Raw genomic sequence first — 230,686 nt, forward strand, 5'->3', positions numbered from 1 at the left:
TTGCCTTCAGCAAGGTCTTCAATATTTTTCGTATGGGTTTTATTTGAACCAAAGCGTGATAATACTTCAATACGAACAGGCCAATCGGCAAAACGGTCTTTAAAAGATTCATAATGCTGTTGAGCAAGTAATGTCGTCGGTACTAATACAGCGACCTGTTTGCCATTTTGCACCGCAACAAATGCCGCACGCATCGCAACTTCTGTTTTACCAAAACCAACGTCCCCACAAACAAGTCGATCCATCGGTTTAGCTTGTTGCATATCATAAAGCGTCGCTTCAATAGCATTGGCTTGATCAATTGTTTCTTCGTACGCAAATCCGCTTGCAAATTGCATATAAAGTGACTGATCGACTTCAAAACCAAAGCCAGGTTTTGACTGACGACGTGCTTGTATATGTAGCAACTCTGCTGCAACATCATGAATTTGTTCTAAAGCTTTACGTTTAGCCTTACTCCACGCGTCAGTTCCAATTTTATGTAATGGTGCTAAGTCCGGATCTCCACCACTGTAACGACTAATAAGATGCAAGTTAGTCACAGGCACATAAACTTTTGCCTCTTCAGCATAGTCTAGTTGCAAGAATTCATAATCTTGCCCTTCAATTGCCAAAGTAATTAATCCAGCGTAACGCCCGACACCATGATCGATATGAACAACAGGAGCACCTATGCTTAATTCGGTCAAACTACGAATTAGAAACTCTTCTGAAACTTCTTGTTGACGTTTACGACGACGTTGGACTACCCGATGCTCATATAACTGATTTTCTGAAATAACAGACAATTGATCGGTTAAAAGCAACCCACGGTCTAATGGCGCATTCGTAATCGCAATCGCAAACTGACTTTTCTGGAATTGCTCAAAACTATCTACACTAGGAATATCTCCCAGACTGGCACGCAAACCGTCTCTTAAACTTTCACGTCGACCAGCACTTTCTGCAACCAATAAAACAGGATGGTTTGCTTCATCAATATATTTTTTAACTACGGCAAATGGTTTGTCTTTTTTCGGATCAACTGGCAACTTAGGTGGTTGCTCAACCTTAAGATTTAGAGCCCCAGCTTTTTCTTCAACTGTTTCAGCGCTCACAAGCATACGTGGGAACTGATTTAAGGCACTTAGTAAGTTATTTGGTGCAATAAATAACTCATCAGGTGGGAGAATTGGCTGGTCTGCGTTATGACGTCTATCTTCATAGCGACGGAAAACTTCTTTCCAAAAACTGGTTAAATCAGCATCCACATCATCATTTGTAATTACAATGCAATTCTTTGGAAAGTACGTTGTAAGTGTACTTTGGGATTGCATTTGAGTTTTATCAAAAAATAACGGTAAATAGAACTCGATTCCCGGAGATGCGATACCATCAAGAACGTCTTGGTAAATTGGGTTTTTCTTAGGATTTGCAGTCGGAAAAAGTTCAGAATAACGGTCTCTAAAAATTGAACGAGCTTCTTTTAATGGAAACTCTTTTGCTGGTAAGACGGTAAAACTTTTTAAAGTAGTTGTTGTTCTTTGTGTTTCTGGATCAAAGAATTTTAAAGTATCAATTTCATCATCAAATAGGTCAATACGGATAGGTGCTTCCTGTCCTGATGCAAAAATATCCATGATGCTACCACGTACAGCAAACTCACCATGGTCGTAAACTGTATCTACTAAATGATACCCAGCTTGTACTAAACGCAGCTTCTGCTGTTCTAAATCAAATTTTTGCCCCACACGAATATCAAAATGCTCACCTAAAACCCAAGAATAGGGTGCAACTCTTTGAGCTAAAGTGCTTGCTGAAACGAGCAATACACCTTTTTGCGGCATATTGGATAAAATCGCGAGACGTTCTGAAACAATATCTTGATGAGGTGACAAGCGATCATAAGGCAGAATCTCCCAATCAGGGAAAATTGTCGGCTTTATGCCATAAAATTCAAGTTCACTTTCTAACTGAGCAACATGTTGGTTATTTCGAGCCACTATAACGAGCAAAGATGAATGCTGAACGGCAATTTCTTTGAATAATAATGCAGCAGATGAACCTAATAACGACCCTACCCAACGCTTTTCACCGGCTTTGAGCTGTTGTAAATTCAATTGAGAGATTTCTTGTTGAAACATGTATATGGCTTTTATCAGCTAAGAAGATATGAGCTCAATAGTAGCATGATGTTTTTAGTGAAATGAGTTATTTTTTTGAAAATCAAACTACTAGTTGGCCCTACTTTTTATATTTTTTAATCAATCAACTATGATTATTTATCACGCAAAAACAAAACGTAATATTGATTCAATATTTGTATAATCGCTTTGAGTTGAAGTAGTTTTTCTTGAGTATTTTCTAATCTTGCAACATAACGCTGTGTTGCAATTTCTAGATCAATCTTTTCATTAATTTGTGGCGTAATTTGAAATAACTTTTGAAGATTATCAAAATTCTGTAATTTACGGTTTGAGAAATATTCCAGATGCTCTGACCATTTCTGATTAATCAATACATCATTAATAATAGGCCCACGTTCAGAATCAAATTTTAATTGGTTCTCTTGCAAGTAAATTTGTTCAGGTGTCTCTTTCGAGCCTTGAAAAAGCTGCGTTATCTTTTTAAACATTTCATCACATCATATTTATTTCAATTTAAATGATAAAAGTAACCTAGTCACTTCCATCATTTAAGTCTTCTAAATTAACGACTATTCATCGCCTAAATCATCAAGAAAATCTACAGTCGGTACAAAGAATAAAGTACCTGTTTGAGCAGTACTAAAGTCAAGTAACCGGTCTAGGTTACCATGCTCGTTGCCTAAAAACATGTTCTCAAGCATTTGTCGGGTTGTACTAAATTTACGCGAGTAGCCAATAAAGAATGTGCCATATTCATTTCTAGAAGGATTTGAAAAAGGCATATTAGCTCGCATAATTTTAAGTTCATTACCTTCCGCATCATGAGCTTTACTAACCACATTATGAGCAGTTAAAGGTTTTTCATCATCGCCGAGCTCAACATCATTGAACTTTTTACGACCAATCACTTTTTCTTGCTCTTCGTCAGTTAATGAACGCCATTTGTCCATATCGTGTGTATATTTCTGGATAAAAGCATAACTTCCCCCGATAAAATCAGGGTCTTCATCGCCTACCAATGCCCACTGCGCTGCAATAACTGGTTCAGGATTCTCCGTTCCATCTACAAAGCCAATAATTGCTCGTCCGTCAAAATAACGAAAACCATGAACTTCATCAATTGGATAAGTTACCTTACCAAGCTGTTGATTAATTATATTGCCCAACTCGTAACATAAGGCCTGACGATCAGCACGAATATGAAAAAATAAATCACCTGGAGTTGAGACAGCCGTGTATTTCGGACCTCTAATTTCTTGAAATGGTTGTAACTCTTGAGGCTTGGATTGCTCTGGAAACAATATATCCCATGCATTGGAGCTAAAACCTAAAGTAGCATTAAATTTACTATCTGGATAACGGTTAGTTAGACTTCTGGTTAGTGCTGAAAAATTAGCAGCAAAATCTTTTACTTTTTCTATTACAGAATCACCTTGAGCTAGTCCCAATACAATAAATAATGCATTTTCACCAGGAGCACTCGTTACAGGTTGAATTCTCATACATTCCATAAAATATGCCTTTTTAGGTATTTAAGTTTATTAATTTAGCATACTCATATTTTTTTCATACAACCTGTTAAGAAATCTGATGTTAATAAGAGTTTAATTAAAACGCCTTAAACTCTTACTCAAATTAACCTCAATCAACGTCCATATTGCTTTTTCAAATACTTTACGATTTGAGCAGACTCAAACATCTTCACTCCCGTATTTGGATCTACCAAATACGGCACCTGCATTTTATCCTGCATAATCGGTAATAGCTTTTCCCTTTTTCCACCTTCTAAAGGTATATATTTACCCGGTTTTAAGCGAAGAATAGCAGGTCCCATATCTTGCCATCTCTCTTTTGCCACATTATGCAAAATATATGGTAGCTCAAGTTCAGAGAGTAGACTTCTTACAATTCGTGAATACGGACTTGCTTCAAAACTCCATAACTCAAGTTTTTGTTCAGGTGAAGCTCTATTAACAATTTTTTTATTTATCCATATTCCACGAGCTCCATTTAATATAGTTCCTGCAACTGCAACATAAGGCATGTTTGGGTAACTCGAAAATTTCTGCGGTGTTTTCCCGGTCTTACCATAATGTTTAAATAAATGATGAATAATATCCTGTGATTCATATAGCTGATCGCCAGTATTTTCATCAATTAAAAATGGAAACTGTAATTTACCGCCTTTTTCTTTTACAACTGAACGATACTTTGTTCCACCTTTAGGACATGGATAAATTTCAACGTCCAGATTCAAAAGTGTAATCACTTCACGAACGCGACGACAAAATGGTGAACCTTCAAATTCATATAATTTCAAAGCCTTTACAGGTTGTTGTGGAAATGCTGTTCCTGAAACACCTCTCCCACCTTCAGCAATTGCAGATATAACTGCTTGAAGTACCTTAATTTGATGAATCACCATCATGCCTTCCTTTATATTAGAGAATTAAACTAATTTTTCTTTTGCTATCACAATCCCATTATTATCAGCATAGATAAAATCACCAGATTGAATTGTGACTCCACCAAAATACAAATTAATATCTACCTCACCAATGCCCTTACGATTACTTTTTTGCGGAATTGCAGCCAATGCATGTACTCCCAAATCTAAGGTCGCAATTGCATCAACATCTCGTACACAACCGTAAATCACTACACCATTCCAGTTGTTTTTAACTGCTGACTCAGCAATCAAATCACCCATAAGTGCACAGCGCATAGATGCACCACCATCAACAACTAATACTTTACCTGTACCATCTGTTGCCAATAACTCTTTTACACGTGAGTTATCTTCAAAGCACTTTACTGTTACAACCTGCCCCCCAAAAGTTTTACGTGCTCCATAACTTTGAAAGAACTTGCCATCCATTGATGGGATTACAACCTGTAAGTCTTTTTCAGGGTTATCATCTAATAAATCACATGTTACAAATGGTACTGTTGACACTTTAATACTCCCTTATCGAGTTTGTTGTATGCTCAGATTATCATATCGTTTAAAGGCTTCAATTTGCGTTAGCGCCGCTACGACCATCGTATGAGCCAATTGCTCCGCAGTTACTGGCTTATATTTGAATGGCTTTTGAAATTTATTCTCGATAAGTTTAAATAGACTTTGTCCTAAGTCTTCAATAAACCGTACATCGCTGCGTTTACCAATCAGTAAAGACGGTCTAAAAATTGATAGTTTTTCGAGTTCTAGACTCTCAATATAATCTTCTAATTGTCCTTTCACTTTATTATAGAAAATTGGAGAGTTTGCATTTGCTCCAAGGGCACTCACTAGCAATAGATGAATATGTTTATCTTGTATTAAATCTGCTAAATGAGCATTGATTTCATAATCCACAGCGTAAAAAGCCTGTTTTGAGCCTGCCAATTTTAATGTTGTTCCAAGACAGCTAAATGCATGGGTATGGCCACTCACATCTTCATCATTGAGTAATAAAAAATCCTCTATAATGAGTTGAGTAACTTTTTTATATGTATTAAGTAGTTGTGATTCTTTTCTTACCACAACAGTAATCGCTTCAAATTCTGTTGTTTGCTCAAGCTGTTCGACAAGCGCTAAACCCACAAGTCCCGTAGCACCTATCACAATTGCTTTTTTAGTACTTATAGTCATTTTTTATCCAACCCTCTTTAAGTTTGTATCAAATTTAACCTTTTCTTACCGTTTTAGCAGCCCCTAAAACCGCTTAAAATGCTCGCAAGGCTTGACTTCACGGTGTTGATTCATCACAATATGGCACTTGTTTACGGGCTGGTGATGGTTACACCAGTTTACTGAATTGACCACAGCCCGCCCAGACCAACTTATTTTCAAGGAGTGCAAGAGTGGCAAACTCTGCTCAAGCTAAAAAACGTGCGCGTCAAAACGTTACAGCGCGTAAACACAACGCAAGCTTGCGTTCTATGGTTCGTACCTACATCAAACGTACTTTAAGTGCAATCGCTGGTGGTGATTATGCTGTTGCTACAGAAGCTTACAAAAAAGCTGTTCCTGTAATCGACCGCATGGCTGATAAAGGCATCATCCACAAAAATAAAGCTGCTCGTCATAAGAGCCGTTTAAATGCTCAAGTTAAAGCGTTAGCTAACTAATTTGAACATGTAAAAAAAGCCCAATAGGGCTTTTTTTATTATCTATTGTTTTGAGCTTATAGCACTTTATGAAATTTAGCTACATTCAGCTCATAGGCATTTCCTCTCCAAATCCACTTTAATTTACAATTTGGAAACTCTTCACCTTCAAACCAGACAAATAATCCTTCCATCATTTCCGGCCAGTCTTCTTTCTTAATTTTATTCTCGCCAGAAATTACAGCAACAATTGCTGCAATAATCGTGTCATGACTCACGGCTAAACTAAGACCGCCTTTAGTTTTTGGATGAGTCCGGTAAATAAGCTCTAGTACATCTAAAACACCCGTAATGGGATGTTTCATACCAGGTAATGCATTATTTACAAAACTATTAATAAAACCTAAAGCACCCTGCTTTTTAAAATAAGGAGCAGCTTGTTGTATATCCAACACAAAGCTACCCGGTTCAACAAGTAGCCCTTGCTCAATAATTTCAATCGTATGAGTATTTGATTGAGGACTTACATCGTCAGCCCCTTCAATCATGAGTGCCGCCGTATCGACACAGCGTTGTATTGGACTTGAAATACAATGCTGAATAACACGATCTGTATTTTTGATTAAGTAATTACCCCATGCCTGCGCAAGCTCACGTCCTTGAGGAGTAAGTTGGAGATCATAACCAGCCAAGCCCTGCCCATCTACAAGTTCTCTTAAAGAATGGCGCGTAAATAAGGTTACAGGAGTTGAAGCATCGGGCAATAAATCAATTGCTTCAAACATACTTTTAGGCAATAAATCGAGTGCCATCTTTATCTTGTCATCTTTTTTCAATACTTTGCCACTATAACATGTCTGGCATAACTCTCAATCGATAACACCTGATTGGGCTAATGCTTCAAATGCTATTTTTTTGCTTTCCTGATCACGAAAAGCGATAAAGCCCTTATTTAAAACCGTGCTTCTTTGGTTATATTCAAAAGGTTTTCCATCAAGAGTAAGTAAACCACCGCCTATACTTTCTAACAGACCTTGACCAGAACTGGTATCCCATTCAGAAGTAGGATGAAAGCGTGGGTAAATATCAATTTCACCTTCTAACATCATACAAAACTTATAGGCACTCCCAGCTTCTCGTCGAATAATACGATGTTCTTTTTCAATAGGTTGAATAAATTTTTGGTATTTTGGATTTTTACTACCGTGACTAAGTCCTATTTGTATAGGTGCATCTAGCGAAGTTGAACTAACCTGATATTGATACCATTGTTGTTGGCTAAAGCTATATTTAAAAGGTAAATCTTGCAGATATCCTAAGTACACAACTTGTTCACATGGCACGGCAATAACGGAGAAAACTGTTTCTTTGCCGTTGATCAAGCTTAGATTGATCGTAAATTCATCACGTTCATGTATAAACTCTTTCGTACCATCAAGCGGATCTAACATCCAACAAGTAGACCAGTCATGACGGGCACTATAATCACTTTCTTCAGACAATACAGGCAACTCTGGAGTAATCTCTGCAAGATGCTTTAATAAAAATCTATTTACCTTTAGATCTGCTTGGGTTACAGGTGAATCATCTTGCTTTTCATGAATAGTAAACTCATAACCCGCTGAATAGTTTTGATATTCTTCTAGTAAAATCTGACTCGCCTGTTCCAAAATCGGCAGAAGTTGATTAATTAAATTATCTTGTGGGCGCGTAGTTGTTATAAACATAAATATGCTCTACATAGTTTCATTTCTATTATAGGTGAATTATGAACAATTCTATATTCGCCAACAGTTTGATTTACTAAAATAGTCATTTATCTTAATCATTAGGCCGTTGCTTTCAGCCTATACTATTTAGGTAATATGAATAATTTTAATATTTATAAAAGTCTTTATTCCGTACAAAAAACAATCTATAAGTTATGAAAAATAAACAACTTAAATCAAATTTATCCATTTCCTTTTCATATATTTCTTGGTATGTTCAAGGACACAATAACAAGATGGAAGAAAGTGCACATGATGCTATATGGATATCATTTCTCGACAATAGAACATAACTGGGAAGACCTTAAGCCCTTAAATGAGTTTCTACAAACATTTGCAGATGATGATGGTGATGTTTCAACACGAGATAAAGAATCTCTCAAAGAAATCATAGCGAAATCTGATACAGCTTTAGCTCTCGCTAGAGAAATGGGTTGGGATGGTAGTTATACAGGCTGTCCTTATCTATTCTGGTTACCAAACAAAAGTAGCCAGTCTTTTGAATATGGTTTTGTATTTAAACAGACCTCAGATAATACAACTTTTGTGATTTCACCCATTGAATTAAGTTATCTAGCTCAGGATTCTGAAGTACAAACATTAAGTAAGAATATTGAATAAACAGTATAGGTTGTTGATTCAGAGTTGATATCAATAACCTGAACTTATTTTAGATAGATTAGTCAAACATGTTTAACTGTGGTGTCGGTTTTATAACTTTTTCTTTTGGCACATGAGAACATTCAAATTCTTCAACCGGAAAGCCTTCTATAAAGCTGGAAATATCAGGTGATTCTAAACTTAACCACTCTTCTAGTCGATCATGTGGAATCACAATAACTGATCGTTTAACATCGCCTGGTTCGTGAAAGTCTTTCATCATGGGATGGTCTATGGCGTCCATAGTTAACATGCTTGCAGAACGTATAACCGTCTCATTAATTTTGCAAATTTCATAGATTGCTGCGATGAAAAAAGCCTGCCCATCTTTACGGCGAACACCCCATCGCTCAGGTTTATCATTTATATACTTACTTTCATAAAATTCGTTCACTGGAATCACACCGAATTTACATTTAAGTGCGGCTTCTTGAAAGCTAGGTTTTTGAAAAATAGTCTCATGACGGGCATTGTAGGTATGTTTTGCTATGTTTGTATCTTCAGCCCATTTAGGAACCAATCCAAATATCACTTCACGCCATTCAAACCCTTGTGATGATTTGAATAATAGTGGCATTGTTCCTGCAGGATAAACCTCTTCGGCATAGCTAAAGCCGACCACAGGCAACTGAAGTTGCTGTAATTGGGCAAGCGTTAAAGGTTTAAAATTAGCGCACATAACAAGAATAAAATACTCTACATTTACTTCTTTTATTTTATAAGCATTTACCACATAAACCAAATAAAAAGGCACTCGAAAGTGCCCTTAACGACATAACTTTACGCTTATGAAACGTGTTGAATCCCTTGAGGAATCGCCTGTAATAGTCGTTTAGTATAATCATGTTGAGGATGTGCATAGAGTTCATCTGAATTAGCTATTTCAACGACCTCGCCATGATTCATGACCATGACCTGATCAGAGATATATTTCACGACCGATAAATCATGTGAAATAAAGATATAACTAAGTCCAAACTCATCTTGTAAGTCTTGCAATAAATTAAGTACTTGTGCCTGAACTGAAACATCGAGCGCAGAAACAGATTCATCACAAATTAAAATTTCAGGCTTTAGCGTTAAACAGCGTGCAATGGCAATACGTTGACGTTGTCCACCTGAAAACTCATGTGGATATCGGTAGTAAGCTTGTTCAGGCAGATTGACTCGCTCAAGCAAACTAAGCGCAATTTGTTTGCGCTCAGTATCATCTTTACCAATCCCATGAATTTGCATAGGCTCTAATAAAATCTGCCCAATGGTAAAGCGTGGATTAAGAGACGCATAAGGATTTTGAAAGATGATCTGGATTTTCCGTTGATATTTAGCAAACTCTTTTTCAGTTAATGAAAGAATATCTTTACCTTCGATAAAAGCCTGCCCACCAGATGCCTGATGTAAGCGCATGAGTAATAGTCCAACAGTCGTTTTACCTGAACCTGACTCACCGACTAAACCCAAGGTTTTTCCTTTAGCAAGTTTAAAAGAAACTCCTTTAACGGCCTGAAACTCTTCTTTGCCAAATAGGCCTTTACGGCTATAAAAACTTTTTTTCAGATCTTTTACTTCTAAGATGATTTGCTCATCACCATTTAAACCACGTTTGCGCTCGGGAATTTCTGAAACGTCAAAACTTTGTTCGACCAATACATTATCTTCTTGACGCATAAAATCGCTCGTCACGGGCAATCGATAAGGTCGTTGTGACATTTGCGGGCGGCAATATAACAAAGCTCTCGTATATACATCTTTAGGCTGTTCAAGGACCTGATCAGCAGCACCTTGCTCTCTAATCTCGCCATGACGCATTACAATGACTTTATCTGCAATTTCACCAACCAATGCTAAATCGTGGGTAATAAAAAGCATCGACATTTGACGGCGCTTACGCAATGACTCGAGCAAATCAATAATTTGCTTTTGAATTGTGACATCAAGTGCAGTGGTAGGCTCATCAGCAATCAGCAGTTTAGGTTCACAAGCAATCGCCATAGCAATCATGACACGTTGCTGTTGACCACCCGAAAGTTGATTTGGATAAGCATCAATTTTAGTTTCAGGTGAAGGAATACCTACTTCTTTAAGCAACTCTAAAACACGTTGTCGAGCCTGTTTACGGCTCAACCCCATGTGTAAACACAAAACTTCTGCAATTTGATTGCCAACCGTAAAAACAGGATTTAATGATGACATCGGCTCCTGAAAAATCATGGCTATGTCTTTACCACAGATTTGTCGCATCTCTTTACGGGATAAGCTCAGTAAATCTTTTCCTTCAAATATAATTTTACTTTGCTCATCAATTTTGCTCTGACCGACAGGAAGTAATCCCATAGTTGCCAAAGAAGTAACCGATTTGCCGCTACCCGACTCGCCAACTAAAGCAACTGTGGTATTTGCTGGAATATCAAAGGAGATTCCTTTTACAGTTTCGATATACTTTTTGTCTTCACCTTTAAAGCTTACACGTAAATTTTCAATGTGAAGTAATGGCACATTCTTATTTTCTTGTTCTAACATTTGACCTTCCTCTTATTTTAGTTTTGGATCTAATGCATCACGAAGAGCATCAGTAAACATTGAGAATGCAGTAACTAAAACAGCCATTGCGACAGAGGCTGCTACAAGCTGCCACCATTTGCCTAAAAGAAGTTCACTTTGTGCCTCATTTAGCATGCTCCCCCAAGACACTACGCCTACTGGTACACCGAAGCCTAAGAAACTCAAAATGACTTCAGATTTAATAAAAGACACCACCAAAATTGACATCTGAACCAAAGCAATATGGCTTACATTCGGAAAAATATGAATGAACATACGACGGAAATGTCCAACACCAATTGCTTTAGCAGCCAGAACGTACTCACGTGCAGTGTGTTTCATATATTCGGCACGAATTAAACGATAAACACCCGTCCAGCCCGTTAAACCTAAAATCAGAACAATGGATAAAATGCCTTTTTGTTGAAGTACGGCAGCAATAGCGAGAACTAATAATAAATATGGAATTGAGGTAAAAATGTTATAAAACCAGTTGAGAATATCATCCACCCAACCACCGAAATATCCAGAAATTGCGCCTAAAAGTGTACCAATCCCTACTGCAAGTAAAGCCGATATCACCCCAACAATAATTGAAGTTTCAGCACCTTTAATAGTTTTCTTTAAAACGTCCTGTCCCCATTTATCAGCTCCAAAGACAAGGGTACTTTTAAGCTCTGCTTGCTGATCAAGTAAATGTCCGCCCAGTTGCTGATCGATAGCTTTCATATCATCGGCTAATGGGTCAACTACACCATAATAATCAATTGCACTTCCAGCACTCTTTTCTTGTTTAATTTCAGCCTTAAGCTTGTTAATTACATCTTTTAAAGGATCAACTGGGTTTTCTAGTAATTCCTCCTCAATTGCTGCTGAATTTTGTCCAGCTTCTGTTGTCTTATCAGCTCCTATAAATGTCGGTGGTGCATAACTGACTGCAACCTCTTTATTCCAGTCAGATGCAATCACACCAGTCATTGATAGAAGCAAGATAATAAAATAAAGCAATACAATCACTAGTGATGACATCGCGATCTTGTCTGCCCGAAGACGTCGCATGGCAAGTTTCCACAAACCAGATGAATGAGCTTCAGCTTTTGTTTGTTGTTTTCTTTTTGATAAAACGCTCAGCATAGCCCACCTACTTCAACTGTACACGTGGATCAACCACTTTGTAGACCAAATCGGCAATCAGGTTAAAAATCATAGTTGCAGCGGCGATGTAAACTGTAATTGCCTTAATAACAGGGAAATCACTGCGCTCAACTGCAATAATCACCTCTCGACCAATCCCGGGAATACCAAAAAAACGTTCAATTAAAAATGCGCCTATGAGCAATGCAGGTAAAGTTGACATCACGTCGGTAATAATGGGAATTGAAGCATTACGTAGTACATGTACACCTAAGATTCGGCTTTCACCCACACCTTTAGCACGTGCTGTTCGAACATAGTCCTGATTAATTTCATCAAGCACGAAACTACGATATAAACGTAAAGTCGGGGCAATACTCACCACCAGCATGATTAGAATTGGCAGTAAGGCAAACTTAAATAGATTATCAGTAAAGGTGTCGCTCCAGCCTTGTACAGGGAACCAACTTAGCTGATACGCAAGAACATATTGAAAAACGATAATGTAAACTAAGATGCTGATCGACATGCCGATAGTGCATAGCATCATGACCATGCGGTCAGTTAGAGATCCACGTACCGCAGCAACAGCCAATGCCAAAATAATTGAAATAACAGTCTGTAAAATAGTCAGTGGAATTAGAAGCGTGAGTGAGGGTCCTAATCGGGTTAAAATAATTTGAGAAACAGGTTCGCCAGTACTCCAACTTGCACCATAATCAAAAGTCAGTATTTGTTTAATGAAAATCCAGAGCTGAACGTAATAAGGTTGATCGACACCTAACTGCTTACGAATGTTTTCGATCTGCTCAGGATTAGACATCTTGCCCGCTAAAATATAGGCAGGATCTCCACCTACCCAGTTAAAAAGAATAAAAATAAGTAAGACTACCCCCAACATGGTTGGAATCATCTGCCATAAACGCCGAATAACATATGCCAGCATAGTGATAATTCCTTATTTAACCCGTTGTCCGGTAATTTCGTTAAAGAATGCTTTATTGTCAGGATCACGACCGAGGAAATCTTTAACTAATTCAGCCGCTGGTTTTTGGCTACCTTGTGACAAAATGGTTTGACGGTAACGCTGTCCAACTTGCGGATTATTAAGATTGTCCCCATAAGCAGAAAGCATGTCTAAAGCTAAAACCTCAGACCACATATAGCCGTAATAACCGGCTTGATATCCTCCCATCAAATGCCCAAACTGCCCCGGAAATTCGGTTGTTGGTACATAACCTAAAGCTGTAGCAGCTTCCATTTTTTGCCAATTTTCTAAAGGTTTTACTTTTAATGCATCAGCAGTATGCAATGACATATCGTACTGTGCATAAAGAGTTTGACGCGCATAACGCAAGCCACGACCATAGTTATGTACAGCTTTTAAACGGGCAATTAACTCATCGTTAACACGTGGGCAGGCTGGATCGCAATAATCGGCCACTTTAGATAAGGTTTCTTTACGGCGTGCCCACTCCTCATACATTTGAGATGGTGCCTCTACGAAATCACGTTCTACGGATGTTCCAGACTGACTCGCATAACGTGTATTTGACAAAATACCGTGTAGAGCATGACCAAACTCATGAACAAAAGTTTCAAGCTCATCGCTATTTAGCCCTTTACGATTAAAGTTCGTGACTAGTGCTGAAACTGGTAAGCGGTTGGTTAATGTACTACCACCATATACTCCCCAAACGGCAGCATGGCCATACTTCCCTTCACGAGGGAATTTATCCATATATAAGCCACCAAGAAGCTTTCCTGTTTTTTTGTCAACTACATCGTAATATTCAACTTCAACCTGCCATGCTTTAACTTTGGCAGGTTTAAAATCAATACCATAAAGGTCAGATGAAATGGCAAACAACCATTTTTGAGCAGCTAAAGTTGGAAAATAATCACGAAGTTTTTCCTGATCAATCTGATATTTGCTCTTACGAAGTTTTTCACTCCAATAAGCTTCACTCCAACGTGTTATCTCGGTTTTTTCTAATGGCGTTTTTAAAGTTTCTGCTTTAAATGCTCGGAGTTCTTCTACTTCTTTACGCTCTAGTGGTGCTACTGTTTTTTGTACTTCTGCCAAAAACTGATTTACAGCTTCGGGCGTTTTTGCCATGCGGTCTTTTAAAACCCAATCTGCATAACTTGCTTTTCCAAATAACTCTGCAAGCTCATAGCGCAAATCAATTGCCTGTTTAAGTAGTTTTAAATTTTGTTCAGTACCCCGTCGAGTAAAGGCAATTTGATATCTTTTTCGAGCATCATCATTATCTGCTAACTCCATAAAAGGACGATACTCTGGATACTCAAAACCTAATAAATAATTGCCTTTAGCATTTTTCTTTAATGCTGAAATATAACTTTGAGGTAAGCCTTTCATCTCTTCAGGAGTAAACTCAAGTTTCTCCGGATTATCACGGACGTTACGGGCATATTCTTGTTCGAGTTTAGTCAGCTCATCCAGAATAGCCTTCATTCTTGCACGCTTTACTGGCTCAAGTTGAACCCCTGTGTCTTCAAACTGATCTAAGATATCTTGACGGTATTTTTGGTCAATTGGGTCTGTTGCTTGTGTATTTTTAATTAAATTATATAGCTTCGGGTTCTGAAATATATCAGTGTGAAACTGATTAATTTTGATTTCACAGTCTTCTGCTGCTTTACGTAACTTTGCATCTGGGTCTACGTTACTATATAGACTTATAGGACCTGAGAAATCTTCAAAATGCGCAAAAATTTTATCCCACTTTGCCAATATAGGCGCCGCTGCTGCATTATCTTTAACAGGCGTTTTTTCAAAATTTGAAATCTCTTTCTGAATCTTTTTTAAATTCGCATCACACCATGCTGGAAGTTGTTGTGCTTTAAGTAATGGCAAAGTAGGACGTGTTGTCTCTGCCGTTGCAAATTGACTTATACCCATGGTCAACACACATAAGGTTGTCATTTTCAGTGCGTTATTTTTCATCGTATCTCCAATTTTTTTCATTTAATGATTAGATTTAGTATTTGTATCAATATCGAAATACATCCACTCTGCATGTAAAATTGGATGCTTCTTATATCCAATGATTTTTGGTTGAGCCAGCATATTCCGGTAGCGTGCATAAGAGATTTGGACAGGCATATACACTTCTAATAACCGTGTCATTTTTCGATAAAGTGCATCTCTCTCAGGACCTGCTTGCATTTGTTGCGTTTGGCGATACAACTGATCAAACTCTGGAATAGAACCACAAGACCAGTTCGTCATATGTGTATTAGGTCCATAAAAATTCTGCATAAAATTATCCCCATCTGGATAATCTGCTATCCATGCAGAAGACCCGAACATACCGTCGCATTGTTTTTGCGCACGAATTAGATCTGCAAAGAGCATGGGTTTAAAGACCATACGGATATTCAAGCTATCAAAATTTTTCTTCCAGAGCTCAGCGCTTTGCTGCCCAATACTGTCACTACGCGCCATATATTCAATGACCAGAGGTTTTCCGTCTGGTTGCGTACGCCAACCTGAGGCATCTTTTTTATAGTGATATCTATCTAATAGTAAATTTGCTGCTTTCACCGAATATGGAGTACTGGTTCTGTATTGAGGGTCATTACCCACTACACCTGGTGGAATTGGAAAATGTAGACGCTGTGCATCATCATTTCTTACTAGTTTAATTTCTTGATCTATCGAACGAGACATCGCAATCGCACGGCGTAAAGCAATTTTTTCTTTACTCATTCCGCCAACAACTGGATTTTTAAGATTCCAATAAATATAGCTAATTTCGGGGTCAACAATGCGAGATAACTGCACACCATCTTTAGCAAGTTCAGGTCTTAGTTTGCCGCCTTTAATCGCTTTTGCGACCAATTGACCTTCAAGCTGAAATATATCAACCTCACCACGCTGAAATGCTAGCCACCGCGATTGGTTTTCTTCCATTACCTGAATATCAATTGTGCCGATTTGAGGCATTTTTTTACCTTTAAGGCGTTTTACTATTGCCTGATCTTCAGGGCTGCTGGCAGTAAAGTTCCAAGTAAAGCCCCGATAATCAGGATTCGCTTTTAAAACAATACGCGATGCTGGTACCCACTTGCTCAGCACATAAGGACCTGTACCTACAGGATGGCCCATTACATAACCAGCTTTGTCTTTATACTTTTCGATGACTTCACGTGCCACCGCACCTGTCGGGTCATGGGCCAGTAATAAAGGAAAGTTATAGTCTGGTTTAACTAAACGAATCACCAAAGTGTATTTATCAGGTGTTTGTAAACCACTTACCTTTTGGTCATAGTTAAATTTTCCGGACTTATTGGCTGCTTTCACTAAAGCATCCATACCTTCAATTTTGTTTTCTAATAACCAGCTATTTGGAGAGCGCAGATTCGGGTCCAATAAACGCTTAAAAGAGTACGCATAATCATTGGCTGTTAATTCTCTAGGTTTGCCTTTAAAAACAGGGTCTGGTGTAAAATAAATTCCCTTCTTAATACGAATGGTATAGGTCAAACCATCGGCACTGACTTCTGGCATAGCGGTTGCTATTTGCGGAATAAGTTTTGCCGGCCTTGCTAAATAATCATAGGTATATAGAGTTTCAAATATCGATGTGGTTACATGCGCAGAATATAAATCATGGATATAAGCCGGGTCGAAACCTGTCTCAGCTGTTGGAAATACATAACGTAAAACTTTATTCGGATCGGCTGGGCTTTTCGCAAAAATACTTGTAGATCCCGTTAAGGCCATACTAGCGAATAGCAAGCCGATACTACAGTGCTTGAACTTTTGTATTAAATTTTCAGTCATCATGATCTTTATCTAAAATTATTTTTTAGTAGGAGTAATATCAAGATATTGCCAGTTTGTATTCATCATAGGATGGGGTTTAAAACCCTGAACTTGTGGTCGTACTAACCAGTTACGAATACGGGTTAGATGAACGATCCATGGATTATCAGCTTCAATCTGGCGATTAAGTTTTTCATAATATGGCAGGCGTTGTTGCGGTGGTAAATGAATGGCCTGAGTATAAAGGGCATCATACGTTTTGGACTGATAACAAGCATGGTTCCCCTGCCCAGCATTTGGTCCATAAAGCAACTGTGCAAAATTATCTCCTTCAGGATAGTCAGCAATCCATGCCCCACTCCAAATCATATATTTACATTGAGTTACGGCTTTTAAGTTATCTGCAAAATTACTTACCTTAAAGTCAGCTCGAATGCCAATCGCATCCAGATTCTTTTTCCAGAGTTCGGAGTGAATAACTGAAGCCGAGCTATTTTCTGTATTGATTTTTAAAATCAAAGGTTTCCCGTTTGGCTGGGTTCTATAACCATCAGCACCTTTTTTATAACCATAATAATCAAGTAATTTATTTGCTAGCAGCGGGTTATATCCTACGCTACTTTTATATTTCGGATTATAGCCATTCACACCTTCAGGTATAAACATTTCAGCCCGAACAGCTTGCCCTTTATAAGCCTGTTTTATACTTTCTTTTTGATTATACGACAAAGTAATTGCTCTACGAAGAGCGATCTTTTCTGGGCTAAAACCACCAATTACCGGATCACGCATGTTCATCATCGTATAGGTAATTTCAGGTTCCTTATATGGGAAGTGTTTAATTCCTCTCTTCTTAAAAGAAGCTTTAAGCTGATTTCCATCTAAAGCTTGAGGAACAGCATCTGCGGTAAGTTTGTCAAAGTCTAGTTGACCCGACTGAAAAGCTAACCATCTTGACTGTTGTTCTTCAATAATACTGACCACCACCTTTCCAATTTGTGGCATTTTCTTTCCAGACATTTCCTTAACAAGCTGGTTATCCCAAGGTGTTCCTGTCGACTTAAAGTTCCAGACGAAACCACGATAATCAGGATTAGCAACCAACTCGACCTTACTTCTTGGTACATACTTACTTAACATATAAGGGCCAGTACCTACAGGATGCATACCAATACGGTCACCGTAATAATCGACAACCTCTTTAGCAACTCCGCCAAAAGTAATATAGGCAAGAATGTAAGGAAAATTATAGTCTTGGCGAGTTAAAGTAAATTGTAGCGTATATCGATCAAGCGCTTTAATTCCTGCGATTGGAGCAGCATAATCAAATTTTCCAGTTTTCTTTGCTTGGGCTACAACCGCATCAGCACCTAGTAACTTACCATCAATAAATGAAACAGACGGTGCTCTATTTTTAGGATCTAGAATACGTTTAATTGTATAAACATAGTCTTCAGCCACTAACTCACGGCGTTTACCTTTAAAAGCGGGATCATTGGTAAAATAGATACCTGACTTAATTCTAAAAGTATAAACTTTACCGTCTTGTTCCACTTTAGGCAGGCTCTCTACTGTATAGGGAGCTAACTGTAATGGACGTGCCAGATAGTCATATTTGAGTAAAGGCTCAAAAATTGCTTCAGCAATATTAGCACTATAGAAATTGGTGGTTTTAACCATATCAAAGCCATCATCTGGGGCTTCATAGGCAACATGCAAAATTTTGTTTGGTTGCGCTGGCGTAATTGCGTAAGCACAAGGAACTGATGTAATAGCCAGACTTAAAATGGCGAGCTTAAAAAATTTTAATTTCAAGTTCATACCCACGTAATTAGTTTTTTAAAAGATATTATCCTTTTGAGTAACATCTAAATCTGCATAAGAAAAGTTCTTTTTCAACAGATAGGCCTATTTAGGATTTAAAATTCACTTTCCTTTATCATCTTTTTATTTGATCAAATGGAAAAAATAAACTTAAACACCTAGTGTTTTGTAACTATTGAATATAAAGCGAATTTCATGCCACTTATTAATATCCATATTAAAATATTTAAAAATATTAAAAATTCATATTTTTATTAGATACTTAAAAACGGTTGAACTATATAAATAAAAGTAACTTTTTGCCAAATATTATATTTGCATATGTTAATCATCTAATACCTTAAATGCACAAATAAAATACATTAAAAATTAATTATGTTCCACATTAGATCAAGCTCCCCCCACACATAACCAACATTCAATATATTGATTTATAATAAAAAAATAACTCAAAGACATAGAAATAAATATTATAACATTACATATAAAAAGGTTCTAAAACGATACATTTTTATTTATTAAGCATGTGAAGAGTCCAGCAATGTGTATTTTTTATACAAAAAAATTTGAAACTTTTGGCCATCGATCAAAAATTTTCCAAACGGAAAATTTATTTTTGTTTAATAAAAGATGAACATTCGTGCTGAATCATAATAAAATCAATATATATCAATATTTTGCATAAACTAAAAAAAGAAAAATATATAGTTGGCACTTGCTTTGCTTAAAAACTTTCCAGCAATATCGCTAACGACAACAAAAAGGGATCAAATCCACGATGAAAAAAAAATACAATGTTCGATCTCAGGCAACCCCCAAGATCAGCAAAACAATTCTTAAATTAAGCACCCTTAGTTTAAGTATGATGTGTCTTACCCTGGCACAGGCAGCAGAAACTGAACAATCAAGTACTGATGAAAAACCAACAAAAGTCATAAAAGTTGCCGTTACAGGTTCTTCAATCAAAGGAGTTGCGGCACAAAGTGCTTCGCCAATCACCGTGGTGAAAGTTGATGAAATCTTAAAACAAGGGGTAACAACAACTGAAGAGGCTTTGGCAAAGATCAGCGCAAACCAGTCAAATTTTGTGACTGCAAGTAACGTAGGCGCAAGTAGGACTGTGGGTTCAGCAGCGAACCTTAGAGCTTTAGGGGCAAATAAAACACTTGTTTTACTTAATGGTCGTCGATTAGCTGCAAATGCTTATGATAGCGGTGTCACAAACTTAAATATTATTCCACTCGCAATGTTAGACCGTATTGAGGTTTTACGAGATGGTGCTTCTTCCATTTATGGAACTGATGCAATTGGTGGGGTAATTAACTTCATTACTAAAAAACAATTCACTGGTTTAAACATCAGTGGTGGTTTGACCCAACCAGAGCAAAATGGAGGTGAGACACAAGATCTAAGCGTATTTGGTGGTTACGGTGATCTTGATGAAAATGGATTTAATATTTTTGGTGTCATCGATTACCGACATGGTAACGACGTTATGGCCAAAGATCGTAAAGTTAGTCGACGTGGAGGGATATTACCTGAATTAGGTATAGATAAAACCAGTAGTGGTTCATTCCCAGCCAATGTTCCAGGCTTGAGTAACCCATATGCATCTACAGGTTGCGGTGACAATCCACTTGTTAAGCCGAGTAAAGAGGGAACAACTTGTCTATATAACAGCCAAGCTGTGATTGGAATTGTTCCAAAGACAGAAGACATCTCAGCTATGGGCCGAGCTACGTTTAAACTGAACGATAACTTTAATGCGATTGCAGAATACTTATATGCAAGAAATGAGGTTACAACTTCAGTTGCACCAGATGTATTTTTTGATCTGACGCTTGATCCTAGTAGTAAATATTATCCAGGAAATGGCATAACTCCTGCTCTAGCTGGTGCTACGGGGCCTATCCCATTATATCTACGTTCACAATCAGGTAATCGTGTAAGTAATAGTATTAACCAATCACATAGAATATTTGCCGGTATTGAGGGTGAAACTCATGGTTGGGACATTAACTCCGGCGTTACTTATGCGCATAGTAGTGCATCAGATGCTGTCCTAAGCGGATATTTAAATTTTGATAAAACACAAGAAGCTTTAAACAATGGTATTTTAAATCCATTCGGACCGCAAAACCCTGAAGATGCGAATGTATGGAATGAGTTAGGAGTTGAAGGTAAATACTTAAAAGCTAACCTAGATACAACTACTGTCGATTTCACTGCAAGTAGACCTATATTTAAATTACCAGCAGGAGAAGTGGCTTTTGCAGTTGGAGCAAGCTATCGTTATGAAGATTGGACCTCAAAAGTCGTTACCGATGTTGCCCGAGTTGCACCTAGTACAGGCGTAGATCCTGATGAACCAGTAAATACTGGCGATCGTAATATTAAATCGGTATTTACCGAATTTCATATCCCCCTTCATAAAACTTTAGAAGCTCAAATCGCTGCTCGTTATGATGACTACAACGATTTTGGCGATACGTTTAATCCAAAATTTGCACTTCGTTGGGAACCTATTAAACAGTTAATGTTCCGTACGACTTATAGTACGGGCTTCAGAGCTCCAACACTTTGGGAAGTGAATGGACCAAACTCAGTAACCAATACAGGTGGATACTATTATGATCCCGTACTGTGCCCAGGGAATGTCTTAAAACCAGGTGGTGTAAGAGAACGTGATTGTAATATGCAATTTGATAGACAAAATGGGGGAAATAAAAGTCTTGATCCGGAAGAGTCAAAGTCTTTTACTGCTGGCTTAGTATTTGAACCAATTAAAAATTAGACAAGCAAATTGCTACGCTTTCAGAAACTGCTATTTTTGATGACCCTGTGAAATATGCAGACAAATTTGTACGTAATCCAGATGGCTCATTAGATTATATTATTACAACACAACAAAATTTAGGTGGAATTAAAACATCTGGTTTCGATGTGGGCTTAAATTGGGTTTCTCCAATGACTGCTACAGGTCGTTTTGGTTTCAATATCGATGGAACATATATTACGGATTACAAATATCAAGCCGAGCAAAATGGTGAATGGAAAAGTGTTGCAGGCACTTATAGCGGTCTAGACTACCAAGCTATTATTCTTCGCTGGAAACATACTGCAAACCTAAATTGGAATTATGAGAATTGGGCTTTAAACCTACAACAAAATTTTTCACGCGGTTATGAGGATCAAAATTCAAGTTCTTCAGTTAAGGCAGGCTATCGAAATCACAAAGTGAGCGACTATACAACCTATAATATTTCAGGCACCTACAAAGGCTTTAAAAATCTAGAAGTTACAGCGGGCATTAAGAATATCTTTGATGAAGACCCTCCTGCGTCAAATGTTGGTGACAACTTCCAAATGGGATATGACCCACGTTATGCCGATCCTTTAGGACGTACTTACTTTGTACGAGGTACATATAAGTTCTAAATGGTTGTTCTGCAAATATAACTCTCACCGGTTAGTTTGCAGAACAAATACTCACTCTTAGCCAAACAGTCATTTTAAAAATTGTTTGTCTACAGTTTCAGGAGTAACTATGGGCATGACTTTTACAGACATAGAAAATAAATCTGCCAAACGCTTAATTGGTATTGCTGCAGTCATTTTTCTGCATCTTCTTGTTGCCTATATTCTGATGTCAGGTTTAGCAAACAATATTCAAAAACCAGCAGAAAAACCTGTGGAATTACAAATTATTCAGGATATTAGGCCACCTCCTCCACCAAAGCCGGAGGAGCCAAAACCTAAGGAAAAACCACCTGAGCCACCAAAAATGGTAGAAAAAGTTGCCAAGGTTCCTGAGCCAGTGAAACAGGTCGAAAAAGTGATACCTGTACAAAAAACAACTCCGGTAACTCAACCAACTAAAGTGGCTACCCCAGCTCCTGCGGCACCTAGTACCCCATCTCCAAGCCCTGTTGCAGCACCTGCTCCAGTAGTTGCTGCACCGGCACCAAAACCAGCTGGTGTGAGTCGTGGTGTTTCAGAGGGTTCAGCTGGCTGTGAAAAACCAGAATATCCACGCGAAGCACTTATGAATGAAGAACAAGGGACAGTGCGAATACGTGTTCTGGTTGATACATCCGGCAAAGTTATTGATGCCAAAGTAAAAAAATCGAGTGGTAGCAAAATTTTAGATAAAGCGGCCACTAAAGCTTACAGCTTATGTACGTTTAAACCAGCAATGAAAGATGGCGTACCTCAGCAAGACTGGTATGAAATTGAATATCCATTTGTAATTGAATAAACAATTGAATTAGCAAGAAATTAAAAAATATTGGAGATATATGATGAAAAAATCAACTCAACCCTTAGTTCGTTTCGCTTCTGCAAGTTTAATCGCAGCATGCTCGTTACTTCCATTAAGCTCGGTTTTTGCAGAAGAAACTAATACTCCAGTTGCAACAGCAACCGCTGAGACAACTTCAAATGCTGCAACTCCTACTCCACCACCAAAGCCAGCAACGAGTGAAACTGTTAAAAACCCATATGGCCTAGAAGCCCTTTGGCGTGAAGGTGATTTAGTTGCTAAGTCTACCTTATTTATATTAGTACTCATGTCGATTGGAACTTGGTACATCATCATCTCTAAACTATTGCAGCAAGGTAAAGTTAAACGCCAAGGCAAAGAAGCTGAAAAACATTTCTGGGAAGCGACTTCCCTTGATAATGCTGCAGAAGGTTTAGAACAAAGTAGCGCTTATCGCTTTATTGCAGAAAAAGGCATTAATTCAACTAAATCACATGGCGGTTCTTTACTTGAACGAATCGATTTTAATACATGGGTGAGCATTTCAATTCAACGCGCAATTGAGAAAATACAAAATCATTTAGGTGGTGGTTTAGCCTTTTTAGCAACAGTAGGTTCTACCGCACCATTTGTTGGTCTTTTTGGTACCGTCTGGGGAATTTATCATGCATTAACAGCCATCGGTATCTCAGGTCAAGCATCTATCGATAAAGTTGCAGGGCCCGTTGGTGAAGCTCTCATTATGACAGCGATTGGTCTTGCAGTCGCAGTACCTGCTGTACTTGGTTACAACTGGCTTACTCGCCGAAATAAAGCAGTTATGGAAAATGTCCGTTCATTTGGTTCAGATTTACATGCGGTTTTATTAAGTGGAGAAATTAATACCAATAATTCAGTTAATCGCAGTATTAAATAATCAGGAGCAAACATTATGGGTATGAGTGTTGGTTCTGAAGATGATGACGAAATGATTGGCACAATTAACACGACACCTCTGGTTGATGTCATGTTGGTTTTACTTATTATTTTTCTTATTACTATTCCGGTAGTCACACATACGGTTCCAGTGAAACTACCAGAAGAAAAAAATACTCCATATGCAACCACGCCTGAAAATATTCAACTGTCAGTAAATAAGAAAGGCGATATTTTCTGGAACGAAAGTTATGTGCCTAGTAAAGAAATATTGCTGGCAAAACTTCAAGCAGTTGCACAAAAACGACCTCAGCCAGAAGTTCATATCCGGGGTGATCAGCTTACCCATTTTGAAGCGATAGATCAGGTCATTAGTACGACCAAAGAAGCTGGTATTGGCAAAATTGCTTTTGTTACTACCCCTCCAGCCTCCCCGTAATTAACTTAAGGAGAATTTTATGGGTATGAATGTTGGTTCAAATAATGATGATGATGTGATGTTAGAAGTCAACATGACACCGCTTATTGATGTCATGTTGGTACTCATTATTATGTTTATTATTACCATACCTGCACCAAACAACGCGATTAATATTAATTTGCCAAATGGCACACCGCCACCAACAAATGAAAAACCACCTGAAGTGATTGATGTAAGAATTGATGCAGTAGGCAAAGTATTTTGGAATAACCAAGAGGTTTCTGACCGAAAGGCACTAGAGACTTTATTTCAAGATGTTGTTGCTAAGAAAGATCAAGACCAAATCAAACTCAAACCAGACCAGATGGCTGAATATAAGAATGTAGCGATGGTCATGGCTACAGCACAACGTTTAGGTGTCACTAAAATTGGAATTGTGAGCAGTAACTAATATTGCTTTTCAATATATTTAATTCTATTAACTCCTGCGCTAACATGAATCTTCAGTTAGCGTTTTTTTAATTAGAAATATTCAACTCTAGAATAATATCTCCACATTCATCATATTCTCCAGTTTCTTCAAAACCCTTTCTTTTATAAAGTTTTCCAGCCACATAGTTGGATGATTTATACATTGTTCGAATACGCTTAGCTCCTTTTGCAGCCATTTCATCAATCGCTATTTGCAATGCCGTGGTACCACAACCTTTAGCCTGATTATTTGCATCAATCATAAAACGAAACAACCAAAATAATGTCTCATCAGGTGGATCAACTTCGATACAATACATTAAGAATCCAATGACTTTATCATCCGAAAAAATCACTCTTGGACAGTAATGTTCCTCGACTTTAGACTCAGCAATAGAATATACATTTGGTGCAACATAATCTTTTTGAGATTCATCTAATGATAATCTTGCACATCGAATCCAATTCTCACGATCGAGATCTTTTAGACTAATCAAATTCAAAACCTTTTAGCTATATATTCCCTTTCTATAAGCACAAAATATACCGAAAATAAAAAAGCCTCCGAAGAGGCTTTTTCAAAACAGGATGAAATTAATCACCTGTATAACCTTTTAACTTCAAACGAGCAGCATGAAGTAACGGCTCAGTGTAACCAGAAGGCTGTTCACAACCTTTGAAGATAAGATCAGAAGCTGCTTGGAAAGCAATATTTGTTTCAAAGTTAGCTGCCATTGGTTTATACAATGGGTCATTCGCGTTTTGCTCATCAACAATTTTTGCCATGCGTTTAAGCACTTCTTCAACTTGTTCACGAGTCACAATACCGTGACGTAACCAGTTAGCAACGTGTTGAGAAGAAATACGTAATGTTGCACGGTCTTCCATTAAGCCCACGTTGTTAATATCAGGAACTTTCGAACAACCCACACCTAAGTCAACCCAACGAACAACATAACCTAAAATACCTTGGCAGTTATTTTCAAGTTCATTGTTGATCTCTTCTGCTGACCAGTTTGTTTCTGGTGCAAACGGCGGGGTTAACAAGTCATCTAATGACAACATTTCTTCAGCTTTTAACTGATCTTGACGTGCTTTTACATTCACTTGATGGTAATGCATGGCGTGAAGTACCGCACCAGTTGGAGATGGAACCCAAGCACATGAAGCACCAGCATTTGGATGAGCAGCTTTAGTTGCTAACATATCTTTCATGCTATCTGGTTTTGGCCACATACCTTTACCAATCTGTGCTTTACCTTGTAAACCACATTTCAAACCAATTGCAACGTTACGGTTTTCGTAAGCAGCAATCCATTTTTGTGTTTTAACCGCTTCTTTACGAACAACTGGTGCAGCTTCCATAGAAGTATGGATTTCGTCACCCGTACGGTCCATAAAGCCAGTATTAATAAAGATCGTACGGTCTTTTGCAGCAGCAATACAGTTCTTCAAGTTTACAGACGTACGGCGCTCTTCATCCATAATACCGATTTTTAACGATTTAGGAGGTAATCCAATCGCCTGTTCAGCACGCTCAAATAACTCTACAGCAAATGCAACTTCTTCAGGACCATGCATTTTTGGCTTAACAATATACATAGAACCTTTACGAGAGTTTTTATTTTCGTTTGTACTACGAATATCAGCAATTGATAACAATGGAGTTACCAATGCATCCATAATACCTTCAAAAATTTCTTCGCCGTCTACCAAAATAGCTGGATTCGTCATTAAGTGACCTACGTTACGAAGTAACATAAGTGAACGACCATGAAGTTTTGTTGTACCACCAATTAAGTTTTTAATTTCGCGATCTTTATTTAGATCTCGAACAATCGTTTTACCGTTCTTTTCAATAGATTCTTGAAGTGTACCCTTCATTAAACCCAACCAGTTACGGTAACCTTCAACTTTTTCTTCTGCATCGACAGCCGCAACAGAGTCTTCCAAATCTTGAATTGTGGTTACTGCCGCTTCAAATGTTAAATCTTTAACACCCGCTGAATCAGTTTGTCCAATTGGGCTATTTGGATCAATTTCGATAATGACATGAAGACCATTACTTAAAAGTACAACTTCTGAAGGATTTGCTTCTTCACCATTGAAACCAACAAACTGAGCTTCATGAGCTAAACCTGTTTTTGAACCATCTTTCAAAGTTACAACGAGTTTATTTTGCTCAATTGCATATTTTGTTACATCTGCATGTGAACCTTGAGCAAGCGGGAAAACTTCATTTAAGAAATTCTTAGCGAACTCAATAACTTTTGCACCACGAACAGGATTATATCCTTTACCCTTTTCAGCTCCACCTTCTTCAGAAATTACATCGAAGCCGTAAAGTGCATCATATAAAGAACCCCAACGGGCATTTGCTGCATTTAAGCAATAACGTGCATTACGTACAGGTACAACTAACTGTGGTCCTGCCAACAAAGCAATTTCTTCGTCTACGTTTTCAGTAGTAATTTGAAAATCTTCAACTTCTGGCAATAAATAACCAATTTCAGTTAAGAACGCTTTATAAGCACCTAATTCAAATTTGTTGTTACGGTGCCATTCATCAATTTTTGCTTGTAATTCATCACGCTTAGCCAATAATGCTTTATTTTTTGGGCTAAGATCGACAACAACTTGCTCAAAGTTCTTCCAGTAAGTTTCACTATCTAAACCAGAACCTGGTAAAGCTTCATTTTCGATAAAATCGTAAAGTTCTTTAGCAATCGCTAACTTGCCTTTTTGAATACGTGCAGTCATTGTCTTTCCTGAAGTTGCTACTTTTTATACCAAGAGAATCCTAGTATACCGATTTAAATTAAGCTGGATACTAATATCACATTCCTAAATAGTAAGCATTTTCCCTTGCAAAACTATTGACAAAGATAAAGTTTTCTATATAGGAAATATTAAAATTCTAACTAGGATTCCCAACAATTTATTCAATATTTAAAGATACCGAAACTAGACTTTTTGTTAACAGACAAAAAATTTCACTATCTTGTTTTTCTAAAGCGTATTTAGTTATATCAAACTTTACAGCGTGAAAAAGCACTATTTAACTAAATTTATCAATTTTTGTTGTAAAAAAAGCGCCCAATTTAGAGCGCTTTTCATATCTACTTTCTTAAGAAGTTTTAGTAGCATCAATATGACGATGTTCAGAATGTAAATATTCATCAGATTGCATTTCTAGCAAACGTGAGCGCGTACGTTCAATTTCAAATGCTAATTTTTCACCTTGATAGATATCAATAATACTATCTTGGGACGTTAAAAGTAATTTCACTCCACGATCATAGAATTCATCGACTAGATAAATAAAGCGACGAGTGCCTTCTGACAAGAAATCTGTCAAATGAGGAACATTACTGACTAGAACCGTATTATAAATATTTGCAATTTCAATGAAATCTGCTGGGCTACGTGGTTTAAAGCAGAGTTCAGAAAACTCACACCACAACACATCTTCTGTATGCCCCAGAGTCTCGACAACACGATTATTAATCACAATCGGCTCTTGAGAATGAGCTTGTGTATGAGTTAATGCACTAAAACGTTCAGCCATCCAGCTTTGTGCTTCATTCGTTAATGGCGATTTGAATAATTGAGCTTGTTTTAGTACGCGTAAACGATAGTCCACACCTGCATCTACGTTTAAAACAGCACAGTTCTTTTTAACCATTTCGATGGTTGGCAAGAAACGATCACGGTGAATACCGTTTTTATATAAGCCATCTGGTGCAATGTTTGATGTTGCAATTAATGTTACACCACGTACAAACAATTTTTGGAATAAATCGCTCAAAATCATTGCATCTGTTACGTTTGATACAAAGAACTCATCGAAACAGATAACGACAGCATCTTTATAGATTTGGTCAGCTACGATTTCAAGTGGATTACGCTGGCCTGAAAGCTTATTTAGTTCTTTATGAACATGTTGCATGAAATGATGAAAATGCATACGCGTTTTACGACGAAATGGCACAGACTCGTAAAATTGATCCATAAGCCAAGTTTTACCACGGCCTACTCCGCCCCACATATATACACCTTTAGGTGAAGTTTGGCGACGAAAACGACGGAAAGCTTTTTTTGAGGCTTTATAACGGTTTAAAAGTTCTTTCCATACGCGATCTAATTCTTGCACTGCCTGTGCTTGCGCTTCATCTGCCATAAATTGACCTGAAGCTAAAGCCTCAGCATAGCGTTCTGCTGGGGAAGAAGGTGTGAATGCAGTACTATGAGAAGATTTTAAATTTAACATATCGTTTTATTTCAATTTTAACTGATGAGAGTATAGCGAACATTTTGTTCAACCACATTAGCTTTTAGCATCAAGAGTTACGACGATGACTCTTTTGCATATTGTCGAGGACTCTGTCCAAACCATCGTTTAAATGCATGATTAAATGCCGCTGGTTCAGAATAGCCGAGTAATTCGGCAACAACTTCTATTGAGTATTCCCTATATTCCATAAGCTTCAATGCCTTATTCTTGATAATTTGTTCACGAATTTGCTTATAACTCGTATTTAGCTGTTGCAGTTGATGCCTTAATGTCCTTTCAGGCATTTTCAATGCAAAAGCCGTTTCCGCCATGCTCGGGATAATTCCTTGTTGCAGTTCAAGATAATCTTGCACACATTGTATGATATGTGGAGTTTGATGATCTTGTTGATTTAATCTTGTTATTTCTGCAATACATTTTGATTCATAAATACGATGTGTAATGATATCTGCAGAAGGAATCTTGATTTCAAGTACATCCTTACTTAGGCTAAATGCCGCATATTTACCATTAAAATGCACATCTTCGCCATAATATGCAAAATAGCATGACAAAGTATCTATATCATTAGGCTTTTCAAATGGAAGTTCTATACGCATCGCAGGCATTTGCAATCCCATCATCGTATAAATATCTTGAATAAACTTATAAGTTCCTGAGACTTCACATTGTGCCCGTAACTGCCCAATTTCCGTTTTTAAATCAACAGGCAAATAATTTAAAATGGTCCGCTCATCAGTTTCGTATAAAGCTAAACTACCAAATAAATGCGTAAGCTTTTGATATTTTATACCCTTATTTAAAGCAGTTTGAATATCATTACTTGTGACAAGTAGCATAAGCAATGGGCCGTAACCGGCTAAAGCATAATGCTGTCCAATAAATAAACCCTTTTCAGGCTCTACATTTTTACTAATTATTTGTTGAATGTCCCATTCAAGGCGATCATGAATTGTAGAACTCGGGTCTAAAGCATCAACTTTAATACCTATATCAGCCAAACGTGAGTCGACATCAATGCCAGCATTGCGCATTCCTTGAATTAAATAGATTAAACCAAGTATCGACCGTTTCATTCTTCTATCAATTTCCCTAGACTGAAATGTTTTACTATAAAGAAGCAAGAAAATTAATTGCCGAATCTATCAATTTTCACGTCGTTACAATCATGTTTAAACTGATTAAAAAACGCTAGTCTTGCGAGCAATCCTCTTTTCAGCTTATGCAGGGTTTCCAATGCTAAACACAAAGCAAGATGCTATTCAAAAAACTAAAATCGCTATTATTGGTGCTGGCTTTGGTGGCCTAGCAATGGCAATCCGTTTACTACAAAATCAACAGCAAGATTTTGTTATTTTAGAAAAATCAAACGATGTCGGCGGAACTTGGCGAGAAAATCGTTATCCAGGTGCAGCATGTGATGTTCAATCTCATATGTATTCATTATCTTTTGCACCAAAAACAGATTGGACAAAACGCTATGCTGAGGGGCCAGAGATCTTTAATTATATTCAAGACATTACACAGAAATATAAAATTAAAGATTACTGCAAGTTTAACCATGACGTAACTCATGTCGAATATGATGAAACACGTCATGTGTGGATTCTAGATTTTAAGAACCAACCTACTATAGAAGCGCAATTTGTAGTTTTTGCATCTGGCCCCCTACACATCCCACAAATTCCTCCTATCAAGGGGATAGAGAAATTCAAAGGAAAAGTATTTCATTCCTCAAAATGGGAACATGACTATGACTTAAACGGAAAGTCAGTTGCATCTATTGGTACAGGTGGTAGCGCAATTCAATATATTCCTGAAATAGCCAAAGATGTTAAACAGCTCTATGTATTTCAAAGAACAGCTGCATGGGTAATACCACGAGATGAGCGTAAATATTCAAGCTTAAGTAAAGCATTATTCAAATCTTCTAATATTTATCGCCAGCTTCATCGTAGTCGACTTTACTGGAGTAATGAATCTCGCGTTGTACCCATTGTTCAACCTCAAATCATGAAGTATGGCCAAAAATTGGCAGAAGCATTCATACGTTTTCAAGTTAAAGATAAAGAGTTAGCAAAAAAACTTACACCTGATTTCGTTATGGGATGTAAACGTATTCTTATCTCAAATAAATACTTTCCTACTTTTAACCGAAAAAATGTTGAGCTAGTAACTGATAGTATTCAAGAGATTAAAGAAAACAGTATTGTTACCAAAGATGGACAAGAACGACCTATTGATTGTTTAATTTACGGTACAGGTTTTATTACTGACCCACGTATTTATTTAAAACATTTCACATGTATCGGACGTAATCAAATCGAGTTAAAACAAGCATGGAAAGATGGTGCTGAAAGCTATTACGGAATTATGACCAAAAATTTTCCTAACCTATTTCAATTGGTAGGTCCTAATACAGTTCTAGGTCATAATTCGATTATTTTTATGATTGAATCTCAAGTAAATTACATTTTACAGCTTATTCAGTTAGTAGAAGAGTCTGGTCAAAAAGCAATTGAGATCAAACCAGATGCTCAAGATGCTTTTAACGAACGTGTTCAAAAGCAGCTTCAAGGAACTGTATGGCAAGCTGGTGGGTGTAGTAGCTGGTATCAATCTGCCGATGGTAGAAACTTTTCACTATGGCCAACTTACACATGGAAGTATTGGTTAGAAACTCGTAAAGTTAAGCCCAATGACTACTTACTTTTAAATAAAAGCTCACAGGGCTATGCAGCTTAAAATGTTCAAGACATAATAGGTAGGTTAATAACAATCTACCTATTATATGCAATCTTTTTATCTCATTATTCAAATCTTTTTAGCACTTGCTTCCGGTTATTTCTTAGCACCCAAACTATCTCTAAATATCCGACACTTTATATTTAAAATACTGCCCTATTTTTCTTATATTCTCTTAGCGAGTGTCGCTTTGGAATTAACCTTGGCACTTGATCAAATCGAGAATCCTTCTGCCATACTTCCACCCGCTATTCTCATTGCTCTTACAACATCTTTTGGTTCGTTCTTTACGTGTTTATTGGCTTATACAATTTTTGATAAACAAAGCGTCAAAGGAAAAATCTCCCTACAACTTTTTGTAAATGCTTTAAAGAATATTGCGAAGGCTTTTTTTGCATTAGGTATCGGTGTTTTATTCGGCGCTATCATTACTCAATTCACCTCACATATCGCATTTAATAGCTGGTATTTATTATTACTTTTTATTTTCTTAATTGGTATTGAACTTGCCTTTACCCACTTTAACCGCACTTGGTTAAGCTGGAAGATTTTAATTGTACCGTTAGCTGCTTTTATAGGGTCATGTATAGCGGGCTTTTTGAATTACTATTTACTTCACAAACATTTTACACTTAATGAAACTTTAGCTTTAGCACAAGGTTATGGCTGGTATTCAATGTCAGGGATTTTATTTACACAATTACACTCGGCAGAACTAGGTGGAATTGCCTTATTAACTGACTTATTTAGGGAAATCGTTGCTATTTTTCTAATGTATACGATGGGATGGCGTTTTCCACGCCCTGCTATCTCAAGCGCTGGAGCAACCTCAATGGACGTTACCTTAGCCATGGTAAAACAGTCATGCGGTACACATTATGTACCACATGCCATGATGAGTGGCTTATTATTAAGCCTACTCGCGCCGTTATTAATTAGCTTATTTCTAAATTTTTAGGCAATTGAAGCCAGAATAGATTTCAACATTTCTGTTGGGTTTTCTGCTTTAGTAATCGGTCGACCAATAACCAGATGTGTGGAACCATCAAGCATAGCTTGCTTCGGAGTTACAATACGTTTTTGGTCGTCTGCATTAGAACCCTCTGGACGAATACCAGGTGTTACTAAAGAGAAGTCTTGCCCAATTAATTCACGAAGAATCTTAGCTTCCTGAGCTGAACAAACTACACCATCCAAGCCACTTTCCTGAGTTAATTTAGCTAAGCGCTTTACATGTTCAACAGGTTCAACATCTAGACCAATATCTCTTAGATCTTCACGGCCCATTGATGTGAGTACTGTCACAGCAATAAGTTGGGTTTGATAGTTACCTACTTTTAAACGCTCCACACAGGTTTCCATCATTTTACGTCCACCTGAAGCATGAACATTTACCATCCATACTCCTAAATCAGCTGCTGCACATACTGCTTGGGCTGTAGTATTAGGAATATCATGAAATTTAAGATCAAGAAAAACTTCAAAATTTTGTTCTTGCAGTTTTTTTACAACAGATGGGCCTTCATGAGTAAAAAGCTCTTTACCCACTTTTACACGACATAAAGCAGGATCAAGCTGTTCAACAATTTTTAAAGCGTCATATTGGCTTTTTGCATCTAACGCAACAATGATACTCAAGAGACTTTCTTCCATCATATAAAATCAGCATTATTATAATAGACAACTCATGAAGGAATAAAGGAATGTAGAGAACTGCTTTCTAAAATTAAAGCGATAAGAACAAAAGCGTTTATGTTTAGAAGAATAAAAGAAGAGATAAAACTAGAGAGATACTACTCTTTACTCATTAATAAAGAGTAGTATGGGGATTATAGCGGAGTAGAGTTTTTATCTTGCGGATAAATATCTACAACGGTTTTTTCATGTCTTACATTCGCAGCTGCTTCAGCTGCCGCTAATTGAGCACTTTGGATTTGTTCTTTTCTCAAATGGTCAATATCTTTACGCAGGCGTTTAATTTCCCAACTTTTTTGGAATACTCTGAAAACTTGCACACCTAATAAAAGACCAACCACAGTTCCTAGTACTAATGTGAGTAGCAATAATAAGCCTAAACGCATAGCTGGAACTTGGGTAAATAACAAATCAACAGAAAGTTCTGTTGGATTCTGCAAAACAAGTGCTAAAGAATAGCCAAATACAACAATAAGCAATGCAATTAAAATATAACGCATACGCACCCCGACTTATAAATTTTATTTATTTCCCAGATTCGTTTACTGCATCACGAAGGGCTTTTCCGGGTTTAAAATGTGGAACAGCTTTAGCTGCAACTTCAACTGATTTTCCTGTTTTAGGATTACGACCAACTCTTGGATCACGGTGGTGTAAAGCAAAGCTACCAAAACCACGGATTTCAATTCGATTATCAGTTGATAGTGCTTCTATCATCTGATCAATCATAATTTTAACCGCCTCTTCCACCAAGGGTTCAGCTAAGTGTGGGTTTTTTAGCGCAATGCGTTCAATCAAATCAGACTTATTAAGAGCTTCAGTAGTCATCTACGACCTCGTTATTTATTGCTACTCTATGTCGTTCGATAATAACCTGTTTAAATACAAAACGGTAGCGCAGTATGTTGAATACTAGGCTACCGTTTACAGTAATTTGTATAAAAAGTACAATTCCGTTACATGAAACTGTACTTTGTTAACTTATTACTTCATTTGTGCTTTGATCAAGTCACCAATAGTCTTAGGACCATTGTCTTGACTTGTAGTTGCTGTACGCAAGCTAGCAACTGCTTCTTTCTCTTCAGCTTCATCTTTCGCTTTGATAGACAAGTTGATAGAGCGAGATTTACGATCAACGTTGATGATCTTCGCTTCAACTTCTTGACCAACTTCTAAGAATTTAGTCGCATCTTCTACGCGGTCACGGTTGATTTCAGAAGCTTTAAGAGTTGCTTCAACTTCGTCAGCTAACTTAACAGTTGCGCCACGAGCATCAACCGCAGTTACAGTACCTTTAACTAAAGCACCACGTTCGTTAGCAGCTAAGAAGTCATTGAACGGATCGCTGTTCAATTGCTTGATACCAAGGCTGATACGGTTACCTTCAGCGTCTACAGACAAGATAACAGCTTCAACAGTGTCACCTTTCTTGTAACGACGAATAGCTTCTTCACCTTGCTCGTTCCAAGAAATATCAGACAAGTGTACTAAACCGTCGATACCACCGTTCAAGCCAATGAAGATACCAAAGTCAGTGATAGACTTGATAGTACCAGATACTTTTTCACCTTTCTCATGAGCTTTAGCAAACTCTTCCCATGGGTTAGCACGAGTTTGTTTGATACCAAGGCTAATACGACGACGTTCTTCATCAACTTCAAGAACCATAACATCAACTTCATCACCAATCTGAACAACTTTAGATGGGTGGATGTTTTTGTTAGTGTGGTCCATTTCAGAAACGTGAACTAAACCTTCAACGCCTTCAGCGATTTCAGCGAAACAACCGTAGTCAGTTAAGTTAGTTACGCGAGCTTTAACGATAGAACCTTTAGGGTAACGGCTCATGATCGCTAACCATGGATCTTCGCCTAATTGTTTAAGGCCTAAAGATACGCGGTTACGTTCACGGTCAAATTTAAGTACTTTAACAGTAACTTCTTGACCAACTTCAACAACTTCTGAAGGGTGCTTGATACGCTTCCAAGCCATATCTGTGATATGTAGAAGACCATCAATACCGCCAAGATCAACGAATGCACCGTAATCAGTAAGGTTTTTGATTGTACCTGTAACTGTTTGACCTTCTTCAAGTTGAGCAAGTAATGCTTCACGGTCAGCAGAAGATTCAGCTTCCATAACAGCACGACGAGATACAACAACGTTATTACGTTTAGCATCAAGTTTGATTACTTTGAACTCTAACTCTTTACCTTCAAGGTGAGTAGTGTCACGGATAGGACGAGTGTCAACTAATGAACCTGGCAAGAATGCACGAACAGGACCGATGTCAACAGTGAAACCGCCTTTAACTTTACCAGAGATAACACCAGTAACGATTTCGCCATCTTCAAAGATTTTTTCAAGTTTAGTCCAAGTTTCAGCACGCTTAGCTTTTTCACGTGATAAAACTGTTTGACCCATACCGTTGTCAAGAGCTTCAACAACTACGTCAACAGTATCACCAACCTGAACTTCAAGTTCACGTTGTTCATTTAAAAATTCAGCACGATCAACAATGCCTTCAGACTTTAGGCCAGTGTCAACAGTTACCCAGTCGCTATCGATGTTTACAACAACACCTTGGATGACTGCACCCTTTTCAACGTTGAGGTTTAATTCACTTTCTTCAAAGAGGGCTGCAAAAGATTCGGTCATGATATACCTGATAAATTCAGCGGTCTTGGATCAGACAAGGCCGGTTTAGTTAAGTATCAACATAGTCTTTATAGACTGATCAAGCTATGCGTCAACTGATAATTCTATTTACTAAATAGTACGGCTATCGACATAATCAACCATTAACTTAAATACCTGATCGATCGTTAATTCCGAACTATCAATGATATAAGCATCTTTGGCTGGCTTGAGTGGAGCAACTTCTCGCTCCATATCTCTTTTGTCTCGTGCCTGTATATTAGCTAAAATGTCGTTTATTTTAGCATCTAGCCCCATACCCTGCAACTGTTTTACTCTTCGCTCAGCGCGTGACTCAGCTGAAGCTGTCAGATAAATTTTGGCATTAGCTTCCGGAAAAATAGATGTTGCCATATCACGGCCATCTGCAACTAAACCAGGACTTTGCGCAAAAGCTCTTTGTCTTTCAAATAGTGCCTGTCTAAGCTCTGGAACCACTGCAACTTTTGATGCGTACTCACCAACTCGTTCTGTACGGATTGTTTGAGATACATCTTCGCCATCCAAGAAGACCAAAATCCCTGAGGTAGACGTTTCGAATTTAATGTCCAGTTGACGTGCATATTGGATGCATTCATCAAGCTGACTGTCTAATTTCTCTAATAAATCGTGTTTATGTAATGACAACCCTAATAACCGATATAAGGCACCCGAATCGAGTAAATGATATTGATAATGTGCTGCAAGTTTTGCAGCCAATGTTCCTTTACCCGAACCACTCGGACCATCAATAGTAATAATTTGAACTGTCATTGAACTCTCACTAAGAAGCAAATGCTTTAGCTAATCTCGAAAAGCCTAGTGTAATGGCTAGTTTTAGCTGTGCAAGGATTAATTTACTGACCACTGGCGCTTTTGCCGTTAACTCAATGCGGTATGTAACTAATGTAATGTATGGGGTAATCTCAGAAAACTCGATTCTGCCTAAATGGTGTTTAATCAAAGGATTGTCTATTAATTTATACTCAATACTTTTATTTTCTTCCAACAATGTAATTTCTTCTTTAAGCGGCTTAATTGGACCAAATCCCATACGTCGAATTGAGCCTAAACCATCAGGTCTTTTAGAATCTGCGGAGTCTTTAACACGTACAACTTGTAAAGGGGCAAAAGCAGTATTGTAAGTTGAATGCTTAGAGAGCAAGTTAAATACATCAGTAAGAGGAGCATTAAATTCTTTTTTTACGGTAATTACATTACGCATTGGATCGTCCTTATTACATGGAATCATGGTATTAAAACCGCGTTAGTTTGCCATAAGAGTAAGTTGATTTTTAATCATTTAAGGACGTTTTTTGTTGTTTCTCTTGTTTCTTCTGCTCACGTCTTTGTTTAAAAAAATGGCTAAGTTGTTGAGCACATTTTTCTTGTAGACAGCCATTCTGAAATGTAAACCTATGATTATAATAGCCTTGCTGTAATAACTGACGTGCACTCACCAAAGAACCTGCTTTAGGTTCTGGTGTACCAAAAACCACATGTTTAATTCTTGCATGTACGAGTGCACCTACACACATAGTACATGGCTCAAGAGTGACATATAAAGTCGTGTCTTCAGGTAATCGATAGTTTTCTAGAGAGGAACTCGCTGCACGGATAGCTTGAATTTCTGCATGTGCAGTTGGATCTAATAAAGTAATTGGAGCATTATAACCAGATCCAATTACTCGATTTTGGCTCACCAGAACCGCTCCAACAGGTATCTCACCCTGCTGAGCAGCTAATTCAGCTTGCTCGTAAGCAAGCTGCATCCAGTATTCATCACTATATTCAGTCATTTATTTTAGGTGATCACACCGTGTTGTCTAAGTAAGGCATTCCAGCTATCAATTGAGGTTACTGGTGGACAATCAGCCAATATACCTCTCAAGCTTAGATCGTCACATTGTTTCCATTCAGGTGATAAATCCTTATCAACCAAGCGTGCGCGAACACCTTCCACAAAGTCAGGATGACGTATTTTCCACTCAGAAATCTGAGCCTCTAGATCAAAGACTTCATCCCATGAGTGGATTTGTTTACCCCATTGCCACAGTAACCAAGTAATTGCCGCGGTACTAGGAGATCCTTTTTGCAAGTTTTCACTCGCTTGGCGTAACCAATCACTGCTCGCATCACGTAAACTAACAATAGCTTGATAGTCTTGCTCAAAATTAAAACCACGGCAAACACTATGAATTACATCAAGTGAGTTCTGCAATGGGCCTGCCGCAACAGGACGGTGCAAGCTATTTAAAGTATCATCAATTGCTCGGAAATCCCCTGCAGGATAATGAGCCCAATTAATATTTAAGACTTTTTGCAGAACATTATCACGCTGTGCTTCACAAATATGTGTTGCCCAACCGATGCTATATGCTCCAGCAGCAGTCATGATTGAACCAGTTAAACCCGTAAACAAACCAATTGGACCACGATCTGCCAAGAAACGGCTCGCACCAACGTCAGGATATAAACCAATATTAATTTCAGGCATTGCTAAACGTGAATACGGCGTCACTAGACGGAATGGCGCAGCCATAAACAAGCCTAAACCACCGCCCATCACATAACCTTCTCCCCAAACCACAACCGGTTTAGCATAGTTATGTAAAAGTAGATCTAAAGCATATTCCTGCTGAAAGAACTTATTTGCAGAATCTACTTCTTGATTTATAACAAGTTGGCGTAATTTTCTAACATCACCACCTGCACAAAAAGCTTTTGGTGTAGTTGAGTCTAACCAAATTGCTTTAACCTGTTCATCGTCACGGAAATCTTCAAATACACGCAATAATGCCGTTACGATTGATTCGTCTAAAGCATGTAACGATTTAGGACGATTCAAACGTACTATACGCCAGCCGTTTTTTGCTTCTTCAACCACCAAGTCCGGGTGATAGTTATTTACATTGGGAGAGTTCATCATGCGTCCAATTGCCAGTCTATGGGCTCAATGCCATGTTGTTTCAAATATTGATTTGTTTTTGAAAACACTTTGCATCCAAAAAAACCCCCTCTATTTGCAGCAAGAGGTGATGGATGTGCGGCTGTTAAAACCAAGTGTTTATCTCTATTTATACGTTGTCCTTTGCGCTGTGCATAAGCACCCCACAAAATAAATACTATATGTTGTCTCTGTTCATTTAGAACATCAATAACTTCATCAGTAAAGGCTTCCCAACCCTGCTTTTGATGTGAAGTCGGCTGTCCAGCCTCAACCGTAAGCACACTATTGAGTAAAAGCACGCCTTGTTTAGCCCATTTTGTTAAGTCACCATGGCGAGGAGCCGGAATACCCAAATCTGTATGTAATTCATGAAAAATATTGCGCAAAGATGGTGGTAATGCAATACCTTTTTGAACAGAGAAACTTAATCCATTCGCTTGGTTTGGCCCGTGATATGGATCTTGCCCTAAAATCACAACTTTCACATCAGCCAATGGTGTGGTATTTAAAGCATTAAAGATCTGTTTACTAGGCGGATATATTATTTTCTGAGCTTGTTTCTGTTGAAATAAGAAATCGCGCAAACTATCCATCTGAGGACTTAATAGAAAAGGTGCTAAAGATCTTTTCCAACTTTCTTCTAATTGAACTTTACTGAGTTTATCTTGCTGTTGCTCAGTTAATTGCATTAATGTCATCCTAGATCAATTTTCAATTCTACAAATAAAATAAGTAATTCGATTTATACTTCGACTTGCAAATCAACTTGAGGATTATTAAATTTAACCCCTTTTTTCAAGTCTTCATACATTTGCGGATTTGCCCACTCTATCTGAATTTGTTCTGAAAAAACAATTCCATCAAGACTTAAAATACCCATTTGTTCGTTTTGAATATCTTCAATAAAGCTCTGAGCATATCCAGTATCAGTCTCATGAACAATAACAGAATATACTTCAACATCACCTTCCCCATTTTGAGTGACTGTTGATTGTAAAACTTGCTGAGCTAGATAAAAGAAAATACGTGAAAACTGTTCGGCCGACGGTGAAACAGGTAAAGAAATCCAACGAGCACTAAAAGTCTGACATGCATCAATATATTGAGAATCATCTTTTTCCCAAAAACAGATTGCGTGATCAAAGCTGTCGAACAGGTCTTTTATTACTCCCTTTAGGAGTCCAAAATCATAAACCATTTGCCCATGATCTAATTTCGAAGCTTTAAGCAATAACTCAACTTTATAGCTATGTCCATGAATTGATCGCTTACAACGATCCGATGTACAGTTACGTACAACATGTGCATTTTCAAACTTAAATAACTTACGAATTAACATGTGCCAAATCGATCATTCCTTCTAAGAACATTATTATAAAGCAAAAGACGAAAATTTCGCACCACTTTTCAATTAGAAACAATTAGCAAAAAGTATGATAAGACTTATGAAGAAACATTGGAGATACACATATAGAAAGTTTATATTTACTTTAACGCTTAACCTGAGAAAAATTTATAATTACAAACTTCAAAAAACATCCAAAGCAAATAAATCATAAATTTTCAATTAGTTAAATGGTGCCATATTTCTAGAATATACATAAACCTGCTTATCACTCCGCATCAAGGCACTTGTAAACTGTCTTTTTCTATTATTCAACACGACCTCAATTTGTGCTTGAAAAAAGTTCGACTTCACATCTAAAAGGCTACTAACTTCAGTTTTCTTTTGTGGATCAACTGTTGAAAAAGCATTCAATTGCCATAATTCATCAATATTTTGAAAGAACTTTAAATTCTGTTGGCGTAATTGAAGTTCTTTTTCTATAGTCCCTAAATCTAATTTTTGATCAATACTCGCTAATACTAATGGTGCTGCGGTATTAATATTCACTTTTGTATTTTCAGGTAATGCAGAAATGTATGGTGCAATTAAATCATATTTCTTACCTTCAAAACCTCTTACCAATTTCAACTCTTCTATACGATGAAATTTAGCATTTGAAACTAAATAACCAGGATCAAGACCTTCATAATAATTACTTTCTGCCCCCATAGGTCCAGATGGTTCATCATCTGGGTCTTGCCAATCAATAACTGCTTGACTTAACTCTGCTGGCAATCCTACACGCACAAGCAATCGCTCAAACCAATTTTTAGCAGCTTCGTTTACCTTGCCTTCATTGGTCGTTAAATTGTTTAGATTAAATTTTCCTGACTCATCTAGTAAACGCCCCGATACAGCTCCATCTTCTATTGGAAAAGGTGGCATTGGCTGCGCCCAGCTTTCCTTTAAATGATCGATACCACCAGCATTATTTGCATCTTGAATTAATAATTCAGAAAAAAAAGCTTCTGCACTTTTTGCATAAAGTAATGACTGATTTTGACGCATCAAATAACCCGTATTTTCCATTGTACTAGTTTGATGCTTTGCAATTGAGGCAGCTAAAATTGTAGCCAAAGCAACCATTATCAAAATTGTGAGTAACGCTACACCTTGCTGATTTTTTTTATAGAGTAACATTTATTGACCTCCCTGTTTGGAGAGCGATAAGTCACCTTGGTTTAAGCTATAAATCCACTCATAACTTACACCTGCAACCGTGAGTTGCATTTTTATTCCTTTTGGCAACTTCCTAAACTCATCAGGTTTTGTGGGATCAATATTAACTTCTGGCCACTTTGTCACTTCTTGAGGTGCCAACACCATAATTTGAAATTGTTCAACTTGGCTCAACAGCGTACTGGATAAAGGTTGCTCTCTATTTGAAGTATTTAAGTTACTATATTTAAGACGATAAAGCTTTTTTTGATCAGGATCATATCGATATTCGATACGCTCAAAAGGTGATAATCCTTGCTTTAATGGATCAGTAACACCCGCCTTACTAAAGCGAAGAACTTGATTATCAACTTCTAAAGCTGGACGTAATTGCCCGCCTTGATTGGCTGATAAAGGTATAATTTGCAATGTATCACGCAAAACTTGTTGATAAGCATCTTGCAATTCAAATAACTGCACTTCATGTTGAGTATTACGATCACGAACTTTTAATAAATAGTCAAAAACCTTCCACCCCAACAAAGATAAAATAGCAAAAATTGCAATTGAAACTAAAAGCTCAACTAAAGTAAACCCTGAGGCACGAGTTAATCGAGCACTGCTCGATCGTACCGTAAGATGAGAAACTGTGTTTCGAGTGTGAGAGTCTTTAAAGCGACGCTTTGTCTGAGCGCAAGACGAAGAGCTTTGCTCGGAGTAACCCCTCATCATCTGCTCCGATCGTACCGCAAGACGTGAAGCTGAGCCTGGAGAGCGAAAACTTTTATTCTTTATCATTATTTTGCTTTCATTGGATAATTAAAAAATACCAAGTGAGTAATACCATTTTGAACTTTGCCCTTATCAGAATCATATAAGCTAATTTGTAAATCTACTTTCTGAACATTCGGGCTAATTGTAGATTGTGCAGATTTGTCAATCTGCCAAGTTTCGCCTTGAGAAGTAATTTGCTTACTTTGAGTACCTTCAAGCCATTCCTGATTTATCTCCATTAAAGCAACTTCATTCATTGCCACAAACTGCGCTTTTGTTCTAAGAATTGCATTTGAGGTAGATTGAGTATATTGCATGGCTACTTTAGTTAACGCGACAGCCGCCACTGCAAAAATTGCTAAAGCAACCATTACTTCTAATAGAGTAAAGCCTTTAGATTTCATTTATTTTACCCAAATGATCAATTTGTATTTCTGAACCAATTGGCTTTTGTTCAAAGTAAAACTGTATTTTCACAGTTTTAGCTTCACCGTTACCGAACCAGATTAACTGTGGAGCCTGCCCTCCAATTAAATCGGTATTCGTAGCTTTTGAATAGTTTTGCTCATCTAAAGGTTGTATTGTAAACGATACATGTTTAGGCAACTGGCGTGTATTAAACTCAGAATATTTCTGCCAGCGATTTTTTAAATCTTGGACCTGTAATTTACTCTGGTCATGATACTCATACAATTCATAAGAAAATGGTGAAACATCTGTTTCACTCAGAGTAGATAAAGCTAAAACACGAGACTGATCAAGCGACTCTTTACCAATTTTATGAATATCAAGCAAAAATAACTCTCTTGCTTGCATCGCTTTCTTTTGGTCAACCCCACCTATGTTGAGTACAACTAGAGAGGTCATAATCGTCATAATAACAATCACCACCATCACTTCTATGAGAGTAAAACCTTTTTGGAATACAAGTGGTGATTGAGATTTCATATCGACCTAAGCATACTGCTCAACGGCTTGTTTAGGTAGGGCCAAAGCCTGATCAATATAAGCCACCCTTAAAGTGTCTCTTGAACCTAAATATCGTTGATAAAAACTTGAGTTGAGAATAGCAGCCGCGCCATGAGTTAATGACCAAATAGAAGCAAGATAATCTCGCGTAGGCATATTGCTTTGAATAGATTCCAAATAATGGTCTGTCATGCGAATGATAATTCGCAATCTCTGTTTACGTACCTGATAAAGTTCGTGAAAAAGATGATGTACGCCTTGAGCAGTGATTGAGAGTTTTTCCTCGATTTGATGGAATAAAACTGTTCGCTCAGGATGATGTAAATGATGCAACATGAAAAAGGCTAAATGTTCCGGAAAGGCCTTTTCAGTATCTTGAACCATTTCAAGTAACATACGCTCATTACGAATGATCAACAGCATGTACAACTCATCTTTACTTTGAAAGTGTTTGTACAAAGTTCCTTTTGCTAGATCAAGCTCAGCAGCCAAGACATCAAGTGTCATTCCGGCTTCGCCATTTTCTAGCAATAATTGTTCCGCAACCTGAAATATTAATACTTCTCTTGCTCGGAACTGAGCCTGACGATCCATCTTCACGCAATTACTCTCTTATATAGTTTCTATGACCTAAATCGCTTTTAGCAAGTTCTCAAAATTTTGTGAGGTGATCATTGCAATTTCCTCAACCGATTTATCATATACATCACTGAGCGCTTTGGCTACATAAGGCACATATTTTGGTTCATTTGTTTTACCACGATATGGAACGGGTGCTAAATACGGGCTATCTGTTTCAATTAAAAGGCGATCTAGTGGGACCTGTTTAGCTACATCCCTTAAATCTTGCGCATTTTTAAATGACACAATACCGGAAAAAGAAATGTAATAACCACAATCAAGCACAGCTTTAGCAGTTTCCCAATCTTCAGTAAAACAATGCAGAATTCCATGTGTTGAGTGTTCAGCACGGATAATATCTACCGTATCATGCTTTGCTGATCGTGTATGAACGACAACTGGTTTTTTTACAATTTTTGAAGCTTGGATATGTCTTGCAAAACATGCCTTTTGCTCCTCAATAAAATCTGTACTGTGATAATAATCTAGTCCAGTTTCACCTAAAGCCCATACTTTTTTTGATTGAGCCAATTCAATCAAATGTTCTGTTGTTGCACGTGCCATTGTGTCTACATCCTCACAAGGATGTACACCTACCGTATAACCGACATCTTCATGTCTTTTTGCAATTTCTGCTAGTGCAATATGATCATCAAGATCAACGGAAATTGCCATAAATTTGGACACCCCTTCGGCTCGCGCCGCTGCAAGCGCAAGGTCCAGATCACCGTTATAAGGTGTCAAATCTAACATCGTTAAATGGCAATGCGTATCAACAAACACTTTTATTTCCTATCTAATTACATGGTATAACTTGGACGATCTAGAGACATACTACCAGCCAAAACTCGTTCTGCCTCAGTTTTATAGTAAATTCCCTTATCTCCGCTTAATTGAATAGCAAAACCCTGAGGTTTAAATCCACTTTGCTTATGTGATATCCAAATCACTTTACCAGTTAAAGGAATTTTCTGAGACTGCTCAGGTAAAGTAGCCAAAATGAAAATTTCTTGTCCCATTTTCACCTTTTGTTTTGACGGCACAAAAAGGCCTCCACCTTGCACATATCCCATATAACTTGCTTGCAAAGTAGCTCTATCAGGAATATTTACCTGAATAATTCCCCCCATTTGCGTTTGCATAATTTTCCCCTTAAATATTCATTAATGTTACAAATAATTGATCTATAATAAGTTGAGTTTGAACATTTTGTTCAACAAGTTTTTTTGCCTGTTGCAATTCATTATAAATATTAAATAAGCTTTCTAAATCATAATATGGACTTAACTGCTCAAAATCTATATCAGTATTTTTTTGTGGTTGATTAAGCTTGATACAAATTAAATCACCCAACAAGTATTCAAAAAGTACGATAAAATCATTAAAACTTAACTCTTTTTGCCACTTTCCCGAGAAAAATAGAGGCATATTTTTTTGAGCAACAATTTTAAGCCAATCATTTAAGAAAATCTGTCGTTTAGCAAACCAATCACTTTTAGCAATTTCCATTGCTTGTAAAGGCATATCATTAGATAAGGCAAGCAATAAATCAGGCTGTACTTCGGCGAGTTCAGATAAATGCTCATTCAAGTATGATGTAGCTTGCTCATATGAGATACGATCTAAAGCAAAATGTTGCAATCGGCTACGAATAGTAGCTGGTAATTTAAGATAGTGATCTGCCAATAAAATTAAAACAACACGTTCACCTGGTTCTTCTAATGTCTTTAGCAAAGCATTTGATGACGCCAAGTTAAGCGCTTCAGCAGGCTCAATCAAAATAACGCGCCAACCTTCTCCAGTTTGTTGCACAAAAGGCAGTAGGTCACGAATCTTTTCAATTTTGATTTTTGCATTCTGCTTTTTATTTTCTTCATCCGTTGTGATATGGACATAATTGGGATGAGTATCTGATTTTAACCATTGGCAACTGCTGCACTCACCACAAGGGCCCTGCGGCTGCTTATTTAAACAAAGGACCCAAGCAAAAAAATGTTTTGCGAAAGCATGCTTTCCACACCCTTGCTTGCCGTAAAATAGTAAGCCGTGTCCAATATTGGGAAACCTTGTTGTTAAAGTCTCCCATGTTGTTTGCTGCCAAGGATAAACCTTTGAAGTTACATTCGGATTCATTAAAAATTAACGCTTATTCAAAAGATTCAACAGGCATATTATTTAAGCGATCAAGATCAGTTTGAGTATCCACACCTGGTGGCAAATTGGCTTCGGCTACAGCAATTGCAATTCGATGACCATTTTCCAAAACACGCAATTGTTCAAGGCTCTCTAGCTTTTCAAGCTTCCCCATATCCCATGTTACATATTCTTGTAATAAGTTCACTCGATAAGCATATAAACCTAAATGGCGAAATGCTTGTGAATGTAAAGTCTGTTCATCATGCTTAGCCCCATCTCGATCATAAGGAATGGTAGCCCGACTAAAATATAAAGCTTCATTTTGTTTAGACATGACTACTTTTACAATACTGTCACGCTGAAACTCATCTAAGGTATAAATCGGCTCACACAATGTAGACATTGAACAATTCGGTTTATCAACCAAAAGTTTTGCAACTTGCTGAACAAGTTGAGCTGGTAATAAAGGCTCATCACCTTGAACATTTACAATAATATCATCTGCATCCCAGCCCTTAATGCGAGCCACCTCACTTAAACGGTCTGTACCTGAAGGATGATCAACGCTAGTAAGAACTACATCAATTCCATCTGCGCGGCAGATCTCAGCAATACGTTCATCATCTGTTGCCACGCACAAATCATCAAAACCTTCGACTTTTTTTGCCTGATCTACTACACGTAAAATCATAGGGCGATTATGAATAAGCAACAATGGTTTACCTGGCAAACGCGAACTTGAGAAGCGTGCTGGAATGACGATGTGTTTCATATTTTCTTCCTAAGATAATTGAATATCAAGTTCTTGCAATTGCTGTTTTAAAACCTGATAACACTGTACAGACAGGACAGCTTTAACTGGAACTACCCAAATAGGTTGTTTAAATTCTGGATGTTTTTCAAGTAATGATAATAATTTAACCGCATCTTTTTCAGTTGTAATAAGTGGCAGTTCATCATCAAAAATTAAATCATCAATTGTGTAATCATGATGATCGCGAAATGCATGCTCATGAAATTGCTTCAACCCTAGATCTTTAAGTGTTTGATAAAACCGTTGAGGAAAACCAATACCAACTACAGCATGATAATTATTCTCAAGATTAAAGCTTGGTTTAGAATTAGATAAAGAGTTAAGTAAATATGGCTGTCCTGTCTCGAGATGCATGTTTAATTCTGTAGCAGGTTTATGAGTATGCTCAATCACTGTTCCAGTTTCTAAACGCGCAACAGGTTCCCGCAGATAGCCTTCAGGTAATAGTTTTTTATTTCCTAAACCACGATTTTGATCCAGTACAATCCATTCGATCTGTCGATCTAATGCCCAATGCTGCAACCCATCATCACTAATAATCAAATCTATTTCTGATGACTCAAGCAATAACTCTATTGCAGCCTGTCTATTAGGACCTACCGCCATTGGTACACTTGTAGCCTGAACAATTAATGCTGGCTCATCCCCAGCCTGAGCCACTTGGGCACCCGCGGTAACCAGCATTGGAAAAGGACCACTACCGCCATACCCCCGACTAATTACACCTACTTTTACATTATGCTGACGTAGATAATTCACCAATTGTATTAGCAATGGCGTTTTTCCACTTCCACCTACCGTGATATTACCTATAACCATCACAGGCACGGGTGCTTTATAAACTTGCTTAAAACCTGAATTATAAAGATTACGATTTAGTAAAAACCCAGCCCGATATAAACAAGACAATGGACGTAAAGCAATCAACCAACTCGACTGCTTACTCCATGCATTTTGGATCAGCTGGGCTAATGACATGCTTAGTTATCCTCGAAATTACGCTGATGTAATTGATAATAAGCACCATGTTTTGCGAGGAGTTCTTGATGAGTCCCCTGTTCAACAATTTGTCCTTGATCCATCACTACAATACGGTCAGCATTCTCAATTGTTGATAAACGGTGAGCAATGACAATGGTAGTGCGGTCTTGCATCGCTTCATCAAATGCTTGCTGAATAAAATGTTCAGATTCATTATCAAGAGCACTTGTAGCTTCATCTAAAATTAAAATTGGAGCATTTTTTAAAATTGCTCGAGCAATAGCAATTCGCTGACGCTGACCACCGGATAAGTTTAGGCCCTGTGCCCCTAAAACAGTATCATAACCATTTGGTAAGTTCATAATGAAGTCATGGGCATACGCAGCTTTTGCAGCAGCATGAATTTCCTCATCTGAGGCATCTTGCAACTGACCATACGCAATGTTTTCACGAACAGTACGGTTAAATAATACAACTTGCTGATTTACCATTGCGATTTGTGTACGCAGACAAGAAAGATCAATGTCATTAATTGGCAAGCCATCTAAATAAATTTGCCCACTTGATACTTCTTGGAAACGTACCAACATATTAACTAATGAGCTTTTACCAGCGCCTGAACGCCCAACTAATGCTACAGTTTGACCAGGAAGAATATCTAAAGAGAAATCTTTAATAGCCTGTACGCCATCAGCATAATTTAATGCCACATGATCAAAACGAATCGCACCATGTAGTTTAGGTTTCAACTGACCGTTATTTTGCTCTTCAGGCAAATCTAATAGTTCAAAAACAGAATGAGCTGCCGCTAAACCACGTTGTAACTTTTCATTAACATCAGTCAAGTTTTTTACCGGTTTTGCTAATAAACCAGCAGCTGTAATGTAAGCCACAAACTCACCAGCACTTGTATTACCTAAAATCTGTGGTCGCAGAGCTAACCATACAATAAGGGCCATTGCACAAGCCATCACCACCTGAACCACAGGGCTATTCAGGTTTTGTACAATCACCATTTTTAAACCACGTTTTAAGTTTTCTTCCGATGACTTATAGAATCGTTCTTGTTCAGACTCTTCGCCAGCAAAAGTTTTTACTACAGCATTACCATTGATACTCTCTTGGACAACGTGGTTTACATCACCCATCGTGTCTTGAACCTGCAACGAGAGTTTTCGCATACGTTTTGAAGCTTTACGTACCAATACACCAATTACAGGTAAAAATACAAAAATACATAGAGTAAGACGCCAATTGGTATAAAACAAATAACCTAATAATCCCAGAGTAATCATCCCATCTCTAACGATGGTTCTTAATGACTCAGAAGAAGCTGCAGTTAACTGCTCAACGTTATACATAATTTTAGCAGTAATATGGCCAGATGAATTATCTAGGTAATATTGTGCCGGTAGTCTTAAAAGTTTGGCATAAACTTCTTGGCGAATACTAAAAACCAAACTACGTGAAATCACCGCAGTATAGTAACCGCCCATAAAAAGGCCTAAACCACGGAAAAAAACCAATAAAATGATTAATAATGGGAACCAATCCAAATCAGCTCTACTGCTATTTTGGATTGCATCAATAATAAATTTAATCAATTTAGCAACGGAGACTTCTGTTGCTGAGTTAATACCGAACCCGATAAGAACTAATAAGGCCACGCCCCAATAAGGTTTTAAATAGGCTATGAGACGCAAATAAACCTTAAAATCTTGATTCACTCAGAAAAACCTCTAGAAGGAACTTTGGTACTAATATTGATGTTAACAAAACCGAGTTGTCCTGCTACATCCATAACGCGAATTACATCCTGATGAGATGCTTTGGCATCCGCAGCAATGATGAACATAAAATCACGGCGCTCTTGAGCAACTTGCTTAATCGCAGTACTCAGATCAGCAACCTCTTTAGACGAAAGTGCCTGACCATTTACAGCATAATGACCACTAGAGTCTACCACGACTTCAATTTTATGATCGTACTGTTTTGGTGGAACACCTTGTGCATCTGGTAATGTTAAATTGATGCGACTTGGCTGATTAAAAGTGGTCGATAGTAATAAAAAAACCAAAATGAACAACAAACAGTCGATCATCGGCGTTAAATTGATATGAATATCTTCAACCTGAGAACGTTTAAATTTCATCTGGCTATTCACCCATTATCCAACACGACGACGCTCTGCTATAGACGAGGAATGTTTATAGAACAATGAGGCATGAAATAAAGTCGATTGCTGCTCTAGTTCAGCAATATAATCTTGTACTAATCTTTGGAAATAGCGATAAGCAATTAAGGCTGGAATAGCAATTAGCATTCCCACAGCTGTAGTAATAAGCGCTTTAGAAATACCGGGAATCATTAAACTAGGACTGCCAGCCGATCCAAAATCAATTACAAGGAATGATTCAATAATCCCAACTACTGTACCAAGCAATCCTAATAAAGGCGCTACAGCACTCAAAGTCCCCAAGAAATTAATATTTTTCTCTAAATAAGAAATTTCTTGAGAAGCTGCCACTTCCATTTGCGCACGTGCAAATTGCTCACCATGCTCACGATGATCGAAACCTGCTTTTAAAATATGAGCCAATGCGCTGTTTTGCACTTCTACATTTTGTTCCAAATTTTCCACAATATCTTCAGTTCTTAAGGAACTATTATCAATTAATGCTTTGGGTAGAACTTGTGAACGTCTTAACCGAACAAAACGCTCAATACTGATCGCAACAGTTAAAATTGAGCATAGAATTAAAGGCAGCATCAACCAGCCACCCGCTCTCACAAGTTCCCACATATCTTCTTCCCCAAGAATATAAAATTAGAAATATATGACCCAAATACAAATTAATCAGGTAAACAAATATTTAAGATACCATCTAACTCATCTAAGGTATGGTAATGAATAACAAGCTTACCCTTACCTTTTTGATTATGATCAATTTTCACATTAGCGCCAAAACGCTCTGATAGTTTTTGCGTCAATTGCTCAATATCTGGTGCTACAGGTGTTTTTTCCTTCTCCTGTTTAGGCTCACTTCTATCACGCACCAATTGCTCTGTTTGACGAACAGACAGTCCTTTTTCAATTACGATTTTAGCAACGTCTAATTGATCTTTACCCTTTAATGTCAAGATAGCTCGAGCATGCCCCATATCAAGCTGGCCTTGCTGCATGAAATCTTTAATTTCATCCGCCAAACTCAACAAACGAAGTAAATTACTTACTGTTGTACGTGCTTTCCCTACTGTGTCAGCAATTTCTTGATGGCTCAAACCGAATTCATCATGAAAACGCTGCAAGGCTATAGCCTGATCAATCGGATTTAAATCTTGACGCTGAATATTCTCAATAAGCGCCAGTGCAATAGCAACCTGATCATTTAAATCACGAACAATTGCAGGAATTTCAGTTAAACCCGCAAGTTGTGCTGCACGCCAGCGTCGTTCACCAGCAATGATTTCGTATGGATGTGCGTCATCATCAACTGGACGAATTACAATAGGTTGCATCACTCCATGTTTTTCAATAGAAGATGCTAACTCTTGCAAATCATGCTCATGAATAAAGCGACGTGGTTGATATTCACCACGTTTCAATAAATTTACATCAATTTGCTTCAACTGACCGTGGTCAAGTGCCTGTGCTTCCAGTTGTAATTTTTCTTTTTGAATTGAACCAAGTAATGCATCCAAACCACGTCCTTTAGCCAATCCGCGTTTTTTGATGCTCATACTTTACTTCCTTTCTTCACTTTACTTTTCTTCAACATCTCAGCTGCAAGATTTAAATATGCAACTGCACCTTTGGAACTTTTCTCAAAATAAATAACAGGCAAACCATGTGCTGGAGCTTCAGCCAAACGAACATTACGTGGAACGACAGTATCATAAAGCTTTTTACCGAAATACTGTTCTAACTCAGCAGATACATCACGTGTTAAAGCATTTCGTGCATCGTACATTGTACGCAATACACCAATGATTTCTAAATCAGGATTTAATGCTTTTTGAATACGATCAATGGTCTGGGTTAAATCAGCCAAACCTTCTAATGCATAATATTCACACTGCATGGGAATAATTACGCTATCCACTGCTGCTAAAGCATTTACAGTAATCAAACTTAAGCTTGGAGCACAATCCACAATGATATAGTCAAATGAGTTTCTAATTTCATTTAAAGCATTCTTTAAAATGAATTCACGACCCTCTTGCTCTGCAATAGCAAGCTCAACGCCTGAAAGTTCACGATTAGAACCTAAAACCTTATATCCAACTTCTGCTTTTTGAATTGCCGTTTCAATTGGTACTTCGCCAAGTAGAACATCTGTAATTGAATACAAAAGATCATTCTTTTGAATACCAGACCCCATCGTAGCATTACCCTGTGAATCCATATCTACAAGTAATACACGTTTCTTTAATACAGCTAGAGACGCTGCAAGATTTACTGCAGTCGTTGTTTTACCAACACCACCCTTTTGGTTTGCAATCGCAATAATTTGAGCCATGGTAACCCTAATACTTTTTATTTAAATACGTTGAAGTAAAAGTAAATGACGTTGTTCATCAAGTCTTGGTACATGCAGTTCAATCACTTTACATGAAAATTCCTGCTTAAGCTCTTCCATTTCTTCAACTGGAATCAGTCCTTTCATTGCAGCAATTATACTCTGCTCATGCAAATATGGACGCGCAGCATCAACAAAATCAGTTAATGATGCGAATGCACGGCTTGTAATCACATCAAATTGACCAAGCTCATCAATTGTATCTTGATTTTCAACGCGTGTTTGCACAGCTACTATGTTTTTAAGCTTAAGGTCAGCAATAAACTGTTTCAAAAAACGAATTTTCTTACCGTTTGAATCAAGCAATACACAAGAGCGTTCAGGCTGACATAAAGCAATGATCATGCCCGGCATACCACCACCTGTACCTACATCGAGCAAACGGCCTGCTGGCAAATCTTTCAAAATACTTAGGCTATCTAACAAATGCTTCACTAACATTTCTTTCGGATCACGAATTGCTGTTAGATTATAAGCTTTGTTCCAAAGTACCAAAGCATCTTGATACTTCAACAACAATGTCAAAGCTTCATCGCTAAGCGATAAGCCTAATTTTTGACTACCCTGTTGTAACTCTTGAAAAAATGGATGCATAAACAGATAACATCTAGGTAAAATTTAAAACAAAGTATACCCATTTATGCATCGTGGAACACTAGTTAACGATTAGGGATTACACACTTAATCGTAGAAGCCCTCACGAATTTGCAAATCTAGCTCCATTAAACGCTCTGGCGTCCCCACATCTACCCATGCACCTTTAAGTTTTTCACCGGATATTTTTTGATTGCCCATCGCTTGCTTTAACAGTGGGGCTAAAGGACGTTTACCAGCTTCCAATCCATCAAAAAGCTTAGGATGAATAACAGATACACCACTAAAAGTAAGATTCTCACCCTTCACGTCTTGATCGAATGCAAAAGCGCGTCCATCCAATAATGTAAAGTCGCCTTCAGGATGTTGTTTCGGATTATCAACTAACACAAGATGTGCCAAATCATCATTTAGCTTAATATGGCGTAGAGATTCAAAATCCATTGTGGTCCATACATCTCCGTTCACCAGAATAAACGGATCTGTTCCAAGCAGTGGTAAAGCATTAATAATTCCACCAGCTGTTTCCAGACCTTCTTCCTCTCGTGTCCAACGGATATCCACACCAAATTGAGAGCCATCGCCCAAACTACTGATGAGTTTATCGGCCAACCATGCAGAATTGATGACTATTTCAGTCACACCAATTTTCTTAAGTTTTTCAATATGCCACACAATAAGCGGTTTACCACCCACCTCAAGCAGAGGCTTTGGTGTATATAGCGTAAGTGGACGCATACGATTGCCCAAGCCAGCAGCAAGAATCATTGCTTTCATTATGCTGCCACCTCATAGCTACCATATTTCTCGATAAATTTAGGCATCACGATGTTATTCATAAATACCATAAACTCTTCAAGCTCAGCGTAACCACGGCTTTCTTCAAGTAAATACCACATGACACGTGGTAAATCCTTCAAATAACCCGACTTCCCATCACGTTCAAACAAGCGAACAAAAATACCTAGAATTTTAATATGGCGTTGAATCGCCATTAAATCTGCATCACGTTTAAATTGATCAAAGCTACGGTTTTGTTTAGTCAACGCTGGCAACAGGTCATAAAACACTTTAAACCATTGATAAACACGATCAGCGTTCCATTGAACATATGCATCACGAGTAATCGAAATTAGGTCATATGTATCAGCACCAATAACAGCATCTTGGAAGTCGATTACCCCTAACTCTTGCTCATCGGTAATTTTCATCAAATTTCGACTATGAAAATCTCGATGTACAATAACTTGAGGTTGGGCTAATGCAGCATGAGCCAAGAAATCAAATGCATTATCAATCGTTTTTTTCTGTTCAGCAGTCGGCTGGATAGAAAGCGACGGTAACATCCAGTCTGTGAGTAGCTGCATTTCCGACATTAATTTTTCGTAAGAATAAACTGGGAACTGATTAGTCCCGTCAATAGACTGCAATTGAATAAGCTGTTTAAAACTTTGTTCGTAGTATTTATCAACAGTTTCATTAGTTAATAATGTCGACAAAAGCACATCACCAAAGTCCTCTAACAATAGAAAACCTTGAGCCAAATCCTTCGCAACGATCTGAGGCACACGCACGCCATGGCTCGCAAAAAACTCGTCAATGGTCACAAACGGAACACAGTCTTCTTTTTCTGGAGGGGCATCCATGAGCATATACGTTTTATTTTGTAACTCGATACGCGCATAACGGCGGAAGCTTGCATCACCTGCCAAAAAAGCGATCTTAAATTGATCATTTTCAAGAACAGATGTAAGCCATGTATATATCAATTGTTCACGTTGTGTATTCATTTGCAATAAAATCTAAAACAAGCTGAGATTTTTGAAGGGTTAAGTGTAGCCACTTATAAACTTTTTCTCTATGATGCGACAATAATTAATTGTGAATTAGCATACTTGGTTAATGAGACAATGAAGCATCAGTTTAAATTTAATCCTTTAGCGACAGCTATTTTTACGCTCTTATGTGGCTCCATACAATCAAGTTATGCTGAGTCAACTGATGTTGTCTCCAATATAGACAATAATCAACTTAAAGCGAGCATCAAGGAAGCTTACCCAGGTCAAGAATTCTTTCAGCAATATTATGTTGATAAATCTGCACCTGAAGCTCAGCTTCGTGACAATAAATATTTAAGCTCGGCATTTTGCCAAGGCACATGGGTTACACCGATTAACCCTGAGACCAAAGCTTTAGATGCCGACAAAGCGACTTCTGTCGTTACGGCTAACTACGGACATTACAATCCAGCGGGTGATTCTGTTTTAGAAGGTGATGTCGTTATTGATCAGGAAGGACGCACAGTTCGTGCTGACAAAGTAACGATTGATAAGACCCAAACCTTTGCGCATGCACAAGGTCGAGTACAGTTAGCTCAAGGCGGGTTACTTTCACAGAGTGATGAAATTAATTACAACCTAAAAACCCAAACCGGGAATTTAGACAATAGTTTTTATATTTCTGAACAGCAACATGCTCATGGTCACGCAGGAAAAATCGAAAGAACCTCACCAAACGTTATGGTTCTTAATGATGCAACCTATACGACTTGCCCACCAGGCCAAAAACCCGGTTGGAAAATCCAAGCCAATAAAATTGAGTTAAATCAGGAAACTGGACGCGGCGTAACTCGTGGAACAAAATTATATGTTAAGGACGTTCCTGTTCTAGCTGTTCCCTATTTTAACTTCCCGATTGATGACCGCCGTACTACAGGTATCCTCAACCCACAATTTGGTTTCTCAAACGATGGTGGTGTTGAGCTTTCAGTTCCGGTTTATTTAAACCTTGCACCTAACTACGATCTGACACTTACTCCGCGATATTTAGCAGACCGTGGTGCAATGCTAAAAGGTGAGTTTAGATATTTAACCGATGGCTTTGGTGCTGGTGAAATGTGGGGTGGCATCTTGCCATCTGACAAAGGTTATAATGACAAAGATCGTAAAGATTTCCATTTTTTACATAATTGGGATATCAACGACCAGTGGTCTACTAACCTCGAATATAACTATGCATCAGATAAAGATTACTTCTCTGACTTAGATAGCAGTCCTAACTCTAAAACAGATCTTAATTTACGTAGAGCTTGGGAACTTAACTATAAACATGGTATTCCAGGTTTAAAAGCACAGCTTAAAGTCGAAGATTTCCAGACACTTGACCCAGAAGTTGCAGATGCAGATAAACCTTATGCACGATTGCCGCAATTCTTATTAAATTACGTCACTGGCAATCCATTAGGCTTACAATACGAATTTAATAACGATACTGCTTACTTTAAGAAATCGATTAATGATGGCTCTGCTCAAGAAAGTAGTGGTACACGTATTTATAACCAGTTCGCAACACGTTATAACTACCGTACACCAGCAGCATTTGTAATCCCTGAAGTTTCTGTACGTTCTATTCAAACATTTTATGATAAGGACAGTATCGCATCTCAAGGTTTAGATGGCGGTTCTGAAAATAAATCAGTCGTTGTACCTCAGTTTACTTTAGACACTGGGCTAAACTTTGAACGTGATGGTAAGTATTTACAAACACTTACACCACGTGCTTTCTACGCATATGCACCATACAAAAATCAAGATGGTTATCCTAACTTTGACTCAACCACTGCATCAGTAAGTTATGATCAATTATTTAACCCTTACCGTTTTTATGGTCATGACCGCCTAGAAGACAATAACTTTTTATCATTGGGTGTAAGTTATAGCCTCTTTGACACAGTAGGTTTAGAACGTTTACGAGCAAGTGTAGGCCAAAGTTACTATTTCGAAGACCGTCGTGTCACTTTAAAACAAGGTCAAGATGAATTTGACACCGAGCGTAACACTGGCCCTGTTATAAGCCTATCAAGCCAACTTAATCAAAACTTTACTATTGCTGCCAACTCTGCCTGGATGTCGAATGGTGACAATGCTCAACGTGACTTCCAAGTTTACTATACTGGTGATAAAGGAAATCTATATAACTTAGGCTATTTCTATCGTAAAGATATTCCTGGTCGTCAAGATACTTATGACCAAGTTGTTGCATCGTTTATACAACCAATTAAAGATAATTGGCGTATTATGGGCCACGTACAATATGACATGGACAGTGATGTTGCCCGTGAACTCTTGCTAGGAGTTAACTATGAGTCATGTTGCTGGGGTATTTCCGTCTATGGCCGTTCATACTATAACGATCTAGATGATCCGAAAACTTCAGATGTTAGTGAAAAGCGCGCGATCATGGCCGAAATTACACTAAAAGGTTTAGGTGGTTTAAACAATAAACTCGCGTCTTTACTTGAAAATCGCGTTTTAGGTTTTAACAAAATTAATCAATCTTGGACACAACGTTAATGAAGACAAAGCATCTTAAACAGTTTTTTAAAGCAACTACACTTGCTGCCCTAATCTCTTCATCAATGCATAGTTTTGCCCAACCCGCTGATGAAGTTGTGGCAATTGTGGACAATAGCGTAATTTTAAAAAGCGATCTTCAACAAGGTATGGCTGAAGCAGCTCATGAACTGCAAGCTCAAAAGAAAGAAGTGCCACCTCAGCAATATTTACAGTTTCAGGTATTGGATCAGTTAATTTTGCGTCAAGCTCAACTTGAACAAGTTAAAAAGTATGGCATTAAACCTGATGAAAAGAGCTTAAATGAAGCTGTACTTAAAGTAGCAAGTCAATCTGGCTCTAAAAGTTTAGAAGCTTTCCAGCAAAAATTAGATGCTATGGCTCCGGGAACTTATGAAAGTTTGCGCAATAGAATCGCTGAAGATTTAGCGATTAGCCGTTTGCGCCAACAACAAGTGATGTCTCGTATTAAAATTAGTGATCAAGATGTAGAAAACTTCTTAAAATCACCTCAGGGACAAGCTGCGCTAGGTAATCAAGCACATGTAATTCATATGCGCATTTCTGGTGACAATGCACAGGAAGTTCAATCTGTAGCTCAAGAAGTACGTTCAAAGCTTGCACAAAGTAATGATATAAATGCTTTGAAAAAACTTTCAACTGCAAATGTAAAAGTTGAAGGTGCTGACATGGGTTTCCGCCCACTGTCTGATATTCCTGCTGAACTTGCGGCTCGTATTACACCATTACAAGATGGTCAAACGACTGACTTAGTTTCAGTACGTGATGGTGTACATGTTTTAAAGCTTCTTGAACGCAAACAAAATGAGCAAAAAGCTTTAGTACCTCAATTTCAAACTCGCCACATTCTCATTCAGCCATCTGAAGTAGTTACTCTTGAGAATGCCAAGCAAATTATTGATAACATCTATAAACGCTTAAAAGCTGGTGCAGATTTTGCAACACTTGCAGCGACTTATTCTAACGACACAGGTTCAGCGCGTGATGGCGGAAGTCTAGGTTGGGTAACCCCTGGAATGATGGTGCCTGAATTTGACAAAAAAATGCAGGAAATTCCTGTAGGTGAAATAAGCGAACCTTTCCAAACTCAATTCGGCTGGCATATCTTACAAGTGACTGAGAAACGTGAAAAAGATATGACGCATGAATATCAAGAGCGTATGGCACGTCAAATTTTAGGTGAACGCCAATTTAACACCGAGATTGATAGCTGGTTGCGTGAAGTGCGTGCAAATGCCTATGTAGAAATCAAAGATCCAAGTCTAGACAAAAAGAACTTACAAAAGTAAGTCTTTTTCTCTTTATCAAAACCTGTGTTTATCACAGGTTTTTTTATGAATGAAATTTACCTAATAAAAAAACCGGTTATATAAATAACCGGTTTCTATAAATTAAACCCTAGCGGGAATTATTTATAACGATCAACCATTTTCTCTAAAGAAATTGGACGGATCTTGTCAGCATTACCAGCTGTACCAAACGCTTCATAACGATCAATACAAATTTGCTTCATTGAATCTACAGTTTTAGCAAAGTATTTACGTGGATCGAACTCAGATGGGTTTTCAGCCATAAACTGACGAATTGCACCAGTAGATGCTAAACGCAAGTCTGTATCGATATTAATCTTACGTACACCATGTTTGATTGCTTCTACAAGCTGTTCAACAGGTACACCATAAGTCTCTTTAATATCACCGCCAAACTCATTGATTACTTTCAACCACTCTTGCGGCACAGAACTTGAGCCATGCATAACAAGATGAGTATTTGGTAACGCCGCATGAATTTCTTTAATACGGTCAATCGCCAAGATATCGCCTGTAGGTGGACGAGTGAATTTGTAAGCACCATGTGAAGTACCTACAGCAATCGCCAATGCATCTACATTAGTATCGGCAACAAACTGAGTCGCTTCTTCAACAGAAGTAAGAAGTTGTGAGTGATCAAGGACACCTTCAGCACCAACACCGTCTTCTTCGCCAGCCATACCAGTTTCAAGGCTACCTAAACAGCCAATCTCACCTTCGACAGAAACACCGCACGCATGCGCTAAAGCAACAACATTACGAGTTACATCAACGTTGTATTCGTAAGAAGTAGGCGTTTTACCATCTGTACCTAATGAACCGTCCATCATTACTGAGCTAAAGCCAAGCTGAATTGAACGCTGACAGATATCAGGGCTTGTTCCATGGTCTTGATGCATTACCACTGGAATATGCGGCCATTCTTCAATTGCAGCCAAAATAAGATGGCGTAAGAATGGAGCGCCTGCATATTTGCGAGCTCCAGCTGATGCTTGAACAATTACAGGTGAATTGGTTGCATCCGCGGCAAGCATAATTGCACGCATTTGTTCTAAGTTATTTACGTTAAATGCTGGTACGCCGTAGTTATGTTCAGCAGCGTGATCCAAGAGCTGGCGCATTGAAATGAGTGCCATAATATCCTCCCAGGTAGTGCGGCTTATTCTACCCTGTCATTTATTTCAATTCAGCAACAAATCACAGTATTTCAAAAAAAATCCCCGCATTTGCAGGGATTTTTTAACAAAAAACAACAAATTAATGTGTTTCTGAAGCAGCAGCTTCACTTGAGGTACTACCTTCAACCACATCTGTATTCTTTTCATCTAGTACTGGCTTATCAATCGCATCAATTGCTGCTTGTTGCTCAGGCGTCACTTTTTCAGAAACAGCAGTAGATGCAGCTGATTCTTGGCCCGCTTGAGATGCTTCATCTTTTTTAGCACAAGCAGTCAACATCATCGGCACAATTAATACAGCAGCAAGTGTAAGCTTTAAATTCATCACTATTGTCCACAGTTGGTGATTTAATGCTCATTATTTTATTTCAGATATATGACAGTTTCATGACTTATCAATGAAAAAGGGATTGGTTGCCCAATCCCTTCTCATTTCTATATAACAGTATTAAGCACGTTCAAGCAAAACAGCAACTGCTGGTAATGTTTTTCCTTCAACAAACTCAAGGAATGCGCCACCACCTGTAGAAATATAACCAATTTGATCAGCTACGTTATATTTATCAATCGCAGCTAATGTATCTCCACCACCAGCGATCGAGAATCCTTCAGACTGAGCAACAGCAAGAGAAAGCGCTTTGGTACCCTCACCAAATTGATCTACTTCAAATACGCCTACTGGACCATTCCAAAGGATCGTTTTTGATGTTGTTAAAATATCAGCAAATGCTTTAGCTGTTTCCGGACCAACATCTAAAATCATATCATTTGCAGTCACATCTTCTACTTTCTTCACAACAGCTTGAGCTGCTGCTAAAGAACCTAAGAAATCTTCAAAATTAATTTGCGATGCATCAGCAACTACAACATCTGTTGGAAGTGGAACACTTACTTTAGCAGCAATTTGTTTAGCAGTTTCAACCAAGTCAGCTTCATATAATGATTTACCAACGTTAAAACCAGCAGCTGCCAAGAATGTATTTGCAATACCGCCACCAACGATCAGTTGATCACAGATACTAGAAAGTGAGTTTAAAACATCGAGTTTAGTTGAAACTTTAGAACCAGCAACAATTGCAACCATTGGTTTTTCAGGAGTTTGCATTGCACGGCCTAGCGCATCTAACTCAGCAGCCAACAAAGGACCAGCAGCAGCAACTGGAGCAAAACGAGCTACACCTTCAGTAGATGCTTCTGCACGATGAGCAGTACCAAATGCATCCATAACAAATACGTCACATAATGCAGCATATTTTTGCGCAAGCTCTGGATTATTTTTCTTTTCGCCATGGTTAAAGCGTACATTTTCAAGTAATACAACTTGACCAGCTTCAACTTCAACGCCTTCTAAATAGTCTGTTAATAATTTAACTTCTTGGCCCAATACTTCTGTTAAATAAGCAGCGACTGGTGCAAGTGATTGTTCTGGCTTTGGTTCACCTTCAACAGGACGACCTAGATGTGAACATACCATCACTGCTGCGCCTTTATCTAAAGCAGCTTTAATGGTTGGTAATGCTGCACGTAAGCGAGCATCGCTAGTAATCACACCATTTTTGACAGGAACGTTTAAATCTTCACGAATAAGGACACGTTTGCCTGTTAAGTTAAGGTCAGTCATACGCTGAAAATTCATGTAAAGCTCTCTTTATGATTTTAAAAACGCGCCAATTTTAAATGATTACATCAAAAAAGGTTAGTTTTTTTGCATAAAAGCTGTAGAAAGCCCCAGTTTTGATTATGATAGAGGTAGTTATTTGATATTTCACCCATTATGTCTATTCATCCAGATCCACAAATCAATCGCTTAAATGTTTTAGGTGAACCTTTAGCAAGTTGTTGCTTTGACCCTATTACAGGCTATTTTAGAAATGGTTTCTGCCACACCGCAGTAACAGACCTTGGTCAACACACCGTATGTGCACAAATGACCTCTGATTTCTTAAATTTCTCTCAGAAAATTGGTAATGATCTTATTACTCCTTTGCCAGAAGTAGGTTTCCCTGGTCTGAAACCGGGTGATTTCTGGTGTATCTGCGTAACTCGCTGGGTAGAGGCTTATCAAGCTGGTGAAGCCCCTCCGATTAAAATACATGCATGTCATCAAGCTGTATTAAGCTATGTACCCTTAGATGTATTAATGGAATTTGCAGTGTAATGGTTCAGCCACAAATTATTTTGGCTTCGAGTAGTCAAACTCGCAAAGACTTAATGGACCGTCTTGGAATTAATTATATTTGTATTAGTCCCGATATTGATGAAAGTCCTCACGATGAAACCCATGCCGATGAACTTGCAAAAAGGCTCGCTTTCACAAAAGCTCAGGTGATTGCTGAACAGAACCCATCAGCCATCGTTATTGGTTCAGATCAAGTTGCTTGGCGAGAACACGCTCCGCATGACTTTATTGGCAAACCGATCACTATTGAAAATGCTAAAGCACAACTAGCAGATAATTCTGGTCGAACTGTTTTTTTTAGTACAGCTCTTAGCGTGCAATGGCTCGATAGAAACTTTGAACAAACGCTCGTTGAACATTATCAAGTTAAATTTCGAAACCTGAATCAAGCTGAAATTGAACGATACGTTTTATTAGATAAGCCACTACATTGCGCAGGTAGCTTTAAGTGTGAAAGTTTAGGAATTAGCTTGTTTGAAAAAATGATAGGCCAAGACCAGACCACACTTATGGGTCTTCCTATGATTCAACTTTGCCATATTTTAAGGCAACTTGATCTACAAATTCCTTAATTCTAGATATTTTATAAATAGGTTATTTCCATGACAGAACCTTTAGCAGTTTTAGGCGGTATTACTGCCGAGCAATTTTTAGCAGAGTATTGGCAGAAAAAACCTTTACTGGTGCGTAACGGATTGCCAGAGATTATAAGCCTTTTACAACCCCAAGATGTACAAGAACTTGCCTTGGAAGAACATGCAAGTGCCAGACTGATTCGCCAAAAAGATAAAAATCCAAACGAATGGCACGTAAAATCTTCACCTTTAACCAAAGGTGATTTTCAAAAGCTACCAAAATTATGGTCGATTTTAGTACAGGCAGTGGATCACTACTCTTTTGATCTTTCTGAACTTTGGAAAAAATTTCCTTTTATTCCTCAATGGCGCCGCGACGATATTATGGTGTCTTATGCGCCTAAAGGTGGTTCAGTTGGGAAGCATTTCGATTTCTATGATGTGTTTCTAGTTCAGGGGCATGGTCATCGTCGCTGGCAGTTAGGTCAAATGTGCGATGTCAATACTGCATTTGTACCCAATCAACCATTAAAACTTTTGCCAGAAATAGATGTGCAATTTGATGAAGTTTTAGCACCAGGCGATTTACTCTATGTTCCTCCTGGAATGGCACATTACGGTGTTGCCGAAGATGACTGCTTAACATTCTCATTTGGCTTTCGCATGCCAAACGTTGCAGGAATGATGGAACGTATTAGCGATCAATTTTCAGCTAATACTTTACTTCAAAATCCTGTTGTAGATATCGCACGCAAACAAATGAGTCAAATTGGTGAAATTAACTCAACTGAACTAAGTTATCTAAAAAACCTAGTTTTAGCCCAGTTGCAAGATTCTGCAGCACTTGATGCCGCAATCATGTCATATATGAGCGAACCTAAATATCCAGATAATATCCCAGAACCTGATGAGATCGAAGCTGATGATCTTCAAGAGATCTTACATGAAGGTTATGAAGTTTTATTAGAACCTGCCTCTCGCCTACTTTATACAGAAAATAACGGAATTCTAAACTTCTGGGGAAATGGCGAAGCGCTATGTATAGCTGAAGCTTTTGTACCAAAATTAAAAGCTATTGCTGATGGAGAAAGCTTAGCTTTCGATAGCGAATTTAATGAGCTTGAAATCCTTGAAAATGTTGCGTACTTACTCAACGAATCTATTTTGATGCTTTTACCTCCTTCAGAGTAAGAACTTTAATAAAAGTGGACTTTTCAAAGCAATGGGAAGTCCACTTTTAAATTGGCCGACAAACTCAAAAATAGATTCGTTTTTTGTTTATTAATTCCCCCTTTTAAATTTTAAAATCGACTTATCGCAAAAATATTGAAGTTAAAAGATTTTGAAAACGGAAGTATAATTATTTGAATATATAGCCTAAAACTCTTTACCATTCTCTTAAAAGTAAAACTTCAGCGTTTAAAAAAATAATATCTTTTTTCTATCAATAACAAACAATACCTTGTAAAATTAAATTATCTAGATTCTCATTGATAAAGATCACCGTTCAAGCTAATAGCAATTCATTTGTGAGAGGCTAAAATATGTCGAAAAAAGATGACATTATTAACACCGCATTAAGACTTTTTAACTCGTATAGCTATAATTCTATAGGTGTAGATCGCATCATTAATGAATCTGGCGTTGCAAAAATGACTTTCTATAAGCATTTTCCATCAAAAGAAAAATTAATTGAAGAGTGTCTACTTCTTCGAAATACGCTTCTACAAAATTCTCTTACTTCTGCCTTATCAAAACATGATGAGTTAGACCCTCTTGCGCGAATTAAAGCAGTATTTTTATGGTATTCGGACTGGTTTAATAGCGAAGATTTTAATGGCTGTATGTTTCAAAAAGCTTTGGAAGAGGTTTTAAAACAATATCCTTCAACACATCAACCTGCTACTTTGTATAAAGCTTGGTTGACCCAACTCATGCAAAATCTTCTTAACCAATATGATGTAAAAGAGCCAGTTCCCCTATCTTTACTACTCGTTAATATTTTGGAAGGTATGACCATACAGGCTCAGGTCGAACATGGTTCAATAAAAATCAATGATTATTGGACTCGAGTAGAAAAATTAATCGATTTTGAAAGAGCTGCATAAAAATAAAGCGTGATATTCTTCTTCTTATATTTAATGATTCTTCTTATGTATCACGCTGCGTCTGAAAGTGATTTTGGTTCAAAATTAGACGTTTTTTTCGACCTTACCAAACCAAAATATACAGACCTGTCTGTACAGAACAGATTATATATTTAAAAAATAAAAACTCAATCTTTTTTTATGTTTTACTTGAAGATAAATTGGATTTAACTATTTATAGGGATTAGATCACACTTATTTTCTGTTGACTTCGATTCACTTATACTTAACAATTACACTTATAACACAATGCAACACTTTAGACACAAAAGAAATACAAATAATTGTTTTTCATTGGAAAGACTACTTATTTATCAATTCCCCTTATATTGCTTTTCAACAAAAACAATTGGATTGATTAGTTTTGCTACATTCATTTCTTTAAGATCAATCTATACTATGCCCGCTATATTGATATAGGTATAAAGTATGAAAGATGGACTCCAAATTGAAGAAATGAAAAATGCGGCTGATTCAGTCGTTGGAATTCTCAAATCTTTGGCTAATACAGATCGTTTATTAATTTTATGTCACTTAGCTTATGAGGAGTTAAATGTCTCGCAAATAGAAGAGAAGACCCAAATTACCCAGCCCACTCTTTCACAACAACTGATGATGTTACGTAAAAGTGATGTTGTCTCAACTCGTCGTGATGGTAAGCAAATTTTTTATTCTATTAAGGATGACAATATGCATTCGATTTTAAACACGCTTTATCAGCTGTACTGTGCAAGTAAATAATATCTTCAAATTATAAATTTATAATAATAGTAGTAATTTCCTGAAATATGCGATTTTTCAGCTTGAAAGCTTAGAGTCCAATCCAAGCACAAAGTTTTGAAAATTCGCGTAGCTTTTCCAAATGCTCCACCATATTTAACCTTTTTGCCAATTTATTTTTCCTTAGTCTATTTGATGCTTCTACAGCTTTTTGATATACCTAGTTTTTTAATGAGCAATTAACAAGCAAAATCACCAACTATAAAATTTAAAACACAGAATTAACCACAATAAAAACAACTATTTAATATTACCATTAATTATAAATACTTATAGGTGCTATAAAAAAGCTTAAGATTCACATCACTTAAGTATAAAATACTCCGCTTGTTCAACCTTTAGCCATGATTAGGTTAATAAGGCCTTTATATGCTTGCATTCTTTTCTCGATTAAGCTTAGTCACTAAGATTATTATCGCCATTATTCTAGGGATAGGCGTTGCATTACTATTTCCGAACGTTACGCCTTACTTAAGTTTATTTGGTGAGCTTTTCATTAAAGCCTTAAAGTCGGTTGCGCCTATTTTAGTTTTTGTATTGGTGCTTTCTTCTATTGCCAACTTCCAAGTGGGTCATAGCGCCAATTTACGCCCTATTATGATTCTATATGTGGCAGGTATGTTGCTTGCAGCTTTCACAGCTGTGATTGTCAGTCTTTCTTTTCCAAGCACATTATTTCTCAATACAGTTTCACATAATGATTTACAAGCGCCTGGTAGTCTCGCAGATATATTAAAAAACTTGCTCTTAAGCTTTATTGCGAACCCTGTTCAAGCAATTAGTGAGGCTAATTTTATTGGTATTTTAGCGTGGGCAATTGGCCTAGGTTTAGCTATGCGCCACAGCTCAGACACCACAAAACAAGTGATGCAGGATGTCTCACATGCTGTAAGTGCTATTATTCATAAAGTAATTGCTTTTGCACCAGTCGGTATTTTCGGATTAGTTGCAGTGACTTTTGCCGATGCTGGACTTGCAACACTTGAGAGCTATGCACAATTATTAGTGGTATTGTTAGGCACCATGTTCTTTGTTGCTTTAGTTATCAACCCTATTCTTGTTGCCCTTACTATACGTGGAAATCCATACCCTCTCGTATTTAAATGCTTAAAAGAAAGTGGTATTACAGCTTTCTTTACACGAAGCTCAGCGGCCAACATTCCAGTTAACTTAGATTTAGCAGAGCGTTTAGGTGTTAATCCGTCTACAGCAAGTGTGTCTATTCCGTTAGGCGCAACAGTAAATATGGCAGGTGCAGCAGTCACGATTACTGTACTTACATTAGCTACTGTACATACTCTTGGCATTCATGTTGATTTTGCAACAATGGTTATTTTATCAGTTGTTGCTACTATTTCAGCTTGTGGTGCTTCTGGTGTTGCTGGTGGTTCTTTACTACTCATTCCTGTAGCTTGTAGTCTATTTGGTATTTCAACAGAAATTGCGATGCAAGTTGTAGCGGTTGGTATGATTATCAGTGTATTGCAAGACTCTACTGAAACAGCCCTTAACTCATCTACAGATGTATTATTTACTGCAGCTGTAGATATTCGATCCAAGCAAACGTCTTAAACAAAATGCCATTTCAACGTCTACCAAACTGGTTCCAACTTGGAGCCTTTTTACTGGCTTTTAATGCCGGAATGATTAATGTATTAGGGTTAATTACTCTTTTGCATCAATCTATTTCACATATGACTGGCAACGTTAGTATGCTGGCTATGAGTTTGATAGAGTGGCAACCCGAACATATCATTTTTTTACTTTTAGTGATTATTTGCTATGTTTGCGGTTCATTTTATAGTGGTTTTATTTTAGGTAGCAGTCATTTTCGACTAGGTCGTCGTTATGGCTTACCTTTGAGCCTTGTTGCCTTATTCATTTTCCTTTGCTGGCTATTGCTTCCTTATTTTCCACGCTATGGATTATTATGGGCTTGTACGGCAATGGGTTTACAAAATGCAATGGTAAGCCACTATAAAGGAACAATCATCCGCACTACCCATCTATCAGGTGTTTTAACTGATATTGGTTTAGCACTTGGGTATAAAGCCAGAGGCTTAATTGTAGAAAATCGACGTATTGTTTTACATCTACTTATTTTTATCGGCTTTCTGCTGGGTGGAATTCTTGCCGCTTCAGTACATCCATATTTAAAGCTACAATCATTTTTATTGCCGGCAACTTTAAGCTTAGCCTTAAGTATTTCTTACTGGGTAGTTTATCTCTATAGCACTTTAACTTCACACAAGGACTAAGACATGGTTAAAAATGCCTTACAAGCACAGCTATTAAAAGCTGGTTTAGTTGATAATAAAAAAGCAAAAAAATTAACAAAGCAAGCTCATCACGAACAGCGTCTTGGACTAAGTAATGAGGCTGAAATCAAAGCAAATATTGAAAAAGCTCAACAAGAAAAGTTAGCTAAAGATCAAGCTTTAAATTTAGAAAAACAGAAACAGCTTGAAGAAAAAGCACTTAAAGCATCAATCATTCAGATGATTAAGCAGCACAAGATTACTGATTTTGCAGGGGATGTGGCTTATCAATTTATTGATGAAAATAAAATCAAAAAAGTGTATCTATCTCAGCAAGTTTATAATGCACTTGTTGCAGGTAGCCTAGTTATTGCTAAAGATCAAGAGCAATACGCCTACCTTCCAAAAGCTTTAGGTGAAAAAATTGATCAAAAAATGCAAGGCTTCATTTTGATTAATAATGCTGAGAAAAACGAACAAGCCACTGATGAGGAAGATCCATATGCAGCATATGTTATTCCAGATGACTTAATGTGGTAATACAATACTTAGGCCTTTATGATATAGATCTAAAGGTCTTTCTAATTAATGTGTAGCTGTAACAATTTAACAAATGTTCAAAATACTAAGAAAAAATACTTAAAGAATAAATTCCTTCACCCTTTATCTATTAATCTCGATATAATGAATAATATTTTTAGTCCTCGCGACGTTCTTGAAGATTTCTTCAAGTCTCCTTTTTACGTCATGTATTAATTTAAGACGTACAACATTATCAGTTCATGTGTATTTGCATATATTCACAAGATCGAAACCCTAAGTGATATTGATCTAACTGACTTTTTGCAAATTAAATTGCAAAGATTTAATTAAGTGGCTTTTGTGTCAAAGGTAGTAATTCATGCTGAAGTGGTTTGAAAAACTTGTAGACCCCTACCCAACTAAAGGTTTAGATGAACCTTTACCAACTCGTTTTTTCCCATTTGTTTGGCAAGCTACGGAAGGCCTACGCCCTTACTTATTCTTACTTATTCTTTTTACAGCAGGTGCTGCAAGCTTTGAAGCCTTACTTTTTTCAAAGATTGGACAACTCGTAGACTGGTTAAGTAAAAGTCATCCGGAAAGCTTTTTAAGTCAGCATGCTACTGATTTACTCATTTTGATTGCGGTCTTATTTACCAACATCTTTTTTGTAAATATTCAATCTATTATCAAACATCAAATTTTATATAGTACATTCCCAATGCGTTTGCGCTGGCGTTTCCATAATCTTTTATTGAAACAAAGCTTAGACTTTTTCCATAATGACTTTGCTGGACGACTTTCTGCGAAGGTTATGCAAACAGCATTAGCAATCCGTGAGTTCTGGATTATTTTGGGTGACATGTTGGCATACGTCAGCATTTACTTTATTACAGTCAGCATTGTTCTTGGCTCAATTTCACCAATTTTACTTATTCCACTTTTAGTTTGGTTAAGCCTATTTTTATTAAGCGCATGGTTCTTCATCCCCCGCTTAAGTAAAGTTTCTCAGCAACAAGCCGATGCTAGAGCGATTATGACGGGCCGTGTAACAGATGCATATACCAACATCCAAACGGTAAAACTATTTGCCCATGCGGGTCGTGAAAGCCAATACGCAAAAGCATCTATGAAAGAGTTTATGACTACAGTCTATGCTCAAATGCGTTTAGGCACCCTCTTTGAAGTCAGCATCAATATGTTGTCTGCTGTTTTGTTTGTAGGTGTAATTGGTACTTCTGTTTGGCTATGGACCCAAGGTTTAGCAGCATTAGGTGTAATCGCAGCAACTACTGCAATGATTTTAAAACTTAATAGTATGGCTGAATTTATGATGTGGCATATGTCAGCCTTATTTGAAAATGTTGGAACCATTCAAGATGGTATGCAAACATTAGGTAAAAAAATCAATATTCAAGACAAACCAGATGCGAAACCACTTGCAGTGACCAAAGGTGAGATTGTATTTAAAGATGTAAGCTTTGCTTATAACAATAAAAATGTAATTGATCACTTCAACTTGCATATTAGAGCAGGTGAAAAAATAGGTATTGTGGGTCGTTCTGGCGCAGGAAAGTCGACACTGATTCAGTTGCTTTTACATTTTTACCATCTTAAGCAAGGTGCTATTTTAATTGATGGCCAAAACATCGAAGATGTAACTCAAGATAGTCTAAGAGCTAATATTGCTTTAGTTACTCAAGATACGTCTTTATTGCATCGCTCAGTTGCAGAAAATATTAAATATGGTCGCCCTGATGCATCTGATTCAGACATGGAGAATGCAGTAAATAAAGCCAAAGCTGCTGAATTTATTCCGCAATTAGTTGATTTAAAAGGACGTAGTGGTTATAACGCTCAAGTAGGTGAACGTGGTGTTAAACTTTCTGGTGGTCAGAGACAGCGTATTGCTATTGCACGTGTATTCTTAAAAGATGCTCCTATTCTTATTTTAGATGAAGCAACTAGTGCATTAGACTCGGAAGTTGAAGCAGCAATCCAGTCAAGTTTAAATGACCTAATGGTTGATAAAACCGTTATTGCAATTGCACATCGTTTATCTACTATTGCACAAATGGACCGTTTAATCGTTCTTGATGAAGGTCGAATTGCTGAGCAAGGAACTCATGAAGAGTTAATTGCGCAAAATGGTATATACGCACAGTTATGGAAACGTCAAACAGGTGGCTTCCTAATTGAACAAAAAGTATTACAGGGTCAAGATTAATGCTTTATTTAGAAGATTTGAAAATTGGTGATCGCTTCATTAGCCGTGAATATGAAATTACCTTAGATGAAATCAAAAAATTCGCAAACTCCTATGACCCTCAGCCCTTCCATATAGATGAAGAACAAGCTAAGCATGATCCAATTTTTCAGGGAATTGCTGCTAGCGGTTGGCATACTTCTGCAATTACTATGCGGTTATGGACGGAATGTATGCCGATTCATGGCGGCCTGATTGGTTCAGAGTCCAGCTTACGGTGGCCACGCCCTACTCGACCAGGTGATAAAATTCATGTTGAAGCAGAAATTTCAGCGATCACACCATCCAAAACAAAATTAGATCGTGGTATTGTAAGTTACGTTACGCAAGCCTTAAATCAAAATGGCGACGTATTACTTATTTCAACAACAAAAATTGTTGTCTTTAAAAAGAATGTTTAAAACATGGTTGATATGATTGTCTAACAGTTTTTATAAACTCAGATTATATTTCATGACAAGATGTGTAAGAAATGCATGTGACAAATTGATGAGAGCAATGGAACGCATATGAAAATTACCTCAGCTCGTCAAGATCAGGGTATTCCGGGAGTCTATGGCTTATTGCTATTAGATGTTGTTTCACGTTGGGGATATAACGATGAAACATTATTTGCTCCATTTCATCTTACTAGTGAACAACTGGCCGACCCTGATTATCGTATTTCTACACCTGTAGCAAATGAATTGGTTAAACACGCTCTTAATTTAACTGGTGAAACCACGTTGGGCTATCATCTTGGTACTCAAATGCGTATTTCAATTCATGGCTTCATTGGCTATGCGATTATGACAGCCAAAGATATTACAGAAGCAATTGCCCTTGCAGCACGTTTTATTCAATTACGCTTACCTTTCTTACAACTCTATTTTTCAACGTTTGGGCCCAAAGCCACCTTACAATTACAGTGTGATATCGAACTTGAACCTCTAAGAACAGAAATCGTTTTAGGCTTGACCATTGGTATCATGAGTATGGCCAAAGCGATTACGGGTATCGAAGATTTAGCTGGTGAGGTAGATTTGGATTTTCCTGAACCAGAAGGTTTTGAAAAGTATAGAAATAAATTAAGTAGCACAATTCGATTCAATCAGCCACATTTGATCTCAAGTTTTGATAAGAAATACTTAGGAATTAAATTAGTTAATGCAGATCCTATTGCAAGTCAGGTTGCCATTAATCAATGCGAAGCTGAACTTTCCGCTTTGGGTGAGCGCCGTCGTTTAGCAATGCGTGTTCGTGATATTTTAAGTAATTCCGAACAACATTATTTAAGCATCGAAAATGTAGCCGAATGTCTACATATGTCAGATCGGACACTCAAACGTCAATTAGCCGCTGAAGGAACTTCATTTTCTACATTGGTTGATGAAGTTCGCTATCGACATGCAACATCTCTACTTTCACGTACAGATTATAGTCTTGAACAAATTGCAGATGAACTTGGCTATTCGGACGTTGCAAATTTTAGCCGTGCCTTTAAACGCTGGAGCGGCCGCAGTCCGAGTAATTGGCGTAAAGACCCATACTTATAATGTTTAAAACTATTGGACACAAGCTTAAGGAGTTATCATGAATCATCCTTCGGAACTGAAGTATGCACGTACACATGAGTGGGTAAAGATTGAGGGTGATCTAGTTATTACCGGGATTACCGATCATGCACAAGATGAACTTGGCGATTTGGTATACGTTGAAACTCCAGAAGTTGGAAACCAAGTTACCGCTGGTGAACAAGCTGGTGTAGTAGAGTCAGTAAAAACAGCATCTGATATTCACGCCCCTGTCTCAGGTACTGTAGTAGAAGTGAATACTGATCTTGAAGATGATCCTGACTTTGTAAATGAAGACCCATATGGTAAAGGCTGGATTTATAAAATTAAACCAGACAACATTGCAGATGTTGAAAAACTTTTAACAAATTCAGAATATGAAGCTGGCTTATAAAAGATAGGCATCGCTTTCAATATTTGATAAAACCAGTTTAGTTTTAAACTGGTTTTTTATTATCTATTTAAAATTAGCTTTCCGAATAGGTGAATTCTATGACAAAACTTGTTGTATTTTCAGGTGCGGGCATGAGTGCCGAAAGTGGAATCAGCACTTTTCGTGACAGTAATGGCTTATGGGAAAATTACGACATCCAACAAGTTGCCACACCTGAGGCATGGCAAAGGGATCCTGCCTTAGTTCAACGCTTTTATAATGAGCGTCGTAAAAATATTTTAGAGGCTAAACCTAACGAAGCTCATCAATATATTGCCAAACTACAAGACTACTTTGACGTACAAGTGATTACTCAAAATATTGATGATTTACATGAACGGGCTGGAAGTTCCAACGTTTTACATTTGCATGGCAATATTCGTTTGGCGAAAAGCTCTGGCCCGAATGCACAATTTACAACACAGTTTTACGATATTAACGGATGGAAGCTAGATTTAGAACAAGACTTTTGCCCAGATGGCTATCCCCTGCGGCCACATGTAGTCTGGTTTGGTGAAGCTGTACCAGCTTATGATGAAGCAATTCAATTAGTACAAAGTGCAGATATTTTTATTGTGATCGGCTCGACATTAAGCGTATATCCAGTTGCGGCTTTAGTTCATGAAATTTCAGATCAATGTAAAGCCTATTATATAGATCTAAATGCGGATCATCTGCGTGTTCCTCACCGATATGAATTATTAAAGATGTCAGCGACTCAAGGAATGCATAAACTTTTTGAAAATTTAATCGGCTAATTGCTATTTTTAGACACTAAATAAGCCCAACGTACATAAAAAAAATTATTAAATGAACAAAAAAAAGTCGTTTTTTTTAACTTTATTCTCAATTTCTATAAATTTTTTTTGACTAATAGCCTATTTATAACTCTATATCGATTTAGTTTTTTGCAGAATGGCGTTTTTTTGCTGAAAAATTTAAAAAAAAATAAATATTAAAAAATTATAAGTTAATGATTAATATTATAATTTTACATCTATAAAATCAATTTATTTCAATTTACACAATGATACAAAAGTACAATATAAAAATAACAGTGCAAAAAAAATCTTTTGTGGTTGAATCTCAACCTCTTGGATGCCGTACAAGAAAACAGCGACCTGGATTAGGTTACAATCACGGATTATGGATATAAGGACACACATCCATTATGAGTTATTTTGATCCCACCCTCATCATGTTTATGGTGTACATCGTAGCAATGGTTCTTATCGGCTTATTTGCCTACCGTGCTACAAGCGACTTCTCAGATTATATTCTCGGTGGTCGTAGTTTAGGCAGTTTCGTAACTGCATTATCCGCAGGCGCATCAGACATGAGTGGTTGGCTGCTCATGGGTTTACCAGGCGCGATTTATCTTTCTGGTTTATCTGAAGCGTGGATTGCAATTGGTCTTATTATCGGTGCTTGGCTTAACTGGCTACTGGTTGCTGGTCGATTACGCGTTCATACTGAAGTCCAAAATAATGCACTCACGTTGCCAGATTATTTTACAAGTCGTTTTGACGATCAGAAAAAAGTACTTCGTATTTTCTCTGCCGTTATCATCTTGGTTTTCTTTGCAATTTATTGTGCTTCAGGCATGGTAGCAGGCGCCCGCTTATTTGAAAATTTATTCGGAATGTCATACACCACTGCTATTTGGCTCAGCGCAATTGCAACCATCAGTTATGTTTGTATTGGTGGATTCTTAGCGATTAGCTGGACAGATACATTCCAAGCTGGCCTAATGATTTTTGCTTTGTTATTAACACCAATCGTAACTTATCTTGCAATTGGCGATACAACACAATTTGTGACACTCATTGAAACTGCTCGTCCACATGCATTTAATATTATTTCAGATTTAAGTGTAGTGGCAGTTTTATCTTCCATGGCATGGGGTTTGGGTTACTTTGGTCAACCACATATCCTTGTACGTTTCATGGCTGCTGACTCTGTAAAATCAATTCCTGCTGCGCGCCGTATTGGTATGACTTGGATGATCTTGTGTTTAGCTGGTGCAGTCGGTGCTGGTTTCTTCGGTATTGCTTACTTTGAGCAACACCCTGAACTAGCAGCAGTTGTAAGCAAAAACCCTGAAACAGTATTTATGGAATTGACTAAAATCTTATTCAATCCATGGGTTGTAGGTATCATCTTAGCTGCGATTTTAGCTGCTGTAATGAGTACATTGAGCTGCCAGCTTTTGGTATGTTCAAGTGCGTTAACCGAAGATTTGTACAAAGGCTTCATTCGTAAGAATGCATCTCAAAAAGAACTTGTATGGGTTGGCCGTATCATGGTTCTTGCGATTGCTGTTCTTGCAATTGCTCTTGCTGGTAATCCAGACAGTAAAGTTCTTGGTCTTGTTGCTTATGCATGGGCTGGTTTCGGCGCTGCATTTGGTCCGCTTATCATCTTATCATTGTTCTGGAAACGTATGAATTTACAGGGTGCTCTAGCGGGTATGATCGTTGGTGCAGTTGTAGTGATTGGCTGGAAAAATCTTTTCGCAGACACTGGTGTTTACGAAATCATTCCAGGCTTTATCCTTGCATTTATCAGCATCATTGTAGTGAGTCTCTTAACTAAAGCGCCAAATACGACAGTAACTGGCCGCTTTGAAAAAGCAGATGAACTCTACAAAGAAAGTGTATAAGTTATTGAAATAAATCAAAGGGGCTTCGGCCCCTTTATTTATTTTTAGTTTTGATTTTAATTTTTGAAGTATCTTTTACAACTTGCATGACAGGATAACTACGAGTCTCTTTTACCCCTGGTAATTGCCACAGTACCTGCCCCGCAATTCGTCTAAACTCTTCCATGCTGCCACTTCGTAATTTAATTAAAAAATCAAACCCACCACTCACCATATGGCACTCAACAATTTCAGGATAGTGAACCACAGCATCAATAAACTCATCTAAAACATTGGGGGTAGTCTTATCTAATAGCACCTCTACGAACACCAAAAAATTTGCGTTTAATTTGATTGGATTCAATTTCGCTTCATATCCCAAAATGAAATCATCCTTTGTCAACTTCTGCACTCGGGCCATCACTGCTGTTGGCGACAAGTTAACAAGTTCCGCCAATTTACTATTAGAAATTCGCCCATCTGTTTGAAGAATATCCAAAATTTTTAAATCAGTGCGGTCAAGGCTTAAAATTGGGCCATTCATCTGAATTTTCCTCTAAAAAATGGGCTAAATATAGTGAGTTATTCGGTGTTTCTTCTGTAATGATAAATTATCTAAACCTCTCTACTCAAGATGAGTTTACGAGAGCTGGTTGGCGGAAACAGATATGAACACAATGGATACTTTTCATCAAATGGATAAATCTCACCAAGGCTATATCACCGAATTTAACGATAAAAGTGAGTTTGAACAACGCATTAATACAGCTTGGCGACGTGCTGAACCAGAAGCTGTAGAAGAGCTATTACAAGCTGCTGCGGTATCTGATGATTTAGATCATAAAATTTATGACCTAGCTTTTAATCTTGCTAATAATTTACGTGAACGCAAGACCTCTTCGGGTAAAGCAGGTATTGTTCAAGGGTTATTACAAGAATTCTCTCTTTCTTCACAAGAAGGCGTGGCGCTCATGTGTCTTGCCGAAGCTTTGCTTCGTATTCCAGACTCAGCAACACGTGATTTGCTTATTCGAGATAAGATCAATCAAGGTAACTGGAAAGAACACGTTGGCCAAAGCAGCTTAATGTTTGTAAATGCTGCGGCATGGGGCCTCATGTTAACTGGTAAGCTCATGGAAACTCCTAAGCAAACCAGTCTTTCAAGTGTACTTACTGGCCTTTTAGCACGCAGTGGACGTGGCATCATTCGTAAAGCTGTTGACGTTGCAATGCGTATGATGGGTGAACAGTTTGTGACTGGTGAAACCATTGAAGAAGCTGTAGATCATGCGAAAGTACTCGAAGACAAAGGTTTCCGCTATTCTTACGATATGTTAGGTGAAGCAGCTTTAACCGAACATGATGCTGAACGCTACTTTAACGATTACACACAAGCCATTCATGCAATTGGTAAAGCATCTAATGGTAAAGGCGTTTATGATGGCCCAGGTATTTCAATTAAGCTTTCTGCTTTACACCCTCGTTATCAACGCGCACAAATTGAACGTGTTCATCAAGAACTTTACGGCAAAGTATTTGAACTCGCTCGTTTGGCTAAAAAGTACAATATTGGCTTAAATATCGATGCTGAAGAATCAGAACGTTTAGAAATTTCTCTTGAGTTACTTGAACGTCTTTGCTTCGAGCCAGAACTTGCAAACTGGAAAGGTATTGGCTTCGTTATTCAAGCTTATCAAAAACGCTGTTTCTTCGTGGTTGATTATATTATTGACCTTGCTAAACGCAGCCAAAAGCGTCTCATGATTCGTCTTGTGAAAGGTGCATATTGGGATAGCGAAATTAAGAAAGCGCAAATCGAAGGTATGGATGACTACCCTGTCTTTACCCGTAAAGTACATACAGACTTATCTTATATCGCGTGTGCTAAAAAATTACTTACAGCACCTGAGTTCATCTATCCTCAATTTGCAACCCATAATGCTCAAACATTGGCAACGATCTATCATTTAGCTGATCCAAGCAAATATTATGCTGGTCAATATGAATTCCAATGCTTACATGGCATGGGCGAACCGCTTTATGAACAAGTTGTTGGTCCACGTGAGCAAAATAAATTAGGCGTACCATGCCGTATTTATGCACCCGTTGGCAACCATGAAACGTTGTTAGCTTATTTAGTACGTCGTTTACTCGAAAATGGTGCGAATACTTCATTCGTTAACCGTATTGCCGATAAGACACTTAAAGTTGAAGACCTTATCCAGTCTCCAATTTACGATATTCGCCATGCAGCTAAGCTTGAAGGTTCAGTTGGCTTAAAACATCCATCTATTCCTCTACCTTTAGATATGTACGGAACACTTCGTAAAAACTCTAAAGGTTATGATTTAGCAAACGACACTCCACTTGCAGCTTTAGATCGTACAGCTCAAGAATTACGTAATCGTATTTGGCAAAGTCATCCATTATTGGCAAATAATGAGTCGTTAGAGCAAGGTCATTCTGTTGCAATTACAAACCCTGCACAAAATGATGAAATTGTTGGTTATGTGCAAGAAGCTGATCTTAAGCATGTTGAAATTGCGCTTAATGCAGCTGAACAAGCTCAATCAGAATGGTCAAATACGCCTAAAGAACAGCGTGCTCAACACTTAAAACGTGCAGCTGACATAATGGAAAGCCGCATTCAAGAATTGATGGTTTTGCTTTGCCGTGAAAGTGGGAAAACTTATGCCAATGCGATTGCAGAAGTTCGTGAAGCTGTAGATTTCTTACGTTATTACGCAACTCAAGTTGAGAATCTTCCTGCAAATACAGCTATTCAGCCTTTAGGTACTGTGCTTTGTATTAGCCCGTGGAACTTCCCTCTTGCAATTTTCTCTGGCCAAATTGCTGCAGCATTAGTCAGTGGTAACTGCGTTATTGCTAAACCTGCTGAACAAACCCCATTAATCGCAGCTCAAGCAGTTCAGATTTTATGGGAAGCTGGTATTCCACATGGTGCTGTACAGCTACTTCCTGGCCGCGGTGAAACAGTAGGTGCTCAGCTTAGCCAAGATAGCCGTATTGATGGCATCATGTTTACTGGCTCGACTGAAGTTGCAAAAATTTTACAGAAGACCGTTGCAAAACGTTTATCTGAAAATGGTCAATCTATTCCGCTCATTGCAGAGACTGGCGGTCAAAATGCAATGATTGTTGACTCATCTGCTTTAACTGAACAAGTTGTATTAGATGTTGTAAGTTCTGCTTTTGATAGCGCGGGTCAACGTTGCTCTGCTTTACGTATTTTATGTGTGCAAGAAGACAGTGCTGCAACCGTTATTAAAATGCTTAAGGGCGCAATGCAGCAGTTGATTGTAGGTAACCCTGCGATTTTAAAAACTGACATTGGTCCTGTTATTGATGACGAAGCAAAACAGACGATTGATCAACACATCCAAAAAATGAAGTCGAAAGGCTATCCAGTACATCAGTTGATGTTTGGTTCAACAAGCCAGAATGAACTAGATAAAGGAACCTTTGTTGTACCAACAGCAATTGAACTCCCTAATCTTGATGACTTGCAGCGCGAAGTTTTTGGTCCAGTTCTACACATCATTACCTATAAGTATGGTGAGCTTGAGCAATTGATCTCACGTATTAATGCCAAAGGTTATGGTTTAACAATGGGTCTGCATACCCGTATTGATGAAACCATCCAAACGGTCATTCAACATGCTGAAGTTGGTAACCTTTATATCAACCGTAATATTGTTGGTGCTGTCGTTGGTGTACAACCATTCGGTGGTGAAGGTCTATCTGGTACAGGCCCGAAAGCTGGTGGTCCGCTTTATATGTACCGCTTAATGCAGCAGTGTTCAAACAAAGTATTGGCAACACCATTTGCTATGAAGAATGAGCAAACTGCTTTTGAAGGCTTTAACCGAGAGGTTTATCAGAGCTTACAAAATTGGGCGACACAACATTTACCACAAGCAAATCGTGAAATTGAACCATTTGGTGTTGGTAAATTCTATGAGTTACAAGGTCCTACTGGGGAAAGTAACCAATATATTATTTTGCCACGTCATCGTGTTCTTTCTATCGCTGATACAGAACAAAATCAGTTGCATCAGTTGCTCGCAATTTTTGCAGTGGGTAGCCAAGCGGCCGTATTGCCAAATAGTCCGTTATTGGCAAAATACAAACAAACATTGCCAAAAGATGTGCTTGCAGCAATTACTACTGTTAAAAACATCACATCAGATGATTTTGATGCAGTTTTACACCATGGTAACCGTGAAGAAATCTTCTCATTACAACAAGAAGTTGCTACGCGTTCTGGCGCAATTGTTGGTATTACTCACGTTGAGCCGAATGAGAATATTCCACTTGAGCGTTTAGTGATTGAACGTGCAATTAGTGTGAATACAGCTGCAGCTGGTGGTAACGCAAGCTTAATGACAATGACTGATTAATATATAACTTTCTAAAAAGCCCAAATCTCAGTATTTGGGCTTTTTTATTTAATAAAGTAATCTACTCTTAAATATATAGATTTTATCAATTCGAGATTTTAATAATGATCTTTTTAGAACCAGAACAATATCAAGAAAGATGCGCTCAGCTTTTTAATTCATATCAAAAAGACATTTCCACACTTCTACCATTTGCCAAAATTGAGCATATTGGTTCATCTGCTATACCGAATGCAATCTCAAAAGGTGATTTAGATATTTATATTGAAGTTATGCCTGAACAATTTGAATTCGCAATAGAACAATTAAAAACACTTAACTTTATCGAAAAACAAAATACGCTAAGGACACATGAGCTTTGCATGCTCGAATCACTCAACAATGATGATGTTGCATTTCAAATTGTAGTATCTGGTTCAATATTCACTTTTTTCTTAGCCTTTAAAAATAAGCTTATAAACTCACCCACGCTGGTTAATGAATATAATGAATTAAAATTACAGTGTAGCCATTTAGACCCCGATCAATATAGAACAATAAAATCAGATTTTATTAATCGTGTTTTAAATTAGTTCCAGTTTAGATACCTCCTTTCTCTTATGAATATCTGGTTAAAATTGGCTCCTGTAAGTTCAATTTTTTTGATACCATTCATTATTTGATTCTGTCTAAATTTTCTTTGTCTATGACCTCTTCTTATCGTCAACAACTTCAATCTAAAATTGAACGCATTACTACTCAATTTTCTGAATTTACACCACCTACATTAGAAGTGTTTGAATCACCTGAACAACATTTCCGTATGCGTGCTGAATTTCGTATCTGGCATACAGAAAATGATATGTTCTATGCCATGTTTGAGCGTAACGATGACGACAAGCAAAAAACCGTTGTACGCATTGATGAGTTTCCAATTGCAGATCAAAGCATCAATGATTTAATGCCAAAACTTTTGGAAGAACTCAAGGCTGAGCCTAAGCTTTCTAATCGTGTATTTGAAGCTGATTTCCTCGCGACACTTAGCGGAGAAATGTTGGTTACCCTAATTTATCACCGTAAACTGGATCAAGAATGGGAACAAGCCGCTAAAGCGCTTGCCAATAAATTAGATATTAAGATTATGGGCCGTAGTCGTGGCCAGAAAATTGTTATTGGCGATGATTTCGTCGTTGAAGAATTCGAACTTTTAAATCGTTCATTTAAATACAAGCAAATCGAAAGTAGCTTTACCCAGCCTAATGCACAAGTTTGCAAAAAAATGCTGCAATGGGCATGTGATGCAGCTGAAGGATCAAAGAAACACTTGTTAGAACTCTATTGTGGTAATGGTAATTTTACGCTTCCACTCTCTTTAAAGTTCGAACGAGTGCTTGCTACTGAGCTTGCAAAATCATCTGTTTATGCAGCTCAATGGAACATAGAACAAAACCAAATTGATAATATTCAAGTAGCACGTCTCTCGGCTGAAGAGTTTACTCAAGCTTATCAAGGTGAGCGCGAATTCCGCCGTCTACATGAAGCGAATATTGATATTCAGAGCTATGACTTTGACACTGTATTTGTAGATCCACCACGTGCAGGAATTGATGATGAGACTTTAAAACTTTTACAAGGTTTTGAACGTATTATCTACATTTCATGTAACCCTGAGACGTTATATGAAAACTTAAAAACACTCAGTCAAACTCATCGAGTGACTAAATTCGCCTTATTTGATCAGTTCCCTTATACGCATCATGTCGAGTCTGGTGTTTTACTTGAGAAGATTTAAACAAAATCTTTCATTGTAAAGTTTTAAATAAGGAGGTTACATACCTCCTTATTTTTTAACGTTTTATTAGTTAAGTATTTAAATTTTCAAAAAATATCAAGTCATCTATTCGTCATAATTTCGTTTAACTCAAGCATTCCCATCGAAAATTCTCGAGTTCAATTGGTGGATTTATCACTTATGGAGTCTTGTATTTTATTTTAAATTGGCTATATTTCGAGCTATGTTAGGTTGTATATGAAGGCTCTATGAGTTTTTGGCAAAAGCTGTTCTTGGCAGATCAACAGCATAACGAGCATAAAAACCAAACTGCTTGTGTTGAAAATGACTGCTCATGTAAAACTAATGAACAACTTCTAAGTGCACTTGCACAAGCAACAGATGAAGATGTCATTAAGGGAATTAAGAAAGTTCTTATTTCCCGTGGTTATAGCCGAAAAGAGTTAAATGAACTCACTCAAAAACCATCTATTCATTAATTAAAAAGCCAGTCTTGTACTGGCTTTTTTATATTTCACTTTAATGCACAACTGGACTCGCCTACCCAACCGACCATTGGTCCCATTTGAAATTGCTGATCATTCCGTCTGTTCTTTTGCAGATATAAACTAGAAATAGAACCATCGAGATATAAAGCTTGCTCTACTTTAAGGTTTCTTTGAAAAAACTCGGCAAAATTATAGAAATTCACCCTATTTTTCGATATTACAAAGTAAAGTTTATTATCTCGAATACCAACTCCATTACGAATTTTCTTTGATTGAGAGTCTGGTAAAAAAAGGGAATTTATCTTTCCATCAATAACTAACATTGGCCCAGATTGGGTTGCATAATAAACTTTCAAATTTTGTCGGCTATATTGTTGCGTAGTTAAAACAAAGGCCTGTTTTTTATTCCAAGCTAATACACCATTCGGCTGTAAAAAGAAATTTCCCAATCCTTTATGCTCATTTAAGGGTTGAATTATCTTAGCCTTTTCAACATATAGCCCTACGGGAGAAAATCCTATATGAAACATCCCTGCATTCATTGCAAAGTTAAGTTGCTCGCACTGCTTTAATTGCTCCTGAACATTGTTAAAGCTTTTGTAATATTGTTGATTATGAGGATTTCTTAAAAACAGGCGCAATGCTTTAAAATCGCTGATAGAGACCACATCGTATTGATCACCTTCTACTGTTTTAACTTGCTGATGTTCTATAGCATATGCAGACTGAAATAAAAACCAATACAAAGCTAAGCACCCGACGACCCATTTCATTTAACATCACCTGACATGACATTTTTCCTTCATATTAAATTCTTAAATTATATACAAGAAATATGAATAGATTGGATATGCATCAAACTCATTCATCCGACGTAATCAATACACTCCAAATTGCTGATATTGGTTATAATGTTTAGCAGCTTTTCAATAAAAGCCATTTACACTTTATTGGATCAGCGTAAGCATGCAACAACCGAATAAACACTACCCTTTAGGGGCTCACCTCATCGTAAAGCATCTCGGCTATAGCCATCATGGTATATATGCAGGGAGAGGTCGAGTTATCCATTATTCCGGCTTAGCTCATTTCATCAAAAAACACCCGATTGAAATCACCTCAATAGATGCGTTCTCACATGGCAAAAAAATACACGTTCGTTCTTATGACAGACCTCGTTATAAAGGAAAGATTGTCGTTCGCCGAATGCGCTCACGTATGCATGAAAATCACTATCATTTGATTATTAATAATTGCGAACATCTATGTAGTTGGGCAATTACTGGTATTGAAAGTAGCACCCAAGTTGAACGTATGATGCACCGCTTAACGACTATTGGTTATGTAAGCTCAATCATGAGCTATATGAATGGTATGATGCTGACCGTTGCAACTACATGTTTTGCTCTGGTTCTTTATATTAAAAAGAAACTGCGGGATCAGGCAAAAAGAAAAGTTCCTACTTACCAGTTCCTAAGAGAAAAATCTCAGAAAAGAAATATCGATCCTTCAGCACCCCTAGTATTTATAGATCCAGATAAAAAAGAGCCTGTCTAAATAAAAAAGCCCTCATTTTTGAGGACTTTTTTAGAAAACTTATAACTTATTTTTTAGCTGCATTAGCGGCAGTTGCTTCAGTCGTAATGTTTACAGTGATCTTATCACCAACGTTCGGCACATAGTTACCTAAACCAAAGTCAGAACGCTTGAATGAAGTTGTAGCATTAAAACCAATCGCTGGAACTTTAGCCATTGGATGCTCGCCTTGCTTGTTTAAAACAGCGTCAAGTACAACAGGTTTAGTTACACCTTTGACAGTTAAGTCACCAGTAATTTTAAAGTGCTTTTTGTCTTTGGTTTCAACTTTAGTACTTTTAAACGTAATATTTGGATATTTAGCAGCATTAAACCAAGCTTCTTCTTGGAACTCTTTATCTAAAGCAGGTACGTTTGTATTTACACTGCTTAAAGGAATAGTCACATTTACAGATGAGTTTGCTGGTTTAGCATTATCAACTTTAATTACACCTTGGATATCCGAGAAGTTAGCGCTTGGAGTAGAGAAACCAAAGTGATTCCATGAGAAAACAGTAGCTGTATGTGTTGGGTCAATTTTGTAGTCTACTGGCGCAGCTAAAGTAACTGAACTAGCCAATGCTACTGCCAAACCGAAGCTTAATGTTTTAAGATGCATTTTTCGTATCCTTTATTGATATAGTCGTTAGTGTATACATCAAGTAATTTAATTCACCATTCTTTATAAAACGATATGTTTCATCCATGCAACAATAAAAGCGTTACAGTTATTATTTAAAACCCATATTATAAAGTATCGGTACTATCATCCGTGTCCGAATTCTAAAATTTCGTTTTTACTTCAAATTTATTGATGAATAATAAGGTAAAACATGGCTAATACTGCTCAAGCACAAAGTACTTCTACCCCATATCGAGTAACTCTCACCGATCCTTCGGGTCATCAATGGTTTGCAGATGAACCAACTGATAAAGGTGGTCTAGATACTGCCCCAAACCCAGTGCAAATTTTATTATCGGCTTTAGGTGCTTGTACCACCATTACATTAGAGATGTATGCGAATCTTAAAGATATTAAGCTTGATCATGTTCAAGTAGATTTAGCATTAAACCCAAATGGCGAACCTGAAAAAGGCCAAAACAATATTGAACGGAAAATTACACTCAAAGGTGAATTTAGTGAAGACCAGCATAAGCGATTATTAAAAGTTGCAGAGAATTGCCCTATTCATAAGTTATTAACCTCTCAGATTAATATCCAAACAGAACTCACCATCTAACTTCTCAAATAAAAAAGCGCTCTAGATAGAGCGCTTTTTACACTACTTTAATATTTAAGCAGTTAATTCTTTTACTGCTGCAACAACAGCTTCAGTGGTAATACCAAAGAATTGGAACAAATCTTTTGCTGGTGCAGACTCACCATAAGTTGTCATACCAATTACTTTGCCATCAAGACCAACAAACTTCCACCAGTAATCAACATGAGCCGCTTCAACAGCAACACGCGCACGGATATGAGCTGGTAATACTGCTTCACGGTATGCGGCATCTTGCTTCATAAATTCTTCTGCACATGGCATAGAAACTACACGCACACCTTCAAGTTGTGCATAAGCTTCCATTGCTAAAGAAATTTCAGAACCTGTTGCAATAATAATTGCTTTTAATTCGCCTTTTTCTTGAGCAAGTACATAACCACCTTTTGCAGCATTTTGAATTTGCTCTTCAGAACGTGTTTGGAATGGTAAGTTTTGACGAGAGAAAATAAGTGCTGTAGGGCCATCTTTGCGTTCTAGAGCAGATTTCCAAGCAATTGCAGTTTCTACAGTATCCGCAGGACGCCATGTATTTAAATTCGGTGTACCACGCAATGAAGCAATTTGTTCAATCGGTTGGTGAGTTGGACCATCTTCACCCAGACCGATTGAGTCATGTGTATAAACATGAATTACACGTTGTTTCATTAATGCAGACATACGTACTGCATTACGTGCATATTCCATAAACATTAAGAATGTTGCAACGTAAGGAACGAAACCGCCATGTAATGCAACGCCATTAGCGATCGCAGTCATACCGAATTCACGTACGCCATAATATACGTAGTTACCAGCTGGGTTTTCTTGAACACCTTGGCAACCTTTCCAAAGTGTTAAGTTAGAACCTGCTAAGTCAGCAGAACCACCTAACAATTCAGGTAATAAAGGACCAAATGCTTGTAATGTATTTTGGCTTGCTTTACGTGTTGCAATTGTCTCGCCTTTCGCGTTTGTTTCACGAATGAAAGCATCGGCTTGGGCTGCAAATTCTGTTGGTAAATCACCACTGATACGACGAAGTAATTCAGCTGCTTCAGTTGGATATTTTGCTTGATATTGTGCAAATATCGCATTCCAAGCTGCTTCAGATTCACTACCTTTTGCTTTTGCATCCCATGCAGCATATACGTCAGCAGGAATAATAAATGCGTCTTCGTTCCAGCCTAATGCTTCACGAGTTAAAGTAATCTCATCTTTACCTAATGGCGCACCATGACAGTCTTCTTTACCCTGCTTATTTGGTGAACCTAAACCAATAATCGTTTTACACATAATGATTGTTGGTTTTTGAGTTTCAGCTTTTGCTTCAATTGTCGCTTGACGAATCGCATCGGCATCATGACCATCTACACGAAGAACTTGCCAACCATAGGCTTTGAAACGCTCTTCTGTATCGTCGCTGAACCAGCCTTCTACTTCACCATCAATTGAAATGCCATTATCATCATAATAAGCAATCAATTTACCAAGTTGTAATGTGCCAGCTAAAGAACATACTTCGTGAGAAATACCTTCCATTAAGCAGCCATCACCTAAGAAACAGTAAGTGAAATGGTCAACAACTTTTAAATCATCTTTATTAAATTGAGCAGCCAATGTTTTTTCTGCTAAAGCAAAACCAACAGCATTAGCAATACCTTGACCTAAAGGACCAGTTGTCGTCTCTACACCCGGTGCATAGCCATATTCAGGATGGCCAGGAGTTCTAGAATGCAATTGACGGAACTGTTTTAAATCTTCAATTGAAAGATCATAACCTGTTAAATGAAGCAAAGCATATTGCAACATTGAGCCATGGCCATTTGATAAAACGAAACGGTCACGGTTTGCCCATTGTGGATTTGTTGGGTTGTGATTTAAAAACTCACGCCAGACGACGTCAGCAATATCTGCCATCCCCATTGGAGCACCTGGATGCCCTGAGTTTGCTTGTTGCACAGCATCCATTGCCAATACACGAATTGCATTTGCAATACGACGTTCGTTTAAAGGGGTCGTCATAGATCAGAATCCAATTTTAATAGATTGATGAAAAGAAGAAGATGAATAACCATTCAATGCCGCTATATTGTCTTAAAAAAAAGGCTTAGGGTAAACCCCAACACGGTATATTTCTTTATTTTTAACCGTTTCTTGGTTACACAAAAAACATTTGAATCTTTTAGTTATACAAAACAGTGTTTATTTTTCTGCACAATGACTAAATGTAAGAGCATTTATCTGGTTAGCTTTTGATATATCGATAAAATCTTTAGCCAATCCTGTATGCGTTGATCATGTTTCTTTACTTTAAAATTCAAATTCTGATATTTAAGATTTTTATTAAGTTATATGTTTAAAAAACACACTAGCAACAAGTTGTTAAAATATAAATACTTTAAATTAAAGCTTTCTATATCAATTTTGCTAATACACTTATCAATTAAAACACACTATAAATGAAATAAATTCATGCTTTTTAGTCAGTATGAACTGGTCCTTAAGCTCAAGTCGATGTAACATATTATGTCTTTTGAAATAACCAAGATAGGACTTTCATGCGCGAGTACGCTGTTTTTACCTCGGAATCTGTAAGCGAAGGTCATCCCGATAAAATGGCCGACCAAATTAGCGACGCTATTTTGGATGCAATCTTAAAAGAAGACCCATACGCACGTGTTGCTTGTGAAACACTGGTAAAAACAGGCGCTGTTGTACTTGCTGGTGAAGTAACAACGACTGCTAATATTGATGTTGAAGCTGTTGTTCGTAATACTGTTAACGGTATTGGTTATCACCACTCTGATCTTGGCTTTGATGGATCAACGTGTGCTGTAATCAATATGATTGGTAAACAATCACCTGAAATTGCTCAAGGTGTAGACCGTCAAAAACCAGAAGATCAAGGTGCTGGTGACCAAGGCCTAATGTTCGGTTATGCAAGCCGTGAAACAGACGTGCTTATGCCTGCGCCGATTTCTTATGCTCACCGCTTAATGGAGCGTCAAGCTGAACTTCGTCGTTCAGGTGCCCTTCCATGGTTACGTCCAGATGCAAAGAGCCAAGTTACTTTTGCCTATGAAAATGGCAAGCCTGTACGTCTAGACGCTGTTGTTTTATCTACTCAGCACGATCCTGAAATTTCTCAAAGCCAGCTTAAAGAAGCAGTTATTGAAGAAATTATTAAACCGATCATTCCTGCTGAAATGTTCCATGCAGCTACTAAGTTCCACATTAACCCAACAGGTATGTTCGTTATTGGTGGCCCTGTAGGTGACTGTGGTTTAACAGGCCGTAAAATTATTGTTGATACCTACGGTGGTATGGCTCGTCACGGCGGTGGTGCCTTCTCTGGTAAAGATCCATCTAAAGTTGACCGTTCTGCTGCTTATGCTGGTCGTTATGTTGCAAAAAATATTGTAGCTGCTGGCCTTGCTGATAAATGTGAAATTCAAGTGAGTTACGCAATTGGTGTAGCAGAACCTACTTCGATTTCAATTAATACCTTTGGTACAGCAAAAGTTTCTGATGAGTTGATTATTCAACTTGTACGTGACCATTTCGATTTAAGACCGTTTGGTATTACTCGTATGTTGGATCTTCTTCAACCAATGTACAAACAAACTGCGGCTTATGGTCACTTTGGTCGCGAAGGTTCAGACTCTGCATTTACTTGGGAAAAAACTGATAAAGTTGATGCCCTTAAAGATGCTGCTGGCCTCTAAAACAAAATCGTAAAAAGCCCGCCATTGAGCGGGCTTTTTTATTTATAGTTCAAATTTTATGGTATGTGGGGTTTAATCTTCTAGCAATCATCCTTGACGCCATATCATTTTTAGCTGTAATCAGAATCTATTGTCTTGTCGTTTTATCATCCTGATTTAATACATCCAGTAAAGTTGACTGCGTTGGAGTATCTTGATGATTCTGGATATAAATATGGACAACTTTAAATACAACGACAACCGCCAAACAAGCCATCACACAAAACATCCATAAGCCATACGGGCTTCGAATATGTTGTGAACCACAATATGGACATGATTTATCAGTCGATGCCACAACTTTGTCGCAACACGCACAATGGTATTGATATAGCATAGGTAACCCTCCTTCCCTCATTTCAACCGTTGTTGTTTTAATAGGTTTGCTACATTTTTTAATTTATACATCCTTTATATTTATCCTATGTGAAATGAATAGATAATTCAATCTGGATGAACAATTGAGTCAATTAAAAAATATTAATTAAAAACATATATATAAGTTAAATATTATTTTTATAGGACTATTTTTCTTATTTTGATATTTTGCCAAATTTGTTAAAATAAGCGAATAATCTCACATTTTAGGCAAATGCATGTCACATACAAAGCTCATTAATAAAGGTGGCTTTCGCGAACGAGCCAACCGAAGCCGAGGTTATCAACAATCTGAAAATAAGCAAACAGCCTTAGCTTCAAACAAATACCAACCTCAAACAAAACCACAAGAAAGCCCAACTGAATTGGCTCAACCAGATTCTGCTGCGACTGAATCTCTAACTAAATAATTTATATCTTCTTAAAAAATAAAAAAGGCCTAAACTTTGGAGGTTTAGGCCTTTAGATAAGGTCTTTATTAATCCTTATTTTTATGTTCAATTTTCTTATGGTCTGGAGTGACTTCTCGTGCTTCTCCATCAATAATGCTTGAATCACGGTATTGACCTTGACTACCACCACCTTGTTGATTCTGCATATCTTGCATTTGGCGCATTAGATCAGCAAATGGGTTTTGCCCCCCCATATTACCGCCCATACCACCCATCATTTTTTCCATCATAGCTTGTTGGCGTTTTGCGAGAGTTCTCATCGCTATATTACGGAAAGCAGTTTGAACACCAGGGATCAAAATTAAAACCGCTAAAACATCAGAAACAAGACCTGGCAACATTAATAAGAAACCTGCAAAAGCATAAGCAAGTTTTTTAGTTACTGCCGGATCATTACCGAGTTGGCCAGTCATCTGCATTTGCTGTAATTGAGGCATAATACCAGCAGTACTTCTGCGAATAAGTCCTAAACCAATAAAGAAAGCAAGAATGAACCAAAAGAATACATACCATCCACTGATGAACTGTGCTACGCCAATCCATACAGCAATTTCAACAATCGCGCCCAGAACTACAATAAGAAGTAAATTCATGTAAAACTTTATCTATCTCAAAAAGAAAATTCATTGCAGTTTATTTGCCCCAACCCTATCGAAACAGCCAGAGTCTGCAATACTAGAGTACATTTGATTTTAACTCGATAAAAACAAACATGCTTTATTATTAATGAGTGCTGTATCAAGTTTATCAAGTGCAACTTTAATCAGATTTTAATTTTTTTTACTCTAGTTAAACGGAAAGCCCTCAAAAAAGCAGTTTTTAGCACAACAAAAACTTAGGTTCTTAGAAAATTTGGACGTATTTCTTTGTTTGTATAGTTTTTTATGAAATTTAAAAAGTAGCTATGGGTATAGAGTTTCCTAAATAACTTACATTTTTTCTATCTAAAAGTACCTCTATTCAAGTTAAATTAAAGAATAACTCTTTTAAAGCTACATAGACTCATGACTAAAAAAGCTCTTTTCTTTGCCATTGGTACGATGTTTTTATCGGCGTGTTCTTTTAATACCGTAGAACAACATCAAATACAGTCAATTTCTACCAATAAAAACTCAGAGAAAATTCAATCATTGTTTGATCAAGCACAAACTACAGGTGTTTTAATTATAAAACGTGGCCAAACAGAGGAAGTCTATGGTAATGATCTTAAAAGAGCATCAACCGAATATGTTCCTGCCTCTACCTTTAAAATGTTAAATGCTTTGATCGGCCTTGAGCATCATAAAGCAACACCAACTGAAGTGTTTAAATGGGATGGGCAAAAGCGTTTATTTCCCGATTGGGAAAAAGACATGACATTAGGCGATGCTATGAAAGCTTCTGCTATTCCAGTTTATCAGGAACTAGCTCGACGAATTGGCCTTGATCTTATGTCTAAAGAGGTAAAGCGTATTGATTTCGGTAATGCTGATATTGGTTCAAAAATAGATAATTTTTGGCTTGTTGGCCCACTTAAAATTACACCTCAACAAGAAGTACAGTTTGCTTATAAATTAGCCCACAAAACTCTTCCCTTTAGCAAAAATGTGCAAGAACAAGTTCAATCTATGGTGTTCATAGAAGAAAAAAATGGACGAAAAATTTATGCTAAAAGTGGTTGGGGATGGGATGTTGAACCACAAGTTGGTTGGTTTACAGGCTGGGTGGTTCAACCACAAGGAGAAATTGTAGCGTTCGCACTTAATTTAGAAATGAAAAAAGGAATACCTAGTTCTATTCGAAAAGAAATTGCTTATAAAGGATTAGAACAATTAGGTATTTTATAATTTAGACCCTATAGCCCAATTTAATTTCATCATCATGAACTGGGCTATTTTAAAACTTGAAAATTGAAAACCTTATTATTTATCCGTCAACTGGCGTATGCGGTGTATTTAAATTTAACTGATAGAAAGCAGCATCGAGCCACTGGCCAAACTTAAAACCGACTTGCTTAAAAGTACCTGCATGGATAAAGCCCATTTTTTCATGTAAACCAATACTTGCTTGATTGGTTGCATCGATACAGCCTATCAATACATGCAAATCTGCCTCTTGAGCACGCTTAATCAATTCATGCATTAGAATTTTGCTTAATCCGCCACCACGATGTTCATGATGAATGTAAATACTATGTTCGACCGTATATTTAAAGGCAGGAAAAGCTCTAAAGGTTCCCCAGCTTGCAAAACCTAATAACTTATTTGTCTCATCTACAATACCAATCACAGGAAAACCATTTTCTCTTTTAACTGCAAACCAACTTTTCATTGACTCTTCAGAGCGCGGCAAATAGTCATACAAAGCGGTAGAATTGATAATTGCTTCATTCAAAATATCTAATATAGCCTTTGCATGTGTAGCTTCATGACAATCAATTAAACGTAAATTTGGATTAAGATTTTTAATCATGAAGATTCCTTAAGAACAGAGACGAGCTCATTACATACAACTAAAATATAGCGAGCGGTTTTAGAAGAAGGATTGCTGTATATGATCGGTTGACCTAATTGCATCGCCAAACAATCACCCTCATGTAAAGCATAAAAGTTTTCACCCAATTGAATATCGATTTGCCCCTCAATTACCCAAATCTGCTGTAATACAACCTTAGAATTTACACTTGTTTCATACGTAACTCGAGACTGAGCAGGAAATTCAATTTCAACGATTTGAAATGGAGATTTCCAATTTGGAGGGGAAACTTGACGACGAATATACCCTGTTTCTGGATCTTTCCATTGTGATTGTTGATTACGTCGCACCATAGGTTGAGGCGATTGAGTATTCTGTAGGCAATCAAATAGCTGAGTCAAAGGCACTCCTAAACCATTTGCCAGCTTTTCAAGGACAACAGCTGTAGGACTCGCTTCTCCTCTTTCAATGAGTGAAATTGCAGAACGGCTTACCTGACATCGACTAGCAAGAACATCTAGAGTATATCCACGCGCTAGACGTATTTCACGCACTTGCTGCGCAATGCGAATATTAATATCTTCCATCTACCGATAAAATTTAATTCCAAAATTATAGATAAGTATTCCACTAAAATAGAATTACATCAAATTATTTTAAAGATATAAATTAGTCCCATAAAAACCGAAAAATAACCATTCATCGCAGCATTCTTTAAATTACGCATGCAGAACCTTTTTGGCTATGTAACAATACTCTCTAAACTATTTATATAAGTCTTCACATGGCACTGATTATTGGTATTGACCCAGGTTCACGCTTAACAGGTTATGGAATCATTGAAAAAGATGGTAGTAAACTGCGTTTTGTTGATGCCGGTACAATCCGAACAGAAACTCAAGAAATGCCAGAACGCTTAAAACGTATTTTTGCAGGCGTTGAGCGAATTGTGAAATTTCATGGTCCAACTGAAGCTGCGGTTGAGCAAGTCTTTATGGCTCAAAACCCAGACTCTGCCTTAAAACTAGGACAAGCGCGTGGTGCTGCCATAGCCGCATTAGTGAATTTAGATTTACAAGTTGCAGAATATACTGCCCGTCAAATTAAACAGTCTGTGGTTGGTTATGGCGCTGCCGATAAAGAACAAGTCCAAATGATGGTGATGCGATTACTTAATTTGACCATTAAACCTCAATCCGACGCAGCCGATGCACTTGCTGCTGCTATCTGCCATGCTCATGCATCGGGAAGTATGAGCAAATTGTCTGTTTTAAACGCCTTAGGTGGTATGGCACGTGGACGAAGCCGCTCTAGCAGTCGTAGACGTTAAAAAAACTTATTAATTTACAAACTGAGTAATGGCTTGATTCATTTGGTAGGCCTGTAAACCACGCATACCACTTTTTGCTAAGAGGTCTCCAGCTTGAGCATGAAGGGCAACAATCTCATGTAATGTAATACCTTTGTGGAACTGGGCTTTTAAGCTCGCAATCATTCCTGCTAATACATCCCCCATTCCACCAGTTCCCATACCAGCATTACCTTGCGTACAGATATACAATTTATCTTCTAAAATTAAGCTACCCGCTCCTTTAAGCACCCAATGGCCTGCATATTTTTGTTGTAAAGCATAAATTGCAGCAATTCGGTCATTTTCAATTTGCGCTGTTGAGCAACCAAGTAAAGTAGCAGCTTCTCCAGGATGAGGTGTGGCATAAATATGTGTATTTAACTTTTCAGGCTGTTTAGCCAGAAACCATAAAGCATCTGCATCTAAAACAACTTCTAGGCGTTTACTATGACTTAACAATTTAAACCATAGTTGGTAAATCTGCTTTGCCCAATCGTCACGGCCTAATCCCATTCCAAAGCATATTGCATCGACCTGAGATAGAATCTCTTTAATACTGTTTTCATCTAAGGCATTAATATCACGAAGCATAATATTAGGCGCCCGTGACAAAATAGCATGATGATGATTACGGTGACAAACCACCGTCACTTTGCCTGCTCCTGCATGAAAGGCCGCTTCAGCAGCCATAATAACTGCACCGCCCATTTGCTCATGTCCCCCCACCACTAAAACATGCCCGTAACTTCCCTTATGACCAAATGCCATACGCTGAGGAAGTTTAATATTTGTGGGTGACAAATAAGCTAAGGGTTTCAACTCGTGGTCTGTAGGAATTAAATTAATTAAATGAACTTGTCCGGCGTACTCTTTACCTTGTCCAGTAAATAGCCCTGCTTTAAGACCTAAAACAGTAAAGGTATGATTAGCTCTTACTGCACAGGGTAAGACTCGTCCTGTATTTGCTTGTAAGCCACTAGGTATATCAATCGAAATTTTTAGGCCCAGTTGTTCATTAAATATTTGTATCACTTGTTGCCAATCTATATTTAATTCTCTGTTTAAACCTATGCCAAATAAAGCATCAATATGACAATCAAATGTTCTTTTAATCTGAAAATTTGAGTGAATTGGGACTTTTATTTCTCTAGCAAATTGCGCTGCACAATGTAAATCGGCTGACTCACCCAATTGAGCAGCAAAGATTTCAACATTAAATCCAGCTTGTTTAAGGTAACTTGCTATAAAGTAACCATCACCTGCGTTATTACCCTGTCCACACCAGACCGCGATATTCTTAGTGGCATGATTTTCAAAAAGTACGATGAGCTGTTGAGTGATTGACCAAGCTGCTTGTTGCATTAAGCCTAATGATGAGTTTTGCGCAGCAAACCAGCGCCGCTCCCATGCTCGAATATCATCGCTATGGTAAACTACCGCCTGCATATTATTATCCTCTTGCATTTTGATTTATGACATCTTCCGACACATCACGCATTACAGTGCAACAAATTGATCCACATGAATTAAAAGCATGGATCAAAGCTCAAGCATTAGACTTGGGTTTTGCTGATTGTGTCATCGCAAAACCTGATGCTCAAGAGCAAATGCCACGTTTTTTGGAGTACATTGAACGTGGTTATCATGCAGATATGACCTATTTAGAAGAAAATCTAGAAAAGCGAGCTGATCCAACACTATTAGTGCCTGGCACAAAAAGTATTATTTGTGTCCGCATGAATTATCTTGTGGAATCTCCAAAACCCCGATATGTACCTTTGGAACCTAACTCTGCCATTATCGCCCGCTATGCACGTGGGCGTGATTACCATAAAGTCATGCGTGGCCGATTGAAAACTTTAGCAACACGAATTCGTGAAAAAGTTGGTGACTTTGAATCTCGTCCTTTTGCAGATTCGGCGCCTATTTTTGAGAAATCATTAGCTGAAAGTGCTGGAATGGGTTGGACAGGTAAACATACTTTGCTCATTCATAAAAAGTCTGGTTCTTTTTTCGTATTAGGTGAGCTATTTACTTCACTCGACCTACCTTTTGACGAGCCAGCCACAGCACATTGTGGTTCTTGTAGCGCTTGTATTGATATATGTCCAACACAAGCGATTGTCGAGCCCTATATGTTAGATGCAAGACGTTGTATTGCTTATTTAACTATCGAATATAAAGGAATTATTGCTGAAGAATTACGTACAGGTATTGGAAACCGAATATTTGGCTGTGATGACTGTCAGTTAATTTGTCCTTGGAATAGCTTTGCCAAAACAGCTTCTATTTCTGATTTTAATCCTAGACATGGATTAGATAATATTAGTCTACTTGACATCTGGCAGTGGGATGAAGCAACTTTTTTAGCCAATACGGAAGGTAGCCCTATCCGCCGCACAGGTTATCAATCATTTAAACGTAATATTGCAATCGGATTAGGAAATGCTCCTTATTCAAAAGAAATTGTAGATCAACTACAAAATGGCAAAAATTTACATGACGAGATCGTCAATGTGCATATTGATTGGGCAATTGAACAGCAACTTAATCAACTTCAGCTATCAAATTAAAAAAATGATGTTTTTTGCCCTATAGCTTTAATACGAATTCTGTATGATTATGTATAGTGAATTAATGCCATCATCATGGATATGACAATGACTCTACGTAATGATTGGAATCGTGAAGAAATCCAAGCTTTATATGAACAACCTTTTTTGGATTTAGTTTTCAAGGCTCAACAAGTACATCGTGAGCACTTCACTGCCAATTCAATTCAGGTCAGTACCCTTTTATCTATTAAAACGGGTAAATGTCCTGAAGATTGCAAATACTGCTCACAATCGGCACATTACGAATCAAAACTAGAAGCAGAAAAACGTATTGCTGTAGAAAAAGTGATTAGTGAAGCGAAAGCTGCAAAAGATTCCGGTTCTTCACGTTTTTGTATGGGTGCTGCTTGGCGTAACCCACATGAGCGCGATATGCCTTATGTTTTAGAAATGGTACGTGAAGTTAAAGCATTAGGTATGGAAACCTGTATGACTTTAGGCATGCTTAACCAATCTCAAGCAGAACGCCTAAAAGTTGCTGGTTTAGATTACTACAACCACAATTTAGATACATCTCGTGAGTATTACTCTCACATTATTAGTACTCGTACTTTTGATGATCGTTTAAATACCCTTGATTATGTTCGTCAAGCTGGTATGAAAGTTTGTAGTGGCGGTATTGTAGGTTTAGGCGAAACTCGTGAAGACCGAATTGGTTTATTACATGAACTAGCTACCCTACCAATTCATCCTGAATCTGTGCCAATCAATATGCTTGTTCCAATTGAAGGAACACCTTTAGCTGATGTTGAAAAGCTTGATGTTATTGAGTGGATTCGTACTATTGCTGTGGCGCGTATTATCATGCCGCATAGCTATATTCGTTTGTCTGCTGGTCGTGAGTCATTAAGTGATTCAGATCAAGCATTAGCATTTATGGCAGGTGCAAACTCATTATTCTCTGGTGATAAACTACTGACCACACCAAATGCCGGTGAAGGTAAAGACCAAGCTTTATTTAATAAACTAGGTTTAACGGCTGAAAAACCAAAGCCAACAGTTGCTGATTTATCAGTAGATGCAATGAGTGCTTAACTCAAGTTAAAAATTTAAAAGCCCTGATCATTCAGGGCTTTTTTTTATTTATATAGAAGTTACTAATATTCCGTAATTAGCATTCAGAAAGGTTCCGACTCGAATAATATCCTTTCCTGCTGCATGCGTTACTGTGAATTCTTGGCTCAACACATCAAAATTAAAAGAATCAAAAACATCTTGATGGTGTAAAAGCCAAGTCACTGTATCTGCTACATTCTCATCCGCAATATAAGTTAAGGCCTTAAAGTCTTTACTCATAAATAACTCTTAAAAATAAATTTTATGAATTTTATATGAGTTCACTCTACCTTAAAAGAAAATCTAAGCTGCTTTAGGATTTACTAACGAATGACCTGACAATAGACTTGCCAAGGCTTGAGGTGTAAATTCTAAAGAAAGTACATGATTTTTGAGATTGACTGAGTGCTTACTAATTAATGGAAGTAAGCCATCTTCTGTTTCAAAGACGTATTCATCTGCAATATTTAAAATACCTTCAAGGTTTGTCGTACTTGAAGCAAGATCATGACTAAAGATGTCATAAATCGTTTGCAAGTTAAATGTTGTTTGCTGCTCCGTCGGATGCTTGATGAGATAATCCTTTAAAAATAAAACCAATTTATGAGCAAAGAAAAAGTAATTAGGTTTATAGCTATACTTCATAGTATTCATGGAACTGAACTCCAGATTATCTTTTATTGAATTACAACTAAAACAGTAGGAATTGAACCTTAAAAAATTCTTAAAAAATTAAATATATTTATAAGATACACACAAAACAATTTTATCATTCAAAAACAATTACTTAATCAAAAATATTAGATATATATTATCTTTAATATTTTAAAATTTCATTAATTCAATAGAATACAATTACTTAGATATTACTATTTTTTAAAATCTATTTTAAATAAAAACTAATTAATTACTCTACCAAATAATAAAAAATAAATTTTTTAATTTTTATTAATAAAAATAATTTATCAAAATATATATAAATATAATGTTTTTCTTGTTTTTTGATTGAAAAGTGATATATTTCCTTCGCCTTACTTAATCAGAATAAACTTACTGAAAAGTAATGGATTTTATTTTAAAAAGCTATTCTGGGGATTTTATGAAAAAATTTATTTTGGTGGCGACAGTTTCTCTCTTAAATATAACAAATGCACAAGCAGCAGATGGCACAATTACTATTAATGGTCTTGTCACGGATAATACTTGTACTATTGATACTGGAGATAAAAATTTAACAATCAATTTGCCTACTGTTTCATCTCAAACCTTAAAAAATGCTGGTGATGTAGCTGGTCGCACACCTTTTCAAATTAACTTAACGAACTGTGCTGCTGCAGGTAAAGTCGCAACTTATTTTGAACCAGGCGCAACCGTGGACTTTAATACGGGTCGTTTATTAAACCAAGCAACTTCTGGTGCAGCAACAAATGTGAATATTCAGTTACTTGGCAGCAATAACACTGTAATTCCAGTACTTTCTACAGGCACAAATGAAACTCAAACGAATTCCCAATGGGTAAATGTTTCAACAGGCGGTAGTGCCGATCTTAACTATTATGCTGAATATTATGCTACAGGTGCTTCTACTGCTGGTACGGTAACATCGCAAGTAAAATACACGATTATTTATCAATAAAATTAAAATTGAAGCTTCTATTCATGAATAGAAGCTATTTCCTACCTATTATTTGTTATTGAGAATATGACTGATGCTTTTTCGTGGTCGTAAATTTTTTTGGGGATTAGTTTGTCTGCAAGTAGCGCTCACTACTACAGGTCATGCTGAGATTGTTTTACATGGTACTCGTGTCATTTATCCTTCAAATGCCCGTGAGATCACATTACAACTGAGTAATAACGGCACGGCCCCGTCTCTTGTTCAAGCATGGATCGATGATGGAAATGCAAAGTCAACACCAGATGAAACAAATGTACCTTTCATTATTACTCCACCAATTTCAAGAGTAGAAGCAACTAAGGGGCAAACTTTAAGAATTACAGCGTTGCCTACTACATCTCAACTAAGCCAACAACAAGAATCTATTTTTTGGCTTAATGTTTTAGATATCCCTCCTAAACCTGAAGGGAGAACTCAACAAGGTCAAACCACAACAACCTCTAACAATTTTTTGCAACTCGCTGTTCGTTCGCGAATTAAATTTTTTTACCGCCCTATAGATCTAAAAGAAAATATTGATCAACTAAGTGACAAAGTCGAGTGGAAAATAAATGATCAATATCTAATGATAAAAAATCCGACACCTTTTTTTCTTACTATTACCTCCATTTTTCAAGGAAGTGAAAGCCATAAAACAGACTTATTGCAACAAGGCTTAATGATTGCCCCTTATTCAGAGGATAAAATTAAACTAAAAAATAAAAACTTAGCAGATATGAGCTTTGTGTATATCAATGATTACGGTGGACGAGTTGAGCACCCAATAAAATTCTAACCTCATTGTATTTCTTAAGAAAATTTAAAACCTATCATGAGTAGGCTCTAGAACTATGTCTAAATGGTTTATACCTTATATATGTTTAAAAAGCCCCTTTACTTGTTATGTCGTCTCAAGTATTACGCTATTCATGCCTATGGCTATATATGCTGAAAATAATACTGACATTCCACATTTTACAAAGGCTGAATTTGATAGCAACTTCTTAGTCGGTAATGCACAAAAAATTGATATAGCTCGTTTCAAATATGGCAATCCTATCCTACCTGGTGAATATAGCTTAGATGTCTACGTTAATGGTCAATGGCTGGGTAAACGGCGTATGCGATTTACTGCCTCAGCTCCTAACACAAATGCTGAAACATGTTTTACAGAGGCGATGCTCCTTGAATATGGTGTAAAAGCTGATGTTCTAAGTCAACATGACTCTAATTCATCTCTTTCATGTAAAGCTCTCGCTTCATGGATAGATAGTGCTTTTTATGTATTTGATAGTTCCCGTTTAAGAATTGATATTTCGATCCCGCAAGTCGTCTTAGAAAAAAATCCGCAAGGTTATATCGATCCACATCTGTGGGATAGAGGTATTAATGCAGCATTTTTAACCTACAACGCAACAGCATATCGAATAGTCAATCAACAACATGAAAATAGTTATGCTTTTATGGGAACGAATCTAGGAGCGAATTTAGCAAGTTGGCAGTTTCGCCATAATGGACAATGGAAATGGCAAAGCCAATCTAATTCTCAATCTAATAATTCTTCTTATACTTCGACAAATACATATGTGCAAAAGGCATTTCCCGATATTCACGGTGTTGTGACTTTAGGAGATTATTTTACTAATAGCGATTTTATTGACTCTTTGCCATATCGTGGAATGAATATTTCAAGTGATGACCGAATGCTTCCAAATAGTATGCTCGGTTATGCTCCAAGAGTTCGAGGTTATGCAAAAACCAATGCAAAAGTCGAAGTTAGACAACAAGGTAATTTAATTTACCAGACTACAGTCCCACCAGGAAACTTTGAGATTAATGATCTTTATCCCACAGGATTTGGAGGTGAGTTACAAGTTTCGGTACTTGAATCTAATGGAGTAGTTCAAAAATATTCTATTCCATATGCTTCTGTCATTGAAATGCTGCGTCCTCAAATGAGTCGGTATTCATTCACCTTAGGACAATTTCGAGACCCAAACATTAAATTAACTCCATGGTTAATACAGGGTAAATATCAACGTGGAATCAACAATTACCTTACAACTTATAGCGCAATTCAAGGAACACAGCAGTATTTCTCTGTATTGTTAGGTACAGCTTTTTCAATACCTGTTGGTGCTATTTCTTTTGATGCAACTCAATCAAATGCCAATTTTTCCCATCAAGCTAAAATGACAGGGCAAAGTTATCGTCTAAGTTACAATAAGTTATTTTCTCCAACGCATACTAACCTAACACTAGCAACTTATAGATATTCAACAGAAAACTATCTCAAGCTACGGGATGCAATTTTAATTCAAGACTTACAAAAGCAAAATATTGATAGTTTTTCGGTAGGTAAGCAAAAAAGTGAATTCCAGCTTAATTTAAATCAAGCTCTTCCAAATCAATGGGGAAATTTCTATTTAGTAGGTTCGTGGACAAACTATTGGAACCAGTCTAGTACTAATAAGCAATTCCAATTAGGTTATAGCAATCAATTTAAAGATTTAACTTATAGTTTTTCTGCAATTAATAGTGAAACTATTGAAGCTGGCGGGCGAACTGACCAAGATACTCAATACCTCATTTCTCTATCCTTTCCCTTAGATTTTAAGAAAAGCTCTTTAAATTTTAATAGTCTTCTAAATGAAGATAGCCAAATTTTGAGCTTTAGCGGTTTTACAGGAAGCCGTTTGAATTATGGTGCATCAATTTCCAATCAAGACCATGGTCAAACGAATCTTAATATCAATGCCAACTATAAGACAAACTACACAACATTAGGTGCTTCATTCAGTTACGCTGACTCATATCAACAAGAAATGCTTAACTTGAGTGGCAATATCGTTGCCCACTCCCAAGGAATTATGTTTGGGCCAGATCAAGCTCAAACAATGGTTTTAGTTTATGCACCAGATGCAACAGGAGCACAAGTCGGTAATACACCAGGACTCAGCATAAACAAAAAAGGATATGCGGTTATCCCCTATGTTACACCTTACCATATGAATGACATTAGCCTTGATCCACAAAATATGTCTACACAGGTTGAGCTAGCGGAAAGTAGCTTACGTATTGCTCCCTATGCAGGCTCGATTACTAAAGTTCAATTCTCCACAAAAAAAGGTTATGCACTTTTTATTAGTGCCACAAGATTAGATAGCTCACATTTACCTTTTGCCGCACAGGTTTATAACCAAAATAACGAAGTAATAGGCATTGTTGCGCAAGGCAGCCGTATTTATTTAAGAACCCAGTTAACCCGTAACCACTTATATGTGAAATGGGGAGATAAGAGTACTGAAAAATGCGAAATTAAATATGACCTAACGGACCAAATAAAGCACAACAACCAATCAATTATTATGACAAAGGCAGTCTGTATATGAATAAGTTTTTAATAAAAATTAGCTTTTTTGCATTGAGCCTATTTGCTTATAGCCACACAAATGCAAATTGTAATTTAAGTAAGGGATTCACTACAGTCGATATTCCGATGAACATAGGTAAAATCGTCGTAAAACCAACTGACCCTATAGGGACTATATTACAAAGAAATACTTTTACAATATCCCCTAATAATTCAACTGCCACTTGTAATCGTGCTAGTGATCAAATTATTGCAGCTCTCCCTTTAAACTATCCTGTTAGTACTATAGGCAATAATGTCTATGCAACCAATATTCCTGGTATTGGCATTCGCCTTTATCGAGAGGCTGCAGATGCTTCAGATTTTTCTGGATATTATCCATATAGACGTACATTAACACCAAATACAGCATATACGCTTTCACCAGGGTATTTTGTTATGGAAGTCATTAAAACTGCTATGACCACAGGTTCAGGAGCATTAGTAGCAGGACGTTACAGTACCTATTATGTATCAGGTCAACAAAATCGCCCATTTTTAACAACTACCGTATTGAGTAACGCCCCTATTCTCATCGCCTCCTCCTCATGTGAAATTCAAAATGGTGTAGATACACCAGTTCAACTTCCAACCGTGATGAAATCAGGCTTTCGAGCGATTGGGTCAACCCAAGGGGAACAGAATTTTAATCTATCGATCTTATGTAATGGGGGCGAAAACAACTCTGGTATCGCTACGAGCAATACGATCAGCTTAAGTTTTGATTATAATTCTGATACCTCCAATAATCAGGTGATTAACAACAGTGCTGCGAACTCAATCAAAGCTAACGGTGTGGGTGTTGAACTGTTATGGAATATGAATGGAGCAAATAAGCCGATTCAAAAAGCAACCAAACTCAATATAGGTAACGTGAGTTCCAACCAAACTGTTGAATATGATATTCCTTTAACTGCCCGTTATTATCAGACCGCCACCAATGTGTCCGCAGGTGAGGTTAAAGCCACAGCGACGGTGACTATTCAATATGATTAACTAATCCCGATACGATTTATGAAAAATACATAAGCTTAAACCTGCTAAAAAGTTTAATCCTAATATTTTTAACAACTTTGTAGTTAAATTAAAAAATTCCATAAAAAAATGCTCATAAGCGAAAATAGCAAATGAGCATTAGTGATAACCACTTAACCTGAAATACAAATTGTGGGAAATAGATCACAATTTGCATAACTATAATTCCAAAATTTAGCTTAAAAATCAAGTCTTTTTTTTAACAAAAATTTAAATAACTTTACTAAGACTTTGTTTTAAATAAATTAAAAAATGAATTTATTTTTTAAAGTCCTATTTTATAGTGTTTCTAAAGAATTATCATTCTATTAATTAATAAAAACTTAATTCTAAAAAAAGAAATAATTAGGTTACATATCTTAAATAAAATTTTATTTATTTCAAATACTTAAACAAAATCAATAAAACTGTAATTTTAAAAAATTATAAAGAATTACATAATCTATAATAAAAAAAACATAAATAAATTTAGAAATCCCCTTCAATGACAAACAACATTCTTAGGCTTTATTAGAACGTAACATGCTCATTTTTTGGAAAATATTATGTATTATATTATTGAGTCTAGGAGCTACAAGTATAGGTTACGCAATCAGTAAAGTTGATCTTTTCCTTTTATTTATAGGCCTACTTTTATTACTATCATTTATCTTAGCTTTAAAGCAAGCACGTGAAGATGCAGGCTTTTTTTCCGATAACTAGATGATATCACCTTGATGAGTAAGCCTCCATCTATTTGTTTATTAATCAAAATTTATATTTTAAAAGGTTCAAAACAGCTCACAAGGAAATCCATTACTACTCGTATGGCAGGACTATGTCGTAAATCTTCGTGTGTGACCAACCATATTTCAGCACTCATCGGATAATCATCGGGTAATTTAACTAAATTATTGAGCGTTCCCAAAAAATCAGGTAAGACGGCTAAACCCACTGCTCCACATGCAGCTCTCCACTGTAACTCTGGATGGTTGGTAACCATTATAGGTTCTTTATGATTTAATCTTTCTTTCAACTTCTGCTGTTTTTGACCATGTACCCCTCCTACTTCCACACTAATCCATTCATAATTTTCAGGTCGTGTTGAAGCCAGATAATCTGATGCCGCATATATTCCAAAAGGCACTTCTCCAACTTTGCGAGCAACTAAATTTTCATCTTTAGGACGTCCAAATCGTACCGCAATATCAGCCTCACTATGTTGTAAAGAAACATAATGAACATCGCCCAGCACCCGCAATTTTAATTGAGGATAATGACGATAAAATTTACCAAGATGAGGCATGATGAGATGTGCAGCAGTTAAGGGAGGCATACTAATAGAAACCATCCCCGTTACTTCTTGCTGACCAGCCTGAGTTAAACGCTCAATAGAAAAAGTTTCTTCCATCATACGAGCAACTACCTGTGCAAGGCGTTGCCCATCAGGGGTTAGAATGTATGTACGGGGCCTACGATCAACTAATTTAAGTTTTAAATTTTGTTCTAGCTGAGCAATTCTTCTAGACACAGTTGCATGATCTACGCCCAATTTTCTGGCAGCAGCGGAAAGTGACTTTTCTTCGGTAAAAACTGAAAAGTAATGCAAATTTTCCCAATCAATCATTGTGCAAATTTTCACATTAGAAGTGTATTAATATGGAATTGTACACCTTTATAGATTTGCCGAGAATAAAACCTTTCTTAATGGGAGCCTGTCCATGAACAGAACGGTGGCTTATGCCTATGTTGGTGTTGTCTTAACAATGTTTTTTTGGGGATCAGCATTTAATGCAATGTCTTATATTATTCAACATATGCCCCCGTTATCCGCTGCGTCTGAACGCTTTTTAATTGCGAGTCTAGGCTTGCTAGTAATTTTTTCAATAACGGGTCAGCTTAGATGGACAGCCTTAAGGGAAAATCTTGTTATCTATCTTATTATTGGCGTTATCGGAATTGCGGGTTTCAACATTGGCTGTTTTTATGGCCTTCAAACCACATCAGCTGTTAACGGTGCTTTGATTATGGCAACTACGCCATTAATGACTCTATTAATGACAATCCTTTTAGATGGTGAAAAACTTACTACTAATAAATTCTTAGGCGTTTTATTTGGCTTAAGTGGCGTGTTACTGGTGATTAGTCAGGGACATATAACGACTTTACTGCACCTCAAAATAGACATTGGAGATCTATTTATATTATTGGGCGCATTTGGATTTTGTCTAGCAAATGTACTGTCTCGCCGTTATGTAAAAAATGCCACCCCCCTAGAAACAACAACTTTCTCTATGATGTTCGGGGCAATAACACTTGGTTTGTTGAGTGTTATATTTGAAGATCCTCTTACAGCAATTGCATCTGCCCCTATTAATGCGCACTTAGCCATGGGATATGTTGTTATCTGTTCTACCATGATTGCTTATTTATTCTGGTTTAATGGTATACAAAAGTTAGGTGCTGGTCGTGCTTCTGTCTTTTTTAACTTTGTGCCAGTGTTCAGTATGATAATTGCTCTACTTACTGGCCAAACCCTCAATATCTGGCAGTTGCTAGGAACAGTTTTAGTGATGCTTGGTGTTATGAGTAGCGGAGGATTTTTTAAAATTAAAAGCACTCCACTTATGATAAAACATTGTACAAAATAAGAAATATGCTGCTACATTAAAAATCTATTATTAATATGTAGCAGCATTTCCAAATGTAAAGATTATCTCTCAACATTTTTTTTAAATTCTTATATTTTCAAAATATTTTTTATATTTGTGATGATTCATACAAAAGCTCATCTTAATTATTCCGTTGTAACAAATACTGTATGTTTCTTTAAAACTTAATAAAAGATTGCCATATATAGTTTTAAAACTACCAAAGGAGATATTAAAATGAAGCTGGATTTTACAACAATTGAAAAGCAAGCCAAATTGCTACAAGAAGAGCAAGAAAAGATCGAGCAACGAGATCATGAATTTCAAGTTGCCTTAGATAAGCACAGAGAATCCCTAAAGAATTTATTTAAAGATCTTTTCTCCGACCGAGAAATTAAGACTGAAAATGGAGGTCACTTCTGTGTAACCTTCGGAGATTTCAAAATTTCCTTATTGATTGAAACTGCTAAATTTGAAAATGGTGTTCCTGTAAAATTAAACTCCGTAAATCCTGTTATTATTAAATGCAAGAAAGATAAGCCGATTGCAAAAGCACAGTTTACAGATGCAACCCAATATCTAGATAACCATTTAGACACGCCAAATTATCAGTATTATTTTAAGCAAGAAGATAAGACCCAACTGGTACAATTTTCTGAACTTCCAACTTATTTCCAACTAGTTTTGGACGCAAATGTATAAAATCGAGCCCTCTGCTGAGGGCTTTTTCATATATTATTTTTTATCATTTAAATTTTAAAAAATAAAATCAGTCAAATACTTTTTCTACTTATCTATGAATTATTTAACTCAATTTTAACGTCCAATACTTCAAAAATATTTGATTCTTCTTAAAATTACTTGTATATACATGTTTATATTTGCTTATACAAATATGAATAAATAAGAATAGGATGGCTCTTAAAGGATAAGGAGAGTGAAATGGACTCATCGGCTGGGAAACCTAATAGTAGTTTTATAGAAAATCGAAGTATTGATTTTATTCCTGAAAATGAAAGACATGGCGGAGTATTTGCTCAATTCACCCTATGGTTCGGTGCCAACTTACAAATCACAGCCATTGTGACAGGCGCGCTAGCCGTTGTGTTAGGCGGAGATGTTTTTTGGTCTATTATCGGCTTATTAGTAGGACAATGTTTTGGTGCTGCCGTCATGGCACTGCATGCTGCCCAAGGTCCTAAACTTGGTCTCCCTCAAATGATTTCAAGCCGTGTGCAATTTGGGGTTTATGGCGCTTGTATTCCAATCATACTCGTTTGCCTTATGTATATTGGTTTTACCGCAACTGGAGAGGTATTAGCGGGTAAAGCAATTGCACATTTGGCACATGTCAGCAATACAACTGGTATCTTAATTTATGCAAGTTTAATCATTTTATTCGCAACGATTGGATACCGTTTAATCCATTTGGTAGGCAAAGTAGCCAGTATTATTGGTTTGATTGCTTTTGTGATTATTTTGACTCAGATCTTCGCACTTTCTGATTTTTCTGAACTCTTAGCAGTACGTCATTTCAGCTGGTCTTCATTCTTGTTAGCAGTTTCCCTTTCAGCTTCTTGGCAAATCTCTTTTGGTCCCTATGTTGCAGATTATTCTCGGTATCTTCCAACTAAAACATCTTCATCTCGTGTTTTTTGGGCAGTCGGCTTAGGTTCTTTAATTGGCTCACAAATTTCTATGAGCTTAGGCGTTTTAATCGCTCAGGTTGCAAACGGCAATTTTGTCGGAAATGAAGTTCAATATGTTGTGGGTATGAACCCAATTGCCCTTGTCGTAACCTTTCTATATTTTAGTATCGCTTTTGGGAAAGTTACTCTGACAACCTTAAATGCCTATGGCAGTTTTATGTGTATTGCTACGATTTGGAATAGTTTCAAATCGACAAATCACATCTCAAAAATAACAAGATTACTGATTGTCCTTGCTATGGTTGTAGTCTCAACCTTTATTGCAATTATAGGTGAACATACTTTTTTAAGCGCCTTTAAAGCATTTATTTTGTTTTTACTCACCTTTTTTATTCCGTGGAGTGCCATTAATCTTGTTGATTACTACTTTATCTCTAAAGAAGAATGTGATGTAGATGCACTGTATGATCCAAATGGTAAGTATGGCCGTTGGAATCGGATTGGAATTACCTGCTACTTTCTAGGTATTTTGATTCAACTGCCATTTATTGATAGTAAATTTTATACGGGTCAAATTGCGGCAATGCTAGGAGGAATCGATTTATCGTGGCTCGTAGGTCTTATCTCTACTGCTTTGATTTATTATATTTTCGCCAAGAAAGCTCAATTAAAGTTTTCAAAACAGTTAGTCATTAATCAAACCAAATAATGAAACTAGATAAGCTATCAAAGTCGATCACCTTGATAGCTTATAAAATAATTTTACGGTTATTCTGCTAGCGCTTTAGCCTGTGCCGAAATAGGCAATCCAAATAACTTATCAAAACTCCAATTAAATATAAAAGTATAGACAGGAATAATGATAATAAAGGCCACATCTAACCAAAAAGCAGCAATCAGGGAAATATCCATCCACCACGAAATAAGAGGAATTAAAAACAGCACCAAAGTAAGCTGAAAACCGATGGCATGTCCAACTCTACGCTTAACTGTACGGATATGACTGTTTTGTTTAGCTTCCCATTTCTCATATAAAATATTGTAGATAAAATTCCAAGTTACAGCGATGGTCGTAATCATGACAGATAGTGGTCCAGTATGTTCAACACTATCACCTGCCAAAATCGCTAACCCTACTGATGAAATAACCATTCCGATTATTTCATAGGAAGAAACATATACAATTCGACGCTTTATACCTTGCATAATCAATAAACTCTGCTTCATTCCTTATATTTTAATTTCAGTCAAAATCATATATAAAGTTAATAGCTTTCAGTTCAGCTGATATCAAAATGAATTTTAACAGTGAAAATATTGAACTTTTCATAACCGTACTCGATACGGGTTCTTTCTCTGCGGCTGCTCGTAAACTAAATCGAGTCCCCTCAGCAGTAAGTATGGCCGTTGCTAATTTAGAAGCAGAATTGGGTTATATATTATTTGAACGGACTCCTCGAAAAGTCATTCCTACAGCTACAGCATTAGCCTTGGAACCTCAAGCACGGATCATTTCTGAACAACTTAGGCTATTTAGCACTCATGCACATGAACTTTCTTTAGGACTTGAAAGCAAATTGCGTATTGGCGTTGTTTCCGATGTAAATACAAAATTATTATTCCATTCAATAAAGAAACTAGCCGATAAATTCCCTTTACTGAACATAGAAGTGATTACTGCTCCCCAAGACGACATTGTCAATTTACTTTATACGGAGCAAATCAGTCTTTGCTTAGCAGGTTCAGACCTCAATATAAAAATGCGTGAGAATCTACAATTGGTAATGACTGAAACAGTGGCGGCTACGATTTCTTCTAACCACGCTCTTCTACAAGATAGAACAAAACAGTTTTCTATTGAGGAATTAATTAATATTAGACAAATTGTTGTGGCGAGTAGTGAGCATGAAATGACAGATTCCCGTTCAATTATTGGTACAATGTACTGGAAAACCAATAGTCTACAAACAGCAATTAATATGGTTGAAGCTGGACTTGGTTGGGGAAATTTTCCCTTATCACTAGTACAAGATAAAATTGATCAAGGTCACTTAGTCCTTTTAGATTTTAAAAATACGAAAAACCATCTACCCTTATCTATTTATTTAATTTGGCTCCAAGACCGCCCTTTACCTAAAGCAGCTAGAGAGTTAATTCAAATTATTCAAGAAAATTTATAAAACTTTATAGGTTAGTTCTGAAAGTCTAAGGATTTTTTATAATTTTGATTCTTGTTACATCTAGTTTATTTAAAGCTTAAGCTTATTACTCTGTACCATATCTCTAAATAATACTAAAAACAAAAAGCCTACTTAGAAAGTAGGCCTCTTGTTGTATTTCAGGATTAAGCAATAATATTTTGTTTTGTAAAAAATACACTTATACTTTATTAAAACCAAGTGTTTTAGTCAAGAATAAAGTTTATAAGATACAAACATTTGTATTGTTGTGAAGACAATCACAATTTAGGTTTCATATAGAAAATACTTTAAAGAAGGAAAGATATTTTAATGATAAAAATTTCTATTACCACCCTTAACAGCTTTTTTTAGAAAAACACAACAACACCTTAAGAAAAAGTATTATATTTTAATTAAATTTATTTGCATCAAAAAAATTGAATCCGTTTTTCGTTACTTTTATATTTCATTATTAAAGTTGCTAACTTTATATATTAATGTTTACTTTTTTAAGTTGAGTTTAAATTTCAAGCTAATCTAAAAATTAATAATATTATTTTCTTCAGTAATTTGGCCTAATAGGCTATATTTTTTACTACACATAGGCTAGAATATTATTAAGAGAATTATTGTAACTATTATTTTTCGAAATATATAATTAAAAAGGTAATCTACCATATATCTAAAGCTTAATTAAAATATATAATATTTTTAATCACCATTTATATTTATCTTAAATAAGTTTTTTCTAATTCTATAATTTCACAACACAAACAGCATATCTACAATTCATGCTTATATTTTAAACAAAATTTATTTTATATAAATTAATGTCTCAAACTACAAATACAATTAAGTCATCGTCACAATAGATTGTTGGAATAAATTCTAATTGATCGATAAATAACTTCTCCCACTTTACTCTTGAAGTACACATAAGCTAGAATCACTATCGCTTGAAATATTAACCAATAAGACACAATATTTTTGGGTTTAGTTTGCGTCTACTTCAGAAAATGACTTGTGTTTAATTAAAAAATTGATTAGTATTGCACGCACTGAAAAGCATTGAGATTAAAAGCTTTTCTGACTTATAGGGCCTATAGCTCAGTTGGTTAGAGCAGCGGACTCATAATCCGTTGGTCCACAGTTCAAGTCTGTGTGGGCCCACCAAATACCGAACCTCATAAACAAAAAGTTTATGGGGTTTTTTAATATATATCTAAATAGAATATGCTTTACTCTTATAAAAAATACTCAAAATTTAAATTTATTTTATCCCTAAATTTTAGATGTTTTAAAATACACTTACGTTCCGTACTAAATATCCATCTTTCATCTATTAAGCTAAGATTTGCTTTCGCATGGGCTCCGAATTCTCTAATTGTGTATCCCAAAACTTTTCCCATAAATCACAATACTCTAAGCATAATTTTTCAATATAGTTATAGTCTTCTTCTGTACAAGCTTGCATCAAGACATACCATAAATCTTCTTCATGATCATCATCTGCTGCTTCAGCACTTTCATCCTCAGAGATACCATGTACATGATAATAACCACCACCCTCCACATCTAGACCAACTGCTTTAGTTGCTCTACGTAAAGGTGGACTATATAGAATGACTTCTTCCTCTGCGACTGCTAATAAGGCTGAAACAGCTTTATAGTCATCATAAGCATTTTCTAAAAATACTCTAACCTGATCTGCAATTTCAGTCGGATGATAAGTTAGACGATCTTGTTCTGTAATACCAAAATCATTCAATATATCTTCAAATAAGGGATAATGAGCATATTCAGGATTTCCCTGATAGTAGCCGTTTTTATCTAATCCTGGCCGAAATCCAAATTCATCAAAAATATTTAAACTTAAAAGAAAACGCGGGAACATTTTTGCACCAGCATGCAATCTCGGCTCTAATTGTTTAGTTTGAAATTGAGCCATGAGCAATGCATCAGTAAAAGTTTGCACAATTGCATGGCGATACTCTAAGTGAATTTTTTTTAAGTCTTCTTTATTAATTTCGCCGTTATTTAAAGTATCAATTGCCGGATGATGGGATACTGGATGTTTAGCAATTTTTGCTCTTAAGTGGGTTAAAAAGTTTAAATTTTTTTCCCATAGTTCTACTGAAATGCTTTGCTTCATCCCTGCGAGTGCTTTCTTTCTAGGATTATTAAAATTCTCAAATTTCTTAGGCATATCCGCTCTCATTAAACTTATTGAAGCATGATCGATTTTTACATATTTTATTATAAAAACAATGACTTAAATTAATATTTAAATATGTTCCTTCATTGATTAATATTAGAATTAAAATCGTACGAAATCAAATAAAAAATTTAAAAAAACTCCAATTAATGATAATCATTATCACAATCTCAACTTGAATCAAAATCAGTTTTTTATTATCATAATTTGTATTAAAAATTTAATATTTTAGATTAAGTTATAATTAGTTTTAACTATATGGAATAGTAATGTCAAAAAAAGAAGATATTATAAATACTGCTTTAAATTTATTTAATCAGATTGGGTACAATGCTACTGGTGTTGACCGTATTATTGCTGAATCAAATGTTGCAAAAATGACTTTTTATAAATATTTTCCGTCAAAGGAAAATTTAATTATGGAATGCTTGCAACATCGAAATATAAATATTCAAAACTCAATCAATGAACAATTAATTTTACATCAAGATGCTAGTCCTCTTGAGCAAATTCATATTATTTTTAATTGGTATATTGAATGGATCAATAGCGAAACATTTAATGGCTGTTTATTTAAAAAGGCATTTATTGAAGTATCTAAACAATATACTTCAATTCGTGAACCATTTTATGAATATACAAAATGGTTGACTAATCTGTTACATGAAAAGCTTACTCAGTTAGGTATAGAAAACCCAACTCCCCTTGTTCATATCATTATTTCTATTATTGATGGGATGATTATTGATGGAACGACAGATAAAAACCTTATTAACCCTGAAAAAATTTGGAAATATATTGAATATTTAATTAATGAAGAGATACCACAGCCAGTATCTTAATTTTAAAATTATCTAGGTTTATTACTTTCAGACGAAGTTTGAGAAAAATAAAAAAAGAACTTTTAAAGTATTTTAGAACTTAGATAATCCTTAACTTTTGTGCTCTACTTTAGCTTTCATAATTTTTCTAGGCTTTTTTACAAACTCATATTAGAATCCTGAAAATTTATCAATTTGCACTGATGTATGAAAAAATTTCTAGGTAACTCTATCTTTAAAGCCGTTGGTTGGACCTACAATGTAGACCCACAAATTCTTGAGAAAAAACAAGTTATTATTGGCTTTGAACATACCTCAAATCTAGATGCAGTGCTCTCGATTGCCCTCTTCCAAATGTTAGACATCAAAATTCATACTCTAATAAAGAAAGAACTTTTCAAAGGCCCCCTTAAGCCAATTTTAGAAAAATTGGGTGGCATTCCTGTTGATCGTAAAGCAAGTAAAGATATCGTTTCGCAAATGGTTGAACAGTTTCAAACTCATGAAACTTTTAACTTGGTGATTGCTCCTGAAGCTACACGTGCCAAAGATGGCTCTGAACGTAAACCTATCCGCACAGGTTTTTGGCATATTGCAAAAGCAGCCAATGTTCCTATTGTTTTAATGTATGCGAATGCTCGAAGTAAACAAGGTGGGATTTTAGGTAAAATTTACCCGACTGATTTACAAAAAGACTTGGAAACAATTAAAGAGTTATATGCTCAATTTGACATAGATGTCAAAATTAGCTAAATCAAATTGGACTTGATTTGACCTAATCTCAATCATTAGGTTTTAAGCTTATTGTTGTTATTCAATTGGCTAACAAAACGCAGGGCAACAGTTTTCAACAAAACCAAGCCTATGCTAATATTCTAGCACTTTTGCATTTTCTTTTTTTGGAGTTCACGTCCATGGCGGGTCATTCTAAATGGGCCAATATTAAGCATCGTAAAGCTAAACAAGATGCAAGTCGCGGTAAAGTTTTTACTAAATATATTCGTGAAATTGTGACTGCTGCCAAACTTGGTGGTGGAGATCCTGCTAGCAACCCTCGTCTGCGTGCAGTAGTTGAAAAAGCTCTCTCAGTTAATATGACACGTGACACCATTAACCGTGCAATCCAACGTGGTGCTGGTGGTGAAGATAATGATGATTTAAAAGAAGTAACTTACGAAGGTTATGGGGTTGGCGGTGTTGCTGTTCTTGTTGAAACAATGACAGATAACTTGAACCGTACAGTTCCCGATGTACGTCACTGTTTCAGTAAAACAAATGGTAACTTAGGAACTGCGGGTTCTGTATCTTATCTATTTACTAAACGTGGTGAGATTACTTTTGAAGATGTTTCTTTAGAAGATAAAATCATGGAAGTTGCTTTAGAAGCTGGGGCTGAAGATATTGAAGTTTCAGAAGATGAAATTTTAGTAATCACCTCACCTGAGACTTTCGGTGAAGTTCAGGATGCTCTTGCTGCTGCTGGTTTAAAATCTGATAACGCAGAAGTTGTGATGAGTCCCTCCACAAAAGCTGAAATTACAGATGTTGATCAAGCAAAACAAATTCTTAAAATGATTGATATGTTTGAAGATCTTGACGATGTACAAAACGTTTATACTAACGTTGAATTCTCGGATGAGGTTTTGGCTCAACTTGATGCTTAAATCAAACATTTGAATCAAAGAAAACGCACCATTTGGTGCGTTTTTTTATAGCTTGTTGAGCAAGTTATAGCAATTAAATACATTATACTCTTTAATGACAAAACTAGAATGTAAAGCAACGACATTGTCGATTTTTCCAATACGTCTTAATAAAATTTCACTGTAGTCATCCATGTTGCGTGCTACAAGCTCCAAAATAAAATCTGCACTTTGACCTGTGACTAAGAATGCGTTTGTTACTTCTGGAATTGCCTCTATTTCAGACAAAAACTTATCAAATGTTTCGCTATCATGTTTGCTCAATGAAACTTGCAATAAAATATGTAAAGTAAAACCAAGCTTACTAAAATTAATTTCCCTTTTGAGCTGCCCCATGATGTTGGCTTCAATCAGGTGCTTAATACGGCGATGTACAGAACTGACTGACAGATTGATCCGTTCTGAAAGTTCATTCAAATTTAAGTCTTCATGAGACAAAATTTCTAGAATTTGTTTATCAAAACGATCTAACTCCACTCTTATCTCCAGCCAGAATTTCACAGTAAAGACAGTATAACCCTATACCATCACCTCTGCATTGAAAATACAGAGGTTTATAGACAGCAAAACTCTTTTTCTTTTATAGAGCTTAATTCTTTTATGCCTTTTAAACGTGCAAGTAGTGTCAGGGACGGTTCATTTTAGAGAGTCAGTTTATGCTTAAATCTGATTTATCTATTCAGAATCCTTATTCTCACTACCATTTAAGGCTAAAAAGGGAGTAATCATCAAAAATTGACTATTTTTAAAGCTTCGTAAAGTTGGCATCATTTTTGTTATGTATTTGCAGGAAAATTTTTATCCATGTCGGGGGAGTTCCTGTGAATAAGATCAAAACACTAGTGTTAGCAATGAGTTCTTTAGGTGTAATGAGCGTGACGATGCCTGTGCATGCCGCTACAGATGCTGAAGTTAACGCCTTACGTGATGAAGTAAAGGAGTTAAAACAACTCGTTCAGAAACTATCTGATCAACAAAAAACAGCTTTAACTGTCACTGCTCCAGCAACAAGTCCCGCAGTACCTGCCACCCCTACACCACCTGCATCAAAACCAGGTTGGATGGCTATGGTCGATGGACAAACTCAAGTCAAGCTTTATGGTAGTGTTCGCGCAGATGCAACCTATGACTTTAAAGGTTCAAATGGCAGTATTTCAAATGGTGCCAATTATCCACTGAATAAAGATGACCCTAAACAAGACTCACTAAATGTATCTGCAGCAACTTCACGAATTGGCTTAGATATTACTCGTCCAACTCAATATGGAGATTTAACAGGTAAAATTGAAGCCGATTTCATGGGTGGCAATGGAGATAATAGCCATGGTACTTTCCGTGTTCGCCATGCCTATATGTCCTTAGGAAAATGGTTAGCTGGTCAAACAACCTCACCGTTTGTAAACACAGATACCTCACCAGAAACTGTAGATTTTAATGGTGCTATTGGTACAGGCACTACACGGACAGTACAGGTTAGGTACACTCAGCCAATTAATGCACAACAGAAAATATTAGTTGCCTTAGAAGGTGGGGATGTTGAAAAAGCTGGTAATGCTGCCGGTGGAAGCCGTTTTCCTGCTTTAACAGCTCGATATGATTTCAAAACTACGAATAACAAAGGCCTATTACAGTTGCATGGTCTTGCCCATGAAAACCGTGTAGCTCCAAAAGATAGTGCTTCAGAAGAAAAATTTGGTTGGGGTGTCGGTGTTGGTGGTAAATATGATTTAACGCCTCAAGATAGTGTGGTTGCTAATTACTATCATGTTAAAGGTGATGGTCGTTATTTACTTTATAGCAATTCGGCTTATAACTATGACACAACAACACAAGATATTAATTTAGGAGAATTCGATAGCGCAGTAATTGGATATCAACGTAAATGGAGCCCTATTCTACGTTCTACTTTTGCTGTAGGTGGTATTCAATATAAAGATGATAATGTCTATGCAAATAGCAATTTAACCAATACTAGCTATAACAAAGAAATTTATAACGCTTTAGTCAATTTAATCTGGAACCCAGTTAAAAATATTGATTTAGGAGCCGAATATACTTACGGTCAACGTGAAACTTTTGCGGGTGACAAGGGGGATTATTCACGTATCAACCTGCTAGCAAAGTATAGTTTCTAAAAATTAGATATAAAAAAAGAGCCTTTAATGGCTCTTTTTTTATTAGGGTTATTAGTGCATCGCCTGAATTTTTTCTAAGAAAAGTTTAGCACGCTCATGACGAGCTTCTAAATTATCAAAGAATTCATGGGTTGGGCAGTCTTCTAAAATTTTACCTTCATCCATAAAAATTAAACGGTTAGATACTCTTTTAGCAAAGCCCATTTCATGAGTAACACACATCATGGTCATGCCTTCATGTGCGAGCTGTACCATAACTTCAAGAACCTCACCGACCATTTCAGGATCAAGTGCAGAAGTCGGTTCATCAAACAACATACAGATTGGGTCCATAGACAAACCACGTGCAATCGCTACACGTTGCTGCTGACCACCCGATAACTGACCTGGAAATTTATCTTTATGAGCAAGCAAGCCTACACGCTCTAAATATTTCAGACCTTTTGCACGAGCATCTGCAACTGAACGCTTTAACACTTTAACTTGAGCAATCGTCAAATTTTCCAAAACAGTCATGTGCGGAAAAAGCTCAAAGTGCTGAAAGACCATTCCTACTCTTGAACGGAATTTAGCAAGATCTGTTTTTGGATCTTTAAGCGAAATTCCATCAACAATAATGTCACCTTGTTGAAATGGTTCCAAAGCATTTACTGTTTTGATGAGTGTTGATTTTCCTGAACCAGATGGTCCGCAAACAACAACGACATCACCTTTTTCAATACTCGTCGTGCAATCTGTTAAAACTTGAAAATCACCATACCATTTAGAGATATGTTGGATGTCTATCATTGGCATTTAAAATCTCCAATTAGCGAATGATGGCAATTTTTTGCTGTAAGCGTTTGACTAAATGCGACAGCACAAACGAGCTACAGAAATACACTACAGCGACGATTAAATAGAATGTTGCTTTTGTTTCAGGTCCATATGTATTAGCCAATGTATCTGCACGGCCTAAAAAGTCTGGTGCACTAATCACATAAACTAAAGAGATGTCCTGAAATAGAATGATTGTTTGAGTTAACAATACTGGGAGCATATTACGGAAGGCTTGAGGTAATACCACGTAGCGCATTGATTGACCGTAGGTAAAACCTAGCGCATAGCCTGCATGTACCTGACCTTTTGAAATAGACTGAATTCCAGAACGTACAATTTCCGAGAAAAAAGCTGCTTCAAAAATGGCAAAAGTTACAACACTCGAAAACAACGGTCCCCAATAAGTATCAGATTGAAACTCAAATATTTTCGGCAACAAAAAGTAGAAGATAAAGATCACTTGAATCAGTGGAATACCACGAAACAGATCAACATAAAATTTTGCAAAATTACTTGCGATGGCATTGCTAGATAAACGCATCATTGCCAATGGGGTTCCAATTAGGATACCGCCCATCATTGCTAATACCGTTACGGTAAGCGTAAAAATGAAACCTTCTTTGAGTGCCGCGATCACATCAGGGTTTTGTAATAAAGAAAAATCCATGATTACTTCCCTCCTGAACCTAAGCCAGGTACAGCCATTCGTTTCTCAATCCATGCCATCACAAACTTAATGCTATAAGTGATAATCAAATAAACAGGTGTAGAGAGAATAAGAATGATAATGTCCTGAGAAGTTTCTTCACGCATGGTTTTAGTGTAAGCAAAGAAATTCAACACACTCAACGCATATAAAACAGCTGAATTTTTAAAAACGTTCATTGCTTCAGATGTAATCGTTGGCCATACGGTACGATATGCAACCGGTAAAATGACATAACGATAGCTTTGTGCAGTAGTAAAACCCATAGCGGAAGCTGCGAACTTCTGTCCACGAGAAACGGTATTAATTCCGGCACGTATGTGCTCAGATACACGGGCAGCCGTGTAGAGACCTAATGCAAAAACACCAATAACCGCAGGTTGCTGATTTAAAATATTTTTCCACCAACCACCAGCAACTACATCCCCACTACCTGCACTTAAGCTGTCCGGTAAAAACTCGGGAAAAACAAAAGCCCAGAAGAATAGTTGCACAATAAGTGGAATATTACGGAAAATTTCAACGTAACAATTGCCGATAAATGCGAGAGGTTTGTTGGGTAATGTACGAATTACCCCTAGGAGAGAACCTAATAAAAATGCGATAAGAAAGGCTATAATAGCTGTCCAAACCATAGTGAACACGCCTGAACCTAACATTTGTAACCATGTGGGTGCCTCAGCATAAGCATTGTAGCTTGAGCTACCAATAGCTTTACAAACTGATTCTGCCCATGCGGCTTTATCGACACCATATTCATTAGACTCCGCACAGAATATAGTCCAGTTTAGCGAGCCGACTGACATGTTTGCCCCTTAAATTAATATCTTTAGAAAATAGACCACTTGTGCAAATGAATCTTTACACTTACACAAGTAAATTTAGGACAAAAAGATCCAGTTAGATTCCTGCATCTGTTGGGTTAGCTTTTAATTTCTTATAAGATGAACTTTGTTGCATGTTCAAATTCGTATTCTTTGGTGGAATTGGAGATAAGAACCACTTCTTATATAAAGCGTCCATTTGACCAGTTTTCCACAAGTTCTTTACAGTACGGTCTGCAACCGCTTTAAATTTTGGATCATCTTTAGCAAGCATAATTCCATAAGGTTCAGATGAAAGTACTGGACCTACAATTGCAAAAGCTTTAGGTGTAGAAGATTTAGCAATCAAGCCTGCTAAAATATTATCATCCATTACAAATGCAGCAGCACGGCCAGATGCCATCATGGCAAAAGAGTCAGCATGATCCTTACCATAAATATTTTGAACATTAATTGCCTGACCTTTCTCATTCATCTTGATGTATTTGTCAGATGTGGTGCCTTGAGTGGTAACAACAGCTTTACCATTTAAGTCTGCCAAACTTTTAATGCCTGAATTTGCTTTAACAGCCATGCGCACTTCAGTTGCATAGTAGTTAGTTGAGAAACCAACTTGTTGCTGACGTTGTTTAGAGTTTGTAGTAGTACCACATTCCATATCGATATTGCCTGCCAAAAGCTCAGGAATACGTGTTGATGAAGTTACAGCCTTGTACTCAACTTTTAAGCTAGGCATTTTCAGTTCTTTTTTAATGTCATTTGCAAACTGGTTACAGATATCGACTGCATAACCTACTGGTTTACCTGCAACAACATATGAAATTGGATCTGAGGATTCTCGATGACCAATTACGATCTTTCCGGTACTTTTAATTTTAGCTAATGTATCTGCTGCTTGAATTTGAGAAGTAGCGCCAACCGTACAAAGCATAACTGTTGAAATAATGAGAGAGGTTGCAGAACGTTTCATAAGAACTCCTTGATGATCATTCTCTCTATTTATCTATAGAATCATTCATATAGAGCAATAGAGTGATTTTTTATTAAATTGCAATTATCGAGCCAACTTTTCCAAGTCGGATCCATCCATTTGCTTCACTTATTCTATTCAATCTGTTTTGCAGAATTAATATCTTTAAAACTGCTCACATGTTTCTACTTTAATCTATGTTTTAATCTTCTGTCTATTATTAAGCTCATCTAATTACACTTAAATGTGGCAATTATTGATTACAATGTAAACACATGCACAATAAAGTGGCTTAACTTTGGCTAAAAATAGTATTTAGAAAAATTGTATTTTCTAAAAAAATCACAAAAATTAAAGTTATTAGTCATTTAGATAAAATAGAATTTATATTGTAAAAAGTAATTTTGGCAACAAAATAATATAAACAAATGGCTTAATAAAAATCATTTAGAAAATTGATAGTAATGTCTAACATTAATAAAATAACTAGCAGAGATAAAAATAAGCCCCGATTTTCTCAGGGCATTTTATAATTTTAAATTCCGCGCCAATCTACACGCGCATTACGCTCAGTTTGATATATTCTTAAAACATACTGACCTAGAGGTAAATCGAGTAAATTTTGCTGATAGTTATTCCATTCTTCTGAAACACCTTCAGCTTCTTCCCGCTCCCACGGCGTACCCTTTATTTCTAATAAAGGAGCAAGCATAGAACATACAGAAATATCAGCAAGACTTAAGCGATCACCCACCATATAACGTGCCTGATTTTCGATTAAGCAGTTATTTAATTCATTTATGAGCTCATCCATGTGCTGTTTTGACTGGTTCACTAGCTCTTCTTCAAGTTTATAATTCTTCTTTACCAGTGTTTTGAGGAAGGGCTTCGATATTTTTTCAAACTGACGTAAATAGCCTTGTTCACCCATCATAATTTCTAAAGCATGGTCTCCTTGTGCCAACGTATGAGCTAAAGCCCAACGGCGGACATGAATACCCAGCTCATCAGCCAAGCTATCTATTTTTAATGTTTGTTGCCTTAATTGTTCATCACGACGTAACAGTGAATGCTCTGGATAAGTATCATCCAGATAAAGTGCAATTTTAGTCGACTCAGCGATCCATTGATGATCATCTTTCAAAATAGGCAGTAAATTTTGGCCTGTCTTGAGTTGTGCAAAAGCACGATGAAACCCTGGAATTAAGTTATGAGCCACATAATCAAGTTCTTTATGGTCTAACAACCAGCGAGCTTTTTCACAATAATGGGACAAAGGAAACTGATACAAAACCCGCATAAAATCTCCACGTTTATTTTTATTTGACTATTTGTACAAAAATGGTCGATGGTAAGTAGATACTTTAGAAGCTATTTTTAGTTAAAACAATGGATATTGTGCTCATTTTTCACTGACAGTTAGGTCTATATTTTTTATATCTTTTTTTACCGTACTTATAGATGTTTTTCATATTAAAATCTTTTTAGTTATTCATTTTACAAATAAAAATCACAATTTATTGATTTTTAATATATTTCTATATCTAAATTTATCTATTAAAAAGCAAAAAAATTGCTTTGCACTTTATTTCATAAGCTGAGCATAAGTCCTCGTTTAGTGGAAAAATATTTCTTTTGTAAGGTAATGACAGCAATACAAGGTGTCATTATGTCTAATTCTCTATCTAAAACGACGGCGTACGTCCAAATCATTCAAAATGATCAACAAGCCATTAATGCTGCTTATCAAGTGGCTGATTTTGCTTTAGAGGGTCGTAATACACGTGATCAACAACGCTTACTTCCTTATGAGCAAATTGAAAGCTTTAGTCAAAAAGGCTTAGGCGGAATTCGCATTGCAAAAAAATACGGCGGTGCTTTTGTTTCCAATAAAACACTGGCACAAGTTTTCCGTATTCTAAGTAAAGGCGATGCGAATGTTGGTCAGATTCCACAAAATCAGATTAGCTTGTTAAACCTGATTGAAATCATGGGTACAGAACAACAAAAACAATTTATCTTTTCAGAAATATTGGCAGGAAAGCGTCTTGCTAACGGTGGACCAGAACGTAATACCCATGATTCAAAAACCTTAAAAACCACTCTTACTGTTGAAAACGGCAAATATATTTTAAACGGCGAAAAGTTTTATTCGACGGGAACAAGTTTTGCGCATTGGCTTGCAATTAAAGCGATTCATCCCGAAGGCCATGTGGTTTTAGTGATTGTTAACCGAGAGGCTCAAGGTATTGAAGTCATTAATGACTGGAATGGATTTGGGCAACGTACGACAGCGAGCGGTACAGTTAAATTAAATCATGTTGAAGTTAATCCAGAACTCATTTTTGATGAACGCTTATTAACTAAAGCCCCTACTTATCGCGGTGCTTATTCTCAGTTATTACAAGTGGCAATTGATGTAGGGATTGCTGAAGCCGCATTTGACGATACTTTATCGACTATACACAAAGCACGTCCAATTATTGATGCAAATGTTGAAAAAGCCAGCTTTGAACATTACACCCTGCAAGAGGTAGGTAAGTTAAATATTTTGCTCGATGCTGCAATTTTATTATTGGATGAAGCTGCTGAATATTTAGATGAACTTGACCAACTTCAAACTGTGACTGATGAGCAAGTAGCTAAAGCTTCAATTTTGGTTGCTGAAGCGAAAGTCTATGCCAATGATGCTGCCCTACAAATTTCTGAAAAACTACTAGAGCTGGGCGGTAGTCGTTCAAGCTTAAGCCAACATAATTTAGATCAACATTGGCGAAATGCCCGTGTACATACCTTACACGACCCTGTTCGCTGGAAATTACATGCCATTGGCAATTATTACCTTAATGGTCATTTCCCTGCCCGCCATGCTTGGATTTAAGGAGAAATTGTCATGACTTCATATCAATCGGTACAAACCAAACAAACATCGGCATCTGGTCAAGCATATATTATTCAAAATGATGCTGAAGCTTTAGAAATTGCCAAACAATTTGCTGAGCAATTTAAAAAAACTGCTGTTGAACGAGACTCTAAGCGAATTTTACCGTATACCGAAATTGATGCATTGAGCCAGTCTGGACTTTGGGCAATTACAGTACCTAAGCAATATGGCGGTGCCGAAGTTTCAAGTCATACCGTTGCTAAAGTGATTGCTCTTTTAAGCGGTGCAGATGGTTCAATTGGACAAATTCCACAAAACCATTTTTATGCTTTAGAAGTATTGCGCAATACAGGTACAGAAGCTCAAAAACAACGGTTATATGGCGAAGTTTTAAATGGCACTCGCTTTGGTAATGCACTTGCTGAGTTTAAGACCAAAACTTCAACTCATAAGCAAACCAATATCCGTCCACACGAAAATGGCTACCTGATTCAAGGAGAAAAGTTTTACTGCACAGGAAGTTTATTTGCTCACCGTATTCCAACCTTAGTTTTAGACGATACAGGTCGAGAATATCTAGCCTTTGTAAAAAGTGGTTCACAAGGATTGAAACTTGTTGATGACTGGTCTGGCTTTGGGCAAAAAACCACAGGTAGCGGCACGGTTAAATTTGATCAGGTTTTTGTAGATGCAGATGATGTTATTCCTTTTGATACTGCATTTTTGCAACCAACCTTAGTGGGCCCTTTTGCTCAAATCATGCATGCATCGATTGAAGTAGGCATTGCACGTGCAGCCTTTGAAGAAAGTTTGCAAAGAGTGCATCAAGCTCGCCCATGGATTGATTCAAATGTAGAAACAGCCAATCAAGATCCTTTAACGATTTATGAGCTAGGACGCATTGCTGTAGATGTACGAGCAAGTGAAGTTTTATTAAAACAAGCTGCGCAATCAATCGATGCCGCAAAAATTGAGACCACACCTGAAAGTATTGCTAAAGCATCCATCGATGTTGCCAAAGTACGTGCTCATAGTAGTGATACGGCGCTAAAAGCTTCGTCTAAGCTGATTGAACTTGCTGGTAGCCGTGGTAGTCAATCACAAGATGGTCTAGACCGTTTCTGGCGCAATGCGCGTGTGCATACCTTACATGATGCTGCACGATGGAAATATTACTTTATTGGGAACTATGTTCTTAACGGTGTTCTGCCACCTCGACGGGGGACATTGTAATGGCAGATTTCAAAGCAAAAGAGATTTTATTAAACGCCTTTGACATGAACTGTGTTGGACATATCAATCATGGCTTATGGACACATCCACGTGATGAATCACACCGCTTTAATGAACTGAGCTATTGGACAGAACAAGCTAAAACCTTAGAAAGTGGTTTATTTGACGGCTTGTTTATAGCCGATATTACAGGTGTGTATGACGTCTATCAAAATGGTATTGATCTGACTTTAAAAGAGTCCATTCAACTTCCAAGCCATGATCCATCTACACTCATTTCAGCAATGGCGGCAGTCACTGAAAACCTGAGTTTTGGGGTCACTGTGAACTTAAGCTATGAACATCCGTATCAATTTGCACGCCGCTTTGCGAGTCTCGACCATTTAACACAAGGTCGTATTGGCTGGAATATCGTGACGGGTTATTTAGATAGTGCCGAACGCTTGATTGGTCAAAAAGGTTTAAAAGACCACGATGCCCGCTATGAACAAGCCGAAGAGTTTTTAGAACTCTGCTACAAATATTGGGAAGCTTCATGGGAAAACGACGCCGTTAAAAAAGATAAAGCACGACGTGTTTTTACAGACCCGTCTAAAGTTCACACCATTCACCACCACGGAAAATATTACCAAAGTGAAGGTGTGTTTCAGGTGTCTCCTTCTGTACAACGCACCCCGACACTGTTTCAAGCAGGTGCTTCCCCCAAAGGTATGCAGTTTGCGACGCGTCATGCTGAGTGTGTATTTATTGGCGGCGACAAACCCGAAAAAATACGAGAACAAGTGAAAAAGATTCGTGCTCTTGCAGAACAGCAAGGCCGTTCAGCGGATGACATTAAAGTCTTCGTTGGCATCACCGTTGTTGTTGCCGAAACACATGATCTCGCTGTACACAAACTTAATGAATATCGTCAATATGCAAGTCCTGAAGCTGGCCTCGCGCATTATGCAAGTTCAACAGGCATTGACTTAAGTAAATTTGCCGACGATGAAGCGATTCCTTACCAAAAAAGTAACAGTATTGTTTCGATTACCGAAAAATTTAAAGAGCAACAAATCACGAAAAATGACTTAAAAGCTCAGCATGTTTTGGGTGGTCGTTATCCACTCATTGTAGGTAGTGGCGAAGAAGTTTCTGAATACCTAATTCATCTTTTAGATGAAACAGATATTGATGGCTTTAATTTGACACGTACTGTTGCACCTGAGTCTCACCACGACTTTATTCGCTTGGTCATTCCTGAGCTACAACAACGTGGTCGCTATAAAACTGCATATAAAGCGGGTTCATTACGGAACAAAATTTTTAATCGGGGTGACCAATTACCAGAACAACACCCTGTTCAAGCGTTCCGATGTAGTCCCTATAACAACAGCAAAAACTTAACAACAATTGAAGAAATAACCGCCTAAATTTGGAGATAGACATGGCTCAAACAGCCTCAAAAAAATGGCTAGGCATAGGCTTAGTCGTTGTAGTCCTTATTATTGCTTTATTCTTTTGGAATAAACATCGTCAAAGTGGCTCAAATGAACTTGTGATTGGGATTAGTCCTCCATTTGCAAAAACTTTACAAGCTGCTGCCGATGAAGCAAAGAAACAGGGTTTAAATGTAAAACTAGTCGAATTTTCTGACTGGAATACACCAAACATTACTTTAAATCATGGGGATATTGATGCGAACTTTTTCCAGCACCAACCTTTCTTAGACAATGCAATTAAAGAAACAGGCTTTAAATTAAAGGCATTTGCAGTGGGTGCAGCATCACATGTGGGACTTTATTCAAAGAAGTACAAAAGCTTAGATGAATTGCCACAAAACGCACGCGTAGTCATTCCAAATGATCCAGTAAACCAAGGTCGTGCCCTACTACTTTTACAGCAAGCTAAATTAATTACGCTTAAAGATTCAAACAATCATTTATCTGCACTTAAAGATGTAGTTTCAAACCCTAAAAATTTGCAATTCGTAGAGGTTGAAGGACCACAAACTGCTCGTGCAATTGATGATGTTGACTTGGCTTTTGGCTATCCACATTACTTGCGCTTAGCAAAAACAGCTGACCCTGAAAGTGCACTTTTACTTGATGACAATACCAATAAACGTTATGCAATTTTGTTTGTAGTGCGTGATGACTACCAAGATAAGGGCGACAAATTAAAGAAATTTGTTGAGATCTATCAAAACTCACCAAAAGTTAAAGCTGTGTTAGATGCTGAGATTGGGCCAACACTTTGGTTCCCTGGCTGGAAGTAATAACGGAAAGATTATGGCAATTCAGTTCAAACAGCATAAGCATTGGTTACTCGGAATTACGATTTTAATCATAGTTCTGGGCCTCATCGGTTACCGTTATATTAAAAATAAAGAAGCCGATGATGTTTTAACGATTGGCATTAGCCCACCTTATGCTGAGCTACTACAAAGCGTGGCCAATGAAGTAGAAAAGCAAGGCGTTCATGTCAAACTCGTTGAATTTTCTGATTGGCGAGCACCCAATGTTGCCGTACAAAACGGTGATATTGATGCAAACTTTTTCCAGCAAAGCGTATTTCTACGTAATGCTGTTAAAGAAACGGGTTATGACTTACACGCATTTGGTGTGGGTTCAGGAAGTCATGTAGGTTTATATTCAAAAAAATATAAATCACTTGAAGACTTACCGTCAAAAGCACGTGTGGCTATTCCAAATGATCCGGTTAACTTAGCCCGTGCTTTAATTTTATTACATCGCGCTGGCTTAATTCAGCTTAAAGACATTAATAATGAACTTTCAACCACTCAAGACATTATTGCTAATCCCAAACAGCTGAGCTTCGTTGAAGTTGAAGGCCCCCAAACAGCACATGCATATAATGATGTCGATTTAATTTTCGGCTTCCCCCACTACCTAAAAATGGCAAAGGTAACCGACCCACATAGCGCATTATTTTTAGATCCAATCGATAAAAAATATGCAATTTTGTTTGTGACTCGTCGCGATTACCAAGATAAAAACCAAAAACTTGCAACCTTTGTTAAAGCATTCCAGAACTCAAAACAAGCACAAGACATTCTGGATAAAGACTTTGGCCAAGGGATGTGGTTTCAAGGCTGGAAATAAGGAGAATGACAATGGTGAGTTTTGGATCACAAGTTGATTTTTCTCTACCTCATATCAAAATTCGCGGTTTAAATAAGTTTTACCAATCGCAAGGTCAAAAACTGCATGCTTTAAAAGAGATTAACCTTGATATTCCTCAAGGTAAGATTTTAGGCATTATTGGTAAAAGTGGTGCGGGAAAATCTTCCCTACTCCGCACTTTAAATGGCTTAGAACAAGTGAATACAGGCAGCATTCATATTCATCAACAAAACATTGCTGAATTGAGCCATGCTGAACTCATTCAAACCCGTCAACGAATTGGAATGATTTTTCAACATTTCAATTTAATGTCTGCAAAAACAGTTTGGGAAAATGTGGCATTGCCCTTAAAAGTTTCCAATTACAACAAAGCAGATATCGATCAACGTGTAAATGAAGTTCTGGCACTCGTAGGTCTTGCAGATAAGTCTGGTCATTATCCATCACAACTTTCAGGCGGACAAAAGCAACGTGTCGGTATTGCACGTGCACTTGTTCACCACCCAGAAATTTTACTTTGTGATGAAGCCACCTCGGCACTTGACCCTGAAAGTACCGCCACTATTTTGGCTTTACTTAAAAAGATTAATCAGGAACTGGGTCTAACGATTGTACTCATCACTCATGAAATGCAGGTCATTCGAGAAATTTGTGATCAAGTGGTGGTGATTGATCAAGGTGAGATAGTAGAGGCTGGACAAGTCTGGTCTGTATTTTCACGACCAGAGCAACAAATTACTCAGGAATTGTTGAACCTTGAGCAGATCACTCCGCCTTTTAAAATCACTCCTCTACCCGATGAAAATTCGACACATATTATTGTAAAACTGAAATATGAGGCTGAAGCACATCAGGTTCCCGATATTCAAGAATTACTTGCCAAATTTAAAGCGCCCGTCAATTTATATCAAAGTCAGGTCGATACCATTCAAGGGCATATTATTGGTTCACTTTTAGTTGGTATTCCTAACGTAGAAATTGATATTTCATCTATACGACAAGATGCATTAACTGCAATTGCACAATTTGAGGTACTTGGCTATGCACGACCAGCTCATTGATTTATTAATTACTGGAACTATAGATACCTTGCTCATGGTAGGTGCATCTGCGTTTATTGCTTTTTTAATTGGCTTACCTATTGCTGTTGTTTTAGTTAGCACTTCTGAGCATGGCATTCATCCGTCACAAAAGATTAATCAGGCTTTGGGTTGGGTCATTAATATTACTCGTTCTGTGCCCTTTCTTATTTTAATGGTCGCACTTATTCCGCTTACTCGCTGGATTGTAGGTACAAGTTATGGCGTTTGGGCAGCCGTTGTTCCATTGACGATTGCGGCAATTCCCTTTTTTGCTCGTATTGCAGAAGTCAGCTTACGTGAAGTCGACCAAGGCTTAATTGAAGCTGCTCAAGCCATGGGTTGTAACCGTAAACAAATTATTTGGCATGTGCTTTTACCAGAGGCTTTGCCGGGTATTGTGGCAGGCTTTACCGTGACTATTGTGACTATGATTAACTCTTCTGCAATTGCCGGTGCTATCGGTGCAGGTGGATTAGGAGACATTGCTTATCGTTATGGTTATCAACGTTTTGATATGCAAATTATGGTGGCTGTCATTTTAGTCTTAATTGTTTTAGTCATGTTGGTACAAGCGACTGGCGATGCATTAGCCCAGCAACTTGATAAACGTAAAGTTTAAACGCAATACAACCCTGCTCTAGCCATGACTTTGTCATGGCTTTCATGTAAAATCAGCGACAATTTTTAATTTACACATTTGTGAGTGGTTTTCATGGGTTTTAATTGCGGTATTGTTGGTCTGCCAAACGTAGGGAAATCTACCCTTTTCAATGCATTAACGAAAGCAGCGATTGCAGCGGAAAACTTCCCTTTCTGTACCATTGAACCAAACACAGGTATTGTTCCTGTACCAGATCCACGTTTAGACAAACTTGCTGCGATTGTTAAACCACAGCGTATTTTGCCAACTACAATGGAATTTGTAGACATTGCTGGTCTTGTTGCTGGTGCGTCAAAAGGTGAAGGCTTAGGTAACCAATTCCTTGCTAACATTCGTGAAACTGATGCAATCGCTCATGTTGTACGTTGTTTCGAAGACGAAAACGTGATTCACGTAAATGGTAAAATTGATCCATTAGACGACATCGCAACTATCAATACTGAACTTGCACTTGCCGATCTTGAAACTGTTGCAAAAGCAATTTTACGTTTAACTAAAGTTGCTAAAGGCGGTGATAAAGAAGCTGTAGCAACTAAAGCAGTTTTAGAAAAAATCCAACCGTTACTTGACGAAGGTAAACCAGCGCGTGCAGCTGATTTATCTGATGACGAACGCAAATTAGTTCGTGGTTTTGGTTTAATGACTTTAAAACCAACTATGTATATTGCAAACGTTGCAGAAGATGGTTTTGAAAACAACCCACACTTAGACTCAGTTAAAAAACTTGCTGCTGAGGAAAACGCAATTGTTGTTCCTCTTTGCAACCAAATCGAAGCTGAAATTTCATTATTAGAAGATGAAGATCGTGCTGAGTTTTTAGAAGCAATGGGCATGGAAGAACCAGGTTTAAATGTGGTTATTCGTGCAGGTTATGCGCTTTTAGGTTTACAGACTTATTTCACTGCTGGTGTACAAGAAGTTCGTGCATGGACAGTAAAAGTTGGCGCAACCGCTCCTCAAGCTGCTGGTGTGATTCATACCGACTTCGAAAAAGGCTTCATCCGTGCTGAAGTTGTTGCATATGATGACTTCGTACAATACAACGGTGAAAACGGCGCTAAAGAAGCTGGTAAATGGCGTTTAGAAGGTAAAACTTACGTTGTTCAAGACGGCGATGTAATGCACTTCCGTTTTAACGTTTAAGTTAAAGCTAAAAAAGCCCCAATATGTTGGGGCTTTTTTTATATTTAATGACTTAAATCCATCATCTCTCGTTTACTACGCGCCTCTTGTAAAATACGCTCATGCAGTGACTTTCTAAAACCTAGCATAAATATAAATTCTGCCAATACAAATAATGGTCCTATCGCAAGTCCTATCACATCATCAACAAAAGCAGGTTTTTTCTTTTCAAAATAATGTCCCACAAACTGAAAGACCCAACCCACCACAAAGAAACCAATACTCACAGCCAACCATTCTCCAAAAGATAACTGTGCAATTTGGCTCGCCAGTGGATACAAAGCAGCTAAAATAACGAGCATGAGCAAGCCAAATACTTTATCTAAAATAAAATAATAGATCGTACTAGCTGCAATCAGGACTATAGCTAAAGTCAGTTTAAAACTACCAATATCGATGCCAGCTCTTGCGGTTAAACTTAAAATTGAAAACACGATAAGCGGAATACCAATAAAATGCGTCAAAATATTTTTATGATTTAAATGATAAGCCGCATATTTGCTAAGCTGTTGCTCCAGATTTAACATGAGTTATTCCCTATTCATCAACATATAGTCATACTGTACAAATAAGGAAAACTTAAAGTTGTCAGCTATTTGACAAAGTAAAGAATTTTTTCATGGATGACCGAATTTTGGATCTAATTTATATTAACCGACTAAAAGAGAACACTTGGTTTAATGTGCTTCCAGAAACATTCCAAAATTTTATTTTAGAACATGGCAAGCAAATTATTTTTGATAAAAATAGCTACGTTTTCCACGCTCAAGATCTATTTGATGGCATTTATACTGTGCTTGAAGGCTCGATTAGCTTGGGTTATGTCGATGTAAATGGTAATGAAGCTCTTTCTGCTATTGCTGAGCCAATCATGTGGTTTGGTGAAATATCGTTGATTGATCATGAACCGCGCTCACACGATGCCATTGCCTTGAAAAAAAGTACAGTTCTACATATTCCTGCAAAACCATTAAATGATCTACTCAAGGACAATCCATATTATTGGTATTTTTTCGCACGTTTAACCAGTCAAAAACTCAGGTATGTTTTCTTAGAACAGATTGCTATCCAAACACGTAGTATTTCTCAACGGCTAGCTCAACGTCTTCTGTTCATTTTAGAGGGATACGGCAACCATATTCTTATTCAAGATCATCAAATTCATATTTCTCAAGAACAGTTGGCAAATATGCTGACCACATCTAGACAGACGATCAATCATGAGCTGAGCCTGCTCGAAAAACAGAAAATCATCAAAATTGCTTTTAGAAAAATTGAGATTCTAGATATTGAGAAATTGAAAGTAGTTGCTCAAGCACAATGCTAATTTTTTAAAAGCGGCTAAATAATAAAAACTTAAAATTAAATTAAAAAATTAGATAACACTGCAAAACAAAACATTGTTCAAACTCTATTTCCACAAAATAAATGTGTTAAAGCAGATATTTTCACCCTACACTCAAGCTGAGCAATAATACTCAACAAGGCACTGATTAACATGAAAAAATTATCAACAATTCTTACAGCAGGCGTATTGGCTATGTTAAGTGTTTCGGCATTTGCATGTCCAAAAGGAACTCAACTACAAGGTGGTACAGGACCGAATCACAAAGGTGGAAAATGTGTAGCGGTACATGGAAAAACTACAGCCCAAAAAGCCAAGAAAGAGGTAACTAAAACTAAACAGGATGCAATGACCAGCGCGACACATGCTCAACATGAATCACAGCAAATGACTCATCAAATGAAACAAGATGCTCTGAAAACTGCCAACACCGCTAAAGCTGCCACAAAACCGTAATTCACATTCACTCAATATCGTTTAAAAGCAAAAAAAGCGAGATTGATCATCTCGCTTTTTTATATTCATTAGTTTTATTTTGGCGAAGTATTTCCAAGATTTGGCGTATCGATCGCATCCTTACATTGAGCCTTATCTCGCTCATAGTCCGCTTGTTTTTGGGCAACTGAACTATTGTTTTCTAGTGTTTCGCGTGCCCATATATCTAAACTTGTCAAGGCCTTACGGCAAAGCGCATATTTTCCTTCAGTGACCGAATCTGTCATTTTTACATTAATGCGCCAGTCTGTACTCAATTGGCGTAAAGGTTTACGAACTTTGTCATCAATTTGGCTGAGTTGTTTTTCATAAACTAAATGCTCAACCGTGTTAATCAATGTCCATGCTTTTTGAGCATAAACAGTTGCATCATTGGTTAGTTTCGGTGCTGGCTTAATTTCTACTTTTTTTTCTGCACCCTGATTACCATTATCACAGCCCTGCAATGTAAAAATACCTGCACTTATCATGGCGATATAAACTAAACGAATCTTTGCCTTGAACATATCAAACTGCCGATTAAACATTTCGGCACTATGCTATTAAATTCGGCTACAATACTCAATCTTTCAAGTATTTTTATCATTTGGTTTATTGCCAAGGTGTATTGTGTCCGAACAACAATTGATGCCTGCCCAAACAGCAACTTTTTGGCAAGGCGCCAAAGATAGCCAAGCTATCGTACTCACCTATTTACCCGTTTCTTTTGCCTTTGGCGTTTCAGCATCTCAGTTTGGTTTTACACCATGGGAAGCTTTTTTTCTATCTTGTTCAATGTATGCCGGCGCTAGCCAATTTTTGGTTGTTGCGCTTTTAGCTAGCGGTTCATCCATTTGGCTAACAGCATTAACAGTCATTGCACTAGATATTCGCCATGTCCTTTATGGACCTGCTCTATACAACCTGATTCCAAACAAATTAAATCTTAAGAAAACGGCAGTATGGGCTTGGGGCTTAACGGATGAAGTTTTTGCCAGTGGAATGATCCAACTTTCACAGCGCAGACAACAATGGTCCGAGTCTTGGATGCTTGGCCTAAGTCTATTTAGTTGGATGGCTTGGGCAAGTGGCTCTTTGTTAGGTGGATTATTCGCCGATCAAGTTGCTCATTTACCAAAGTTTTTACAAGCAGCTTTAGACTTCTTATTACCTGCTTTATTTTTAAGTTTTTTATTAGCGGCATTTGAACGAAAGCATAGCCTTGTTGTTGCTGTATCGTTAGTAGTTTCAGCTTTGGCATGTTATTGGATTAACTTATCAGCCGCTATCTTTATTGGTATTTTTTCAGGCATTTTAGCTGGTCTATTTAAACATTATGTGCTGAAACAGCATGATGAGGTTGATGCTTAATATGAACCTAGAAATTATTCTGGTCGGCATTATTGTGGGTATAGCCAATTTTGCTTCACGCTTTGGACCTTTTTTCGTAATACAAAAACTACAGGGCAACCAACAAAGACGCGGCTCAATCTGGATCAAAATTGCCTTAGGGAGTATTGGAATATCTGCAATTAGTGCCATGCTTGTAGTTGCTACCCTTCCACCTCTCCTTGAAACTCCCAATAAGAGTTTCGCAATGCTTATCGGTTTTTTAGTTTTAGCAGGTCTTTATTTTAAATTTAAGAAAATCGTACCAGCAACTTTAACTGCCGCAATTATTTATGGTCTTATCTATACTTATTTACCTTTATAAATAGATAAACTTATCTTCCTTATATAAAATAAAATCTGGCCAGAGGCGTTTAAGATTGAAACTTCTGGCTTGGAAAATTTAATTTTTGAATTGATTAAAAAGATAACCTTAGCTACTTAATAGAGATAAAAATGTCACAAGTTAAAATTTATGCAAATGAACAAACCATTATGCAGTACCGAGAATTACTTTCTCATGCAATCCATCAAGCGCTTATTGAAGAATTGAAATATCCTGTTGAGAAAAGATTTCAACGTTTTATTAGCCTTAAACCAGGAAATTTCATTTACCCTTCTGACAGAAGCCAGCATTACATTATTATTGAACTTTCAATGTTTGCAGGCCGCAGTCCAGCCACTAAAAAGCAGCTTATTCAAACCTTATTCCGTAATATTCAAGAACAATGTAGGATTTCTCCACAAGATATTGAAATTACTATTTTTGAAACACCAAAAGAAAATTGGGGCATCCGTGGTAAAAATGCGGATGAATTGCTTTTAAACTATCAGGTTAATATCTAAAAACCACTTTTTTAATTGTCCGACAAAATTACTTTTTTTATGCATGATAAGGCTTAACTCCACCATAAGTTCTGCTATGCTTAAAAAATAATTTTGTCAGGATGATTCGCATGAGCGTGACACTCGGTACCCCACTTCAATCTTCTGCATTTAAAGTTTTATTGTTAGGTTCAGGAGAGCTTGGCAAAGAAGTTGTAATTTCCTTACAACGCCTTGGTGTAGAAGTACATGCAGCCGACCGTTATGATCATGCACCAGCAATGCAAGTTGCACATTTTTCTTATGTGTTAAACATGGCAGATCCTACCCAATTAAAACAACTCATCGAGAAAATTAAACCAAATTTAATTGTTCCAGAAATTGAAGCAATTGCGACAGAAGTTTTACTTGAAATTGAAGCGAGCAAAGTAGCAACTGTCATCCCTTCGGCTAAAGCTGTAAACCTGACCATGAACCGTGAAGGCATCCGCCGTCTTGCGGCTGAAGAACTTGGCCTACCTACTTCTGCGTATCGCTTTGCTGATACGCTCGAAAGCTTCCGTGCTGCTTGCGATGACATTGGTTATCCAAACTTTGTAAAACCGGTCATGTCTTCTTCTGGTAAAGGACAGTCTCGTGTAAAAAGTTTCGATGAAGTCGATGCAGCTTGGGAATATGCAATGCAAGGTGGCCGTGTTAACCAAGGCACGGTCATTATTGAATCTCAAATTGATTTTGATTTTGAAATTACATTACTTACCGTTCGCGCTAAAAACCCTGAAACTGGTGAAATTGAAACTCATTACTGTGACCCAATTGGTCACCGCCAAGATGCCGGTGATTATGTAGAAAGCTGGCAACCTCAACCAATGACTGCGGCAGCACTCGAAGAAGCAAAACGTATTGCGAATAAAGTGACAACTGCACTTGGTGGCTGTGGTATTTTTGGTGTAGAACTGTTTATTAAAGGTGACAAGGTTTGGTTCAGTGAAGTTTCACCTCGTCCACACGACACAGGACTCGTAACTTTAGCATCACAATTTCAAAGTGAATTTGAACTGCATGCACGTGCAATTTTAGGTTTACCTGTAAACACAGCACGCCACAGTGTTGCAGCAAGTGCTGTAATTTATGCTGGAGTTGATGCTAACAATTTAAGTTACAGCAACCTCAATGTAGCTTTAGCACACCCAGACACCGATTTACGCCTGTTTGGTAAACCAGAAGGTTTCAAACGTCGTCGTATGGGTGTAGCAACCGCTCGTGCTGAAAATACTGATCTTGCTCGTACTTTAGCGAAAGAAACCGCTGATCAAGTAAGCGTTCAAACAAACTCTTAATTTTTACTTATTGGTAGACCCATTTTCATGATCAATATATCGCCATTGTTGAACTATGTCTCAAGTCATCATGATATTAAAGCCATTAATCAATGGCGAACGGATGTAGAAAAGCAGTTGCAAGATTCATATGAAAATGGGCAATCTATTCGTGAAATCATTAAAGCCCGTTCAGATTTAGTAGATGAAGCACTGATCTTTTTATGGAAACATGCTGAACTCGATCAGACAGAACTGGGCCTTTTTGCTGTAGGCGGTTATGGACGCCGTGAAATGTTGCCCTATTCTGACGTCGATATCATGATCCTATCGGAGCATGAAATTAATGAAGAAAACGAAAAACGTATCTCTACATTTATTTCGTCTTTATGGGACGTTGGCAATTTCAAACCCGGCATTAGTGTTCGCACGATTCAAAGCTGTGTTGAACAGGCCGCTACCGATTTAACCGTTGCAACAACTTTAATTGAGGCGCGGTTAATTACTGGTAATAGTCAGCTTGCGAAATGGCCTCGCCGTATTGTTTCGCAGACATGGACAGATAAAACATTTTATGACGCAAAGATGGCCGAACAAGCCAAGCGTTACCATCAACACAACAATACTGAAAGTAATTTAGAACCCGATATTAAAAATGCACCAGGCGGTATCCGTGACATTAATCAAATTGGCTGGATTGCCAAACGCCACTTCCGCGTAAACCGCATTTATGACTTAGTGCATTTAGGTTTCATTTCAGAGTTTGAATTGGCAGTTTTAGAAGAAGCTGAAAGTTTTCTTTGGGAAATTCGACATCATTTACACCGTTTAGCTAAACGTGATGAAAACCGTTTACTCTTTGACCACCAAAGGGAAATTGCCGCCAAATTTGGATATGTGCGTCAAGAAGGCCAACCTGTAAATTATGGTGTTGAGCAGTTCATGAAACGCTACTATCGTACGGCGCAGCAAGTTTCAACACTCAATGAAATGTTGCTGGCGTATTTTAGCGAGTCAGTGATTACTCCTCGACTCCCCAACTATGAACGCAAAATTGAAGTTGTTAACGATCACTTTAAAATAGTCGACAATAAACTTGCCGTACAACATCACAAAATATTCGCAGAGCATCCAAGCGCGATTTTAGAGTTGTTCTATATTTTAGCCAATCGACCAGATATTGAAGGTATTCGCGCTCGAACTTTACGCTTACTTATTCTTGCTGCGAAACGAATCAACCAAAGTTATCGCGATAATCCAGAACATCAAGCACTGTTTATGTCGATTATTCGCTCACCATATCGTTTATACGATACCTTGGTTGCGATGAAACGATATGGTGTTTTAGGAAACTATATTCCTGCTTTTGGCCAAATTATGGGCCTTATGCAATATGACTTGTTCCATATCTATACGGTCGATGCTCACACATTATTATTGCTGCGTAATTTAAATCGTTTTAGAGAACCTGAATTTGCCAAAGAATTCCCTGTAGTAAGTTCAGTTTTCCAACGTCTTGCTCGTCAAGATATTGTCTTTATTGCTGCTTTATTCCATGACATCGCAAAAGGTCGCGGTGGTGACCACAGCGAACTCGGCGCAGAAGACGCGATTGAGTTTGGCCGTGCACATGGCTTTACAGAACGTGAATGCAAATTAATTGCATGGCTCATTCAAAATCATTTGCTCATGTCACTCACAGCTCAGAAAAAAGATATTTCTGATCCTGATGTCGTGAAAGATTTCGCTGAAAAACTTGGCGATATGGAGCATCTTGATTATCTATATACCTTAACGGTTGCCGATATTAACGCGACAAATCCAAAACTATGGAACACATGGCGCGCTTCTCTCATGCGTCAGCTTTATACGCATGCTCGTGATGTAATCCGTACAGGTTTAGGCCGTCCTGTTGACTACCAAATGCTGATTGAAGATACCAAATTTGCGGCAAGTGAATTATTGGTAAATAACTTCGCATTGGCAGATGTAGAAAAGGTATGGCAAGAACTTGGTGATGAATACTTCATTAAAGAATCAGCAGACGAAATTGCATGGCACACACAAGCAATTTTAAAACATGGTGATAATCCAGAACCATTAGTGCTCTTGCGTGCTCACCGTAAAGCAGCTCAAGATGCGGTGCAAATCTTTATTTATACTCGCGATCAACCTAACCTATTTGCGACCACTGTTGCCGTTTTAGACCGAATGAACCTAGATGTTCAAGACGCAAAAATTATCACAGCAAGTACAGCATTTAGCTTAGACACTTATGTTGTACTTGATCGTTTCGGTACATTGCTTACAGATCCAGAGCGTGAAGAAACCGTTAAGAATGCATTAGTGAAAGCGCTTAGCCAACCAGACCAATATCCGGGACTCATGCAACGTCGTATTCCACGACAGTTACGTCACTTCGATATTGAAAATACAGTTGACGTAACATTAAATGAAGCCTTACAACAAAATATGGTCGAAATTTCAACACTCGATCATCCCGGCCTACTTGCACGCGTGGGTGGTTTATTTATGATGCAAGGCTTAGACATCCATTCAGCCCGAATCGCAACTTTAGGTGAACGTGCCGAAGATATTTTCTTTGTCACCAAAAAAGATGGAAAACCACTGAATAACGAAGAGGTCAAACTCTTCTCTGAAAAACTGAAAGCTGCATTAGATGAAGCATCTAATCAAATTTGTCAGCACTGAAACTCAACTACTTGGTAACTGTTTAATGAACTCTAGCTTGTCGTTATTACATCCGTATCCATTTGAAAAGTTAAACCAACTTTTTAAGGATACTACTCCTGCTAACCTTCCCTTGATTCCTCTATCAATTGGCGAACCTAAGCATCCAGCACCAGAGTTTGTTAAACAGGCTATTATTGATAACTTTAACCACCTATCAACTTATCCAAACAGCAAAGGCTTACCAGAGCTTCGCCAAAGCATTGCAGATTGGTTAACTAAGCGCTTTAAACTTAACAGCATCAGTGCTGAAAACCACATCTTGCCTGTCTCTGGTACTCGTGAAGGGATTTTCTCTTTTGTACAGGCATTAATTAATCGTGAAGATGCACCTTATGTGGTGATGCCAAACCCATTTTATCAAATTTATGAAGGTGCTGCTTTACTTGCAGGTGCAAAGCCATACTTCATTAATTGCACAGAAGAAAATGGTTATTTAGGTGATTTTGATGCAGTACCAGCAGAAGTTTGGGAAAAGACAGCCCTACTTTTTGTATGTACACCGGGTAACCCAACAGGTACTGTGCTTTCCAAAGAACAATTTAAAAAGCTAATTGCCTTATCTGATCAATATAATTTTGTTATTGCTTCTGATGAATGCTATTCAGAGCTTTGGTTTGACCAAGCACCTACTGGTCTATTAGAAGTTTGTGCTGAGCTTGGCCGTGATGACTACAAAAACTGTATCGTCTTCCATTCACTTTCAAAGCGTTCAAACTTACCGGGTTTGCGCTCAGGTTTTGTAGCGGGTGATGCCGATCTTTTAAAGCCATATTTGCAATACCGCACCTATCACGGCGCTGCAATGCCAGTACAACACCAGCTTGCTTCAATCGCAGCGTGGAACGATGAAAATCATGTTGAAGAAAACCGTAAGCAATATCGTGCAAAATTTGATTTATTCCAATCTGAGCTAGGCCATCTGCTCCCATTACAAAAACCTGATGCCGGTTTTTATTACTGGTTAAAAGTAGATAATGATAAAACTTTTGCCAAAATGCTGATGGAAAAAGCACATATTAAGGTTTTACCAGGTCGTTATCTATCTCGTGATACCGAACAAGGTAACCCTGGTGCCAACCATGTGCGTATGGCTTTAGTAGCAGATTTGGCACAATGCGAAGAAGTCGTTAAACGCTTAAAAGCGATTCTTTAAATCCAGCAAAGTTGTATAGCCTTCAGTCTTATTTAGAAGGCTATGCAATCTATATTACCTATAGACAATCAATAACACTGCGAAAAAAATGAAAGCCAGACTAGAGCAATAATATATTCCTCTGGCAAAACGTTTAATCTGAGCTAATACCTGCTCTTGACGTAATAGATGAACCAATAATAAATTCCATCCAAGAACCACTCCTGTCATCCATATACTCATTAGTAATTTTTGAAATAAGCTAAATTCCTGTTGAATAAGCAGCATTAAACTACTATAAAACATAATATTTTTAGGATTAAGAAGACTGGATTGCAAACCCACAGCTAAGCTTTTAACTTTACTTTTATAACTAGACTCTTGTTCAACCGAACTATTTTCAGCAACTGTAATATTCAAGTTTGTTCCTTGAGTGGCTCTAAAACAAAGAAAACTCAAATAAGCTAAATATCCAGCCCCCAGCCATTTAAGTACTAAAAGAATCGTTGTACTTAAATTGCCAAGCACCATAAATCCAAATATACATACCATTAAGATAAGAGCATTACCCAAAGTAATTCCCAGAATAACGCCATAGGTATAACGCGCTCCTTTTTGCAAAAGACTGGTCAGAATAAGAAAAAAATCTGGTCCCGGAGATAGGAGTGCTAAAAAGTGAGTAAAGGCGATAACCCAAAAAACTTCCATAACGATTTCATCTTTAAAACTGTATGGAGTAGCTTAAAAATAGAGAAAAATAATTTCTTGTAAATTATTGCGCTGCTGCAAGTTGAAACTGTCGAGGAGTAATTCCTGTATGTGCTTTAAAAGCTTTATGAAAATGACTTTGATCACTAAAGCCTAAATTGACAGCTAACTCTGCGAGTGAAATCCCTTGTTTTAATTGAGCTCTGGCTTGATTAATCTTTAAATTAATTTGAAATGCATGTGGGGTTAAACCAACATTGGCCTTGAATAAACGAATGATTGCATATCGACTAAGACCAACCTGCTCTGCAAGCTCTTCAAGAGAAATAAATTGTTCTGACGATTTAATGATATGAATTAAGTCCAAAAAATCTTCATACAAATATTCAGTTTTTTGTATTTCTTCTAATACGAAATGAGGGAGTAATAGCTGGGTAAGGCAATAGATCAGTGACTGTTCTTTTTCAATAATTAATTTTTCAGGATCAAATAAAGTTTCATTCATATCAGAAAAAGCCTGATATAAAGTTTCTTCTTTTATTATGAGCGGCTTATGCTGAGGCAGAAGCAAATCCAAACCATGTTGTCGAAATTCTGAATACAGCTGATTTAACCACCTTATGTCCAAATGTAGCATCTGGTAGCTCCAAGCCTGATCTGGCAAAGGGTTACATGAATGCTCAATATGTGCGGGTACGATCACCAAAGTACCAGCATCAATTTTTTGGGCCGTACCAAATGAACTTTGAAAAACGCTATTCCCCTCGTCTATAGCCCCGATAGAAAACGTTGGATGACTATGAGATTTATAACATGTTCGGCTAAAACAAGATCTTCTGGTTTCAACATACGGCATTCGCACATCTTGCCAAAACTCAAAAGGTTGAGGAATAGCGTTCATTTAAACAATTAACTCGCTAAAGCTTTTTCAATATCAGCTTCTAAAGCTTCAGGTTTAGTTGTAGGCGCATATCGGTTTAAAACAGCGCCATCCTTACCTACCAAGAATTTAGTAAAGTTCCATTTAATGCTACTGCTGCCCAAAATACCTTTAGCTTCACGTGTTAAATATCTAAAAATTACATGGGCTTCCGGACCTTTTACATCAACTTTAGCAAACATAGGAAATTTCACCCCATAGTTACGCTGACAAAAGCTACCAATTTCTTTATTGCTTCCTGGATCTTGCCCACCAAACTGGTTGCAGGGAAAACCTAAAACTTCCAACCCTTGATCTTTATATTTTTCATAAAGTTTTTCGAGACCAGCAAATTGTGGGGTAAAACCACATTTACTCGCAGTGTTTACAATTAATAAAACTTTACCTTTGTAATCAGCGAACTGCTTAACTTCACCCTCTAACAGCTCAGCTTCAAACTGATAAATATTACTCATGGATAGGTTTCCTCATCATTTTTTTCTTCTGTTTTAAGTTGTAATGATGCCGAGTTTACGCAATAGCGCAAACCAGTCGGCTGTGGTCCATCTTCAAATACATGCCCTAAATGAGCCTCGCAATCATGACAAACAATTTCAGTTCTGACCATACCATGCGTTAAATCTTCATGTTCATCAATGACTGCACCATTGATAGGACGGAAGAAACTTGGCCAACCACAACCGCTATCATATTTGGTATCTGATGAGAACAACTCTGCGCCGCAGCAACGGCAAACATAGGTACCATGTTGCTTAGTATTCCAGTATTGCCCCGTAAATGCAGGTTCAGTGCCTTTTTGTCGTGTAATCCGATACTCTTCTGGTGATAACTCTCTTTGCCATTCCCGGTCTGTTTTATTGACTTTTCCCATGACATACACCTTTTATTCTGAAGTAAACATTTCTGATGATCGAGTTTTATATTTACGCCATTCATCACAAAAACACTAGTCTCTGAACGTAAAATTTGTTGGAATTTAAACATATAAAGAACAAAAAGCAAAAAGTAAGCAAAACACAAAATCAAAAGTAAGCAAATTTATTACTAATTAGCTTTAAAGCAAGCAAACATAGTGCTATTCTAAGTGCGCACGGTTGTATAGGACAGAACATGTCTCAGAAAAAAAGTGTGGTTTTCCAACAACTACTACCAATTATTAAACAATATCAACAATCGGGTTTTACCCATGAAAAAATTGTTGAACTATTGAAAGATCAACATGATCTAAATTTGGTAACAGTTAAAACATTTAAAAGTTATTTATACCGATATGCAAAAGTGAATCCCGTTATGTCTAAAAATACTGCTACCCTCCATTCCATGCCATCTACTCGAGAAATCAAAAAATCATCGAAGCTTGAGCATGTTTGTTATGACATCCGTGGGCCAGTTTTAAGAGCCGCCAATGAAATGGAAGAGCAAGGACATAAGATTATCAAGTTGAATATTGGTAACCCAGCTCCCTTTGGATTTGAAGCACCACAAGAAATTATTAATGATGTTGCTTTAAACTTACCAAATGCAATTGGTTATGTTGACTCAAAAGGTATCTTCCCTGCTCGTAAAGCAATTTGTCAGTATTACCAGCAAAAAGGAATTCTCAATATGCATGTCAATGACGTGTATATTGGTAATGGCGTATCTGAACTCATCGTAATGGCTATGCAAGGCTTATTAGATGACGGAGACGAAATGCTGATTCCAATGCCGGATTATCCGCTTTGGACAGCAGCAGTTAATCTTTCAGGCGGCACGGCAATTCATTATAAATGTGATGAAGAAAATAGCTGGTACCCAGATATTGCTGATATTGAAAGTAAGATTACTCCGAATACTCGCGGTATTGTCATCATTAACCCAAACAATCCTACGGGTTCGGTATATCCACGCCACATTCTTGAACAGATTGTAGCGATTGCAAAAAAATATGATCTAATTTTATTTGCTGATGAAATTTACGACAAAATTATTTATGACGGTATTGAACATGTTTCAGTGGCATCATTAGCTGGCGACCAGCTTTGTGTATCTTTTAATGGTTTATCAAAAGCTTATCGTATTGCAGGCTTCCGTTCAGGTTGGATGGCAATTACGGGTGATAAAAGCCGTGCTGCTGACTATATCGAAGGATTAGACATGTTGGCATCAATGCGTCTATGTGCAAACGTTCAAGCTCAATATGCGATTCAAACTGCCCTAGGCGGTTATCAATCAATTAATGACTTGATTCGTCCTGGTGGCCGTTTATACGAACAGCGCAATATTGCTTGGGAAATGCTTAATGAAATTCCAGGTGTAAGCTGTGTAAAACCAGATGGAGCAATGTACTGTTTCCCTCGCCTTGACCCGAACATCTACCCAATTGAAGATGATGAAAAGTTAATGCTTGATTTGCTACGTGCAGAAAAAGTGTTATTGGTGCAAGGTACAGGCTTTAACTGGCCAACACCTGATCATTTCCGCGTGGTTTTCTTACCTGCTGAAAATGAATTACGTGAAGCAATTACACGACTAGGACGTTTCTTAGCCAATCGTCGTTAAAAAAATGCATAACAAAAAAGGCATCTCTAAATAGGTGCCTTTTTTATAATTCTATTTTATTCATTTTTATAAGAGAAGAATCTCCTAACCACATAACAATTTTATGAACACAAAATAAACCATTGTATTTAAATAATTTTTATAAAATTTATGATTCTTTTAACTTTAAAAATTAGTTAATTTTTTGATTTATATATTTTTTACCATACGTTTAAAATCACTTGATTTTCCTCAATCTACTTAACCTTTATTATGCAAAAAATGCATGGATCAATATTTTTTTGCATTTCACACTGCTTCAAAATCGAGCAACAATCCATCTCCATAACAACATCGCCATATTCGATTCGGTTAAAACAGATACAGATCTAGGAAGATAACATCGTTAGAACAACCGAACTGAACTAACAAGGAAAGCTTTCAATCATTCAAATCCCATCAAAGGATGATTGAATCAAATGGATAGAGGTTCACATGAAGCAAAAGAAATTGCTCAAGTATATTGTTGTTGCTATTTTACTTGGCATACTGACAGGTTGGATTTGTCACCACTTCTTTAATGAGGGTGAACAATTGAAGCAAATCGCTTCTTATCTCAACATACCTACAGATATCTTTTTACGCCTTATCAAAATGATTATTGCTCCATTGGTATTTGCCACTATTGTTTCAGGCATTGTATCAATGGGGAAATCGACATCAATCGGCAGTATCACCCTTAAATCAATGACTTGGTTTATTACTGCTTCGTTCGTATCGCTTGCTATCGGTATGGGTCTGGCAAACTTTTTCCAACCAGGTGCAGCTTTAGATTTAGTATTACCAACTGCGCAACAATTGAGTAGCTCTTCTGCTCCAGCGACTACAGGCTTCACTCTACAATCATTTTTAAGCCATGTTTTCCCACGCAGTATTGCCGAAGCAATGGCAAATAACGATATTTTGCAAGTCCTTGTTTTCTCTATTTTCTTTGGCTCAGCCCTTGCTTTTGTAAATCAAGGCAAAGAAAAAGATTCAGTTATCATTCGTTTGACTGATGAACTCAGCAAAATCATGTTCCGTATTACTGATTACGTCATGATGTTTGCACCTGTTGCAGTATTTGCAGCAATCGCTTCAGCAATTACAGTACAAGGTTTAGGCTTGATTGTTGACTATGGCATTTTAATCGCGGAGTTCTACTTTGGTCTTTTATTACTGTGGATCATCTTATTCTCCGTAGGTGCAATCGTACTTAAAAAAGATATTTTCCGTTTAGGTAAATTAATTCGTGAACCTGTAACGCTTGCTTTTGCTACAGCTTCAAGTGAATCAGCCTATCCTAAAGTAATGGATGCACTAAATAAATTTGGTGTGCCTAAAAAAGTAACGAGCTTTGTATTACCTTTAGGTTATTCATTCAACCTTGATGGTTCAATGATGTACACCACGTTTGCAGTACTCTTTATTGCTCAAGCTTACAATATTGATCTTAGCTTCACTCAGCAAGTCTTAATTTTGTTAACCCTAATGGTGACAAGTAAAGGTATTGCTGGTGTTTCACGAGCTTCAATTGTGGTTATTTCAGCAACACTCACTATGTTCCATTTACCTGAAGCCGGAATTCTCTTATTACTCGGTATCGACCAATTCCTTGATATGGGCCGTACCGCAACAAACGTAGTAGGTAACAGTATTGCTACCGCAGTTGTTGCCAAGCTTGAAGGCGATAAAGTGGCTGATACTGAAGAACTACCAGAGCCAGTATTAATTAAATCAACTCAAGAACAAACGACCGCTTAAGTTTCTCTTTTCTCCCACTCTCCCAACTTAAGAGCAATTTTATATGACCTTATAAAATTGCTCTTTTTTTATTTTAAAATTACTGGCAGAAATTCACCTATATTTTTATATTAAATAATGACTTTAAACTGCTATTAAATTTTCTTAAATCAAACCTTAAAAATAGAATAAAAATTATTCAAACAAATTTTATATTTTTAAAAATAAATACCAAGTGATTAAATTTTAATTCAATTTACAACAATTAAATTATATTAAATTAATGGAATTATTTTTCAATTCATACTGAAAAATTTAAAATCATCTTAATATTAAATTATAACAATAAAAATCAACAATATAAAAATATCAAATGGCAAAAAATTACTTAAACACATCTATTATTTTTTAATTTTATACAGATAAAAAAATCATTTGTTTTATTTATATTAAAAAGTAAACAAATCAAGATAAATTAGAAAAACTTAATAGATTTTTTATTTTATTCATGTTATTTATTAGCGCTAAATAAAAGCAATGATTAAGCAGTTGTTGGTGAAACAAAATGCTATTCAAGGATGCTTCTTATTCAAACAAGTTATGAATATGTTTTACATGGTATGTATTTTGCTTAGGAAAAGCAGTCATATTCAACAAACTTTTACTTCGTCACTTCATAAGGATATTTTCGATGTTGACTAAAACTGTTAAATCTTTAGGTTTAGCGATGGGCTTATTAGCCTGCTCTCTCCCACTTTATGCAAAAAATAATGTTGTCGTAGTTGCCACTGGCGGTACTATCGCTGGTGCTGGCGCAAGCTCGGCAAATAGTGCAACTTATACTGCTGCAAAAGTTCCTGTTGATACCCTAATTAACGCAGTTCCACAAATCAAAGATTTGGCAAATGTAACTGGTATTCAAGCTTTACAAATCGCTTCTGAGAGTATTACTGACAAGGAATTATTAGAAATTGCTCGTCAAGTGAATGAGCTTGTTAAAAAGCCATCTGTTAATGGTGTCGTAATTACACACGGTACAGATACTTTAGAAGAAACAGCATTTTTCTTAAATTTGGTTATTCATACTGATAAACCGATTGTACTTGTTGGCTCAATGCGTCCTTCAACTGCTCTTTCAGCTGATGGTCCACTTAACCTTTATAGTGCAGTTGCTTTAGCAGCTTCTGATGATGCAAAAAATAAAGGCGTTATGGTTCTTATGAACGACTCTATTTTTGCTGCACGTGATGTAACTAAAGGTATTAATATTCATACAAATGCTTTTGTTAGCCAATGGGGCGCTTTAGGTACATTAGTTGAAGGCAAACCATACTGGTTCAGACAGTCTGTAAAACGTCATACAAATGCTTCAGAGTTTAATATTGAAAATATTAAAGGCGATGCACTTCCAACTGTACAGATCGTTTATGGTTCGGACTCTATGCTTCCAGATGCATATGAAGCGTATGCAAAAGCTGGTGCTAAAGCGATCATTAATGCAGGTACTGGTAACGGTTCTGTACCAAAATATATCGTACCAACCTTACAAAATCTTCACGACAAAAACGGTATTCAAATTATCCGTTCATCACGTGTCGCACAAGGCTTCGTATTACGTGATGCAGAACAACCTGACTCTAAATATGGTTGGGTAGCAGCACATGATTTAAACCCTCAAAAAGCGCGTCTTCTTGCAGCTTTAGCTCTTACTAAGACGAATGACACGAAAGAAATTCAGCGCATGTTCTGGCAGTACTAAGTTTTTCAACCAGCCCAAACACAAAGTTTGGGTTGGTCCTATTTCTTAAAAATAGGCTCTTTTATATTCAATCTGTACAATAGATATTCAAATCATTCTTCTTAAATAATAAAATCCTTAACAGTTTGCCAAAATATTAAGCATTTCGTTTTAACTTTGCGTGCTAAACTATGCTGCAGTCGTATTAAGGATTGGTTTATGCAGTTTGTTCATCTCGGTATTTATACAGAATTTTCGATTACAGAGTCGATAGTTCGCATACCTGACTTGGTCAACGCTGCGGTTAAAGACCAAATGCCTGCGCTGGCATTAACCGATCTATCAAACCTTCATGCCGCCGTAAAATTCTATAATTCCTGTTTAAAAAAAGGAATTAAACCGCTTTTAGGTAGCACAATCCGCCTTGACGATGCTCAACATCGTGCAACTTTACTTGCAATGAGTAATGTAGGCTGGAAAAGTCTAACCGAAATCGTTTCACGCGGTTTTATTGAAGGTCAACAACTTAGTATTCCATGTGTAAAAAAAGAATGGGTACTTGAACAGCATCAAGATATTATTGTTTTACTTGGCCAACATAGTGATGTGGGTCAGATGCTTTGCTCATCTAACCCTCAAAAAGCCGCTCCCCTTTTGGAAGCATGGATCGAAAAATTTGGTAACCGTATTTATCTGGCTTTAACACGTACCGATCGTCCCGGTGAAGAAGACTTTATTCAAGAAGCCGCTAAACTTGCTGCTCAATATAATGTGGGTGTAGTTGCGCATAATGATGTGCACTTTGTAGAAAAAGAAGATTTTGAAGCTCACGAAGCCCGTGTTTGTATTGCTGATGGCTATGTATTAGCAGATGACCGTCGTCCACGATTATATAGTCCTGAGCAACATTTTAAAACCTCGGACGAAATGATTGAGTTGTTTTCAGATATCCCAAGTGCTATCGAAAACACCTATAACATTGCAAAACGCTGTAATGTTAGCCTACAACTTGGCACCTACTTTTTACCTGACTATCCAATTCCAGATGGTTTCACCATCGACACTTACTTTGAGCATTTGTCTAAAGTAGGTTTAGAAGAACGTTTAGATTATCTCTACCCTGTCGAAAAACGTGGCGAAGATTGGCCTGAAATTCGTAAACCTTACGATGAACGAATTGATTACGAAGTCGGCATTATCCTCAAAATGGGTTTTCCTGGTTACTTCCTTATCGTCATGGACTTCATCCAGTGGGCAAAAAATAATGGCGTTCCTGTCGGACCTGGCCGTGGTTCAGGTGCGGGTTCACTCGTTGCCTATAGCTTAAAAATTACTGACCTTGATCCTCTTCGTTACGATCTACTTTTCGAACGTTTCTTAAACCCAGAACGTGTCTCGATGCCCGACTTTGATGTCGACTTCTGTATTGCTGGACGTGACCGCGTTATTGATTATGTTTCACGTACTTATGGCCGTGAAGCCGTGTCGCAAATTGCAACTTTCGGTACGATGGCGGCAAAAGGTGCAATTCGCGACGTTGCCCGTGTATTAGGTAAATCTTACGGTTTAGCTGACCGTATCTCAAAAATGGTACCTACTAAACCGCTCGGTGTGGACTTAGCCACTGCTATCGAGATGGAACCTCAGCTTAAAGATATCGTTACCAACCCATCTAACCCAGATAATGATGACGCGAGTGAAATCTGGGAAATGGCCTTAAAATTGGAAGGTATCACCCGAAATACCGGTAAACATGCCGGTGGGGTTGTTATTGCACCTGGTAAGATTACTGATTTCTCGGCTGTGCTTTGTGATGAAGATGGAACTAGCCGTGTTGCTCAATATGATAAAGACGATGTAGAAGCAGCAGGTCTCGTCAAATTCGACTTTTTGGGTTTACGTAACTTAACCGTTATTGAAGACGCAATTCAAAATATTAATAAAAATCGCGATAGTAATGATCCGCTCATAATTTCGCATGTTCCACTTGATGATGCTAAAGCATATTCTGTCTTTGCCGATGCAAATACAACCGCGGTATTCCAGTTTGAATCCGTCGGCATGAAACGAATGCTTAAAGAAGCACGTCCAAGTAAATTTGAAGAGATTATTGCGTTCGTATCATTGTACCGTCCTGGTCCAATGGATCTTATTCCTGACTTTATTCACCGTATGCATGGTGGAGATTTTGAATATCTTCACCCACTTCTTGAAGGTGTATTAGAGCCAACTTACGGGATTATGGTTTACCAAGAACAGGTGATGCAGACTGCACAGATCTGTGCGGGTTATACGCTCGGTGGCGCGGACTTACTACGTCGTGCAATGGGTAAAAAGAAACCTGAGGAGATGGTTAAGCAGCGCCAAATTTTCTTGGCAGGTGCTGCAGAAAAAGGGATTGATGAAAGTACAGCCAACCATATCTTTGACTATATGGAAAAGTTCGCAGGCTATGGTTTCAACAAATCTCACGCTGCAGCTTATGCCCTAGTTGCTTACCATACTGCATGGTTAAAAGCACATTATCCTGCTGAGTTTATGGCAGCGGTAATGTCATCGGAAATGCAGAACACCGACAGTGTTGTATTTTTAATCGATGACTGCCGAAATAATGGCCTAGAAGTTTTACCACCATCCGTCAATATGTCGACTTATCATTTCCATGCGAGCGATGATAAAACTATTGTGTATGGTTTAGGTGCAATTAAAGGCGTTGGCGAACAAGCGATGCAGTCAGTTATTGACTCTCGTCGACAATTTGGTCCTTATACAGATCTATTCGATTTTTGCCATCGTATTGATTTGAAGAAAATCAATAAGCGTACTCTTGAAGCTTTAATTCGTGCAGGTGCACTCGATTGCTTAGGAATTGAACGCGCAAGCTTAATGGCGCAATTACCTGAAGCTGTTCAAGCTGCCGAACAAGCGCGCAGTAACCGTGAAAGCGGTATTATGGATTTATTTGGTGAGGTTGAAGAAGTTCAGCGTAAGCCAGCTAAACCTGTTAAACCGTGGAGTGACGAGGTTCGTCTAAAAGGCGAAAAAGACACGCTTGGTCTATATCTCACTGGTCACCCAATTGATGTTTACCGACAAGAACTTAAAGCTTTTATCCCTGTGAAACTTAATGAAATTACGGCTACACGTCGTGGTGTTACAACAGTCTATGCAGGTTTAGTCATTGACGTCGCAAACTTCCCAAATCGCGTAGTTATTGTACTAGATGATGGTACAGCTCGTATTGAAGTAAGTTGCAACCATGAACGTTTCCAACGTTTTAAAGATATTATCCAAGTTGAGCGTGTTGTCGTCTTTGAAGGCGAAATTTATGAAAGAGAAGGCTTTGAACGTCCGATGGGCCGTTTAACTAAGGCTTTTACTTTAAATGAAATACGACAAAAACGTGCTAACAGTATTCAGATCAAATTAACAGAAGAGTTTATGCAAGCCACTTTGGCAAAAGATTTACAAAACATAATCTTGCCATTTTGCAATGTAGATATGCATCAACATATCACTCTACAGCTACAGATTGATCAACCTTATGCTCAAGCCGAGCTTCAACTTGGTCCGCAATGGAAAGTTGCTCCTCTCGATGAATTACTTGCTAAACTCAGAGATTATTTTGGTAAAGATAATATTTACATTGAATATCAAGTAAAGTCGAAAGCAGCTAAAGCAGCAGAACCTACTCGTCCGCAAACCGTTGCTTCCCCTCCCGCGGACATGACTATGGACGATGCATTGGATTTATACCAAAGCGAAGTTTCTCAATATTCGTAATTTCTGGAAATCTTATGAGTTCGTTTGATCATAACACTGTGTCAAAACAATTAGCACAAGTGCGTATTGTCATGGTAAATACTACGTTGCCAGCTAATATTGGCAGTGCTTTACGTGCCATGAAAACGATGGGGCTAATTAAATTAGTTCTTGTTGCACCAAAAACATATCCCCACCCAGACATACAAGCGCTTGCTGCTGGTGCCCAAGATTTATTTGAACATCTTGAGATTGTCGATACTTTAGAAGATGCTATTAAAGATTGCCATTTAGTATTTGGAACAAGTGCACGTAGCCGTACTATTCCTTGGCCTTTACTTGACGTGCGACCTGCTGCCAAAGAAGCTATTAAGGCCACTACTCAAGGGCAACAGATTGCGATTGTTTTTGGACGCGAAGACCGTGGTTTAACCAACGAAGAATTAGCGCTGGCAAATTATCATTTGACGATTCCTGTCAATCCTGACTATGGCGTATTAAATGTTGCGCAAGCGATTCAAGTTGTATGTTACGAACTTCGCATGTCTGCTCTCGAGCAAGAGCAAGTCGATCAGAATGTAGATGAAATGCCATTAGTGCAAGGCCAAAGCATGCAATGGGATGAACCTTTGGTGACTCAGCAACAAATGGAAGAATTTTATCCTCATCTAGAAAAAATGCTGACTGAAATCGAATTTTTAGATCCAGAAAATCCACGTTTATTACCTTTACGCTTGCGTCGTTTATTTGGTCGTATACAATTAGATCGTATGGAATATCATTTACTTCGCGGTATTTTTAGTCGCGTACAAGCTTTAACAAGTGGTAAATGGAAAAAAGCATTATCTGACAAGGAGGATCAACCCAATGCTTAAGCAGCTTAAAGAAGATATAAAAGCTGTATTTGCGCGAGATCCTGCTGCCCGCAATACACTAGAAGTTCTTACGACTTACCCAGGTATTCATGCAATTATGATGCATCGTGTTGCGCATGAATTATGGCAAAAAGATTGTAAAGGTGCTGCTCGCCTTCTTTCTTCATTTAGTCGTTTTGCAACAGGCATTGAAATTCACCCAGGTGCCAAAATCGGTAAACGTTTTTTTATTGATCATGGCATGGGTGTTGTGATTGGTGAAACTGCTGAAATTGGTGATGATGTTACGCTTTATCATGGTGTGACCTTAGGTGGTACAACATGGAAGACTGGCAAACGTCACCCAACTTTAGAAGATGGTGTGGTTGTTGGTGCTGGTGCAAAAATTTTAGGTCCATTTACTGTTGGTAAAGGCGCTAAAGTCGGTTCAAATGCTGTAGTGACTAAAGCAGTCCCTGCTGGTGTGACCGCTGTAGGAAACCCTGCTCGCTATATTTATAAAGATGCCACCGACAAGAATAAAGATGAAGAACGTCGTCGTGATTATGCACAAAGTATTGGCTTTGCCCCATATGCGACAACTGCTGATCAGTCAGACCCTATTTTAGAAGGTATGCGTGTTTTACTTGATCGTATTCAGCACAACGAAACACGTATGAATAATTTATGCCAGCGTTTATCAGAGCTAGATCCGAGCTTCAAAAAAGAAAGTCAGGATGAACAGCCTTTTAGCGATGAAGAACTAAAAATTATTGAAGAAGTTCGTCGTGAATGCGGTGCGCAAGATAAGACATCAAAAACGTAATATTCTTGATTCATACTGTAACACGCTTACCCTTGCATGTCTGTTTAGCTTTTCCTAGACTTACCTGTACCAAATCTGACTTTACTAAAATGAACGGAAGATCCTATGAATTTTAAGCCTTTGGCATATATAATCCTTGCGACCTCAAGTTTAACTGCTTGTACAATGGCACCCGTAAAAGAACAAAAAATTGAGCCTTTTGTTTTCAAGGAACCAGAGCTTACTCCTCCTTTTTATGCGCTAAACCCTTTTAACTATGATCAGCCGCCGGCATTTGAAGTTGCATTAAAAGAAGCTGCTGCCCAGCCTGTAACGAAAATGGTGGTTAATCGTCAAGATGACCCAACCAAACAGCTTACTCTTGATGTCAATAAACTGATTGTTCCGACTGTTAATAATTCACAACGTTCAATGAAATACGCAGTTTTAGCTGGTGAAAATGAAATTGACGTGACTACTATTGATGACTTTTTACAATTAGTAGAAGGTAAAGCACGTCACTACCCACCTCGCTTTACCGACCGTCAAGAACGTAAAGGCTTTGAAAGTAAACTCAAAGAAGTTACACAGCAACTTGATACACTTGCTGCAAATCCAAATGCATCATTTGATATTCTAATTCGTGCTTTTAAAGCAAGTGTTCTTGCACGTAACCTTGATTTAGGTACTGTTCATACAACTAAATCTTTAGAATATGCTCAAAGACTTTTGAAAATTAGTCCAGATGACGCAGAAACAAATTTCTGGTTCGGTTTTGGTTTATCTGAAGGTGGTGGCCAACGTGAAGCCATTCCATATTTAGACAAAGCCATTAAAGGTAATGTTCAAGAAGCATATTTAGCTGCTGCAAATAATTATATTGCGATGGAGCAGAAGAAAAATGCTATCCAGACGCTCAAGAATTATAAAGTTAAATATCCAGATGAAGCTGAAATTGCGGATCGTTTAATTCAAGAAATTGAAAAACAAGGTCGTTGGAACGTATGGCAAGTTTTAACTAACCCAGCAATGTCAGCAACAACTTCAACAGCTGCACCTAAAAAATAAACTTAATGCTATAAAAAAGGGCTGATTTGACAGCCCTTTTTTATATTTGATCATTTGAAAAATATCTTAAAATTTGTATGATCTACCTACCATTGAGCCACTATATTTTGACCATAATGTTTTCAATAAAAAGAAGCAAAATACAGTTGACGGTCATACTACTCGGTTCAATTCTGAGTGGTTGTCAAGTCGTAAATGTTAAACAGCAAGATTTGAATGTAACTATTGCTAATGAACGTAATAGTATTCTCACGCAAGACAAACTCAGCGAAGCGAGCCTGAATGTTTTATCCATGTCTGGTCAAGAAGCTAAAGTTTGTACAGATAAGCCAGAGATTTGCGTAAATCAACTCAAAAATCTTCCCCAAATTGTAGATGAGCAATTCTTATCAGCTGCAAGTGAAATGTATTTGGCAAAAGCTATGGCTTTATCAAATACATCTGATTGTAAAACAAGTAGATTTACTAAGCATAAGTCTGAAGAAGAACAAAAGAATATCCAGAATAGATATGATGATTGTTTAGATCAGCAATTGAGTTTATTGGATAAAAGTATTCGCTATAGCTACGCGTATTTGTTTTCAACAAAACGTCAGCCTAATGACCGTATTTTTGATAATAGACAAGTTCAAATACGTGACTTCTATAACCAAGCCATAGCAAAAATGGTGAGTATTTATGATTTAAGATACCCACAAAAAAATGTTGTTGAACCGCAAATTCATATTGGTAAAAGTGTTTACTCAATTGATTTTGAATTTCATAAACAACTATCAGGCCAAAAATTAGAAAAATTAATTTCGAGTTATAACTTAAATTTTTCAGGCTTAAGAACCATTAACCGCCGTGATGGTTTTGGATCTGAATTTGTTGCTGTTTTTCCTAGCTCAGGAAAAGAAGATATTAATGAATATATTTTAGATCCACTTAAATACAATTATAAAAATGGTGTTAATCCAAATATTCATCATGCACGCTACTTAGCTGCGACTATTGTCGCTGAACCCAAACATGCGACTACCATCGAAGAAATCATTAATAATCCAGAATTCGTGATCCGAGTTTATGATCCTTATCGAACAGATAATATTAATGTAGCGGGGAAACAATATCCTCTAGCTGCTAACTTTTCTGCGCCTTACGGTCTATGGTTGGCCGAAAATAATTTAGGGGTCGCAGCTTATTTAACTCTGATTGACCGCGATCAGCATTTAACTATGCCGCATCTCTACATGCTTGAACCATACAATCCCAATAAGAAAATTATTGTGTTAGTACATGGCTTAGCCAGTAGTCCCGAAGCGTGGATTGCACTCACCAATGATGTTATGGGCGATACGGTTTTAAGAGATAATTATCAAGTTTGGCAAGTTTTTTATTCGACTAACATGCCAATTTTAGAAAGCCGTTTCCAGATTTATGCTCTGCTTAAACAAGCTTTTAGTTCACTAAACCCAAGTGACCCTGCCGCACATGATGCTGTTCTTGTTGGACATAGCATGGGAGGCATTATCAGCCGTTTACTGGTCAGTGATGGAGATATTACTAAACCTGCCTTAGAGTTAATGACGATCCGTCAGCAAAACCGCTTTAAAAAACATCCAATGGTCACTGAACGATTGCAAATGCATTCGATCAATAATTTTGATCGTGCGATCTTCTTGGCTTCCCCTCATCGCGGTACAGATTATGCTGATCGCTGGTTTACTTTAGCAGCGCGTAAAATTATTCGTTTACCCGGTGCATTTTTGTCGGCTGTTGCCACGTCACTAACAACCGAAAATTTAGATGTTAAGGATTTCTTGAGTAATATTGATAATGGTTTGATTCAAAATGGACCAAGCGATTTAAGTCATCAATCTAAATTTATGGAGCTGACTAAAAATATTAATCCACATCAAGGATTAGTTTTCCATTCAATTATGGGAAATATTACTAAGAGTGACGATCCAAATGTGATTACCGATGGCATCGTCCCGTACAAAAGTGCTCACTTAGACGGAGCAAAGTCTGAGAAAGTTCTTCCAGGTGGTCATTCCATCCAGCTTACACCTCAAGCTGTATTAGAATTGCGCCGTATTTTACGAGAGCATTTAGTCGAACATGGGTTATATAAACCATAAAAAGAAAAGAGCCAAAGGTTACCCTTTGGCTCTTTTCTTTTTGGGATTAAATTTTACTGCCCAGAACGGATGATGTAATCAAACGCAGAGAGTGATGCTTTAGCACCTTCACCTGTAGCAATAATGATTTGCTTGTAAGGTACAGTGGTACAGTCACCCGCCGCAAAGACACCTTGAACATTGGTTTCGTTGCGGTCATTCACAATGATCTCGCCACGGTTGGTTAACTCAACTTCACTGTCTTTCAAGAAGTCAGTATTTGGCAGTAAACCAATCTGGACAAAGATCCCAGCAAGCTCGATCACATGCTCTTCATCAGTCGCACGGTCTTTATATTTAAGACCAGTCACTTGTGATCCGTCACCTAACACTTCTGTACTTAAGGCATTCATAATCACCGTTGTGTTTGGCAAGCTATGCAATTTGTTTTGCAAGACTTGGTCTGCACGAAGTTTGGTATCGAACTCAACCAGAGTTACATGCTCAACAATCCCTGCAAGATCAATTGCAGCTTCTACGCCTGAGTTACCACCACCAATCACAGCAACACGTTTACCTTTGAACAACGGACCATCACAGTGTGGGCAGTAGGCAACACCACGGGTACGGTATTCTTGCTCACCCGGTACATTCATCTCTCTCCAACGTGCACCTGTTGAAAGGATTACAGTTTTTGATTCAAGTTTGGCGCCGTTTTCAAGTTCAACTTCAACCAAGCCATTTGCAGTCTGGTTGGCACCCGTGATTTTGCTGACACGTTGCAGGTTCATGATATCGACATCATATTCACGAACATGTGCTTCCATCTCGGCAGCAAACTTAGGACCTTGAGTCTTTTGCACAGACGTGAAGTTTTCAATGTCCATGGTGTCCATCACCTGACCACCAAAGCGTTCAGCCACGATACCTGTGTTAATGCCTTTACGTGCAGCATAGATTGCAGCTGTTGCACCTGCAGGGCCACCACCAATCACCAACACATCAAAAGCATCTTTGGCATTCAGTGCTGCTGCATCTTTTTCAGCAGAGTTGGTATCAAGTTTTGCCACAATCTCTTCAAGGGTCATACGACCTTGACCAATGTGTTCGTTGTCTTGGAATACCATTGGTACGGCCATGATTTTGCGTTGTTCCACTTCGTCTTGGAAGAATGAACCGTCAATCATGGTTACCGTAGTGTTCGGGTTATAAATCGCGATCAGGTTAAGCGCCTGTACCACATCCGGACAGTTATGACAGCTTAATGATACAAACACATCAAAGTTGGCTTTGAGGTTTAAACCTTTAATCTGGTTGAGCACTTCATCCGACACTTTAGGTGCATATCCAGACACTTGTAACAGCGCCAAGATCAAAGACGTAAACTCATGGCCCATTGGTAAGCCAGCAAAGAACACACGAGGTTGTTCACCTGCTTTAGCCACACCAAAGCTTGGACGACGTGTATTGTTACCGTCAAAACGGGCAGTCACTTTGTCAGAAAGCTCAGCGATTTCACTCACCAGCTCTTTAATTTGAGCAGCTTTATCTGATTCATCTAAGGCAGCAACTAATTCGATTGGACTTTCTAGACGTTCTAAGTAAGCTTTTAATTGAGTTTTAATGTTTTGATCTAACATCTGTTTTTACTCCAATGCATCCAAATTCTTTCAATAGATGCATAGTACGTGAAAACATAAAATAGGTAAAACAGTATGTTTTTATAGATTTGATCGGTTTTTTAGATTCAATTATTTACTTCATTAAAAAAAACCAACCTGAACTCATCCAGCGCAGGTCGGCAAACTGGTTAAACTAAAGTAAGACCACACCAAATACAGCCCCAGCAATCAAGACATGTAAAGGATGAACCTTTTTAATTAAAGATAATAAAGTCGCAATGACTACCATAATAATGAGTAACGTATTTATTGCCGCTGCCTCAGAAATAATCCAAGCACTAGCAAGTACAGTTCCCACAGTGACAGGTTGTAAAGCAAGCTGTAAAACACGTCTCCATTTTTTATCTTTAAATTTTGACCAGCCTCTCATCACAAATACAGTAATAAGAGATGAAGGTAAAAATTTAGCGGTAGACGTTACAAGTAGACCTGACAACCCTGCTACATGCCATCCCACCAACGGTACAATCATCATGTTCGGACCGGGTGCAGCTTGGGCCATGGCGAACAATGCACTGAATTCTTGTGCCGTCATCCAGTGATGAATATCAACTACTTGGCGTTGCATCTCAGGCAAAATGGTATTTCCACCACCAAATGCAATAAGAGACAATTGAGTAAAAATGATCGCTAAAGTAAGTAGAACTGCACCCATTACACACGTCTCCAAATGATTGCCGAGTAAAATGCCAACAAAATCAGCATAGTCACTAGTAAAGAGATTTTTAGAAAAGCAATACTGATAATTGCAGCAACCACTACGCAAATCGCTAATGGATTACGTAACAATGGCTTAAGCATTTTTAAACCTGTTGCAACTAGTAGCCCAGCCGCCGCAGCAGCTAAACCTTCAAAAAGATGCTTAACCATTAAATTATCTTGGAACTGCTCATAAACATAATGTAAAAGTACAACAATTATCGTAGGTGCAAGGATCAGACCAATGAGTGAGCTCACTGCCCCACGAACACCGCGAAACTCCATGCCAATCGCAACCGACAAATTAATAATATTGCCACCTGGTAAAAATTGACACAGACCAAGTAACTCAGTGAATTTTTCAGGGCTTAACCACTGTCTCTGCTCTACAATAACTTTACGGGCTAAAGGCAGCACGCCACCGAATCCAATTAAACCTAATGTTAAAAAACCTAAAAATAACTCTGTGCAGGTCGGGACACTCTCCTTCTGCACAGCAATCTCAACATGGTTCATTTTCGTTACTTTTCACTTTATCTGACCAAGATAGAATGATACTTTTGTGATATATCTACAAATGCTTTTATTTTCATTAACCATACCATAAAGGTATTCCTATGCTCGATTTACATAAGCTCCATGCCTTTGTTGTGGTAGTTGAAGAAAGGAATATTACGCATGCCGCAAACCGATTGTTTATTCAACAACCGCCTCTAACGCGTTTACTTAAAAAACTCGAAGAAGAACTTGGTACACAATTACTTATTCGCCAGCCTCGAGGAATTGAACCAACTGAGGCTGGTTTAGCCTTATTTAAAGAAGCACAACTTTTATTAGAACATGCCAGACATATTCCGAAATTAGTCCAAGATGTTAGCCAAGGTAAAACTGGTCAACTCAATATTGGTTTTACAAGTTCTGCGGGCTTGCATCCGCTCATTTCATTAGTATTGCGCTCATATCGAGAAATATATCCCAAGGTACAAACCAAACTTGAAGAAGCAGGCAGTCAAAAACAATTAGATCGTTTAATCTCTGAGAAACTTGATATTGCTTTTTTAAGAGCACCGATCAGCCGTGACATCGGGTTAAAACATCTTCATATATTAGATGAGCCAATGATGGTGGCATTGCCTATAGGCCATCCACTTACACAAAAAGAAAAAATTAGCTCAAATGACTTATCAAATGAAAATTTTGTTTTATACCGTCGTTCTTCAGGACAAGGTTTATATGACAATATTTTATATAGTTGCTACCAAGCAGGTTTTAGTCCACGCATTATTCAGGAAGCACCTCGGCCAACTGCAACATTAAATTTAGTTGCTGCTGGAATTGGTATAACGATTGTGCCAGCCTCAATGCATAACTTTTGGGAACATGAAATTGTGTATCGCGATTTTGATGATTCAATAAAAATGAATGCGCCTATTTACTTGATTACAAGAGAAAATGAAAGCTCTGCCAAAGTTTCAAATTTTATTGAACTATTACAAAAACTTTTGCCCACAATGGCCTGAGTGTAAAAGCTAAGCAATAAAAAGTGCCCCGAGTGGAGCACTTTTTTATGAAACTGTTTATTTTTGATTTACTCGTTTTGACAGCTCTTCTGCTGATTCTTTGCGCTCAGAATAGCGATCTGTCAAATACTGTTTTTGCCCACGTGTTAATAAGGTGAACTTATACAATTCTTCCATAACATCAACGATTCGGTCATAGTAAGAGGATGGTTTCATACTGCCATCTTCTTCAAACTCTAAAAAAGCTTTAGCAACCGAAGACTGATTTGGGATGGTAATCATGCGCATCCAACGCCCTAAAATACGCATTTGATTGACCGCATTAAATGACTGCGAACCACCACTAACTTGCATGACTGCTAAGGTTTTACCTTGAGTTGCACGGATTGCTCCGGCTGCCAAAGGAATCCAGTCAATCTGGGCTTTTAAAATTGAACTCATTGCACCATGACGTTCAGGTGAGCACCAGACCATACCTTCTGCCCAAGCCAAAAGCGCATGTAATTCTTGAACTTTCGGATGATCAGTTCCTGCATCCTCAGGTAAAGGTAAACCTTTAGGATGAAAGATTTTGACTTCAGCACCTAGGTATTCAAGGATTCGACCAGCAGTCAGCACAGCAAAACGACTATAAGAACGTTCACGATTAGAACCATATAGCAATAAAATGCGAGGTGGATGCTCAAGCTGCTGTGCTTGCACTTGCTCAAATGTAGGCTTATCAAGAAGATCTAATGCTACATTTGATAAATCATTATTAAGACTGTTCATCTGAGAAATACTTTTTCTTTAACCAAAGAGAAACGGTAACGAGTGAAATTAAAACGGGAACTTCAACCAATGGTCCAATCACTGTGGTAAATGCCACAGGTGATGCCAAACCAAATGTTGCAATGGCAACCGCTAAAGCTAACTCAAAATTGTTACCAGCCGCAGTAAACGAAATAGCAGTGGTACGTGGATAGTTATTCCCCATACGTTTACTCATAAAGAAGCTAATGAAGAACATCACCACAAAGTAAATCGTCAGTGGGATTGCAATACGTAATACATCTAAAGGTAAGCTCACTACATCACCACCTTTTAGGCTAAACATCGCCACGATGGTAAAAAGTAAAGCAATTAAACTAATCGGACTAATTTTTGGTAAAAATTTAGTTTGATACCATTCCAAACCTTTCGACTTGACTAAAATCAAACGCGTCAAGAACCCCATCAAAAATGGAATACCCAAGTACACCAAAACCGCATGTGTAATAGTCCAGAAATTCACATCAATGACTTGCCCTGCCACACCAAAATAAGGCGGCAAAAAGGTTAAGAATAACCATGCATAGGTACTGAAAAATAAGATTTGGAAAATACTGTTAAATGCAACCAACGCTGCAACATATTGGTTATCACCACAAGCAAGACCATTCCAAACTAAAACCATTGCAATACAACGTGCCAAACCAATTAAAATAAGACCAGTCATATACTCTGGATAACTATGCAGAAAAACAATCGCAAGTGCGAACATTAAAACTGGAGCTATCAACCAATTTTGAACCAATGACAAAGTTAAAGTTTTCTTATCTTTAAATACTTCTGGTAACGTAGCGTAGTCAACCTTTGCTAAAGGTGGATACATCATCAAAATTAAGCCGATTGCGATTGGGATATTAACGTTATCCACACTCATCTGGTTCAAAGAAACCGAGGCCTGAGGAAAGAAAACTCCAATAGCCAAGCCTAAGGCCATGGCTATAAAAATCCATAGCGTCAGATTTCGGTCTAAAAAGGAAAGCTTTTGCTTAGTCATGTCTGCTCTCTTACTCAATATGAGAGATTTCATTAATCTCAGCAATTAAATGTGAACGGTTTAGATTCGCAACATCAAGTGCAAACAATGCATCTAAACGACGATTAATATGAGCTACGGTCTCTTGGAATGCTTTAAGCTTTTCTTCTTTCGGCAAATCTAAGTGAGATGGGTCACTTAAACCCCAGTGTGCTTTGATCGCACCACCTAAATATAATGGGCATGCTTCTTGTGCAGCGGAGTCACAGACTGTAATAACAACATCCGGTTGATATTGTTCACAGTCATCAATAGTTTTACTCCATAATCCATCTGTGGAAAGGCCTAAATTTTCAAGTGTTTCAATCGTTAATGGATGTACTTGTCCTGATGGTTTACTACCAGCGCTATAAGCTTTCCAACCTTCTGGTGCACGGCTGTTAAATAAAACTTCTGACAAAATGCTACGGCAACTGTTTCCAGTGCATAAAAATAAAAATTTCATGGCCTCACTCACAATAGGTAGAAATAGAAGAAAACTGTGAAGATTGGTGTTTCATCGAATCTTCATCTTGCACGCCTATAATTTTTAAAACGTCGACAGCCCACTCAGGTAAATTGGGATTCAAACTGTAATAAACCCATTGTCCCTGTCGTGCATCAAGTAAGATGCCATGTGTGCGTAGCAATGCTAAATGTCTTGAAATTTTCGGCTGGCTTAAATCAAGCTGTTCGGTCAAATCACAAACACAAATTTTTTGTTGATTTAACACAAGTTTTAGAATGTTTAGTCGTGTTGAATCGGATAGACACTTAAAAAAATCAACTTGGTTGACCATGTCAGCTCCTCATTTAATATCTGTTATTGCAAATATACGCATATCCATATATAAATGCAATATCTCAACTTATTGTGAATTCGTCATGACAAATCCTGTGAAGATTTACCATAACCCTGCTTGCGGAACCTCACGTAATACATTAGCGCTTATTCATCATGCAGGCCTTGAACCTATCGTTATTGAATATTTACAAACGCCTCCAACGAAAGCTGAACTGGTACAACTCATTCAGGATTCAAACTTAACTGTACGTGAAGCAATTCGTAAAAATGTTGATCCATACAAAGATTTAGAGTTGGAACAAGGTCACTGGACTGATGAACAGTTAATTGATTTTATGGTGGAGTATCCAATTTTAATTAATCGTCCTTTCGTGGTTACACCAAAAGGAACACGACTTTGCCGCCCTTCTGAAATTGTCCTTGATATTTTAGATGTAGAAAACTTAGGCTATTTCGCAAAAGAAGATGGCGAAGTGATCATTGATGAGCAAGGTCATCGTATAAAGTAATTAAAGATACTTATTAATATAAAAAGCTAAATGGCATAACACCATTTAGCTTTTTTGAATTAAACAGGTTAAAAATAAGACTTAATGAAAGGAAGAAGTTGCTCTCCTATCACCATGCCCAATAAACCGACTAATGCAACAAGAGGTGGAGCTGGTGACTTAACATTTAGAACATAATATAAGACACCAACAAGCAACCCTACAGCCAAAGATAACAAGTACATTTTCATCGTACATACCTTAGAGAATTAAGCCATTTAATGAAGCAGGTTTCCATACTGTTTTATTTAAAATGCAAAACACGAGCACCCAAGTGCGCCCCAGAAAGATTTTTTGTCCTTATCATTTACAGGAACATCAAGCATCCAAGCATGGCTATGCCCATGCATACCACAACTGCTAGCACATGCACACAAAGCACTTTGTGACTGTAATGATTGATTAGAAGGAGCATTACGGTTTTCAGATAAACGCCACTGACCACCGAAGCGCTTTACTGGTGACCATGTTGGTGAAGCTGGTGGTAACGGCGGATCGTCGTGCTTAAACTCTGCCCCGGCATAGACCACTTTGCCACCTAAGACAGTAAGTACAGACTCAATCCACTGGATATCTTCAGCTTCTACTTTAAAGTAGTCATCGGACAATACCACAAGATCAGCAAGTTCTCCTGCTGTTAATGAGCCTTTAACATCTTTTTCACCAGAGAACCAAGCCGAACCTTTAGTCCAGAGTTTGAGTGCTGTCTGACGGTCTAATAGATTTTTTTCATCATAGAGTGGTAAACCACCGACTGTTTTACCAGTACTTAGCCAATACAAACACACCCAAGGATTGTAAGAGGCAACACGAGTCGCATCTGTCCCCGCACCAACAGGAGCACCAAGTTCTAACATTTTCTTAACTGGTGGCGTTGCCTGAGCAGCCTCGGCACCATAGCGTTTTACGAAAATCTCACCTTGGTAGGCCATACGGTGTTGAATGGCGATACCACCACCCAACGCACCTATACGTTCAATATTACGCTCAGATACAGTTTCGGCATGGTCAATAATAAATCGAGTTGCAAAAGGCTGTTTTGAATTTACTTTCTCAAATACATTGAGCAAACGATTAATACTTTCATCATAGGTTGCATGAATACGGAATGGCCATTTCTTTTCAGCCAAGTGCTCTACAATAGCTTCTAGTTCACCTTCCATTTTTTCTGGTAAATCTGGACGTGGTTCATAGAAATCTTCAAAGTCACCCGCTGACCAAGTCAGGTTCTCACCTGCTCCATTCATTCTAAACAGCTCATCACCATCACCCGGAAATGTCATTTCAGTCCAACGGCGATAGTCATCAAGCTCTTGGCCTGCCTTTTGAGCAAATAGGTTGTAAGCGATTCGCACCGTCATTTGATTTTGATCGTGCAATTGCTTAATCACATCATAATCTTCAGGATAGTTTTGACCGCCACCGCCCGCATCAATTGCTGAAGTAATACCCAACCGATTCAATTCACGCATGAAATGTCGAGTTGAATTGACTTGATCTTCAACTGGCAATTTCGGTGCTTTCCCTAAGGTCGAATACAAAATCATAGCCGATGGCGTAGCGAGCAAAAGACCTGTTGGCTCACCTTTTTCATTTCGTACAATTTTGCCTCCGGGTGGATCTGGAGTGTCTTTGTTAAAGCCCAATACATCAAGCGCAGCTCGGTTCAACAAGGCACTGGCGTATAAATGTAAAACAAATACGGGAGTATTTGGTGCAGCTTTATTAATTTCTTCTAAAGTCGGTAACCGCTTTTCGGCAAACTGGAACTCAGTCCAACCACCGACTACACGGACCCATTGTGGAGCTGGCGTATTATCTGCTTGCTCTTTAAGTAAGCGTAGTGCATCCGCAACGGATGGCACACCTTCCCAGCGCAGTTCCATATTGTAATTTAGGCCACCACGAATAATATGCAGATGACTGTCATTTAGACCCGGTATAACGCGACGGCCATTTAAGTCTACGACTTTGCTTGTTGGTGTTGCGAGTTTCATGACATCATCATTCGTGCCCGTGCATACGACTTTACCGTCTGCTATGGCAATTGCTTGTACTTCTGGATTTTTTGGATCTAAAGTTGTGATTTTACCGTTTTTGAGTATGAGATTTATTTCGGTCATTCTGAACTCCATTCTTGTGAATTATCGTTCTAAAAATAAAGGCATATCTGTATTAATATTACTTAAATATTGAATACTAGACATGCCTTTACCTAAATCAGTACTGTTTTATTTTGCAGGAACTGGTGCAAGTACTTCGTGTTTTGATGTTGTACGTTCAGGGGCCTTATGTACCATCGTATAAGCATAATCAACGCCCATACCATAAGCACCAGAGTGTTCGCGTACAATCGCCATAACTGCATCATACGTATCACGGTGTGCCCAATCACGCTGCCATTCAAGTAATACTTGTTGCCAAGTTACTGGAACAACACCCGCTTGAATCATACGTTGCATGGCATAGTCATGTGCCTCTTTCGATGTACCACCTGAAGCATCTGCAACCATATAAATTTCATAATCCCCTTCAAGCATCGCACCAAAAGCAAAGGTGTTATTGCACACTTCAGTCCACAAACCTGAAACAATCACTTTTTTACGATTATTTTTTGCAAGCGAATCACGTACTTTTTGGTCATCCCATGAATTCATTGAAGTACGTTCTAGTAATGGAGCATCTGGAAATACGTCTAAAAGTTCTGGATAGGTATGACCAGAGAAGCTTTCAGTCTCAACCGTCGTAATGGTGACAGGAATATTGAATGTTTTAGCTGCTTTTGCTAATCCTACAGTATTATTCTTTAATACTTGGCGATCTATTGATTGTACCCCAAAAGCCATTTGTGGCTGATGATCAATAAAAATAACCTGACAATTGGTTGGTGATAGTTGTTCTAAAAGTGATTTATTCATGGGTAAACTCCATTATTCCTTATGAGTAATGCATTAAAATTGCTTACTGGTTATTATGAAAACAGATAAAAATGTAAAAGCATAGACAGTAAATCAGCTCGAATCTGTATTGTGTACGAATACAATCAAAACAATGATTGCTTTTTAATTTTTATAGTTTAATCATTGATATATATTTTTTACCATTCGCTTATCCATGGATCGATTAGACTGTATTTCCACTTTTGTAAGTGTCGTAGAACACGGGAATTTTAGTAGCGCAGCTAGAGCACTTGATATCTCTCGTGACTTGGTTGCAAAACGTGTTTGCTACCTCGAAAATGACCTCAAAACCACATTGTTAACCCGAACTACAAGACAGATGAACCTCACCTCTTGTGGGGAAAAGTTTTATCAACATAGCAAAGTCATTTTAAGTGAGTTCGAATGGGCTGCCTATGAAATTAGCTACAATCAGCAGTACCCAGAAGGCGAACTCAAGCTCAATACGCCAATGTCTTTTAGTAACATTTTTCTTCAACATATCATTTCAGACTTTATTGAGAAATATCCCAGTATAAAAATTGATTTATTCATGACTGATCAGCTGTTAGATATGAATAATAATAAATTTGATTTAACAATCCGTGTAGATGGCTCTCCTCCAAATTTGGCAAATAGTAAAATATTAAATACATATCAACGATATTTATATGCAACCCCTGAGTATTTTAATCAGCATGGATTACCAAATTCATTAGAAGAACTTAAAGAACACAAGTTTCTAATTTACTATCAAGATAGTCGACATAAAAAATTGATTTTCCAAAAAGATCAGAAGGAAGTGTCTTTCAATTGCTTCCCTGTAATGACCTGCAATAATGGTGAATTATTATTAGATATGTGTCTAAAAGATCATGGTATTGTCTTTCTTCCGGAGTTTATTGCAGAGCCTTACTACAAAGAAGGTAAATTACAGAAATGTTTGGAAGACTACACCAGTCAACCGCTTCACTTATATGTCACATGGCCAAACCGTAAGATTTTATCAAAGAAAGTAAAATTATTTATTGATTTTTTAACACGTCAAATCGTTCCTATAAAATAAGTGGTCTGGGCCTTTTCTATCGGAATTGGCCCATGGTTTTCAGTTAGTTTGAATGGTTTCGATCTTCTTATTTTTAAATAAATTTAATAAATTTTGTTCTGCTGACGCTGTGCTGTCTTCTTGAATAAATGTCGTCGCGTAGTGTTCTAAATGCTCTTCCATCAATTGAGTTGCTCGTTTTTCATCACCCTGCTCTATTGCATCTAAAATTGCACGGTGTTCATCTGCAGAACAATTATTATGTTTTGGAATTTCATATAAACCAATTAATAACGAAGTTCTCGCAATAAGTGTCTGCAAATAATTAGTCATGATCGTATTCTGATTTGCTTCAATCAATTTCAAATGAAATTGTCCTGATAGCTTAATCCACTCAGCCCAATTACCAGCTAATCGCTCTTGCGACTCTTGATCGACTAAGGCTCGAAGCTCACTAAAATCTAAGTGATGAGACTTTTGAGCTAACTTTTTTACAGTGACAATTTCAAGCATGCTGCGTGCTTCAAAGACTTCTTTTGTTTCATGAGCACTATGTTTTGCTATGAGTGCCCCACGATTGGGCTGAATTTCGATGACCTTATCATGGGCAAGTTTTACGAAAACACGTCTTAACACTCCCCTCGTTACACCGAATGCCTCACATAGGGGTGCTTCAACCAAACGCGCCCCAGGTGTAAGTTGCCTATTTAAAATGGCATCAACAATAGCGTTATATATATGGTCATCAATTTCATCATTGCTCATTTCTACGGCTTTTTTTAGTGCATTCGATGGCATTGATTTCTCCATTTTTATTAACGCCTCCTCTTTTTAAAAATTTATCTAATAACTGTAGTGTAAGTTTAACTTAACCCTTTGGGAATATTACTCTCATTTCCACAGCATCTATGTGCTACTGAACAATTCAAAAATAAACCTTAAAATATCAGCTTATATAACTAAGTTTATGTACTTTTTATAAAAATTAATCTCTTCTCATTTTATAAAGCTGTCTCTTTATATCCAAATTCCGTACCAGTTTAAACAATCTCATCAATGCTACCCCCGAATTTGGCACAACTTTTGCTCAATAGAATTGTGCACAATCAAAATAACATATTGTGCACAATTTTAACTTCTTTCTTTTAGCCAGAGTTTCAAGCTGCTGAAGAACGTGCCCGCCCAACATAGGGAAGTGAGTGTTCAAGATGAATAATACCGAAGCAATAATTAAACCTTCTTATGATGCAAAGCTAACAAATCAAGACCTAGCTCCTTTAAAAAAGCAAACTTGGGGCGCTTATAATATTTTTGCCTTTTGGATGTCTGATGTTCATAGTGTTGGTGGCTATGTGATGGCCGGAAGTCTCTTTGCTCTTGGGCTAAACAGCTGGCAGGTACTTCTCTCTTTACTCATCGGCATTGCAATAGTTCAGTTTTTTACAAATCTGATTGCCAAGTCTAGCCAACAAACTGGCACGCCCTATCCGGTTATTTGCCGTGCAACCTTTGGTGTGCTTGGTGCAAACATACCTGCCGTTATTCGTGGTCTTATTGCTGTTGCATGGTATGGCATTCAGACCTATTTGGCCTCAAGTGCTTTCTTATTGGTTATTTTAAAATTTTTTCCAGAATGGTCAGCCTATGCCAATGTTTCAAATTACGGCTTTCTCGGGCTTTCCTATTTAGGATGGGTTGGCTTCATGCTGCTTTGGCTGCTGCAAGCGATTGTTTTTTGGTCTGGAATGGACAGCATTCGTAAGTTTATTGATTGGGCAGGTCCGGCTGTCTACGTTGTGATGTTTGCGATGGCAGTCTGGCTCATATGGAAAGCTGGATGGCAGAATATTGATTTAAACCTAAGTGGTGTTCAATACGACGGTTTTGCGGTTGTACCGGTCATGATTGGTGCTATTGCGCTTGTTGTCTCATATTTTTCAGGGCCTATGCTGAATTTTGGTGACTTTTCTCGTTATGGCAAAAGCTTCAACGCCATTAAAATGGGAAACTTTCTTGGCTTACCGATTAACTTCTTAGGCTTTTCTTTACTTACTGTAGTTTGTATTGCAGCAACACTTCCAGTGTACGGCAAGCTCATTACAGACCCTGTCGAGATGGTTGGAAAACTTGATAATACATTTGTGGTGATTTTAGGCAGCTTGACCTTAATGATTGCCACTATTGGAATTAATATTGTCGCTAACTTTGTTTCACCTGCCTTTGATTTTTCTAATGTTTCACCGAGCAAAATTAGTTGGCGTATGGGTGGAATGATTGCAGCAGTAGGTTCAATTTTCATTACCCCATGGAATTTATTTAATAACCCTCAAGTGATCCATTACACCATTGATATTTTAGGTGCATTTATCGGTCCACTTTTCGGTGTATTGCTCGCCGATTTTTACCTCGTTAAGAAACAAAAAATCGAAGTGGATGATCTATATACTTTAGATGCTCAAGGCTTGTATTGGTATAAAAATGGTTATAACCACTCTGCCTTTTATGCCTTAATTCCTGCTTCATTAATTCCTATTCTCTGCGTACTTTTACCACAACTGTCGGGGCTTGCTAATTTCACATGGTTTATTGGGATGGGATTCGGTTTTGTCATTTACCGATTTCTTAACCAACCACTAGCCCATGCTAAATCGGCAATGACTAAGGTAAAAGTACAATGAAAATTAAAATTATTAATCCCAATACTACTCAAAGCATGACTGACAAAATTGCTGCATCAGCAAAGATAGTTGCAAATTCTGATACTCAAATTATTGCTATGAGTCCTCAAATGGGCCCTGCAACAATTGAAAGTTATTATGATGAAGTATTAAGTGCTGTAGGTGTGCTGGAGGAAATTCGCCAAGGTGAACAGCAAAATGTAGATGCCTATATCATTGCCTGTTTTGGTGACCCTGCACTTTATGCTGCCCGTGAAATGACTCCAGCGCCTGTGATTGGGATTGCAGAAGCAGCTATGCGAACTGCAAGTTATGTCAGTACCGGTTTTAGTGTGGTGACAACCTTACAACGCACAGTGAATATGAGCTGGCATCTGGCTCATCGCTATGGGGCTACGCCATTTTGCAAAAATGTTCGAGCTTGTGACATTGCCGTTGAAGAATTGGAGCTTCCTGACTCAGATGCTTATCGAACCATACGAGATGAATGCAAAAAAGCACTCGCTGAAGATAAAAGCGATGCGATTGTTTTAGGATGTGCAGGTATGAGTGATTTGTGTCTAAAGCTACAAAACGAGTTAGGCGTAATCGTTATTGACGGCGTTGCTGCAGCCGTTAAACAAGCTGAAATGCTAGTTCAATTAAATTTAAAAACCAGCAAAGTCGGTGATTGGGCCTCACCTCCTCTAAAGAACTACACAGGTATATTGTCGGGTTTTGGAACACGATAGAGATAACTTACTGTTTCAATTCCAACTCAAAATGCTACGTTGGAATTGAAACAAAGAATAATTAAAGGAATTAAGCCTCTGCTAACTCTGGCTGTTGTTCTTCTTTATAAAATGGCACATCGCCATTAATAGTTGCACGGTGCATGATGCGATGGGCATCGCCATAATCAAATAATGCTTTATGTTGTGTGCAACGGTTATCCCAAATCGCGACGTCACCGTCTTGCCATTTCCAGCGTAAATGAAACTGCTCTTGGGTCGCATGCTCAAACAAGAAATTAAGCAACTGCTCACTTTCTTGTTCAGGTAACTCATTAATTTGTGTGGTAAAGCCCTCGCTTACAAACAACAAAGGCTCGCCTGTGACCGGATGGGTACGCACCACTGGATGAACCACTGGAGGATTACGCTTAAAGGTTTGCAACAGCTTTTCACGCTCTTCTTCGTTATGGGCAAAACGTTCAAGTGGAAAAGACTTACGAATATCGTGGGTTGCAGTTAAGCCACGTAGTTTTTGCTGTAACTCAAGCGTCAGCCCTTTAAAAGCTGCTGTGTTACTCGACCATAATGTATCGCCACCTACAGGTGGAATTTTAATGGCTTGCAATACACAGCCCAATGGTGGAGTTTTACTAAAAGTCACGTCTGTGTGCCAAAGTTCATTATCACGTAAGTCTTGTTTCCAACTATCAAGCACCATGACTTCCGGCACATCTTCAATTGACGGATAAATCGGGTGCACATGTAAGGTGCCAAAACTACGTGCCAAGTCTGCTTGTGCTTGCGGTGCTAATTGTTGCTTTCGAAAAAAAATGACCTGATGATCAAGCAAAGCCTGCTGGATTTGTTGCGTTGTCTGTTCATTTAACGCATTCAAATCAATATCGTGAATAATTGCGCCAATGGTAGGCTTGATCACTTCAATATTTAAGTTTGCTACTACTGTATTCATCTTCTTTACTACAACTGCTGACCATACCAAGGAGAAAACTGTTTTTGTAACCAACGTAAAAACAGCTCAAAACTAACTGCGACAATCGCAATCACAATAATGCCCAGAATCACCGTATCGGTAATTAAGAACTGCGCTGCCGATTGCACCATAAAACCAATACCGCGGTCCGCTGCAACCAACTCTGCTGCAACCAATGTTGACCAACCAACCCCAAGACCAATACGAATACCGGTAATAATATGAGGTAAAGCTGTTGGCAAAATGACATGCCAAAAGACTTGTGACTGACTTGCCCCTAGCGACAATGCAGCACGTTCACGATTCAACTGATGACTTAACACGCCATGCGCACTACTAATAATGACAGGCGCCAAAATCGAGAAGAAAATCAAAAGTACTTTTGTGGTTTCGCCAATACCGAACCAAATTACGAGTAAGGGTAAATAAGCTAACGGCGGAATTGGACGTAATAATTCAACTAAAGGATCTAGAACAGCACGAACCCATTTGTTCAGACCCATCCATAAGCCTAGCGGAACGCCAATCACCACGGCAGCAATCAAAGCTAAAAACACACGCGAGATACTAGCGGCCAAGTGTTGCCACAAAGTCGCCTTCATAAAGCCTTCTTGGCTGACCGATATAAATTTTTGCCAGACTGCCTGTGGGCTAGGTAAAAACAGTTCAGGTACGACATGCAAAGCAGTAATGAGGAACCAGAGTGCAACCACACTTCCCACACTAATTATGCTAACTGCCAAAGTGCGATGCTTCTCAAAGAATGACGATAGAAAAGAAGCACTTTCTGTTTGTACATCTGGCTTAATTTTTAGCTCTGCCTTGTCATATTCATAGACGTTATCTTTAGTATTCATGTAGGTAACGCCTCCTTACCGTTTTGTTTTTGTGCCCTTAAACTTTCAAACAGCTGTTCTCTGAGCTGAATAAATTGAGGGTCCGACTTAATCGAACGAATAGACTCGCCCTGACGATATCGTTTAGCAAAATCGAGATGTAGAGTTTCTACAATTTTGCCCGGATGCGCTGTCATCAGTACTAACTGATTGCTGAGCAATAATGCTTCTTCAATGTCATGAGTAATCAAAAAGAAGCTTTTATTTTGTTGAATCCATAAATCGAGCACTAACTGCTGCATGTTTTCACGCGTAAAAGCATCTAATGCGGCAAAAGGTTCATCTAATAAAATAAACGGCGCATGACTAATCAAAGCTCTGGCAATACCAACACGTTGTTTCATACCGCCGGAAAGTTCCCAGATATTGGCTTTTTCAACGTGACTTAAACCTACAATTTTTAAAATTGCACTCACTTGTTTCTCGATCTCTGCACGTTTTAACCCTTTTAACTGCAAAGCGAAGCCAACATTATCTGCAACATTCAACCAAGGAAGTAAGGCGTGATCCTGAAATACAACAGCGCGAGTTACATCTGGTCCAGTTACCACTTCATGATTTACAAGCACATCACCTGAACTCGGCTTTTGAAAGCCTGCCAAGATATTAAGCAAAGTCGTTTTGCCACAACCTGACTCGCCCAAAATCACGGTTAAAGTACCTTCTTCAATGGTTAGGTTAATGTCTTGTAAAACTGGCTTTTGCTGTTTAGGAAAAGTCAGATGAATATGTTTGGCTTCTAATACACTCATGACAACTCCTTAAGGCTGCAAAAATGAAGAATTCACATTGCCTTTATAATCGGCTTTCAATTGATCGACCTTGCCCTGACCTTTTAAGAATTTCGCTGTATCAAAAATATTTTGTGCGAATTCGCCATCTAACGTTTGTTTTTGCTGAGCGTGGTCAAGGTAAATATTTCCACTTAATAAAAGCGGGATATCTTTTGGATCAGAACCTGTGAGCTGCGCAATTTTTTGCACGTTATCGGCATCTTTAACGTAAGCGGCTGGATCTTGGTTATATTTTTCGAGTTGCTCAAGTGTGGTTTGGACAAAAGCTTTTAGAAAGTCAGGATTTTTCTCTGCAAAGTCTTTACGTACAACCCATAAGTCATAAGTTGGAGCCCCCCATTCACCGACTTGTTTCGAGTCAGTTAAAATCGTACCAGATGCTTTGGCTTTACTTAAAGCAGGTTCCCAAACATAGGCAGCATCAATATCACCACGTTCCCATGCAGCTGAAATTTCAGGTGGACGCAAGTTAATAATTTTTACTTTGTCTTCTGGAATGTTCCAATGTTTAAGTGCAGACAAAAGGCTGTAATGGGTTGTTGAAACAAACGGTACAGCAATGGTTTTGCCAATTAAATCTTGAGGGCTTTTTATGCCTGATTTATTACTTACTACTAATGCTTCAGATCCACCAAGTTTTGAAGTAATTAAGAATACTTCTATCGGTAAATCACGGCTTGCGGCAGCAGCAAGTGGACTTGATCCAATATTGCCAAGTACCACATCACCTGAAGCAAGTGCATTTACAACATCTGAACCCGCATCAAATTTTTTCCATTGAATGGTACGTTGACTATGTTTTTCATAATCTCCATTCGCCTGTGCAACTTTGCTTGGGTCAACTCCGGTTTGATAAGCAATCACGACAGGTTTGTTGTCACGAACTGAAGCACCAGTATTATTATCTTTCTTATTTTGCCATACGATAAATGCAACAATTGCTACAACCACAATTGCCGTGATAATCAACGGTTTGGTCTTTGTGCTCATAATTTCATGATCTTTCAATAATATAAGCTCATGGTATGCAGCTGGCTTTATAATGAAAAATAAAAAAATATGAGTTGCTTATCTAATTTTTATAAATAACTTTTCCTTATAAGTTTTTATCTTTTGGTAAAAAGCAAATTCCAAGTAAACTTACAGATTAAAATAAAAATTAAAATACTTATATATCAATAATTAAAAACCATATTCACAAATCATATGATTAGGCAAGCCTGACAGACGGCCTCTAAGTATTTTATCCTCTCATATTTGATCATTTTTATTTTTGCTTATTGCATCCAGAGTTTTGCATCTAATTAATTTTCATTCTTTTATATAAAGTTCAGATTTTATTATCTTTTTATCTTAAAACCTCTGCAAATATTGAGATTTGGGCAAATCTTTTTCTGGTTTATACATGACGCAAATTTAATTTTTATTTTTAAGAGGAGAAAAATTCTTTTGTTTAAACATTCTCAAATTTTGAAAAAAACATTAATTACAACGTCTTTGATTACATTCAGCCTTTCAAGTCATGCAGCACTTACCTTTGGCAATGCTGAAGAAGGTGAACTTAAAGTAAGTGGTACTGTTCGGGCTAAATATGTTTATGATTTTGACTCTGAACCCACTACCAGTAAGTTTTCCTTTAATGACGCCGTATTATGGCTGGACTATAACTCTCCGAAATGGATTGGTCGTTTAGATTATCGGGTTTATGAATATTATGGGCGTTTAGGCGATGCCAATTGGCTTACCGATGCATGGATGGGTTATAAAATTAATGACAATAGTAAAATTATTGCTGGCTTAAACCCCGTTCCTTTTGGCTTGGGGCGCTTTTGGGGAAATACTTATTATTTAGGCATTGCCAATAGTGCTGGTTGGGAAGATGTACACAACCTTGGGGTGAAATATGATTTCAATGATGGAATCAATGAAGCACAACTCGCTTTTTATCCTACCGATGGTGGCACCTATAGAGGTAAAAGCAAAGACTCGAGTCGATTTAGTATCAACCCTGTCAATGCGGATGACTCTGTACCACAAGGCACCAATACTAAAGAAAAGAACTCGATTGTAGTTCGCGGTGCTCATACCTTTAAAAATGTCTTAGGCCAAGAAAATTTCTCTACTCAACTTGGCGCCTCCGCATGGTACTCCACCATTGAAAATAAGCGTTCAGGGCAAGATGGCGATCGCCAAGTCTATTCAGTTTTTAGCAATACCAATTATAACCAATGGAATTTACAGCTTTTGGCTGGTTATCAAGACATTGATAATGCCGACACCCAATATAAAGATCACCTGACTTTGGGTGGTTTCGATTATTCATTTAACTCTGCAACCAAAGGTCAGATTTACTCAGCCGAACTCAGCTATTTATTTCCTCAGCAGTTTGGCCCTATTACCTCTATTCGTCCTTACCTAAACTATAGTTCTTATAGAAAAGAGCAAGATGGATTTAAAGATTCAACCCGTTTTATTCCAGGTATTGCGTTTAATTATCAAAAATTGACGGTACAAGCCGAGTTACTGATGGGTAAACATGATCCATATCTAGGTGACAGTGAAGGCCTTGCAGCTGGTGGAAGCAATGATAAATGGAATAAAAAAGCGTTTGTGATTTTTGCTTATTACTTCTAACTCCAAAAACAAAGGCCAACAAATGTTGGCCTTTGTTTTCATTTAGATATCTAATTTTACGCTAGTCGATTACTGGTGAATTATTGAGAGGAAGTTCTGTTTTATCTTCATCAATCACATCGACATCTTGGGCGGTAGGCTCAAACTTAATCAGTAGCCCAATCACAATTAAAGGAATAAATGCAAAGATAGAAATAATCAGGTAAACATCGGTTTTATATCCCGCCATCCAAATTGGCAACACAAACAAAGCAATTGCCTGAGCAACACCAGTTACCGCACGGTTAAAGCCAACACCAACGCCACGAATTGAAGCTGGATAAGCCATTGTTGGATAGACCATCATTTGTGCCCCTGGCCCAAAGCCTTCGGCAAAAAGCCATAAACCGAGCATGCCAATAGCGGTGTAGAGTAAAAAGCTGTTACCGGGCTCGCCAATCAATGCCAATGCAATGAGAGCAATAAACTGAAGTAAAAAGCCTGTAAGCAACACATGACGAGATTTAAATCTGCTGGCGACGAACACACCTAATAGTCCACCCGTAAATGCAAACAATAAATTGAGTCCGAGCGTTGTAGTAATGGTCGTCAAAACATCTGTATGAAAGAACCGTGTCAAAATCGAAGGTAAAAAGAAAGCAATGGTGGTGTACTGAAACGCCACCGAAATATGAATTACAATTGCCACAATCGTTCTTGGCAAATAAGTTTTATTAAATAAAACCGCAAAACCCTCACGCTTTTTCTTTTCAGCCGTTCTTTCTACTTTTTCGACTGTGGCGACTGCATTAATTGCATAAGACTCTTGTAGAACTTTAGCTGCCCCTTTTAAATCGCCTTGGTTTGCAAGCCAGATTGGTGATTCAGTTAAATATTTACCGCGAATAAAAATAATGAGTAACGCTGGTACGGCTCCAAATATTAAGGAAGCTCGCCATAACCAGTTGCTATGCTCAGGGGGTAAAAGAAAATAAAGCGCCAGAACTAGACCAAAACATACTGAAGAAGCGGCATACCACATTGGGCACCATGCTGCTAACCGAGCTGCTTTGTTGCTACTACCGTTAAATTTGGAAAACTCAGATAAGTATGACATTGCAACAGGCAGATCAATACCGACACTAATCCCCATAATAAATCTGGCTAAAATCAAAACCCAGACATTCGGTGCAAAGCCTGCGACAATTGCAGCAATGACAAAGAGCACCATGTCCGCCATAAACACTCGATAGCGGCCAATTTTATCTGTCAGCCAACCACCAATCAGGTTACCAACAATGGTTCCACAGACAATTGCTGAAGCCACCACACCAGTCATAACGGGACTTAAAGAAAACTCTGAGATGACTTGCTCAATACCAAAGGACAGCGTTGTTAAATCATAGGCATCAATAAACACCCCAATTAGTGCCAACCAAATAACTTTATTCGATTTACCCTTCCCTGCAAATTTTGAAATTAATTGTGAAACATCATCGGGAGATTTAATTTCATAACGATGGTTATGATCGAGTTCTTGTGTGCTCACTTAATAATTCCTGAATTTTAATAACAGGAACAAAATAATGATTATTCACATAATACAAAAACAAATTAATCTGATGTTTTAATCTAAATTATATAATTATCTTTTCATTATTAACTCAGCAGTAAAATCGATATAAAAAGACAAAATAAAAGCTGATATTTAACCAGCTTTTTATTTAAAGGCTTCCTAAAATATTAACTCGCCTCAGCAAGTTTTAATTCCTTTAGATTACGATATTTTGCACCGCGGTGATTTTCAGGCAAATATGGCCCGGCACCAAATAATTTTTCTCTTAATGTTCCTTGTGCATATGAGGTTTGATATACCCCACGTTTTTGCAACTCTGGCACAATAAATTCGACCACATCGGCAAAGGTTTGATGCGCCAAAATATAGGCAAGGTTAAAGCCATCAATATCGGTATCTTCAACCCATTGCTGTAAAGTATCCGAAACGGTTTCTGCCGAACCCACTAACACAGGCCCATTACCACCTAAGCTGTTCCAGTTTGCAATTTCCTCAATGGTCCAAACACGGTCTGGATCCGCATTTACATAAGAATCTAATAAAGATTGAATCGCGTTGGTTTGAATATATTCAACTTTGTCTGTCGGTTGATATTGTGAAAAATCGACACCCGACCAGCCAGATAGCAATGTTAAAGCGCCATCGTAACTTCCATAGCTTTGATATTCTTTAAACTTAGCCTGTGCTTTTGCATCGGTTTCATCAGTGACAATCGACAAAAGCGCATAAATTTTAACAGAGTACGGATCGCGGCCTTCTTGAGCCAATTTCTGGCGAATGCCTTGTACCACTTTTTTAGTGGCAATTTTAGACGGTGCTGCTATGAATACACACTCGGCATTTTGACTAGCAAACTTCTGTCCGCGTGAAGATGCGCCTGCTTGATAAAGTACGGGTGTTCGCTGCGGTGATGGCTCACAAATATGGATGCCCGGTACAGTAAAGTATTTACCCTCGTGCTGAATTGGATGCACTTTTTTATGGTCAGCAAAGATACCGCTTTCACGGTCACGAAGTACCGAACCTTCCTCCCAAGAACCTTCCCAAAGTTTGTAAAGGACTTCTAAGTATTCATCAGCAATATCATAACGATTGTCATGATTAACCTGAGTTTTTAGGCCCAAGTTTTTCGAACCACTTTCTAAATAAGACGTCACGATATTCCATCCAACTCGCCCTTTGGTTAAATGGTCTAGCGTGCTAATACGTCTAGCAAAAGGATAAGGATGTTCAAAAGAAATAGAGGTCGTGACACCAAAACCCAAGTGCTTTGTGACTGCTGCCATCGCAGGCACAATCTGTAGCGGATCATTGACTGGAACTTGTACTGCACCTGTTAAAGCATGTTCAGCACTTTGATGATAAACGTCATAAATACCAAGCACATCTGCAATAAAAATACCGTCAAAAAAACCACGCTCAAGAATTTGTGCTAAATCTGTCCAATATTCTAAATCTTTATATTCAACAGACCGATCTTGAGGATGTCGCCATAATCCAGGAGATTGGTGGGCAATACAATTCATTTCAAAAGCATTAAAACTAATTTTCTTAGTCATAAAATATCAACCAGCATTTTATTTAATTTTTATACTAAAGCAATTTTTAGGTTTTCTTTATAATATAAACCCCAAACAAAATATGATTTTATTCTAATAGATTTTTATAATTTAATTTAAACAACCAAAATAATATTAAGCCGCTTAAAATAGCAGCTTAACATCTAAAACTATAATTTATTATTTAGCAACATTCCCTATTCGCCATTGATACGGAGGTAATGTGCCGTTTACACTAAAATCACCGATAATTCGATTTTTAAATACTCTCGGGTTGTGTGAAGATAAAGTTCGTACATTACGCCAGTATCGATCTAAGCCTAAATCTTTGTCTGTTGCGGAAGCACCTAAAGCGTCAAATAAAATCGTAGAAGCATTTAAAATCAAATCGGTAATCACCGTTTGAGATTGTGCACTTTCAAGCTCAGCAAGTGCATTTTGCTCTTCTTCAAGCTGCTCATTATTTTGAAATGCAGCTAAGTAAGCACGTTGTAAGCTTTGCGCGACTTTTTCAACAATCGCCCCTGCACTGTAAGCTGCGCCACGGATTTGGCCTACTACTTGTAAAATTTGTGGATCCTGTTTTACAAATTGAGCATTTGCATGCGTATAGTTTCGAGTACGTTTAGCAACAGCTTGAGAAACATCATAGGTTGCAGCACGTCCTAGACCTGTAATGATTGCCAGTTGAACCAGTTGATAGTAAGCCGCTGAATATTTAAAACGATCATCATCAGGTAAAATTTCAGTTTCATCGACCAATACATCATGGAAATATGCTGTACCACTTGCAGTGAGCTGCTGTCCAAAGCCATTCCAGTCATCAACAATTTCGACGCCTTCATCTTCACGGCGAACAACGACCGAGCCAGATTCACCCTTTAAATCTGTTACACCAACGTCAACCCAATCGGCATATAAACTTCCTGTGGTGTAATATTTTTTACCTTTAACGCGAATTTTTCCTTCACTGTCTCGATACAAATGAGTTTCGAACTGATCAATTGACTCTTTCCCGCCTTCAGACCATGCACTACCGACTGTTTCCCCATTTGCAATTCGGCTAAGCCAACGCTGTTGAAACGCTTTGTCTTTACTTACCAAGACATCTTCAGTGAAACCAAAGTGCACACGTAAAGCTTGCGGTAAGTTTGAGTCAGCTTCTGCAAGTTCAATGAGTAATGCAAATAATTCAGGAATAGTTGCATCAAAGCCACCATGAGCTTTGGGAAGCCTTAAGCGCGTAAAACCAACATCTTTGAGCCACTGAAGTTGTTCATACGGCAAAATATGCTGTTGCTCACGGATTAAAGCCCCTTCTTTAATACGGGCAAAAGTTGGTCTGAAATTTTTTGCCAATTCATCATAACGTTCTGAAGGCCCTTCACCCCACACGCGAGAAATAATTGAGGCCTGACTAAGTGCTGCATGCGTTAGTGAACCGAGATGATGCTCAAAATTTAGATTTGTCATGTAAGTAAAACCAATATTGCTTTGCTTTTACCATAAAATATTTATTTCACATGAAAACGATTATTTTTTTATAACTGTATTCATTCTTTATATAAGAACCCAAACACAAAGATAAAAAGCTCATCTCCCAAGCCCTAGGATAGCTCTTTTTGTCTAATGCTCTGCTGGCTTTGCAGAAGTGTTTGTATATATTCTGAATAGACAGATAATTTTTCGAAAATATGCTCTGAATAGAACATATCATCAATTAAATGTGTCATTTGACCAGCAGTAAAGGTGTCGCATAAACCAACCAGCGCTGCGTTCATTTGAGCAAACCTCGCGCATAATTTTACATAAGTTTCATCTTTATTTTTGAATAATAATTTCCGCATTTCTAAGCCATTTAGGTTTTTTAAGTCATCATCTTTTGTAGTTTTAATCCAATAAATTTTGATCTTTAAAAATTGCTCCAGTGCTTTTAAATGCTCGACATCTACGTCTAAACTCGTAATTAAAAAAACGGTAGAGAGATCACTTCGGCACAGTGCCTTGATTAGGCTTAAATAAATAAACTCAACTTCATTAAGCTCTGCAAGTTCCAAATCTATATAAATTTTTAGACTTTCTAAAACGTCATCTACTTTAAAGAGTACTTTCTTCTCAGCTTGGTAATATTTATTCAGAATAGAAAGCACAGGCGTTGTCGCAGGCGTTGTATAAATAGCAGCCTTGTTTAAGTTGGCAAAAATAAATGGTGAAAATAGATAAGCCACACTACTTTGCTGTGGCTCAATATGAGATTGGATTAAATATACAGTTTCAGATTTAGAAAAGTCTCTGAGTACTTTCGCTCTTAATAAGGTAGCTTCAAAATTAACATAGGTCTGCTCTAACTGAGCCAATATAGATACAGGAATAGGCTGATTTTTAATAATTTTATGCAGGACATTGAGTTGAGAAGTAATAAACATTTTTTAACATCCAAGCTATTTTAGAAGAGCTACACTTAAATCAGGTCTTTAATAACCTACGTAACAACCAGACCTCACGCAAAACAACAAAGGAATAAAAGAGAAGAAACTATTCTTCTGCGCTTATTACCCAAAGTCGCATTCGCTGTATTTTGGAGAGTGATTTTGGCCATTCGTAAATCTTGTTCATTTATTTTGGACTTTTGAAGAATGGATACATAGCTACAGATAATTGAAAAAAAACTATAGCACACCTCATGACTGCTCCAGACTGTTATAGTTTTATAAAAAATTTCTGTATCTACATATACAAAATTAGTAAGTGCATGATTAGGGAAACTTCTTAAGGTAGGTAGTTTTCATGAGACGATCTATTGCATATCGCCAGATATTTCATCAATGTTTCAATGCAACATGCATTTTTACAAATGCAACATCAAGCATAAACTTTACTAACAGATTGAGAACAATCAATCAGTCTATTCTCTTGAAATATCAAGCAATTATATTGCTTAACCCTGTTGGCATTTTACTTGCTAAGAAGATCTATCACAGAAGTAAGTTTAATCGCCAAAATACTTTGTTGCCTGAAAATAAGTATTTAACTCATTCAATCATCATCAGCTAGTTCACAGGGGGAAAGTTTATGAGCCTCGGTCTAACCGCTCTAGAATTAGCGCGAATACAATTTGCTTTTACAGTATCCTTCCATATTATTTTTCCGGCCACCTCCATCGGTCTTGCATGCTTTTTAGCAGTGTTAGAGTGGAAATGGTTAAGAACCCAAAACCCGATTTATAAAGATCTATTTAAATACTGGATTAAGATCTTTGCCGTTGCCTTTGGTATGGGTGTGGTCTCGGGCGTGGTTATGAGTTACCAGTTCGGTACGAACTGGAGTGAATTTTCACGCGTTGCCGGAAGTATTACTGGTCCTTTACTTACCTATGAAGTCTTGAGTGCCTTCTTCTTAGAAGCAGGTTTCTTAGGCATTATGTTATTTGGTTGGGGACGTGTTGGTCCTCGCGCCCATTTCTTTGCAACACTTATGGTTGCGATCGGAACATGTATTTCCATGTTCTGGATTTTATCTTCGAATAGCTGGATGCAGACCCCTCAAGGCTTTGCCATCGAAAATGGTATTATTGTGCCAAAAGACTGGTTTGCAATTGTCTTTAACCCATCCTTCCCTTACCGCTTTGCCCACATGGGTGCAGCCGCCTTCTTAGTTTCATCATTATTGGTCGTCGGAACATCTGCATGGCATTTAGTAAAAGGCCGTCGTGATGAATTGGTAAAAAAATCGTTCTCGATGGGTCTCTGGATGGTACTTGTGACTTCATGTTTGCAAGTAGTGATTGGCGATAACCATGGGTTAAACACCCGTGAACATCAACCTGCCAAACTTGCAGCAATGGAAGGACATTGGGAAACTAATCACAATGAACCTATGCCATTATTGCTATTTGCAATTCCAGATATGAAAGAAGAACGTAACCACTTCGAAGTAGGTGTTCCTTATTTGGGTAGCTTAATTTTAACGCATAGCTTAGATGGCCAAGTGACAGGTTTAAAAGATTTCGCACCAGAAGATCGTCCAAATTCAACCATCGTTTTCTGGAGCTTCCGTGTGATGGTGGGTCTTGGTGTACTCATGGTCACTTTGTCTTTAATTGCGCTTTGGTTACGTAAGCGTGGAAAACTCTATGAAACATCTTGGTTCCATAAATTTGCTTTAGTAATGGGGCCTTCTGGTTACGTTGCCATGCTTGCAGGTTGGGTAACAACTGAAGTCGGTCGTCAACCGTGGGTTGTATACGGCATTATGCGAACTAAAGATGGACTTTCACATACGGTTTCCGCAGATCAGGTCGGACTGAGCCTGTTTATTTTTGTGGTGGTCTATACCATCGTTTTTGGTAGCGGTATCTACTACACCTTAAAACTAATTAACAAAGGCCCATCATTCATTGATACACCAAATGTTGAAACTGGTGGTGTAGGACACTTTAAAACACCAATGCGTCCACTTAGTGCAGTCGATGAAAATATTGACAGCAAACAAAACTCTGGGGAGAACCGTCATGATTGATCTTTCTTTAATATGGGTCGGTATTATCGGTTTAGGTGTCATGATTTATGTGGTCATGGATGGCTTCGACTTAGGAATCGGAATTATGTTCCCCTTCATTAAGAACAGCCAAGAACGTGACGTGATGATGAATACCGTGGCCCCTGTCTGGGATGGTAATGAAACGTGGATGGTGCTCGGCGGCGCTGGTCTATATGCTGCATTCCCACTGGTCTATTCAACAGTTTTATCAGCACTATATTTACCGATCATTTTCATGGTGATTGCCCTGATTTTCCGTGGCGTGGCGTTTGAATTCCGCTTTAAAGCTCATCGCACCAAACACCTTTGGGACTTGGCTTTTATTTGGGGTTCAGTTTTAACGAGCTTCCTGCAAGGGATTATTCTGGGTGCCTATATCCAAGGGATTAAAACCGAAAATGGTATTTATGCTGGTGGTCCATTTGACTGGTTATCTCCATTTACGATCTTTACAGGTATTGGTGTAGTTGCGATGTATGCAACTTTGGGCTGTGGCTGGCTCATCTTAAAAACTGAAAAAGGCTTGCAGCAACGTATGTATGAGCTTATGCCAAAGCTGATTATTGCACTGCTCATTATTTTTGGTGGCGTAAGTTTATATACACCTCTGACTCATCCTGAAATTGCAGATCGCTGGTTCTCTTTACCAAATCTGTTCTATTTTAGCCCTGTGCCTATTTTGGTCTTATTGTTTGTTGGTCTGATTTTATCAGCGTGTAAAAAGCAAGATCACGACCTCAAACCATTTGCATATACATTGGCCCTTGTTTTCCTTGCATTTACTGGTTTTGTAATTAGTTTATGGCCTTATATTATTCCGCCATCAATCACCATTTGGCAGGCTGCAGCGCCTCATTCTAGCCAAATGTTTGCTCTGGTCGGTGCGCTTATTTTGATTCCAATCATTATTGCTTACACCATTATGTCTTACTGGGTATTTAGAGACAAAGTCCGTGTAGGTGACGAAGGCTATCATTAAGTATGGAGGGTTTTATGAAAAAGTCATCCGTTAAACTCAATCAAACCCAATGGTTTATTCTGCTATGGCTCGGTGGTTTTTTAGCCTTAGCTGTGATTGCGGGATTGTTTAAAGTTATCTTGATTTATGCAGCTCCTTACTTAAAGTAATTCCATTCTTATAGACAAATGCCGTTTGTAGATTCTGCAAACGGCATTTATTATTGATTCAGTGCATTTTTCATTTTGTTATTTCGTGCAGCTCATACATGTATAAATCAGAACAACTCGCTCATAGCATTCGCCAACTCATTGAGAGTGGTACTTTAAATGCGCATGAAAAATTACCGTCATTGAGAGATCAGGTACAACGTTCTGGTTTTAGTTTAATGACCGTCATGAATGCTTATCAGGAGCTTGAATCACAAGGTCTGATCTATTCAAAAGAAAAATCTGGCTACTTTGTTGCCGAGCAAATTGCACTAAAGCCACTCGAACAATATTCAATTGTTTCACTAAACTCTAAAATTGAAATTAATTCCTTAGTTTTTAAATATCTTAAGTCAATTCAACATGAGTCTGTCGTACCTTTTGGCTCAGCTTTTCCAGACAGTCAGCTTTTAACAGCACCTAAACTTATTCAAATTATGGGGCAACTTGCGCGCAAAAGACAAAGCTATGACCAGACCACAAGCTTGCCTCCTGGTAATTTGGCCTTGAGAAAACTGATTGCTCAGCGCTACTGTATGCAAGGCATACAAACCGATCCAGATGACATTGTCATTACATCTGGAGGTTTAGATGCACTAAACCTTTCGCTACAAGCAGTCGCGCAACCCGGTGATTATATTTTATTACAGCAAACCGTGTTTTATGGGGCTTGGCAAGCCGCTGAGCGTTTAGGACTTAAAGTGATTACCATTCCTGAACATCCTCAACATGGTTTTGACCTAGAGGCTTTCGAACAGGTTATTCAAACATATCCAATCAAGGTGTGTTGGCTGATGCTGAATGCCCACAATCCGATTGGTTTTACAGTCAGTGATGACATTAAATATAAAATTGCCAAGTTGCTTCACGAACATCAAATCTATTTAATTGAAGATGATGTCTATGAAGAGCTTTATTACGGTGGGCAAAAACCACTTTCAATGAAGTATTTTGATCAACAAAATCTGGTACTGCACTGTTCGTCTTTTTCTAAAACATTAGGTGCAGGTTTTCGGGTCGGTTGGGTTTATGCGGGTAAGTTTTCAGACCATATTCAACACTTACAGCTCATGAGTACTATTTCAGTGAATGCACTCATTCAAAATGCATTGGTTGAGTTTTTGTCTCACCATCATTATGAAAAGCACTTGCGTACACTTAGGCTTTCACTTGAGCGTTATAAAAAGCAGTTTTATCATTATTTAAAACAACATTTACCTAACTCTTGTGAAGTGTATTACTACCCAAGTGGTTATTTTCTATGGGTCAAACTTCCTAGTACGCTGGACAGTATGCAAGTTTATGAAGAGTTGATTCATCAAGACATTGGCGTTGCGCCAAGCCCACTGTTTAGTGTTTTACCCTCACAGCAGCATTATTTGCGAATCAATTGCTCTTTTGAATGGAACACTAAAATTCAAAATGCTTTAGATCAAGTCATCAAAACCATTCAACAAAGAGTTGAAGCAAGTTTATAAAGATATGCTTCGACCTAAGCACAATTTTATAGTCTTTATTTTGTGCTAACTTTATAGCTCAAATCTATAGTGTTAAGGGAAACTGGTTCAAGGAATTAATATGGAAATTGATGAAGAACTCACCCTTAAAAAAATACAGATTTTTTTAGCTTTCATGCGCTGCGGAAATTTGTCTAAAACAGCCACAGAAATGCAGTTGAGTAATGTCAGTGTTCATAAAGCCTTACACTCTTTAGAAAGTGCTTTACGTTGCCCTCTTTTTAAAAATGAAGGCCGTAATCTCATTCCTTTAAAAAGTGCTTATGTCTTTGAAGAACGGGCACAAAAAATCGTACAAGACATTTTTATTACCGTAAATAAAACCAGAGAAGCCGCTGGCTTTGCAGCTAAGGTTTTACATTTAGGTTCTCTTTATTCTTTGACTGTAAATACAATTCCAAATGTGATTAGCGGTCTTAAGCTCCGACGTAGTGAGCTTGATATTCAACTATTGCTGAGTTCAAATCAGGATTTGGTGAAAAAGCTGAAAGCCACGGAGCTTGATGCCATTATTGTGGCTTTAAATGAAACTACTCAAGATGATGACTTTGAAATTTTGCCAATGTTTTCAGACGATATCTTTCTGGCAGTCAATAAAGATTCAAAATATGCCGATTTTAAAGATATTGATTTAAGCCTTTTAAAAGAAGAAACTTTTTTAACTTTAACTAAGGGGTTTGCAACTCATAACGACAGCGATATCATTTTTAAAAAAGCTGGTTTTTCACCAAAAGTTGCTTTACAGGTCAATGATATTTTTACCTTAATTAGTATGGTCAGCTCAGGTGTCGGTTTTGCTCTACTACCCGGTCGTATTTCTGCAGTTTATGAAAGTTCAGTAAAACTTATTCCACTAAAACAGCAATATCACATGCAACAAGAAATCGGTCTCGTCTTTTTAAAAAGTAAAGAGCGCGACCCTAACTTACTTGCTCTGATTGCTGAATGTCGAATGTTTGCCTCTAATTTTCAAAGATAAATATCGGCAACTTATTAAAGAATAATGAGTTGCCGTTATAGGATTTTCAAAAATTTATCCAAAAATCGCATTAACCGTTAAGAAAAATACAGAAGGTCCAAGTAAGCACCCTAGTCCTGTATAGAAGGTTGCAACTAAAGCGCCATAAGGTACCAATCGTACATCTGTACCTGCCAATCCAGCAGCCGTACCACTGGTTGTTCCTGCCAAACCGCCAAATACCATCGCTGAGCGTGGACTTTTTAGGTACATAAATTTAGCAAGTAGCGGCGTACCGACCATAAAGAAAACTGACTTGATTAATCCAATTGCAATAGAAAGTGCGATTACATCAGAGCTTGCACCAATTGCGGTTCCTGTAATCGGACCAACAATATAAGTCATTGCCCCTGCACCGATCGTTGTCATCGAAATTGGATCTCGATACCCCATGCTCCATGCAACCAGAACCCCAATTGCAAAAGGCACAACACAACCAAGCATTAATGCAATCAGACCAATTTTGCCTGCTTTCTTCACTTCTTTCACATCAACTTCAAATGCAGTTGAAGCGATAGCTAAATCACGAATCATGGCTCCGCCCAACAGCGCAAAACCAGAAAAAATAGCGATGTCAGAAACGCCTTTGGTTCCTTGCGTATAAACCCCTGCAAAGTAAGCAACAACCAAACCTAAAGTAATCGCGATTGCAGAGCTTTGTAGTTTTCCCTTCGTCAAATATTTTGAGAGTAAATGGGAAACAAACATCATTAAACCCGTTACGGCAAGAGCAGTGACTAATGCATTTTTTGATAACACAGCAATTATAGCGTCCATCATTTAAATCCTTTTTGATTGAACTTTTTATAGTTTATGTTGCTTAGGCTATTTTTTCCTTAGATTCTATTGTCCATTCATATGTTTCATAGTCACCACTAATTCTATTTAAATAACGGATGACTAAAACCGTGCCAATTAACGATGCAATAGAGACAATCAGCCCTAACATGCCACCCGATAAAGCTGCAACGACATTTTGACCTGCCGACATCGCAACAACGATCGGAATATACATACCTGACCAATACAAGACGCCAAATTGTGTGACTTGAGGTAAATAACCTTTTTTTGCCAATAGTTCTTTAGATAAGATCAACAGAATCATTGAAATAGCAACGCCACCGACATTCGCTTTAACACCTAATACCATGCCTAATGTGTTGCCAAGATAGTCGCCTAATAAATGGCAGATCGCTAATATTGCTGTTCCATATATAATCATTGTAAATCCCTCATATCCTTGGGTTATTACTGAATTTTTAATTTATATTGTAATTACAAAGAAGCGTTATTTTCATTTTGCATTGCTAACAGAATGCTGTCTAAACGTGTTCCCTGAAATGACAATACAGTTCCTTCTTTAAATATTCGACGTGCAAGTGTAGTAAGCACCGTTCCCGGTAAAGCTTCGATCTGCAATCTTACACCTCGCTCCCATGCAGCTTGGATGGTACTTTCCCAATCTACAGTTCGACTCATGTTAAAAGCTAAGTCATCACCAATCTGTTCTGGCCTGCCCAGTGTACGAGCAGTTGTACCACTTAAATAACGTATTTTAGGCTGCTTTAAAGTCACTCCCTCCATAGACGCTGCAAGTTGCTTTGCTTGCTGACTTAATAATTCACAGTGCGATGGCACCGATACATCTAATTTTTTTGCTACTACGCCTTGTTGCCTTGCTAAAGCAGCAACTTGGTTCATGGCTGTAAAGCTTCCTGAAATAACGATCTGGTTATGTGCGTTAATATTTGCGACATAAACCTCTGACGTTATTTCATAAATCTGTTTGACCCATGTTTCAACAGCTGCACGGTCTGTACCAATCAGAGCTGTCATGCCATATCCAGTGGGGTAAGCGTTTTGCATAAGTTCACCTCGATAGGCAACGAAACGGACTGCATCCTCAAAGGCTAAAACTCCTGCTACAACCGCCGCCGACCATGCACCAATCGACAAACCCGCAACATAATCTGGTGTTAAGTTTTCAGCAGTTAATAGGGCTGAACTCACCACACCTGAAATAAGTAAACACAGCTGTACTGCACGTGTCGACTGCAATGCAGCCGGACTATCTAGCATCAAGACATCTTCTTTGAGTGCATCCGATGCACGCTCAAGGTATTCTTTAACCAGAGCGGTTTGAGTTAAATCGTGCAACATATTGCTTCGTTGCACCCCTTGCCCCGGATATACCCAAATTGAAGCCATGATATCTATTCCCTAATTCCATGGGTTTTCTACTAAAACAGCACCATCAGGACGTTTCAATAGAACTTTTCTACTGTTCCCAGCCCATTCTTTTAATGCCAAACCGCCTTGTGGAAGTTGAAGCTGTATATCCACATTCAGCCCTGCTTGCTGAAAATTTTCGAGTAGCTCAACCGCCTGCTTTTTGGCAAAAGGCTGTTCAACTCGAATCAACAGATCTATGTCACTTTGCTCGGTTACTGTTTTAATGCTCGTTGCTAGCTCAAACCCAAAACTTCCTGTATATCCCCAACATCCTGAAAAGTTTTTCATAATGCTAGAAATGCTCTGTAAACGTTCTGCCAAGTGCTCAAACTGCTGCGGATTTACATGAGTCAATTCTTCGGGTTTAAGTTGTCTGTTAATAGCAATTCTTGGCATTTGAGCTGCATATCGTTGATGACGAAATTGCCCCCTTATACCCACAGCCACCTGATTTTCAGGAGTAATTGCCCGTCGAACCACAACAGGATCACCTCGTTGCAATACTTCTTTTACCCAATGCGGAGCATCAGCGGCTAAGCAATCGACCGTCATGCCCCACAGTAAATCATGGGCTTCGAGATTAAGTTTCATTACCATTGCTCACGCAATAACTCACGGACCTTTTTAGACATTTGACGGTTTTGGCCATGCAGTCTTTGTTCCAATCCCCTAGATTGATCGGCATTAATTTCGTTAAATGCTTGTGCAATTGCCTGTTTTGCTAATGAAAGATCATCATTTGTCGGTTGTTCAGGGTTTTCGACAGATAACAGTTCAGATAACAGACCAAGCGTGGCATAACTTTCAATGTCATAGGCCATTGGAGGAATGCTTGAGGCCAATTGCTCTAACTCATCAACCGAGCGCAAGGTAACGCGTGCGGCAGATTCTTTACCCATTGCATGCACCATAACACCTGAATCTTTTAAGGCAATAATACGATTGGCTTGGTATCCATGCGCCAAGAAAGCACCCGACATCGACTTACCAACCAACAAGCTAATAATAGGATGGCCTGCTAATCTGGCTCTAGCATAGCTATCTACTGCACCCGCTAAAGCTTGATGAATGCCTAATAATTCTTCACGGCGTCCATAGGCCTGACTTGGAACATCAACCAGACATAAAATACCGCGTTTAGTTTCAGCCTGTGCATCGGCTTGAATCACATCATCGACTGCTTTTGCCAAACTCCAGCCTTCTAATAATCCAACTTCTCCTTGTTTTGCCCGCGGGAACAGATTATTACTGTCTTGCACAACTGCAATCACACGCACCGCTTGCTGCTCAAGCTGACCATCAGCCACCCAAATCGAAGCTGGAAAACCTTCAACTGTCTTAAAGCCTTGCGTGAGTGCTTTAAACCAATGTGCACCACGAGTAGATGCTTTTAATGTATCAACGGCGATATTCATGCTTGCTCTCCTTGATACAAAGCTTGAACTTGTGCTGGGGTAATCTGCTCAGCAGTATCAATTTGTTGCAGCTTTTCTAAATAGAATGTGTAATTTGAACTACGATGCTGATGAGGTACGCCTTGAGTTAAATAATCGATAACTTGCTGGCGAATTTTCTGACGATCATCGTCTACAAAAGCATCTGCCAAACCACTAGTGAAGCGCTGATTACCACCCGTAATACTCCATATAAATGGACGATCTTTGGCGTTATATTCTTGTACACCAGCTTCTTGTTCTATCACTTGCGGGCCATTTAGACCTAAACGTCCTTCTTGTGTCATTACAATATAGCTACATAAACCAGCCGCAATTGACATGCCACCGAAGCACCCTACACTGCCTGCGACCACAGCAATCACGGGTTGATACTGGCGTAAGTTCACAATTGCAGCCTGAATTTCAGCAATTGCAGCCAAACCCAGATTTGCTTCCTGTAAGCGAACGCCGCCCGTCTCTAATAGTAAAATTGCTGCTGTTGGAATGCCTTTCAGATTGTCTCCAACCGCAAGTTCTAAGGCACCTGCAATTTTAGCTCCACCCACCTCGCCTAAACTTCCACCTTGAAATAAGCCTTCAATAGAAATTAAAACTACTGGGTGTTCTTGAATAGATCCTTTTGCAATCACTACACCATCATCGGCTTGCGGCACGATATTTTGCTTAACGAGCCAAGGCGACATAACACGTGCAAATGGGTCGAGTAATTCTCGAAAAGTCCCTTCATCTAATAATGCTTTGGCGCGTTCTCTTGCGCTGAGTTCAATAAAATCTTGTTTATTTAACAAACTCTGAATATCAGTCATGAGCAATCTCCTCCAATGCTTGTTCTAGACGTAAGCGAACGACACCGGGAGTTGCACCAAAGTCATGAATATCAATATTGACGGCAGGTGGTATTTGCGCAGTAAAAATTCGTTCAAAAAGATTGTGCCAACGTGCTCCACTGCCATCTACCGAAGTCACCACGTGAATAGAAGCTTTTCCCGTTTCGCCAGGTTCCATCAAAATTTCTAAATCACCCGAGCCAACACATCCTACTAGTGCTTTTTTTACAGGTGGCTCTGTGGCCACAAATTCAAAATGAAGTGTTTCCATCATCAAAATCCCTCTTTATTTTTTCCAGATGACTGTTCAGCACGATCTATAAACAAGGTTGCTGCCAACAAATCTGCGGCACCACCAGCAGAAGCCTTCATCCGAAGCAGATCAATCTCTAAAAGATGCAAAGCACGTCGACCTTCCAAGCTTGAGCTACCGCCCAAATCAAGTACTTGCTGAGCACCTTGTTGCATACGCTTTAAACCAGATGTACCAGAGCGATAAAGCACACAGGTATCGGTCAGGTCAGTCATCATGGCAAGTAAGGCATCTAAGCAAGCGAACTCTTCTTTCATTGGTTTACTACGGCTTTGATAAAGTTGCTTTAAACCAAAATTCACAATAGTTGGGAAGCCTTGTTGAGCCTGTTCTTTGGCACCTAAGATGCCTAATTTTTTCTGTACTTGTTGGCCATGACTCAAAGTCTGCTCTGGAATAAAACGATCTTCAAGCTGAGCAATCTGACCTGCTAACTGGCATAGCTCAACAGCCGATAAGTACTGTTGATTGGTGCGTGCCAATGCTGCTGCCGTCACCATTAATCCTAAGGCCCAAATTGCACCGCGGTGTGTGTTGACGCCATCTGTCACCAACATCATGGTGTTTTCACCTTGGCGACCAATTTCACCAATGTCTTCGCGTAAGGCCAAACAAACCTCACCATGATGTATGGCTGCTTGAGCCATTGCATCAAACATAGGCCCTAAACTTTTCGCAGAGCGCTCCATTAATTCCAAAGTCAGGTCATCGTGTGCACCACTGCCACGCCGATCAACTAAAGCTGGTTTCGGTGTCAGATTCACTTCATCAATCAAGGCCTCGACCGCCATATCTGCTAAAAGCTGACTATCGCTAAGTGTTTGATATTGAACTTGTGTCATCATTACCAACTCCTGAATTTTGCAGGTGGTTGATATAAACCATCAGACCATGTCACCAAGTCGGCAATATTTTTTGCAGCTAAAAGCTCACGTGTTGCATCGGTGCGGCGAATACCTAAATCTTCAGGAAATACCACCAAACCTTCACGTCTTAAACGTGCTGTTGTTTTCGGGTCTTGGGTTAAACCAATGCTAGTCACACCTGCCACCGCAGCAATCATGGCTTGGCGCTCTTCTTGGCTGCTTGCTTTATATAAATAAGCAATGCCTTCTTCGGTGAGTAAATGGGTGACATCATCGCCATAAATCATGATCGGAGCTAAAGGTAGGCCTGCAGTTTTAGCAACATCAATCGCATCAAGGCGATCTACAAAAGTTGGCTTGCCACCCTCTTGGAAGGTTTCCACCATTTGCACCACCAGCTTTTTACCACGTGCCAAATAGGTTTCTGTTTCATTGGCACCTTGCAAGCGCATATCTAGCCATGCTGGCGTATCGTGACGACGGCCACGCGGATCATGCCCCATGTTTGGTGCACCACCGAAACCAGCCAAACGACCTTTGGTAACAGTCGAAGAATGCCCCATGCCATCAACTTGCAAAGTTGCACCAATAAATAGATCAACAGCGTATTGACCTGCAAGCTGACACATCATGCGGTTGGAACGTAAAGCGCCATCACGACCTGTAAAGAAAACATCTGGACGAGCTGCAACATATTTTTCCATACCGAGTTCGGTACCAAAACAATGTACGCTCTCAACCCAACCTGTTTCAATCGCTGGAATTAAGGTTGGATGCGGATTCAAAGTCCAGTTTCGGCAGATTTTTCCTTTTAAACCTAAAGACTCTCCATAGGTCGGTAAAATCAGTTCAATTGCCGCAGTGTTAAAACCAATACCATGGTTTAACGATTGCACATTATGTTTTTCATAAATTCCGCGAATTGCCATCATGGCCATAAGCACATGCACTGGCTTGATGTGTTTGGGGTCACGAGTAAATAACGGTTCGATATAAAATGGCTGATCTGCCACCACCACATAATCCACCCAAGAAGCAGGAATATCGACACGTGGTAACTCCGAGACATCATCAACCAGTTCATTGACCTGAACAATCACAATACCATCACTAAAAGCCGCGGGTTCAATAAGTGCTGGAGAATCTTCGGTACTTGGACCTGTATAGATATTGCCTTGACGGTCTGCCATAAAGCCCGCTGAGAGCACCACATTTGGAATGAGGTCGACCACCAAACGTGAATACAACTCGATATAGGTATGAATGGCACCAATCTCTAATAGTCCATCTTCAATCAACTGACTAATACGTAAACTTTGTGGGCCAGCAAAAGAAAAATCGAGTTTACGCGCAATGCCTTTTTCAAACAGATCAAGATGTTCTGAACGCCCTACGCTTGGCATGATCATATGCAAATCATGCAAAATATCTGGATTGGTTTGAGCCAAAGAGCGCGATAAAAAATCAGCCTGTTTTTGGTTATTCCCTTCGAGTACAACTTTGTCACCCGGTGTAATTAAGGTTTCCAAAACTTTAATAATGTCTTGAGTTGGAATCACCACACCATCGGTATATCGATTTGCCATCTCTAGTTTTAGTTGTTTGGCATGACGCCGCTTTGTCCATAACCGTTCTTTATTCTGAACTGAGCCTTCCATGTGTTTACCTATAGATCGCAGTTTTGTTCTGAATCTATAAAAACGCTTTATGGAGTTTCGATCAATCAACCTAGATGAGTTGTTATTAACTTCAGGTTAATGATTGCCGCAGCTTCTCTCTTCTGACTAAGCCAAAAAAGAGAAAAACAGCTTGCTTAAAATTCCTTTTAGCGCGGTTTGCTCAATAGCCATTCTAGATTTTGACGGACCGCAGGCCACTCATGTTTCAAAATGCTATAAACATGAGTGTCCCGCAAAATATCATCTTTCACAATTTGATGACTTCTTAGCACACCATCGAGTTTTGCACCTAAGCGTACAATCGCGGCTTGACTTTGAACATTTAAAGAAGATGTGCGTAACTCAACAGCAATACAGTTTAAAGTCTCAAATGCATGAGCCAGCAATAGCTTCTTACATTCAGTATTTACAGGCGTACGCTGTGCAGACTTTCGGTACCACGTCGAACCAATTTCTACACGGCGATGTGCTTCTTCAATATGCATTAGTGTTGTCATGCCCAGCGCTCGTCCCGTTTTTTGGTCTTCAATATAAAATGGCAACATAGAGCCGGATTTTTGCAAATCAAGACGTCTTTCAATTTCAGCAGTCATCTGTTCAGGTCTTGGCACACGGGTATACCAAAGATTATAGAGTTCCCCATCGCAAACGGCCTCTTTGAGCGCTTCAGCTTGAGTTACATCTAGCGGCTTTAAAATAACGTGCTCACCCACTAATTCAACAGGTGTAGTCAAAGACATCTTTTTCTCCTCAATTGATATTAAGCTTTTATATTTTCAAAATTATTTATTTAACTCAGCCACACTGTACATGGCATTCGCTATAGTTTGATGACCAGATTTCGATAGGCCATCTGCCGCGCCCAAAATGTCTCGACGTTCTTTGTTTTGCCCAAGTTTTGATTTTCCTCGTAGCTTGGTAATTTCAATCTCAATACCTACAATGGCTTTTAACATCGGTTCAAGATAGTCCTTTGGTGCATCGGACATTTTCCATGGTTCAGGTTGAGATGCTTCATGAGTACGGGTTAAACGAGCCACAACACCGCGGACGTAACGTTCATCATCTCGAATGGTCACTTTGCCATAAGCATGCACAACCCTATAGTTCCATGTCGGCACTTGTCTGTGCTGTTCATGTTTGGATGGGTACCAGTTTGGTGAAATATACGCATCGCCAGCTTGGAACACGACAAGTACCTCATCTCCATTTTTAATGTCCTGCCAAACAGAATTATTTCGTGACACATGGGCATGTAGCATGCCAAATTCCCCTTCATTTTCCTGCAACTCGAATGGAAGATGATTTGCATCTAAGCCATTACTTCCATGAGTAAAAAGCACTCCAAATGGATGTTCTGCAATAAGAGAATGCAACACATCCAAACGGTTTTCTGCAAAATCATCAGGGATATACATGACTAAAACCTCACTGTAAATATCAGGGTTATTTATATTTTATGTTGTAAATTTTCTGGTTTCTGTGGTTTATTAAAAAGAACCACTTTGTATTTTTTTAAGTAGACCAGAATTATGGCAAGAATGGCAAAAGTTGTTGAACTTCCGTCTATTGCAAAGATTGATAAAAGCCAAGGAAAGATAAGTGCTCAACTGACTCAAGCTTTACGCGAAGCTGTACAAAGTGGTGATTTACAGCCCGGCGATCCATTGCCTTCTTCACGCGAATTGGCTTTAACCCTAGGTGTCGCTCGCGGAACCATTATTGAAGCTTACGATCAGCTTTTAGCTGAAGGTGTGTTTGACTCTCAACCACGAACTGGCACTTATGTGTCTCATTCTTTGGTTAAAACATCTGTAATACAACATTCATCAAAAGAAAATAAACCTAACTCGATATCTTTGACCAAATCGGCACGTTCTTATGCCAAAGTGCTTGATGAATTTAAGCCACTTCCTCATGTTCCTTTTGCGGTATCTGTCCCCGTCGGTCGTACTCAACCGAGCGACATCTGGCGTAAATTTGGTAATAAATATAGATCACGAGGTGCAGGGATTCCTTCGGGTTATGGCGAACCTCAAGGCGTGTTATCACTAAGAATCGCTATAGCAGACTATGTCCGACGGTCACGCTCTGTCCACTGCGAACCTGACCAAATTGTGATTACACCTGGCATTCAACAGTCACTTTATATTTGTAGCCAGATTTTATTTGAAGCAAAAGATGAAGTCTGGATAGAAGATCCAGCTTATCGGGGTACAACGGCTATTTTTGAGCATGCTGTACAAAATATTCGAATGGTGCGTGTTCCTGTCGATGAAGAAGGTATTCAAGTTGAAACCGGAATTAGACTTTCGAAAAATGCACGTGCCGCCTTCGTGACACCCTCTCACCAATATCCACTTGGCATGCCGATGAGTCTAGCAAGACGCACTGCTTTATTGGCTTGGGCAAAACAGCAAAATGCATGGATCATTGAAGATGACTATGACAGCGAACTCCGTTATAACGGTCAGCCCTTCCCATCTTTACAAGGCATGGCACCCGACCAAGTCATTTATCTGGGTACTTTCAGCAAAGTACTATTTCCTTCCCTTAGACTTGGCTATGCAGTATTACCTAAAGAATTGGTAGCTCCTTTTTGTGGGCTTAGAGTCTTAATTGATCGACACCCGCCTGCTGCCGACCAGCACGTTTTGGCAGCTTTTATTCAAGAAGGTTATTTAGAACGGCATATTCGACGGACTCGGAATGTCTATGCAGAAGTCCGTGAATTCATTATTGGCTTGATTGAAAAATACATACCTAAAGAACTGGCTTGGTTACAGCCAGGCGATCAAGGCATGCATATGGTGTTATGGCTTGCTCACCATATTAATGACATCGAAGTTGCAAGCTCGGCAGTCGATGCAGGCATTGCCATTAAAGCAATTTCACCGACATTTTCAAAAGAACAACAACGTCCGGGGTTAATTGTTGGCTTAGGCGATTTTGAACCCGAACTGATGAGACAAGCCATCAAAAAACTATCAAAGATTATTCAACAACATGACAAGCCAACTTAAACCAAGTTTACAGTAGCAACCATAGATGAATGGCAAATGGCCCAATCAGTACCATTAAAATACCTGCAATGACCATGGTTAAACTGGCAATTACACCTTCTTCACTATTACGCTGTTGTGCTCTAACTGTACCAAAACCGTGGGCTGCATTGCCAAAAGCTGCCCCATTGGCCACATTAGAACGGATTTTAGTAATCGCTAAAATCGCATCGCCGCAAATCATACCGACCAAACCAGTAATAACGGTAAATAGTGAAACCAAAGCTGCCGAACCGTGAATATCTTCCGCTAAAATCATGGCAAATGGTGTTGAAATAGAACGGGCCATCAAACTGTTGGTGACTTCAGGGCTAAAGTGGAACCACTGAGCCATCTCATAGGCTGACATCACACCTACACTCATGCCTACAATAATCGCAATTGAGAGTACCCCGAGGTTTTTACGAATCGTTTCCCGATAGCGATAAATCGGTACAGCAAAAGCAACCGTTGCAGGCCCCAATAAATTAACAATCCACTGGGTATCTTCTGCATAAGTTTGATATGAAATTCCAAAAATCGTCATCAAAATAATGGTGAGTACAGGCACACTAATCGCAGGCGACAACCAAAGTTTTGGATTTTTCTGATAGATTCGCTTTGCCACAACATAGGCGGCCAAAGTCCAGATGAGACAAAGAATTGACCAAATATTCATGCCGTTTTCTCTTAGATATGCTTATGTTGAAGACGTTTTCGAGCCTGTAAATAAGCTTTTAAACGATTGTAATAGTGAATCGTCAGGCACGTACTGAGCATGACTGAAATGGTCCCAACCGCAATGCTCAAAACAATTTGCCACCCTTCGGTCATAAACAAGCTTTTATACTGAACTACGGCGACCACAACAGGCACGAAAAACAGTAACAGCTCACCTAAAACAACAGTTGCTCCCATTGCCACCTGATCCATTTTGATAATTTTAAAGAACAGGCATATAAGCAATAAAAACATACCTAAAATACCTGCCGACACAGGCACGCCGAGTTTTTGGTGTAAGAGATATCCAGCCCACCAAAATCCAGCCAAAATCAAAATTTGTTTAACTAAAACTAAAAATGTAGGTTGTGTGGGTGTTCCCGAAGCAGATTCAGTACTCATTTTGCGAAATTAAATGGTTAACTACACCATTATGCTATCTTGGTTAAACCTGCTAAATATGAATTATTCATGTTAATATTATTCAAAAATGGAATAATCTATTCTTTATTATGCTTTCTCTAAAATCATTACAATGCTTCGTTACACTGGTAAAAACTAAAAGCTTTACACGTGCTGCTGACGAGTTATACCTGACTCAGCCCAGCATTAGTAAAATAATACAGCAGCTTGAAGAACAGCTTCAGGTCCAACTTTTGGTTAAGCCCGATCACGGCCGTAAAAGACAAATTGAACTAACTGAAATTGGAGAGCGAATTTATCAACATGCGATTGAGCTTCTTCAGGCAGAACAGAACATCTTTCTTGAAATTGAAAACTATCAACAATTAAAAACAGGAACTTTAAAACTTGGCGTTCCACCCTTAGGTTCGCAGCTTCTAACGACTGCCCTGTTTGATTATCACCAACAGTGGCCAGATATTGAATTGGCTTTTATGGAAGTGGGTTCACGCGGTATTGAACAAGCTTTACTCAATAATGAGCTAGACGTTGGTGTTTTGCTGCAACCTTTTGATACGCAAATTTTCAATAGCATTGAGCTATGTAACTACCCTTTAATGGTCCTTTTACGCCATGATGCGACTTGGGCAACCCGCAAAAAAATAAATCTAGAAGAGCTACAACACCAATCGTTTTTAATGTTCCCAGAAAATTTCTCTTTAAACAGTATTATTCTCGATGCATGTAAGCAGCATGGATTTTACCCAACCATTGCTTGCCGTACCAGCCAATGGCACCTGTTGGCAGATATGGTGTTACAACGCATGGGTATCGCGCTTCTTCCTCAATATTATACTGACATGCTTGACCCTAGTTTATTTGCAGCAGTACCGCTTGAAAAACCAAATATTCAGTGGCACTTAGTGATGGCTTGGAAAAAGAATCTTCCTGTGTCACCAGCGGTACAGGCGTGGCTTAGTATTGTTCGTCAGCATTTTCAGCACATTAAACCTTAATTCAAAAACAGATAAAGCTTTTCCACAAAAAAGCTACCCAATCTTGGCTTAGCTCACTTAGACTAGATCGCATCTGTTTTATGACATGGACAATAACAATGAATAATGAACGTTTTAAGCTGTACACAGATTCACAATTTCTAAGTCCCTATGCGTTTACAGTTTTTGTAGGGCTACATGAAAAACAAATTCCATTTGAAATAGCAACTATCAACTTAGACCAGCAAGGCCAGTTTGAAAAATCTTATGTAGAAAAGTCATTAACTGCCAAAGTGCCTGTACTCGAGCATAATGATTTTGCCTTATCAGAATCTTCTGCCATTTTGGAATATCTTGAAGAGCTTTATCCAAATACAGCTATTTATCCAAAAGATATTCAAACCCGTGCAAGAGCAAGACAAATTCAGGCATGGCTCCGATCAGACTTAGTGGCACTAAGAACTGAGCGTTCAACCGATGTTATTTTTATTCAGCCCACATCTACACCACTTTCTGAACAAGGTTTAAAAGCAGCAGAAAAACTGTTCTTTGTGGTAGAAAAACTTCTTGCGCCTGATGCCGAATTTCTTTTTGGTTCATGGAGCATTGTGGATGCTGAACTTGCCTTGATGTTGCAACGTCTTATTCAAAATGGTGATGCTGTACCCGAACGTTTAAAAAACTATGCATTACAGCAATGGCAACGACCGACCGTACAAAAATGGCTTGCCTTGCGACATCACTAAATCCTTATATTTACACCAAACACGAGATAAAAAATGAGTGATTCAAACTATATTCCTCCACAAGTTTGGCAATGGACTGGAGAAAAAACCGATTTAAATCAACCGACTTCAGGCGCTCGCTACGAACATACACTTCCAGTAGGTAAACATCCGCTCCAGCTCTACTCTTTAGCTACACCTAATGGGCAAAAAGTCACTATTTTGCTAGAAGAGCTTTTAGCATTAGGACATCAAGATGCTGAATATGATGCATGGCTGATTAAAATTGGTGAAGGTCAGCAATTTGGCAGTGGCTTTGTAGAAATTAATCCCAACTCTAAAATTCCAGCATTGGTTGACCATAGCCAAAACCCGCCATTAAGAGTATTTGAGTCTGGCTCAATTTTGCTTTATTTGGCTGAAAAATTTAAAGCGTTCATTCCAACTGATATTGCTGCACGTACTGAATGCCTCAATTGGTTATTCTGGCAAATGGGCAGCGCGCCTTACCTAGGTGGTGGTTTTGGACATTTTTATGCCTATGCCCCTGTTAAAATTGAATATGCGATTAACCGCTTCGCCATGGAAACAAAACGCTTACTTGATGTATTAGATCAACATCTGGCAAAAAACGAATATTTGGCTGGTTCTGAATATTCGATTGCTGATATTGCAGCGTTCCCTTGGTATGGGGGTCTTGTTAAAAACTGGGTGTATAACGGCGCGGAGTTTTTAAGTGTCGACCAATATAAAAATGTTCAGCGTTGGGCAGATGCAATTTTAGCACGCCCTGCGGTTCAACGTGGTCGTATGGTCAACCGTACTTTTGGTGATTTAGAAACGCAGTTACATGAGCGCCATGATGCCAGCGATTTTGAGAACAAAACTCAAGATAAATTGCAGAATCAATCTTAAAATATCATTCAGTTTTTGACTTACCCGCAAAATACCTTATTTTTGCGGGTATTCAAAGTTGGCAAAATACCCCATATATAACTCACTCAACCAAGCGACAAAAACTCGTACGCGTGGCGAGAGCTGCCGATGCTGCGGATATAAAGCAGAAACTGACATCTTCGGGATTTCCCACTCAGACAAAACCTGAACCAGTTGCCCGTCTTCCAACTCATTCGCCACATGATAGCGCGGGACCTGAATTAAACCTGCCCCACGTAAAGCAGATAATACATAGTTTTCAGCATCATTTACCGCGATCCAGCTTTTCAAAAAATAATCTTGTTTTTTGCCACTCACCATTAATTCAAATGGATAATTTCGCCCGCCTGAGGTCGAAAAGAAATTAACACAATAATGTGATAACAAATCCTCTGGTTGCTGAGGTGCTCTATGTTTATTTAAATAGTCAGGACTTGCACAAATGACTTGTGGCATATCAACCAAATGTCTAGCAATTAAAGTAGAATCATCTAAACGCCCCGCTCTCACCACACAGTCTATCCCTTCCCGAATCAGATCAACTAAACGATCTCCCGTACTAATTACGAGTTCAATGTCGGGATACAACTCGTGAAATTGGTCGATATTGGGTAAAACAATTTTAGTCGCATGTGCACCGGATAAATCGACACGTAATAAACCGCGGGGCTGTGCAATTACATTACGTAAAGATGATTCTGCATCATCAAGTTCCGATAATATTTGTGTACAGCGTTCATAAAATGCCTGTCCATCTAGTGATGGTCTTACATGTCGTGTGGTCCGCTCTAGCAAACGGCACTGTAGATTATTTTCTAACTCTTTAATGGCGTTACTTGCTGTTGCACGTGGGATATTCAGCTGATCGGCTGCCTGACTAAAACTACCCAGCTCTACAATGCGGGTAAAAAGTTGCAAGGTATCAAATTTGTCCATAGTGCTCGCTTTTAACCCTATCAATTATTAATGTATATGGAATTATCTTATCCAATTCTGATGATTTATCCCAGATTTCTATATTATTAAAATAAGCCATACTTAATCAAACAGGCAATCTAAAAATGAATATTTCAAGAAAAACAGCTCTGGTTACTGGTGCATCACGTGGTATTGGTCGAGCTATTGCTGAACGTTTAGCTCAAGATGGCTTTTATGTGATTGTTAACTATGCGGGCAATAAAGTGCATGCCCAAGCCACTGTAGATCATATTATTAAGCAAGGTGGTCAAGCCTCTGCTATTCAAGCGGACGTCTCAAATGAACATGAAGTGAGTCGTTTGTTTCAAGAAGCTAAAGCCATTAACGGTCAATTGGATGTGGTGGTTCATAGCGCAGGCATTATGCCTATGGCAAAAATTACACCTGAAGGTCTGCCAGATTTCGATAAAGTAATTCATACCAATTTACGTGGCGCGTTTTTAATTTTGGCGCATGCGGCCGAAACAGTTCCAGATGGTGGCCGAATTATTACGCTTTCAACTAGTGTAATTGCCAAATCTTTTCCTTTATATGGTCCCTATATTGCCTCGAAAGCGGGTGTAGAAGGCTTGGTACATGTGTTAGCCAATGAGTTACGCGGCCGAAATATTACCGTAAACGCCGTTGCGCCCGGCCCGACAGTCACTGACCTTTTTTATAATGGAAAAACTGAAGAGCAAGTGGCAGCTATTGCAAAACTTGCCCCATTAGAAAGAATCGGAACACCTGAAGAAATTGCCAGTGTAGTTGCCATGCTAGCTGGCCCAGATGGACGGTGGGTAAATTCACAAGTCATTCGAGTAAATGGTGGATTTGCTTAATGTTTAAAACCGTGTGGATTATTTTAGTTCACACGGTTTTTACCAACTATTAAAATGATTATTCCATCAATTTTAATTAAAGAATGATATAAGCTTAATTCATACTTTTTTATAAAAATATCCCCCATTCTTATTTATCAAAATAATATATATAAATAGATATTCCTTATTTTTGCTTATATTTAAAAACGCGTAAATTGAACAATAACAATCTGAATCAAAGATAAGGATATATTCAATGAACGCTAAATTAAATACAGAAGCTCCGCAAAGCTTTATCTCAAATGATTCAAATACATCCTTTTCAGCCGAAGAAATTCTTTCTAAAGCACAGCAATATGCAAAAGACCATGAACTTAATTTTAGTGGCAGTTTATCACCTACTGATGCATGGCAGCTCGTACAACAAGGAGAAGCTGTTTTAGTTGATGTGCGTACCAATGAAGAACGTAAATTTGTGGGTTATGTCCCTGAAAGTATCCATGTAGCATGGGCAACAGGCACATCATTTAACCGTAATCCACGCTTTTTAAAAGAACTTGAATCAAAGGTCGGCAAAGATAAAACCATTCTTTTGTTATGCCGTAGTGGCAACCGTTCGGCACAAGCTGCCGAGGCCGCATTTAATGCTGGTTTTGATCACATTTATAACGTTCTTGAAGGCTTTGAAGGCGATCTAAATGATCAGCAACAGCGTAATCAAAAAAATGGCTGGCGCATTCATCAACTTCCTTGGCAACAAGACTAATACTTCAATCAATTTTCAGTGAATCAAGGAAAGCTTGTGACTCAATGGAACATTAATGCGGTTGTACAAGGTTTACAACAAGCAAGGCATGACTGGCGTCAGCAACAGCACAGAACAAAAGAATTTGGGGGCCGTGAACTTCCATCTAAAGAAGCATTAAAAGCCATTTTAGATGACCTATGTGGAATTTTATTTCCAATGCGTTTAGGCCCTGCTGACTTACGTCAAGAAACTGAAGATTCTTATATTGCCTATACTTTAAATCGGGTACTCACAGCCTTACATGCTCAAGTGCAACTGGCTTTAAATTATGAAGCAAAACGTTATTTGAGTCATTCAAGCCCAGTGCAGCAGCCACAAGAACTTGCTCAAACTATTGTGCAGGATTTTGCCAACACTTTGCCCTCTATACGACGTCTTTTAGACGGCGATGTGCGTGCTGCTTATGAAGGCGATCCGGCGGCACATAGTGTGGATGAAGTATTACTTTGCTATCCGGGCATATTTGCGATTATTTATCACCGAATTGCGCATCAACTATATGCCCAAGTGCCTTTATTGTCTCGCATTATTTCCGAGTTAGCACATTCTGCTACGGGTATTGATATTCATCCGGGTGCACAAATTGGCAAAGGATTCTTCATTGACCATGGTACGGGTGTGGTGATTGGTGAGACTTGTGTGATTGGGGAACGTGTCCGTATTTATCAGGCGGTAACACTGGGGGCAAAACGCTTTGAAACCAATGATGATGGTGCTTTGAAAAAAGACTATATACGCCATCCGATTGTTGAAGATGATGTCGTGATCTATGCAGGTGCAACTATTTTAGGCCGTATTACCATTGGTCGAGGGTCAATTATTGGGGGGAATGTTTGGCTAACCCATAGTGTGGCCGCAGGTAGCCAGATTTTACAGTCACCGAATGAGTCTTATCAAAAAAATCATATTGCCGGTTAAAAACTATAGATGTGAAATAAATAGATAAGGAGATAAATAAACAAAGAACATGCAGATTAATAAAATGCTTATTTCTAGTTTAAATATATTTTTATTTAGAAAATAGATAACTCATTAATAAGCTCAGTATTTAAAAAATTTATAACGCGATTTTAATTTTAAAACCAGAACTAATTCTAGTTTATATGCATCCTAGAATTTTTATTTTCAAAAAGCCAATGTAATAAGGAAAAATGATTCATGGCGAAAAATACAGATAAAGCCCAACTTGCACTTGGGGACCACGCAGCTCGCCAACTGGCCAATGCAACCAAGACAGCTCCCCAACTTTCTACAATTACTCCCCGATGGCTGACTCATTTACTGCAATGGCTTCCTGTTGAAGCAGGTATCTATCGCCTAAACCGTGTCAATAATACCGATGATATTCAGGTGGCTTGTACACAACGTGATGAAGCAACTTTACCCCAAACTTTTGTTGATTATGACCCAGAGCCACGCGAATACTTTTTAAATGGTGTATCTACTGTTTTAGATGTACATACACGCGTTGCTGATCTTTACAGCAGCCCACACGACCAAATTAAAGAACAGCTTCGCTTAACCATTGAAACCATTAAAGAACGTCAAGAAAGCGAGCTTATCAATAACCCTGAATATGGTTTACTGGCAAGTGTGACAGATGACCAACGTATTTCGACTTTAAATGGCCCACCTACTCCAGATGATCTTGATGATTTGCTACGTAAAGTCTGGAAAGAACCGGGATTTTTCCTAGCACACCCTGATGCGATTGCAGCATTTGGACGTGAATGTACACGCCGTGGTGTACCGTCTCCAACGGTTAGTCTGTTCGGTTCGCAATTCATTACATGGCGCGGTATTCCACTCATTCCATCAAATAAAATTCCTGTAGAAGATGGCAAAACTAAAATCTTGCTGCTTCGTGTAGGTGAAAAGCGTCAAGGCATTGTTGGTTTATTCCAACCGGGTCTTGCTGGTGAACAGTCACCAGGGCTTTCAGTACGCTTTATGGGAATCAACCGTAACGCGATTGCATCATATCTAATCTCGTTATATTGCTCACTTGCAGTACTCACTGATGATGCGTTGGCAGTATTAGATGATGTGGAGGTGGACAAATATCATGACTACCCAGTTAACTACAAGTAATCTGCAAGGTAGTCCAACGGGGCCTGAAGTGACTGGTGTTAACCCACCAGCCAACTTCCCTGATGAGTCCACCATTGCTCGACTTGCTAATGAGTTTTTTTCAGCATTACCAAGCTCAAGCAGTTCGACTTCTTCATCGGGCCTTAACTTGGATTTACCTGTCGGAGCGCCACCGCACCCACCACAACCGGGTGAACCATTTTCTGCACTCAGTGGTCGTGCGCCCAATATCGCCTTTCAGAAAAGTCTCAATCCGGAATATCCTGAGCATATTCCAAATTTGCCAGACTACCCTGAACGCCGAATTGTAGCGTCTGCGCCTGTGGTTGGTGGAGCTAATTTGCCACGGCCACCATTTGAACCACATTTACCACAAGCTGCCCATAGTGAACCCAATGTGCCACGCATTGAACCAAACTTACCCACTGGTGCAGGTGAATCACCTTATTATTTTTTAAATGATTTTTCTGCTCCTAATGCAGCAGAACCGTCTGTTAAAGGTGTTGAAGATAATTATTCGGTTGCACAGTCTTTTCAGTTACCACATGGTGACCAGCTGAAATCATTGTTGACGGAAGGTCGTTTTGCAACGAACACGCCACCCCAAAGTTCGGCAAGCTCTGCATTTTATTTTTTAGACTTGCCTCAAAGTGGACAAAGTTATAGTCACTATCAACCATCGCAACCCACTTTTGTAGCAAGCAGTGCTCAACCACTCGATGTACATGCCATACGTCGCGATTTTCCAATTTTACAGGAACGCGTCAATGGTCGACCTCTGGTCTGGTTGGATAATGCCGCGACCACACAAAAACCGCAGCGCGTGATTGACCGCATTGCTTATTTTTATCAGTATGAAAACTCGAACATTCACCGTGCTGCACATGAGTTAGCAGCTCGTGCAACCGACGCCTATGAACATGCAAGAAATGTAGTTGCCCGCTTTATTGGTGCGCCCTCTTCTAAAGAAATTATTTTTGTACGCGGAACAACCGAAGGCATTAACCTGATTGCAAAAACATGGGGCGAACAAAATATTGGTGAGGGTGATGAAATTATCGTTTCTCACTTAGAACACCATGCCAATATTGTGCCTTGGTATCAACTCACTAAAAAAACTGGAGCGAAATTACGCGTCATTCCCGTGGATGACACAGGGCAAATTATCTTAGAAGAGTTGCCAAAACTGATTAGTGAGCGCACTAAACTGCTGTCGATTACTCAAGTTTCGAATGCTTTAGGAACAGTCACACCTGTTGCTGAAGTCATTAAAATTGCCCATGCCAAAGGTGTACGTGTTTTAGTTGATGGTGCTCAATCTGTTTCACATATACCGACTGATGTACAAGCTCTTGATGCAGACTTTTTTGTATTTTCTGGACATAAAGTATTTGGGCCAACGGGTATTGGCGCGGTCTATGCAAAACCAGAACTGCTAGAGAGCATGCCTGTTTGGGAAGGTGGCGGTAACATGATTCAAGATGTCACCTTCGAACAAGTAGTTTACCAACCTGCACCCAATAAGTTTGAAGCTGGAACTGGCAACATTGCCGATGCTGTTGGTTTAGGCGCTGCACTTGAATATGTAGAAAGTCTAGGCATTCATAACATTGCCCGCTATGAACATGATCTGCTCGAATATGGTCAAAATGCACTGAGCAGTGTGTCTGGTTTACGCTTGATTGGAACAGCGCATCACAAAGCCAGTGTGATGTCTTTTACCTTACAAGGCTATTCAACTGAACAAGTCGGTAAAGCTTTAAATCAACATGGTATTGCGGTACGTTCTGGGCACCATTGTGCACAGCCAATTTTACGTCGTTTTGGTGTAGAACAGACCGTACGTCCGTCTTTGGCTTTTTATAATACGACTGAAGAAATTGATTTATTGGTGTCGGTGTTACATCAACTGACGCGTAATAGGCGTACGAGTTAAATTTATTTCTAGACTAGAAGAGACTGCTTTTGAGCGGTCTTTTTTATAATTAATTTGCCATCATTAAAATTCAATTTTTCAATAAGGAAACTATTAAAACTCAAATAGTCCTAGCACTACATGTACTCGAGCAAAAGTCGTCTGCAACCTGCGTAGCATCAAAAAGATTCTGTTTCTGTGAAATACTAGTTAAATGAAATAAGTCGGCAGGTTTTGCAGATGACAATGCTTTTGCTTACTTTGAGCGAAACCAAAGTAAGTCCAGCCGAAGGCGACTGAAGAAATTAAAACTTTAAGCGATAATACCCTGTCGTGCTATGCAATAGTTCGCAGATGACTTTAGGTTGAGCTAAAAATTATGAGTGGTTATCACGGCGGAGTCTTACCGTTTTATCTCCAAAGAAAGTAGCTAATTCCGTTACTTTTTTAAAAAAGTAACCAAAAACTTTCTCATCCACAGAACCTGTTCTCTGTTTTCATTTTTCAAATAATATTGCAAATACATTATCTTTATAAATTATGGGCAGGCTGTGGATGAAATTTAGCACTAGCAAATGCAAGTATGGACTCCATTATTGTGCTAGTCTAAAAATTTGCAGATGACTTTAACCAGAGGAAATATTAATAGATATTCAACTTAATTAAACAATCCCCAAATCAATCTCAATGCAATCCCAATCAACAACACTCCCATTACCCGCTCAAAATACACCCCAAACTCCAAAAACCTTTTACGAACAATAGGCTGTGCAAACAGTACACTCACCACCATAAACCAAATGGCATTCACCATACACATCCATACCCCATAAAAAACCTGAACTTTCATTGGTGTAGTTGTACTCACAATTGTCGTAAAAATTGCCAGAAAAAAGATAGTGGCTTTGGGGTTTAACGCATTGGTAAGAAAACCCATTGTAAAAGCTTTAAATAAACTCGGCGTGTCAGTGTCTGATGAGCCATTAATCTCAACATTGGTATTTGGCTGGCTACGTAAACACTGCCATCCTAAATATAGCAAGTAAGCTGCCCCCGCTGTTCTGATCAGTGACATGAGCCATTCGCTTTGCTGAATCAAAAAGCCAATCCCAACAAGTGTATAAAACACATGCACTGAAATCCCGACACCGATACCAATTGCGGTCAGACATCCAATTAAATAGCCATAACGAACACTTTGTCTTACCGTAACTACAAAATCTGGTCCCGGTAAAATCACTGCCATAAAGTGAATAAGCGCTAGCGTTAAAAACTCATGTCCATACAACTGCCACATAACAATTTAGTTTCCTGAAAATCACCTAAACGATTGTATTACGATTTTTTAAACGCGATAATCCAATCAAAATCCAAATAACTTTTGCCTCATGAGCACAAATCAAAGTCTGGTTCTATTAAACGAAATGGCGACTTTCGTTAAGGTTGTCGAGTCGGAAAGCTTTTCTGAAACTGCAAGGCAACTTGGTACAACACCTTCTGCTGTTAGTCGTGCCATTGCCCGTTTAGAACGTGCTTTAGGCACCCGCTTACTCTATCGGACTACACGGAAACTTCGTTTAAGTGAAAGTGGACAACAGGTTTATCAACGTTGTTTAGATATGGTGAATGCGGCACAAGCAGTCATGGAAAGTTCAGGCCAATTTCATGTCGAACCCGAAGGTGTTATTCGCATGAGTGTTCCCAAAGCCGTCGGGCATTTTATGATTCACCCACATTTACCCGAGTTTTTAGAACGCTACCCTAAAATTGATATACAAATGCTTTTAGAAGATCGCTATGTAGATCTCATTGATGATGGCGTCGATTTAGCCCTTCGAATTACCGAGCAACCACCAGGTGGGCTGATGGGTCGAAAACTTATTGATATTGATCACTTGGTTTGTGCAACACCTGAATATTTAGCAAAGCATGGCACACCGAGTCATCCTCATGATTTAAAGCAGCATGAATGTATTTACTTGGGTGAACAAGCCAGTGACTCAAAATGGAAATTTCAACAAGGAAATAAATCGATAAGTGTTGCTGTGCGTGGGCGTTATGCTGCAAACCATACGGGTGTACGTTTGAGTGCTGGATTACAGCACTTAGGTATTGCGAGCTTGCCATACTTCGTTGCACGCCATGCTCTACAACAAGGTACCTTAATTCAGGTTTTACCAGATTGGTATTTTAAAACCTACTATAGCGGTGGGTTGTGGTTACTTTACCCACCGACACGGCATGTTCCACCTAAATTGAGTGTATTAATTCAATATTTGGCAGATAAATTGGCAGCAGAGCCGACTTTATTTAAGTTAAAGTAATATAAATTCAATGAATTAGCACGATGGAATTCTATCTTTGAATCTCTAAAGCAATCAGCTAATACTGTTAACCAAAAAACTTTCTCATCTACAGAACCTGACCACTGTTTCCATCTATAAAAAAATATTGCAAAAACATTATCTTTATAGATTATGGGCAGGCTGTAGATGAATCCTAGCTCAAGCAAATCCTATCTAAAATCCTAGTCATTAGGGGCTATGAGTAAAACTACTCAACCAATAAATCTTTTGGATTAATCGTATCGCCATAGACGGGTTTTAACGTTTTTTCATAAGCCTGATGAATCACACCTTCTTTCGCCAGCTTCTCTAAATCTTGGTTCAACCAGTCCAGTAACTCTTTATCACCTTTTTTTACTGCTGGAGCGATTAAGTCCTGCTCACCTAAATTGGTAATGCCAACGGTGTAATTTGGATTTTCTTTAGCCCAGGCTAAAACTAACAAGTTATCATGGGCAAGCGCAGCGCCACGACCATCTTTTAAAGCATCAAAAGTTTCAGTATTTTGCTCATATTTTTGTAGCTTAATTTCAGGATGAGTCTTGGTGAAGAATGAATCAGCCGTTGTACCTTTGTTCACCAACAAAGTTTTATCTTTCAGTTGAGCCACATCAGTAATCGGATGGCTTTTAGGAGAAACCACGCCCAAAGCAACTTTTAAATAAGGCTTAGCAAAATCGACAACTTCTTTACGTTCTGGTGTAACCGTAAAGTTTGCAAAAATAATATCCACTTTATTGGCTTTTAAATATTCGACACGGTTCGCAGCTTCAGTTAAAACAAACTCTACTTTGTTTTCATCACCGAGCAGATCTTTAGCGACATGTTTGGCAATCTCAACATCAAAGCCTTGGTTTTTACCTTGAGCATCTAAATATCCAAACGGCGGTTTATCACTAAATACGCCAATTCGTACCACACCATTCTTTTTAATTTGCTCGATACTCGACACAGTTTGTGTGGTATCGGCCGTTTTTTCAGTAGACTGAGTCCCTTTGTCACATGCAACTAAACCTAAACTCAGTAAAGACGCAGCTAAAATATGCTTCACGTTTTGAAATGTTAATGTTGTCATTATTTCACCCTCTCGTTCTTGTAAAAGTCTTATTTAGAATCGCAGCGCCTACTTTTAGGCACTGCTCTAGCGATATCGAAAATTATTGGCCTACATCTAAAAACACATTCGGATTGACCGAGTCACCGTAAATTGGTTTCAAGGTTTCATCATAAATTCTCTTGATTTCGCCACTTGTTCTGAGCTGCTTAATTTCAGTATTAAGCCAATTCAATAATTGGGTATTGCCTTTTTTAACTGCTGGTGCAATAAATTCTTGATCACCAATAGACTGAATGCCTGCTACATAACTTGGGTTCTTCGCGGCCCATGCCAAAGCATAAGTACTATCTTGTGAAATCGCGTCACCACGACCGTCGGTTAAGGCTTTAAAGGCATCCGAGTTTCTTTCAAACTTGAGTAAATTCACTTTCGGATAATGCTTGGTAAAGTAGGTATCTGAACTTGTGCCTTTATTTACAATTAAGGTTTTACCTTCTAATTGGGCAATATCTGTAATCGGCTTAGCTTTAGGTGAGACAATACCAAAAGCACCTTTTAAATAAGGCTCGGCAAAATCGACAACCTCTTTGCGTTCAGGGGTTACCGTAAATGTCGCGAACACAACATCAGCACGGTTTGATTTTAAAAACTCCACCCGATTTGAAGCTTCAGTCACAATAAACTCAATTTTTTTTTCATCACCGAGCAAATCTTTAGTCACACGTTTTGCTAAGGCTACATCAAAGCCCTGATTATTACCTGCACTATCTACATAACCAAACGGCGGATCATCTGCAAAAACGGCAACGCGTAGAACCCCATTTTTTTTGACTTGCTCTAAAGAATGGTCTGTTTGAGCATTACTTGCCTGTTCAGTGGATGGCGTTTTACTGCAAGCAGTGAGTAACACCCCAGCAACGGCAAGACTGCTTAATATTTTTATTGAATTACGTTTAAACATTCACTTCCTCATGATTCAAATAATAAAAATTTAGTACGACAAAATATTTAGAAAGGCTTTCGCTCGTTCTGTTTTCGGCTGTTCAAAAAATTCTTCTGGTGAAGCCTGTTCAATAATCTTGCCCTTATCCATAAAAATAATGCGGTCAGCAACCTTACGGGCAAAGGACATCTCATGTGTCACAATCAACATGGTCATTCCTTCATTCGCTAACTTGAGTACGACATCAAGCACTTCTCTGACCATTTCCGGGTCAAGCGCAGCAGTAATTTCATCAAGCAAAATGACTTTAGGTTGCATAACCAGTGAACGCACAATAGCGATACGCTGTTTTTGTCCGCCTGAAAGCTGTCGTGGATAATCAAGTTTTCGCTCAAACAGTCCAACTCGCTTTAACAACTCATCTGCAACTTGTTCTGCTTCATCGCGGTGACGTTTTTGTACTTTGAGTGGTCCAAGCAAAATGTTGTCAATGACGTTCATATGCCCAAATAGCTCATAGTTCTGAAAAACCATGCCAATTTTTTGACGAGCATTAGTCCAGTCCACATCTTTACCTAACACACCCGAACCAGTTAAACGGATTTCACCACCCTGAATCGGTTCTAAGCCGTTAATACAGCGTAATAAGGTACTTTTACCGCAGCCCGATGGACCTAAAATAACAACTACTTCTCCTTGTTCTACATCCAGATCAATGCCCTGTAAAATATGACTTTGTGCAAATGATTTCTGTAATTGTTGTATCGATAACAAAGGCATAATTACTCCCAGACCTTTTCTAAATGTGCTGCCAAACGAGATAAGGGATAGCAAATCAGAAAATACAAAATAAAAATAAAGCCATAAATCCAAAGAGAAGCGCTCGGCACGGTCAACAGCGAATTTTCAATAATTTGCTGGCCCACTTTAATGACCTCAACCACACCAATAAGCACAGCCAAAGAACTGGTTTTCACCATTCGGGTAAATAAATTAATCGCGCCAGGCGTTACTCGTTTTAGACTTTGCGGAAAAATAACGTTGACCAATGCTTGAACATGGGTAAGTCCGAGCGCATAAGCCGAATCGCGTTGGTGCTGATCAATTGAAGTAATGGCTGCACGAACCAAATCGCCCATTTCAGCAGTACCCCATAAAACAAACACGACAACGCACACCCACATTGCGGAAAACTGCCAGTTAAACCATGTCGCAAAGCCGAAATAAAACACAAATAGCAAAACTAAAATTGGAATGATTCGAATGGCTTCTAAATACAGACGACACAGCGCTTTAACGGCTATGTTTTTAGAGGTCATAATGACGCCGAAAACTGTGCCGAAAATCGCAGAGAAAAATACAGAAATGAAAGCAATTTTTGCAGTTGCCCAAAGTCCCCACATTAAACGTTCGAGGTGACTCGCTTGAAATAGATAATCAAGTTCCATGGCTCACCTTCCGACTTCTGTGCTCCAGATAACTGGTTAAAATAGACACGGGCAATAAAATAATCAGATAAGCCATGATGAGTAAGAACAAAGCTTCGGTGGTTTTATAGTCCATGCCAATTAAGTCTTTAGTGACAAAAAGCAGTTCAACAACAGCAATGGCACTGACCACAGAACTTTCTTTAATCAGAAACAGACAATTTGCCCCTATTGCCGGAATTGAAATAGCCAGTGCTTGAGGAAAAATGACATATCTAAAAATTTGAGTCGGTTGCAGACCAATACTTTTTGCCGAGTCAATCTGCCCTTTTGCCACAGACTGCAAACCTGCTCGGAAAGCTTCAGCCATATAGCTTCCGCCTAAAAAGGTCAGTCCGATCACACCACAGGCAAAACCATCGATTTTGATACCTAGTTTTGGCAAACCGTAATACAAAAAGAACAGTTGAATTAATAAAGGGGTATTTCGAGATAACTCAATATAGAACTGGGCAATTCTATTTAGCACCCGCACGCGATATGTGATTAAAATGCTGCAAATCAGCCCTACAATAATCGCCAAAATAATGCTGATGAATGAGATTTTCAGCGTGGTCAACGTTGCAGAGAAAAATTGCGGCAACACACTATGGATATACTGCCAGTTCAAGGAAAATTCCAAAAAATAATATTAAAACGTTATAAATATTTAGCTTTCGTCAGCCATTAAATATTTGTGGAACGAGTTTATTTTTTTCCCAATTGGTCTAAAACTATTTTTATTAGATAAGCTTTTCTATAAGTTTGATAAATTCGATATGGCAATTGAAAACCTTCAAATCAGCTAAATACAACCGCTCAAAACATATTCACTAAAACAAAGATGAATAATAAAACTAATAAAAAATCGGACACCAAGGCCCGATTTTTATTAAATGATTTTCAATCTATTGCTTACTTTCTAAGTACATCACCAATGCTTGGGTCTTTATCAAAAACCGATTTTGCATATGGACAAAGCGGAATTACTTTCACTTCTTTTTCACGAACAAAGGCAACCAAAGCATCAAGTAATTGACGACCTACGCCTTGGCCGCGATAATTTTCATTTACATCTGTGGCATCAATAATCAGCATGCCTTCGCCAGCCCATGTATAAGTCATTTCACCAGCAACCGTTTCACCATCAAGTAAGCTAAAGCTGCCGTGTTTTGTATCATCTTTTTGTTGAATATTCACAATGAATTCCTCGTATTACGACTCATATTTATTTAGAAATGACTTTGTATAATCTTTATCTATAAAAACAAATTTAAGTGTAAAAAAATAGCCTGTTTTTAGCGGCGAGTCTGTATGCTTTTTAAATACAATCGTCAATTAAATTAGTGAAACTCTTGCACCAAACTATTAATGTACGCCACAGCAGCGGTTCGATTTTCAACACAGAGCTTTTCAAAAACATGCTCTAAATGTTTGTTCACAGTCCGCGGGCTCAGCTCCAAAATTTCTGCAATATCTTTATTGGTTTTCCCTAACAACAACCAGTGCATGACTTCTGCCTCACGCTGAGTCAACTGCGGACAGTATTTCAAAATATCAGCTATTTCTAAGGCAGGTGTAGAAGTCTTAATCTGTATCAGATAATTTTTTGCTATGCTCGTTTCAGATTGCCACGGCGTAAGCAATAAAAGCTGTAATTGCTGAGATGGTGTCGAATAAGAACAGCTGGTTAATTTTTTGGGGTCTTTTTCATTTTCCAAGTCTGAAAACCAAGCTTTTAAGCCTGCCTCAAAACCTTCTAATTCAGGTAAATATTGATTCAGTAAATCACTAGCTTTTTCAGTTTTCCACACAATTTTACCGTGAACATCTAGCGCAAGAATGGCTGTTTCCGTTGCATCAATCACCTGTTTTTGTTGCTGTAATAGTTTGGCATGTGCCAAATGTGTTTTTACCCTTGCTAATACTTCTTCAATATTTAATGGTTTAGTAACATAGTCCACCCCACCCACCTGAAAACCACGCACTATATGCTCTGTCTCAGATAAGCCTGTCATAAAAATGACGGGAATAAACTGTGTAATTGGGCTCGCTTTAAGCTGTATACAACTTTCAAAACCGTCCATATGTGGCATATTGCCATCGAGTAAAATCATATCTGGTAAGCATCGGTGTGCTATTTCAATAGCACTTAACCCATCGGTTGTGACAAGCACGCGATAACCTGCCTGATCTAGACTTTCATGTAGCAAGCCCAGATTTTCCGGCACATCATCCACTATCAGAATAACAGCCTGCTCGTTTGGCGAAGCTTGCTGAAAAGAAACATGTTGCGTACTCATTGCTTATCCTGAATTAATCGTTGCGCGTGTTTTAAATCAAATTTTTGGATAGCCTGTTCAAGCTGTTCCCATAACTCATCATGCTCCGGAAAATTTTGACGGCATTGCGTTAAAGTCTGTTGAATTCCTCGAATGTAACCCTGCCCAATCAAATCATTTAATTGCTGCAAGCTTTGCGATAACTCAAGCAGATCATTATTTTCTGGTTGTTGAATTGGCGTATGAACAACGGCTTGCTCTTGCTTAAACACGTTTATATCAAGTGCTTGAACTTTATTATTTTCAAGGAGTGTTTCTGATTTGGAATCGATCCAAACTAAGCCCAACTTGTCTCCAATTTTACTCAGTAACAAATTGAGGTCGATTGGTTTAAGCATAAAATCTTCACTTAAGACCGCATCTTGTGGATTAACTTCACGCTCGCCAGCATTGGCTGAAATAATTAAGATCGGCACATTGGTAATATTATTCTGACGTAATAACCGCGCTGTTTCCCAGCCGCCCATCAAAGGCATATTTAAATCCATCAAAATCAGGTTAGGTTGAAAAATAGGTACTCGTCTTAAACAGTCAATGCCCGACTCGGCTTCTTCAATCATAAATCCCAAAGGTTTGAGAAAATTAGCGACTAAACCTCGATCCACCGCTTCATTATCGACAACTAAAATTCGTTTTCGCTCGCCTTGATAGCCTGTAATTTGGTTGGAGTAAACATTAGAAATCGGATGAACCACTTCTTTTGAAGGTAAATAAAACTTAATCTTAAATTGTGAACCCTGATTGAGCTGACTAGTCACAGATAGCTGGCCACCAAGTAAATCGACTAATAATTTTACAATGGGTAGGCCTAACCCTGTTCCGGTAAATCCACCTTGCACTACATTGCTGCCCCGTTCAAACGGGTTAAAAATTCGCTCTAAATCTGCCTCAGCAATACCGCAGCCCGTATCTCTAATTTCAAAATAAGCCGTTTGAAAACGGTACTCAACTTTCAAAGTAATTGTGCCGCTCGTTGTAAACTTTAAAGCATTGCCCAACAAATTGATGAGCACTTGCTCTAAGCGTTTTTTGTCGGTACGAACATAGTGCGGCATGTTCTCTCCAATTTCATAAACAAACTGCAAATTCTTCTGTTCAAATTGAGGCTGAAACATTTGAATAATTTGTTCTATAAAATTTGGGAAATGGACATCCACCACATTTAAAGAAATTTTGCCTGTTTCAATTCGCGCTAAATCTAGTAAACCGTCAATCAGTGAAGTCAAATGCTGTCCACTACGGCTAATCACCCCGAGCGCCATTTTGCCTTGTTCTGAGAGCTGTTCTTGTTTTTGAAGTAATTGGCTATAGCCCAAAATACTATTTAGAGGTGTTCGTAGTTCGTGGCTAATTCCAATGACATAACGGCTTTTTGCATCATTGGCCCGTTCTGCTGCTATTCTGGCGTCTTGCAGGTCTTTTGAAGTGACTTCATGAGCAGCAATTTCATCAATCAATAATGCCGTTTGCTGATGTGTTTCGATTTCAGCATTACGACGGCTTTCATCGTTTAGTACTAACCACCATGCTGCAACGCTCATCAATAAAAATAAAATAGTGTAAATTTTTACAAATAGCGTGAATAACTGCGGAACGGCTGCCGCATTAATGGTTTCTAAATAGGTTTTTTCTTGGATATAAACCAGACTTAAACTCACTGCCAGAACAATAGACAACCCCAGAGTCAGTAATAAATACAAACTGACCCTGCTATTTAAACGGCTAGCCCAACGTTCTGGTAAATAGTGCCAAATGGCTTTTTTGAGCTGTACTGACCACCGTGCATCGGGTTTACATAAATCGTGACAGCGTGCTTCAAGTGAACAACATAGAGAGCAAATCGTACCGTTATAGGCTGGACAGCCCGCCATATCAGCGAGTTCATAGTCCCTTTCACATACCACACAGTTAGCAACCGAAGTCGCCTGAATTTTTTCAGGTTGGCGTGCAATGTAATATTTGCCTTTGGTTAAGTAAGCAATGACAGGCACGCATAACATTGCACTCCCTAGAGCAATAAAACTCGCCAAGCCTTTCGCCATGAGTCCGAAAAAGCCCAAATAACTCAGCATTGATAACACTGAAGCGATGAGTAACGCGCCTACACCTACGGGATTGATGTCATATAAATAAGCACGGCGAAATTCAATTCCCTTTGGGCTTAAGCCTAAAGGCTTACAGATAATTAAATCGGCAACAACGGCACCAATCCATGCCAAAGCGATATTGCTATATAGCCCCAAAATGCGTTCAACTGCATGGCTAATCCCCATTTCCATCAAAACAATGGCAATAAAAACGTTAAAAAGAAGCCAGACAATTCGCCCCGGATGGCTATGAGTTAAGCGCGCAAAAAAGTTTGACCATGCCAGTGAGCCAGCGTAGGCATTAGTCATATTAATTTTAATTTGTGCCAAGCAAACCAGTGCTAAAGTCAATATTAACGCTAGCTGAGGGTTTGGAATAAATTGTTGATAGGCAACCCAATATAAATAAGTCGGATTATCTAGTTCAGAGACAGGAATAAACAACTGAAAAGCCAACACCATCAGCAGCATGCCCATCAAAACTTTTAGAAATCCAAAAATAATCCAAGATGGACCACCTAGAAAAACGGCAAAACGCCATGCGGTTCTGTTCTTTTCTTTTTGCGGTAAGAAGCGTAAATAGTCAGCTTGCTCACCAATTTGGATCACAAATGAAAAAATAAGAGTGCACGCCGCACCAAAGTAATACAGATTAAAATCAGTCGAGTTTGAAACCGCACCAACAAAATGCAGACTACTACTTAAAATTTGTGGTTGTTTCCAAAGTACAAAAAACCACGGTAATAACAGCAATAAGAGCCAGATTGGCTGTGTGATTGCCTGAACTTTATTAATAAAACCAATACCTTTGACCACTAAAGGCAAAATCACTAATGCCGAAATTAAGTAACCAATGACTTGTGGAATACCTAAAGCCAGCTCAAGTGCCATCGCCATAATTGCGGCTTCAAACGCAAGCAAAATAAAGGTAAAGCTGGCATAAATCAGAGATGTAATGGTTGAGCCAATGTAGCCGAAACCTGCACCACGAGTAAGCAAATCGACGTCTACATTATATTTTGCGGCGTAGTAACTAATCGGCCAACTGGTTAAAAATATGATGGTACATACGACTACTGCTGCCCATACTGCATTACTAAAGCCATACTGCCAAAGCATGGTCGCCCCAATTGCTTCCATCGCCAAAAAGCTAACGGTCGAAATTGCGGTGTTGGTAACGGTCCAAGGTGACCATTTACGTACAGAGGTGGGTGCGTAGCGGAGCGCATAATCTTCGATACTTTCATCTGCCACCCAAATATTATATTCACGGCGTGTTTTGATCACACGTTGTGGGGCTTGTTGGGGGCGTGAAGAATCTGGCATAACACTCATGTTTTGGATGTGGCTGCATTAAACCCAGCAATCCTTATGCCAAAAGTCATTTATCATGGCGATTTTCTCGAATACGCACATATACGCAAAATAACGTATTTTCAATTTTTCCCAAAAATCACACACTCAAATCCATCAAAAAACAATGATCAATATTTGTGTTGATTGACCGAAAATGATTGGGAGATTGATGTTATGAGTGTATCTGAACATCCAAATCTGGACACTGTGCAAGGTACAGATTCACAAAAAGCAGTGAATGAAACCTTAGAAGATTATACTTTACGTTATGCTCCACACAGCTTTCGGCGCTGGAGTCCCAAAGTTGTCGCTATTACTGCACTTGGTGGTATTGCCTATCTTGCTGACTTTTCTATTGGTGCCAGTATTGGTATGTCTTACGGAACAACCAATGCTGTTTTCTCCATTTTATTTGCAGCGATTATTATCTTCTTAACCGGCATTCCTTTAGCCTACTACGCAGCGCGCTATAACATCGATCTTGACTTGATTACCCGCGGCGCAGGTTTTGGTTATATCGGCTCAGTCCTGACCAGTATCATTTTCGCCAGTTTCACGTTTATTTTCTTTGCCCTTGAAGGTTCAATCATGGCGCAAGGGTTACTACTTGGTTTAGGCATTCCGCTTTGGGCAGGTTACCTCATCTCAACAGTTATGGTCATACCGCTGGTAATTTACGGCATGAAAGCCTTAAGCAAATTACAAGTCTGGACTACCCCGCTTTGGCTCGTTCTGATGATTGGTCCTGTGGCCTACCTGATTTATCAAGAACCAACCTTAGTCAGCCAGTTTGCCACTTTTACAGGTAACGAAGGTTTTGCAACCGTAGACATGGCTGCAATCATGCTGGGTGCTGGTATTTGTTTATCGCTCATCATGCAAATTGGTGAGCAAATTGATTACTTACGTTTCATGCCTGCTAAAACAAAAGAAAATAGCAAAGCATGGTGGGCAGCCGTTATTTCAGCGGGTCCGGGTTGGGTGATTTTAGGGGCAATTAAACAAATTATTGGGGCATTTTTAGGTTTCTATTTACTTACTAAAATACCGGGCGTAAACAGTACTGAACCTGTTCAACAGTTTAATGCGGCGTTTCATGACATGCTTCCGGGTTGGGCTGCTTTAACACTTGCAGTGATTTTGGTGGTTATTTCTCAAATTAAAATTAATGTGACCAATGCTTACTCTGGTTCCCTTGCATGGACAAGTGCCTACACACGTATAAGCAAACATTATCCGGGCCGTATTGTCTTTGTAATGGTGAACTTGGCAATTGCACTTGCTTTGATGGAAGGCAATATGTTTGCGGTACTGGGTAAAATCTTAGGATTCTATTCAAACTTTGCAATTGCATGGGTTGTAGTTGTTGCAACAGACATTTCAATCAACAAATATGTTTTAAAACTTTCACCGAAAGAACCAGAATATCGCCGTGACATGCTATACAACGTAAACCCTGTCGGTATGGTTGCATTCCTTGTATCAGCAGGCCTATCAATTGCGGCATTCTTCGGCTTACTCGGTAGTTTCTTGGCACCTTACTCACCGCTTATCGCACTTGTGCTTGCTTTTGTATTAACACCAATCATGGGCTTATTAACCAAAGGAAAATACTACATCAAGTCACACGATGACGGTATTAAAGAACCACGTTATGATGCTGAAGGCACTCCTGTTGCTACCGTCTATCACTGCCGCGTATGTGAGCAAGGCTATGAGCGTCCAGATATTATGTTCTCTCACAAACATAACGGTACGATCTGTTCTTTGTGTAAAACACTCGATGCTTAAATATTCTTAAAACTAAAAAAAGAAGCTTTAAAGCTTCTTTTTTTATATCTGATGATTCTTAGCCAATCGGGAATAAACGTTCAGGCACTACATCTTTCATCACAATGGTTGAGATGAGTCGTTGCACACTTGGAATAGCAGATAATTTTTCATCGTACAAACGCTGAAAAGCAGGTAAATCTTTAGCAACCACATGTAGTAAATAATCTGGCTCACCAAACAAACGCTGTGCCTGAATAATTTGCGGGATGTCAATCACGGCATTTTCAAACTTCTCGACTGCCTGTTTATCGCCCTCTTTAAGCGTAATAAAAACAATCGCTGAAAATTCAAATCCCACTAAGTTTGGGTCGAGTTCTGCCCGATAACCTTTGATAGCTCCTGACTCTTCTAAAGCCTTTACTCGTCTATGACAAGGTGAAATGCTCAAACCGACTTTTTCTGCCAACTCGGTAATAGATAATCGGCCATTTAATTGCAATTCAGCAAGAATCTTTTTATCTGTGCGATCCATTTAGAAAAATTTACCCCAAATGAGTGTGATATGAGCAAACATTTAAAAGCACATTCTAAATATATGAGCATATTATTTTCAACAAGCTCGAATAAATAGGGATTTTTTCTAAACCACGAGCGAAACCTTTGGAAAATAGTTTGCTGAGATAAGCATATGGCTTTTAACATTTTTATTGCATTTTGGAGTGTCTCCATTCTTTTTATTATTACGCCAGGGGCAGACTGGGCCTATGCCATTTCAGCAGGGATTAAAGGCAAAGTCGTCGTACCCGCCGTCGCAGGTATGCTATTTGGACACTTTATTACGATTTTATTGGTAGCGGCTGGTGTTGGTCTGCTTGTAGCAAATAATCCAACTGCTCTAATGATTCTTACTGTTGCGGGTTCTGCTTATTTGTTATGGATGGGTATAAATTTATTACTTACCCCTCCTACTCCGAACGAATCTGGTTCTGAAAAAGCTCAGTCATGGTTGAGCTGGGCAACCAAAGGCGTTTACGTGAGTGGATTAAACCCGAAAGTTTTTTTACTCTTTTTAGCCCTGCTTCCTCAGTTTATTGATACTACTGCTTCATGGTCAGTAACAACACAAATTCTTGCCTTTGGTGTTGTTCACATGATTAGCTGCGCGATAATTTACTTAATGGTGGGTTATGGTTCAGAGGCTATTTTAAAAACCAGACCACAAGCAGCACAGTTAGTTGGTCGTTTTTCAGGTGGTTTGATGATCATTATCGCAACGTGCTTATTGATTGGGCAAATTTAAAAGTCATTCAACAAAAGTTACTGGCCTCCATTTCAGGTCAGTAACTTAAATAATAAATATAAGAAAAAATTATCTCATTCGTTTGAGGTTATAAGTCACCACTCCCCAAATCACCAGTTCTTGCCCCTCTTCAATATAAATATTCTGATAATCAGGGTTCTCTGCTTTCAGCCAAACTTTAGGTGGATGAAATTGACTATCAATCATTAAGCGCTTCACAGTAAAATCATTGTCGATGAGTGCAATCACAATATCACCTGATTTAGCGGGAATGCTACGGTCCACAATAAGCGGATCATTAATATCAATTCCAGCATCTAACATGGATAAAGAGTTGGCTTTAACAATAAACGTGGCATTTTCATTTCTAATTAAATATTCATTTAAATCGAGTGCTTGCTCAATATCATCTTGCGCAGGTGAAGGAAAACCTGCCGCAACACGTTCAGTTGCCAAAGGAATGTGGTAAATTTTATCGTTATTCGGGTGGACCTGTTGGACATTAAGTTTTGATTTAAAGTCGGTCAAGTTATTGGTTTTGACATTATTCAGTAACCAATTTTTGATAAAGTTAACTTGAGACTCGGGAACACGAATGACTTTGGTGGGTTCATTGAACTGTGCTTTACGTCCGGCATTTTCTCGTGCACCGCCATGCTCGAACTCTTTTTTCTTTGGCATATTGCCTCCATTCCACTGTTCAAATCCTACACAAATAATGTAACTTGAAAAAGTTACATTTTCAAGTTGACGAAATATTTTTTTTGCATAACAATAAATCTCATGATCAGATTTTAATCCATTTTGCTTTTAACAGGGATGTTTTAACCAAAATGGCAATTTGAAGAAAATCAAAACCTATTTCGGAATAGTCGTTATCGCTGACTGTTTTTTGATTTTTATCAAATGAGATTCTGAACACTTAACATTCTGGTTAAATTCAGTTTTTTGGTATGGAGACATGCGAAATGAAAAATCAACGTGATGCGGTTTTAGGTTATGCAAATGAGCAACATGCTTACTATATCCGCCTAATTGAAAATGATGCGGTTTTAGGTGAAAGCTACGGATTATTTTGTGAAAATCCAGATAGCGAAGCAGCCGAAAGTATTATGACGACACTTTTTTTGAAAAAATCTTTTTGGTTAAACGGTTCTGAATACCTTGATATTGTAAAAGGCCTACAACCTCTCCCTCAGTAAATAAGTAAGCTAAAAAACAAAGGAGGCAAAAGCCTCCTTTGTTTTTAAAACATTCTGCTTAAGACGTAAAACGTCCGTAGGCATCACGTTTTTGATTACGAGAGTTTTGACCACGGCCATCATAATCATCGTCGTCATCACGGCTGCGACCTCGCCCTCGTCCGCCTGAACGGCCTCCGCGATCATCATCATCGTCGTCATCACGACTACGGCCACGGCCTCGTCCGCCTGAACGGCCTCCGCGATCGTCATCATCATCGTCATCATCGTCGTCATCGCGACTACGGCCACGGCCTCGTCCGCCTGAGCGGCCACGATCGTCATCATCATCGTCATCACGACCGCGACCACGACCTCGTCCGCCTGAACGGCCACCGCGATCGTCGTCATCATCATCGTCATCACGGCTGCGGCCACGACCTCGACCACCTGAACGGCCTCCGCGATCATCATCGTCGTCATCATCACGGCTGCGACCTCGCCCTCGTCCGCCTGAACGGCCGCGATCGTCATCATCATCGTCATCACGGCTGCGACCTCGGCCTCGACCACCTGAGCGGCCTCCGCGATCGTCATCATCATCGTCATCACGGCTGCGACCACGACCCCGACCACCTGAACGGCCTCCGCGATCGTCATCATCGTCGTCATCACGACTGCGGCCTCGGCCACCTGAACGACCACCGCGATCGTCATCATCATCGTCATCACGGCTGCGGCCACGGACTCGACCACCTGAACGGCCTCCGCGATCGTCATCATCATCGTCATCACGGCTGCGGCCACGGCCTCGTCCGCCTGAACGGCCTCCGCGATCGTCATCATCGTCGTCATCACGGCTACGGCCACGACCTCGGCCACCTGAGCGGCCACCACGATCGTCATCATCGTCGTCATCACGACTACGGCCACGGCCTCGACCACCTGAACGGCTACCGCGATCGTCATCATCATCGTCATCACGACTGCGGCCACGACCTCGTCCGCCAGAACGGCCTCCGCGATCATCGTCATCATCATCGTAACGGCTGCGACCTCGATCACCTGAGCGGCCACCACGATCGTCATCATCGTCGTCATCACCACGACCGCGGCCACGACCAGTACGGCCATCATTTTTATGGCTTAATGCACCCGCTTCACGCGCTTCTTCAGAGGTAAATTCATGAGCGTTACCACTTGTATGGGCTGCTCGGCCAGCTTCACGAGCTTCTTCAGAGGTAAACTCATGTGCATTACCACTCGCGTGAGCAGCTCGCCCACCTTTGCTAGCTATTTCTCGTACTCTTTCAGGATCCATACTTGCAAATCCACGATTTGAAGTACCTGATCTATTGTTATCATCATCTTCATATCTAGTATTAGCCATAGTTATATCTTCCTATATTTAATTATAGTCACTACCGCTTTTGGTTAACGGATTTAATAACAATAGAATATCTATAATATTTTCCCACCCAAGTGATGTATCAATCCTTTTAAATGTATATCAAACAAAAAATTAAATTTCTTATAAATGCATTATTTTTAAAATATTTTAAAAATTTTAATTATTAATAATTTTACTCTTTAAATATTGGACATACTCATTATTACCTAAGGGCACACTACAATATATTTTTACAAACATAGTTAAAATAATTTAACTGATAACAAAAAAAATTTAAAATGTACAAAACAGTAAAATAACACAACATCAGGTCTATTGAGAAAATAACAAGCAAACAATTATTTTAATTAAAAAAACAACAACATATATCATTACATTTTCAGAATTAATTTACTTGAGAGATTTATATGAATATTTAAAACTAATTTTAATAAGATGGTTTGAGTAACTTAACTATGCAATTAAAAAATCAACAGTCAGCTCTACAATATATCCATATTTCCATTCCTGAAATTTTACTAGGACATATTAAGTCCAAAAACTCATGGCAGGACTATGACAAAGAATGGAGCTATAGATTAGACCCACCTCATGCAAGTCATCCTTTCCAAAGAGATTTATACATTATTAAGTCAAAAAATATAGAACGTGAAGATATAAAACTGTTGCTAGATAATATAGCTATTAAAAATAATAAAAATTCAGAAAATATAGATGGAGCAAAAGAAATTATTAAAAAAATATTAGACTTATCTAATAATATACCCATAGAAAACTGGTTAGAGGATACAGGAAATAGATCTATTATTGAAAGCATGATTGATAAAAATAAAATCAAGTTAATCGATATTATTTAACCCTTAAATATAAAAATATTTTTTTACATCCTTATAAATAAAATAACAAAGACAACTTATTAAAAAATTCATTTTACTCACATTTACGCGATAAAAGCTCACTATATGAAAATTAGATATTACAACCGAGGTATTTAAAAATGGAAAACTCAACAAACCAGTATCCAACATCTGCCCCCGCACAAGTTCAATCTCATCAACCAGGCGATCAGGAAAAAATGCATCCTGAACCTGAGATTATAAAAAGCTCACATAAAGGTAGCGATAAGCTAAAAGGTAAAGTTGCCGTTATTAGTGGTGGCGATAGCGGTATCGGGCGTTCTGTCGCAGTATTGTTTGCTCGTGAAGGTGCCGATATTGCAATCCTTTATCTTGAAGAAGATCAAGATGCTGAAATCACTAAACAACTCGTTGAAAGAGAAGGACAACATTGTCTTTTATTAAAAGGTGATATTTCTGATCCAGATGTGGCAAAACTCGATATTGATAAAGTTCTACAACATTATGGAAAAATTAATATTTTAGTGAATAATGCTGGCGTGCAATATCAACAAAAGGAAATTGAAAGTATTAGTAATGAGCAATTAGAAAAGACATTTAAAACTAATATTTTTCCAATGTTTTATCTTACTAAAGAAGCTATTCCTTATATGGAAGAAGGCGACAGTATTATTAATACAACCAGTATTACCAGCTATCAAGGCCATGATGAGCTTATTGATTATGCAAGTACCAAAGGTGCGATTACGACTTTCACACGTAGCTTATCAAACAATTTAATGAAGCAGAAAAAAGGAATTCGGGTGAATGGTGTTGCACCAGGTCCGATCTGGACTCCATTAATCCCAAGCAGTTTCGATGCAGAAACGGTTAAGGAATTTGGTAAAGACACACCAATGGGAAGAATGGGACAACCTAGTGAAGTTGCACCTGCTTATCTTTTCCTTGCCTCAGATGATGCAAGTTATATTACAGGTCAGGTGATTCATGTAAACGGTGGTCAAATCGTAAATGGTTAATCCCTAAGATATAAAAAAGCCCTGAAGTTAAAACTTTCAGGGCTTTTTTGTTTGTTAAGCCGGTATCTGAGCAGCTATTTGTTCTCGTGACCAAACACGATGAGCCATAATCAAGTTTTTGAACTTTTCAGCAATCGGCTGGAATTCATCTCCAACAAGAGTGCCTTCATCGGGAACTAAACCTAGTGGTTCAAGTAAATCAGATTTATTACCTAAAAACGCAATTGGTTTTAAATGCTTGTAAGCCTCTAATAGATAATGGCGAGTTACTCCGTCTTGCAGCACGGCATTTAAGTTATCGCCATCAGGAATAATCACTGCATCATACGCAATTGACGGTTCAGCCATCTGCATGCCATCAGCCACAATAATGTTGTCTTTATGGTCTTTTACAGGAGCTAAGCTTGGCGCTAATAAATGAAGAGTCACCCCTTCTTTAATTGCCCAGTTTTTCATCGCTTCTAATGAATCAGATTTGACTAAATTATGGATGAGTACTGCAACTTTTCGACCTTGAATATCTTGGGGCGGGAAAGCCAAGAAAGATAATTTAGCCGATTTTTCAACTGCAGTTTTTCTATAATCTAGCGTTAAATCAGGCACTTCAATTCCTAAATTAGCGCCTACTTGTCGTGCTAAGTCGAGATCAATATTTGCCAAAATTTGTTGAACTTGACGCTCACGAATATGTTTTCGTTGCACTTTACTTAATTCAAAAGTATAGGCATCGACCACATGCTTTTGCTCATGAGGGGCAAGGCTCTTGTAGTAAAGGCGCGGTTGAGAAAAATGATCAGAAAAAGTTTCACTTCTTTGGCGAAGTTTGTGTCCGCTAATCTGTTCAGGATAGCTTTCAAAACCGCCGTTTGAAGCAGCAGGTGGCGTTTCGGCTGGCCAATCATTATCAATTGAGTTTGGTTGATATGAAGCCTGCCCTTTATGAATCGTATGTTGGTGAATACCATCACGTTGATTATTGTGGAATGGGCACACAGGTTTATTGATCGGAATTTGATGGAAGTTTGGTCCACCCAAACGACTTAACTGTGTATCGGTGTATGAAAATAGTCGTGCTTGTAGAAGCGGGTCATTTGTAAAGTCAATTCCTGGCACAATATGTCCCGGACAGAAAGCCACCTGCTCTGTTTCTGCAAAGAAATTATCTATATTTCTGTTCAAAACAAATCGCCCAATTGGTGTCACTGGAACCAACTCTTCAGGAATAATTTTTGTCGGGTCCAATAAGTCGAAGTCAAAGTTCATCTCGTCTTCTTCTTCAACAATTTGTACACCGAGTTCCCATTCAGGATAAACCCCATTTTCAATGGCTTCATAAAGATCGCGACGGTGGAAATCTGGATCTTTACCAGCAAGCTTTTGAGCTTCATCCCAAACTAACGCACTTAAACCTTGTTTAGGGGTCCAGTGGAATTTCACAAAATGTGATTTACCTTGGGCATTAATAAGACGGAATGTATGAACCCCAAACCCTTGGATTGAGCGTAAATTACGAGGAATAGCACGGTCTGACATTGCCCAAATCACCGCGTGTGCTGACTCAGGTACTAAAGACACAAAATCCCAAAAAGTATCGTGTGCAGATGCTCCTGTTGGCATTTCTGTATCTGGTTCAGGTTTTACAGCATGAACGAAGTCTGGAAACTTAATCCCATCTTGCACAAAAAACACAGGCGCATTGTTACCGACTAAATCAAAATTACCCTCTTGGGTATAAAATTTAATGGCAAAACCACGAATATCACGAACCGTATCAGCAGAACCACGTGGTCCCTGCACTGTTGAGAAGCGTACAAAAATTGGAGTTTGAATGGTTGGGTCAGTCAAAAAACCGGCTTTTGTTAAGCGTTCATTTCCTTCATAAGCCTGAAAGTAACCATGAGCACCCACGCCACGTGCATGCACAATACGCTCAGGAATACGTTCATGGTCAAAATGAGTAATCTTTTCTCGTAAAATAAAATCTTCTAATAGTGTCGAACCGCGAATACCTGCTCTTAAACTATTCTGGTTATCAGCAATTTTAACCCCTTGATTTGTGGTTAATGCTTCATTGGTTGCATCGTCTCTGACTGAGTCTAATTGTTCAGTTTTTTGGGTAGTATTGGCTTTATTTGCAGCGTCAGCACCAGCCATTTCACTTGTTTTATTTGTTGATTTAACATTATCAGTCATGTTCATTACCTATGTTTTAAAGTTAAACGTGGGGTGAATTAAAAACTTCAAGAGTTAGTTTTGTTAAAGGAACTTAAATATGGAAAAAGGAGCTCGACATATTTACGTGTGCTCCAAAGCCCAATGCTTTTATGGTGTGAATCTGGAGCCAAAAACGGAGTCAGCTTGCATATTTTTATGGCAAGATCAGGTGTCTGACGTATACGCTCTTGGAGTGCATCTAGTTCGCCATCAGAAATATAGCTAAACAGATAATCTTGAATACGCTGGCTAGTCTTAAGTTCTCTACTGTAGGCCAAGAAGTTAGAAGAATGATCACTACCAGCAATCCAATCATGAATAATTTGACGTTCTACAGGGTTAAATACCCCAAACATTTTTCCATTTTCTTCATTAATCATTCGCCAGAACACGCTCTGTTCAGGGTCGGTGTTCAATTTAATCCACTTATGATCAATGAGATGTGTAACCAAGCCTTTAACGTCTTCTGGGTTTGATAACCATTGGTTAATGGTTTTACATCCAAACTGTCTGGTTTCGTTATGTATTAGCTGACCCACGAGCGCTTTTCTTTTTAAAATTTTAAGAACTAAATCTTCAAGATTTAAATTTTTAATAATTTTTGAAGAAGAGACACCATGGTTATTAAGAGCAAAACCACGTTTTAATTTATTAATGAAAGCTTCTTTATCTCTGTATTTATCGTAAATATTTTCTATAACTTTAATTGCTTTATCTGCGTGTCCGTTATCAATATTGTCGATAGTGATGTGCAAATTAAAATATTTAGAATCAATACCCAGTTCAGCAAGTTCATAATTACTAATGAGTAAATGCAGTGGCAGTTGCTCATAACCTAAATTGAAGCCGACAATTTCGGGAATAAACTCAGGTGGAGCATAACCAAGCGCCAGCTGAATCACGGCATTATGATAGTATTCATCCTCTAAAAGTAGATCAAAACTATCAAGCCCCAGACTACGTAACAAATCATCATAGATACAGACATGGTTTGCTTTCGGCTCACCGAGTCCCAGCTCTTCTAGATAAGTAATAATAAGGTCATGAAAAACCGGATCGTTCCAGTAGTGAACTGAGCTATATAGCCATGCACCGTCTACTTTTTTAGTTGGAGAAACTTTAATTAAAAATTCAAATGCCTGACCGACATTCTGGAAATACTCTCTCTCACCCCCACTTTGTCTACGGTTTAGATAAGCCTGAAATAACTCACAATTTTGTTTATTGTCGTTTTCAAACCATTCTTTAACTGTATTTATAGTTGCAGGAAAATCAATTTCCTTTTGATCTATTTTATCTATTTCTTCATTAAGAAAATCTCTTGCTTTCTTCTCTTTTTCAAAACTAGAAATATCAGGATCAAGGAAAAAAACAAATAATTCGTAATAGTTCTGTTGATTATCTTGTAATAGGTCTAATAATCTTTTTTTCACTACAACAGGCATTTCTATTCTCCTTTAGTGAGATATAAACCACCATACTTTATGAAAACCATAATCCCAGCCCATCTTTGTTATATTACGTTATCAAGAAATAACATATAATTTTTAAATTATTAAAATTCAACAACATAAAACATAACAAAAACTTACATTCTCAACTTTAGAATAATTTAAATATTTGCTTTTATAAAAAAATATATAAATTATAAATTTTAATTACACTTGAGTTACTTTTAAAATTATAAAGACTAAAAACTTAACAAAAACAAATTAAAAATAATCTTATAACTAAATTAAAAACAATTGCAAGGAGAATACAAATGTTTAACTCATGCTGCAAATTACTAGCACAAGAAAAA

Annotated in this window: 224 protein-coding genes, 1 tRNA gene and 3 pseudogenes (2 of these 228 cut by a window edge); 105 read left to right on the forward strand and 123 right to left on the reverse strand. The window is 38.1% G+C overall.

Going from position 1 to position 230,686, the window contains the following annotated elements; translation table 11 throughout:
• The 6 genes from mfd to KTJ10_RS01125 form a co-directional block, all read right to left on the reverse strand.
• A protein-coding gene (gene mfd, locus KTJ10_RS01100; protein WP_262441137.1) for a transcription-repair coupling factor crosses the window boundary here: on the reverse strand, positions 1 to 2,123 show its 5' portion. It extends 1,339 nt beyond the left edge of the window; only the first 2,123 of its 3,462 coding nucleotides appear in the window; its start codon is at positions 2,121 to 2,123; its stop codon lies beyond the left edge, outside the window.
• Positions 2,124 to 2,257: 134 nt separating this feature from the next.
• Positions 2,258 to 2,614 carry a hypothetical protein gene (locus tag KTJ10_RS01105; RefSeq protein ID WP_086264580.1) on the reverse strand — a complete coding sequence of 119 codons (357 nt, stop codon included), beginning with the start codon at positions 2,612 to 2,614 and terminating at the stop codon, positions 2,258 to 2,260.
• An 81-nt stretch (positions 2,615 to 2,695) separates the two neighbouring features.
• On the reverse strand, positions 2,696 to 3,628 hold the full coding sequence (locus tag KTJ10_RS01110; RefSeq protein WP_086264705.1) for a Dyp-type peroxidase: 933 nt from the start codon (positions 3,626 to 3,628) through the stop codon (positions 2,696 to 2,698).
• 143 nt (positions 3,629 to 3,771) lie between these two features.
• Entirely contained in the window at positions 3,772 to 4,554 is a 783-nt protein-coding gene (locus KTJ10_RS01115; protein ID WP_130119120.1) for a glutathione S-transferase N-terminal domain-containing protein, read from the reverse strand.
• Between the two features lie 21 nt (positions 4,555 to 4,575).
• Entirely contained in the window at positions 4,576 to 5,082 is a 507-nt protein-coding gene (gene rraA, locus KTJ10_RS01120) for a ribonuclease E activity regulator RraA (RefSeq protein ID WP_060465720.1), read from the reverse strand.
• Positions 5,083 to 5,094: 12 nt separating this feature from the next.
• Positions 5,095 to 5,760: an NAD(P)H-binding protein gene (locus tag KTJ10_RS01125; RefSeq protein ID WP_262441138.1), complete on the reverse strand. Its 666-nt coding sequence runs from the start codon at positions 5,758 to 5,760 to the stop codon at positions 5,095 to 5,097.
• Between the two features lie 212 nt (positions 5,761 to 5,972).
• On the opposite strand from KTJ10_RS01125, the gene rpsT reads away from it, so the two are divergent.
• The gene (gene rpsT / locus KTJ10_RS01130; protein WP_002117906.1) at positions 5,973 to 6,239 is read left to right on the forward strand and encodes a 30S ribosomal protein S20; all 267 of its coding nucleotides are present in this window, start codon (positions 5,973 to 5,975) and stop codon (positions 6,237 to 6,239) included.
• 56 nt (positions 6,240 to 6,295) lie between these two features.
• Here rpsT and KTJ10_RS01135 read toward each other — a convergent pair whose 3' ends face one another.
• Positions 6,296 to 7,030, reverse strand: coding sequence for a histidine phosphatase family protein (locus KTJ10_RS01135; protein ID WP_262441139.1), 735 nt, complete (start codon positions 7,028 to 7,030; stop codon positions 6,296 to 6,298).
• Positions 7,031 to 7,087: 57 nt separating this feature from the next.
• Entirely contained in the window at positions 7,088 to 7,945 is an 858-nt protein-coding gene (locus KTJ10_RS01140) for a 3'(2'),5'-bisphosphate nucleotidase CysQ (RefSeq protein ID WP_057084950.1), read from the reverse strand.
• 294 nt (positions 7,946 to 8,239) lie between these two features.
• Here KTJ10_RS01140 and KTJ10_RS01145 point away from each other — a divergent pair, with 294 nt between their 5' ends.
• On the forward strand, positions 8,240 to 8,608 hold the full coding sequence (locus tag KTJ10_RS01145) for a hypothetical protein (RefSeq protein WP_046811477.1): 369 nt from the start codon (positions 8,240 to 8,242) through the stop codon (positions 8,606 to 8,608).
• A 58-nt stretch (positions 8,609 to 8,666) separates the two neighbouring features.
• Here the strand turns inward: KTJ10_RS01145 and KTJ10_RS01150 are convergent, their stop codons facing one another.
• From KTJ10_RS01150 to KTJ10_RS01180, 7 genes are all read right to left on the reverse strand, one after another.
• Positions 8,667 to 9,326 (reverse strand): SOS response-associated peptidase, encoded by a 660-nt coding sequence (locus KTJ10_RS01150; RefSeq protein ID WP_262441416.1) that lies wholly within the window; start codon positions 9,324 to 9,326, stop codon positions 8,667 to 8,669.
• Positions 9,327 to 9,433: 107 nt separating this feature from the next.
• Positions 9,434 to 11,167 (reverse strand): ABC transporter ATP-binding protein, encoded by a 1,734-nt coding sequence (locus KTJ10_RS01155; protein ID WP_262441140.1) that lies wholly within the window; start codon positions 11,165 to 11,167, stop codon positions 9,434 to 9,436.
• A 12-nt stretch (positions 11,168 to 11,179) separates the two neighbouring features.
• The gene (locus KTJ10_RS01160) at positions 11,180 to 12,322 is read right to left on the reverse strand and encodes an ABC transporter permease (RefSeq protein WP_262441141.1); all 1,143 of its coding nucleotides are present in this window, start codon (positions 12,320 to 12,322) and stop codon (positions 11,180 to 11,182) included.
• Positions 12,323 to 12,329: 7 nt separating this feature from the next.
• A complete protein-coding gene (locus KTJ10_RS01165) occupies positions 12,330 to 13,268 on the reverse strand; it encodes an ABC transporter permease (RefSeq protein WP_000881922.1) in 939 nt (312 codons plus the stop codon).
• A gap of 12 nt (positions 13,269 to 13,280) precedes the next feature.
• Positions 13,281 to 15,314, reverse strand: a complete 2,034-nt coding sequence (locus KTJ10_RS01170) for a M3 family metallopeptidase (protein ID WP_262441142.1) — start codon at positions 15,312 to 15,314, stop codon at positions 13,281 to 13,283.
• Positions 15,315 to 17,138: an ABC transporter substrate-binding protein gene (locus KTJ10_RS01175; RefSeq protein ID WP_262441143.1), complete on the reverse strand. Its 1,824-nt coding sequence runs from the start codon at positions 17,136 to 17,138 to the stop codon at positions 15,315 to 15,317.
• Between the two features lie 15 nt (positions 17,139 to 17,153).
• The gene (locus KTJ10_RS01180; protein ID WP_262441144.1) at positions 17,154 to 18,944 is read right to left on the reverse strand and encodes an ABC transporter substrate-binding protein; all 1,791 of its coding nucleotides are present in this window, start codon (positions 18,942 to 18,944) and stop codon (positions 17,154 to 17,156) included.
• Positions 18,945 to 19,106: 162 nt separating this feature from the next.
• On the opposite strand from KTJ10_RS01180, the pseudogene KTJ10_RS17985 reads away from it, so the two are divergent.
• The 6 genes and pseudogenes from KTJ10_RS17985 to KTJ10_RS01205 all read left to right on the forward strand — a co-directional run.
• A pseudogene (locus KTJ10_RS17985) lies at positions 19,107 to 19,199 on the forward strand (hypothetical protein); the annotation flags it as partial.
• A 520-nt stretch (positions 19,200 to 19,719) separates the two neighbouring features.
• Positions 19,720 to 22,379: pseudogene (locus KTJ10_RS01185) on the forward strand (TonB-dependent receptor).
• A 109-nt stretch (positions 22,380 to 22,488) separates the two neighbouring features.
• Positions 22,489 to 23,199, forward strand: a complete 711-nt coding sequence (locus KTJ10_RS01190; protein ID WP_262441145.1) for an energy transducer TonB — start codon at positions 22,489 to 22,491, stop codon at positions 23,197 to 23,199.
• A 40-nt stretch (positions 23,200 to 23,239) separates the two neighbouring features.
• Positions 23,240 to 24,118, forward strand: a complete 879-nt coding sequence (locus KTJ10_RS01195) for a MotA/TolQ/ExbB proton channel family protein (protein ID WP_081309901.1) — start codon at positions 23,240 to 23,242, stop codon at positions 24,116 to 24,118.
• A 15-nt stretch (positions 24,119 to 24,133) separates the two neighbouring features.
• Positions 24,134 to 24,556 carry an ExbD/TolR family protein gene (locus KTJ10_RS01200; protein ID WP_002118000.1) on the forward strand — a complete coding sequence of 141 codons (423 nt, stop codon included), beginning with the start codon at positions 24,134 to 24,136 and terminating at the stop codon, positions 24,554 to 24,556.
• A gap of 19 nt (positions 24,557 to 24,575) precedes the next feature.
• Positions 24,576 to 24,989, forward strand: a complete 414-nt coding sequence (locus KTJ10_RS01205) for an ExbD/TolR family protein (protein WP_262441147.1) — start codon at positions 24,576 to 24,578, stop codon at positions 24,987 to 24,989.
• 67 nt (positions 24,990 to 25,056) lie between these two features.
• Here the strand turns inward: KTJ10_RS01205 and KTJ10_RS01210 are convergent, their stop codons facing one another.
• The 4 genes from KTJ10_RS01210 to KTJ10_RS01225 form a co-directional block, all read right to left on the reverse strand.
• The gene (locus KTJ10_RS01210) at positions 25,057 to 25,506 is read right to left on the reverse strand and encodes a GNAT family N-acetyltransferase (protein WP_262441148.1); all 450 of its coding nucleotides are present in this window, start codon (positions 25,504 to 25,506) and stop codon (positions 25,057 to 25,059) included.
• Positions 25,507 to 25,603: 97 nt separating this feature from the next.
• The gene (locus KTJ10_RS01215; protein WP_262441149.1) at positions 25,604 to 27,769 is read right to left on the reverse strand and encodes a malate synthase G; all 2,166 of its coding nucleotides are present in this window, start codon (positions 27,767 to 27,769) and stop codon (positions 25,604 to 25,606) included.
• 367 nt (positions 27,770 to 28,136) lie between these two features.
• A complete protein-coding gene (gene zapE / locus KTJ10_RS01220) occupies positions 28,137 to 29,279 on the reverse strand; it encodes a cell division protein ZapE (RefSeq protein WP_002117902.1) in 1,143 nt (380 codons plus the stop codon).
• Between the two features lie 77 nt (positions 29,280 to 29,356).
• Complete coding sequence (locus KTJ10_RS01225; RefSeq protein WP_262441150.1) at positions 29,357 to 30,379, reverse strand: AraC family transcriptional regulator; 1,023 nt, start codon at positions 30,377 to 30,379, stop codon at positions 29,357 to 29,359.
• A 121-nt stretch (positions 30,380 to 30,500) separates the two neighbouring features.
• Here KTJ10_RS01225 and KTJ10_RS01230 point away from each other — a divergent pair, with 121 nt between their 5' ends.
• Together KTJ10_RS01230 and KTJ10_RS01235 are read left to right on the forward strand one after the other, a co-directional pair.
• Positions 30,501 to 32,048, forward strand: a complete 1,548-nt coding sequence (locus KTJ10_RS01230; RefSeq protein ID WP_262441151.1) for a flavin-containing monooxygenase — start codon at positions 30,501 to 30,503, stop codon at positions 32,046 to 32,048.
• A 46-nt stretch (positions 32,049 to 32,094) separates the two neighbouring features.
• Complete coding sequence (locus KTJ10_RS01235; protein WP_262441152.1) at positions 32,095 to 33,006, forward strand: lysine exporter LysO family protein; 912 nt, start codon at positions 32,095 to 32,097, stop codon at positions 33,004 to 33,006.
• Here KTJ10_RS01235 and pyrF read toward each other — a convergent pair.
• The 28 genes from pyrF to KTJ10_RS01375 all read right to left on the reverse strand — a co-directional run bounded on the left by pyrF (position 33,003) and on the right by KTJ10_RS01375 (position 55,173).
• A complete protein-coding gene (gene pyrF / locus KTJ10_RS01240) occupies positions 33,003 to 33,701 on the reverse strand; it encodes an orotidine-5'-phosphate decarboxylase (protein WP_199992500.1) in 699 nt (232 codons plus the stop codon). The two genes, KTJ10_RS01235 and pyrF, sit on opposite strands and share 4 nt — an antisense overlap.
• A gap of 176 nt (positions 33,702 to 33,877) precedes the next feature.
• Positions 33,878 to 34,243, reverse strand: a complete 366-nt coding sequence (locus KTJ10_RS01245; protein WP_033849878.1) for a lipopolysaccharide assembly protein LapA domain-containing protein — start codon at positions 34,241 to 34,243, stop codon at positions 33,878 to 33,880.
• 25 nt (positions 34,244 to 34,268) lie between these two features.
• Positions 34,269 to 34,571 carry an integration host factor subunit beta gene (locus KTJ10_RS01250; protein WP_002121337.1) on the reverse strand — a complete coding sequence of 101 codons (303 nt, stop codon included), beginning with the start codon at positions 34,569 to 34,571 and terminating at the stop codon, positions 34,269 to 34,271.
• A gap of 156 nt (positions 34,572 to 34,727) precedes the next feature.
• A complete protein-coding gene (gene rpsA / locus KTJ10_RS01255) occupies positions 34,728 to 36,401 on the reverse strand; it encodes a 30S ribosomal protein S1 (RefSeq protein WP_002121348.1) in 1,674 nt (557 codons plus the stop codon).
• Positions 36,402 to 36,512: 111 nt separating this feature from the next.
• On the reverse strand, positions 36,513 to 37,193 hold the full coding sequence (gene cmk, locus KTJ10_RS01260; protein ID WP_005069521.1) for a (d)CMP kinase: 681 nt from the start codon (positions 37,191 to 37,193) through the stop codon (positions 36,513 to 36,515).
• 10 nt (positions 37,194 to 37,203) lie between these two features.
• Positions 37,204 to 37,644, reverse strand: a complete 441-nt coding sequence (locus KTJ10_RS01265) for an SRPBCC family protein (protein ID WP_032007239.1) — start codon at positions 37,642 to 37,644, stop codon at positions 37,204 to 37,206.
• Between the two features lie 70 nt (positions 37,645 to 37,714).
• Complete coding sequence (gene tadA / locus KTJ10_RS01270; protein WP_262441153.1) at positions 37,715 to 38,218, reverse strand: tRNA adenosine(34) deaminase TadA; 504 nt, start codon at positions 38,216 to 38,218, stop codon at positions 37,715 to 37,717.
• Between the two features lie 5 nt (positions 38,219 to 38,223).
• Positions 38,224 to 39,348 carry an enoyl-CoA hydratase/isomerase family protein gene (locus KTJ10_RS01275; protein WP_080973578.1) on the reverse strand — a complete coding sequence of 375 codons (1,125 nt, stop codon included), beginning with the start codon at positions 39,346 to 39,348 and terminating at the stop codon, positions 38,224 to 38,226.
• On the reverse strand, positions 39,345 to 40,058 hold the full coding sequence (ung, locus tag KTJ10_RS01280; RefSeq protein WP_017399503.1) for a uracil-DNA glycosylase: 714 nt from the start codon (positions 40,056 to 40,058) through the stop codon (positions 39,345 to 39,347). The genes KTJ10_RS01275 and ung overlap by 4 nt, the downstream gene beginning before the upstream one ends.
• Positions 40,059 to 40,111: 53 nt before the next feature.
• Positions 40,112 to 40,708, reverse strand: a complete 597-nt coding sequence (locus KTJ10_RS01285) for a 6-pyruvoyl trahydropterin synthase family protein (RefSeq protein ID WP_016145101.1) — start codon at positions 40,706 to 40,708, stop codon at positions 40,112 to 40,114.
• Between the two features lie 228 nt (positions 40,709 to 40,936).
• Entirely contained in the window at positions 40,937 to 41,896 is a 960-nt protein-coding gene (gspK, locus tag KTJ10_RS01290) for a type II secretion system minor pseudopilin GspK (protein WP_262441154.1), read from the reverse strand.
• On the reverse strand, positions 41,897 to 42,712 hold the full coding sequence (gene gspJ, locus KTJ10_RS01295; protein ID WP_032007242.1) for a type II secretion system minor pseudopilin GspJ: 816 nt from the start codon (positions 42,710 to 42,712) through the stop codon (positions 41,897 to 41,899).
• Positions 42,712 to 43,092, reverse strand: a complete 381-nt coding sequence (gene gspI / locus KTJ10_RS01300; RefSeq protein WP_017482272.1) for a type II secretion system minor pseudopilin GspI — start codon at positions 43,090 to 43,092, stop codon at positions 42,712 to 42,714. The genes gspJ and gspI overlap by 1 nt, the downstream gene beginning before the upstream one ends.
• A complete protein-coding gene (locus KTJ10_RS01305) occupies positions 43,082 to 43,636 on the reverse strand; it encodes a type II secretion system protein (RefSeq protein WP_086264563.1) in 555 nt (184 codons plus the stop codon). The genes gspI and KTJ10_RS01305 overlap by 11 nt, the downstream gene beginning before the upstream one ends.
• 6 nt (positions 43,637 to 43,642) lie before the next feature.
• A complete protein-coding gene (locus KTJ10_RS01310) occupies positions 43,643 to 44,251 on the reverse strand; it encodes a TetR/AcrR family transcriptional regulator (RefSeq protein ID WP_014206595.1) in 609 nt (202 codons plus the stop codon).
• Positions 44,252 to 44,287: 36 nt separating this feature from the next.
• A complete protein-coding gene (locus KTJ10_RS01315) occupies positions 44,288 to 45,061 on the reverse strand; it encodes a TatD family hydrolase (protein ID WP_069123117.1) in 774 nt (257 codons plus the stop codon).
• A gap of 17 nt (positions 45,062 to 45,078) precedes the next feature.
• The gene (locus KTJ10_RS01320) at positions 45,079 to 45,420 is read right to left on the reverse strand and encodes a PilZ domain-containing protein (RefSeq protein ID WP_086264561.1); all 342 of its coding nucleotides are present in this window, start codon (positions 45,418 to 45,420) and stop codon (positions 45,079 to 45,081) included.
• A gap of 10 nt (positions 45,421 to 45,430) precedes the next feature.
• Positions 45,431 to 46,411, reverse strand: a complete 981-nt coding sequence (locus KTJ10_RS01325) for a DNA polymerase III subunit delta' (protein ID WP_262441155.1) — start codon at positions 46,409 to 46,411, stop codon at positions 45,431 to 45,433.
• Between the two features lie 13 nt (positions 46,412 to 46,424).
• Complete coding sequence (gene kdsB, locus KTJ10_RS01330) at positions 46,425 to 47,186, reverse strand: 3-deoxy-manno-octulosonate cytidylyltransferase (protein ID WP_262441156.1); 762 nt, start codon at positions 47,184 to 47,186, stop codon at positions 46,425 to 46,427.
• A 9-nt stretch (positions 47,187 to 47,195) separates the two neighbouring features.
• Positions 47,196 to 48,206 (reverse strand): tetraacyldisaccharide 4'-kinase, encoded by a 1,011-nt coding sequence (gene lpxK, locus KTJ10_RS01335; protein ID WP_199976726.1) that lies wholly within the window; start codon positions 48,204 to 48,206, stop codon positions 47,196 to 47,198.
• Positions 48,207 to 48,208: 2 nt separating this feature from the next.
• On the reverse strand, positions 48,209 to 49,936 hold the full coding sequence (msbA, locus tag KTJ10_RS01340) for a lipid A export permease/ATP-binding protein MsbA (protein WP_063098714.1): 1,728 nt from the start codon (positions 49,934 to 49,936) through the stop codon (positions 48,209 to 48,211).
• A complete protein-coding gene (locus KTJ10_RS01345) occupies positions 49,933 to 50,361 on the reverse strand; it encodes an ExbD/TolR family protein (protein WP_063099691.1) in 429 nt (142 codons plus the stop codon). The genes msbA and KTJ10_RS01345 overlap by 4 nt, the downstream gene beginning before the upstream one ends.
• Positions 50,362 to 50,376: 15 nt before the next feature.
• Complete coding sequence (locus tag KTJ10_RS01350) at positions 50,377 to 51,012, reverse strand: MotA/TolQ/ExbB proton channel family protein (RefSeq protein WP_063098713.1); 636 nt, start codon at positions 51,010 to 51,012, stop codon at positions 50,377 to 50,379.
• 50 nt (positions 51,013 to 51,062) lie between these two features.
• Positions 51,063 to 51,950, reverse strand: a complete 888-nt coding sequence (locus tag KTJ10_RS01355; RefSeq protein ID WP_063098712.1) for a ParB/RepB/Spo0J family partition protein — start codon at positions 51,948 to 51,950, stop codon at positions 51,063 to 51,065.
• The gene (locus KTJ10_RS01360) at positions 51,947 to 52,729 is read right to left on the reverse strand and encodes a ParA family protein (RefSeq protein WP_032007247.1); all 783 of its coding nucleotides are present in this window, start codon (positions 52,727 to 52,729) and stop codon (positions 51,947 to 51,949) included. Before KTJ10_RS01360 ends, KTJ10_RS01355 begins: the two co-directional genes overlap by 4 nt.
• Positions 52,730 to 52,750: 21 nt before the next feature.
• Entirely contained in the window at positions 52,751 to 53,383 is a 633-nt protein-coding gene (gene rsmG / locus KTJ10_RS01365) for a 16S rRNA (guanine(527)-N(7))-methyltransferase RsmG (RefSeq protein ID WP_262441157.1), read from the reverse strand.
• A gap of 87 nt (positions 53,384 to 53,470) precedes the next feature.
• Complete coding sequence (gene murU, locus KTJ10_RS01370) at positions 53,471 to 54,160, reverse strand: N-acetylmuramate alpha-1-phosphate uridylyltransferase MurU (RefSeq protein ID WP_262441158.1); 690 nt, start codon at positions 54,158 to 54,160, stop codon at positions 53,471 to 53,473.
• Positions 54,160 to 55,173: an aminoglycoside phosphotransferase family protein gene (locus KTJ10_RS01375; protein WP_262441159.1), complete on the reverse strand. Its 1,014-nt coding sequence runs from the start codon at positions 55,171 to 55,173 to the stop codon at positions 54,160 to 54,162. The genes murU and KTJ10_RS01375 overlap by 1 nt, the downstream gene beginning before the upstream one ends.
• 120 nt (positions 55,174 to 55,293) lie before the next feature.
• Between KTJ10_RS01375 and KTJ10_RS01380 the strand changes: the two genes are divergently transcribed.
• Entirely contained in the window at positions 55,294 to 57,735 is a 2,442-nt protein-coding gene (locus KTJ10_RS01380; RefSeq protein WP_199976716.1) for an LPS-assembly protein LptD, read from the forward strand.
• Positions 57,735 to 59,045, forward strand: a complete 1,311-nt coding sequence (locus KTJ10_RS01385) for a peptidylprolyl isomerase (RefSeq protein WP_086264554.1) — start codon at positions 57,735 to 57,737, stop codon at positions 59,043 to 59,045. Before KTJ10_RS01380 ends, KTJ10_RS01385 begins: the two co-directional genes overlap by 1 nt.
• A gap of 119 nt (positions 59,046 to 59,164) precedes the next feature.
• Here the strand turns inward: KTJ10_RS01385 and fba are convergent, their stop codons facing one another.
• The 3 genes from fba to KTJ10_RS01400 form a co-directional block, all read right to left on the reverse strand.
• A complete protein-coding gene (fba, locus tag KTJ10_RS01390) occupies positions 59,165 to 60,202 on the reverse strand; it encodes a class II fructose-bisphosphate aldolase (protein WP_016145083.1) in 1,038 nt (345 codons plus the stop codon).
• A 121-nt stretch (positions 60,203 to 60,323) separates the two neighbouring features.
• Positions 60,324 to 60,569, reverse strand: a complete 246-nt coding sequence (locus KTJ10_RS01395) for a hypothetical protein (RefSeq protein ID WP_199976714.1) — start codon at positions 60,567 to 60,569, stop codon at positions 60,324 to 60,326.
• Between the two features lie 123 nt (positions 60,570 to 60,692).
• Positions 60,693 to 61,880: a phosphoglycerate kinase gene (locus KTJ10_RS01400; RefSeq protein WP_057070728.1), complete on the reverse strand. Its 1,188-nt coding sequence runs from the start codon at positions 61,878 to 61,880 to the stop codon at positions 60,693 to 60,695.
• Between the two features lie 138 nt (positions 61,881 to 62,018).
• Here KTJ10_RS01400 and KTJ10_RS01405 point away from each other — a divergent pair, with 138 nt between their 5' ends.
• From KTJ10_RS01405 to putP, 14 genes are all read left to right on the forward strand, one after another.
• The gene (locus KTJ10_RS01405) at positions 62,019 to 62,402 is read left to right on the forward strand and encodes a DUF2237 family protein (protein ID WP_002121396.1); all 384 of its coding nucleotides are present in this window, start codon (positions 62,019 to 62,021) and stop codon (positions 62,400 to 62,402) included.
• Positions 62,402 to 62,995, forward strand: a complete 594-nt coding sequence (locus KTJ10_RS01410) for a Maf family protein (RefSeq protein WP_262441160.1) — start codon at positions 62,402 to 62,404, stop codon at positions 62,993 to 62,995. The genes KTJ10_RS01405 and KTJ10_RS01410 overlap by 1 nt, the downstream gene beginning before the upstream one ends.
• Before the next feature lie 30 nt (positions 62,996 to 63,025).
• The gene (locus KTJ10_RS01415; protein WP_262441161.1) at positions 63,026 to 64,189 is read left to right on the forward strand and encodes a cupin domain-containing protein; all 1,164 of its coding nucleotides are present in this window, start codon (positions 63,026 to 63,028) and stop codon (positions 64,187 to 64,189) included.
• Between the two features lie 353 nt (positions 64,190 to 64,542).
• Positions 64,543 to 65,106, forward strand: a complete 564-nt coding sequence (locus tag KTJ10_RS01420; protein ID WP_002121343.1) for a TetR/AcrR family transcriptional regulator — start codon at positions 64,543 to 64,545, stop codon at positions 65,104 to 65,106.
• A 468-nt stretch (positions 65,107 to 65,574) separates the two neighbouring features.
• Complete coding sequence (locus tag KTJ10_RS01425) at positions 65,575 to 65,886, forward strand: ArsR/SmtB family transcription factor (protein WP_086264549.1); 312 nt, start codon at positions 65,575 to 65,577, stop codon at positions 65,884 to 65,886.
• A gap of 408 nt (positions 65,887 to 66,294) precedes the next feature.
• The gene (gene sstT, locus KTJ10_RS01430) at positions 66,295 to 67,497 is read left to right on the forward strand and encodes a serine/threonine transporter SstT (protein ID WP_057070726.1); all 1,203 of its coding nucleotides are present in this window, start codon (positions 66,295 to 66,297) and stop codon (positions 67,495 to 67,497) included.
• Between the two features lie 5 nt (positions 67,498 to 67,502).
• On the forward strand, positions 67,503 to 68,183 hold the full coding sequence (locus KTJ10_RS01435) for a YoaK family protein (protein WP_262441162.1): 681 nt from the start codon (positions 67,503 to 67,505) through the stop codon (positions 68,181 to 68,183).
• A gap of 3 nt (positions 68,184 to 68,186) precedes the next feature.
• On the forward strand, positions 68,187 to 68,723 hold the full coding sequence (locus tag KTJ10_RS01440; protein WP_262441163.1) for a DUF2058 domain-containing protein: 537 nt from the start codon (positions 68,187 to 68,189) through the stop codon (positions 68,721 to 68,723).
• 361 nt (positions 68,724 to 69,084) lie between these two features.
• Complete coding sequence (locus KTJ10_RS01445; protein WP_262441164.1) at positions 69,085 to 70,932, forward strand: ABC transporter ATP-binding protein; 1,848 nt, start codon at positions 69,085 to 69,087, stop codon at positions 70,930 to 70,932.
• Positions 70,932 to 71,372: a MaoC family dehydratase gene (locus KTJ10_RS01450; RefSeq protein ID WP_017482285.1), complete on the forward strand. Its 441-nt coding sequence runs from the start codon at positions 70,932 to 70,934 to the stop codon at positions 71,370 to 71,372. The genes KTJ10_RS01445 and KTJ10_RS01450 overlap by 1 nt, the downstream gene beginning before the upstream one ends.
• Positions 71,373 to 71,480: 108 nt before the next feature.
• A complete protein-coding gene (locus KTJ10_RS01455) occupies positions 71,481 to 72,506 on the forward strand; it encodes an AraC family transcriptional regulator (RefSeq protein WP_032007260.1) in 1,026 nt (341 codons plus the stop codon).
• A 37-nt stretch (positions 72,507 to 72,543) separates the two neighbouring features.
• The gene (gene gcvH, locus KTJ10_RS01460) at positions 72,544 to 72,918 is read left to right on the forward strand and encodes a glycine cleavage system protein GcvH (RefSeq protein WP_032007261.1); all 375 of its coding nucleotides are present in this window, start codon (positions 72,544 to 72,546) and stop codon (positions 72,916 to 72,918) included.
• Positions 72,919 to 73,007: 89 nt separating this feature from the next.
• Entirely contained in the window at positions 73,008 to 73,715 is a 708-nt protein-coding gene (locus KTJ10_RS01465; protein WP_199976709.1) for an SIR2 family NAD-dependent protein deacylase, read from the forward strand.
• Positions 73,716 to 74,128: 413 nt separating this feature from the next.
• Entirely contained in the window at positions 74,129 to 75,619 is a 1,491-nt protein-coding gene (putP, locus tag KTJ10_RS01470) for a sodium/proline symporter PutP (RefSeq protein WP_262441165.1), read from the forward strand.
• 34 nt (positions 75,620 to 75,653) lie between these two features.
• Here the strand turns inward: putP and KTJ10_RS01475 are convergent, their stop codons facing one another.
• Positions 75,654 to 76,142: an Lrp/AsnC ligand binding domain-containing protein gene (locus KTJ10_RS01475; protein ID WP_017386809.1), complete on the reverse strand. Its 489-nt coding sequence runs from the start codon at positions 76,140 to 76,142 to the stop codon at positions 75,654 to 75,656.
• A 124-nt stretch (positions 76,143 to 76,266) separates the two neighbouring features.
• Here KTJ10_RS01475 and putA point away from each other — a divergent pair, with 124 nt between their 5' ends.
• The 4 genes from putA (at position 76,267) to KTJ10_RS01495 (ending at position 82,269) form a co-directional block, all read left to right on the forward strand.
• Entirely contained in the window at positions 76,267 to 80,019 is a 3,753-nt protein-coding gene (putA, locus tag KTJ10_RS01480) for a trifunctional transcriptional regulator/proline dehydrogenase/L-glutamate gamma-semialdehyde dehydrogenase (protein ID WP_262441166.1), read from the forward strand.
• A 104-nt stretch (positions 80,020 to 80,123) separates the two neighbouring features.
• Complete coding sequence (locus KTJ10_RS01485; RefSeq protein ID WP_199976707.1) at positions 80,124 to 80,591, forward strand: GrpB family protein; 468 nt, start codon at positions 80,124 to 80,126, stop codon at positions 80,589 to 80,591.
• Between the two features lie 113 nt (positions 80,592 to 80,704).
• A complete protein-coding gene (gene trmA, locus KTJ10_RS01490; protein WP_262441167.1) occupies positions 80,705 to 81,790 on the forward strand; it encodes a tRNA (uridine(54)-C5)-methyltransferase TrmA in 1,086 nt (361 codons plus the stop codon).
• A 248-nt stretch (positions 81,791 to 82,038) separates the two neighbouring features.
• Positions 82,039 to 82,269: a hypothetical protein gene (locus KTJ10_RS01495; RefSeq protein ID WP_000011679.1), complete on the forward strand. Its 231-nt coding sequence runs from the start codon at positions 82,039 to 82,041 to the stop codon at positions 82,267 to 82,269.
• Between the two features lie 35 nt (positions 82,270 to 82,304).
• Here KTJ10_RS01495 and KTJ10_RS01500 read toward each other — a convergent pair whose 3' ends face one another.
• Positions 82,305 to 83,051, reverse strand: a complete 747-nt coding sequence (locus KTJ10_RS01500) for a phosphodiester glycosidase family protein (RefSeq protein ID WP_262441168.1) — start codon at positions 83,049 to 83,051, stop codon at positions 82,305 to 82,307.
• Between the two features lie 193 nt (positions 83,052 to 83,244).
• Between KTJ10_RS01500 and KTJ10_RS01505 the strand changes: the two genes are divergently transcribed.
• On the forward strand, positions 83,245 to 83,835 hold the full coding sequence (locus KTJ10_RS01505; RefSeq protein WP_262441169.1) for a lecithin retinol acyltransferase family protein: 591 nt from the start codon (positions 83,245 to 83,247) through the stop codon (positions 83,833 to 83,835).
• 46 nt (positions 83,836 to 83,881) lie between these two features.
• Here the strand turns inward: KTJ10_RS01505 and KTJ10_RS01510 are convergent, their stop codons facing one another.
• Complete coding sequence (locus KTJ10_RS01510; RefSeq protein ID WP_061875498.1) at positions 83,882 to 84,472, reverse strand: YceI family protein; 591 nt, start codon at positions 84,470 to 84,472, stop codon at positions 83,882 to 83,884.
• A 214-nt stretch (positions 84,473 to 84,686) separates the two neighbouring features.
• On the opposite strand from KTJ10_RS01510, the gene KTJ10_RS01515 reads away from it, so the two are divergent.
• On the forward strand, positions 84,687 to 85,094 hold the full coding sequence (locus tag KTJ10_RS01515; RefSeq protein WP_262441170.1) for an OsmC family protein: 408 nt from the start codon (positions 84,687 to 84,689) through the stop codon (positions 85,092 to 85,094).
• A gap of 54 nt (positions 85,095 to 85,148) precedes the next feature.
• On the opposite strand, the gene tkt is transcribed toward KTJ10_RS01515, so the two are convergent.
• Positions 85,149 to 87,137, reverse strand: coding sequence for a transketolase (gene tkt / locus KTJ10_RS01520; protein WP_262441171.1), 1,989 nt, complete (start codon positions 87,135 to 87,137; stop codon positions 85,149 to 85,151).
• 536 nt (positions 87,138 to 87,673) lie between these two features.
• On the opposite strand from tkt, the gene metK reads away from it, so the two are divergent.
• The gene (gene metK / locus KTJ10_RS01525) at positions 87,674 to 88,840 is read left to right on the forward strand and encodes a methionine adenosyltransferase (RefSeq protein WP_005069601.1); all 1,167 of its coding nucleotides are present in this window, start codon (positions 87,674 to 87,676) and stop codon (positions 88,838 to 88,840) included.
• 127 nt (positions 88,841 to 88,967) lie between these two features.
• On the opposite strand, the gene KTJ10_RS01530 is transcribed toward metK, so the two are convergent.
• Positions 88,968 to 89,216 carry a hypothetical protein gene (locus tag KTJ10_RS01530; RefSeq protein WP_002121448.1) on the reverse strand — a complete coding sequence of 83 codons (249 nt, stop codon included), beginning with the start codon at positions 89,214 to 89,216 and terminating at the stop codon, positions 88,968 to 88,970.
• A gap of 259 nt (positions 89,217 to 89,475) precedes the next feature.
• Here KTJ10_RS01530 and KTJ10_RS01535 point away from each other — a divergent pair, with 259 nt between their 5' ends.
• Positions 89,476 to 89,667, forward strand: coding sequence for a hypothetical protein (locus KTJ10_RS01535; RefSeq protein WP_170247746.1), 192 nt, complete (start codon positions 89,476 to 89,478; stop codon positions 89,665 to 89,667).
• Between the two features lie 68 nt (positions 89,668 to 89,735).
• On the opposite strand, the gene KTJ10_RS01540 is transcribed toward KTJ10_RS01535, so the two are convergent.
• Positions 89,736 to 90,302, reverse strand: a complete 567-nt coding sequence (locus KTJ10_RS01540; RefSeq protein WP_017386799.1) for an FxsA family protein — start codon at positions 90,300 to 90,302, stop codon at positions 89,736 to 89,738.
• A gap of 411 nt (positions 90,303 to 90,713) precedes the next feature.
• Between KTJ10_RS01540 and blaOXA the strand changes: the two genes are divergently transcribed.
• A complete protein-coding gene (gene blaOXA / locus KTJ10_RS01545; protein WP_262441172.1) occupies positions 90,714 to 91,535 on the forward strand; it encodes an OXA-213 family carbapenem-hydrolyzing class D beta-lactamase in 822 nt (273 codons plus the stop codon).
• A 79-nt stretch (positions 91,536 to 91,614) separates the two neighbouring features.
• On the opposite strand, the gene KTJ10_RS01550 is transcribed toward blaOXA, so the two are convergent.
• On the reverse strand, positions 91,615 to 92,160 hold the full coding sequence (locus KTJ10_RS01550; protein WP_213688374.1) for a GNAT family N-acetyltransferase: 546 nt from the start codon (positions 92,158 to 92,160) through the stop codon (positions 91,615 to 91,617).
• The gene (locus tag KTJ10_RS01555) at positions 92,157 to 92,750 is read right to left on the reverse strand and encodes a helix-turn-helix domain-containing protein (protein ID WP_262441173.1); all 594 of its coding nucleotides are present in this window, start codon (positions 92,748 to 92,750) and stop codon (positions 92,157 to 92,159) included. The genes KTJ10_RS01550 and KTJ10_RS01555 overlap by 4 nt, the downstream gene beginning before the upstream one ends.
• Positions 92,751 to 92,947: 197 nt before the next feature.
• Between KTJ10_RS01555 and ruvC the strand changes: the two genes are divergently transcribed.
• A complete protein-coding gene (ruvC, locus tag KTJ10_RS01560) occupies positions 92,948 to 93,493 on the forward strand; it encodes a crossover junction endodeoxyribonuclease RuvC (RefSeq protein ID WP_002121356.1) in 546 nt (181 codons plus the stop codon).
• Between the two features lie 9 nt (positions 93,494 to 93,502).
• Here the strand turns inward: ruvC and KTJ10_RS01565 are convergent, their stop codons facing one another.
• On the reverse strand, positions 93,503 to 94,960 hold the full coding sequence (locus KTJ10_RS01565; RefSeq protein ID WP_262441174.1) for an NAD(P)H-hydrate dehydratase: 1,458 nt from the start codon (positions 94,958 to 94,960) through the stop codon (positions 93,503 to 93,505).
• A 26-nt stretch (positions 94,961 to 94,986) separates the two neighbouring features.
• Here KTJ10_RS01565 and queG point away from each other — a divergent pair, with 26 nt between their 5' ends.
• Together queG and bioB are read left to right on the forward strand one after the other, a co-directional pair.
• The gene (queG, locus tag KTJ10_RS01570; RefSeq protein ID WP_262441175.1) at positions 94,987 to 96,087 is read left to right on the forward strand and encodes a tRNA epoxyqueuosine(34) reductase QueG; all 1,101 of its coding nucleotides are present in this window, start codon (positions 94,987 to 94,989) and stop codon (positions 96,085 to 96,087) included.
• Between the two features lie 87 nt (positions 96,088 to 96,174).
• Positions 96,175 to 97,164: a biotin synthase BioB gene (gene bioB / locus KTJ10_RS01575; protein ID WP_017386794.1), complete on the forward strand. Its 990-nt coding sequence runs from the start codon at positions 96,175 to 96,177 to the stop codon at positions 97,162 to 97,164.
• A gap of 48 nt (positions 97,165 to 97,212) precedes the next feature.
• On the opposite strand, the gene KTJ10_RS01580 is transcribed toward bioB, so the two are convergent.
• Positions 97,213 to 97,425: a hypothetical protein gene (locus KTJ10_RS01580; RefSeq protein ID WP_262441176.1), complete on the reverse strand. Its 213-nt coding sequence runs from the start codon at positions 97,423 to 97,425 to the stop codon at positions 97,213 to 97,215.
• 63 nt (positions 97,426 to 97,488) lie between these two features.
• Positions 97,489 to 97,839: a hypothetical protein gene (locus KTJ10_RS01585; RefSeq protein WP_017386793.1), complete on the reverse strand. Its 351-nt coding sequence runs from the start codon at positions 97,837 to 97,839 to the stop codon at positions 97,489 to 97,491.
• 409 nt (positions 97,840 to 98,248) lie between these two features.
• Between KTJ10_RS01585 and KTJ10_RS01590 the strand changes: the two genes are divergently transcribed.
• The 5 genes from KTJ10_RS01590 to KTJ10_RS01610 all read left to right on the forward strand — a co-directional run bounded on the left by KTJ10_RS01590 (position 98,249) and on the right by KTJ10_RS01610 (position 103,991).
• Positions 98,249 to 98,821, forward strand: coding sequence for a fimbrial protein (locus KTJ10_RS01590; RefSeq protein WP_262441177.1), 573 nt, complete (start codon positions 98,249 to 98,251; stop codon positions 98,819 to 98,821).
• Between the two features lie 73 nt (positions 98,822 to 98,894).
• Positions 98,895 to 99,638 carry a molecular chaperone gene (locus tag KTJ10_RS01595; protein ID WP_017403195.1) on the forward strand — a complete coding sequence of 248 codons (744 nt, stop codon included), beginning with the start codon at positions 98,895 to 98,897 and terminating at the stop codon, positions 99,636 to 99,638.
• 139 nt (positions 99,639 to 99,777) lie between these two features.
• Positions 99,778 to 102,234: a fimbria/pilus outer membrane usher protein gene (locus tag KTJ10_RS01600; protein WP_262441417.1), complete on the forward strand. Its 2,457-nt coding sequence runs from the start codon at positions 99,778 to 99,780 to the stop codon at positions 102,232 to 102,234.
• Positions 102,231 to 103,250, forward strand: a complete 1,020-nt coding sequence (locus KTJ10_RS01605) for a fimbrial protein (protein ID WP_262441178.1) — start codon at positions 102,231 to 102,233, stop codon at positions 103,248 to 103,250. Before KTJ10_RS01600 ends, KTJ10_RS01605 begins: the two co-directional genes overlap by 4 nt.
• Before the next feature lie 561 nt (positions 103,251 to 103,811).
• On the forward strand, positions 103,812 to 103,991 hold the full coding sequence (locus KTJ10_RS01610) for a hypothetical protein (protein WP_086264529.1): 180 nt from the start codon (positions 103,812 to 103,814) through the stop codon (positions 103,989 to 103,991).
• 52 nt (positions 103,992 to 104,043) lie between these two features.
• On the opposite strand, the gene KTJ10_RS01615 is transcribed toward KTJ10_RS01610, so the two are convergent.
• On the reverse strand, positions 104,044 to 104,895 hold the full coding sequence (locus tag KTJ10_RS01615; protein WP_262441179.1) for a LysR family transcriptional regulator: 852 nt from the start codon (positions 104,893 to 104,895) through the stop codon (positions 104,044 to 104,046).
• Between the two features lie 94 nt (positions 104,896 to 104,989).
• Between KTJ10_RS01615 and KTJ10_RS01620 the strand changes: the two genes are divergently transcribed.
• The 3 genes from KTJ10_RS01620 (at position 104,990) to KTJ10_RS01630 (ending at position 108,277) form a co-directional block, all read left to right on the forward strand.
• Positions 104,990 to 105,919: a DMT family transporter gene (locus KTJ10_RS01620; RefSeq protein WP_199992485.1), complete on the forward strand. Its 930-nt coding sequence runs from the start codon at positions 104,990 to 104,992 to the stop codon at positions 105,917 to 105,919.
• 237 nt (positions 105,920 to 106,156) lie between these two features.
• Positions 106,157 to 106,621 (forward strand): hypothetical protein, encoded by a 465-nt coding sequence (locus KTJ10_RS01625; protein WP_017482308.1) that lies wholly within the window; start codon positions 106,157 to 106,159, stop codon positions 106,619 to 106,621.
• A gap of 240 nt (positions 106,622 to 106,861) precedes the next feature.
• Positions 106,862 to 108,277 carry a purine-cytosine permease family protein gene (locus tag KTJ10_RS01630; protein WP_262441180.1) on the forward strand — a complete coding sequence of 472 codons (1,416 nt, stop codon included), beginning with the start codon at positions 106,862 to 106,864 and terminating at the stop codon, positions 108,275 to 108,277.
• Positions 108,278 to 108,336: 59 nt separating this feature from the next.
• Here KTJ10_RS01630 and KTJ10_RS01635 read toward each other — a convergent pair whose 3' ends face one another.
• Complete coding sequence (locus KTJ10_RS01635) at positions 108,337 to 108,774, reverse strand: PACE efflux transporter (RefSeq protein ID WP_262441418.1); 438 nt, start codon at positions 108,772 to 108,774, stop codon at positions 108,337 to 108,339.
• Between the two features lie 89 nt (positions 108,775 to 108,863).
• On the opposite strand from KTJ10_RS01635, the gene KTJ10_RS01640 reads away from it, so the two are divergent.
• Together KTJ10_RS01640 and KTJ10_RS01645 are read left to right on the forward strand one after the other, a co-directional pair.
• Positions 108,864 to 109,748 carry a LysR family transcriptional regulator gene (locus tag KTJ10_RS01640; RefSeq protein WP_262441181.1) on the forward strand — a complete coding sequence of 295 codons (885 nt, stop codon included), beginning with the start codon at positions 108,864 to 108,866 and terminating at the stop codon, positions 109,746 to 109,748.
• 1,096 nt (positions 109,749 to 110,844) lie between these two features.
• Positions 110,845 to 110,921 (forward strand) — tRNA-Ile (locus KTJ10_RS01645).
• A 169-nt stretch (positions 110,922 to 111,090) separates the two neighbouring features.
• Here KTJ10_RS01645 and KTJ10_RS01650 read toward each other — a convergent pair.
• Positions 111,091 to 111,954: an iron-containing redox enzyme family protein gene (locus KTJ10_RS01650; RefSeq protein WP_262441182.1), complete on the reverse strand. Its 864-nt coding sequence runs from the start codon at positions 111,952 to 111,954 to the stop codon at positions 111,091 to 111,093.
• Between the two features lie 278 nt (positions 111,955 to 112,232).
• On the opposite strand from KTJ10_RS01650, the gene KTJ10_RS01655 reads away from it, so the two are divergent.
• The 3 genes from KTJ10_RS01655 (at position 112,233) to KTJ10_RS01665 (ending at position 114,448) form a co-directional block, all read left to right on the forward strand.
• On the forward strand, positions 112,233 to 112,805 hold the full coding sequence (locus KTJ10_RS01655) for a TetR/AcrR family transcriptional regulator (protein WP_262441183.1): 573 nt from the start codon (positions 112,233 to 112,235) through the stop codon (positions 112,803 to 112,805).
• Between the two features lie 186 nt (positions 112,806 to 112,991).
• A complete protein-coding gene (locus KTJ10_RS01660) occupies positions 112,992 to 113,537 on the forward strand; it encodes a 1-acyl-sn-glycerol-3-phosphate acyltransferase (RefSeq protein WP_262441184.1) in 546 nt (181 codons plus the stop codon).
• Between the two features lie 161 nt (positions 113,538 to 113,698).
• Positions 113,699 to 114,448: a YebC/PmpR family DNA-binding transcriptional regulator gene (locus tag KTJ10_RS01665; RefSeq protein WP_057062671.1), complete on the forward strand. Its 750-nt coding sequence runs from the start codon at positions 113,699 to 113,701 to the stop codon at positions 114,446 to 114,448.
• A 45-nt stretch (positions 114,449 to 114,493) separates the two neighbouring features.
• On the opposite strand, the gene KTJ10_RS01670 is transcribed toward KTJ10_RS01665, so the two are convergent.
• Positions 114,494 to 114,964 carry an Lrp/AsnC family transcriptional regulator gene (locus KTJ10_RS01670; RefSeq protein WP_002050132.1) on the reverse strand — a complete coding sequence of 157 codons (471 nt, stop codon included), beginning with the start codon at positions 114,962 to 114,964 and terminating at the stop codon, positions 114,494 to 114,496.
• A gap of 344 nt (positions 114,965 to 115,308) precedes the next feature.
• On the opposite strand from KTJ10_RS01670, the gene KTJ10_RS01675 reads away from it, so the two are divergent.
• Positions 115,309 to 116,622: a DcaP family trimeric outer membrane transporter gene (locus KTJ10_RS01675; protein ID WP_262441185.1), complete on the forward strand. Its 1,314-nt coding sequence runs from the start codon at positions 115,309 to 115,311 to the stop codon at positions 116,620 to 116,622.
• A 51-nt stretch (positions 116,623 to 116,673) separates the two neighbouring features.
• Here KTJ10_RS01675 and KTJ10_RS01680 read toward each other — a convergent pair whose 3' ends face one another.
• From KTJ10_RS01680 to KTJ10_RS01700, 5 genes are all read right to left on the reverse strand, one after another.
• Positions 116,674 to 117,417, reverse strand: coding sequence for an amino acid ABC transporter ATP-binding protein (locus KTJ10_RS01680; RefSeq protein WP_002114298.1), 744 nt, complete (start codon positions 117,415 to 117,417; stop codon positions 116,674 to 116,676).
• 13 nt (positions 117,418 to 117,430) lie between these two features.
• On the reverse strand, positions 117,431 to 118,108 hold the full coding sequence (locus KTJ10_RS01685) for an amino acid ABC transporter permease (RefSeq protein ID WP_016145033.1): 678 nt from the start codon (positions 118,106 to 118,108) through the stop codon (positions 117,431 to 117,433).
• Positions 118,109 to 118,110: 2 nt separating this feature from the next.
• Positions 118,111 to 118,953, reverse strand: coding sequence for an amino acid ABC transporter permease (locus KTJ10_RS01690; protein ID WP_002114400.1), 843 nt, complete (start codon positions 118,951 to 118,953; stop codon positions 118,111 to 118,113).
• A gap of 94 nt (positions 118,954 to 119,047) precedes the next feature.
• A complete protein-coding gene (locus tag KTJ10_RS01695) occupies positions 119,048 to 119,941 on the reverse strand; it encodes an amino acid ABC transporter substrate-binding protein (protein WP_199976676.1) in 894 nt (297 codons plus the stop codon).
• Between the two features lie 535 nt (positions 119,942 to 120,476).
• The gene (locus KTJ10_RS01700; protein ID WP_086264519.1) at positions 120,477 to 121,241 is read right to left on the reverse strand and encodes a glutathione S-transferase family protein; all 765 of its coding nucleotides are present in this window, start codon (positions 121,239 to 121,241) and stop codon (positions 120,477 to 120,479) included.
• 345 nt (positions 121,242 to 121,586) lie between these two features.
• On the opposite strand from KTJ10_RS01700, the gene KTJ10_RS01705 reads away from it, so the two are divergent.
• From KTJ10_RS01705 to ychF, 8 genes are all read left to right on the forward strand, one after another.
• Positions 121,587 to 122,822, forward strand: coding sequence for an SfnB family sulfur acquisition oxidoreductase (locus KTJ10_RS01705; RefSeq protein ID WP_262441186.1), 1,236 nt, complete (start codon positions 121,587 to 121,589; stop codon positions 122,820 to 122,822).
• A gap of 12 nt (positions 122,823 to 122,834) precedes the next feature.
• Complete coding sequence (locus tag KTJ10_RS01710; RefSeq protein WP_262441187.1) at positions 122,835 to 124,058, forward strand: SfnB family sulfur acquisition oxidoreductase; 1,224 nt, start codon at positions 122,835 to 122,837, stop codon at positions 124,056 to 124,058.
• Positions 124,058 to 125,470, forward strand: a complete 1,413-nt coding sequence (locus KTJ10_RS01715) for an LLM class flavin-dependent oxidoreductase (protein WP_262441188.1) — start codon at positions 124,058 to 124,060, stop codon at positions 125,468 to 125,470. Before KTJ10_RS01710 ends, KTJ10_RS01715 begins: the two co-directional genes overlap by 1 nt.
• 14 nt (positions 125,471 to 125,484) lie before the next feature.
• On the forward strand, positions 125,485 to 126,315 hold the full coding sequence (locus tag KTJ10_RS01720; RefSeq protein WP_032062418.1) for a MetQ/NlpA family ABC transporter substrate-binding protein: 831 nt from the start codon (positions 125,485 to 125,487) through the stop codon (positions 126,313 to 126,315).
• A gap of 13 nt (positions 126,316 to 126,328) precedes the next feature.
• Positions 126,329 to 127,162: a MetQ/NlpA family ABC transporter substrate-binding protein gene (locus tag KTJ10_RS01725; protein WP_133480448.1), complete on the forward strand. Its 834-nt coding sequence runs from the start codon at positions 126,329 to 126,331 to the stop codon at positions 127,160 to 127,162.
• A 5-nt stretch (positions 127,163 to 127,167) separates the two neighbouring features.
• Complete coding sequence (locus tag KTJ10_RS01730) at positions 127,168 to 128,244, forward strand: methionine ABC transporter ATP-binding protein (RefSeq protein WP_262441189.1); 1,077 nt, start codon at positions 127,168 to 127,170, stop codon at positions 128,242 to 128,244.
• The gene (locus KTJ10_RS01735; RefSeq protein WP_262441190.1) at positions 128,225 to 128,884 is read left to right on the forward strand and encodes a methionine ABC transporter permease; all 660 of its coding nucleotides are present in this window, start codon (positions 128,225 to 128,227) and stop codon (positions 128,882 to 128,884) included. The genes KTJ10_RS01730 and KTJ10_RS01735 overlap by 20 nt, the downstream gene beginning before the upstream one ends.
• Before the next feature lie 93 nt (positions 128,885 to 128,977).
• Complete coding sequence (gene ychF / locus KTJ10_RS01740) at positions 128,978 to 130,069, forward strand: redox-regulated ATPase YchF (protein WP_262441191.1); 1,092 nt, start codon at positions 128,978 to 128,980, stop codon at positions 130,067 to 130,069.
• 44 nt (positions 130,070 to 130,113) lie between these two features.
• Here ychF and KTJ10_RS01745 read toward each other — a convergent pair whose 3' ends face one another.
• Positions 130,114 to 130,635: a DUF962 domain-containing protein gene (locus KTJ10_RS01745; RefSeq protein WP_262441192.1), complete on the reverse strand. Its 522-nt coding sequence runs from the start codon at positions 130,633 to 130,635 to the stop codon at positions 130,114 to 130,116.
• A gap of 92 nt (positions 130,636 to 130,727) precedes the next feature.
• On the opposite strand from KTJ10_RS01745, the gene KTJ10_RS01750 reads away from it, so the two are divergent.
• Positions 130,728 to 131,435: a Crp/Fnr family transcriptional regulator gene (locus tag KTJ10_RS01750; protein ID WP_262441193.1), complete on the forward strand. Its 708-nt coding sequence runs from the start codon at positions 130,728 to 130,730 to the stop codon at positions 131,433 to 131,435.
• Between the two features lie 171 nt (positions 131,436 to 131,606).
• Positions 131,607 to 131,909 carry a hypothetical protein gene (locus KTJ10_RS01755; protein ID WP_262441194.1) on the forward strand — a complete coding sequence of 101 codons (303 nt, stop codon included), beginning with the start codon at positions 131,607 to 131,609 and terminating at the stop codon, positions 131,907 to 131,909.
• A gap of 74 nt (positions 131,910 to 131,983) precedes the next feature.
• Here the strand turns inward: KTJ10_RS01755 and KTJ10_RS01760 are convergent, their stop codons facing one another.
• Positions 131,984 to 132,454, reverse strand: coding sequence for a hypothetical protein (locus KTJ10_RS01760; RefSeq protein ID WP_025469827.1), 471 nt, complete (start codon positions 132,452 to 132,454; stop codon positions 131,984 to 131,986).
• Positions 132,455 to 132,575: 121 nt separating this feature from the next.
• Here KTJ10_RS01760 and KTJ10_RS01765 point away from each other — a divergent pair, with 121 nt between their 5' ends.
• The 6 genes from KTJ10_RS01765 to dapC all read left to right on the forward strand — a co-directional run bounded on the left by KTJ10_RS01765 (position 132,576) and on the right by dapC (position 139,367).
• A complete protein-coding gene (locus KTJ10_RS01765) occupies positions 132,576 to 133,298 on the forward strand; it encodes an AzlC family ABC transporter permease (protein ID WP_262441419.1) in 723 nt (240 codons plus the stop codon).
• Between the two features lies 1 nt (position 133,299).
• Positions 133,300 to 133,641, forward strand: a complete 342-nt coding sequence (gene ygaH / locus KTJ10_RS01770; RefSeq protein WP_238517645.1) for an L-valine transporter subunit YgaH — start codon at positions 133,300 to 133,302, stop codon at positions 133,639 to 133,641.
• Between the two features lie 131 nt (positions 133,642 to 133,772).
• On the forward strand, positions 133,773 to 134,162 hold the full coding sequence (locus tag KTJ10_RS01775; RefSeq protein WP_262441195.1) for a tautomerase family protein: 390 nt from the start codon (positions 133,773 to 133,775) through the stop codon (positions 134,160 to 134,162).
• Between the two features lie 101 nt (positions 134,163 to 134,263).
• Positions 134,264 to 135,481, forward strand: a complete 1,218-nt coding sequence (gene purT / locus KTJ10_RS01780; RefSeq protein WP_130172781.1) for a formate-dependent phosphoribosylglycinamide formyltransferase — start codon at positions 134,264 to 134,266, stop codon at positions 135,479 to 135,481.
• A gap of 27 nt (positions 135,482 to 135,508) precedes the next feature.
• Positions 135,509 to 138,172, forward strand: a complete 2,664-nt coding sequence (glnD, locus tag KTJ10_RS01785) for a [protein-PII] uridylyltransferase (protein ID WP_000608324.1) — start codon at positions 135,509 to 135,511, stop codon at positions 138,170 to 138,172.
• Positions 138,173 to 138,197: 25 nt separating this feature from the next.
• Positions 138,198 to 139,367 (forward strand): succinyldiaminopimelate transaminase, encoded by a 1,170-nt coding sequence (gene dapC / locus KTJ10_RS01790; RefSeq protein WP_262441420.1) that lies wholly within the window; start codon positions 138,198 to 138,200, stop codon positions 139,365 to 139,367.
• Positions 139,368 to 139,421: 54 nt separating this feature from the next.
• On the opposite strand, the gene KTJ10_RS01795 is transcribed toward dapC, so the two are convergent.
• The 4 genes from KTJ10_RS01795 to msrB all read right to left on the reverse strand — a co-directional run bounded on the left by KTJ10_RS01795 (position 139,422) and on the right by msrB (position 141,865).
• Entirely contained in the window at positions 139,422 to 140,054 is a 633-nt protein-coding gene (locus tag KTJ10_RS01795; RefSeq protein ID WP_199992495.1) for a LysE family translocator, read from the reverse strand.
• A 64-nt stretch (positions 140,055 to 140,118) separates the two neighbouring features.
• Positions 140,119 to 140,955, reverse strand: coding sequence for an AraC family transcriptional regulator (locus KTJ10_RS01800; RefSeq protein ID WP_262441196.1), 837 nt, complete (start codon positions 140,953 to 140,955; stop codon positions 140,119 to 140,121).
• 8 nt (positions 140,956 to 140,963) lie between these two features.
• On the reverse strand, positions 140,964 to 141,449 hold the full coding sequence (locus tag KTJ10_RS01805) for a glutathione peroxidase (protein WP_005069704.1): 486 nt from the start codon (positions 141,447 to 141,449) through the stop codon (positions 140,964 to 140,966).
• Complete coding sequence (msrB, locus tag KTJ10_RS01810; RefSeq protein WP_002114184.1) at positions 141,446 to 141,865, reverse strand: peptide-methionine (R)-S-oxide reductase MsrB; 420 nt, start codon at positions 141,863 to 141,865, stop codon at positions 141,446 to 141,448. The genes KTJ10_RS01805 and msrB overlap by 4 nt, the downstream gene beginning before the upstream one ends.
• Before the next feature lie 239 nt (positions 141,866 to 142,104).
• Between msrB and KTJ10_RS01815 the strand changes: the two genes are divergently transcribed.
• From KTJ10_RS01815 to KTJ10_RS01850, 8 genes are all read left to right on the forward strand, one after another.
• On the forward strand, positions 142,105 to 143,535 hold the full coding sequence (locus tag KTJ10_RS01815) for a pyridoxal phosphate-dependent aminotransferase (RefSeq protein WP_005069706.1): 1,431 nt from the start codon (positions 142,105 to 142,107) through the stop codon (positions 143,533 to 143,535).
• A 474-nt stretch (positions 143,536 to 144,009) separates the two neighbouring features.
• Positions 144,010 to 145,317: a dicarboxylate/amino acid:cation symporter gene (locus tag KTJ10_RS01820; RefSeq protein WP_262441197.1), complete on the forward strand. Its 1,308-nt coding sequence runs from the start codon at positions 144,010 to 144,012 to the stop codon at positions 145,315 to 145,317.
• Between the two features lie 670 nt (positions 145,318 to 145,987).
• Complete coding sequence (locus KTJ10_RS01825) at positions 145,988 to 147,055, forward strand: type II asparaginase (protein WP_005069712.1); 1,068 nt, start codon at positions 145,988 to 145,990, stop codon at positions 147,053 to 147,055.
• A gap of 198 nt (positions 147,056 to 147,253) precedes the next feature.
• On the forward strand, positions 147,254 to 150,817 hold the full coding sequence (gene dnaE, locus KTJ10_RS01830; protein ID WP_262441198.1) for a DNA polymerase III subunit alpha: 3,564 nt from the start codon (positions 147,254 to 147,256) through the stop codon (positions 150,815 to 150,817).
• A 14-nt stretch (positions 150,818 to 150,831) separates the two neighbouring features.
• Positions 150,832 to 151,671, forward strand: coding sequence for an RNA methyltransferase (locus tag KTJ10_RS01835; protein ID WP_262441199.1), 840 nt, complete (start codon positions 150,832 to 150,834; stop codon positions 151,669 to 151,671).
• Positions 151,664 to 152,476 carry a serine O-acetyltransferase gene (gene cysE / locus KTJ10_RS01840; protein WP_005069719.1) on the forward strand — a complete coding sequence of 271 codons (813 nt, stop codon included), beginning with the start codon at positions 151,664 to 151,666 and terminating at the stop codon, positions 152,474 to 152,476. The genes KTJ10_RS01835 and cysE overlap by 8 nt, the downstream gene beginning before the upstream one ends.
• 105 nt (positions 152,477 to 152,581) lie before the next feature.
• A complete protein-coding gene (locus tag KTJ10_RS01845) occupies positions 152,582 to 153,523 on the forward strand; it encodes an ABUW_2363 family tetratricopeptide repeat lipoprotein (RefSeq protein WP_262441200.1) in 942 nt (313 codons plus the stop codon).
• A gap of 116 nt (positions 153,524 to 153,639) precedes the next feature.
• Positions 153,640 to 155,646 carry an esterase/lipase family protein gene (locus KTJ10_RS01850; RefSeq protein ID WP_033849756.1) on the forward strand — a complete coding sequence of 669 codons (2,007 nt, stop codon included), beginning with the start codon at positions 153,640 to 153,642 and terminating at the stop codon, positions 155,644 to 155,646.
• Between the two features lie 53 nt (positions 155,647 to 155,699).
• Here KTJ10_RS01850 and ahpF read toward each other — a convergent pair whose 3' ends face one another.
• From ahpF to KTJ10_RS01865, 3 genes are all read right to left on the reverse strand, one after another.
• Positions 155,700 to 157,265, reverse strand: a complete 1,566-nt coding sequence (ahpF, locus tag KTJ10_RS01855) for an alkyl hydroperoxide reductase subunit F (RefSeq protein WP_262441201.1) — start codon at positions 157,263 to 157,265, stop codon at positions 155,700 to 155,702.
• Between the two features lie 175 nt (positions 157,266 to 157,440).
• Complete coding sequence (locus tag KTJ10_RS01860; RefSeq protein ID WP_000501457.1) at positions 157,441 to 157,962, reverse strand: chromate transporter; 522 nt, start codon at positions 157,960 to 157,962, stop codon at positions 157,441 to 157,443.
• Positions 157,962 to 158,522: a chromate transporter gene (locus tag KTJ10_RS01865; RefSeq protein ID WP_001017026.1), complete on the reverse strand. Its 561-nt coding sequence runs from the start codon at positions 158,520 to 158,522 to the stop codon at positions 157,962 to 157,964. The genes KTJ10_RS01860 and KTJ10_RS01865 overlap by 1 nt, the downstream gene beginning before the upstream one ends.
• 101 nt (positions 158,523 to 158,623) lie before the next feature.
• On the opposite strand from KTJ10_RS01865, the gene KTJ10_RS01870 reads away from it, so the two are divergent.
• On the forward strand, positions 158,624 to 159,526 hold the full coding sequence (locus KTJ10_RS01870; protein ID WP_068564295.1) for a LysR family transcriptional regulator: 903 nt from the start codon (positions 158,624 to 158,626) through the stop codon (positions 159,524 to 159,526).
• A 57-nt stretch (positions 159,527 to 159,583) separates the two neighbouring features.
• On the opposite strand, the gene arsH is transcribed toward KTJ10_RS01870, so the two are convergent.
• From arsH to KTJ10_RS01890, 4 genes are read right to left on the reverse strand one after another with little or no spacing between them, the layout of a single operon-like run.
• Positions 159,584 to 160,297: an arsenical resistance protein ArsH gene (gene arsH, locus KTJ10_RS01875; RefSeq protein WP_005069734.1), complete on the reverse strand. Its 714-nt coding sequence runs from the start codon at positions 160,295 to 160,297 to the stop codon at positions 159,584 to 159,586.
• Positions 160,284 to 161,330, reverse strand: coding sequence for an ACR3 family arsenite efflux transporter (gene arsB / locus KTJ10_RS01880; RefSeq protein WP_086266135.1), 1,047 nt, complete (start codon positions 161,328 to 161,330; stop codon positions 160,284 to 160,286). Before arsB ends, arsH begins: the two co-directional genes overlap by 14 nt.
• Positions 161,331 to 161,340: 10 nt before the next feature.
• Entirely contained in the window at positions 161,341 to 161,814 is a 474-nt protein-coding gene (locus tag KTJ10_RS01885; protein WP_068612273.1) for an arsenate reductase ArsC, read from the reverse strand.
• Between the two features lie 4 nt (positions 161,815 to 161,818).
• Positions 161,819 to 162,148 (reverse strand): metalloregulator ArsR/SmtB family transcription factor, encoded by a 330-nt coding sequence (locus KTJ10_RS01890; protein ID WP_005069740.1) that lies wholly within the window; start codon positions 162,146 to 162,148, stop codon positions 161,819 to 161,821.
• Positions 162,149 to 162,233: 85 nt separating this feature from the next.
• Between KTJ10_RS01890 and arsC the strand changes: the two genes are divergently transcribed.
• A complete protein-coding gene (arsC, locus tag KTJ10_RS01895) occupies positions 162,234 to 162,662 on the forward strand; it encodes an arsenate reductase (glutaredoxin) (RefSeq protein WP_262441202.1) in 429 nt (142 codons plus the stop codon).
• Positions 162,663 to 162,730: 68 nt separating this feature from the next.
• On the opposite strand, the gene KTJ10_RS01900 is transcribed toward arsC, so the two are convergent.
• From KTJ10_RS01900 to KTJ10_RS01910, 3 genes are all read right to left on the reverse strand, one after another.
• Positions 162,731 to 162,892 (reverse strand): DUF1427 family protein, encoded by a 162-nt coding sequence (locus tag KTJ10_RS01900; protein WP_000784879.1) that lies wholly within the window; start codon positions 162,890 to 162,892, stop codon positions 162,731 to 162,733.
• Between the two features lie 57 nt (positions 162,893 to 162,949).
• Entirely contained in the window at positions 162,950 to 164,824 is a 1,875-nt protein-coding gene (locus KTJ10_RS01905; RefSeq protein WP_262441203.1) for an amidohydrolase, read from the reverse strand.
• Between the two features lie 108 nt (positions 164,825 to 164,932).
• Entirely contained in the window at positions 164,933 to 165,619 is a 687-nt protein-coding gene (locus KTJ10_RS01910) for a hydrolase (protein ID WP_001043290.1), read from the reverse strand.
• A 196-nt stretch (positions 165,620 to 165,815) separates the two neighbouring features.
• On the opposite strand from KTJ10_RS01910, the gene KTJ10_RS01915 reads away from it, so the two are divergent.
• Positions 165,816 to 166,706, forward strand: a complete 891-nt coding sequence (locus KTJ10_RS01915) for a LysR family transcriptional regulator (RefSeq protein WP_017481618.1) — start codon at positions 165,816 to 165,818, stop codon at positions 166,704 to 166,706.
• A gap of 39 nt (positions 166,707 to 166,745) precedes the next feature.
• Here the strand turns inward: KTJ10_RS01915 and KTJ10_RS01920 are convergent, their stop codons facing one another.
• Positions 166,746 to 167,495, reverse strand: a complete 750-nt coding sequence (locus KTJ10_RS01920) for a GntR family transcriptional regulator (RefSeq protein WP_262441204.1) — start codon at positions 167,493 to 167,495, stop codon at positions 166,746 to 166,748.
• Between the two features lie 398 nt (positions 167,496 to 167,893).
• On the opposite strand from KTJ10_RS01920, the gene KTJ10_RS01925 reads away from it, so the two are divergent.
• Positions 167,894 to 169,363, forward strand: a complete 1,470-nt coding sequence (locus KTJ10_RS01925; protein ID WP_262441205.1) for an NCS1 family nucleobase:cation symporter-1 — start codon at positions 167,894 to 167,896, stop codon at positions 169,361 to 169,363.
• Complete coding sequence (locus KTJ10_RS01930; RefSeq protein WP_262441206.1) at positions 169,360 to 170,094, forward strand: aspartate/glutamate racemase family protein; 735 nt, start codon at positions 169,360 to 169,362, stop codon at positions 170,092 to 170,094. Before KTJ10_RS01925 ends, KTJ10_RS01930 begins: the two co-directional genes overlap by 4 nt.
• A 70-nt stretch (positions 170,095 to 170,164) precedes the next feature.
• Here KTJ10_RS01930 and tauD read toward each other — a convergent pair whose 3' ends face one another.
• From tauD to tauA, 4 genes are read right to left on the reverse strand one after another with little or no spacing between them, the layout of a single operon-like run.
• Positions 170,165 to 171,046, reverse strand: a complete 882-nt coding sequence (gene tauD, locus KTJ10_RS01935; protein ID WP_262441207.1) for a taurine dioxygenase — start codon at positions 171,044 to 171,046, stop codon at positions 170,165 to 170,167.
• 8 nt (positions 171,047 to 171,054) lie between these two features.
• Positions 171,055 to 171,924: a taurine ABC transporter permease TauC gene (tauC, locus tag KTJ10_RS01940; protein ID WP_017481613.1), complete on the reverse strand. Its 870-nt coding sequence runs from the start codon at positions 171,922 to 171,924 to the stop codon at positions 171,055 to 171,057.
• A complete protein-coding gene (locus KTJ10_RS01945; protein WP_199976629.1) occupies positions 171,921 to 172,715 on the reverse strand; it encodes a taurine ABC transporter ATP-binding protein in 795 nt (264 codons plus the stop codon). The genes tauC and KTJ10_RS01945 overlap by 4 nt, the downstream gene beginning before the upstream one ends.
• Positions 172,716 to 172,724: 9 nt before the next feature.
• Positions 172,725 to 173,765, reverse strand: coding sequence for a taurine ABC transporter substrate-binding protein (tauA, locus tag KTJ10_RS01950; RefSeq protein WP_262441208.1), 1,041 nt, complete (start codon positions 173,763 to 173,765; stop codon positions 172,725 to 172,727).
• A 441-nt stretch (positions 173,766 to 174,206) separates the two neighbouring features.
• Between tauA and KTJ10_RS01955 the strand changes: the two genes are divergently transcribed.
• Positions 174,207 to 175,391: a hypothetical protein gene (locus tag KTJ10_RS01955; RefSeq protein ID WP_262441209.1), complete on the forward strand. Its 1,185-nt coding sequence runs from the start codon at positions 174,207 to 174,209 to the stop codon at positions 175,389 to 175,391.
• A gap of 61 nt (positions 175,392 to 175,452) precedes the next feature.
• On the opposite strand, the gene KTJ10_RS01960 is transcribed toward KTJ10_RS01955, so the two are convergent.
• The 4 genes from KTJ10_RS01960 to KTJ10_RS01975 all read right to left on the reverse strand — a co-directional run bounded on the left by KTJ10_RS01960 (position 175,453) and on the right by KTJ10_RS01975 (position 180,931).
• Positions 175,453 to 176,919 (reverse strand): MFS transporter, encoded by a 1,467-nt coding sequence (locus tag KTJ10_RS01960; RefSeq protein ID WP_057085541.1) that lies wholly within the window; start codon positions 176,917 to 176,919, stop codon positions 175,453 to 175,455.
• 194 nt (positions 176,920 to 177,113) lie between these two features.
• Positions 177,114 to 178,505, reverse strand: coding sequence for an LLM class flavin-dependent oxidoreductase (locus KTJ10_RS01965; protein ID WP_262441210.1), 1,392 nt, complete (start codon positions 178,503 to 178,505; stop codon positions 177,114 to 177,116).
• 180 nt (positions 178,506 to 178,685) lie between these two features.
• Positions 178,686 to 179,978 (reverse strand): acyl-CoA dehydrogenase family protein, encoded by a 1,293-nt coding sequence (locus KTJ10_RS01970; RefSeq protein ID WP_262441211.1) that lies wholly within the window; start codon positions 179,976 to 179,978, stop codon positions 178,686 to 178,688.
• Positions 179,979 to 180,112: 134 nt separating this feature from the next.
• The gene (locus KTJ10_RS01975) at positions 180,113 to 180,931 is read right to left on the reverse strand and encodes a hypothetical protein (RefSeq protein WP_262441212.1); all 819 of its coding nucleotides are present in this window, start codon (positions 180,929 to 180,931) and stop codon (positions 180,113 to 180,115) included.
• 646 nt (positions 180,932 to 181,577) lie between these two features.
• Between KTJ10_RS01975 and KTJ10_RS01980 the strand changes: the two genes are divergently transcribed.
• From KTJ10_RS01980 to KTJ10_RS02000, 5 genes are all read left to right on the forward strand, one after another.
• Entirely contained in the window at positions 181,578 to 183,023 is a 1,446-nt protein-coding gene (locus tag KTJ10_RS01980; protein ID WP_004792953.1) for a cytochrome ubiquinol oxidase subunit I, read from the forward strand.
• Entirely contained in the window at positions 183,016 to 184,023 is a 1,008-nt protein-coding gene (cydB, locus tag KTJ10_RS01985) for a cytochrome d ubiquinol oxidase subunit II (RefSeq protein WP_262441213.1), read from the forward strand. The genes KTJ10_RS01980 and cydB overlap by 8 nt, the downstream gene beginning before the upstream one ends.
• 14 nt (positions 184,024 to 184,037) lie before the next feature.
• Complete coding sequence (locus KTJ10_RS01990; protein ID WP_000749813.1) at positions 184,038 to 184,172, forward strand: hypothetical protein; 135 nt, start codon at positions 184,038 to 184,040, stop codon at positions 184,170 to 184,172.
• A gap of 98 nt (positions 184,173 to 184,270) precedes the next feature.
• Entirely contained in the window at positions 184,271 to 185,689 is a 1,419-nt protein-coding gene (locus tag KTJ10_RS01995) for a PLP-dependent aminotransferase family protein (RefSeq protein WP_262441214.1), read from the forward strand.
• 100 nt (positions 185,690 to 185,789) lie between these two features.
• Positions 185,790 to 186,707: a LysR family transcriptional regulator gene (locus tag KTJ10_RS02000; RefSeq protein ID WP_032006715.1), complete on the forward strand. Its 918-nt coding sequence runs from the start codon at positions 185,790 to 185,792 to the stop codon at positions 186,705 to 186,707.
• Between the two features lie 54 nt (positions 186,708 to 186,761).
• Here the strand turns inward: KTJ10_RS02000 and madM are convergent, their stop codons facing one another.
• The 11 genes from madM to KTJ10_RS02055 form a co-directional block, all read right to left on the reverse strand.
• Positions 186,762 to 187,523, reverse strand: coding sequence for a malonate transporter subunit MadM (gene madM, locus KTJ10_RS02005; RefSeq protein ID WP_000338775.1), 762 nt, complete (start codon positions 187,521 to 187,523; stop codon positions 186,762 to 186,764).
• A gap of 43 nt (positions 187,524 to 187,566) precedes the next feature.
• Positions 187,567 to 187,968: a malonate transporter subunit MadL gene (gene madL, locus KTJ10_RS02010; protein WP_002114391.1), complete on the reverse strand. Its 402-nt coding sequence runs from the start codon at positions 187,966 to 187,968 to the stop codon at positions 187,567 to 187,569.
• Between the two features lie 53 nt (positions 187,969 to 188,021).
• Complete coding sequence (gene mdcH / locus KTJ10_RS02015) at positions 188,022 to 188,954, reverse strand: malonate decarboxylase subunit epsilon (protein ID WP_262441215.1); 933 nt, start codon at positions 188,952 to 188,954, stop codon at positions 188,022 to 188,024.
• A gap of 12 nt (positions 188,955 to 188,966) precedes the next feature.
• On the reverse strand, positions 188,967 to 189,575 hold the full coding sequence (locus KTJ10_RS02020) for a malonate decarboxylase holo-ACP synthase (RefSeq protein ID WP_262441216.1): 609 nt from the start codon (positions 189,573 to 189,575) through the stop codon (positions 188,967 to 188,969).
• Positions 189,569 to 190,393: a biotin-independent malonate decarboxylase subunit gamma gene (gene mdcE / locus KTJ10_RS02025; RefSeq protein WP_151283223.1), complete on the reverse strand. Its 825-nt coding sequence runs from the start codon at positions 190,391 to 190,393 to the stop codon at positions 189,569 to 189,571. The genes KTJ10_RS02020 and mdcE overlap by 7 nt, the downstream gene beginning before the upstream one ends.
• Complete coding sequence (locus KTJ10_RS02030) at positions 190,390 to 191,241, reverse strand: biotin-independent malonate decarboxylase subunit beta (RefSeq protein ID WP_262441217.1); 852 nt, start codon at positions 191,239 to 191,241, stop codon at positions 190,390 to 190,392. The genes mdcE and KTJ10_RS02030 overlap by 4 nt, the downstream gene beginning before the upstream one ends.
• The gene (locus tag KTJ10_RS02035) at positions 191,234 to 191,533 is read right to left on the reverse strand and encodes a malonate decarboxylase subunit delta (RefSeq protein WP_262441218.1); all 300 of its coding nucleotides are present in this window, start codon (positions 191,531 to 191,533) and stop codon (positions 191,234 to 191,236) included. The genes KTJ10_RS02030 and KTJ10_RS02035 overlap by 8 nt, the downstream gene beginning before the upstream one ends.
• Positions 191,534 to 191,535: 2 nt before the next feature.
• Positions 191,536 to 192,420 (reverse strand): triphosphoribosyl-dephospho-CoA synthase, encoded by an 885-nt coding sequence (locus KTJ10_RS02040; RefSeq protein WP_262441219.1) that lies wholly within the window; start codon positions 192,418 to 192,420, stop codon positions 191,536 to 191,538.
• Positions 192,420 to 194,099: a malonate decarboxylase subunit alpha gene (mdcA, locus tag KTJ10_RS02045; protein WP_262441220.1), complete on the reverse strand. Its 1,680-nt coding sequence runs from the start codon at positions 194,097 to 194,099 to the stop codon at positions 192,420 to 192,422. Before mdcA ends, KTJ10_RS02040 begins: the two co-directional genes overlap by 1 nt.
• A gap of 167 nt (positions 194,100 to 194,266) precedes the next feature.
• The gene (locus KTJ10_RS02050; protein ID WP_017481595.1) at positions 194,267 to 194,860 is read right to left on the reverse strand and encodes a GNAT family N-acetyltransferase; all 594 of its coding nucleotides are present in this window, start codon (positions 194,858 to 194,860) and stop codon (positions 194,267 to 194,269) included.
• Positions 194,861 to 194,902: 42 nt separating this feature from the next.
• Positions 194,903 to 195,538: an FMN-binding negative transcriptional regulator gene (locus tag KTJ10_RS02055; protein WP_262441221.1), complete on the reverse strand. Its 636-nt coding sequence runs from the start codon at positions 195,536 to 195,538 to the stop codon at positions 194,903 to 194,905.
• A 114-nt stretch (positions 195,539 to 195,652) separates the two neighbouring features.
• On the opposite strand from KTJ10_RS02055, the gene KTJ10_RS02060 reads away from it, so the two are divergent.
• On the forward strand, positions 195,653 to 197,143 hold the full coding sequence (locus KTJ10_RS02060) for a PLP-dependent aminotransferase family protein (protein ID WP_262441222.1): 1,491 nt from the start codon (positions 195,653 to 195,655) through the stop codon (positions 197,141 to 197,143).
• A gap of 7 nt (positions 197,144 to 197,150) precedes the next feature.
• Here the strand turns inward: KTJ10_RS02060 and KTJ10_RS02065 are convergent, their stop codons facing one another.
• Both KTJ10_RS02065 and KTJ10_RS02070 read right to left on the reverse strand, forming a co-directional pair.
• Complete coding sequence (locus KTJ10_RS02065) at positions 197,151 to 197,840, reverse strand: LrgB family protein (protein ID WP_002157453.1); 690 nt, start codon at positions 197,838 to 197,840, stop codon at positions 197,151 to 197,153.
• Between the two features lie 11 nt (positions 197,841 to 197,851).
• On the reverse strand, positions 197,852 to 198,283 hold the full coding sequence (locus KTJ10_RS02070; protein ID WP_125699449.1) for a CidA/LrgA family protein: 432 nt from the start codon (positions 198,281 to 198,283) through the stop codon (positions 197,852 to 197,854).
• Between the two features lie 110 nt (positions 198,284 to 198,393).
• Here KTJ10_RS02070 and KTJ10_RS02075 point away from each other — a divergent pair, with 110 nt between their 5' ends.
• The 3 genes from KTJ10_RS02075 (at position 198,394) to yghU (ending at position 200,918) form a co-directional block, all read left to right on the forward strand.
• The gene (locus KTJ10_RS02075) at positions 198,394 to 199,299 is read left to right on the forward strand and encodes a LysR family transcriptional regulator (protein WP_262441223.1); all 906 of its coding nucleotides are present in this window, start codon (positions 198,394 to 198,396) and stop codon (positions 199,297 to 199,299) included.
• Positions 199,300 to 199,397: 98 nt separating this feature from the next.
• Positions 199,398 to 200,024: a glutathione transferase gene (yfcF, locus tag KTJ10_RS02080; RefSeq protein WP_262441224.1), complete on the forward strand. Its 627-nt coding sequence runs from the start codon at positions 199,398 to 199,400 to the stop codon at positions 200,022 to 200,024.
• A 33-nt stretch (positions 200,025 to 200,057) separates the two neighbouring features.
• On the forward strand, positions 200,058 to 200,918 hold the full coding sequence (gene yghU, locus KTJ10_RS02085) for a glutathione-dependent disulfide-bond oxidoreductase (RefSeq protein WP_262441225.1): 861 nt from the start codon (positions 200,058 to 200,060) through the stop codon (positions 200,916 to 200,918).
• Between the two features lie 36 nt (positions 200,919 to 200,954).
• Here the strand turns inward: yghU and KTJ10_RS02090 are convergent, their stop codons facing one another.
• Positions 200,955 to 201,875 (reverse strand): LysR family transcriptional regulator, encoded by a 921-nt coding sequence (locus KTJ10_RS02090; protein ID WP_262441226.1) that lies wholly within the window; start codon positions 201,873 to 201,875, stop codon positions 200,955 to 200,957.
• Between the two features lie 125 nt (positions 201,876 to 202,000).
• Between KTJ10_RS02090 and KTJ10_RS02095 the strand changes: the two genes are divergently transcribed.
• From KTJ10_RS02095 to KTJ10_RS02115, 5 genes are all read left to right on the forward strand, one after another.
• Entirely contained in the window at positions 202,001 to 202,738 is a 738-nt protein-coding gene (locus tag KTJ10_RS02095) for an SDR family oxidoreductase (protein WP_262441227.1), read from the forward strand.
• Between the two features lie 238 nt (positions 202,739 to 202,976).
• Positions 202,977 to 203,486, forward strand: coding sequence for a rhodanese-like domain-containing protein (locus KTJ10_RS02100; protein WP_262441228.1), 510 nt, complete (start codon positions 202,977 to 202,979; stop codon positions 203,484 to 203,486).
• 18 nt (positions 203,487 to 203,504) lie between these two features.
• Positions 203,505 to 204,446, forward strand: a complete 942-nt coding sequence (gene epsC / locus KTJ10_RS02105; RefSeq protein ID WP_262441229.1) for a serine O-acetyltransferase EpsC — start codon at positions 203,505 to 203,507, stop codon at positions 204,444 to 204,446.
• A gap of 240 nt (positions 204,447 to 204,686) precedes the next feature.
• Positions 204,687 to 205,619, forward strand: a complete 933-nt coding sequence (locus KTJ10_RS02110) for a family 2A encapsulin nanocompartment shell protein (RefSeq protein ID WP_262441230.1) — start codon at positions 204,687 to 204,689, stop codon at positions 205,617 to 205,619.
• Positions 205,594 to 207,555: a family 2A encapsulin nanocompartment cargo protein cysteine desulfurase gene (locus KTJ10_RS02115; protein ID WP_262441231.1), complete on the forward strand. Its 1,962-nt coding sequence runs from the start codon at positions 205,594 to 205,596 to the stop codon at positions 207,553 to 207,555. Before KTJ10_RS02110 ends, KTJ10_RS02115 begins: the two co-directional genes overlap by 26 nt.
• 637 nt (positions 207,556 to 208,192) lie before the next feature.
• On the opposite strand, the gene KTJ10_RS02120 is transcribed toward KTJ10_RS02115, so the two are convergent.
• Complete coding sequence (locus KTJ10_RS02120; protein ID WP_262441232.1) at positions 208,193 to 208,831, reverse strand: LysE family translocator; 639 nt, start codon at positions 208,829 to 208,831, stop codon at positions 208,193 to 208,195.
• Positions 208,832 to 208,922: 91 nt separating this feature from the next.
• Here KTJ10_RS02120 and KTJ10_RS02125 point away from each other — a divergent pair, with 91 nt between their 5' ends.
• Both KTJ10_RS02125 and KTJ10_RS02130 read left to right on the forward strand, forming a co-directional pair.
• Positions 208,923 to 209,858 (forward strand): LysR family transcriptional regulator, encoded by a 936-nt coding sequence (locus KTJ10_RS02125; RefSeq protein ID WP_262441233.1) that lies wholly within the window; start codon positions 208,923 to 208,925, stop codon positions 209,856 to 209,858.
• Positions 209,859 to 209,919: 61 nt separating this feature from the next.
• Positions 209,920 to 210,037 (forward strand): annotated as a pseudogene (locus tag KTJ10_RS02130) (hypothetical protein).
• 50 nt (positions 210,038 to 210,087) lie between these two features.
• Here KTJ10_RS02130 and KTJ10_RS02135 read toward each other — a convergent pair.
• The 5 genes from KTJ10_RS02135 to KTJ10_RS02155 all read right to left on the reverse strand — a co-directional run bounded on the left by KTJ10_RS02135 (position 210,088) and on the right by KTJ10_RS02155 (position 213,976).
• Positions 210,088 to 210,954: a cysteine ABC transporter substrate-binding protein gene (locus KTJ10_RS02135; protein WP_000209985.1), complete on the reverse strand. Its 867-nt coding sequence runs from the start codon at positions 210,952 to 210,954 to the stop codon at positions 210,088 to 210,090.
• Between the two features lie 82 nt (positions 210,955 to 211,036).
• Positions 211,037 to 211,897, reverse strand: a complete 861-nt coding sequence (locus KTJ10_RS02140; protein ID WP_262441235.1) for a transporter substrate-binding domain-containing protein — start codon at positions 211,895 to 211,897, stop codon at positions 211,037 to 211,039.
• Positions 211,898 to 211,927: 30 nt separating this feature from the next.
• A complete protein-coding gene (locus KTJ10_RS02145; RefSeq protein WP_001130360.1) occupies positions 211,928 to 212,659 on the reverse strand; it encodes an amino acid ABC transporter ATP-binding protein in 732 nt (243 codons plus the stop codon).
• A 2-nt stretch (positions 212,660 to 212,661) separates the two neighbouring features.
• On the reverse strand, positions 212,662 to 213,327 hold the full coding sequence (locus tag KTJ10_RS02150; RefSeq protein WP_171429962.1) for an amino acid ABC transporter permease: 666 nt from the start codon (positions 213,325 to 213,327) through the stop codon (positions 212,662 to 212,664).
• Positions 213,317 to 213,976, reverse strand: a complete 660-nt coding sequence (locus KTJ10_RS02155) for an amino acid ABC transporter permease (RefSeq protein ID WP_262441236.1) — start codon at positions 213,974 to 213,976, stop codon at positions 213,317 to 213,319. The genes KTJ10_RS02150 and KTJ10_RS02155 overlap by 11 nt, the downstream gene beginning before the upstream one ends.
• Before the next feature lie 64 nt (positions 213,977 to 214,040).
• Here KTJ10_RS02155 and KTJ10_RS02160 point away from each other — a divergent pair, with 64 nt between their 5' ends.
• Positions 214,041 to 214,154, forward strand: coding sequence for a hypothetical protein (locus KTJ10_RS02160; RefSeq protein WP_262441237.1), 114 nt, complete (start codon positions 214,041 to 214,043; stop codon positions 214,152 to 214,154).
• A gap of 106 nt (positions 214,155 to 214,260) precedes the next feature.
• On the opposite strand, the gene KTJ10_RS02165 is transcribed toward KTJ10_RS02160, so the two are convergent.
• The 3 genes from KTJ10_RS02165 to KTJ10_RS02175 form a co-directional block, all read right to left on the reverse strand.
• Positions 214,261 to 214,545 (reverse strand): GNAT family N-acetyltransferase, encoded by a 285-nt coding sequence (locus KTJ10_RS02165; protein WP_017390443.1) that lies wholly within the window; start codon positions 214,543 to 214,545, stop codon positions 214,261 to 214,263.
• A 143-nt stretch (positions 214,546 to 214,688) separates the two neighbouring features.
• The gene (locus KTJ10_RS02170; RefSeq protein WP_262441238.1) at positions 214,689 to 215,648 is read right to left on the reverse strand and encodes a response regulator transcription factor; all 960 of its coding nucleotides are present in this window, start codon (positions 215,646 to 215,648) and stop codon (positions 214,689 to 214,691) included.
• Positions 215,645 to 219,109: an ATP-binding protein gene (locus KTJ10_RS02175; RefSeq protein WP_262441239.1), complete on the reverse strand. Its 3,465-nt coding sequence runs from the start codon at positions 219,107 to 219,109 to the stop codon at positions 215,645 to 215,647. The genes KTJ10_RS02170 and KTJ10_RS02175 overlap by 4 nt, the downstream gene beginning before the upstream one ends.
• 195 nt (positions 219,110 to 219,304) lie before the next feature.
• On the opposite strand from KTJ10_RS02175, the gene KTJ10_RS02180 reads away from it, so the two are divergent.
• The gene (locus KTJ10_RS02180) at positions 219,305 to 220,921 is read left to right on the forward strand and encodes a purine-cytosine permease family protein (protein WP_002114289.1); all 1,617 of its coding nucleotides are present in this window, start codon (positions 219,305 to 219,307) and stop codon (positions 220,919 to 220,921) included.
• Positions 220,922 to 220,979: 58 nt separating this feature from the next.
• Here KTJ10_RS02180 and KTJ10_RS02185 read toward each other — a convergent pair whose 3' ends face one another.
• A complete protein-coding gene (locus tag KTJ10_RS02185) occupies positions 220,980 to 221,435 on the reverse strand; it encodes an Lrp/AsnC family transcriptional regulator (RefSeq protein WP_000376211.1) in 456 nt (151 codons plus the stop codon).
• A 156-nt stretch (positions 221,436 to 221,591) separates the two neighbouring features.
• Here KTJ10_RS02185 and KTJ10_RS02190 point away from each other — a divergent pair, with 156 nt between their 5' ends.
• A complete protein-coding gene (locus tag KTJ10_RS02190) occupies positions 221,592 to 222,203 on the forward strand; it encodes a LysE family translocator (RefSeq protein WP_086355143.1) in 612 nt (203 codons plus the stop codon).
• Positions 222,204 to 222,272: 69 nt separating this feature from the next.
• Here the strand turns inward: KTJ10_RS02190 and KTJ10_RS02195 are convergent, their stop codons facing one another.
• Positions 222,273 to 222,884 carry a LexA family protein gene (locus KTJ10_RS02195; protein WP_262441240.1) on the reverse strand — a complete coding sequence of 204 codons (612 nt, stop codon included), beginning with the start codon at positions 222,882 to 222,884 and terminating at the stop codon, positions 222,273 to 222,275.
• Between the two features lie 287 nt (positions 222,885 to 223,171).
• On the opposite strand from KTJ10_RS02195, the gene KTJ10_RS02200 reads away from it, so the two are divergent.
• Positions 223,172 to 223,405 (forward strand): hypothetical protein, encoded by a 234-nt coding sequence (locus tag KTJ10_RS02200; protein ID WP_002114518.1) that lies wholly within the window; start codon positions 223,172 to 223,174, stop codon positions 223,403 to 223,405.
• 58 nt (positions 223,406 to 223,463) lie between these two features.
• Here the strand turns inward: KTJ10_RS02200 and KTJ10_RS02205 are convergent, their stop codons facing one another.
• A complete protein-coding gene (locus KTJ10_RS02205) occupies positions 223,464 to 224,774 on the reverse strand; it encodes a KGG domain-containing protein (RefSeq protein ID WP_262441241.1) in 1,311 nt (436 codons plus the stop codon).
• A gap of 476 nt (positions 224,775 to 225,250) precedes the next feature.
• Between KTJ10_RS02205 and KTJ10_RS02210 the strand changes: the two genes are divergently transcribed.
• Both KTJ10_RS02210 and KTJ10_RS02215 read left to right on the forward strand, forming a co-directional pair.
• Complete coding sequence (locus tag KTJ10_RS02210) at positions 225,251 to 225,652, forward strand: DUF6367 family protein (protein WP_130172808.1); 402 nt, start codon at positions 225,251 to 225,253, stop codon at positions 225,650 to 225,652.
• 140 nt (positions 225,653 to 225,792) lie between these two features.
• Positions 225,793 to 226,671 (forward strand): SDR family oxidoreductase, encoded by an 879-nt coding sequence (locus tag KTJ10_RS02215; protein ID WP_032056399.1) that lies wholly within the window; start codon positions 225,793 to 225,795, stop codon positions 226,669 to 226,671.
• 54 nt (positions 226,672 to 226,725) lie between these two features.
• Here KTJ10_RS02215 and katE read toward each other — a convergent pair whose 3' ends face one another.
• Positions 226,726 to 228,870 carry a catalase HPII gene (gene katE, locus KTJ10_RS02220; protein ID WP_262441242.1) on the reverse strand — a complete coding sequence of 715 codons (2,145 nt, stop codon included), beginning with the start codon at positions 228,868 to 228,870 and terminating at the stop codon, positions 226,726 to 226,728.
• A 41-nt stretch (positions 228,871 to 228,911) separates the two neighbouring features.
• Positions 228,912 to 230,330 (reverse strand): iron-containing redox enzyme family protein, encoded by a 1,419-nt coding sequence (locus KTJ10_RS02225; RefSeq protein WP_262441243.1) that lies wholly within the window; start codon positions 230,328 to 230,330, stop codon positions 228,912 to 228,914.
• A gap of 317 nt (positions 230,331 to 230,647) precedes the next feature.
• Between KTJ10_RS02225 and KTJ10_RS02230 the strand changes: the two genes are divergently transcribed.
• A protein-coding gene (locus KTJ10_RS02230; protein ID WP_033850233.1) for a CinA family protein crosses the window boundary here: on the forward strand, positions 230,648 to 230,686 show its start. It continues 438 nt past the right edge of the window; 39 of the gene's 477 nt are visible here — the first part of the coding sequence; the start codon lies at positions 230,648 to 230,650; its stop codon lies off the right edge, out of view.

Origin of the sequence: Acinetobacter sp. WU_MDCI_Abxc222 (assembly GCF_025514755.1) — a bacterium.
Taxonomy (GTDB): Bacteria; Pseudomonadota; Gammaproteobacteria; order Pseudomonadales; family Moraxellaceae; genus Acinetobacter; species Acinetobacter geminorum.

Excerpts from the sequence above, each read along its gene's own strand:
- KTJ10_RS02030 (WP_262441217.1), bottom strand. The coding sequence starts at position 191,241 with ATGACTGATATTCAGAGTTTGTTAAATAAACAAGATTTTATTGAACTC.
- KTJ10_RS01345 (WP_063099691.1), bottom strand. The coding sequence starts at position 50,361 with ATGAAATTTAAACGTTCTCAGGTTGAAGATATTCATATCAATTTAACG.
- tauC (WP_017481613.1), bottom strand. The coding sequence starts at position 171,924 with ATGAATACTAAAGATAACGTCTATGAATATGACAAGGCAGAGCTAAAA.
- KTJ10_RS01750 (WP_262441193.1), top strand. The coding sequence starts at position 130,728 with ATGGATGACCGAATTTTGGATCTAATTTATATTAACCGACTAAAAGAG.
- KTJ10_RS01655 (WP_262441183.1), top strand. The coding sequence starts at position 112,233 with ATGTCAAAAAAAGAAGATATTATAAATACTGCTTTAAATTTATTTAAT.
- msrB (WP_002114184.1), bottom strand. The coding sequence starts at position 141,865 with ATGGGAAAAGTCAATAAAACAGACCGGGAATGGCAAAGAGAGTTATCA.
- KTJ10_RS01650 (WP_262441182.1), bottom strand. The coding sequence starts at position 111,954 with ATGCCTAAGAAATTTGAGAATTTTAATAATCCTAGAAAGAAAGCACTC.
- KTJ10_RS01115 (WP_130119120.1), bottom strand. The coding sequence starts at position 4,554 with ATGATGGTGATTCATCAAATTAAGGTACTTCAAGCAGTTATATCTGCA.
- KTJ10_RS01415 (WP_262441161.1), top strand. The coding sequence starts at position 63,026 with ATGACAGAACCTTTAGCAGTTTTAGGCGGTATTACTGCCGAGCAATTT.
- KTJ10_RS01615 (WP_262441179.1), bottom strand. The coding sequence starts at position 104,895 with ATGATTGATTGGGAAAATTTGCATTACTTTTCAGTTTTTACCGAAGAA.
- KTJ10_RS01405 (WP_002121396.1), top strand. The coding sequence starts at position 62,019 with ATGTCTATTCATCCAGATCCACAAATCAATCGCTTAAATGTTTTAGGT.
- KTJ10_RS01610 (WP_086264529.1), top strand. The coding sequence starts at position 103,812 with ATGCTCATTTTTTGGAAAATATTATGTATTATATTATTGAGTCTAGGA.
- KTJ10_RS01105 (WP_086264580.1), bottom strand. The coding sequence starts at position 2,614 with ATGTTTAAAAAGATAACGCAGCTTTTTCAAGGCTCGAAAGAGACACCT.
- mdcA (WP_262441220.1), bottom strand. The coding sequence starts at position 194,099 with ATGGAAGGCTCAGTTCAGAATAAAGAACGGTTATGGACAAAGCGGCGT.
- rpsA (WP_002121348.1), bottom strand. The coding sequence starts at position 36,401 with ATGACCGAATCTTTTGCAGCCCTCTTTGAAGAAAGTGAATTAAACCTC.
- gcvH (WP_032007261.1), top strand. The coding sequence starts at position 72,544 with ATGAATCATCCTTCGGAACTGAAGTATGCACGTACACATGAGTGGGTA.
- KTJ10_RS01445 (WP_262441164.1), top strand. The coding sequence starts at position 69,085 with ATGCTGAAGTGGTTTGAAAAACTTGTAGACCCCTACCCAACTAAAGGT.
- KTJ10_RS01555 (WP_262441173.1), bottom strand. The coding sequence starts at position 92,750 with ATGGAAGATATTAATATTCGCATTGCGCAGCAAGTGCGTGAAATACGT.
- KTJ10_RS01850 (WP_033849756.1), top strand. The coding sequence starts at position 153,640 with ATGTTTTCAATAAAAAGAAGCAAAATACAGTTGACGGTCATACTACTC.
- KTJ10_RS01805 (WP_005069704.1), bottom strand. The coding sequence starts at position 141,449 with ATGAGTAATATTTATCAGTTTGAAGCTGAGCTGTTAGAGGGTGAAGTT.
- KTJ10_RS01975 (WP_262441212.1), bottom strand. The coding sequence starts at position 180,931 with ATGTTTATTACTTCTCAACTCAATGTCCTGCATAAAATTATTAAAAAT.
- KTJ10_RS01585 (WP_017386793.1), bottom strand. The coding sequence starts at position 97,839 with ATGAATACTATGAAGTATAGCTATAAACCTAATTACTTTTTCTTTGCT.
- KTJ10_RS01250 (WP_002121337.1), bottom strand. The coding sequence starts at position 34,571 with ATGACTACTGAAGCTCTTAATAAGTCTGATTTGATTGAACGCATTGCG.
- KTJ10_RS01865 (WP_001017026.1), bottom strand. The coding sequence starts at position 158,522 with ATGAACCATGTTGAGATTGCTGTGCAGAAGGAGAGTGTCCCGACCTGC.
- ruvC (WP_002121356.1), top strand. The coding sequence starts at position 92,948 with ATGGCACTGATTATTGGTATTGACCCAGGTTCACGCTTAACAGGTTAT.
- KTJ10_RS01530 (WP_002121448.1), bottom strand. The coding sequence starts at position 89,216 with ATGCTATATCAATACCATTGTGCGTGTTGCGACAAAGTTGTGGCATCG.
- KTJ10_RS02195 (WP_262441240.1), bottom strand. The coding sequence starts at position 222,884 with ATGCCAAAGAAAAAAGAGTTCGAGCATGGCGGTGCACGAGAAAATGCC.
- dnaE (WP_262441198.1), top strand. The coding sequence starts at position 147,254 with ATGCAGTTTGTTCATCTCGGTATTTATACAGAATTTTCGATTACAGAG.
- KTJ10_RS01380 (WP_199976716.1), top strand. The coding sequence starts at position 55,294 with ATGAAGCATCAGTTTAAATTTAATCCTTTAGCGACAGCTATTTTTACG.
- KTJ10_RS01965 (WP_262441210.1), bottom strand. The coding sequence starts at position 178,505 with ATGACTAAGAAAATTAGTTTTAATGCTTTTGAAATGAATTGTATTGCC.
- KTJ10_RS01200 (WP_002118000.1), top strand. The coding sequence starts at position 24,134 with ATGGGTATGAGTGTTGGTTCTGAAGATGATGACGAAATGATTGGCACA.
- blaOXA (WP_262441172.1), top strand. The coding sequence starts at position 90,714 with ATGACTAAAAAAGCTCTTTTCTTTGCCATTGGTACGATGTTTTTATCG.
- KTJ10_RS01705 (WP_262441186.1), top strand. The coding sequence starts at position 121,587 with ATGACAGCAATACAAGGTGTCATTATGTCTAATTCTCTATCTAAAACG.
- tadA (WP_262441153.1), bottom strand. The coding sequence starts at position 38,218 with ATGACTGAATATAGTGATGAATACTGGATGCAGCTTGCTTACGAGCAA.
- KTJ10_RS01730 (WP_262441189.1), top strand. The coding sequence starts at position 127,168 with ATGACAATGGTGAGTTTTGGATCACAAGTTGATTTTTCTCTACCTCAT.
- KTJ10_RS01540 (WP_017386799.1), bottom strand. The coding sequence starts at position 90,302 with ATGAATTTACTTCTTATTGTAGTTCTGGGCGCGATTGTTGAAATTGCT.
- KTJ10_RS01450 (WP_017482285.1), top strand. The coding sequence starts at position 70,932 with ATGCTTTATTTAGAAGATTTGAAAATTGGTGATCGCTTCATTAGCCGT.
- KTJ10_RS02070 (WP_125699449.1), bottom strand. The coding sequence starts at position 198,283 with ATGAGTACTGAATCTGCTTCGGGAACACCCACACAACCTACATTTTTA.
- KTJ10_RS01625 (WP_017482308.1), top strand. The coding sequence starts at position 106,157 with ATGAAGCTGGATTTTACAACAATTGAAAAGCAAGCCAAATTGCTACAA.
- KTJ10_RS01150 (WP_262441416.1), bottom strand. The coding sequence starts at position 9,326 with ATGTGCGCTAATTTTAAACCTTTAACGCTTGCCCAATTACAGCAACTT.
- KTJ10_RS02040 (WP_262441219.1), bottom strand. The coding sequence starts at position 192,420 with ATGATGACACAAGTTCAATATCAAACACTTAGCGATAGTCAGCTTTTA.
- KTJ10_RS01410 (WP_262441160.1), top strand. The coding sequence starts at position 62,402 with ATGGTTCAGCCACAAATTATTTTGGCTTCGAGTAGTCAAACTCGCAAA.
- KTJ10_RS01605 (WP_262441178.1), top strand. The coding sequence starts at position 102,231 with ATGAATAAGTTTTTAATAAAAATTAGCTTTTTTGCATTGAGCCTATTT.
- KTJ10_RS01495 (WP_000011679.1), top strand. The coding sequence starts at position 82,039 with ATGAGTTTTTGGCAAAAGCTGTTCTTGGCAGATCAACAGCATAACGAG.
- KTJ10_RS01125 (WP_262441138.1), bottom strand. The coding sequence starts at position 5,760 with ATGACTATAAGTACTAAAAAAGCAATTGTGATAGGTGCTACGGGACTT.
- KTJ10_RS01425 (WP_086264549.1), top strand. The coding sequence starts at position 65,575 with ATGAAAGATGGACTCCAAATTGAAGAAATGAAAAATGCGGCTGATTCA.
- KTJ10_RS01305 (WP_086264563.1), bottom strand. The coding sequence starts at position 43,636 with ATGAAATCTCAATCACCACTTGTATTCCAAAAAGGTTTTACTCTCATA.
- KTJ10_RS02065 (WP_002157453.1), bottom strand. The coding sequence starts at position 197,840 with ATGAATATTTGGTCAATTCTTTGTCTCATCTGGACTTTGGCCGCCTAT.
- KTJ10_RS01205 (WP_262441147.1), top strand. The coding sequence starts at position 24,576 with ATGGGTATGAATGTTGGTTCAAATAATGATGATGATGTGATGTTAGAA.
- KTJ10_RS01630 (WP_262441180.1), top strand. The coding sequence starts at position 106,862 with ATGGACTCATCGGCTGGGAAACCTAATAGTAGTTTTATAGAAAATCGA.
- KTJ10_RS01155 (WP_262441140.1), bottom strand. The coding sequence starts at position 11,167 with ATGTTAGAACAAGAAAATAAGAATGTGCCATTACTTCACATTGAAAAT.
- KTJ10_RS01595 (WP_017403195.1), top strand. The coding sequence starts at position 98,895 with ATGCTTTTTCGTGGTCGTAAATTTTTTTGGGGATTAGTTTGTCTGCAA.
- KTJ10_RS02135 (WP_000209985.1), bottom strand. The coding sequence starts at position 210,954 with ATGACAACATTAACATTTCAAAACGTGAAGCATATTTTAGCTGCGTCT.
- KTJ10_RS02020 (WP_262441216.1), bottom strand. The coding sequence starts at position 189,575 with ATGGTAATGAAACTTAATCTCGAAGCCCATGATTTACTGTGGGGCATG.
- KTJ10_RS01890 (WP_005069740.1), bottom strand. The coding sequence starts at position 162,148 with ATGGTCAACCAAGTTGATTTTTTTAAGTGTCTATCCGATTCAACACGA.
- KTJ10_RS01110 (WP_086264705.1), bottom strand. The coding sequence starts at position 3,628 with ATGAGAATTCAACCTGTAACGAGTGCTCCTGGTGAAAATGCATTATTT.
- purT (WP_130172781.1), top strand. The coding sequence starts at position 134,264 with ATGATTCGCATGAGCGTGACACTCGGTACCCCACTTCAATCTTCTGCA.
- KTJ10_RS01910 (WP_001043290.1), bottom strand. The coding sequence starts at position 165,619 with ATGAATAAATCACTTTTAGAACAACTATCACCAACCAATTGTCAGGTT.
- KTJ10_RS01905 (WP_262441203.1), bottom strand. The coding sequence starts at position 164,824 with ATGACCGAAATAAATCTCATACTCAAAAACGGTAAAATCACAACTTTA.
- KTJ10_RS01385 (WP_086264554.1), top strand. The coding sequence starts at position 57,735 with ATGAAGACAAAGCATCTTAAACAGTTTTTTAAAGCAACTACACTTGCT.
- KTJ10_RS01435 (WP_262441162.1), top strand. The coding sequence starts at position 67,503 with ATGCCATTTCAACGTCTACCAAACTGGTTCCAACTTGGAGCCTTTTTA.
- KTJ10_RS02140 (WP_262441235.1), bottom strand. The coding sequence starts at position 211,897 with ATGTTTAAACGTAATTCAATAAAAATATTAAGCAGTCTTGCCGTTGCT.
- KTJ10_RS02120 (WP_262441232.1), bottom strand. The coding sequence starts at position 208,831 with ATGTGGCAGTTGTATGGACATGAGTTTTTAACGCTAGCGCTTATTCAC.
- KTJ10_RS01475 (WP_017386809.1), bottom strand. The coding sequence starts at position 76,142 with ATGAATGGCCCAATTTTAAGCCTTGACCGCACTGATTTAAAAATTTTG.
- KTJ10_RS01600 (WP_262441417.1), top strand. The coding sequence starts at position 99,778 with ATGGCTATATATGCTGAAAATAATACTGACATTCCACATTTTACAAAG.
- KTJ10_RS02050 (WP_017481595.1), bottom strand. The coding sequence starts at position 194,860 with ATGTCTTTGACTACACCTGTTGAATTAGTGGGTGAGCACGTTATTTTA.
- ychF (WP_262441191.1), top strand. The coding sequence starts at position 128,978 with ATGGGTTTTAATTGCGGTATTGTTGGTCTGCCAAACGTAGGGAAATCT.
- KTJ10_RS01900 (WP_000784879.1), bottom strand. The coding sequence starts at position 162,892 with ATGAAAATGTACTTGTTATCTTTGGCTGTAGGGTTGCTTGTTGGTGTC.
- KTJ10_RS02170 (WP_262441238.1), bottom strand. The coding sequence starts at position 215,648 with ATGAGTACGCAACATGTTTCTTTTCAGCAAGCTTCGCCAAACGAGCAG.
- KTJ10_RS01915 (WP_017481618.1), top strand. The coding sequence starts at position 165,816 with ATGGATCGATTAGACTGTATTTCCACTTTTGTAAGTGTCGTAGAACAC.
- KTJ10_RS02210 (WP_130172808.1), top strand. The coding sequence starts at position 225,251 with ATGCAATTAAAAAATCAACAGTCAGCTCTACAATATATCCATATTTCC.
- KTJ10_RS01980 (WP_004792953.1), top strand. The coding sequence starts at position 181,578 with ATGAGCCTCGGTCTAACCGCTCTAGAATTAGCGCGAATACAATTTGCT.
- KTJ10_RS02225 (WP_262441243.1), bottom strand. The coding sequence starts at position 230,330 with ATGCCTGTTGTAGTGAAAAAAAGATTATTAGACCTATTACAAGATAAT.
- KTJ10_RS01590 (WP_262441177.1), top strand. The coding sequence starts at position 98,249 with ATGGATTTTATTTTAAAAAGCTATTCTGGGGATTTTATGAAAAAATTT.
- KTJ10_RS01440 (WP_262441163.1), top strand. The coding sequence starts at position 68,187 with ATGGTTAAAAATGCCTTACAAGCACAGCTATTAAAAGCTGGTTTAGTT.
- KTJ10_RS01285 (WP_016145101.1), bottom strand. The coding sequence starts at position 40,708 with ATGTTAATTCGTAAGTTATTTAAGTTTGAAAATGCACATGTTGTACGT.
- trmA (WP_262441167.1), top strand. The coding sequence starts at position 80,705 with ATGACCTCTTCTTATCGTCAACAACTTCAATCTAAAATTGAACGCATT.
- arsB (WP_086266135.1), bottom strand. The coding sequence starts at position 161,330 with ATGACTAAGCAAAAGCTTTCCTTTTTAGACCGAAATCTGACGCTATGG.
- KTJ10_RS01635 (WP_262441418.1), bottom strand. The coding sequence starts at position 108,774 with ATGCAAGGTATAAAGCGTCGAATTGTATATGTTTCTTCCTATGAAATA.
- ygaH (WP_238517645.1), top strand. The coding sequence starts at position 133,300 with ATGAACCTAGAAATTATTCTGGTCGGCATTATTGTGGGTATAGCCAAT.
- KTJ10_RS02125 (WP_262441233.1), top strand. The coding sequence starts at position 208,923 with ATGAGCACAAATCAAAGTCTGGTTCTATTAAACGAAATGGCGACTTTC.
- metK (WP_005069601.1), top strand. The coding sequence starts at position 87,674 with ATGCGCGAGTACGCTGTTTTTACCTCGGAATCTGTAAGCGAAGGTCAT.
- putP (WP_262441165.1), top strand. The coding sequence starts at position 74,129 with ATGAGTTATTTTGATCCCACCCTCATCATGTTTATGGTGTACATCGTA.
- yghU (WP_262441225.1), top strand. The coding sequence starts at position 200,058 with ATGAGTGATTCAAACTATATTCCTCCACAAGTTTGGCAATGGACTGGA.
- KTJ10_RS02215 (WP_032056399.1), top strand. The coding sequence starts at position 225,793 with ATGGAAAACTCAACAAACCAGTATCCAACATCTGCCCCCGCACAAGTT.
- KTJ10_RS01720 (WP_032062418.1), top strand. The coding sequence starts at position 125,485 with ATGGCTCAAACAGCCTCAAAAAAATGGCTAGGCATAGGCTTAGTCGTT.
- KTJ10_RS01920 (WP_262441204.1), bottom strand. The coding sequence starts at position 167,495 with ATGGAGAAATCAATGCCATCGAATGCACTAAAAAAAGCCGTAGAAATG.
- cmk (WP_005069521.1), bottom strand. The coding sequence starts at position 37,193 with ATGACAGTTCAAATTATTACTATTGATGGTCCGAGTGGTTCGGGTAAA.
- KTJ10_RS01310 (WP_014206595.1), bottom strand. The coding sequence starts at position 44,251 with ATGGATCGTCAGGCTCAGTTCCGAGCAAGAGAAGTATTAATATTTCAG.
- ahpF (WP_262441201.1), bottom strand. The coding sequence starts at position 157,265 with ATGTTAGATCAAAACATTAAAACTCAATTAAAAGCTTACTTAGAACGT.
- tauD (WP_262441207.1), bottom strand. The coding sequence starts at position 171,046 with ATGAATACAGTAGTAGCAAACTTAAATATTGAAGTGATCAAGCCTACC.
- KTJ10_RS01755 (WP_262441194.1), top strand. The coding sequence starts at position 131,607 with ATGAAAAAATTATCAACAATTCTTACAGCAGGCGTATTGGCTATGTTA.
- KTJ10_RS01825 (WP_005069712.1), top strand. The coding sequence starts at position 145,988 with ATGTTGACTAAAACTGTTAAATCTTTAGGTTTAGCGATGGGCTTATTA.
- arsC (WP_262441202.1), top strand. The coding sequence starts at position 162,234 with ATGACAAATCCTGTGAAGATTTACCATAACCCTGCTTGCGGAACCTCA.
- katE (WP_262441242.1), bottom strand. The coding sequence starts at position 228,870 with ATGAACATGACTGATAATGTTAAATCAACAAATAAAACAAGTGAAATG.
- KTJ10_RS02205 (WP_262441241.1), bottom strand. The coding sequence starts at position 224,774 with ATGGCTAATACTAGATATGAAGATGATGATAACAATAGATCAGGTACT.
- KTJ10_RS02090 (WP_262441226.1), bottom strand. The coding sequence starts at position 201,875 with ATGGACAAATTTGATACCTTGCAACTTTTTACCCGCATTGTAGAGCTG.
- KTJ10_RS01620 (WP_199992485.1), top strand. The coding sequence starts at position 104,990 with ATGAACAGAACGGTGGCTTATGCCTATGTTGGTGTTGTCTTAACAATG.
- KTJ10_RS01165 (WP_000881922.1), bottom strand. The coding sequence starts at position 13,268 with ATGCTGGCATATGTTATTCGGCGTTTATGGCAGATGATTCCAACCATG.
- KTJ10_RS01685 (WP_016145033.1), bottom strand. The coding sequence starts at position 118,108 with ATGGATTTTTCTTTATTACAAAACCCTGATGTGATCGCGGCACTCAAA.
- KTJ10_RS01725 (WP_133480448.1), top strand. The coding sequence starts at position 126,329 with ATGGCAATTCAGTTCAAACAGCATAAGCATTGGTTACTCGGAATTACG.
- putA (WP_262441166.1), top strand. The coding sequence starts at position 76,267 with ATGAACACAATGGATACTTTTCATCAAATGGATAAATCTCACCAAGGC.
- ung (WP_017399503.1), bottom strand. The coding sequence starts at position 40,058 with ATGCAATTAACTGAGCAACAGCAAGATAAACTCAGTAAAGTTCAATTA.
- lpxK (WP_199976726.1), bottom strand. The coding sequence starts at position 48,206 with ATGTCATTAGCCCAGCTGATCCAAAATGCATGGAGTAAGCAGTCGAGT.
- sstT (WP_057070726.1), top strand. The coding sequence starts at position 66,295 with ATGCTTGCATTCTTTTCTCGATTAAGCTTAGTCACTAAGATTATTATC.
- KTJ10_RS01160 (WP_262441141.1), bottom strand. The coding sequence starts at position 12,322 with ATGCTGAGCGTTTTATCAAAAAGAAAACAACAAACAAAAGCTGAAGCT.
- KTJ10_RS01190 (WP_262441145.1), top strand. The coding sequence starts at position 22,489 with ATGGGCATGACTTTTACAGACATAGAAAATAAATCTGCCAAACGCTTA.
- KTJ10_RS01245 (WP_033849878.1), bottom strand. The coding sequence starts at position 34,243 with ATGCGTTATATTTTAATTGCATTGCTTATTGTTGTATTTGGCTATTCT.
- KTJ10_RS01800 (WP_262441196.1), bottom strand. The coding sequence starts at position 140,955 with ATGAACGCTATTCCTCAACCTTTTGAGTTTTGGCAAGATGTGCGAATG.
- glnD (WP_000608324.1), top strand. The coding sequence starts at position 135,509 with ATGATCAATATATCGCCATTGTTGAACTATGTCTCAAGTCATCATGAT.
- arsH (WP_005069734.1), bottom strand. The coding sequence starts at position 160,297 with ATGAACAGTCTTAATAATGATTTATCAAATGTAGCATTAGATCTTCTT.
- KTJ10_RS01580 (WP_262441176.1), bottom strand. The coding sequence starts at position 97,425 with ATGAGTAAAGACTTTAAGGCCTTAACTTATATTGCGGATGAGAATGTA.
- KTJ10_RS01400 (WP_057070728.1), bottom strand. The coding sequence starts at position 61,880 with ATGAATTTTCAGCGTATGACTGACCTTAACTTAACAGGCAAACGTGTC.
- KTJ10_RS02035 (WP_262441218.1), bottom strand. The coding sequence starts at position 191,533 with ATGGAAACACTTCATTTTGAATTTGTGGCCACAGAGCCACCTGTAAAA.
- KTJ10_RS01735 (WP_262441190.1), top strand. The coding sequence starts at position 128,225 with ATGCACGACCAGCTCATTGATTTATTAATTACTGGAACTATAGATACC.
- KTJ10_RS02110 (WP_262441230.1), top strand. The coding sequence starts at position 204,687 with ATGGCGAAAAATACAGATAAAGCCCAACTTGCACTTGGGGACCACGCA.
- KTJ10_RS01535 (WP_170247746.1), top strand. The coding sequence starts at position 89,476 with ATGTCACATACAAAGCTCATTAATAAAGGTGGCTTTCGCGAACGAGCC.
- KTJ10_RS01795 (WP_199992495.1), bottom strand. The coding sequence starts at position 140,054 with ATGGAAGTTTTTTGGGTTATCGCCTTTACTCACTTTTTAGCACTCCTA.
- KTJ10_RS02060 (WP_262441222.1), top strand. The coding sequence starts at position 195,653 with ATGGCAAGAATGGCAAAAGTTGTTGAACTTCCGTCTATTGCAAAGATT.
- murU (WP_262441158.1), bottom strand. The coding sequence starts at position 54,160 with ATGAAAGCAATGATTCTTGCTGCTGGCTTGGGCAATCGTATGCGTCCA.
- KTJ10_RS01970 (WP_262441211.1), bottom strand. The coding sequence starts at position 179,978 with ATGACAAATCTAAATTTTGAGCATCATCTCGGTTCACTAACGCATGCA.
- madL (WP_002114391.1), bottom strand. The coding sequence starts at position 187,968 with ATGATTATATATGGAACAGCAATATTAGCGATCTGCCATTTATTAGGC.
- gspK (WP_262441154.1), bottom strand. The coding sequence starts at position 41,896 with ATGTTACTCTATAAAAAAAATCAGCAAGGTGTAGCGTTACTCACAATT.
- KTJ10_RS01145 (WP_046811477.1), top strand. The coding sequence starts at position 8,240 with ATGATGCTATATGGATATCATTTCTCGACAATAGAACATAACTGGGAA.
- KTJ10_RS01660 (WP_262441184.1), top strand. The coding sequence starts at position 112,992 with ATGAAAAAATTTCTAGGTAACTCTATCTTTAAAGCCGTTGGTTGGACC.
- KTJ10_RS02150 (WP_171429962.1), bottom strand. The coding sequence starts at position 213,327 with ATGGAACTTGATTATCTATTTCAAGCGAGTCACCTCGAACGTTTAATG.
- gspJ (WP_032007242.1), bottom strand. The coding sequence starts at position 42,712 with ATGATAAAGAATAAAAGTTTTCGCTCTCCAGGCTCAGCTTCACGTCTT.
- KTJ10_RS02000 (WP_032006715.1), top strand. The coding sequence starts at position 185,790 with ATGGAAATTGATGAAGAACTCACCCTTAAAAAAATACAGATTTTTTTA.
- mdcE (WP_151283223.1), bottom strand. The coding sequence starts at position 190,393 with ATGAATATCGCCGTTGATACATTAAAAGCATCTACTCGTGGTGCACAT.
- fba (WP_016145083.1), bottom strand. The coding sequence starts at position 60,202 with ATGGCACTCATTTCAATGCGCCAGCTCTTGGATCACGCTGCTGAACAT.
- KTJ10_RS01745 (WP_262441192.1), bottom strand. The coding sequence starts at position 130,635 with ATGTTAAATCTGGAGCAACAGCTTAGCAAATATGCGGCTTATCATTTA.
- pyrF (WP_199992500.1), bottom strand. The coding sequence starts at position 33,701 with ATGGAAGAAAGTCTCTTGAGTATCATTGTTGCGTTAGATGCAAAAAGC.
- KTJ10_RS02095 (WP_262441227.1), top strand. The coding sequence starts at position 202,001 with ATGAATATTTCAAGAAAAACAGCTCTGGTTACTGGTGCATCACGTGGT.
- KTJ10_RS01195 (WP_081309901.1), top strand. The coding sequence starts at position 23,240 with ATGATGAAAAAATCAACTCAACCCTTAGTTCGTTTCGCTTCTGCAAGT.
- KTJ10_RS01990 (WP_000749813.1), top strand. The coding sequence starts at position 184,038 with ATGAAAAAGTCATCCGTTAAACTCAATCAAACCCAATGGTTTATTCTG.
- KTJ10_RS01760 (WP_025469827.1), bottom strand. The coding sequence starts at position 132,454 with ATGTTCAAGGCAAAGATTCGTTTAGTTTATATCGCCATGATAAGTGCA.
- yfcF (WP_262441224.1), top strand. The coding sequence starts at position 199,398 with ATGAATAATGAACGTTTTAAGCTGTACACAGATTCACAATTTCTAAGT.
- KTJ10_RS01500 (WP_262441168.1), bottom strand. The coding sequence starts at position 83,051 with ATGAAATGGGTCGTCGGGTGCTTAGCTTTGTATTGGTTTTTATTTCAG.
- KTJ10_RS01485 (WP_199976707.1), top strand. The coding sequence starts at position 80,124 with ATGATCTTTTTAGAACCAGAACAATATCAAGAAAGATGCGCTCAGCTT.
- KTJ10_RS02055 (WP_262441221.1), bottom strand. The coding sequence starts at position 195,538 with ATGTATATCCCTGATGATTTTGCAGAAAACCGTTTGGATGTGTTGCAT.
- zapE (WP_002117902.1), bottom strand. The coding sequence starts at position 29,279 with ATGTTAAATTTAAAATCTTCTCATAGTACTGCATTCACACCTTCTTCC.
- KTJ10_RS02190 (WP_086355143.1), top strand. The coding sequence starts at position 221,592 with ATGGCTTTTAACATTTTTATTGCATTTTGGAGTGTCTCCATTCTTTTT.
- KTJ10_RS01350 (WP_063098713.1), bottom strand. The coding sequence starts at position 51,012 with ATGTGGGAACTTGTGAGAGCGGGTGGCTGGTTGATGCTGCCTTTAATT.
- KTJ10_RS01375 (WP_262441159.1), bottom strand. The coding sequence starts at position 55,173 with ATGAATACACAACGTGAACAATTGATATATACATGGCTTACATCTGTT.
- KTJ10_RS01275 (WP_080973578.1), bottom strand. The coding sequence starts at position 39,348 with ATGATGAACTCTCCCAATGTAAATAACTATCACCCGGACTTGGTGGTT.
- KTJ10_RS01515 (WP_262441170.1), top strand. The coding sequence starts at position 84,687 with ATGGCTAATACTGCTCAAGCACAAAGTACTTCTACCCCATATCGAGTA.
- KTJ10_RS02115 (WP_262441231.1), top strand. The coding sequence starts at position 205,594 with ATGACTACCCAGTTAACTACAAGTAATCTGCAAGGTAGTCCAACGGGG.
- KTJ10_RS01765 (WP_262441419.1), top strand. The coding sequence starts at position 132,576 with ATGCCTGCCCAAACAGCAACTTTTTGGCAAGGCGCCAAAGATAGCCAA.
- KTJ10_RS01235 (WP_262441152.1), top strand. The coding sequence starts at position 32,095 with ATGCAATCTTTTTATCTCATTATTCAAATCTTTTTAGCACTTGCTTCC.
- KTJ10_RS01845 (WP_262441200.1), top strand. The coding sequence starts at position 152,582 with ATGAATTTTAAGCCTTTGGCATATATAATCCTTGCGACCTCAAGTTTA.
- KTJ10_RS02145 (WP_001130360.1), bottom strand. The coding sequence starts at position 212,659 with ATGCCTTTGTTATCGATACAACAATTACAGAAATCATTTGCACAAAGT.
- KTJ10_RS01700 (WP_086264519.1), bottom strand. The coding sequence starts at position 121,241 with ATGCGGGTTTTGTATCAGTTTCCTTTGTCCCATTATTGTGAAAAAGCT.
- KTJ10_RS01885 (WP_068612273.1), bottom strand. The coding sequence starts at position 161,814 with ATGAAATTTTTATTTTTATGCACTGGAAACAGTTGCCGTAGCATTTTG.
- KTJ10_RS02100 (WP_262441228.1), top strand. The coding sequence starts at position 202,977 with ATGAACGCTAAATTAAATACAGAAGCTCCGCAAAGCTTTATCTCAAAT.
- KTJ10_RS01565 (WP_262441174.1), bottom strand. The coding sequence starts at position 94,960 with ATGCAGGCGGTAGTTTACCATAGCGATGATATTCGAGCATGGGAGCGG.
- KTJ10_RS02075 (WP_262441223.1), top strand. The coding sequence starts at position 198,394 with ATGCTTTCTCTAAAATCATTACAATGCTTCGTTACACTGGTAAAAACT.
- KTJ10_RS01860 (WP_000501457.1), bottom strand. The coding sequence starts at position 157,962 with ATGGGTGCAGTTCTACTTACTTTAGCGATCATTTTTACTCAATTGTCT.
- KTJ10_RS01360 (WP_032007247.1), bottom strand. The coding sequence starts at position 52,729 with ATGGCTCAAATTATTGCGATTGCAAACCAAAAGGGTGGTGTTGGTAAA.
- madM (WP_000338775.1), bottom strand. The coding sequence starts at position 187,523 with ATGGACGCTATAATTGCTGTGTTATCAAAAAATGCATTAGTCACTGCT.
- KTJ10_RS01925 (WP_262441205.1), top strand. The coding sequence starts at position 167,894 with ATGAATAATACCGAAGCAATAATTAAACCTTCTTATGATGCAAAGCTA.
- queG (WP_262441175.1), top strand. The coding sequence starts at position 94,987 with ATGACATCTTCCGACACATCACGCATTACAGTGCAACAAATTGATCCA.
- gspI (WP_017482272.1), bottom strand. The coding sequence starts at position 43,092 with ATGAAATCTAAAGGCTTTACTCTATTAGAAGTAATGGTTGCTTTAGCA.
- KTJ10_RS01510 (WP_061875498.1), bottom strand. The coding sequence starts at position 84,472 with ATGCATCTTAAAACATTAAGCTTCGGTTTGGCAGTAGCATTGGCTAGT.
- kdsB (WP_262441156.1), bottom strand. The coding sequence starts at position 47,186 with ATGAAACACATCGTCATTCCAGCACGCTTCTCAAGTTCGCGTTTGCCA.
- KTJ10_RS01325 (WP_262441155.1), bottom strand. The coding sequence starts at position 46,411 with ATGAATCCGAATGTAACTTCAAAGGTTTATCCTTGGCAGCAAACAACA.
- KTJ10_RS01870 (WP_068564295.1), top strand. The coding sequence starts at position 158,624 with ATGCTCGATTTACATAAGCTCCATGCCTTTGTTGTGGTAGTTGAAGAA.
- KTJ10_RS01710 (WP_262441187.1), top strand. The coding sequence starts at position 122,835 with ATGACTTCATATCAATCGGTACAAACCAAACAAACATCGGCATCTGGT.
- KTJ10_RS01215 (WP_262441149.1), bottom strand. The coding sequence starts at position 27,769 with ATGACTGCACGTATTCAAAAAGGCAAGTTAGCGATTGCTAAAGAACTT.
- KTJ10_RS01395 (WP_199976714.1), bottom strand. The coding sequence starts at position 60,569 with ATGAATTTAAAGCTTACACTTGCTGCTGTATTAATTGTGCCGATGATG.
- KTJ10_RS01455 (WP_032007260.1), top strand. The coding sequence starts at position 71,481 with ATGAAAATTACCTCAGCTCGTCAAGATCAGGGTATTCCGGGAGTCTAT.
- KTJ10_RS02180 (WP_002114289.1), top strand. The coding sequence starts at position 219,305 with ATGAGTGTATCTGAACATCCAAATCTGGACACTGTGCAAGGTACAGAT.
- KTJ10_RS01820 (WP_262441197.1), top strand. The coding sequence starts at position 144,010 with ATGAAGCAAAAGAAATTGCTCAAGTATATTGTTGTTGCTATTTTACTT.
- KTJ10_RS01225 (WP_262441150.1), bottom strand. The coding sequence starts at position 30,379 with ATGAAACGGTCGATACTTGGTTTAATCTATTTAATTCAAGGAATGCGC.
- cysE (WP_005069719.1), top strand. The coding sequence starts at position 151,664 with ATGCTTAAGCAGCTTAAAGAAGATATAAAAGCTGTATTTGCGCGAGAT.
- KTJ10_RS01320 (WP_086264561.1), bottom strand. The coding sequence starts at position 45,420 with ATGCAAACGCAAATGGGGGGAATTATTCAGGTAAATATTCCTGATAGA.
- mdcH (WP_262441215.1), bottom strand. The coding sequence starts at position 188,954 with ATGGCTTCAATTTGGGTATATCCGGGGCAAGGGGTGCAACGAAGCAAT.
- KTJ10_RS01715 (WP_262441188.1), top strand. The coding sequence starts at position 124,058 with ATGGCAGATTTCAAAGCAAAAGAGATTTTATTAAACGCCTTTGACATG.
- KTJ10_RS01995 (WP_262441214.1), top strand. The coding sequence starts at position 184,271 with ATGTATAAATCAGAACAACTCGCTCATAGCATTCGCCAACTCATTGAG.
- KTJ10_RS01835 (WP_262441199.1), top strand. The coding sequence starts at position 150,832 with ATGAGTTCGTTTGATCATAACACTGTGTCAAAACAATTAGCACAAGTG.
- KTJ10_RS01815 (WP_005069706.1), top strand. The coding sequence starts at position 142,105 with ATGTCTCAGAAAAAAAGTGTGGTTTTCCAACAACTACTACCAATTATT.
- KTJ10_RS01265 (WP_032007239.1), bottom strand. The coding sequence starts at position 37,644 with ATGCGTAATGTAATTACCGTAAAAAAAGAATTTAATGCTCCTCTTACT.
- KTJ10_RS01355 (WP_063098712.1), bottom strand. The coding sequence starts at position 51,950 with ATGAGCATCAAAAAACGCGGATTGGCTAAAGGACGTGGTTTGGATGCA.
- rsmG (WP_262441157.1), bottom strand. The coding sequence starts at position 53,383 with ATGCATCCATTTTTTCAAGAGTTACAACAGGGTAGTCAAAAATTAGGC.
- KTJ10_RS01775 (WP_262441195.1), top strand. The coding sequence starts at position 133,773 with ATGTCACAAGTTAAAATTTATGCAAATGAACAAACCATTATGCAGTAC.
- cydB (WP_262441213.1), top strand. The coding sequence starts at position 183,016 with ATGATTGATCTTTCTTTAATATGGGTCGGTATTATCGGTTTAGGTGTC.
- KTJ10_RS02175 (WP_262441239.1), bottom strand. The coding sequence starts at position 219,109 with ATGAGTGTTATGCCAGATTCTTCACGCCCCCAACAAGCCCCACAACGT.
- KTJ10_RS01420 (WP_002121343.1), top strand. The coding sequence starts at position 64,543 with ATGTCGAAAAAAGATGACATTATTAACACCGCATTAAGACTTTTTAAC.
- KTJ10_RS02200 (WP_002114518.1), top strand. The coding sequence starts at position 223,172 with ATGAAAAATCAACGTGATGCGGTTTTAGGTTATGCAAATGAGCAACAT.
- dapC (WP_262441420.1), top strand. The coding sequence starts at position 138,198 with ATGAACTCTAGCTTGTCGTTATTACATCCGTATCCATTTGAAAAGTTA.
- KTJ10_RS01505 (WP_262441169.1), top strand. The coding sequence starts at position 83,245 with ATGCAACAACCGAATAAACACTACCCTTTAGGGGCTCACCTCATCGTA.
- KTJ10_RS01690 (WP_002114400.1), bottom strand. The coding sequence starts at position 118,953 with ATGTCAGTCGGCTCGCTAAACTGGACTATATTCTGTGCGGAGTCTAAT.
- KTJ10_RS01175 (WP_262441143.1), bottom strand. The coding sequence starts at position 17,138 with ATGATGACTGAAAATTTAATACAAAAGTTCAAGCACTGTAGTATCGGC.
- tkt (WP_262441171.1), bottom strand. The coding sequence starts at position 87,137 with ATGACGACCCCTTTAAACGAACGTCGTATTGCAAATGCAATTCGTGTA.
- KTJ10_RS01695 (WP_199976676.1), bottom strand. The coding sequence starts at position 119,941 with ATGAAACGTTCTGCAACCTCTCTCATTATTTCAACAGTTATGCTTTGT.
- KTJ10_RS01930 (WP_262441206.1), top strand. The coding sequence starts at position 169,360 with ATGAAAATTAAAATTATTAATCCCAATACTACTCAAAGCATGACTGAC.
- KTJ10_RS02185 (WP_000376211.1), bottom strand. The coding sequence starts at position 221,435 with ATGGATCGCACAGATAAAAAGATTCTTGCTGAATTGCAATTAAATGGC.
- KTJ10_RS01135 (WP_262441139.1), bottom strand. The coding sequence starts at position 7,030 with ATGGCACTCGATTTATTGCCTAAAAGTATGTTTGAAGCAATTGATTTA.
- KTJ10_RS01680 (WP_002114298.1), bottom strand. The coding sequence starts at position 117,417 with ATGCCAATGATAGACATCCAACATATCTCTAAATGGTATGGTGATTTT.
- KTJ10_RS01140 (WP_057084950.1), bottom strand. The coding sequence starts at position 7,945 with ATGTTTATAACAACTACGCGCCCACAAGATAATTTAATTAATCAACTT.
- KTJ10_RS01640 (WP_262441181.1), top strand. The coding sequence starts at position 108,864 with ATGAATTTTAACAGTGAAAATATTGAACTTTTCATAACCGTACTCGAT.
- bioB (WP_017386794.1), top strand. The coding sequence starts at position 96,175 with ATGACTCTACGTAATGATTGGAATCGTGAAGAAATCCAAGCTTTATAT.
- KTJ10_RS01170 (WP_262441142.1), bottom strand. The coding sequence starts at position 15,314 with ATGAAAAAAATTGGAGATACGATGAAAAATAACGCACTGAAAATGACA.
- KTJ10_RS01665 (WP_057062671.1), top strand. The coding sequence starts at position 113,699 with ATGGCGGGTCATTCTAAATGGGCCAATATTAAGCATCGTAAAGCTAAA.
- KTJ10_RS01550 (WP_213688374.1), bottom strand. The coding sequence starts at position 92,160 with ATGATTAAAAATCTTAATCCAAATTTACGTTTAATTGATTGTCATGAA.
- KTJ10_RS01945 (WP_199976629.1), bottom strand. The coding sequence starts at position 172,715 with ATGAGTGTATTAGAAGCCAAACATATTCATCTGACTTTTCCTAAACAG.